Genomic DNA, 230,686 nt, shown 5'->3' on the forward strand with positions numbered 1-230,686 from the left:
TATTACCGGATTGCATAACCGTTCCTATTATGAGGATAAAGGAGCGGGAGCGGTTGTCACCGTGGGAAGAGTGCTGTTCAGCTCCAATGGAGCGTATGCCGGCTTGCTGCTTATAGATATGGACCCGTTTACACTGCTGAAGCTCGATCATGAATTTATCATAGCCCGGGACAAGTACGGCATCAGCGTAATCATCAGCAACCGGAAGCGGGAGATTGTCTATCATTCCGACGCCGCCAGCGGCCAGTTGTCCTGGGAGAAGGTACTCGAATCAGGAGATAGCTACATTGAGGATAACGGGAGCAAAGAACGTATAATCTTGCTTGGCAGTACCGAGCACGGGGAGTTATCCATCAAAACGGAAATTCCGCGGGCAAAGCTTCTGCACAAGATCAATCATATCAAAGGGATGACCGTCATCATTATCGTGTTGAGCTGTCTATTCATAACCTTGATCTCACTGGCTTTAAGCTACACGATCACCAAACCGATCAAGTCACTTCGCAGAAGCATGAAACAGGCGGAGTTAGGCCAGTATCTCCCGATAGAGAAGGAGCAATCTTATGACGAGATCGGGAGTCTGGTCCATAGCTACAACAAGATGATCCTGACCATCCGTGAGTTAATTCAAGATGTGTATATTGCGGAAATTAAGCAGCGTCAAGCCAAGTTCATGGCGCTTCAGAATCAGATCAACCCACACATGTTGTATAACACTCTGGAATCCATCCGTATGAAAGCGATTGTGAATGACGACGATGAGGCGGCAGAAATGATCCGGATTCTGGCGCGGATGTTCAGGCTTGCCCTGGGCAAAGAGGGGATGGCTCATTCGGTATATCATGAACTGGAGTACACCAACAATTATTTACAGCTGCAAAATATCCGTTTTGAAAATATGTTCAAGCTGAATGTCCGCATCCCCGAGGAGATGCTGCATTGCCGTGTAATCCCGCTTATCTTCCAGCCGATTGTCGAGAACAGCATCAATCATGGATTTACGGATTATGACCGGCCTATGGAAATCGGAATCGAGGGAATCTGGACGGATGAAGGCGACCTGCTGATCCGCATTTCGGACAACGGAGCCGGTATGCTGGCGGCCAAACAGGCTGAGCTTATGGCCCGCCTGGAAGCTGTGGAATTGAATAAATATAAGCTGGATCAAGCTGAAGTTCCGGCAGGTAAAGGGCTGGGACTAATAAATATAGCTGAGCGAATCAAGCTCCAGTATGGAGACCATTATTATCTGACCATTCTCCCGCCTTACGGAAACGGAACGACAATTGAAATCCTCCTCCCCAGAATAGAGCTATGACGAAAGGAAGGCTGAAATTGAAAATTATATTAGTAGACGATGAAAAAGGCATTGTGGAAGGTCTGAAGAAAATGATCGGCCGTTCTGTTCCTGAGTGCAGGGTAGTGGGTTCAGCCCATAATGGACTGGATGGCTTTGAACTTATTCAAAGGCTTAATCCGGACATCGTTGTTACGGACATACGAATGCCGAAAGCCGATGGTCTAGATATGATTACAATGCTCAAATCCGCAGACATTCACGCAAAATATATTCTGCTTAGCGGTTACGCGGATTTCGAGTACGCCAAGAAAGGCATACAGCTTGGAGTGGAGTTCTATCTTAATAAACCGGTAGATGAACAAGAGCTGAGCGAGTGCCTTAAGCAGGTCATGGAGTCCATCCGTGCAGACAGAACCAAACTGAAAGAAGTAAATGAATTGAAGAGGGAGGTTCATAAAGGTATCCAGGAAAAGGCTCTGAGGGATATTATTGATCTGGGCAGCGAGCAATCGGATCTTGTGGAAGAATTACTGCAGATCGCCGGAATTCCAGTAGAGTATAAACGGTTTGCGGCTGTAATTATTGAAGTCGGCAGCATTGATTACTTAAAGGAATTTGGTTTCCAGCCCATTTTCAAGCACATAGACCTGGCGCTGAGACAGTACAAGCAGGTGTACAAATTTCGTTATTCAGGAACCCAGATAGCTGTTGTAATCGCCCATACCAGCACCATTGAGAACGGAGGAATCATTCGTGCAGTACAGCATTTCCGGGAAGCCGTCAACCGGCAACTGCGCTTGTCTGTAACTGTTGGTATCGGCACCGCGAAGGACCGGACAACAGGAATCAGCCAGTCGTTTGAGGAGGCCAGAAGTGCAATCAGCTACAAATTACTCAAGGGAGCAGATGCCATCATTTCTTTTCCCGAGATCATGAATCTGGCCGGTACATGCGATCCAATGCATGGAGAAATTATTGATAGACTGGACGCTGCTCTTGACAACATGGACGAGGAGGAGTGTGCCGCCATCATCCGCGAGATTTTCCGGGGAATTGAGATGAATCCCAGATTAAGTCCGTCGGAACTCCAGATGCAGTGCCTATATATTCTTTTATCTAGCATCCGCAAGATGTCTATTCAGCAGTTACAGCAGAATGAGCTGTTAGGCCGCCAACTGTTGTCTTTGGAAGGAATTTCGAGTTTCCGGACGCTGGAGGCGCTAGAAGAATGGATGAATCAAGTGATACGGGGGATTATTGCGTTTAAGAAGAAGCACAACATTCCCCACAAGAAGGATATGATCTCGGAAATCAAGGATTACGTGTCGAAGCATTACAATGAACAAATCAGCCTGGCTGATCTGGCGGCGCGTTTTTTCATCAATCCCTATTATTTAAGCCAGATCTTTAAACAGAAGACAGGGGATACCTACCTGAATTTCCTGACGCAAATCCGTATCGGCAAAGCTAAAGAGCTGCTGGAAACCACCGATCTGAAAATGTATGAAGTCTGTCAAATGGTCGGCTACTCGGATCCCCAGCACTTTTCCCGGATGTTTGAAAAGATAGCAGGTTGCAAGCCCAAAGAATACCGGAAAAACTTGCCGGATATGTAATGTTTCTAGCCGAACCGTTCAACGGTGATGTCGGTTGAGATATTAAAAATGACCCGGTTATTCTTAAAAATGCCCAATTGAGAGCGGTTTCCCCCGGCAGTATAGTAACGATGAAAGCGAATTCAACAACAAGAATCAGGGGGGGACACATTGAAAGCTACTGCAATTCATCAAATGAAGGTGTATTGGCCGCTGTATGTGATGGCGATTCCGGGAATCGCTTTTCTTATCGCATTTAAATTCATTCCGCTGGCCGGCGCTGTAATCGCCTTCAAAGACTATTCCGTCTTCCAGGGGTTTATTGACAGCCCTTGGGTGGGGCTCAAGCATTTTAAGACGCTGCTGCATCATCCTGACTTCGTTCAGGTATTCGGCAACACGCTGATGCTGGGATTTTTCAAGCTTGTATTGATTTTTCCGGTGCCCGTTCTATTGGCGCTGATGATCAATGAAATCCGCAAATCGGCACTGAAGAAAGGGATTCAGACCGCTCTGTACATTCCGCACTTTCTGTCCTGGGTTATTGTCGGCGGGATTCTGTTCGACTTCTTCTCACTCAGCGGCCTGTTCAACATTATCCTCGGATGGTTTGGTGTTGATCCAGTGCTTGCGATGCAAGAAAGCTCATACTTCCGTCCAATTTATGTGCTCGCGTCCATTTGGAAGGATGCCGGTTGGGGAACCGTGGTCTACATGGCTGCCATCAGTGCCATTGATCCGCAGCTGTATGAATCAGCGATGATCGACGGGGCCTCCAGATTCAGACAAATCCGCCACATTACGTTTCCGATTCTTCTGCCGACCGTGCTGGTGCTGTTCCTGCTAGAAATCGGGAATTTCCTGGATCTCGGCTTCGACCAGGTCTATAACCTGCTTACTCCGATGACCTACAACGTGGGCGATATCCTGGATACGTATGTGTTCCGGACCGGCATTCAGCAGGGACAATACAGCTTTGCTACAGCGGTAGGGCTGTTCCAATCGGTGATCGGATTTATCATGGTGTACACCTTTAATAAGATTTCCAAGAAAGTTTCGGACGGGGGGCTCTGGTAGATATGCTTGTATCGAGAGGGGAAAAGGCTTTTGCTGCCGCAATTACGGTTGCTCTCATTATATTTTCGATCATAGCGCTGGTACCGCTCGTATCCGTAATAGCGACCTCATTCAGTTCGAAAAGCGCTGTGGACATGAACCTGGTCACGTTATGGCCGAAGCAATTCACCTTGGACTCCTGGAAATATATCCTTGACCGTCCGGACCTTTGGAAATCCTTCCTGCTGACGCTCTGCACGACGCTTATCGGTACGGTATTGGCGCTTCTGATGACCGCATTGTTCGCCTATCCGCTGTCGAAGCCTGAATTCCGCTGGGGTTCAGTAATTATGGTGTGCGTGGTCATCGCCATGATCTTTAAAGCGCCGATTGTGCCGTACTTCCTGACGGTACGCGGCATCGGTCTTTATGATAATCCGCTGGTGCTGATTATTCCGCATATTTTGAATCCGTTTAACTTGATTATTATGAGAACGTTCTTTAAGCAATTCCCTAAGGAATTGGAGGAAGCCGCTTTCCTGGAAGGCTGCGGATATTTCCGGATGCTGTTCCAATTCGTTCTTCCGCTGTCCAAGGCCGTGCTGGCGACCCTTGCCTTGTTCTACGGTGTGGTGCTGTGGAATCAGTTCCAGCAACCGCTGTTCTTCCTGCAGAATCCGGACTGGTTCCCGCTGCAGATCAAGATCCGGCAGTTCATTACCGATGACAATGCGATTATGGCAGGCGCCGTATCTACCGTTGATCTCAACTACAATGAGCGGACCTTGCGGGCGGCCACCGTTATTTTTGCCATCCTGCCGATTGTGGCGGTGTATCCGTTCCTGCAGAAATACTTTGTCAAAGGAGCCATGATCGGCTCTGTGAAAGGTTAAGTCATATAAAAAACAAATCAAAGGGGAAAAGCTCATGAAATTTAAAAAGCTCGGGTTACTTTTGTCCGCCGGTATTCTCTCTGTTACAGCTATAACCGGTTGCGGCGGAAACAATGAGTCATCGAATGCTGCGGCTCCGGCGGGTCAGAGCCAAAAAGCCAGTGGAGAAGAAGTTGTAGACATTGAGGTCTGGGGAACGAACATCGGTTATCAACCGATTACCAAGGGCAGCAAGCTGTATGAATTCTATAAGGAAAAGCTCGGTGTCGGCGTCATTCACCCTTATGTGGAATGGAACGGAGGCACCAATTACCTGAACCAGCTCAACATGAAAATTGCGGCCAACGAGATGCCGGACCTGTTCCTGCCCCAGCAGGGCCTTGAAGACAGCTTGGCTAAGAACGGTGCGATTGCAGATCTGACGGAACTGCTGCCTAAGTATGCTCCTAATCTTTGGAATGCCATTCCGCAGGATATGTGGGATATCGTCAAGGCGAACGATCCGACCGGCCAAGGGAAGATTTATTATATCCCGGGCATGGTGGATTACGGAAGGTATGCGGGCATGATCCGCCAGGACTGGCTTGACAAGTTACAGCTGTCCATGCCGGCCACGCAAGAAGAATATGTTAAAGTGCTGGAGGCATTCCGCGACCAGGATCCGAACGGCAATGGCCGGAAGGATGAACTGCCTACCGGCGGCCGCGAGCAGGCCCGCTGGATGGACCATTTATTCGCCATGTACGGAGTTGCCATGTTCGAAGGTTATCCCGACTGGGATCTGTATGATGGCCAGTTGACCTACTCCGCAGTCACTCCGAATATGAAAGCCGCTTTAGAGTTTGTGGCGAAGCTCTACAAGGAAGGGCTGATCGACAAAGAGTCGCTGCTGAACACAAAGGATAAATGGGACGGGAAAATTCAGTCTGATAAAGTAGGAAACTATTTTCATTGGGTCGAGAGCGGTTACCTTCCTCTTGAAAACTTGAATAAAAATACAGGTGTAAAGGCTAACTTCACCGTACTGCCTGTACCGAAGGTCGACGGTTATGAAGGATTTTATACCTGGAAGAGATTCACTCCTCCGGCTTGGGTGGTCAAGAACAACAAGGATGAGAAGAAGCTGATGGCAACGCTGAAGCTGCTTAACAACATGTACGACAAGAAAGTCTGGAATGATCTGTACCTGGGTGTGGAAGGCATGCATTATACAATGAAGGACGGTAAAGCCGTTAAATTGCCCGATGACAAAAGTACACAAGAAAATTTAATTCTTGATCCGTACTCCAAAATCTCGACCCTCGATTTCATGATGGACTTGAACAAGAACACAGCCTCGGAAGACAGAATGTGGGCGATCGACCAGGTGAACCGGAACATGAAGGAAGCCCAGAAATATGCCAAGATTATCGCCGGGGACGGGATGCCGGCCAGCGTATATGACGGCTTCCCTGATATTAACAACCGTACCCTGTATGTTGAATATGCCACAAAGATCATTCTGGGGCAGTATCCAATCAGCAAGTTTGATGAGTTCGTTGAACAATGGAACAAATCAGGCGGTGAAGAGGTTACCAAACGCGCCAGAGAGTGGTATGCGAAGGTGAAGAAGTAAAATGTAAATGGGAATGATCCGCTCGGGTTCGATGCTGAGTCGGGCGGATGTTTTAAAATATAAGGATTTATATGTTTTACACCATAAATCATCCTTATATTTCTCGCTGAAACGGATACCGTCCTTTTAAGGACGGCGAAGCCGTTTCTACTTGTTCAGGATAATATTCAGGAGGTACTTATGGGAAGCCGTATAGCGGAAGTATTGCAAGGCCGGGAAGCTAATTATATCCTCCCCTTTCTCTGGCAGCATGGTCAGGAGGAAGAAGTGATCCGGGAAGAAATCGCCCGTGTCCACGAATCGGGAATCGGGGCGCTCTGCGTTGAGGCGCGGCCGCATCCGGATTTTCTTGGACCGAAGTGGTGGCAGGATATGGACATTATTATGGATGAGGCGCGAAAGCGCGGCATGAAGGTATGGCTGCTTGACGACGACCATTTTCCGACAGGACATGCGGCAGGCCGGGTGAAGCAGGCTCCAGAGGAGCTGCACCGCAAATTCCTGGGTGAACGCTACATCGACACCATCGGTCCGGCGAGCGGAACCACTCTGCTGCTGGATACGCTGCTGATGACCGGACTCCGGCCAACCTTCTCCCTGCGTTCATATGCAAGCGGCAAGCATAAATTGGTGTCCGTAATCGCGGTCCGCCGGAATCCGTCTGATGGAACCCTGCTTAATGATTGCATTGATCTGTCTGGATATGTGCATGAAGGAGTGCTCTATTGGGATATCCCTGACGGGTATTGGCGGATCTTCATTATTTCAGAGAATAAGGATGGCGGCAGCAAGCAGCAGGAGGATTATCTGAACCCGCTTGTCCGGGAGTCCGTCCGGATTCTGCTGGATACCGTCTATGAGCCTGTGTACGAGCGCTATCAGGCGGATTTTGGACATACCTTTGCCGGTTTCTTCTCGGATGAGCCCGGATTCTATAATGATCCGGCTACCTTCGACTTCAATTCGAAGCCCGGTAAACCGGGAGTGCCGTTTCCCTGGAGCAGTGAAATGCCGGCTCTTCTGGAGCAGGCGCTCGGTGAGGATTATGAGAAGCAGCTGTATCTCCTCTGGCATGACGCAGGGGAGCCATCAAACATTGTCCGGTACACTTATATGAATATTGTCAGCAGGCTGTATGGGGATCATTTCTGCGGTCAAATCGGAGAGTGGTGCAGAGCCCGTGGAGTGGAGTACATCGGGCATGTCCTTGAGGACAACAACGTGCATGCAAGGCTTGGTTCAGGCGCCGGGCATTTCTTCCGCGCGCTCCGGGGACAAGACATGTCGGGCCTTGATGTGGTGCTGTGGCAAATCGTTCCCGGCTTCGATGAGGTGTCCTTCCGCCAGCCGACAGGGGAGACGGACAGTGAATTCTACCACTACGGCCTCGCCAAGCTTGGAGTGTCGCTCGGGCATCTCGATCCTCTCAAGCAGGGCAGAACGATGGCCGAAGTATATGGGGCGTATGGCTGGTCAGAAGGATTAAAGCTGATGAAATGGCTTACCGACCACATGCTCGTCCGGGGCGTTAACCATTTTGTTCCGCATGCCTTCTCCCAGAAGGCCTTCCCCGATCCGGATTGTCCACCGCACATGTATGCGGGCGGGAAGAACCCGCAGTATCGTTATTACAAGCATTTGAACCGGTACATCAATCGGATTAGCCACCTGATTTCCGGGGGGAGGCATGTTGCAACTGCAGCCGTTCTTTACCATGCCGAGGCTGAATGGTCCGGCCCGGCGATGCTTTTCCAAAAGCCAGTAAAGACCTTGATGCAGCATCAGATTGACTGCGACGTTCTTCCGGTAGATATTCTTCTGGAAGCGGGGACAGTGGCGGATGGCAAGCTACTCGTCAACGGAGAAGACTATCAGTGTCTAATTGTTCCCTATGCCGAAGCGCTTCCCGCCGAAATGCTTCAATGTCTGGTCCGGTTTGCCGAACAAGGATTGCCGGTTCGCTTTGTGGAGGGGCTGCCGGTGCGGTCGAGTGAGGGGATTGACGTCTCGGCGGCACTGTCGGAACTTTCCGCATCCCCGCAAGTAAAGCTCACAGGTCTGGATAACCTTGCGCATGATCTGATTGCGAATAGATTTTACGAGCTCCGTATTGACGGGTATGAACCCTATCTCCGAAATTACCACTATATTCATAATGACCTGGATGTCTATATGTTCTTTAATGAAAGCCCGCATCGGATCATTACAACAACCGTTGATCTGCCGGCTGAAGATGAACTTTATATGTATGACGCCTTCCTTAACAGGCTGTCCACCATGAATGCGGCGAGACAGGATGGAATAACAAGGGCCGGGCTGGTGCTGCATCCATACGAATCCATCGTGCTGCTGCATGGGCCGGGTTGTAAGGATTATGCGGCCGGGCCATCTCTGATTGCAACAGGATTAAGCCTTGAAATCCAAGGAGAATGGACAGTATCTACTGCCGATGCGGTACATTACCCTCAATTTAAGGAGTGGGGGAAGCTGGCCACTCTCAAAAACATGAGCGCACCGGAGGTTCTGCCGCGCTTCTCCGGAACTTTCCGATACGAAACTGAATTCGTATGGAACAAAGTCTCAGACAGTGTGCAGCTGGAATTGGGCGAGGTTTATGAGACGGCTGAAGTGTGGCTGAACGGAGAGCAAGCGGGGGTGAGACTTTGTCCTCCTTATCGGCTGGAGGTAGGCGGCGTAGTCCGGGAGGGGATTAACAAGCTTGTCATTGAAGTCACCAATACGCTGGTTAAGGACCAACACGACTTTTTGTCGGCCTTCTCCCAGCAGGAGCCGAGCGGCTTGATCGGTCCAGTTCACATCAGCAGCATGGGGGGAAGTGGCAATTGAATTTCATTTCAAACCCGGTTTTGCGCGGATTTAATCCTGATCCATCCATTATTCGTGTAGGGGACGACTACTATATAGCCACCTCTACCTTTGAGTGGTTTCCGGGAGTACAGATTCATCATTCCAAGGATCTGGTCCATTGGCGGCTGCTCACGCGTCCCCTGAACCGGGAATCTCAACTGAACATGCCGGGTAACGGGAACTCGGACGGCATTTGGGCACCATGCTTAAGCTATAATAACGGACTGTTTTATTTGATCTATACCGATGTCAAATCACATAAGGGGGCCTTTAAGGATACTCACAACTATTTGGTGACGGCCGCTGATATTGAAGGGCCCTGGTCCGATCCGGTGTATCTGAACAGCAGCGGATTCGATCCTTCCCTATTTCACGATGACGACGGCCGCAAGTGGCTGGTCAATATGCTGTGGGATTTCCGCAAAGGAAGAAACAAATTCGGCGGCATTGTCATTCAGGAATATTCACCGGGCGAGAACAAGCTGGTTGGACCGGTTGCCACTATTTTTAAGGGAACGAAGCTCGGCTTCACCGAAGGCCCGCATCTATACAAACGCAACGGGTACTACTATCTGATTACCGCGGAAGGCGGAACCCGCTACGACCACGCCGTTACGGTTGCGCGCTCTGCCTCGCTTTTCGGCCCTTACGAAGTAGACCCTCTGAATCCGATGCTGACCAGCAGCGGCAAGCCTGAATTGGTTCTGCAGAAATCGGGGCATGCCTCATTGGTGGAGACGCAGACGGGAGAATGGTATATCGCCCATTTGACCGGGCGGCCAGCGGCGGACAACTGCTGCACCCTGGGCAGGGAGACGGCGCTGCAAAAGTGCTGCTGGAACCAGGAGGGCTGGCTCCGCCTCGAGGGAGGGGGCAACCATCCTTCGGTTGAGGTTCAGGCGCCCTCTTTGCCGCTCTGCTCTTTTGAACCTGAACCGCAGCGGGATGATTTTGACGGACCTGAGCTGCGGAGCGAGTGGAATACGCTGCGCATTCCGCCGGATTCAAGCTGGCTGTCTCTTGACGAGAGACCGGGATTTCTGCGTCTAAGAGGCATGGAATCGCTGAGCTCCCTGCATCGGCAAAGCCTTGTCGCCCGCCGCCAGCAAGCTTTTGATATAGAGGCGGAGACGCTTATTGATTATGATCCCGAGAACTTTCAGCAGATGGCGGGCCTGATCCTGTATTACGACACGGAGGATTACGTGTATCTGCGGCTTACTCATCATGAGGAGCATGGGAGAGTGCTGGGAATTATTCACACGGTTCAGGGAGTATACGATGAGCCGCTCTCCGCAGATTTGCTTCTGCCGCAATCGGGGGCGATCAAGCTTAAGGCAGTAGTTCATCGGGAGGTACTGCAATTCTTCTATGCAACCGATGCTGCCGGATGGCGTCCCGTCGGCGACGCTATGAATATTCTGCATCTTTCTGACGAGGCTTCGGCCGCTCTGCGGTTCACCGGCACATTTGTAGGAGTGTGTGTCCAGGATTTGGGGGGCACCCGCAGGCATGCCGATTTTGATTATTTTATTTACAGGGAAATGGAGTGACTGAATTGTCAAAGTCTCTGGTGAAATACGTATGCAACCCTATGAATATAGAATATAAATATCAGTTCGTGGAATTAGAAAAGCTGAGTATTTATAGAGAAGCAGCGGACCCATCGCTGATTATGTTTAAAGGAAGGTACTACCTATTCCCATCAATGACGGCTGGATTTCTTACAAGTGATAATCTGACAGATTGGGATTTTCATCCCCTGAAAGACGTACCTGTTCCAACATAACGCTGATCAGGATGGGGAATTATTCTGCAATCAACGCTTGCTTTGGGGCTTCGCGCCGGATAAGCTGTACCACAGCTATATGGTTCTCGGTAAGAGTCAGGTTGATATTGGCGCATTGGTCAAAGGCCAGTCCCTTTATGTTAGAGTGGATGCTTTTAATGAGAAAGGCATCACCGAAGGTGACGTATACAGGGTAATAGAGTAATAGAATCAGAAGGTTAGCTGAATTACGGTTTTAATTAACGCTTTTAAAAAGTGAGTTATGATTATGATCTGAAACCCGCACCGCGTATAGCGCCAAATATGGCTTTGGGAAGCGGCTTTTAAAGTGCCGTAGCCGAAGTAGATATCCGGCAACCGAAGGTTATACGGATAGGCAGGGTGTCTTCCGCGAGGAAGAACCTGCAGGCCACCTCACGTTGGACATCCTTGCCCTTGGCTAACGGCAGGCGCTCACCAGCCCCCGTTCGGGGCGTACCATAAAAAGAGTTCACATAGACGACATGTGAACTCTTTCAATTTAATCTTCATTTTCTTTATTCTTTGTCACCAAACTTCTCCTGCATATATTTTGCACTAACCTGGAGACTCTTAATGGGATCGTTATCTACCCAATTTTTATGAGTTTCTAATACAACACCTTCTACTCCGTTTTTTATAGCAATTGCTGAGAGTGTATCCAGATCCATATTTCCATTGCCCAATTCAGTAGCATTTTCTTTCAGTATTGGTGTCATGTAGGGACCTGATTTGGTATGACCGCGGTCATTGATATGCCATAATTTCATTCGGCTGCCCAGTTTTTCCATCAAAGCCGGAACATTAGCACCACCATCGGCCATCCAGTAACTATCAAACTCGAAATTGACATATGCGGGATCTGTTTCTTCAATTATAATGTCGTAGGCTGTTTTTTCAGGGGTTACCTTTTGCAGTTCAACATTATGATTATGATACAAAAGACGTATTCCTTCTTCCGAAAGAGCTTTTCCAGCCTGATTCAGACGCCCAGCAAGTTCTTTAACGTCATCTAAATTACTGTAATCAAATCTGTACATACCAGTAATAACTACAGTATCTGTCCCGAATTTTTTCGCTTCATCGGCGATCGCTTTCGCATCCTTCTCAATGCTCCCCAGATTACTGTGTAAGCTTATGACCTTTAGTCCACTTTCCTCAATCAGCTTAGGCCAATCAAGCTTACCGCCATTGCCAATAGGCATTCCTGAGAACCTTGTCATTAGTTTTACCAGCATAGAAGACTTGTGAATCATAAAATCATTCAATTCGATGGATTCATATCCTGCGTTTTTGATATTAAGTAATGTCTGTAAAGCATGATCATAATTATTGCTCATCGTTCCTATCATAATCTGTTGAACTGCAGTCGTAATATGCCCAGAATCGTTCTTATCATTGCTGCTTACAACATTGTTTTGTTCTGCGCTTTGCTCTATTTTGTGTGATTTCATAATTTTATTAATTCGGATATTTTCTTTGAATTCATAACCAGCAATAAGTATTATCACGAGACTAATGCACCCAATGAGTACTGTTAATATTTTTTTTCTGCTTTTTTTCATTTTCACAGCTCCGTTTCGTTGACTTATTTCATTTGTACTTTACAATGATATCAACATCTGTCTATTTTACAACCGACAGATTCTTTGAAAATGTCGAATGCATTGGAGGCTTTATGTCAGAAAAAAATAATGTCAACCAGAGGGTAATGTTAACAAAACGCTTGATTGGTGAGGCTTTATTAACAATGTTAAAGACACGTAAAATTAATAAAATATCCATACTGGAATTATGCCAAGTTGCAGGAATAAATCGTACTACCTTCTATAATCACTATGGAAGTCAATATGATGTATTAAATGAAATTGCTGAGACGTATATACAAAACACTTCATTTACCGTTATAAATGATCTTGCAGCAGGCAAAAATATCGATGAATGTCTGACTCGGATTCTACAATATATAAAAGACAATCTTGAATTTGCAAAACTTGTGTTAAATTTAGATTATGACCTAATCTCCCACATCACAATCTCATTACCGCAGTTTGATCATATGGTCATCAAACACTTACCGAAAAACCTGGATTTGGAGGAAAAGAAGGCGATTGCTTCGTATGTTCAGTATGGAACAGTAAGACTTCTTAAAGAATGGATTCTCTCAGATTGCTTGAAGTCACCGGAAGAAGAAGTAAAATTGATTTTAAATATTGCTGGAAGAACAATTGGTAATTGATAACATGACTCGAAACAAAAGCCGCCAGGGGCTATCCCAAAGTCATTAAACACGACTTGGTAAGGGACAGTCTCTGGCGGCTTTTCTTAAAAATATAAGGATTTATATGTTTTACGCCATAAATCATCCTTATATTTCTCGCTGAAACGGATACCGTCCTTTAAGGACGGCGTAGCCGTTTCTACTTGAGTCACAATCTAATAATAAGACTCTTCAAGGACTGACCCGTGGCCGAAACGGTCAAATGTTCGTCAAGGTTGAATCCATCTGCCTGTTGGATATTAGGGAACCGTCTAACAAACGAGGCAAGAGCCATATTCGCTTCCAACCGAGCGAGCGGGGCGCCCAGGCAGAAATGCGGACCGGCTCCAAAGGTCATATGCTGCTGATTGCCGGGACGATGGATATCGAATACGTCTGCGCGGGTAAAGTGCGACTCGTCCCGGTTGGCGGCGCCAATCCAGGCAACAACGACTTGCCCCGCTTTCATCCCGGGCCCGAAGACGTCGGTATCCTGAGCTACCTTCCGATCAATCGTCGCCCCGAAGCGGAAACGCAGCACTTCCTCGATCAGCTTGGAGACCAAGCTCAAATCGGCTCTTAGCTCTTGATAAACGCCCGGTTGATCGAACAGCATGCAATAGAAAATGTTGGAGATCAGAGTCGTCGTCGTTTCGTTGCCCGCTCCGAGCAGCCCTATGGCCGATCTGACCACTTCTTCGTCCGTCAGCTTCTCGCCCTCCAGTTCGGCTTTGGTCAGGTCGGAGATGATGTCATCCGCCGGGTGCTTCCGTTTCTCCAGAACGATGGGATACAAATACTCGGCGAACTCCTTCATGGCCCGGCCCTTTTGCTGTTCGATGTCGGTGTATGCTTCCTTATTATAAGGGAGAAAGAGGATGTCGGACCATACTTTGATCTGCCCGCGAGCCTGGGAAGGGACCCCAAGCAGGTCCGCGATGACGGTAACCGGCAACGGAATCGCCAGCTTTTGCACGATATCGACGACCGAAGCGCCTTCCATATCTGCGATTAGTTCGTCGACGATCTCCTGGATCCGGGGCTCCCAATCTTTCAGGCTGCGGGGTGTAAAAGCTTGGGCGAGAAGTGCACGCCGTTTGCGGTGTTCCGGCGGATCGACGAGATTGACGTTGCTCCGGTTATCCAATTGGATGGGAGTCGGAATCAGGCTTCGTTCCTTTTTGTTGGAGAACAGCTCATGGTCGAACAGCACGCGCTTGACGTGATCGTATAAAAAGACATTCCAAACATCCTGCTCGGTATCGTAGTAGACGGGATTACTGTCCCTCATGTCCTTGTACCAGGCATACGGTTCCCATTGCGCTTGTTTTGTCTCAAGCTTCGAAATTTCGTTCAGCAAGATCACTTGGCGTTTTGCGTTCATCATGTTCCCTCCCATATGGAATAATAGGATATTATTGTAACATGAAAATACAAATATTAGAAATTTAGATAATTTTGTTCACAAAAAACGTACAGGAGGCACCCAGGGAATCGTTCGAAATCAGTAACAATTTATTGTATCCGGCGCCCTCAGAAAAAAGCCATTGACAAGAGCACTGAACGCATATAATATTGCCGTATAAAGGTCAGTTACGACCTTTATACTTTTCTCAAATTATTTAACAACATTAATTAATTATCTTGAATAAATTGAAAGGAGTGACAGGATGAAGTCATTTTTGCCGAATGACATTAAAGATGAGAATAGAAAGATCATTTTTGATATTGTGATGCAGAATCCGGAATTGGCGAAGGTTGAAATCGCGGAGAAGACGGCGATGAGCTTTGTAACCGTAAGCAAGATCGTCAATTTCTTTGAAGAAATCGGATTGCTGACCGCTACTGGAGAAAGCCGGGAAGGCTCCGGCGGCTTGGGAAGAAAAAGAACGGTATACCGGTTTAATGAGAACAGCTATGTAACCGTTGGAATTCAAATCATAGGCAACAGAATCACGGCTCTACTTATCAATCTATCCAGCAAAATTATAGATTCGTACTCCATCGAGACGGATATTCCATTTTATAACGAACAGTTTATCTCGATTTTTGAAGACATCATCGAGCGTATGAAGGATGCAGCAAAGAAAACAAACAGCATTGTCTTGGGCATCGGTATCGGAGTCGACGGGGCGATAAACACAAGGAAGAAAACGATCAGAATGAGGGTTCAGGACAATAAAGAGCAGGACTACAATTATGAACCGATCATCAAGAATCTGGTCAATGTGGTTGATTTGCCTATTTTCCTTGAGAACGATGTAAACGCTTCTACAGTTGCTGAATTCCGCAATCTGGAGAACTCCGGGAAAGCGCTGGCTGATCTGGTCCATATCGCAGTAGGGGACGGGATCGGCGGCGGCCTGATTATCAATAAGGAACTGCATAGAGGATTCAATGCTAGCGCGGGTGAGCTGGAGTATATGTGCTTTGACCCGGAGTACAGAAGATCACCGTCCTCTGTCGGCTGGCTGGAGAGCAGGCTGGGGATTCAGCATTTGCTCCGCAGCTATGATCTTAGCTCTGAAGATGACATTGAAGCGTGCGCAGATTATGTAGGCAAGCATCTTGCCCTGGCGATGGTTAATATCATCAGCATGCTCGACATCGACCAGATTATTATTAGCGGCAAGACGGTAGCGCTGTTCCCTGATCGGATTCTTGAGAGAACAAGATATTATGTCGGGCAGTATGTGGAGTGGACTCCAACTATAACTTACAGTGATTCGCATCATTCGACGGCTGTCGGAGCTGCCGTACTCTCGCTCCAGCATGAGATGATAAAAGTAATTTCCGGATAGGAAGTGAACCTGATGATTAAGATTTTTGCGACAGAAGAGGAAGTTGCAGACGCTATTGCCAGAGAGATGAAAGAGCATCTATCGGATGAGCATCCAGTGTTCTGCTTGGCGTCGGGCAGCACACCCCAGAAGAGCTATTTGAAATTTGCCGGAGACGCCGGGATTCATGCAAGGATTCAGCAGCTAAAAATTGTCAGCCTGGACGAATGGGCCGGAATTAGCAGAGAGTCTGAGGGAAGCTGCTATCAGATGCTGAATCAGGATTTATTCTCGCTTGTCCATTTGGACCCCCGGCAGATCGAATTCTTTGATGGGACGGCGCCGGATTTGGAGCAGGAATGTCTGAGAATCGACCGCTTTATCGGTCAGCATCCCATAACTTTTAGTTTGATGGGGGTTGGAATGAATGGACATATCGGCTTGAATGAGCCAGGCTGTCCGTCGCTGGATCATAGCAGTGTCGTAGATTTGTCGGAGACGACCAAGACCGTGGCCCAGAAATATTTCCGTCAGCCTGCGGCTTTGGACAGAGGAATCACCCTGGGTCTGAGTCAGATGGCGGGCAGCAAGCGGGTGATTGTAGCGGTGACCGGTGAACGCAAAGCCGGGATCGTCAAAGAAATATTTACAAATCCGGAAGCGAAGCTGCCTGCTCAGGAGCTGCTCGGTTATGAACATATTGACTTCTTCCTGGATTCGGAGGCAGCGAAATATATAAACAGCGATAAAAACTGAGGAGTACTAATTATGAGTAACAGTGTCATTGGAGTGGATATTGGAGGCACGAACATACGGGTCGGGTTAGTGAATGAACAGCTGGAATTGGTCCGAAAAGAGACGGCATTAACTAGCGAGTTCCAAAGTGCTGATGAAGTTTTCAGCTATGTCAAGCAGGTGATCGGGAAAGTGGATCAGCACAAGACGGCCGACAAGATAGGGATTGCCTTGCCTGTTCCTTGGAAGGAGCGGACCGAGATTATATGCGATGCGACCAACATTCCCTGTCTGGAAGGGGTTCATACCGAATTTATAAAGCGCTTTTTCCCCGGTTATGAGGTTCATTTCGAGAATGATGTAAATGTCGTGACCCTGCTTGAATCAGAGCATGGTGCTTCCCAGGCGTATGATCAATCGATCTATATTACGGTCAGTACGGGGATCGGCAGCGGAATTGTTCTGAACAACGAGGTGCTCCACGGTGCGCATGGCTATGCCGGAGAGATTGGCAGCATGGTTATATCTGATAACGGCAAGAGCCATTCGGCATTACATCCCGGTACGCTCGAAGCTCTGTGCAGCGGCAGAGCCTTGGAGAAAGAGAGCCGAAATCTGTATGGCAACGAGGCAACGGCGCATTTATTGTTCGAGAAATACAGGCAGCATGACGAGAAGGCGGCAGGTGTCGTGAATGCCTGGGTCGAGTACTTCTCTAACGCGATTGCCTCATTAATGCAGACGATTGATCCGGGTATATTTGTCATTGGAGGCGCAGTCATTCACAACAACCAATGGCTGATAGATAAAATTATTGAAAGCGCTAGAACCAAAGTGTTTGAGCATTTAAGCGACAAAGTCAAGGTAGTCTTGCCTAAATTCGGCCCAGATGCAGGAGTGATCGGGGCGGGGTACATGGCGATAAAAAACAATAAAGGAGCATGAACATCATGAAGAAAATGAAAGTTGCGTTAATTGGAGCCGGCAGCGTGTCCTTTGCTTTGGGGGCACTTCAGGATATGGTGCTGTCCGAGCGTTTGAAAACTCAGGTAGAGCTGGAAATCGCCCTGATGGACATTGAAGAAGAGAATGTGGCGAGAACCTATAAATATGCAACAGATATGTTTACCGCCTTCTCGCATCCGGCGGACATTTGGCAGACGACCAACCTGGAAGCAGCTCTGCAGGCGGCAGATTTCGTAATCGTGGCGATCGAGGTTAACCGCTACTTCTATTGGTCGCAGGATTTCCATATTCCCCGCAACTTCGGCAGCAAGCAAATTTACGGTGAGAACGGCGGTCCTGGCTCGATGTTCCATACACTGCGAAATCTGGGCCCGATGCTCGAAATCGCCCGCACGATGGAACGTGTCTGCCCGGACGCCTGGTTCATTAACTATACGAATCCTGAAGCGAAACTGGTTGAGGCGATCTCGAAGCTTACCTCGATCAAAGTCGTCGGTCTATGCCATGGACTGGATATGGGGATCGAGCAGCTGTCCCAATTCCTGGAGATGGATATTGCCGATATCGGAATGGAAGGCGGGGGCTTGAACCACTTCGGTTTCTTCACCAAGATCTGGAACAAGAAAACAGGTGAGGATCTGTATCCGTTATTTGATGAGAAGGAGAAGAAGGCCAACCGTCTGGCGCAATTCGAGCATGTCGCGCTATCCAGAACGATGTACCGCACTTATGGATATTACCCTTATCCAGGCACCAACCATGTGGGTGAATATATCACTTATGCAGACGATTTCTATGCTGGCCTATCCCTGCAATACCGCTATGATCCAATCCGCGAGAAGCTGTGGGAGAAGGATTCCAGAACCCCTGATTTCGTATACTGCGCAAGCGGCAACAATCTGGATCAAGGCTTGTTCTCGAAGGTTCAGACGCAGGAGCTTTGGGTGGAAGAGGCCTATATTTTCGATAAGGCGAAGGTTTGCCGCAGCAATGAATATGCAGTTCCGATCATTGAGGCGATTTTCTTCGATGATGAGATTGAACTGAACGCGGTCAATTTACCGAACTACGGTGCGATCAAGGGACTTCCTGACGATATGGTTGTTGAGACCCAGGCGATCGTTAACGGCAGAGGAATTACGCTGAAGCCGATGACGGTAGAACTGCCGACTGCGCTTATCGGAACGATTCATATTCAGGGCACGATCCATAAATTGTTGCTTGAGGCTTTTGTGGAGCAATCCAAGACGAAGCTGCTGCAGGCGATCCTGTTAGATCCTCAGTCTCCAACTTATTACCAGGCTTGTGCAATGATCGATGAGATGTGCAAATTGCAGCAAGATATTTTACCTAAGCTAGAATGGAAATAAGGGGTTTATATGGACAACAAGAAAATCATCGAACTGCTTCAGGAGATGACGCTGGCCGAGAAGATCGGACAGCTCTCGCAGACGACCGGGGAACATTACGTCGGCAAAATCGATAGTGAAATGGTTGAGACCGGTCCGGCATTTCCGGATCAAATGCTTGAGGGAGATACGCTATTTACGATAGGAAGTATCATCGGTGCGTCGAGCGCCAAGATCACGAACCTGATTCAAAGTGAGTATTTACAGAAGTCACGGCTAAAAATACCTTTATTGTTCATGCATGATGCGATACATGGATACAAGACGATTTTTCCGATACCGCTGGGACTCTCCTGTACTTGGGATGAGGGAATCGTGCAGCAGGCAGCGGCAGATACCGCTTCGGAATTGCGGGCTGCGGGCATACATGTTAATTTCTCTCCGATGGTCGACCTTGTGCGCGACTCCAGATGGGGAAGAGTAATGGAATCCTTCGGCGAGGACCATCTGCTGTCCGGCAATCTTGGCCGGGCGATGATCAGAGGCTATCAGAAAGGCGAGGACGGAGAGATTGCTGAGTCAGGAGTAGCAGCCTGCTTGAAGCATTTTGCCGCATATGGAGCAGCCATTGGCGGTAAGGACTACAACGCTGTTGATATGTCCTGGAGAGAATTCTACGCCTATTATGGCAAGCCCTACGAAATAGCGCTTCAAGAGAAGCCGAAATTTGTGATGAGCTCATTCAACACGTTCAACGGGGTTCCTGTAACTGCGAGCGAGCAGATGATGAAGGAAATCCTAAGAGGGGCCTATCAATTTGACGACATCGTAATCTCAGATTGGGGGGCTGTTGCCGAACTGCAGAACCACCGCGTTGCCGGCAATGGCAAGGATGCCGCTGAATTGGCTTTAAAAGCAGGCATTGACATCGAGATGGTCTCGACCTTATATCTTGAGCATTATGAACAGATTCTGCAAGAGAATCCGTCATTGATCCAGGATATAGATGCGGCTGTTCTGAAAATCCTGCAGCTTAAAAATGAACTGGGCTTATTTGAAAATCCTTATGCAGACGAAGCTCGTGAGCATGAAGTCATTCTGAATCCGCGCTTTCTGGAGCATGCTAAGGAAGCTGGCAAAAGAAGCTGCGTGCTGCTGAAAAATGAACAAATGCTGCCGATAAGCAAGGAATGCAAAAAGATCATTATTGTCGGCCCGTTTGCCGGCAGCAATCAATTGCTGGGCAATTGGCAGTGTAAAGGAAGCTTTGAAGACGTAGTTACTTTAGCGGAGGGGATGAAGCGGGTGGATGATTCACTCGATCTTGAGGTCTATGAATCCCTGAAGGATTGTCCACAAGCTGAGCTGGAGCAATGCGATTATATAGTCGTGGCGGTTGGAGAGCACTGGGAATTAAGCGGTGAAGGACATAGCAGTGTGAACATCGGACTGGAGGCCAGCCAGCAGCAGCTTATCCGTAAAGTCAAACAGACGAACAAGCCGTTTGCATGTGTCTGTTATTCAGGACGGCCACTCGCGCTACAGAACATTATCGATGAAATTCCCGCCCTCTTGTGGTGCTGGTATCCGGGTACACAGGCCGGCAGCGCGATTGCGGAGCTGATTATGGGCCAAGATACCCCATCGGGAAAACTGACGATGTCGTTCCCGCGTCATTCGGCGCAAGCGCCGATCTATTACAATGAGTACAGCACGGGCCGTCCGGCTAATGAAACAAGCTATAGCAGCAGGTATCAGGATTGTGAGGCCGGGCCTTTGTTCCCGTTCGGGCACGGGCTGACTTATGCCGGTGCGCAGTATTCTGATTTTCAAATTTCGCGTCATCATCTGACAGCCGATCAGGAGTTGACCATCTCTTTTCAGGTGAGCAATCCAAGCGGGTATAGCTATTCTGAAATCGCAATCCTATATATTGAAGATCTTATCTCCAAAGCAGTACGTCCTGTGCGCGAGATGAAGAAGTATCAAGTCGTGGACGTACCAGCGCATCAGACAGTTACCGTGCAGATGACTCTGGGCTTGGATGATCTTCAATATTTGGATACCAGCCTGCAGCAAACGGTAGAACCGGGAAAATTCAATATTTATATCAATGATCTTGACCATCCCGTGTTCACCATAGAATATCAATAAAATCTCGTGAATCAGAACTATTTGTCCGAAATGACCGCTAGGCCCGCTCAATTATTAAATTAAATTAATTAATTGTGTAAAATTAATTCATGCACAAATTCAGAATTTTTGAGGGGCCTAGCAGATTTTGGGATACGCTTACATGGTTCAGAAAGAACTGCCAATGCTGTACCTGAAGAGAGAGGAGGCATACGGATGATGTCCAAATTTAAACATAAATTTTTATCTCAGTGGGAGCTTCAAGCGATGGTCTGGCCGAGCATTATATTGATGATTATTTTCTCTTTTGTCCCGATGCTCGGATTGATCATTGCCTTTCAGGATTATTCTCCGTTATCCGGTTTTTCGGGGTCGGAATTTGTAGGTTTGGATAATTTCAAAGCCTTTTTGGGGGACAAAGATTTCTACAATGTGCTGACGAATACTCTGGGCATCAGCCTGATGAAGCTGTTGATCGGGTTTCCGCTGGAGATCGTCCTGGCTATATTAATCAATGAAATCAGATTAGGATTCTTCAAGAAGTTTTCGCAGACAATATCTTATTTACCGCACTTCCTGTCATGGGTTATTCTCGGCGGAATGATTACATCCTGGCTCGGCTCGTCGGGACTCATGAATAGCTTCCTGTTGTCGACGCATCTCATATCTGAACCGCTCTCCTTCCTGTCAAATCCGAATGCTTATTGGTGGATAGCGACGCTGTCGGATATTTGGAAAGAGGTTGGCTGGGGAACGATTCTCTATCTTGCTGCCATAACTGGAATTGATCCATCGTTATATGAGGCGGCGAAGGTCGACGGGGCGAAAATCTTGAAGAGAATTTGGTATATCACGATTCCCAGTATCAAAAATATTATCGTGCTGATGTTCTTACTGCGTGTAGGCTCTATCCTGGGAGCGAATCTGGATCAGACGCTCGTCCTGCAAAATTCTTCGAACATGCTGCGCAGTGAAGTCATTGATTCTTATGTTTATCATTTAGGTCTGACGCAAGGAGACTTCTCATTCGCGACAGCGGTCGGAATCTTCTCGTCCGTCGTATCGGTCACACTGCTGCTGGTAGCCAATTTCTTAACCAAGAAGCTTAGCGATAGTACAATTTTTTAGAAGGGAGGGAGCTATATGGGGCTGGATAGAGGCGAGAAAATATTTAACGTTTTTAACGTGCTGTTCATGCTGTTTTTTATTGCCATCATCGTATTTCCCTTGATCAATATCATCGCCCTTTCTTTCAATGACGGGTATGACGCGATGAAAGGGGGCATTTATCTATTCCCGAGAGAATTTACGCTGGTAAACTACGAGACCATATTGAAGGATGCGACCATTTACAGGGCGTTTGGAATTACGGTGGCCAAAACTGTAATCGGTGTCATCGGGCATTTGGCCATTACAGGGGCTGCAGCCTATGCTCTGAGCAAGCCTTATTTACTGGGAAGAAAGATATTTATCCGTATGGGCGTCATCACGATGTTCTTCTACGGCGGAATGATTCCGTCATTTCTGGTGGCCAAGTCGCTCGGCCTGGCAAACAGCTTCTGGGTGTACATTATCCCTGTGCTATTCAGCTTTTACGACATGATCATCTTAATGAACTTCTTCAGGAGCTTGCCGGAATCAATTGAAGAATCAGCCAAGATTGACGGGGCCAGTGTATTTCAGGTGTTCTTCAAAATTATTGTCCCGCTGTCTTTCCCGGTGCTGGCGACGATCGCCTTGTTTCACGGGGTGTACCAGTGGAATGATTTCTTCGTGGCTAAGCTGTATGTAACGGATAAGTCACTGTATCCGATTCAATATTATTTGTACCAACTGCTAACTAGCGCAGGTGCTGCAAGCTCTGCCAAAGCAGGGGTGTATGTTTCCAAGGCTTTTACGACACAATCTTTACAACAGGCTACGATGATCATTACGACCTTACCTATTATGCTGATTTACCCATTCCTTCAGAAATACTTTATTAGCGGCATGCTGGTCGGAGGAGTTAAAGAATAATGATAAAAGCGAGGGAGCATGTTATGAAGAAATCGATCACCCTTCTGACTTTGGTTGCATTAGCAGTATCGTTGACTGCCTGTGGCGGCAAGAAGACAGGCGAAAATTTGCCGGACTCGAAGATTGAAGTATCCAAAGATACGCCGAGCTGGAAGAACGACAAGGCAAAGGCTGATCTTGACTGGTATATTAATTTCGATTGGTTCGCTCAAGTCTGGGGCAATGACGTGTCTTCCAAGTATATTACGGAGGATACCGGAGTAAACATCACTTACTTGGGCGGCAGCGATGACAAGCTGAACACGATGATGGCCTCTGGAGATCTGCCGGACATCATTACTATGGATGGAACCAACCCTTTTGTTAAGGATGCTGAAAAATTCGCGATTCCACTGGATGTTCTGGCCGAGAAGTATGACCCTTATTTTCTGGAAAAAGCGGCCAAACCGGAAACGCTCAAGTTCTTCACACGGGACGACGGCCATATTTATGGATATCCTAACTTCTCAAACACGACATCGGATTATGAGAAAGGCGGTATTTATGCCAACGAGGCATTTCTGGTGCGGAAGGATATTTATGAACAGCTCGGCAAGCCTGATATGACCACGCCGGAAGGATTTATTTCGGCATTGGAAGCTGCGCAGAAGCTGGCTGTGAAGGATGAAACGGGAAAAACAGTCATTCCGCTGGGGGTACCTAATTTCGCAAAAGGAAACTTTGATCCGAACGGAATTTTCAATAAAACGCTGGCCGATTTTATCGGGGTCCCTGTGTTGACGAAAGACGGTAAATATTATGACCGCTATACAGATGCAGATTTTCAGAAATGGCTTAAAGTGATTGTCGATGCCCGGCAGAAAGGGCTGACAGACCGGGACATGATTACAATGACCCAGGACGACAAGAATGCGCGGCTAACGAATGGCAGCTACTTTGTGTATTTCGCTTCGGATCTGAATAGTGAGCCGGATCCGTTGTCCGTGTGGACGAAGGAGCACCCGGACAAAGAGTACATTGCCGTGAACGGGCCATCTTCTACGACAGGTAATAAAACCGCATTGCCGGGCACTTCCATTGAAGGCTGGACACAGACCTTTATTACCAAGAATGCCAAGGACCCGCAAAAGGCGATGGAACTTCTAACTTATCTGGTCAGCGAGTACGGCAACAACGTAATGGACTTTGGCCGCGAGGGCGAAACCTACACCATCAAGGACGGAAAGCCTGTCTTGAATCCGGATCTGCTCGAGTTCAAGCAGACCGATCCTGCCGGCTTCGAGAAGAAGGTTGGCTTGACAACTCATCTGTGGCTGCAGGATAGCGCTCTGCTCTCCCGGCAAATGGGAATTTCTCAGTTCCCGAAGGCTCTGCAGCAGCCTAAGAAGTGGACTCAGGATCATGTGGTGCCGCAATTCGAATTAGCGAGTCTGGATGTATATCTATCTAAAGAATCCTCCAGAAATAAAGAGAAGATCGATCAGAACTGGTCGCAGACGATCGCCAAGATCCTGGATGCCAAATCGGATAGCGAAATCGATCAGGCGATGAATGATTTTGTCCAATACCGCAAGGATAATGGCTACGATAAATTGGTGGAAGAAAGAAATAATCAAATCGCAGCTAATAAGAAGAAGCTGGAATAGCGTAAGAATACAAGATGAGGGCTCTCCTATCCGAGAGTCCTCTTTGCTATGGAGTGGCTGGTGAAAGATGGGATAATAATTCGCCACCATGGTTAAAATAACCGTACTTTAACAAAGCTGAACTGCTATAACCAGTACTGGCGACAGGAGGAGGTGGGATGCAGACACGTGGCACTCTTTTCGTTGCTGAATTAGACCGCAATGTAGAGGCACTAAAAGGAATACTAGGTGAAGCCGATGACATTTCGTTTCGCTCGTTTTTGATTGGCGGAACAATCAGGGCTGAACTCGTTAATATTCCCAGCATGTCGAATAGGCAGGAGATCGATCAAAGCGTCTTGAAGCCTCTCATGCAATCGGGGGATGGATTAAGCAACGATTTGCAATCCGTTAAAATGCGCCTTTTACCTGTCATTTCTGTTGATGAGGCTGCGACTGTTGAGGAATGCGCTGATCAATTGATTAAAGGAAATCCTTTGCTTTTTATTGACGGTTGTACCGGTGCGTTACTGTTGGGACTCGATCAATGGGAGAAGCGTAGTATAGAAGAGCCTCAGACTGAAACATCGCTGCGGGGGCCGCGCGAAGGCTTCACCGAATCGATCAAGACCAATCTCTCGCTATTGCGGCGGAGGATCCAGAGTGTGAAGCTGCAAGTAAAATCGCACAGAATTGGCAGCTATACAGGGACTGAAGTCTGCATTGCTTATATAGACGGCTTGGCTAAGACTTCCTTATTACATGAGGTACAAACCAGGCTCGAGCGCATTGATATTGACAGCGTACTAGAGACCGGGTACATAGAAGAGCTGACGGAAGACAATCCATACTCGCCGTTTCCGCAGCAGCAGTTTACGGAACGGGTTGATGTGGCGGCAGCGGGCTTGCTCGAAGGCCGTATCGTTCTGCTGGTCGACGGCACGCCGGATGTGCTCATTGTTCCTTCGACGCTGGCTACGCTTCTCCAGGCTGCTGACGATTATTATAACCGGACAGTATACGCCAGCTTTTTGCGTTTTTTGCGGTACTGGACGCTCCTCTTGTCCATGATACTTCCGGCAGTGTACGTCGCGATTTTGAATTTTCATCATGAAATGGTGCCAGGTAAGCTGTTGGCCAGCATTGCCTCAGCGCGTGAGGAAATCCCGTTTCCGACTTTCGTAGAAGTTATAATGATGCAGCTCGCGTTCGAGGTGCTGCGTGAAGCCGGGCTCCGTCTTCCGAGGCAAATCGGTTCCGCTGTTACAATCGTCGGTGCGCTGGTCGTAGGAGAAGCCGCTGTATCGGCCGGGCTCGTGTCGGCCCCGATTGTCATTATTATTGCTTTTACGGGCATTGCGGGATTCACGGCTCCTCATTATTCTCTGGAGTTCGCCATTCGTCTATTGAGACTGCCACTCATTATACTGGGGGGGACGCTAGGCTTGCTTGGTGTGACGTTTGGCATTATAGCTATTGCCATTCATTTGTGTATGCTTCGCTCTTACGGTGTCCCCTACTTGTCTCCTTTAGCGCCTTTTGTGGCAAGTGAAATGAAGGATTTCATGATTCGGGCTCCCCGATGGAAAATGAAAAGGCGTCCCGGTTTTACGAATTTGCGGAACCTCCAGCGGCTTTCCCGAGGGCAGAAGCCGGGCTCAGACAGAGGAGGCGGGAACTGACGGATTATGGAGAGAAGTAGGAGAGTATTGCTCGTAATGGCGGTAGCCGGTTTGCTGTTTGTGACGGGCTGCTGGGATCGTGAGGAAGTTAATGATCTGGCGATTGTGACTACAGCCGGTTTGGACCTAAATGAAGATGGGAAGATTGAATTATCACTGGAGATTGTCATTCCTAAGGAGAGAGGGAGTGAGACACAAAAGGGCAAGAATAACTCAAAAAGTAGCGGTTCATCTTTGATTTGGACCGCTTCAGGAGCAACTGCGGCGGATGCTGCTTCCGAGTTGCAGACTAAGCTGTCCCGCACTATCTATTGGGGGCAGCTTGAAATGTTGGTCGTTGGAGAGGCGTTGTCTCATAGCCAGCTTAGGGAACAGTTGGATTATCTCGTGCGCGACAGCAATGTTCGTCTGCGGGTTAAGCCATTCGTCAGCAAGGGAACAGCACGCGATTTTCTCGCTTCCACCTCTCCGCTCGAACGGACCAAAGCGGATTTTCTGGAAGGTGAATCCGAGCGTCTCTTCCGCAGACCAATAACGCTTAATAGCCTCGTACAGAAACTCGGAAATATTTCAAATGAGGCATTTATACCTTACGTTGATACCACGCATGACGGCGAGGAAAACGTCCCATATGTGAAAGGTTATGCTGCCTTCTCTGGTTACCATATGGCCGGATTGATTCAAGGAGAGTCTTACTCTGGGGCTAAATGGATATTGGAACAAATGAGAGGCGACGTTGAGACGGTGAAGCTGGAGCGGCCCTCCTCTTCGCTCATTTCGCTTGGAGTCCTTTCTTCCAGCACCCGGCTCGCTCCTAATCTTAAGGGAGAAATACCGCATATGGACATTTTGATCGAAGCCGAGATGAGCATTGTTCAAAATACGACCCGCTTTAAAACATCTGATTCGAAGTTTATTCACAATGTTGAAGAGGTGGCGGTCGACGACATCCGCCATAAGACGGAGGCAACAATTAAGCAAGCCCAAAGAATGGGAGCCGATATTTTTGGCTTCGGCGATGCGATTGACCGCCACAATCCCCGGAAATGGAAACATATACATGACCACTGGAAGCAAATTTATCCTTCGATGCAAACAGACGTGCAGGTTAAGGTGAAAATCAGACAAATTGGGATGAACAGTGTGCCTGTCGGCGAATCCTGAAAAGAGGTGTGAAGCCAAGTGACCTGGGTGAAGGTGGCGGGAGCAACGTTTGCAACCGCCTTGATGGTTTGGGCCGAATGGCGTTGTCTGGGAAACAACCAAAAGAGAGAGCGGGTATCGCTGATCGCCATTGCAGGTGTTGCATGGCTTATGGCTGTGCTCATCCTTCTATTTCCCAATATGCCAGGACCGATCGATATGTATAACAGTATATTTAAGCGGTTGACTTCGGGTTGAAGGGAGGAGAGTTGACTTATGATAGAGAAAGGGAAGATTTCCGCAGCGCAGCTAGGTCTTCTTTTTTATTCGGTAACTGCCTACGACGGAATCCTGTATATTCCGAAAATAACGGGAAAGGAAGCCGGGCACGATTTATGGATATCACCGATCTGGGCTCACCTGCCCGGATTGCTGTTTGTGCTTATGATTCTCCGACTCAACAGTATGTTTCCGAAGGAAACCATCATTCAGTACAGCGAGCGGCTGCTTGGACCTTGGCTCGGCAGAGCCGCGGGGCTTGCCGTCATATTTTATGGTATCAATCTGACTTCTGTTATATTGAGGGAGTTTGGCGACTTTATTTCGGCTGTCTTTTTACAAAAAACGCCACCCTTTGTTGCCGTTTGCGGAATTGTCTTACTTATATCCTACGCCGTCAGAGGAGGGGTGGAGGTTCTAGGAAGGCTGGCACAACTGTTCCTGCCGCTAACTTTCCTGGTGTTTGGACTTCTGCTCATCTTATCAATTCCTGAATGGGACGTAAACAATATCCTCCCCGTTATGGGCGAAGGGATCGTTCCTTCCCTTAAAGGGGCCATTATCCCGTTCAGTTGGTTCTCTGGTTATATGATGCTCGGTATATATTTTCCATTCGTGTCGAATCAGAGGAAAACGACAGCGTATGTATTATTAACCTGGTTTACTCTCATGGTTACATTGTCTGTCTCTGGGCTAGTATCCGTATTTCTCTTCGGCAAGCATGTCAGCGCATTGAATTATCCGTTTATTGAAGTTGTCCGGTATATAGGAATAGGTAAGTTTATCCAGCATGTGGACGCCTTGCTGCTAATCGTTTGGCTCCCCGGAACATTCATTCAGTTAACCACCTATCTGTACACAGCATCGTTGGGGGCTAGCCAGTGGCTCAGACTCAACAACTACCGCCAGCTTGTGCTTCCAATAGGCCTGCTTACGCTAGTGCTGAGTATATGGCAAACTTCCGGCGTTGAACAATTCGAAACATATTTGGGAACGACCCATGTTATTCTTGATTTCTGCAACATTGCTCTCGGTCTTCTACTGTCCCTAACGGCATGGATTCGGAGCCGCAAAGACGCTGTTCCCGAAAATAATAATGGCGAGTCTCCGTAATAACTGAATGTATTAAAATGTAACTCCACTAAATATGGTTATATTAAGGAGAAAAGCTGAAGTAACGCCATACAACAAGCAATTATGTCCATATTTTCCGGAGGTATATAAATGTCTAAACAATACCTTAACGTTCTCAAAGAATGTGTTATCGAGACAGGAAAAAACAGTTTGCGGCACATAGAAGGACACATTAGTGTAGGTTCGAAAGCATCGCATAAAGAATTAGTTACATTCGTAGACCGCCAAAATGAGCAAATGGTAGTACAACGAATAAAGGAAGATTTTCCTCATCACAAAATTATGGGAGAAGAAACTTATACAGGGGAAGTTTTTGAGCCGGATGACTTCATTTGGATTATTGACCCGATTGATGGGACAACTAACTATTTGCATCAAAAAGAAAGTTTTGCGATCTCAATCGCTTTATACCAGAATGGTCAAGGGATTTGCGGGGCCATATATAATCCTTCTACTGATGAACTTTTTTGGGCAGAGAAAGGTACAGGTGCATATCTGAACAATAAACGGCTTTTGCTTAATTCTACATCAGTGGCATTAACCAATTCATTAATTTCTACGTATATTCGATATGATCAGGAAGAACAGAAACTTGGATTTGAAAGGTTTGTATATCATATAGCTAATGAGTCCAGAGGAATCCGTATGATTGGGTGCGGCTCTCTGGAACTGGCTTACGTGGCTTGCGGACGATTCAATGCGTATTTTAGCTCACTTCAGAAACCGTGGGATTTTGCGGCAGGTAAATTGTTAATCGAAGAGGCAGGCGGTAAAATTACTTGTTTAAACGGGGATCCGATAAATATATATCAGTCAGGGAGTAGTATTCTTGCGGCCAGTAAGGAACTTCATCAGGAAATATTGAATATTTCTAAGACAATTTTGTACGCTTAACGTTTAGTATATATCCTATGTTAATAGCACCGCTGATACTTCAGCGGTGCTGTCTTTTCCTATCCCAAGCTTTTCTTATTTTGTTCGAGTAAGCTGGATACGTAATCGGCTTGTTCCATTTTCACACAGTACGCTTTATTCCCTTTTCTTTAACAAACTTCTCCAGAACCGAGAAATCCTCGGTAACCTTCTTAAACGGTAAAGTTTCCAGTACCTTATCCCGGTAATCCTTTTTGGCTGCGGCGCTGAGGCGGGAATCAAGTATGCTGAGCACACCAAGGTCAGTTTCGCTACGGATCAGACGTCCGGTTCCTTGCCGTAACCGAAGAAGCATGTCCGGGACAAAAACCTCCTTCAAAGGATTCTCCGCTAAAGCTGCCTTATATTCATAGATAGGATCGGCCGGAACAGGGAAGGGCAGACGGAAAATAATGACCTGCGACAGGTCGGAGCCTTCGATATTCACACCTTCCCAGAATACACCGGTACTAAGGAGTACGCCTTTACTGCCCCGGAATTCAGCGATTACCCCGTCCTGGGAAGCTCCCTCTTTTTGAACATGCAACGCCCATTTGAGCTCATCCGCACCCGAAATCAGCTTCTTATGAATGTACTTCATATCCTCCTTGGCTGAAAAAAGGACCAGTGTTCTTCCTTGTGTCAAATTACAGAGCTTAAGCATTTCTGTATAGGCTGCTTCAAGATATAATTCCCGCTTATCATGGCGGTAGTACGGAATGTTGCCCGAGATGTACATCATGGCATGGCTGCTGTAATCAAAGGGTGAGGATTGGCGGTCCATATAATCACCCGTGTAACCGAGGGATTGCGTCAAATAAGCGTATTGTTCCTCCAGCGTTTCTCCGCCTTGACACATGGTTGCTGACGTTAAGATAACAGGTGTCTTGCCGTTAAATAATGTGTATTTTAGAAACTGGCTTATCGCTTTTGGGCAGATGCTGATCGTCGCTTCACGCAGGGTATTGCTTGCCCATATGAGATAATTGTCCTCTACTCCTGCCAAGACATCAAAGAGGTCGATAAGTCCGTTCATTGCTTCAAAAACATCATCGATCTCCCGCTCGTGCCGGGAAGTTAATACTGAGAGGCTAAGACTAAGGTCTCTCAAATCACGCGACGCCCGGCTTAACGGAACACCTTTAATCTCCGACACTTTTATACGGTCGTTATCCTGCTTGGCTGCAAGGAGCAAATCAGCGTCTATCTGTCTAAAAATACGTTCAACGCAGCTTTTTAAAAATTTGGATTGTGAGAAGAGGCTCTTATCCCCGGACTGCTTAAAGAGAATCTGCAAAGCATCATCCAGAATACGGCAGGTTCTCCGGAAAGTAAACTCAAGCGTTCCTGCATCTCTGACCTTTGCCTCCAGATTATGAGCTTCATCAATCACGATCAGAGCCGGCTGCTCTGTAATTATGCCTCTGGTTCCTTCTTTTTTCTTAATCAAATCCCGGATGAGCAGGTCCTGGTTCACGATAATGAAATCAATGTCACAAGCCCTGGCATTAATTTTTGCTCTCATATCATAAAACAAACAGGCATTTTTATAATGGCAGCGTTCAAATATGCAATCATTCACGCAAACATTAGACCATTCGGCATCGCTAATCCCGCCCTTGATATCCGCTCTTTCATCAATCTCAAAATTCAAAATACGCTGCGCAAGGGTTGATAGGGGGGAGCCTGAATCATCAGGCCCGAACAAGCCCGCTGCCCTGTGGCGGCAGGCATATTGGCCCATGCCTTTTCCAACTACGGAGCGAACCGTCGTGAATCCGAGCCGGCTTCCGATCACTCTTAAGTCTTTATGTATCTGCTCTGAAAGCTGAATGGAGGAGGTTGCAATAATGACCGGCTGCCGCGATACCTGATTAATGAGCAGGCCGGGAATGAGGTATCCAAAGGACTTGCCGATTCCAACCCCGGCTTCAATCATAGCGTTTCGGCCATTGATATAAGCATCAGCGATATCCAGAGACATATCCTGCTGACCGATCCGCTCCCTTAGTCCAATCCTGGGAAATCTGTCATACATCCGGAAGATGGCATTAACCAAAGAGGGTTCGGTGTCCTTTTTTGGCTCCCGCTTCTGTAATTTATAGAGATCACTTAGCCAACTAATAACGATCGCCCCTCTTCAATATCACGTGCATGTTTCGTTCACCCCAAGCAACGATTTCTTCAATAAGGGGCACTAATTCCTTTCCTGACGGGGTAAGCGAGTATTCTACCCGCGGAGGCACCTCATTGTATTGTTCTCTATGAACAATTCCGTTGTCGATAAGATCTTTAAGACAATTGGTTAGCGTCGTTCCTGTGATGCCATGAAGCTTTCTTTTTAATTCATTATACCGGATGGATTCGTCTTCACTTAAAAAAGCAAGTATGGGTAAATTCCATTTACCTCCAATAACATGAAATGCGAAGGTTGCCGGACAGCGTTGCTCTAAGCTAAATTCATATTTCATCTTGGTTCCTCCAATAGTTCATTTTATATACTAGGTATTAAAAATAATAGTACTTGTGTAAAAGTGTGTAGATTTTATAATTATACTATTCAAAGAACTAAATTGCATACCACTTTGAAATAAAGATTAAAGGAGGGCTAAATCATGAGTGATCCCAATATGGTGTGTGATCTTGAGACCGGGGTATGCGGCCCCGGGGATGAAGATGCTGTGCAAGAAATTGACTTGAATCAAATAGAGAGAAAGGTGACTTTATACTACGTTACCGATCCGATTTGTTCCCATTGTTGGGCGTTAGAGCCTGTCCTGAACCGGTTTACCCGGGAATACGGCCAGTACTTTCATATGAAAACGATTATGGGAGGTTTGCTGGCCAGCTGGAAGGGATTCTCGGATAGTGGCAACGGAATTCAGAAGCCTTCAGATGTTGCTCAACATTGGAGAGAAGTGGGGGAACACTCCCGTATGCCAATAGATGGATCATTGTGGCATACTAATCCGATCCTTTCATCCTATCCTCCTTCCAGAGTATTTAAAGTGATTCAACGCAAACAAGAGGGCAAAGAAAGTGAGTTCTTGAGACACGCCCGTGAAGCAGTGTTTGCATTCAATCAAAATATTGGTGAAGAGGATGTACTGGTAAATATCGTTGACAAACTGGGCATGGATGGAAAAGCAATCGTTGAGGAATCCGCTCTTGAGTCAGCTCAGGATTGGTTGGAAGAAGATTTCCAAATGTCCTCCCGCCTTGGTGTGCGGGGATTCCCAACCATAATTATGGTCAATGAAGAAAATAAAGGTGTAAAAGTTGTCGGAGCCAGAACCTTGGAAACCTATAGAGAAGGACTTCAGCAAATCATTAAAGATGAGCTTAAGCCTAAAAGGATATCAAATTTGTCAAAGGTACTGGGAAAAGGGCAGGTTCTCTTTTCGAAAGAAATAGAGGTTATGTATGATGTTGAAAAAAGTGGTGTGAAAGCATTTATCGAATCTGAATTGCCCGGGCATTCATACCGCATTGGAAGTATAATGGACGAGATTTATATTGAGGGTCTCTAAATACGGACCTCGTTAAAATCTGTTGAGTGAACCCTTGAAAATCCATAGCTAAAAGATTCATTTGACTTCGTGTTACTCGAAGGTGATAGACTTACAGTTGCATGCAATGGATAAACGCGAGTGACTTGAATCATCATATTAGTAACAGGAGGGTTTCATATGAAGAACGTTATTTTAAACAATGGCCTGGAGATGCCGATACTCGGATTTGGCGTGTATCAGATTGCAGATGCCAATGAATGTGAGCAATGTGTTTATGACGCGATTATGGCAGGCTATCGTCTAATTGATACGGCTGCGGCTTACCGGAACGAAGAAGCGGTTGGGAAAGCAATCAAACGCAGCGGTGTGCCAAGAGAGGAGCTGTTTATTACTACAAAACTCTGGGTACAGGATGCCGGTTATGAGAGCACCAAGAAAGCTTTTGCCAAATCGCTCGCGAGATTACAGCTCGATTATTTGGATTTGTACTTAATTCATCAGCCTTTCGGTGATGTGCATGGCTCTTGGCGTGCTATGGAGGAACTGTATCGTGAAGGAAAAATCCGGGCAATCGGAGTCAGCAACTTCCAGATGGATCGTTTGGCAGATTTGATGGTTCATAATGAAGTCGTTCCAGCCGTTAACCAGGTTGAGACGCATCCTTTCTGCCAGCAGGTTGAAAGTGGCAGCTATATGAAAGAGAACCATGTTCAGATCGAGTCCTGGGGGCCTTTTGCTGAAGGGAGAAACAACATGTTCCAGAATGAGGTTCTGGTGTCGCTGGCTGAGAAGCATAAGAAATCCGTTGCTCAGGTGATTTTGCGCTGGATGATCCAAAGAGATGTTGTTGTCATTCCAAAGTCTGTCCATAAAGCAAGAATCATCGAAAACTTCGAGGTCTTTGACTTTGAATTGAGCAGTGAGGATATGGAGAAGATTGCCGCACTGGATACGAAGAAGAGCGTGTTCTTCTCACACAATGATCCTGCAATCGTGAGATCAATAGGCTCCGCTAGATTTGATATTTAATTGCGCTTGACTTGGAGTGAACTCCAGGGGGTAGTCTAAGCTTATCCCTTGAAGAGGAGTGTGCTTAACAATGGAATATGTGAAACTCGGAAATACCGGCGTGGATGTGTCGCGGCTGTGCATCGGTTGTATGAGCTTCGGCATTGCGGAGCGCTGGGTTCATCCGTGGGTGCTTGACGAGGAGCAGAGCCGGTCTATCATCAAAAAGGCCCTTGATTCAGGCATAAACTTTTTTGATACGGCAAATGTGTATGCGGATGGGACAAGCGAAGAGATCGTCGGTAGAGCGCTTAAAGATTACGCTAACCGGGATGAGGTGGTCATCGCGACAAAGGTATATTTCCGCATGCACGAGGGTCCGAACGGAGCGGGATTGTCCCGGAAGGCGATTATAAGCGAGGTCGACAAAAGCCTCAAACGGCTGGGAACGGATTATGTGGACCTTTACCAGATTCATCGCTGGGACTATAATACGCCGATTGAAGAAACGATGGAAGCCCTCCACGATGTGGTGAAAGCGGGAAAAGTAAGGTACATCGGAGCTTCGGCAATGTATGCCTGGCAGTTTCTCAAGGCAAATCACGTAGCTGAGAAGCATGGCTGGACACGGTTTAAAACAATGCAGAATCATTACAACCTCATCTACCGTGAGGAGGAACGGGAAATGATGCCGCTGTGCAAGGAAGAGAAAATCGGCGTCATTCCTTACAGCCCGCTTGCATCCGGAAGATTGACGAGGGACTGGAAGGAAACGACCCGCCGTTCTGAAACCGATCAGGTGCAGAAAAGCAAATATGATGCGATGGCAGAAGCTGACCGATTAATTGTGGAAAGAGTGGCTTCAATCGCAGAACAGCGCGGCGTTCCCCGCGCCCAAATCGCGCTTGCCTGGTTGCTGCAGAAGGAGCCGGTGACTTCTCCGATTATCGGGACTACAAAAATGTCCCATCTCGAAGATGGCCTTGCCGCCCTGTCGGTTAAGCTAACGCCCGAAGAAATCACGTACTTGGAAGAGCCATATGTCCCGCATCCGGTTGTGGGAGCACTATAGGAAGCTGAGTATGACTTTAAGAAAAAGCGAAGATTAAAGTGCAACAAGAACCGGCCACTGAACATTGGTGGCCGGTTCTTTGTGTACGCCGGATGTCAAAAATGTGCTTGTCATTTTCTACAAAATATTGAATGATTATGGGGATGTCTATGGAATCGTCTACTTACTATTAGGAGTGATAGAGAACATGTACGCGAAAATGAATTTGGAAGGCGTCTGGAAGCTGCAGCTGGATACCCTGAAACAGGGTTTATCCTTGCCGTTCCAAGATTCCATTACACTTCCAGGCACCACTTCATACGCCCGTAAGGGGACGAAGAATGAGTCTATTCTGGCGGGAGCTTTGACGGATGAATATCAATTTGAAGGATATGCCTGGTTTTCAAGAGAAGTGGAGATTCCCGGGCATTTGGCCGGCTCCACCTGTTTTCTATATCTGGAGAGAACCCGCGTGACGACAATCTGGCTGGATGGCCAGGAGGTCGGTACACAGAACAGTCTTAATACGCCGCACCTGTATGAGCTGAAAGGACTGGTTCACGGTATACATACCTTAACCATTCGCGTAGACAATACCGGTTACCCGACCAAAGGGGGACATCTGACCTCGCCCGATACACAGACCAATTGGAACGGAATCACAGGCCGCATAGAGCTTCAGTTCTTCAAGGAATCCTACTTAAAGGATATACAAGTGTACACGGACATCAGGAACCGGTCGGTTAGAATTACTTCCAGGCTGGAAGGCGAGGGAAAAGGAGTTGTTGCCGTCTCTGCAAGAAGCTGCGGCTCTCAGCCGGTGCATGAAGTGATGGAGCAGGAATTTGCACTCTCCGGGAAGGATATCTCCATTGACTATGCCATGGGGAAGGATGCATTACTCTGGAGTGATGAGAATCCTGACTTGTATAAGCTTACAGTTAATCTGAAGAACGAGAATGGAGAAGTTCTGGATAGTCATGAGATTTTGGTGGGCTTGCGGGATTTCCGTGCGGATGGGGACAAGTTCACCATCAACGGAACCAAAACCTTTCTCCGTGGAAAACACGACGGCTTGATCTTTCCGCTGACCGGCTATGCGCCAACCACGGTGGAAGAGTGGCTCAGAATCCTGGGCATCTCCAAGTCCTACGGCATCAATCATTACAGGTTCCATACCTGCTGTCCGCCGGAGGCCGCTTTTACCGCCGCAGACATGCTGGGCATCTACATGGAGCCGGAGCTGCCGTTCTGGGGAACGATTACCGAGGAGACCGACGAGCAGCATAATCAGGCGGAGCAGGATTACCTGATCAGCGAAGGTTATGCCATTCTTAGGGCATTCGGCAACCATCCCTCGTTTGTGATGATGTCGATGGGTAACGAGCTGTGGGGCAGCAAGTCCAGAATTGATGGTTTTTTGAAAGACTATAAGGCATTTGACAATCGCCATCTGTATACTCAGGGCTCCAATAATCATCAATGGGTGCCTTCTATTCAAGAGCATGATGATTTCTTCTGCGGTGTGCGTTTTTCCAGAGACCGGCTCTTCAGAGGTTCTTATGCGATGTGTGATGCACCGCTGGGCCACGTTCAGACTGATGTGCCAGGCACCATGACTGATTATGATGCGCAGATCATCCCTCCGGATTTCCATAGTGGGGAAGAGGCGGCTGAAGAGGGTGATGGAAGTGTGCAAATCCAGTTCGGGACCGAGGCCAAGACGGTTAAGGTAAGTGATGCGGCGACAGAATGGATTCCCCATATTCCAGTCATCTCCCATGAGATCGGACAATATGCGACCTATCCTAATTTTGATGAAATTGAAAAGTATAGAGGGCCGCTGAAGGCCGAGAATTTTAAAATATTCCGCGAGCGGCTGGAGCAAAAAGGGCTGGGCCACCTGGCCGCCAAATACTTCGAGTGTTCCGGACAGCTGGCGGTGGCCTGCTATAAGGAAGAGCTGGAAGCCGCTTTCCGGTCCAGGAAGCTCGCAGGGTTCCAGCTGCTTGATCTTCAGGATTTCAGCGGACAGGGAACAGCACTGGTTGGCATTCTTGACGCTTTCATGGATTCCAAGGGACTCATCACACCCGAAGAATGGCGTACCTTCTGCAGCAATGCTGTGCTCATGGCCAGATTCGAGAAGTATAACTATGTGTCAGAGGAGATCTTCAATGCGCATATTGAGCTAATCTGCTACCTGAGCAAGCCGCTTGGCCAGGTCGATCTGTATTGGGAGCTCAGTGATGGACAGAAGACGCTGGCGGATGGGACAGCAAGTGTGTCTGTTCCTGAAGGAGAGAATTACATTGATATCTGTGATCTGGCGATAGATATGCCTGCCGTGGACACCATGACGCAGGTTGCCTTGTCCCTGAGGATCGGAAATACGGATATCCGCAAAACGTATGATCTCTGGATTTATCCTAATCATGTACCTGTTGACACCACTGGTGTCCATTGGTTCGGGGAGCTGTCCGGCGAAGCCCTTGCTCTATTGGAACAAGGAGAGAACGTTGTTCTAATGCCTAAGCCGGAAAGCCTGAACAATGCTATAGAAGGATTCTACAGTACGGATTTCTGGTGTTATCCAATGTTTCGTTCGATCTCTGAGAGCATGAACCGGCCGGTGCCTGTCGGCACTATGGGACTTCTGATCCGCAATGAGCACCCGGTATTCAAGCACTTTCCGTGCCAAGAATATTCTACCTATCCCTGGTGGAGTATTGTGTCCCATTCACGGTCGCTCATCATGGACGGAACCGGCAGCGAATGGAGTCCGATTGTCCAGACCATCGACAATTTCGAACGAAACCATAAGCTTGGCTTCCTGTTCGAATGCAAGGTAGGCCCGGGAAATCTGCTGGTATGTCCGCTGGATACCGAGCAGGCAGCGGCAACACCGGAAGGCAGACAGTTCCTGTTCAGCTTGCTGAGCTATGTGAAGTCCGCGGACTTCCAGCCTGCTTACGAAATCGGAGTGTCTGAGCTTCTAGCCCTGGTGAAATAATAGATGCCAGTGATTGCGCTAAAAATGAATAGCAGATGAACAAAAGAGATCAACGATGTTACTATCGTTGATCTCTTTTGCAGGTGCGCCCGCATAAGTGTTATCTATAGCTTCGAATGACCTTGAGCTTGGTGGAGGCATATAGGGCGAACAGGAGCAGCAGCAATCCAATGGAGCCCATAACCGGGCCGGGACTGAAATGATCTGAGAGGTAAGAGACAACGGTCAGGCCAATCGACGGAGCAACACTCATAATCGAACCCAGTACGCCGAAGACTCTGCCCTGGAGCTCTTCCGAAACCTCCAGCCTGAGAACGGTGTTGATCAGCAGAGTGCAGAATGAGAAGATGAATCCGATCAGCAGAATGATGGGAATGGCTGCGGCTGCAGAAGGGATGAAGGATAACAGGATGTACATCGGGCCCAGACAGAGCAGGCTGCCCATAATCAATAAGCCACGCCGTCTGATTCTGGAGCCGAGCAGCATGATCATGCCTGAGCCAATCATATAGCCGAGGGGAATGCAAGCTTCCATGAGTCCGAACTGGAACGGGCTGGACTTCCATATCTTGACGGCCATGACCTGGGTCAGCATCAGTGAAGGCATGAAGAATAACGTAAGCGTCGGAAGCATAATGATAACGGCCTTGGCAAAAGGGAACTTCCAGATATACCGCATGCCTTCTCCAAGATCCTGAATGAATTTCTTCTTCTCTTGAGGTGCTTGATCGACGCGGGCTGGCATCGGCAGGGAACGGACGGCGAGAACCAGCAGGAAGGAGACAACAAACGTGAAGGCGTCGAATAAAATGGCGTCCGCCGCACCGAAGGTCGCTACAAAAATCCCTCCCGCCGAAAAGCCGACTGTACGGCAAATATTTTCCGACAGGTTAAGCATTCCAACGGCTTGCTGGACATGCTCTTTGCCGACAACGGTGACAATGGAGGACTGGTAGGCAGGTGACTGGAAGAGGGCCGACACGGTAGTCATCGCTGTAAGTACGGCTACGATAATGAAGGAAGAGGAAGAAACGGAGATAACCAGGGCAAGCGTCACAACCAGCGCGGAGCTGATCAGGTCCGTAACCAGCATGATTGTTCTCCGGTTGATCCGGTCCGCGAACGTTCCTCCAATTGACCCGATAAGCGAGCTAAGCAACAGGTTAATGATCGTCAGCACAGCCATTAATTTGGCGCTGCCGGTAGTCTGGAGCACCCAAAGGCTCAGGGCGATGCTGTGAAAGGTATTGCCGAACAGAGAAATAGAAAAGGAACAGAGCAGCAGCAGAAATTTTTTGTTGGCCCAAAGCCCCGGGTAGGAGGGGGCAGCAGAAGCCGCCTGTCTGGCCAAAACCGGATCGGACATAGCGATTCTCCTTTCAACTTAAGCGTTTAAGTTAATCCTCAAAAAAATTTAGTCAACATAATAGCAGTTATTGTCTTGCTCAGAGTAGTCGGAATGATGCAATAAATTCTGCATGAGATCAAATGCCACTTCCGATTTATCCCCATGAAAAAGAACCTTCTCCACGCCCTCACCCAGCATTTCCGGAGAATTACAGGTACAGATTACAGTCAGGTGCTCGAAGCGGGCGGTCTTCTCGATGTGGCTGCCAATGAATTCATTGATCACAATCGCCTGCTTGAAGCGACGGTGATCTGTTGCCGGAAGCAAATCGTGAAGCTCGCGGATCTCGAAGACCGCATCGTCAGCCAAAGGAACACTGCTGCGGATATAACGGGTCAGCAGCGAATTGTTGAAGCTCTCCATAATCAAACAGACCTGCGACAGATCGTCCGGCAGGGCCTTCTCAAGCGCCGAGCGGTAATTGAACACCACCTGCTTGAACAGCTTATCCTCAATCATGCTGTCGATCAGAATCAGGGGAATCCCCTCAACAAAGTGTCTGGAAATCGAGTAAAAGGACGCATCCCGCACATCAATGAGAAACACGGCTTCCAGCTTGCGTTCGACGATAATATCCAGCGTAGGGTTATCTGCATTCAGAGAATAGAGCAGCGTATGATAGCCGGCTGCTGTAAGCCGCTGCTCCAGGGCATGAATGAAGGCGAGCTGGGCATGAAGCTTCCAGTAGGGCATGTGCTCGGACTTGTGGACCAATACGCCTACCAGACCGGTTTTTTGGTTTGCTAGAGAACGAGCTGCGAGATTCGGAATATAGCGGAGCTCCTCGGCCAGCTCTATGATCTGGCGCCGCGTTTTCTCAGGAATGGTCTGATTATCCACACGGTTCAGCACATAGCTCACGGTCGCAACGGATACATTGGCCCGCATGGCGATGTCCTTCATAGTCGTCTTTTTCAACAATCCAGTCTCCTATCCGTCAATTTTCTAAAGATTAACATTTGAGCGGGGCAGGAGTCAATCATAGATGTAATGTGGAATAAAAATACTTTTATTACTTTGTATTGATCTAATAGGTAAAATATTGTAGTATCAGCTTAATCGGTTAAGTGTGCCGGTTGTTGTCTATCTATACTCTATCATGGGAGGCGGTTATGCATGGACAATGTGGTGTTGTATCCCTTCAATAAGATCACGCAAGGGATGATCAGGTTCAGGGATTTGACGGATTTCAGGATAAGGGCGGTTGTCGATTTTGTCCTGCATAAGGGTGCAGATGCGGCAGAGCTGGTTGAAGGCAGGGCGGCGGGTATTCCGGTCACGGACAATATTGAAGAGGTGCTTGACGCTGCCGATGCCTTGATTCTGAACGATCCGGGAACTTCATTTGGCAATAACGAAGGCGTATACGGCGAGCATAATCTCACTCAGCTGTGGAGAATGCTGGTTATCGCGGCCCATGAGCGGAAGCTGCGGATCATCAGTGTGCACGAGATTATCGACGGTCCTACCCTGAAATGGCTGTTCGAGCATGGAATTACCATTGAGGTTCAGCCGCAAATCCCCGCAAGTCTGGAGCACCGGCTTCAAGCAGAATATGTATTTCCTTCCCCTGGAGACGAAGTAGCCACTTATCTATCATATTTTGATGTAGATGCACAGATAGCCGCATACAACCACAATATTTGCAAGGTAGCGATATTCGCAACAAGAGGCTGCCTGGGTAAGTTCACCGCCCAAATGTCATTATTCAGAGAGCTTAAGCAGGCAGGCGAGAAGGTCCGGGCCATTATAACCGAGCCTACAGCTCCACTGTTCAACCAGCCGGGCGGAGATATTATGAAATTTATCGCCCACAGGCCGCTGAATCAATACGCGTACTACATTCATGCAGCCGTCCGTGAAGCGGAGAGCGAAGGCTGCGATTATGTACTGCTGTCAGGACAAGGCTCCCTGCTGCCGAATGAGAACTTCGTGATTGCAGCGACCAAAGTCTCTTATCTGCGTGCCTTCCAGCCGGATCTGGCAATCCTGATTGCAGGTTATGATGATGATGAGCAGATCAGAGACAGCCTCGACATTCTTCGCATATACGGCAATGCCAGCCGGCCGTTCGCCATTCTGATTCCAGATAAATACGAAGTTGATTTTGGAGAATATGTCTTGAAGAGCCCTGAAGAAATAGAACGCCGCAAGGAAGAGATCCGCAGCCGCTTTGAAGCTGAGCATGTCGAATCTGTGCTGGACATTGGCAGACTGGCCGCCAAGCTGTCCCAGTATAAAAAGACTGTCAAATTATGAACCGGGCGGAGGCGGCGAATATGAAGAGAGTCGTGCTGTATCCATTCAATAAAATAACGCAGGGTCTGCTTCGCTTTCGTGACCTGCTGGATGTGGAGATTGTCTCGGTGATCGACTTCGTGCAGGAGAACGGGCAAGATGCCGGAGAACAGGTGGACGGGAAGCGCTCGGGGATACTTATGTTTAGGTCAATGGAAGCCGGGCTGAAGGGTGCGGATACCCTGATCTTGAATGATCCGGGCACCACTTTTGGCGGGAACAAGGGTGTATTCGCCGAGCATGATCTGGCCGGATTATGGCGGCAGCTGGTTTTGTATGCATCTCACCGGGGCCTAAGGGTGGTTAGTGTGCATGAAATTTATGACCGGGATACGTTAGCTTGGATGACGGAGCAGCAAATCAAGATTGATGTGGTTCATAGTCCAAGGGAGCATCTTATTCAAGAGATGGACGAGCGCTACGGTACGTGCGACACGGAAATCGAGAGCTATCTGGGACAATTCCAGAAGGAGGCGCTGATGTTCTCCCGCCCCAGAACGATTAAGAGAGTTGGGATTTTTGCCACCCGGGGATGCATCGGCAAGTTTACCGTGCAAATGAATCTCTACCGGCAATTTGGAGTGCAGGGCATTCCGGCGACAGCCTTCATCACGGAACCAACCGGCTTTCTCTTCCGGCAGCCCGAAGGTGATATTTTCAAGTTTCTGGGGCATCGTCCGCTTCAGCAGTATCCGTATTATATAGACACTGTGATTCATCAGGCAGAGCGCAGCGGCAGCGAGTGGATCATCATGGCGGGGCAAAGCTCCATCCTTCCGACGATGAATATTGCCTTCAACTCGCTGAGATACGCGATGCTGCGGACATTTGACCCGGATTTTATACTGCTGATTGTCGGTTATGACGACGACGAGCAGATTCATGATGCGATTGAAATTCTGAGAATCTACTCCAGGCGGCCGCTTGCCCTCCTGCTGCCGGACAAGCTGGAGACCTCTTACGGGCACTATGAGACATATCCCCATGAACAGCGTACTGCCCGCAAGCTTGAGCTGGAACAGAAATTCCAAATTCATGTACTCTTTATCGAACAGGCGGAAGAAACGCTGGACCTTCTGTTGCAGGCAGCGAGTGCCGTCCCGGCCGGTTCTGGTGCGTAAATATGCTGAATCCGGGCGAATGCATTTATCAGATTGTTACCGACCGGTTCTGCGAAGGCAATCCTGGCATCCGTCCACCGGCTGAGCTATTCAGTGCGGATTCAAGCAATCTGCGGAAATATCTCGGCGGCGATTGGGAAGGAATTATCGCCAGGATTGAAGACGGATATCTCACGGGAATGGGCATCACTGCGATTCTGATCTCACAGCCGGCAGAGAACATCCATGTATGCATGGACGATGAAGCAGGCACGGCTTCCTATCATGGCTATTGGCCCAGGGATTTCCTCAGGCCCAACCCTTATTTCGGTTCAATGGACACCTTCAGAGCCCTGGTGAACACTGCACATGAGCATGGACTGAAGGTCATCATTGATTTTACGCCCAATCATACATCCCCGGCACTGGAGCTGCAGCCTGCTTATATGGAGAATGGCGCATTGTACCGCGCCGGAGAGCTTGTAGCAGCGTACTCGGGAGATATGGAGCGGGTGTTCCTTCATAACGGCGGCACATCTTTCCTGAATGCCGAGGATTCGCTGTACCGCAACTTGTATGACCTTGCCGGACTGGATCAGATGAATCCGCAGGCAGATAAGCTTTTACGCGAAGGAATTGCCTACTGGCTGGATCAAGGGGTTGACGGTGTCCGGATTGACGCCGCCAAACATATTCCCCCAGGCTGGCTAACATCGCTGAATGGATTCATTCATGCCAGAAAACCGGCTTATCTCTTCGGGGAATGGTTCCTTGAGGCACATGGCAGATCGCAGGATAATGCTGCTTTTGCCAATGGCAGCGGGATGAGCCTGCTGCATTTCATGTTCACTCACTCCGTACGGGAGAGCTTTTACGGCGAACGGGGATTCGAAGCTTTCGCCGGCATGCTGAATGAAGCTTCCGGGAGCTATAAACATTTGTTCGACCAGCTTATTTTTCTGGACAATCATGATATGAGCCGGTTCACTCAGGACGCGGACCCTTCGCTTACGGATTTGGCGCTTGTGCTGCTGCTGACTTCCGCGGGCCTGCCCGTGGTGTACTATGGAACCGAACAGTACATGAGCGGAGGGGATGACCCGCATAACCGTGCCATGATGAGATCCTTCAGCAGAGAGACACCTGCCTATCGGATTCTGGCCGAGCTTAACAATCTAAGAGCACGTAATCTTGCGATTGGCTATGGCAGTACCAGGCTGCTGTATGTGAACAACAGGGTGCTGGTATTCGAGCGCGGCTACAGGGGAGCTGCTGTCCTGGTCCTGATCAGTCTGGAAGAGAGCGAACATGTTCTGCCGCCACTGGCGACTTCCCTTCCGAAAGGTGTATATTCCAGCCTACTGAGAGAAGTCTTCCCGGATCGTGAAGTGGCTGCAGGGGCCGAAGGGGACATACAGAATGTAGTGTTAGCTCCGCGGTCTGCTTATGTCTATGCGTATGAGTCTGATTCGGAGGAGCCGGTAGCCTTGCACTTCTACCCCAAAGCGGTGCCGCCGGGGAGCGAGCTTATTATTCAGGGAAGACATTTTGGGGACACAGGCAGTCTGACGGTTGGCGGGTATGCTGCAGATGTTCTCTCCTGGCAAACCGGCAGAATCGTATGCAAAGTTCCGGCAATACCGGCAGGCAAACACCGGATACAAGGGCTGTGTCGCGGGGAGACGGAGTTCCTGCTGGCGGAAGAGGTGACCGTATGGACTGGCAAGCTGGTTACAGTAAGGCTGGTGGTCAAGAACATACACACGGATTATGATTCACAGGTCTTTGTGACAGGGAATGTGTATGAGCTTGGAGAATGGGAGGCGGACAGAGCCGCAGGGCCATTTTATAACCATATTGTCTACCGGTATCCCACCTGGTACTGTGACATCAGCCTGCCGGCGGATTGCCGGATTGAATTCAAATTTCTGCTAAGGAGTGATTCCGGAATCGTACGCTGGGAGCAGGGAATGGCTCATAGCTTCCAATCACCTCCGGAAGGCGTATCTGAAATGATTGTGGAGTGGCAGGAGTGAGGGCCGAGAGTAATTCATCCAGTTGTCCAAAGGAGATGCTGCGCATGGATGAGAGATTGCAGTTCGATGGAGCGCAGCTGGTCTTCCAGACTGCGCTGGACGAAGACACAAGGAGCATGATCGCCTGGCATTTTAAAAGTGGATGGCATGAGCTGCAGCAGGCTGTCCGCCTTACCGCCCTCTCCGACGACAATAAATTTGCCCAATTCCTGTTCCCGGTGGACCGGCCGCTTGGACAAGCGCTGGACATGCAGATTCCCAGGCCGGGAAACCGCTACTATTACGCGGATTTGGGGATTATCAAAAAAGTGCAAACGTTTGTACCGATTTCGAGGTCGAATATTTTATATGTTTTTGACGATGGCAGTACGAAGTCTTTGGACTGGCTCTCCTTCCAAAGAGACCATTCCTCGCCTCCGCTGCTGGAGCAGAATACGTGGTGGGAATATTTCACGGGTTATTCACTTATGGCACACTGAGAGATTCGGAGGGGACAACCTATGCAATCAAGCGTATCTGTCTTAATCCTGTCCTGGGAGTATCCGCCTTTGGTGATTGGAGGGATTGCCCCGCATGTCTATGAATTGTCCAGGCATTTGCAGGCCGGGCAGGCGGCAGTCCATGTAGTCACCAATACTGCGCCCGGGCGGCCCGTTCTGGAGGTGGAGAACGGCGTACACGTGCACCGTGTGAATTCCTATGAGAACCTGACTGACTTCGAGGATTGGGTGCTTCAATTCAATCTGGCAATTGTGGATTACGTTACAGCCCGGCTAAGCGGGAACATACGGTTCGATCTGATTCACGCGCATGATTGGCTGGTTGGTTATGCGGCTCTTCTTCTGCGCCAGCGCTATAAGCTACCGCTAGTTACGACGATCCATGCTACAGAGCATGGGAGAAATCAGGGGTTGTTCACCCCACAGCAGCATAACATCCATTCCATTGAACATGAACTGGTCTCTTCGTCGGACAAGGTTATTGTATGCAGTCTGCACATGCAGACAGAGGTCTGCGCCGTGCATGCCCTGGACAAGCAGAGGACAGAGGTGATTCCTAACGGCATTGATCTTCGTTCCCTGGAGCTTATGCCTGCCCATTCCTTCAGAAGAGAGCAATATGCGCAGGAGGGCGGGAAGATTGTCTTGTTCATTGGCAGGCTGGTCAAGGAAAAAGGGGTACAGGTGCTGCTCGAAAGCATGCATGAGGTGCTCCGGGAGTTTCCGCATTGCACATGCATTATTGCAGGCCGGGGCCCTATGCTCGCTGAACTGGAAGCCAGTGCGGCCGGGCTTGGTACAAGTGTACGGTTCACAGGCTTCGTGGGCAGTCTGGAGAAAAGCTATCTGCTGGACATCGCCGATGTCTGTGTATTTCCCAGCTTGTATGAGCCCTTCGGTATTGTAGCGCTTGAAGCGATGGGAAGCGGTACACCGGTAGTTGTGTCCGACATAGGAGGACTTGCCGAGATTGTGGAGCACGGGCGGACCGGACTCACTGCCATTCCCGGAGATCCGCATATGCTTGCGGACCGGATTCTGTATCTGCTCCGTAATTCTGAAGAAGGGGAGCATCTTGCGGAGGCAGCCCGGCGGGAAGTCCGGCTGCGGTATGACTGGCAGCCTATTGCTGACAGAACCAGAGAAGTCTATTCCGCGCTGAGCGGCGTGAGATTATGAGGAAGGCAAGGTGCTGAGATGACATCTTTTATTACCCTCAAAGAAGAGATTCTTGATCTATCGCTCTGTGCTTCCTGCGGATTATGCGCCGCAGTATGCCCTCAAGGGCTGCTCTCGATGAACGGGGATTCCGTTCCGCTTCCCGTATTTCAGGGCCAGGAGAGCCAGGCGGCCGACACCTGCGGAAGCTGCAACCTCTGTTCAGAGGTGTGCCCGGGGTATGATACAGGCGTGATGGAGTCCGAGCGCCGCATTTTCGGCCGCAACCGGTCCGAGGTTGAACGCTGGACCGGTATCTACCTGTCCACCCATCAATTATCGGCAACAGACCCGGCGATCCTTGGCCGGGTGGCGGCCGGCGGGGCAGGGACGATTCTGGCGATCACGGCGCTGGAGGAGAAGGTGGCCGACGCAGTAATTGTTGTGGGGAGGGAGCAGGAACGCCCCTGGGTGCCGAAGGCGTACCTTGCCGATTCAGTGGACCGGATTATCGAGTGCGCGCAGACCAGCTACTGCATTACGCCCAATCTGGATCTGTTGAAGGATGGCAGATACGATAAGATCGGCATTATCGGTGTGCCTTGCCAGATTCAAGGAATCAACAGGCTGCTGAATCTTCCGGAGCATTTGCCTTCCTCTATACTGGCAGACAAGGTAGCGTTCACGATTGAGCTTGGTTGTGCCTCCAATACCTCCCTTGGCGGTACCGAGCATCTGATTACAGAAATCCTTGGCATCGACCTGGCTGATGTTGTCTTTATGCGTTACCGGGAAGGGCAATATCCGGGGCAATTTGTAGTCAGAACCCGGCAGGGTGAGGAGCATTTTCTTCCCTTTTACAGGCTGGTGGAGGAATTCAAGAAGTTCAAGACGTTCCGCTGCCTCGCTTGCCCGGATTGGTGGTCAGGCATTGCCGATATCTCCATTTCGGATGGAGACCCCAACATTTTTGATTCCAGCAAGGCCGGAGTATCCGCCAAAGCTTCATCCACGGTAATGGTGCGTACGAAGACAGGCGCTGATCTGCTTGCGCTTGCGCTGCGCCGGAATGCGATTGAACTGGTCGATTATACGTTTGAGAACAACCTTGGACTGGAGCGTAAAAGACAGCGTTACCGCAGCTACGCGGCAAAGGGCGACCGGCGGATTCCACTGGCTCCCGGAAGAGATATGGACTACTCGCAAATACTCTCGGATGACGAGGTGATCAGAAATGGAATTGGTACAGAGCAGAGTCGAACTACCGGCAAAGTGTGACTTGCGGATCAGAGCAAAGCGGGAGATGGGCTCTCTGGTGTTCGATTCGGTTCCCGGAGACAAATCCATCTCCCAGCGGGCTATTGTCCTGAACGCTATTGCCGAAGGCAGAGGCACCGTGCGGGGTGTGCTGCGCTCCCGTGACACTCAGAGCTGCACCGCTATTTTGCGCCAATTAGGTGTAACGTTTGCATGGAATGGTGCTGACCTGTCTGTGCATGGAAGAGGGCTGCGGGGCTTGCAGGAACCGGAGGGCAGGCTCGAGATCGGGAATACGGCCACATCCGCCCGGCTGATATTGTCTATTCTGGCAGGACAGACTTTTGCAGCGGAACTCAGCGGGAATGCATTGCTCTCGGCAAGACCGATGGATTGGGTGGTGAAGCCGCTGACGGACATGGGGGCTGTCATTGAATATCTGGGTACAAAAGGCTGTCTGCCTTTGCGGATTCAGGGGACAGCGCCACTGTCTCCCATAGATGTAGAAGCCACTGTATTCAGCGCGCAGGAAAAGTCAGCTCTGCTGTTCGCGGGATTGTACGCGGATGGAGTCACACGTTATCGGCAAAGCTGCCAGAGCAGGGATCATACCGAACGCCTAATGCAGTATTTCGGGATAGACATTCAATCCGAGGGCGATGTTACTTCCCTGAGGGGAGGCAGACCCTTTTCCGCCAAGGATGTGATTGTTCCGGGCGACTTGTCCTCAGCGGCTTTTCTGCTGACTGCATATGCTATTCGGGGAATGGAGCGCAAGGGCAGCCTCACGATTAAGCGGGTAGGCGTCAATCCGACCCGGATCGGGTTCATCCACCTGCTCAGAGAGATGGGACTTTGCTTGACGCTGCACAAGGAGGAGGAGCTGATGTCCGGGGAGCCGGTTGCCGATATCCATTGTGCACCCGGGACCCGGTTGTCCTCAGTCCTGGCTGAAGGCAATGAGCGAATACAGAGCCTGATCGACGAGGTTCCTTTGCTGGCTGCGGTAGCGGCGTTTGCGGAAGGGAACACTGTGATTAGGAATTGCCGGGAATTAAAAGACAAGGATACGAACCGGATTCAGACTACTGCGGGGGTGCTGGGCGCTTTTGGTGTGGAAACCTCCTGCAGTGAAGACGAAATGGTCATTCATGGCGGCCAGCGTCCATCACCTGCCATTGTAGAGAGCTGCGGTGATCACCGGATCGCCATGACCGCCGCTGTGCTGGCCAGCAGCATGGATGAGCCTTCGATTATCCGCAATTGCGGCTGTATTGACGTATCCTATCCGGGTTTTGTAGAGGACCTCTCTCAGTTTGCACATATTGATATTTTGCGCCCGGAATGACCCCGTAACGTAAGACAATCAAAACACCTTCAAGAGAATGGAATCCTATCGTTAGATAGGAAGAAAATCTTGAAGGTGTTTTTGCACTAATTTGACTTAAATAAAGAAAAGTAGCAAATCGTTGCTTTCCATTTTATAATATAGTTCGGCTATTAAATGTACCAATATTATGAAGGAGGAGTAAAATAATGAGAAAATATTTAAAGACGTGTTTACTCACCATATTAGTATTTGCAACTGTGTCAGGAACAGCGGCGGCAAGTAGTCCCGGTATCATTTCTATCTTTGTTAATAACGAATTTGTAGTTCCGGAAGCTTCCCCGTACATTGACCACGGAACGACTATAGTTCCCTTAAGTGTATTGAAAAAAATCCCGGGTATTAGCGTTACATGGAACAACTCAAATAAAACGGTCACCATTGTTCATGATAATAAAACTATTACACTTATTGCAGGTCAGAATTCAGCAACTATAGGTTCAAATAAGGTAAACCTGCCTGTGGCTTCTCTAATTAAAAATGGAAGTGTAATGGTACCTTTGCGCTTTATTGCTGAAGCAACAGATGCCTATATTGCCTGGAATCCTTATGAACGTAATGTTTATGTAGTGAAACCAACTCAAGAAATGATAGAAAAAACGAAATCAGCCAATTTGGCAGAAGCCCGTCAAGCGACCTTAAAACTTCCAACTGTACGTCTACTTAAAACAATAACCCAAAGCATTGAAAGCCACACTCTGTATTACTATTTTCCTGAAGGAAAGGCTAACCAAGTATTCATGAGTATGGGGAATGGAATAGAATACCTTGAAGCAGTAAATGGGCGATTGGAGCAAAAGTGGGTGGCACGGTTTGATGAAAAGGGAACAATAAAAGGGCCATTTTTTCTCCCAAGCATTGCAGAAGAGGTGGGTAAGCAGCCGACGATTACTTCTAACCGGATTACCTTCTTCAAGCAGTATTTACCTATTGGAGAGGCTGATTATGGATTTATTGATAAAGAGGGGAAAAGCACAACCTTAGGACATCATGATATGCCTGGTTTATATGATTTTTTTGAAATACCAGAAGAAAACAAATGAATAATTAGCACATATATAAGTTGAACTTTTGATTTTCTTATTAGGGTATTGGTCGTAACTACGGGGAATGTTTGGACTTCCGGCCGCTGTTGTTCACAGATTTCCTGATTTGAGACCGCTGCTAGCGGTTGAAATCTGTGAACAGCCCATGCTTACGATGCCAGCTTTCCTACGGAAAGCTCTCAGGCGGACGCTAGCGCTCCTCCAGTTCCAAACTTCCCCTCCGCACTCCTACCTTTTATATGATTTTTTTAAGTTCAAGTCTTCACTTCACCTTCTTGCCATTTCCATGCAAAATCTTCAGTTCCCCGTTCTCTACTCCCAGCGTGTAGGTGAGCTGATATTTCTGGTTGACGGTTCCGCTGTCACGTCGTTCCTCGGCTATAATGAAAGCATTCACCGTGGCGCTGTCTTCGTTTTCTTCGACTGCCTCGATTCCATAGACCGCTACATTATTGGTCTTCAGGTAACCATTGCGGAAATTTTCATAGCTTGTTGTGCTCTGCCAATCGCTGCCGAGCAGAGAGTAAGCTGTTACATAATCACTATTATTCAGGCTCTCATAGAAATAGAGTACCAATTCCTCGGCACTAGAGTAATCTTCATCATTATCTTCATCTGTGCCTGCATCAGAACCTGTATTTGAATTGGTATTTGTGCCTGCATTTGAATTTGTTGCTGTTTCATTGCTTGAGCGGGCCGCTTCCGTCAGCGGATTCTTGGACCATTCCTCCACCTGATTAAGCACACTGGAGATTGGAATACTGAAGCCAATACCCGGACCTTCACCAGCGGTGGCGGAGTTAATGCCAAGCACTTCTCCGGTGATGGCATCCACCAGCGGTCCACCGCTGTTCCCGTGGGTGATGGGGGCGGAAATTTGAATCATATTGCTGTATACATAAGGATCTATATCAAAATCGCGGTCAATACCGCTGACAATCCCGGTGGTTACGGTATTTTCTAAGCCTAACGGACTGCCCAGGGCCAGAATTTCATCCCCAATCTCCGCCTTATGTGTGCGGGCAATGGTCAAGGGGACCATGCCTTTCATTTTGGGCACACGGACTACAGCAATATCCGTATCCACCCCGACTCCAATCACCGTACCCTGGTATTCTTCATGACTCAATGTGCGGATGGTGACCTCGGTTGACCCTTCGACCACATGCGCATTTGTCAAAAGATCCCCTTGGCTGTTGTACAAGAATCCCGAGCCCAGCGAATCCCCGCTCTCAATGGTGACGACCCGTTTTTGGCTGGCTTCAATGATTTCTTTGCGTGTCTTAGGCTGTTTGTCTTGAACGGACGTTGTAGTTGACTTCGCGGTATTCGCTGGAGCTGCAGCCAGCAGCGGTCCACGATCCAACTGTTGTTCGGCAGACTTATGTATGTACATCGCTCCTGCTGTTCCTGCCCCCAGAATAAATAAACATGAGAGCATACTTACCCATACTTTTGCAGACATAAATTACGGCCTCCTATTCCAAATACCATGTTGCATTGACCACAGACACCTGTGCCTGCTCATAGACTCCGTAATAGGTAGTCGTAAAATCGCCGGACTCACCGGGTGCGATACGATATGGATTCACGCTCACATATGTCTGACCCAACGCAGCGCCGGATTCATCATAAATCCCCAGAGTTAAATCAATGGAGTAGATCGTTCGTGTTGCCTTATTGCTGATTGTTCCGCTGATTTGCAGGTCGCCATATTCATCGAGAGTGACATTGATCCCCTTCACCTCAACCGCTGCTGTACGGTTCTTCAGATCCTCTGCGGCAGCCTGCTGCGCAGCAAGCTCGATGCGTTCTTGCTCAGCCCGCTCAAAAGCCTGCTTCTCGCTCTGAATTCGTTTGCGGTAGGTGCTTAACTTTTCATTCTCCGGTGCGTAGGATAGACCTTTGTCTACAGCCTGTAGTGCACCGGCAAAATCCTTCTTCTTCAGCAGCTTCTCGGCTGTACTGTAGCTGAGCCCTGCCAGCTTGCTGATAATCTGCTTCTTCACAGCCTCGGCTTCGTTACCTTTCAGCTTGGCAACTGAATTCAGCTTGGCAGCTAGTTTATCCACAGTATTCAGCTTATCCAGCTCGCTCTTCACCTTCATCACTGCCAGCAAGGTCTGATCGGCTGCCAGCTCCTTGCGCAGCGAAGTAAATACCGGTTCCTTCCGTGCAGCGAGCGCCTTCGCAAGGGTATTGATTGTAGCCTCGCTTGCCTGAAGCTTCTGCTTCTTCAGCCCCTCTGCTGCTGATTTAAGCTTATCCTGCCATTCGGCGGCCTCGGCCGTGACTGCTCTGTCCTGAGTGAGCGCCTCATAATTTGGCCGCTTGGCAACCGCAGAATTAAGCAACGCGAGCGCCTCCGCATATCGGCCTTCCAACGCTTCAGTCTGGGCTTTCTCTTGCAGCGCCTCTACGTCGCGGTTCATCTGCAATTCATACTTGTACAAAAGAGCAAGGCCGGCAAAGACTACGCCAAGCAGCAGCAGCGGAATGATCCAGGCAAACACAAGGCCCGCTCCCTTGGACTGAGGTGCTGGCGCGGATGTTCTTGCCGGTCCCCCCGGCGACATTCTCGGTTCAAGTCCCGCTGCCGTTTCAGCACGGGTCTGCGCACCAGGCGCCGGCTGTGTTTCGTTTGTTAATAATTTTGTGCCACAACGGGTACATACTTTTGCCCCTGTTGTATTTTTGGTTCCACATGCATGACAGTACACGTTGCTGTCCCCCATCAAAAATGTATCTTTCCTTCCATATATCGACATTATAATCTATTAAAATCGAAATTGACACAGAACATTTAGGATACAGCAATCAGGGAGCAGGAATAGGAAAGATCAGCCTTTTGTCTATTATGAGTGATGTGATATAGAAAGGGTGGCAGGAAATCTGTGAACAACAGCGGCCGGAAGTCCAAACATTCCCCGCAGTTACGACCAGACCCAACATGAAAATCTAAAGTTCAACTTATAGCTGCTACTGCTCTGTTTTAATGAACAATTCCAATACACTGAAGGCCGGAGCCTCTATACCGCCTAATTCTTCAGTAGGAGAAGCATCCAGGGTCGCTGCTACCTTCGTAAAGGTCTCAATTTGCTCCATCATCAGGTCCAGATCCATCATACCCATGAACCCGTCTTCTGCTTCCGCGCATAAATAATCGGGTGTCGGAATCAGCGAGATCGTTGGAATTTTCGCGTTATACAGAGGTTGTCCTTCGCCAAAATAAAGTGAGCCTTTAGGTCTGAGCGTGGTGGTTCGGACCTTTGAGCGTTCTTTTACACAGTCCAGATAGATCCGGTCCATTTCCGTGTTCGCAGTATACACAAATTCATGCTCGATATTGCCGGTGTAGCTGTAGTGCTCATGCAGGCGGTCATCCCGCCATTCCTTGCAGCCAAGATGCTCCAGCGTGATTCCTGCCACCGCCCGCTTGTGGCCTCCTTCACCATTCCACAGCTCAAGATGATCTTTCAGCCAACGGGTTGTCGCCTGTCCATGAACACCGAATTGAGGAATTTGAAAATGGCCGGTCACGAATACAAAAACAATACTGCGGTTGCGGCGTTCAAGCGGAAGCCGGGAAAAGTACTTAGCCATCGCCAGCAGGCCCACTCCGCCGTTTTCCTCACAGGCATTAGGTCCGTCCGTATGAGTATTCACAAGGATAACCTCCTCCTTATGCATCCCGGGGAGTACGGCATAGATCGTATCGCTGCTGTCCTGGGGAGTAACCTCGGCATGCAGCACCAATCTTGCTTTAACTTGGTTCAGAGCCGCTTGCTTCAGTTGCTTTCCGGTGTCTTTGCCAACCCAAAGTGCAGGACATTGCTGATGGGCAGTGGTGAAAGGCAAATATTGTCCCTTCGCATTGTGTTCCGAGAACTTGTTCCATATGCAAATTACACCGAGTACCCCGGCTTTGTGCGCTTCCTCCAGCTTGGGCCCCCTCAGTATCGCTCCCAGCAAAGGGTTCATGATGAATGAGGGCGACTTGGCGGCTGCAGCCGGATAAGATGATCTTGTCGAGAATAAAAGCCTGGAGGGAAGCTTCGGATTCGCAACCTCAACCACAGCAATTTTGCCGGCAGCCTTCTGAAAGGCATTCGCCGAGCCTTTGCCGCAATAGACCAGCTCTCCGGTCACACCATCTGCCGGGGTTTCACCCGAATAGGGGTAATAGAAGGTAACAGGCACATCTTCGAAGCTGCCAGCCTCGTTCATGATGGATAGGCCCCAGCTCTTTGCTTCCCATCTTGTAAAAAGGTGCCGATCTCTGCTAACCGTAAGCCCCAGCTTCTCCAGCTCCGCCTGAAACCAGTCCACAGACTGCTTATGCGCGGCATTGCCCGTATATCTGGGCCCGAAGCCGTTAAGCTCTTCGAGCCATCTTTTTACTTCCTGCATATTGGGATACAACGAAGCATCCATTAACGTCTTCATGTAATCGACTCCTTTGCGGCTGCTGGTCATTTCGACAAGATCACTTCCAGAATTCTTCTTAGCTCATGGATATCCGCAGAGGGGACTTCCGCCAGAAAATTTTCGGTCATCTTATCCCTATATTGCAGTGCAACATTCAAGGTGTCCCGGCCAAGGTCCGTGATTTCCAGAATGACTGTCCGCCGGTCCTTCTCATTGAATACCCGGTTTGCGTAACCCTCCTTCACAAGCTTGCTGGTTAGACCCGTGATGCCGCCAGTGGTAATCTGCAGCTCTTCAGAAAGCGCCGACGGCTGCTGAGGGCCCCGGTCCTGCAATATTTTAAGAATTTGGTGATGATTGAAGGAAAGCTCGGTCGGATTCTGCCTGCTGATCTCGTTGTTCCATTTTTTATACACGTCAAAAAATAACTTCTGCGCCTCCAATAAATCCTTGATTCTGTCTGTGATGATGGCCACCTCATTTTATGGGGAGAGTAGTCTATATAAGTTGAAATTGAAAAAAGAATAAAAGGGCGGGAGTAGCGGAGGGGAAGTTTGGAACTGGAGGAGCGGTAGCGTCCGCCTTTATGTTTGGATTTCTACCGCGATCAGCGGTTCCAATCAGAGAAATCCAAACATAACAGCGGCCGGAAGTCCAAACATTCCCCGCAGTTACGGCTAGGCCCAAATATGAAAAAAACAAAGTTCAACTTATATAGAATATAACTTAGAACTAAATAACTTAGTGCTAAGTTATTTTACGATTCATCCTCAGCAATGTCAATTTAATGTGTGAAATTGCTTGGTGCTAGGCTTGTATGTAATCCGTTACATAAGGCATATCTTCTGGTATTATGATCTTAAGAATAGGACTAAGGAAGGGAATATATGAAAACAATCACTATTTATGACATAGCGAAGGAAGCCAATGTATCCGTGGCAACGGTTTCGCGGGTACTGAATGATACAGCTCCGGTCAAGGCGAGCACCCGTGAGACCATAAATAAGATTATAGAGAAATATCAATTCCAGCCGAATGCGCTCGCACGGAGCTTGCTTAAGAAGGAGACCGGGACCATTGCCATGATCCTTCCGGACATCACTAACCCTTTCTTCCCGGAGGTGTTCTGGGGGGCGGAGAACGTGGCTAGAGTAAAAGGCTATTCCTTCTTCCTGTGCAACACGGCAGGGAATTACAACCGGGAGTCTGAGTTCCTCAGTATTCTCCGGGAGAAAAGAGTCGATGGAATTATCTTTTTGGGGGGGAGAATCAATCTGGCCAATTGTCCCCCGGAGCTGGCGCAGGAGGTTATCGAGCTGTCAAAGCATGTGCCCATTGTCCTCGTGAACGGCAATTTGCCCAAGAGCGGCCTGCACCGGATCTATACGGATGAAGCCGCAGGCGCTGCGCTTGCCACACAGCATTTGATTGATTTAGGCCACAAGGACATTGGTTTCATTGGCGGGATGGACGATACCGCAACAACGCAAGTGAAGATCAAGGCCGTCAAAAAGAAGCTGAAGGAACATGGGCTGGAGCTGCGCAAGGAGTGGCTGAAATCCGGAGAGTTCTCTGTACCGGGAGGCCGGGAGCTGATGAATCAGATGCTGGATCAGGAGCATAGACCGACGGCTGTATTATGTGTAAATGACTTTACGGCGATTGGAGCAATTAAGGCGGCTGCCCAGCATGGTCTGCATATCCCCGGCGATATTTCTATTGTTGGCTTCGATGACACTCCGTTGTCTACTGCGGTAATTCCGGAGCTGACAACCGTTTCGCAGAATACGAACGAGCTTGGGGAGCTTGCCGTAGAGACGCTGCATCAGATCATCAACGGGAAGAATCCGAAGAAACAGATTGTTTTGCAGCCTAAGCTGGTAGTGAGAAGCAGTACCGGGGGCTTGAAGTAATGTTGAAAGAAAAATTAGGGGGGAACATTATGAAAAATAACTTTAAAGTTTTAAGCGGAGACGTTAATACCGCTATTAGTATAATGAAAGAAGTAACAGCATGGGGACGTTCAGTTGGCTTAAGTGTTTGGAAAGACGAATATCTTACAAGAGAAAAGTTATTGGTGGGTATAAAAGAAGATGACTTTTACATAGGCAAAGTTTTAGACGAGAATGCTTGTTGTATGATCTTACAATGGAATGATGCCCTGTTTTGGCCGAAAGCAAAAGAGAACGAAGCAGGATATATACATAAGTTATGTGTTAGAAGGGAGTATTCTGGAAAAGGATTATCGCGGAAAATGATTGAATTCGCCAAAGAAGAGTGTAGAAAAAGAAACATTGGCTTTTTAAGATTAGATACAGGGTGGAGCAAGAAAAAGTTACGCGATTTATATGAAAGTTTAGGTTTTGAATTAGTTGGCAATATCAATTTAGATGACAGAGGTGAATTTGCTCTATATGAGATGAAAATACAGTGGTAAGAAAAGACCAAGTAAAGGTGCATGTTATGGTCTAGTACTTTATTTTCTTCGGACAAATTAAAAAGTTTCGCAGCAGTGGTTGACAGTTCCCAAGATGTGGTCATATAATAAATCCACAGCTAATGAAACCCTTTTCATTCATGTGGTTTTAAAATAAATTAACAGGCCCGTGCAGAGCGGGTATTCTTTTTACCACAAATGAAACCCATTACATGAAATCCGTTTCATAAACTGTCTATGCCAACTTGCTTCGAAAATAAAAGGGAGGTTTACAATGAAACGCAAACTGGGATTTTTAATGGTAATGATGCTTGTCGTTGTTAGTGTTCTGTCTGGATGTGGAGGCGGCAATAACAATTCGGACAAGGCATCCAGTTCAAATGGCGGCGGCAGCAATGCAGTTTCAGACAAACCGGTTGATCTGACGTTAACGATGTGGGGCTCTGAGAGTGACAAGAAGGTTATGGAGCAACGTCTTGAAATCGTGAAGAAAACGAACCCGAATATCAACGTCAATGTGCTGCTTGTAGCCGGTGACTATGATCAGAAGGTTCAGACGATGATCGCTGGCGGAACGCCGCCCGATATTATGATGATTGCTGAAAACTATCAGGTATACGCGAGCAAGGAGCAAATTATCCCTCTTGATGATTTTATTACTGCAAGCAAACTGGATATGAAAGAAAGATACAGCGATGATATTGCAAGTCTTATGAGCTACCAGGGCAAGCAATACGGCTTGCTGGACCGTGCAGGAGCGATGGTGCTTTTCTACAACAAAGACCTGTTCGACAAAGCGGGTGTGGCTTACCCTACCAAGGATTGGACGCAGAAGGAGCTGCTTGAGGCAGCGAAAAAGCTGACCGTTAAGGAAGGCGGCAAGACGGTTCAATGGGGATACTATCCAGGCTCCTGGTGGCCGCAGTGGATGCAGCTAGTCTACCAGAATGGCGGTTCGCTGTTTGATGCGAATAACAAGCCTACCTTCGATACACCACAGGTTCGTGACGCCCTGCAATTGCTGAATGATATGAGCTACAAGTACGGTACTTCCCCAACAACTACTGAAATTGCAGATATGGGGAACGTTGGCGCAGATCCGCTGTTCGCTCAAGGTAAAATCGCAATGGAAACCACAGGCTTCTGGAACATCGGCTCCTTGTCCAAGGTTGAAGGCATTAACTGGGATATTTCACCGATCTGGGGTGAGACCAATGCATTCTTCAATGGTCTGACAATTACCAAACAGTCCAAGCATCAGGAAGAGTCATTTAAAATCATTAGCGGACTGACTGCACTGGAAGCGCAAATGCCGATTATTGAGAGCGGTCAGGATGCTCCGGCTACCAAGCCTGCTTTGACCAGCGATGCGTTTGTTAACGCGGAGTATGGCGGCAAGAAAATCAACATGGCGGCATTCAGTGAATCCAAGCTGTACGCCGAGCCGCTGAATCCTAAATGGAACGAAATGATGAAGGTTATTGATGACAAGCTGGCTCCTTTCTTCTTCAATGAAGCAACGCTTGACGATACCGTTAAGCAAATCCAACAAGGACTCGATAAACTGTACAAATAATAGATACAGAACATCCAACAGGCAAGAGATCAAGGGATTAGCTGTCTTGAGCTGATCCCTGTTTCTACTTGGGAGTAAATGCGGAGGTGGTTTTATGAAGAACAAGGACGGACGCTGGTTTTATATTTTTATCTCCCCTTGGTTAATTGGCTTCTTGGGCTTAACGCTGGGACCGATTATATTCTCTATTTATATGAGCTTTACAGATTGGGATTTATTCCAGTCCCCCAATTTTATTGGCTTTGAGAACTATATCAATTTATTAACCGATGACCCCATTTTCTGGAAATCTGTCGGGAATACATTTTTTTATGCACTAATAGCAATTCCTTTGGGTATGACCATCTCACTCTGGATTGCCTACTATTTGAACAAAAAGCTGAAGGGCATCACCTTCTTCCGGGTGTTATATTATTTGCCTTCGGTGGTTCCGGTTGTGGCCGCTTCGCTGCTGTTCATCCGATTGTTCGCTCCGACAGAGGGTTTAATTAATGAAATGCTGAGTTTTGTTGGCATTCAGGGGCCGCGGTGGCTGCTTGATCCCAACTGGGTCAAACCTGCTCTGGTTCTCATGTCCCTCTGGGGAGTCGGCGGCGGGGTTGTGCTGCTGCTTGCCGGTATGAAAGGGATTCCCCCTGAGCTGTATGAAGCTTCGTCGATTGATGGAGCGAGCAGCGGACAAAGCTTTTTTTCCATTACCTTTCCAATGCTTACCCCGGTCATTTTCTTCAATCTGATCACGGGAATTATCGGGGCGCTGCAAACCTTCGCCCAGGTCTTCATCGTAACCGCAGGCGGGCCGGATAACGCAAGTCAGATGGTCGTTCCGTACCTGTTCCAGAATGCTTTCCGGTTCTATAAAATGGGATACGCTTCGGCCATTGCCTGGATCTTGTTCATCATCATCCTGGTGCTGACACTGATTGTGTTCCGTTCATCCGCTTTATGGGTGCATTACGAGGAGGGGAAAGAAAATGGCTAGAATATCCTTGATGGAAAAAAGCGTTTCCTATGTGATTTTATGCGCGGTAGGTATTTTGCTGTTCGCTCCGTTTATCTACATGCTGTCGATTGCCTTTGCCAGTGATGCTACCACGGTAAAAGTAGCCTTTACATTCATCCCCCGAGAATTCACCATTGCCAATTTCACGAAAGTGTTCTCAGATTATCACCTGGGAACCTACTTGAAGAACAGCTTGATTATTACCGTGTGGACAGTGATTGGCTCGGTCGCTTCCGCGTCCTTCGTTTCTTACGGGTTCGCCCGTTTGAAGGCAAAAGGCAGCGGGATTTTGTTCGTAGTTCTGTTGAGCACTATGATGATTCCTGGTGAAGTGACGATGGTTCCCCAGTTTGTTATTTTCAAGGAGCTGGGCTGGGTGAATACGTTCCTGCCGCTGATCGTGCCGAGCTTTTTCGCAGGGGCTTATAATGTGTTCTTAATCCGCCAATTCGTTATGTCGATCCCGAGATCGCTTGATGAGGCGGCGATGATTGATGGAATGGGGCATATGGGAATTTACTCGAAAATCATTCTGCCAATGACCTACCCGATTCTGGCGGCGATTGGTATTTTTTCTTTCTCCTACAACTGGGGGAATTTCATGGGGCCGTTAATCTACATTAATGATCCTGACAAAACTCCACTGGCGCTTGGTGTGCAGCTGATAAGTACAGCATCGGGTGGGCAAATTCCTCCGTGGAATATGGTCATGGTCGCTTCGCTGTTCCTGACGATTCCAATGATTCTTGTTTATATGCTTGGGCAAAGATTTGTATATGAAGCAAATATTAGCGGCGGCAGCAGCGGGATTAAATAACGGATCGCTCCGAGGAGAACCCAAATATGAGAAAAGTGAACCGGCGAGTTATTCTACTAAGCACCCTGGTCTTAACATTAGCTGTATTGGGAGGAATTATGGTAAATCAATCACAAGACAAGAAAGCATCAAGGCTATTGAAGCTGGATGAGTCTGCTATCCATGTAGACCCGAAGGATGGCTATGACGGCTTTGAAGGCTGGGGCACTTCCCTTGCCTGGTGGGGACATGTACTGGGGCAATGGAAGGATGGGCAGAAGCTGGATGAAGTGATGGACCTTGTCTTTGACCGTGAAAAGGGTCTTGGGCTGAACATCGTCCGCTATAACATCGGCGGGGGTGAAGATCCGAACATTGCGCACAATACGCTGCGGCCTGGCGGTGATGTTCCCGGCTTTCAGCCTGAAGAGGGAAAATGGGACTGGGAAGCTGACGCGGGCCAGCGCAAGGTTCTGCTTGAAGCTATAGAGCGTGGAGTTACGGTTGCCGAAGCCTTCTCCAATTCCCCGCCTTACTGGATGACCGTCAGCGGCTCCGTCACAGGAGCGGTTGACGGGGGAAACAACCTGAAGGATGAATATTACGGAGCCTTTGCTGATTATTTGACCGAGGTTGTCAAACAATACAAAGAGCGGTGGGGCGTGACGTTCCGTACGCTGAACCCGCTGAATGAACCGGCTTCTGACTGGTGGAAGAAGGGGAATATTCAAGAGGGCAGCCATTTCAGCGTGGATAAGCAGATGGAAATCATTCAAAAGGTCTCCGAATCTCTAAAGTCCAAAGGGCTGAACGATACGGTGATCAGCGGACCTGACGAGAATAGTGTGGATGAAACGATGGAAATGCTTTCGTTCTATGATGAGGCCACGCTGGGCCGCTTGTCCCAGATCAATACCCATACGTACAACGGAAGCAAGCTGGAAGAGCTGCGGAATTTCGCGCAGGAGAAAGGCAAACGCCTATGGATGTCTGAATACGGAACGGGCGGCAGTGAGCCGCATAACCACCAGGATATGAGCAGTGTAATGGAGCTTGGTGAACGGATTATTTTTGATCTGCGTGTGCTTAGACCGTCCGCGTGGGTTTACTGGCAGGCTGTTGAGGATGAGGGGGCGAAGAACAACTGGGGGTTCATCCACTCTGATTTCACCTCGGGCGAGAGCTATGAAGTGACGAAGCAGTATTATGCGATGGCCAACTTCAGCCGTTTCATTCTCCCGGATTCCCGTATCCTGCTGACGGATGATGGACGGACAATAGCGGCGTACAACGAAGATAAACATCAGCTTACGATTGTAGTCAGAAATGAACAGTCAGAGAAAGAGGTAACCTATGATTTGACTCCTTTTGAGTATGAAGGCACTGCGGCTCAAGTCTACCAGACCTCTGCGGACAAAAATTTAGAGCCATCGGAAGTGCCGTTGTACACTAACGGAGTACGGCTGACTGTGCCGCAGCAATCCATTACGACCATTGTAATCTCCGATATCCGGATTAAAGAGTAGAGAGAAAGGTGTGGGGAGAATGACTGTAAATTACGACAAGAGAAGCTATACCATTAACGGGCAGCAGGTCTTCCTGAACAGCGCGGCCATCCACTATTTCCGTATGCCAAGAGAGGAATGGCGCGAAGTGCTTGTTAAGGCTAAGCTGGCAGGGATGAACTGCATTGATACCTATTTTGCCTGGAATGTGCACGAGCCTCAGGAAGGGGAATGGAGCTTCGAAGATGACCGGGATTGCGGGGCTTTTCTTGATTTGTGTGCGGAGCTGGGGTTATGGGTTATTGCCCGCCCGGGCCCGTTCATTTGTGCAGAGTGGGACTTTGGAGGGTTCCCGTGGTGGCTGAACAATAAAAAAGAGGTTGCGTTCAGAACCTGCAGCAAGCCGTATCTGGATTATGTGGACCGGTATTTCGACAAGATCATTCCTATTATCCGGGAGCGTCAGATTACACAGGGAGGCAGCGTGATCCTTGTGCAGATCGAGAATGAATATGGATACCTTGAAGATGATGAGACCGCAGCCGACTATATGAAATATTTAAGAGACGGATTGCTGCAGCGGGGGATAGAAGTGCCGCTGATTACCTGTGTAGGCGTTGTGGAGGGCGCTATCGAAGGGGCGAATTTCTGGTCGAATGCTGACCAGCATTACGAGGAGCTTGAGCGCAAGCAGCCGGAGATGCCGAAGATTGTAACCGAGTTCTGGACAGGCTGGTTTGAGCATTGGGGAGCACAGGCTGCAACGCAGAAGACAGCCGATCTCTATGAGAAAAGAACACTGGAGGTGCTGCGTGCAGGATATAGCGGCATAAGCCACTATATGTTCTACGGGGGAACGAATTTTGGCGGTTATGGCGGAAGAACAGTCGGCGCTAGCGATATTTTCATGGTCACTTCCTATGATTACGATGCGCCCTTGAACGAGTACGGCAGAGTGACAGAGAAATATGCTGTAGCCAAGAAGCTGTCCTACTATATCCAGGCAATCAGCGGATTCCTGCTGAATGCGGAGGAGGACCAGAGTGTCCCGGTCCGGTTAACCGAAGGATTCACAGCGCGTTCCAGGGGACGCGGGAGGGAGCGCATCTGGTTTGTGGAGAGCGGAAAGCAGGAGAGAGAGAATGCGTTTCTTACCTTGTCCCGTGGAAATACCATCCCGGTTACCGTTAAGCCTGGAGCCATCACACCTGTTCTCGAACAATTGGAAATTTCCCAAGGGGTATTCCTGACATGCAACTCCTATTTGCTCAGCAATGAGGAAATAGCGGGAGTTCACACTTTGATCATTGCTGCCGACAACGGGACCCGCTCATGGATCGAAATTGAAGCCGGACAGTCCATTGAACTAACGGGGCAACAGCCGCAGCTTATGAAGCTGAGCGGTGACCTCAAGAAACTAACGCTGGACAGCTTTCATTTCTCGGAGCCGCAGGTGTTGTCCATCTCTACCGGCGGGAAGCCGTTCCAGCTTATCCTGGTGAACGGAGATATGGCCGATTCTGCTTGGCGCATAGCAGGTCCGTCTGGTATCCGCTGGGCTCTGGGCTACCCGGATATGGACATCACCGGAGAAGGGGAAATCAAGGCGGTGGTAAGCCGGAGAGAGCATGAGGTTCTTCATTTGGGCAACTGGGAGGATGCCTCTGCTCTACTGGACGGATCACCCTATGTGCATCTTGAGAAGCCTGAATTAAGCCTAATCGCTACATCGTCCGTGACCTTATCGCCTTCGGATGAGCGTGTGTACTCCGAGGTCCCGCTGGATTTCTCCAGTATGGAAGTGCCGTATGGCTATCTTCTGTATACCTGTGATTTCGAGCAGGGTCCGGATGAAGTAAGAACGTTAGTTATTCCAAAAGTTCAGGATACTTTTAGAGTGTATGTCAATGGTGAAGAGTCGCAGTTGGTTCGCCAGGTTGGAGCATCATCCATCGAGCTTAAGCTGAAGCCTAATGAGACCAACCGGCTGCAATTGCTTGTGCAGAATATGGGCCGTTTGAATTTCTCCCCGTTTCTCGGTGAATTCAAAGGTATTCAGGGTCCCGTATTTCTGGATGGCAATTCAGTTGACTTGCGTGATCAGTGGCAGCATGAAGGGCAGTCTCTGCATCTCGGACAGGTCTGCAGCGTAGAGGCAGGCACTGTAATGCAGCGGACCTTTACCATTCAGGGGCAGGACCGGGCTGTTCTGGTAGGCGCGATGAGCGGAGAGCTTAAGATTAATGGCGAGTCCATAGATATCACAGGGTATAAGGATTGGTTCATGTTCCATACGATGGACATCTCCGCCTATATCCGTGAGGGGCTTAACACCATCGAAATGAAATATATCAAATCACCGATAGACCGGCTGGAGCTGATCAGCTACCATTCGCAGAATGAGCTGAACGGCTGGTCCATTCAAGATGCGAGTGTGCTTGAGCAAAGTGCAGTTCAGGATAAGCAGACTGGCAAAGGGCCGGTATGCCACTCTTTTCATTTCCACAAACCTGAATGCCCGGAAGGTGTCCATGCCAAGCTGAAGCTCCGGCTGTCCGGAATGAGCAAAGGTTATGTGAAGCTGAACGGAATTGATGTTGGCCGATATTGGGGTATTGGCCCTCAGGAGGATTACAAGCTTCCGATGGCTTGGCTGGAAGAGCTGAATGTGCTGGAAATATTTGATGAAGAGGGAAGAGCGCCATCCGGTGTGAAGCTGATCTTCGATGAACACTCCAGTATGAGGTGGATATCGCTGGGATAAGCCTTGACAGAATATTGTAAGTATAATTATAATAAGTTAACTTACAATAGAAAGCGGGGCTTGTTCATGGAACTCAGTTTCGAATTACAGGTACAGTCGACACGGGAGAAAATCTGGCATTATTATGCTGATGTTCAAAACTGGTTTGTCTGGGAGGATGATCTGCTTAACATCTCCCTCCAGGGTGATTTTGTTACTGGAAGTACTGGTGTTATGGAGCTTGAAGGGCAACCGGCAATTCATTTTGAATTGACTTCGGTGCGGGAGAACGAATCCTTCTGGGATAAGACAGTGATTCCAGGTGTGGGCAGCCTCCTTTTCGGCCACGATATCTTGGAGAAGAACGGTGAACTATATATCAAACACACAGTTTCGCTACAGGATGCTGCAGTCACTCCTGAACATATTCAGTTTGTAAGTCAGGTATTCAGTGATGTTCCGGGGTCCGTATACGCTTTGAAATGTGTAGTTGAACAATGACGGATTTTCCATCCAAGTTTACTGATTCGTCTCAATCAACAGGCTTTCTCTTCATCCAGGCCTATAACAACTGGCATACCGAATTGAAGAGGCAGCTTAAGACCATTGATCTTACGCATCCGCAGTTCGTTGTCCTGACGACACTGGGTTACCTGCAGAAGAGCCTTGAGGAAGTGCAGCAGGTAATGATTGCGAATGCGGCGGATATGGATGTTATGACGGTCTCACAGGTGTTGACGCTTCTGGAGAGGAAGGAGCTTGTCTACAGAGAGGCATCCAAGACAGATACCCGTGCCAAAGCCATTGCTCTGACCGGCAAGGGAAAGGAGCTTCTCAAGCTGGCGCTTCCTATGGTGGAGCAGGTAGATGAGCTATACTTTGGGCAACTGCAGGATACGAAGACCGCCTTCAACGAAGCTCTGCGGCTGCTTGCCGGTTATCGCTTTGACGGCGAGAGCGGGCGATGACCATGCCAAGATATTGGATTGGTGTCGCTTCAGAAGAGCATGTGCAGCTTGGTGTCCAAGGAGGCTTTTGCCAGCTCTGTCACGGGAAGGCTCACCCGCTCCGCCGCATGCAGGAGAAGGATTGGATCATCTATTACAGCCCCAAGATTTCCCTCCATGCTGCAGAGAAATGCCAGGCGTTTACCGCTATCGGCCGAATAAAGGATTCGGATGTATATGAGTTCCAGATGGGAGAACAATTTCGTCCCTATCGCAGGAACGTTGATTTCTTCCCGTACTCCCGGCCAGTGTCACTGCAAACGGTATCAGCGCATCCGCTATGGAGCCAATATCGTTCACAGCTTCGGTATGGGCATCTGGAGATCGACAAGGAGCTATTCCTGTTTATCGCCGGAGAAATGGGGCTTCCGCTCAAGTACAGCAATGCCGGGAAGATTTCTTAAAATGGAGAGAGTTATGACTATAACAAAATGGCACAAAAGGACGGCAAATGGCTGTCCCTTTGTGCCATTTTGTTGGTTGATATTCATCTTTTACACATTAAATTCACTATTTAATAGCCCATAAACGTATTCATCATAGTGTTGTCCATTCGTAAAGAGCATATTCCTAATCTTACCTTCTTGCTTAAAGCCAAGATACTCTTGTAATCTAATGGAACTTTCATTGAAAGCATATATATGTGCTGTTACCTTCACATAACGTAATTCATTAAAATAATATCGGAGTAAGATTGTTACAGCGTCCGATGCGTATCCATTTCGCCAGTATTTACGGAAAACAGCTACGCCATATTTAAAAGTTCCGTTGCGGGAATCACAATTATGTGAATTAATACTTCCTACTAACTCTCCATCAAGAGTTTCAATAGCAAGCATAATATTCTCCCCATCTGCACCCTTCGAGGCTTGCTGTTCAGCCCACGACTTAGTTCCAGCTTCCGATCTTGGAAAGTTAATTGCATCTGATGATCTGGCTCCCTCTGAATCCTGATCATTCTCATGAAATTTCATCCAATCATCAGGTACAATTGCTCGTAATCTGACTTTGTTACCTTCCCAAATGTTCATTGTTTTCCACCTCTTTCCATAACAAAAAGAATACCATAGCATCATTTAAAGAGACAGATTTATTACTGACGTAGACCTACTTTAAGCTGCGGTGCAGAATAAAAGCTTCGTCTTATTGGGATATTAAACAACATATCCCAAATAGCTTAAATAAAGGGTTGGCGGGAGGAGGACGGGGATGATATTGAAATGCTTGGCCGAGAATGTGAAGCAGATCCAGGATACCTTCACCGATTGCACTGATCTCACTCTCATCCCCTGGAGCTACGGTCCGGAGCTTACGTACACGGCATACTCGGTCTATTTTGAAACGCTGGTTCCGCATGATCATTTGAATTACATGAAATCAGCGCTGCAGGATCTGGTTACCTATGAAGTTGGCCCGGGGGAGGCTGTTACTCCTGAGGCGATGATACGCTTTTTCGGCAAGCATGGAGTAACCGCCTATTCTGCCAAGATGCTGAAAGATATCAATCAAGTGTATGACCAGATATTAAGCGGTGCGGTGGTTATTTTATTTGATCATTGGGAGGAAGCGATCAGCTATGCAACGAATGGGCTTCCTTACCGGCAAATTAGCGAACCCATCACAGAACCGGTCGTCCAAGGCCCGCATAACAGCACCATTGAAGAATTGAACATCAACATCGGCCTGATTCGCGGTTTGCTCAAGTCAGCCAAGCTGAAATTTGAATACTTCACGGCGGGAGAAGTGAGCCAGAGGCGGATTGCCTACGGTTATCTGGACGGAGCCGTCAATCCTGAATCACTGTCAGAGTTCAAACGGCGAATTGCGGACATCGACACTGAAGAGATACTGGAAACCTCCTATTTGGAGGAATGGATCAGGGATTCGGCCTATTCGCCTTTTCCCCAAGTGCGCTACACGGAACGGCCGGATACTGCGGTGGCTGCCCTGCTGGACGGAAAGATTATCGTAATGGTGAACGGAACTCCGACAATACTGATTTGTCCGGGACTATTTTTTGAATTTCTTGTGTCCAGTGAGGACTACTATCAACAAACAGCCTTTACTACATTGATTCGTATACTCAGATTTGCTGCATTCGTTATCGCACTTCTGCTCCCGAGCATGTACATCGCCTTGTCCACCTTCCATTCCGAGATGATCCCGACCGTTCTGCTGCTGGCTATTCTCGATACGAGGGAAGGCATTCCTTTCCCTGCTTTTGTGGAGGCTCTGATCATGGAGATTTTTTTCGAGTTCCTCAGGGAAGCCGGAATCAGACTGCCCCGTCCGGTAGGCTCTGCCGTAAGCATTGTCGGTGCGCTTGTTATCGGCCAGGCTGCGATTCAAGCCAAGATTGCTTCCCCGGTGATGGTCATTGTCGTGGCCCTTACCGGTATCGCATCGTTTGTGCTGCCTCAATACAGCATGGCTATCACCATCCGTATTTTGCGCTTCCCCCTGATGGTGCTCGCAAGCACATTAGGCGGACTTGGCATTATGTTCGGACTGCTCATGACACTGCTGCATCTGGTCTGCCTGCGCTCATTGGGCCAGCCATACTTGGCGAGCCTGGCGCCGCTTAATATCACTCAATTACGGGATGTGCTCGTCGTTGCCCCGCGAAAAATGCTGCTTCATCACCCGCGAAACCGCCACTTGCATAAGAGGAAAGGAGAGAATTAACCATGAGACCGCGGCGTATCGCTATTATTTTCTCCATTGCTGCGGTCTTTCTGCTTGCGGGCTGCTGGGACAAGGCGGAGCTGGTGGAATACGGGTATGCACAAGCAGTGGCGGTTGACCTTGCCGAGAATGGGGAATTGAACCTGACTACCCTTTTTTACAATCCATCGGGATCAGGGGAGTCAACAGCAGCCGCGAAGCAGCCGCCCAAAGGGATTACTATCCGAACCAAGGGCAAGAGCTTGAATGAAGCGATAGAAGATATCCCCATACATTTCGGAAGAGAAGCTAAAATGGATCATATGCGTGTGCTTATTTTTGGGGAAGAGCTGTCCCGGAAGCAAGGGGTAGAAGACCTGCTAGATTTTTTCATGCGGGATAACGAGATTAGAAAAACCATACTTGTGCTGATCGCAGAGGGAAAAGCCAGCGATTATTTAAAAATCAAGCCATTCATTGAGAATACCATTGGCCAGCAGCTGAGAAGAATGGAAGAATCGACCGCCAGGTTTTCCTCCAAAACGTCGAAGGTTCCTCTGCTCGATCTGGCGATTCAATTAAAAAGCGAAACGAAAATCACGGCGGTTCCTTATGTATTTAAAGAGAAGGACTCAGATGAAATCTCTACTGCCGGAGTTGCTCTGCTTAAGGAAGGGAAGCTGGTGGACGTTATCATGAGTCCGGCTGACACCCAGGCATTATTAATGCTGCTTGGAAAATACAGCAAAGGCGTTATTGAAATAGCGGATAAGGAAAGCCTTCAGGTTCTCTCCGCAAAAACAAAGGTAACAACCCTTACCTCGGGCGATGATGTTGTTGCCCGCTTACATATCAAAATCATAGGAGCAATCAGCGAGCTCCACCGTTCTTCCGTCACAACCAGGGCGGAGCAAGCTAAATTTACAGGGAAAATCGAAGACAAGCTTCAGGCTGACCTGCGGAGGACCATCACCCTTCTTCAGAAGGAGCAATTGGATGCGCTTGGCATCGGGAATCGGATTTATCAGAAAAATCCGGCATTATGGAAACGCTGGAAGAGAGCCTGGGACGGGCGGTTCGCCAGGGCTGAATTTAAGATCGCAGTTGAGGTTGATGTTGTGAATACAGGAATGCAGGCGGGTAAGCCGCTATAGACAAGGGGGATAGACATGGCTGCGAAATTTATTTTCTTCATAAGCTGTAATGCCGCAATGCTGGCTATTGATCTTCCCAAGTGGAAAAGGATAAGCCGCAGATCACGTATCCTGTACCTGTCGCTTATGCTGCCTATCGTTTATCTTGGCTTAATATACGCATTAGATCTTTCCTGGCCCAATCTGGATGAGCTCATTGATTTCTTTCTGCTCGCTCCGTCCAGACGTCTCGCAGCCTGGTTCAGACCTCCGGGCTGAACCTACTTCATAACCGTGGAGGAACCCATGAAAAACCAAGAAAGCATCAGTGCGCTCCAGGCAGCTATTCTGTTTCTTTCGGGAATGACCGGATCGTCCATTATTCTGATTCCTTCCCCGCTGATTAATGCTGCTAAAAACGGAGCATGGATTTCCTTCTCCATAGCTTGGACAATGGGGTTATTTCTGCTGATCTGCATCCTGTATTTGCATAAGCAATATCCGGGTATGACCTTCGTTGAATACAGCAATCAAGCGCTCGGGAAATGGCTGACCTACTTGTTGATGATCCCGTTTGCTTGTGCGCTGTTCTGGCAGAACACCGCCATCGTGATCGAAATTAGCGGGTTCTTCAACAGTACAATAATGACCAACACGCCTGTAACTGTAATTAATACCTTGTTTTTTGTATCGGCTGCCGTAACCGCCCGGGCCGGAATTGAAGTGATGGCCCGGATGTTTTTCATTTTATTGATTATGATGTATGGGTTTGTTGTTCTGGTTGTGGTCTTGGCTTCCGCCAACTACCACCCTGAATTCCTGCTGCCGGTTATGGCTGACGGCTTCAAACCGATTCTGCACGGAGCCTATATCATATACGGTTTTCCGTTTACAGAAGTCGTATTGTATGCTTCAATTTTTCCGTTTATCCGTAAGGACGAAGAGCGGGGTCTCGGTAAATATATGATCATTGCCCTGATTATCAACGGAGTTATATTAATGATCTCTGTCCTTTGCACCATTCTGGCTCTAGGGCCTTTAGCGGGCGAGATGAGTTATTCCCTGTATCAGTTGGCCAGGCTGATCTATGTTCAGGAGATTATTGAAAGGGTCGAGCCTATCATCGGCTTCTCATTAATTGCCGGCTCGTACATGAAGACCTCGATTATGATATTTATTTTGACGAATGTATTGTCGCATGTATTTAAAGTAAAGGATTACCGGGTCGTGATCTTTCCCGTGGCACTTCTCTGCTTGCTGCTCTCTATTACCATGTATCATGACCAGGCTTCCTTCAATGAGGATGGATACGTGGTGTGGACCCTACTCGATAATCTGGCGTATGTGCTTCCCATGTTACTGATTGCAGTCGTTACCCTGTTCAAAAACCGCAGCAGCAGCGCTTGATGAACGTAGTGTTTTCCATGATAAGGAGTGCGAGATTTGACAAGAGAAATTGTACTCTGTATTCTGGTACTACAAAAACCATTTCAGTACCACATTGTGAGGAGGCGTTTATCAATGGACAATATCTCAATCATTCCTGGCAAAATCGACTCGGCAGCCGGAGGCAGACTTAACAGCATGGCGCTGGATTATATGGTGTATCCCATTGTCGGATCTAAGGACTCCAATTTAATTGAGCACACCATGCAGAAATTATGGAGGCTGGGGCTCAACCGTTTCAGCCACCGGTATGCTTTTGAAGCGCAGATCAACCACAGAACCCTCGGGCTGATCACCTGCTACCCTGTTTCCATTATGAATAAGCTGGCCTGGCCCACCATCCGGGAATTAATCAAGCTCCGCAAATGGAAATTGGTCAAGCATTCGCTTGCAAACTGGCGGGAGACCTGGGCGATGGTATCCATGAAAGAGGGAAGAGAGGATGAATATCATATCGGAACCTTGGCTACATTGCCGGAGAGCCGGGGAACGGGCATAGGGTCCAGATTAATTCATTTTGCAGAGGAAAGAGCCAGGCTCAGCAACTATGACAAGCTCTCGTTAACCGTGAGGCAAGAAAACAGCCGGGCGATTAATCTGTACGAGAAGATGGGTTTCAAAATTGCGGATTCCATAGATAAAAACCCGTATCATCTTTATCGCATGGTAAAACCTCTTCCACGCCAATTGACTTGAGGTGCTAGAATATGGACAGCAACGTATATTTGAAGATTTTGAAATTATTCGGGTCTAAGGGCTCGCGGTTTACGACGGAGGATCTGGCAAGAGAGCTGGGGACGAGCAAACGTACCGTGTATGCTTATTTTTCGAGCAAGGATGAGATGATCGAGAAGGCAATAGATTTTGTGTTTACAGAAATCATTAAGTCGGATAAGGATATTCTGGAAAATCAAGAGCTTTCGACGCATGAGAAACTAAAGCAGTATTTTCAGAACATTCCCGATGCTTATTCCATTGGCACCATTATCCGTCATACTGATGATCTTCAGCGGTATTACCCTAATCTGTACGAGAAGGTGAATCAATACCTGAACACCATTTGGGACGACGTTATTCGATTGGTTGAGGAAGGGGCACAGAAGCAAGAACTGAAGGAAGTAAATACGGTAATCCTCAAGCTGATGCTGAATGAAACCCTGAGAAAGCTGCTGGACTATGAATTCATTGCCAGGAATCAGGTCAGCTTTGAATCCGGGATAAAGGCGATGAGCGATATTATATTGTATGGTTTGATTAAAGATGTAAAGAGGGAAGATTAACAGCGCTGTCCCTCTTATCCATAGTCAAGCTCTCTGGTTCTTCTTTAGGCTGTTAAAACGCTTTGGCTGCCAAAATGGCTTGCCGGATTGCTTGCTCCTTTATGCTCTGTACTTGGTCCGGCTGCTCACTGATACCTTCAACAAAAATAGCCTGTACATCGTCAATGCCCAGCAAATTCATGATAGCTTTTATATAACTGTGGCTGAACTCAACATCTTCAAACTTCCCGTGGGAGAGAACCGTGCCGGAGGCCTGAATGTGCATCACTTTTTTGCCTTGCTGAGTTCCCGTCAAACCGGACAAACCCCGCAGCCCACTATCGGCCCGCTTAACGGTTTTTCCTACAACGACAACCGTGTCAATGTACGTTTTCAGAACCGACGGGAAAGAATAATTCCATACTGGATTGACAATGACGATTTTATCCGCTGCCATGAATTGATCCAAGAGCTCGCGCATCATTACCGCCTTGACCTTCGACTCCTCACTCAGCTCATCGAAGGAAGGGCCGCTTGGCGGTTGGCCCCAGCGTCTTAGAATATCGGCGTCGATTTGTGGTAGATCCATGCGGTACAGGTCCAAATGAATGACTTCATCGCCCGGGTTGGCCTCCTGATAGGTTTCGATAAAATGCTTGCCGACCGATAAGCTGTAAGTATCGTCTTTGAAAGGATGAGCGGTTACGTACAATACAGTTGCCATGATAAATCCACTCCTTTGTTATGATTGAATAATTGAGGATACAATGCTTGAATGCCGCCAGCGAAGTCACTCTGCCCTTTGCGACCCGGATCGTCGTAATGCTGACTCCTTCTTAATGAAACCATTATAGTTACAGGTAAAGATGAATGTCAAGAAGGGTCTTGACCCCCCTTTTTCTCAAAGATACAAAAAAGAAACCGTTCCTTGGTAAAATGGAAGTGCGACCCACCATTTACGAAAGGAACGGTTTCTTTGTACATTACTTTGTCGACGGCACCAAAATCGAAGCGAATACCCATTGGTGTCTCACACCTAAGTTTCTAGCGAATATGCAAGAATCTGATCTTTCGTTAGACTCTTGCCCTTGTTCCAAATGTCACGCATTTCCTGTTCGTTTAACACGTGCTGAAGATCAAGAAGCAATGCGTTATGCTCCACAGGAAAATTTGGAACATCAGTACCTCCGAAGCTTTCGCGGCATTTCTCCGCAGCACTCAGAAGAATGACCGCTTCCGGATAAGCTTTCTTTGTCCATAACGCTATAGCCAACCCTTCTACTCCACGAGAAAGAATCCATGATCCTTTGTAGATTTGGCTAATCGCAATGCTTTTTTTGAAGCATTCAATGGATTGATCGACTTGCCCAAGTTTTAAGGCTGCATAACCGAGGCTTTCGTACGGACCGGATACTTCCCATTTATCCTGAACCTTTTCGAAGAAGTACACACTCTCTTGTAGAAGTATAGATGCGTCATGATACTCCTTTTGTTCCAGCTTCAGCTTTCCGTAAGCATGTAACGAAGACGCCAAATTCCACATGTCCTTCGTTTTTCTGGCAATATCAACGCTCTCCTTAATCAGAGGCTCGGCTTCTCCTAAATGCAGCTTTTTTATACAAATAAATGCCATCAGGCGAAGAGAGGAGGCTAATAACGCAGAATGATTCAGATCACGGGCGAGATCAACGCAGCGTGTTGTTGAAATCATAGCCTCCTCAACGTTTCCTTGAACGAATTGAATGACGCCCCGCCCATGCAATGCTTTGGCAAAATCTCCACCAGGCATTTCTTCATGAACAGTGCTATCCAAAAAACGGTCAAGCCAAAACAAACCCTCCTTTAACCTGCCTTCATGAAGCCAGAACCAGTAAAGGCACGAAACCATATGAAGTCCGATCGGGTAGGCATGTGCGTTTTGGTAAGACCATTGCATGGATGAGAGCAGATTACCATATTCTCTTCTCACTTCATCAAGACAGGCATCACGCTCGCGAGTCCTGAACTTGGCCTCCGCACGATTCAAAATTTGGCTGTAATATTGAATATGCCGTTCAAGAAGGGCATGTCTGTTACTGTTATCCGTTTCTTCCCGCAGCTTCCCGCCAGCATATTCCCTGATAGTTTCCAGCATGAAATAACGGATATAGCGGTAGTCATTACTAATTTCGATGGATACGAGAGACTTGTTGACCAGTCCGGATAACAGATCAAGCATATTTTCCCGGGCAAGTCCATCATCACGGATGGGCAATGCGGATTCGCAGCTACAGATCTGTTCCACTGCCTCCAGCGTAAACCCTCCCGAAAATACGCTGAGCCTCCTCAGGAGTAGCTGCTCCTTGCCGGTTAGCAGATCGTAGCTCCAATCAATCGTGGATTTCAGCGTTTTGTGCCGCGGCACAGCATTTCGTTTTCCGGCAGTCAACAATGTCAGCAGACTCGATAGACGTTCTTCCATCTGCTCCAAGGTCAGCATGCTCATTCTGGAAGCCGCCAGCTCAATGGCTAACGGAATTCCTTCTAATTTTCTGCAAATGGCACCGACAAGCTTCAAGTTTAGCAATGTGGGCTGAAGCCTGGGAGCCGCCATACGCGCACGTTCCAAAAACAGCTGGACGGCTTCAAAATCCTTGATTTCTTGTTCAGGGAGCTCCTCCAGTGAATACTCTTCAGGAAAGGTTAACGGGGGGAGCCGATAGGCGTATTCCCCAGCGATGTTCAAGGCTTCCCGGCTCGTGACCAGGATGCTTAGCACCGGCGCAGCCATCAGGAGTGATTCGGCTAAATCCGCGCATGCATCAATGATGTGTTCGCAGTTGTCGAAAATAAACATCATTCTCTTGTCGGACACAACATCCAATATAGTTTGGAGATCCGTCCGATTCACTTGATTGTGCAGTCCCATAGTAGATAAAAGAAACTGGCTCAAAAAATGAGGGTCCTTTACGGCTCCGAATTCAAACATCCAAATACCGTCCGGATATGTTTCTGCAAGCGTTGAAGCGACTCGAACAGCAAGAGACGTTTTTCCTATCCCCCCGGGACCTACGATTGAAACAAGGGAATGGAGCTTCAGCCGTTCTTTCAGGTCAGCCATGGATTGGCTTCTTCCTACAAAGAGAGCAGGAGACTTCGGTAACTGGCTTTTCGTTGCAAGTGAAACGCTTTGCGTGGAAACCCGGCCTTCCTGCGCGGAACCTTCAAACGAAGCCACAGATTCAAACCAGGCGGCATCAAAATCCGGAAACTCCCGTTTTGTTGCCGAACGCGCTTCTGAAAAACGTTGTACTGCACGCCAAAGCTCCTCAGCCTCTTTTCGCTGAGCCCCTTCCAAGAAAAGTCCTTCCTCCAAAAAGACTTGAATCAGGCGTTTAAGGCTGCCAACGCTGGGAAGACGATCTCCGTTCTCCCACTGTTGAACGGTTCGTGGATCGACGCCAACTTGTCTTGCCAAGTCAACCTGCCGCATTCGTTTGGAAGAACTATGTCTAGCGGGCCTGGAACGAATTTTTTTAATCCAATCCTGGGGCCAATCTTTCGAAGATTGTTCATCTTCCATCTGATCACCTGGCTTCAATAGTTTGAGCATCTCTGATACGAACAAACACGAACTCATGTACATTCGTGTTCAGGATTTTAACAGATACAATGAAGCATATCAACAAAAAGAGGAGGTAATCAACATGCCATTAACGCGTATCGTCACATTGGAAGGACGTTCGAGTGAAGCTAAAGCCCGTATTAAAGAGGTCGTCTCCCAAACGATCGTGGACAAACTGCACGTGCCCGAAAATGACCGTTTTCTGATTATCGAGGAACACAAACGGGAGAACTTCAGCTTTGATCCAAACTGTCTGGACATTGAAAGAAGCGATGGGTTTCTCATTGTTCAAATCATTCTGAATGCCGGCAGATCATCCGAGGTAAAAAAAGAGTTCTATGCGGTATTAGCTGAACAACTGCATCAGCAGTGCGGCATTAGAACGGAAGATGTTTTCATCAATCTAATCGAAGTCACGAAAGACAACTGGTCTTATGGCAACGGCCTCGCCCCCTTTATTGTTTAATTCTTTTATAAGAAAGAGAGGAATTATAATTATGTCTACTGTTCTTTATATCACTGCACATCCCGGTAATCCAGGAGCATCTTACAGCCTTTCCGTTGGTGAACAATTTGTACAAGCCTATCAAGAGAGCCACCCGGCAGATAAGGTTGTGCACGTAGACCTGTATCAGCGAAACATTCCGCATATTGATGCAGATGTATTGGAGGCATGGGGCAAGCTTCAAACGGGAGCATCTTATGATCAATTGACTGCTGCGCAGCAGGAAAAAGTAACCCAACTGAATCATTTGCTCGAAGAGTTTATCGCTGCGGACAAGTATGTGTTCGTTACACCTATGTGGAACTTCTCTTATCCTCCGGTATTGAAGGCGTACATTGATTCCTTTTGCGTCAGAGCCAAAACGTTCAAATACACGGAGAACGGCCCTGTTGGACTGCTGCATAACAAAAAAGCATTCCACATTCAAGCCAGCGGCGGCATCTATTCAGAAGGTCCTGTGGCGGAACGCGAGAATGGAAGCCGTCATTTGAAGACCGTTTTGAATTTTGTCGGCGTAACGGACTTCGAAAGCCTGTTTGTGGAAGGCCTGTCCACGGCGGGAGACCGCGCTCCCCAGATCAAGGCTGAAGCAATCGAAAAAGCGCACAACGCTGCGAAGAATTTCTAAGTAGTATGTTTCGATAGCGATTTGAGCATGCTTCATTACATTCATGCAAATAAAACTCTCATAGGGTTATGAGGGTTTTATTTGCATCTGCCATTGAGGATTTGATGAGCGTTTCGACCAAAGGAGGAAGAAAAATGAAAGTATCTTATCATGGACATTCGGTTGTGAAAATTGAAACCAATGGAACAACCATTTTTATTGATCCATTTATTACAGGTAACTCTAACACCGATTTGAATGCAGCCAATGTGCAGGCGGATGTAATCCTACTGACCCATGGCCACGGTGATCATGTTGGAGATACTGTGGAAATTGCGAAACGAAATAACGCACTGGTCATTGCATCGGCCGAGCTGGCGGATGTTCTCAGCTGGAACGGTGTACGAACCCATGCCATGAGCATTGGGGGAGCCTATCCATTCGAATTTGGAAAAGTGAAATTAACCCAGGCTTTTCATAGCTCTAGCCACGTTGATCCGGAGACTCAAACAATCATCTATACGGGAATGCCTACAGGGATTCTGTTCACGGCAGAGGGCAAAACGATTTACCACGCAGGGGACACAGGTTTGTTCTACGATATGAAAGTGATTGGAGAACGCAACAACATTGATTTGGCATTTCTCCCGATTGGAGATAACCATACTATGGGACCAGAGGATGCTGCACTGGCAACTGAATGGCTTCAAGCGAAACAAGTTGTGCCGATCCATTTCAATACTTTCCCTAATATCAAACAAGACCCTCACTACTTCACTTCACTTCTACAGGAAGGGGTAGGGAAAGTACTGGAACCGGGAGAAGGGCTGGAGCTGATTCCCTGAATCCATTCATAGAGATCAACTTTGTGTTAGCCCCCGAATAGACAGGTCAAATACTTGTCCCGGGGGCTAGAAATTTATTCAGTAAGTACGTATAATTAGTTAATAAAATTAACTAACTATAACGAAGAGGATGATCATGAAACCACAATCTGCAGGTACGCCCAGAGCCATGCGCAGTTTGAATGAATCGCTGATTCTGGACAAGATTATCGCTGGCGGGCCGCAATCACGGGCGGATCTTAGCCGTCAGATCGGGTTAAGCAAACCGACTGTTTCATCGGCCATTGCTCATTTAATAGAGCGGGGACTGGTTAGGGAGACTGGGAGGGGGGATAACACCCAGGGACGAAAAGCAACCTTGCTTGAATTCAATAACAAATGCTTTTATGTCATCGGCATTGACCTGGGAGCTACCCGCATCAGGATGGCGCTGGCAGACATGGGGGGGCAGATTTGCCACTATAAGCAGCTTGCTGTGCCGAAAGCCAACATGGCGGATATGGAGTTTGAAGCTTTGCTTGTGCAAGGGATTGCAGCTCTGCTTGAGGAAGCCGGGGTTACCTGGGAGAACATCAAGGCCGGAGCGGTTGGAATTCCGGGGATCGTTGATCCTGCAAGCGGCGAGGTATTTCAACTGGTAACACCGCTTAAGGGGCTGGAAAATACGCTGCAACGCACAAGCCTCGCGAGCCTGTTCCCGGTACCGGTCATGACCGAAAATGATGTGAATCTGGCCGCACTGGCTGAGCATTCCAGCTCCGGTGAGGCCGGGAGTCCCTCGCTCTTATATTTCTCGATAGGAGAGGGGACCGGAGGCGGCATTATTATAGGCGGCCAAATCTTTCGCGGCCTGGGCGGCGGGGCTGGTGAGCTTGCCAATATGAAGCTCGGCGGCGAGCGGCTGGAGGATGTTCTGTCCGCCAGCGGACTGCTGCGGCTCGCCTCTAGCATGGCCGGGGAGCAAGGCGCGGATCAGCGTCACTTGCCGGCTGCATCCTCATTGTCTCCCGAGAAATTATTCGAAGCGGTTCGGAGCGGAGATTCCTGGGCACAGTCTGTCATCGAAGCTTATTGCGAAAGGCTGGCGGAAGCGTTGACCAATATCTGCGCTGTGATTGCTCCTGACACTATAATCCTCGGCGGCGGACTCGGCGGAAACGGAGATGTGCTGCTCCACCGGCTGGAATCCAGAATAAGCGGCCTGAACCGCAAGCCGCGGCTGCTTGTTTCGCGTCACCGGGAGAAGGATGTGGTTCTTGGAGCCATACAAATTGCGACCCAGGCGGCGTTTCGCCACATTCGCGAAGCATAAGCATAGGCTGCATTTTTAATATTGGTGAGAAAACGGGAGGTTAGCATTTATGAACATTTATAGCGCAGGCATTGATGTTGGCGGAACCAAGACGCTGATTTGCCTTGCTGACGAAGGCGGTACGATTCTGGCGCAGCATAAGCTTGAGACGCAGCTTACACGTGATCCGCAAGTGTTTTTCCGGTGGTTGTTTGGCGAATTGGAACAAATCTGCGGGATTAACGGAGGCTCGTTGTCTTCGTTACGCGGCATAGGGATTGGGTTCCCTGGCGTAATGAACGAATCCACAGGGATTCTTTCCAGCGCCCCTGCATTGAATTGGCCTTTAGTGGATATTCGCCCTGTCATCGCAGCCCATTATTCCGGGATTGTGGTGCTTGATAATGATGTGAACATGGCCGCGCTGGGAGAGCATTTTGCCGGTGCCGGAGCCGGGGCAGAGAACTTTATGATGGTTACCGTTGGAACGGGGATCGGGGGCGCCTTGATTTTAAACGGAAGGCTGTACAGAGGGGCTAACTTTGCTGCCGGTGAGATCGGTTATCTGATTCTTGAGCCGGGCACAGACCGTTCATCTGCTCTTTCGGAGAACAGTGAGTTCGGACCTTTTGAAATGGAGGTCTCTGGAACGGGGATCGGCCAGAAGGCTGCGGATTATCTGCTTGAGGACAGCCGCCTCTCCGTGATGCGGCAAATGGCGAACGGCGGGCAGGTTCGGGCGGAGCATGTTTTTGCCGCGGCGGCCGAGGGAGATGAAGCAGCAGTGCAGATTCTGAATCAATCCTACGAGCACATGGCTGTTGTGATCAAGAATATTTCGATTACCCTTGATCTTGAACGGATTATTCTTGGCGGTGGAGTTGTCGAGAAGAATCCGGGGTATGTGGATGAGATATCAAGCCGGGTGAGCCGTTATGCTCCTCATACACCGCTGGTGATCAGACAGGCTGAGCTAGGCAATCAGGCCGGAGCAATTGGGGCCATGGCGGCAGTAAGAAACAGGCTCACTGCAAGTAAATAAACCTATTGAAAGCGGGGTTTTCTAAAATGGAATTCACATCCAAAGAACAGTATTCCTTCTCGACCTGCTGGAATATCAAACGCCATGAATCCGGCGAGTCGATGATTAACGAAATCAAGGCACTCGGATTTGGCAGAGTTGAGCTTAACTACAACGTGACCCATGACATGCTGAAGACGATAGAGCCGCTTATCGAGCGCGGGGAGATTGGAATCTCCAGTGTGCACAATACGTTTCCGCATGTATCTGATCCTGACTATGGAACGGATTCCGTTCTGCTTGGATTTGAAGATGCTGAACGGCGGAACAGGGCGATAGAGCTGCTGCTGGGATCGGCAGAATATGCTCACCGTTATGGGGCGGAGGCCGTTGTGGTGCATCCGGGGGAGGTTCCTTTTGACGGGGATATTGATAGCCAGCTTAAGGATATTTACAACACAGAAGGGCGGGAATCCCCGGCTTATCAGAAGCTTTGGTCTGAAATGATCCAGCGCCGCGAAGCCCTGAGTGACGGTTATCTTCAGCGCATCCGCAATAGTCTGGAGGAGGTCTGCGAGCAGTCCGCACGACGGGGCTATAACGTCAAATTCGGGATTGAGACCCGCTCGCGCTGCAATCAGATGCCAACGCTGGCGGAGGCAAAGAAGATCATATCCGGGCTGAACGGAGCGCCGGTCGGGTTATGGTACGATATCGGCCACGGCATGATGATGGGGCGGATGGGACTCTACGACAATGTGAACGAAGCGAATGCGATGATCAAGGATATTGTAGGCGTTCATATTCATGAAACCATCGGTCTGTCGGATCATTGGTGTCCTTATGTGCACAGCGGGGATGCCGAAGGCTTCGATTCCTTCCTGGATATTATCGCGCAGGCTCCGGTTAAGGTGTATGAGCTTAAAGCCGTCTGCACTCCAGAGGATATTGAGCAGAGCCACCGGACCATTATTTCTAAAATTACCCAGCGCGCTGTAAAAGCTTAGGCGCAGGAAGACGGAGGGAATTCAGCAGATGTTAGGCAGAATAAGCGCTATAAATGATGAGTGGACTAATGAATCGCTTCATCGTCAAATCACTGACCGGAGCAACCGCTATTTCGGGGGTGTGCGTGACCCGCTGAACGGTGTTGCCTGGCCGAGCCATACCGGTACGGCCCAGTTTATTGCCGTATGGGCCGCTTCACTGGTTAATCCTGCGTCACAGTATTATCACGATATAGCCCTGCTGGAAAAGCTTCAGGAAGCGATGGATTTCATGCTGCGTTTCCAGCATGAGGACGGCACGATTTCACCGGGCTGGACGAACTATCATTCCCCGCCGGATACGGCGTTCGTGGTGGTTGGCTTAGCCAACGTGCTTACATTGCTGGAGCAGCAGACATGGGAGCCTTTAGCCACCGTCACTCAGCAGATCCGGTTGTTTCTGCAGCGGACGGTTCCGGCGATGCTGACCGGCGGTGTTCATACTCCCAACCACCGCTGGGTGCTTGCAGCCGCTCTTGGCTCCTTGTACCGTATTTTTGCATTGGACGGCTTGAAGCAGCGGGCGGATGAGTGGCTTCAGGAGGGAATGGACATTACGCCGGATGGGGAGTGGACCGAACGGAGCAACGGAATCTACAACACAGTCAGTGACATTATGCTCTATTACGCGGCGCAGGATTTAGATCGCCCCGAATTGCTTGAACCGATACGCCGGAATCTGAGAATGATGAAATATCTGGTTCACCCGGATGGGGAAGTGGTGACGGACTATTCAGGACGTCAGGATTTTGGGAGTGTCTTCTCGCTGGCCGATTATTATCTTTGCTATAAGCTGATGGCTGAGCATGACCGTGACCCCGAGTTCGCGGCACTGGCCGAACTTGCAGGCAGTGCCGTCACCCATCCCGGGTCACTGCCCAATAATATTATGCTCGGATTCCTGCTGTATCCGCAAATGCAGGCGGCCACCGTACAGCCGGAGGCGCTGCCTGTGCATTACCGTAAGGTGATCAATGGAGCCTTCAACCGGCAGGAGCTGCTGGGCAAAATCGGAAAAGACGGCTACGGCGGACCTGTCCGCCACAGCAAGCAGCATACCGAATTTGGCGCTCCGGTTGCCCGCATTCGGAGCGGGGCTACAAGTGCAACGGTAATGACCGAAGCTTCCTCGCATTTCTCGCTGCGGCACGGCAAGGCCCGGCTGCTCGGAGTTCAGCTCGCTTCAAGCTTCGAGCCTGGCCTGATTACCATGCAGTCGCTGGAAGAAACGGAAATAGGCTTTCTGCTGAGCTCCACCGCGGAAAAAGGCTATTATGGACCCGTTCCGGGAGACAAGCTGCCGTCACTGTCCGGCTTACCGGCCAGTCCCTGGTATTTGCTGCCGCACGGTGAAAGACCGCTCACTCACTCCCAGCCAAGCAAAGTCACGGTTCGTGTGACCGATCACAGCGAGGGATGGGATTTGCATTTTACGCAGCAATCGCCATCCGATGTGCTGACCCAGATTGTGCTGCTGTTCGGCAAGGAAGGCAGCCTGGAGGGAACCGGCATCGCGCCTGTGCCGGAGTTGCGGGACACTTCGTTCTGGACATCCGGCACGATCCGTTATACCGCTGGCGAAGACTGGATGGAGCTGGATCAGGGGACACATGAGCATGAATTGGCCGAAGTCCGGGGGATGACCTACCCGGATGGCTGCCTGAAGGTCATCGTGACCCTGATTACGCCGCTGGACTATACGATGCGAATCCGTCTCTCCTAAGGGGGAGCGGCGGATGGACTTGGACATGCAAACCGAAGGAATTTGGTTTGCATGTTTTTTTTGACATACTAGAATTTATAAAATTTCGGGGTGGAGGGAGTCTTCTACCTTATTTTTGTATTTGGTAAAGTTAAGAAATGGAGACGAACATTCTAAAACGAATCTTTTTCGATGAACATGGACATTGGGATAGCTTTGTTGCGAAGCATGAGGGAAAGCTACGTTCCAATGTTCTAAAGGAAGTAGAGAAGTTCCGCGGCTGCGGAGACCTAAGTAAAGGTTTTAAGCTGCTCGTGTGCGAAGGATGCCACGATCTGCGGCTTGTTCCGTATCGCTGCAAAGGAAGACTCTGTACGACCTGTTCATGTGGAGAGACGGAAGAATGGGCACGTATCCTTGAACAAGACGTATTTCAAGTGAACCACCGCCACGTCATTGTTACTATCGATGAGGGGTTATGGGAAATATTCCTACGCCATCGGGAAAAGTTGCTTAAAGATTTCATGGATGAAGCTGCCCGTGTGGTGAAAGCGTATTTCGAGAAAAAGCATAAGGTCACTCCTGGCATCATTGCAGGATTGCATACATTTGGGGCACGTATGAACTTTAACCCTCATGTTCATATGTTGGTCACGATGGGCGGAATGAAGGGGAACGGAGAATGGAAGACATATGAGTACAAGGGAGAAGTCTGCCTTGAGGAAGGTAAATTGAAGGTGAAGTATGCAAAATGCCAGGTTACAAAAAGCGTACTTGAAAGGATGATTAAGGATGTCACCAGTATCAAAGAAACGAAAAGCAGGGAAGAAAAAGAAGCAGCAGCTAAGCAAAAGCAAGTACATGCTATCCAAAGAGGTGATCAAGTATATTTGTTTGAACTGCGAAGCAACGGAAGACATACCGCTTAGCGTGGTTCAAAACTTTGACATGATGGACGATGGGGATCCGGAAGTGCCGCCGCAATTTAGCTGCAAAGCCTGTGATGGAGAGATGTATCCGGAATACTACAAAGGAGTACACGGATACGAATACCGGATTGAAGACCGGTTAGGAAAAAAAGAAGTAGCACAAAGCACCACAGAGTAGAACAAGAAGGGAATGGGTGAGGGGTGGAGAAGCGATAGCGCCCGCCTTTGAAGTACGTGTTCCAACAGCTGTAACCCTTCATTCAAGGAACACGGACTTCAACAGCGGTCGGAATCCCACACCCATCCCTCCCCGAACACAAACGTAAATCATACTGTAGAAAGAAAATAAAGTCTTAGACTAACGATGCATCATTAACCGAGGGACGGGCAGATTTGTTAAAAACCAGCGAGACTGAGCAATTGCCAGAGGTCGCTCTTTTGGCGAACCGAAGAGTGTGGCTGATCAGGAAACTATCTACGCTTGGAAAGTAGTGTTAGCTGCTCAGTAAAGTAAAATTCCGCAAAAAATATCAAAACAGAGCGTTCCATCTGACGTAAAGTGAGTATATCGATATGGAGGCATTACAGTGAATTATAAGGATTTGGTAATCAAGGCCATTACCTATATTGAGGATCATCTGACCGATGAAAGATTAAGCACCAAGGTTATGGAGGCTGCGGGCTATTCGCCGTACCATTTTCACCGGATCTTCCTATCGGTTACGACAAACTCCGTCTCGGAGTACATACGCAAGCGGAGATTGACACAAGCAGCATACGATTTATTTTATACCAACCAAAGGATCATAGATATTGCCATCCTGTACCGGTTCGAGTCTCAGGAATCCTTCGCCCGAGCCTTTGGGAAAATGTTCTCCATCTCGCCTGGACAATTTCGAAAGCAAAGGGACATGAAGGACACGCTGTTCCGGGCAATGGAGAAGCTTCCTTTGGATGAAGTGGGGCTACAGCATTTGAATAACAGCGTCTCCCTCGTGCCAGCTATTGTCTGCCTGAATAAGCTGCATCTGGTCGGCATGTCGATACCGGGTGTCAATTCGGACGAAGTCGGAAAGCTATGGCGGAGCTTTAGGCAGCGTTTGTTTGAAATTGAGCGAAAGCCGGATACGGAAGACATATTTTATGCGGTCATTGAACTTACAGGTAGGCAATGGGAAGTCACGTATATCGCTTGTGTCGAGGTGGCTAGCGAGGAGAGTGTAGTTCCCTTGGGAATGGTCGCTAAGCTGCTCCCAGTTGTAACTTATGCGGTTTTTACTCATAAGGGGACATTATCGAGACTCAACGATACAATCCAGTACATTTATGAAACCTGGTTACCCCAGTCAGGCAGCATTCGTACGAATTACCCGGAGTTTGTGCGTTACGACCATCGATATCTAGGACCGATGAACGAGGATTCGGTATTAGACATATATATTCCCGTTGGCTCGCCATATTAGGAGCATGTAGCTCAAGGAGAGGAAGAAATCAAGATGAACAAAATAGAAGACATTGTTGAAGGATATGCAGGTTGCTGTGAGGTACAAATTACCGACAACGCATTGAAGGTGACCGTTCCCATGATCGTGATGTATCCGACAGATGCACGGGAACAGACTGATAGGTTAGGGCCGTACTCGTTGGAGGTGGCCAGAGACGCAGCGCCGCTGGAGGGAAAATTTAGACTAGTCCTCATTTCACACGGTACAGGCGGTTCACCGCTTGTGTACCGGTCGCTCGCTCGGCATTTGGCGCGCAGCGGCTTTATCGTTGGCCTTCTCGAACATCCATTTAATAACCGCAATGATAATAGTTTGGAAGGTACTGTCCAAAACCTCACCTATCGCCCCCGGCACCTTCGCATGGCAGCCGACTGGTTTTTTGAAGATGAGAGGTTTAAGGGGCTTCTACAGCCGGGAGGCCATTCGGTCATCGGGCATTCCATGGGGGGCTACACCGCGCTTGCAGCAGCTGGCGGTATCCCGACTTCCTTCCCTAATGAGAGCCCGGATGGGAAGCCGCAGCAGATCGATGTCCCTCATGATTCACGCATCCGGTCCCTGATTTTACTAGCCCCGGCGTCCGTTTGGTTCCGTAATGAGGGAGCATTAAACAACGTTCGGATCCCCATTCTCATGTTGGATGCCGAGCGAGACCCTTACGCACTTCCTTTTCACGCGCAGATCATCATGAATAGTGTTGCTGAACCGCAAATGATTCGCTATCGGACGGTGGAGAATGCCGGACATTATTCCTTCCTGACTCCTTTCCCAGCTGAGATGATTTCACCAGCCTTCCCCCCCTCGCAAGACCCGCCCGGCTTTGATCGCGTGCAATTTCACGAAACGCTGAAGGCTGAAGTAGTAGAGTTTCTGTTGACTTAACATTAGGAACAATCACTTTCCGTCGAAATCAAATGTTAACTGAGAGTTCGATTAACTAATCGTTACGCTAACTGGGGAATGTTAGTTCAATATCAGGCTGAAACAGCAGCGGCAGACTAAGACTTTATTTTCAAGTCTTAGTCTGCCGCTGCTTACTTTATTGGAACAGTCTAAAACTTATTTTGCGAAGGCTGCCAAATTAATAATTGAAAAACCACATTAGATCAACAACTCCAGTCTAGAACTTTATTTTCAACGAACACATACACCAAGGACGCCGCAAGGCGTTTTTCTTAGGCCGGCCGGGGCCGGAGATGGAGGGAACAACGGCAGAAATGCCGTTGTTGGGTGGCCCGGGGCCGGGGATGGAGGAAACAACGGCAGAAATGCCGTTGTTAGGTGGTCCGGGGCCGGGGATGGGGAAAACAACGGCAGAAATGCCGTTGTTAGGCGATCCGGGGCCGGAGATGGAGGGAACAACGGCAGAAATGCCGTTGTTGGGTGGCCCGGGGCCGGAGATGGAGGGAACAACGGCAGAAATGCCGTTGTTGGGCGGTCCGGGGCCGGGGATGGAGGAAACAACGGCAGAAATGCCGTTGTTGGGTGGCCCCGGGCCGGGGATGGAGGGAACAACGGCAGAAATGCCGTTGTTAAGTGGCCCGGGGCCGGGGATGGAGGGAACAACGGCAGAAATGCCGTTGTTAAGTGGCCCCGGGCCGGGGATGGAGGGAACAACGGCAGAAATGCCGTTGTTAGGCGATCCGGGGCCGGAGATGGAGGGAACAACGGCAGAAATGCCGTTGTTGGGTGGCCCGGGGCCGGGGATGGAGGGAACAACGGCAGAAATGCCGTTGTTAGGCGGTCCGGGGCCGGATGATGGAGGAAACAACGGCAGAAATGCCGTTGTTAGGCGGTCCGGGGCCGATGATTGTGGAGGATGTGGCCGGGATTCCCATAAGCAGTGGGGACCCAGGCTTTTTTTTGTTGGGACGCATGCTTGGTTGTCAAACAAAACGGCCGCAAGTTTGACTATTGCCGGTGGGACATTTATCATATAATTATGATAGTATATTCTATCAAATGATTGCTGTATCAATCATAAATTACCATGATATGATTCAATAGAGGAGCCGCTGATGAAAAAAGAAATGACGGCAGTCAAACAAACAAGACTTAATTCCATACTGGATGCGGCGACGAATTTACTGATCGGCAAACCGAGTGCGTCCATGAATGAAATTGCCGAAGCGGCAGGGATCGGGATCGCGACACTGCACAGGTATGTGGAAAGCAGGGAGCAACTGATGGTTCACCTGGGATTTCGGGCCATTGAGGTGGTAAGCGAGACGATGCGAGGTGTTCCATTAAATGAAGAAAACTGTGAAGCCTACATTCCGGAGCTGATAGAAGCACTTATTCCGCTGGGGGATAAAATATATTTTCTCGCCCATGATGCATCGGTTAACTATAACCCGGAAATTGAGGCCGCGGATCAGAAGCTGAGAGAACCGGTCATGCATGTGATCGACTTATTGCAGAGGAAGGGTTTTTTGCGCTCCGATATGGATAGAGAATGGATTATGAATGTCCTGTACTCGTTGCTATTTTTAACCTGGCAGCAGGTGAAAAGCGGGCACATTGCGATGAAATCTGCGGCGGCGCTGGTGGTAGACACTTTTTACAATGGCGTTCAAACGAAGTCAGTTCAAGAGGCCAAGCGATAAACAGGAGGGGATTGTTATGCTGATTCAAAATATGCTGGGGAGCATCACCATTTCCAAAGAGGTAGTAACTAAAATCATCGGCACGGCAGCAGCCGGCACCAGCGGGATTGCTTCCATGTCAACGGGCATGGTCGAAGAAATTACGAGAAAGCTAAGCGGAACAGCCCTCCAAAGCGGCATTGAGCTTAGCTCTACAGAATCGGGACTCGATATTAACCTAAGAATTGTCGTGCATTATGGTGTAAGAATGAATGAGGTATGCAAGGAATTGCAGATGAATGTCCGGGAAGCCGTTGAGAAGCTCGCCGGACTGTCCGCCCGAAGTGTAAATGTTAGAGTAGAGAAATGCATCGTATGAATATTCTGGTCACCTTAAATTCCGGCTATCTCAAGCCGCTAAAGGTTATGCTGAAATCCATGTTTGTGAATAATCCTGGTGAGGATTTTGCCATTTACCTGATGCATTCCAGCATTGGACCGGAGGAGCTTGAGGCCACTAGCCGCTTTGTGGAGCAGGAAGGGCACCGGCTGTTTATCATTACAGTGCAGGATGAGCTTTTTGATAAGGCTCCGGTGGTCAAGCATTACTCCAAAGAGATGTACTATCGCATCTTGGCCTTCAGATTCCTGCCAGCGGAGATACGTACCATTCTCTACCTCGATCCGGATATGATTATCATCAACAAAATTAGGAAGCTGTACGATACGGACTTATCCGCCCACATGCTCGCCGCCGCCAGCCATGAGCGCATATCACTCAAAGAAATTAACCGCATCCGCCTGCTGCCGTATGACATTACGGATTACTATAATACAGGCGTGTTATTGATGAATCTCGAAAATATGCGGCAGAACATCAATGAAGCAGCATTGTTTGAATTTGTGGAGGAGTATAAAACCCGCCTGATCCTTCCTGACCAGGACATTATCAATGCGCTTTATTCTGCAAGCATTTTGAAGATCAATGAGGTTGTCTATAATTATGACCCCCGCTTCTATCTCTATTATAAAATCTTAAGCGGAGGGCAACACGACATGCACTATGTAATACATAACAGCTCGATTATTCATTTTTGCGGAAAACGAAAGCCCTGGAACAAGAATTATACCGGCCAATTTCATTCCTTGTATAAGCACTATGAGAAAATAGCGTTATCCTAGCTGGCGGCCCCCATCTCCATTTATGGGGCTTTTTTTGTCATGCTGCATTTTCCCGCTTGACCTTAGGTCTGACCTAAGGTGTATCTTTAGAGCAAGCGCAGCGAAGGAGTGGGGAGAATGAAAGGTGAGATCACAATCAGTGAGCTAGCCAAGCTAATGAATGTGTCCGTGCATCAGATCCGTTATTTCGAAGAAAAAGGAGTGCTGATGCCTTCCTATACGGGCGACAATCAGTATCGAATGTACGGCATTGAGCAGATTTATCAGCTGGCGCATATTCTGTTATTGCGTAAGCTGGGCCTGTCCGTGCAGTCGATCAAAGAGTGTATGACGAGCTTTGGGCCGGAGCAGGTCCGGCAGGTGCTTCAGACCTCTTTGACCGAAACGAATGCGGAAATCATCCGGCTGCAGGAGCTTCAGCAGTTTATCAGCAAAGTTCTTCATGAGCACCAGGACTTCAGCCAAGAGAACACAGCCTACCAGGTGAAGTGGCGGGAACCGGTGAACCTGATGTTCTGGTTCGAGATGAGCACACAATCTGCGCTGCATGCCAGAGAGCTGGCCGGGCAAACCGGACAGATTGCCAATCTGTTCGAAACGGATATTCATTTTGTATACGATGGTGCGGGCAACGCCTCACTGTATACGGAGGTCAAGGAGCAGGGCAGCCGGGTCTTACCTGCGGGGGAGTACCTCTCCTCCCAATTCGTAATTGAACATGAAGCTGAGCTTGACCAGCGGATTGAGCAGTTCTATGACTATGCAGCAGCGCAACCCTATACTGTGACAGGGCCGCTTGTTCTCATTGAGAAATCGTATCTCTCCTTGTTCAGTCAGGATAAGCTTCATTACGAGCTGCTGATGCAGCTTGAAGCCGGCGCAACTGCCGAAAGGGGGAGTGCACCGTGACGAACGCCCCTATCACCATTGAACCGATGGAGGCCAAGTACAACCGGGAGGTCAGTTACCTGCTTGTGGACGGGTTCAGCAGCAAGTTTGGCCGCTTGTCCGGGCTTGCCCATAACGAGCTGGCCTTATTTTTCGAAAGGCTGCTGGATTTCTTCCCGGAAGAAACCGCCAGTCAAAGAATGGTGGCGCTTCAGGAAGGAACGGTCATTGGAACCCTGTCGATCAAGTGGAAGCCGGGATTAGGCTCGGGTGATGCTGCGGCCCGTTCCTCCGCTAAACTTCCGCTAATACAGGAAATTAATCGGTTTGGGAAATGGAAGGTATTCAAGCTGACAGCCGCTTTGTACTTTCTGGACCACAAGCCGCAGGCCGGAGAATGTTATATTGCGGATCTCTCTGTTCATCCTAAGCATCGCGGGAAAGGGGTAGGCAAGCTGCTGCTGCACTGGGCACAGCAATATGCTCTTGGTCAGCCCTTGCTCAATTTTCTGAGCCTGCACGTGTCCGGCAGCAATCAGGGCGCCAAACGCCTGTATGAACAGCAGGACTTCCGCACGCAGGAGAAGGAGCACAGCCTGCTGAGCTATGTTCTTTTTCATGAATGGAAGTGGGAGTATATGATTTTGAAATTTTAGCTATAAGTTGAACATGAAAAATCATAAAGAGGGCAGAAGTGACGGAAGTCCAAACATTCCCCGCAGTCACGACCAGCCCTCAATATGTAAATATTAAGTTCAACTTATATAGCATGAACTTTATTCTTGGAGGAAGCAGCTATGAAAAGGAAAATTGGCATAACGGTCATCGGTATTGTTCTGATATGCATAGGGGCGGTGCTCTATATACTGCAGCAAAACACCTTTGATATGGTGGAGGAATCCGTTGAGATTCCCTCCCCTCAGGGCAAATTGACGGGGACGCTGGTCCTGCCTAAGAAGGAGTATGACAAGCTGGGATTGGTGCTGTTCATTCATGGCGACGGTCCAATCAATGCGTCCCATGATGACGGATATAAGCCGCTATGGGAGAAGCTTGCTTCCCAGGGCTATGCTTCCCTGTCGCTGAACAAGCGGGGCATTGATGGCTCTGAAGGGAACTGGCTTGATCAGAGCATTGACGACCGTGTAGAAGAAGCCCGCCAGGCGCTGGCCTGGGCGAGAATGCAGCCGATGATTGACGATACGCGCATTGGTGTGTGGGGAGCAAGCCAAGCGGGATGGGTCATCCCGAAGCTTGCGGGGAAAGAACCGCTTGCCTTCAGCATTCTGGTGTCCCCTGCCATCAACTGGCTGACCCAGGGGGAATACAACACCCGCGAGCAAATGGCAAAGGACGGACACTCTGAGGCGGAAATTTTCGGGCAGATAGCGTATGAACGGCAATTGAAGGAGCTTTTGAAAGAGGGAGCATCCTATGAAGAATATGTAGCAGCAGCGCATAAGGACGATGTGATGTCCAAGGAACGCTGGACCTTTGTCAGCAAGAACTTCAGGGCCGATGCAACCTCCGATCTGCATAACTTCAATACTCCTGTGCTCCTGCTTCTGGGAGACAAGGATATCAATGTGGATTGGAAGGAGACGGAGCAGGTGTACCGGAAAGAGGTAAGCCCTTCTTCCTTGCTTTCGGTCAAGGTTTTCCCGGATACAGAGCATTCCATGCTGACGACCCAGACCGCAGATTCAGAATTCCGCGCCTTGCTCATCAGCCTGTTCGCACCGAGAAAAATTACAGTGAACGGCTACATGGAGCAAATTGCACAATTTCTGAAGGAGCTGCCTTGAGGTTCCTGAGGCTTGCTGAGGCTACAAATTATTGAGGAAAGGACATGAACCATGCCAAGACGGAGCTTAATAACGATATTAGCCATTGTGCTCAGTGTTGCCGCCGCCGCTTGCTCCAATACCAATACAGAGAAGAGCGCAGGGGCGGAGGCCAAGCAGGGCAGAATGGTCGAGCTGGCCACTGTGAGCAAGGAGGTGCTGGACACGGATTATGAATTGTCCGGCACCTTGCAGCCTGTGAAGGAGGCGGCGGTGACCTTTGAGCAGGCGGGACGGCTGATTCGGACGAATGCCGAGATTGGGGATTTGATCAAGAAGGGAGAACCGCTGGCGAAGCTTGATACGTCCGAAGTTCAGCTCAAGGTGGAGCAGGCCGAGCAAGGCATACTTCAGGCCAAGGCCGGACTAAGCCAAGCCGAGCAAGGCGCTTTGCAGACCAAAGCGGCCCTCAGCAGTGCCGAGGCAGCCATCCAGGCCTCCGCAGCGCGGGTAGCAAGTGCCGAAGCGAATCAGCAGCAGGTGAAGAAAGGCATACGCAAGCAGGACCGGCAGATGGCCGAGAACGGACTGGTCTTGGCCCGGGCTGCTTATGAGAAAGCCAAGATGGATATGGAGCGTTCACAGAAGCTGTATGAGCAGGGAATTGTATCGCAAAGCGATAACGAGAACGCACAGTTGAAGCTGAAGGATGCCGAGAGATCGGAAAAGGATGCCGAAGCCTCCCTGTCCCGGATTAAGGAAGGAGCTACGCCGGAAGAGATAAAGGCGGCAGCGGCGGCACTTGCGGAAGCAGCATCGGGAAATAAGGCAAGCAAGGCCGAGAAGGAACAGGCTGTAGCTGCATATAACGGGGCTTTGGCCGCCAAAGAACAGGCTTATGCTGCATATAACAACGCAATTTCGTTAAAAAGAGAAGCCGAACTGGCCCTATCCAAAGCCTCGCTGGCCGCAGCCTTCACTGGAGTGGTGCTGACGAAGGAGGCGGGTATGGGCGACACCGTTAGCGCCGGCCAGACCATTTACAAGCTGGGCGATGTCAGCCGGCTGAAGGTGCTTTTGCCTGTGCCCGACAGTGAACTAAGCCAATGGAAGAAAGGGCTTAAGGTTGAGGTCAGCCTGTACAGCGAAGTGCGCAAGGGGACGGTAAGCAAAATTTACCCCCAGACCAATGCCGGCACCGGGACGGTTAGTGTGGAAGTGATTATCCCGAACGAAAGGCAGGACTGGACAACAGGACAGATTGTCAAAGCCGGGCTGAAGCAATCCGGGAGCAAGGTGATTATGGTTCCCGTGAAGGCAGTTATCAGCAACGGCGGCAAGCCATATGTATTCAGGGCTGTGAATGGAAAAGCTGTGAAAACGTTAGTTGAAGTAGGAGACCGGCTAATGAATAACAAGCTGGAAATAAGCAGCGGCTTGAAAGTAGGAGAGCAAATCATCGTCAAAGGGGCGGACACGTTGTATGACGGAGATAAGATTGAAGCCGCCGTTGGTGCTGCCAAATGATCGAATATCTCGTTAAGAAAAAGAAAATTACCCTGTTGTTTTTCATCATGCTTATCGGTGCCGGACTGCTCAGCTTCGCCGGATTGCCGAAGCAGGAGTACCCGAACATTGTTATTAAATATGCATTGATTACTACGGTTTACCCCGGAGCCTCTCCGCAGAAGGTGGAGCAGAGCGTAACCCGTGTCATTGAGCAGAAGATCAAGCAGGTTAAGGGCATCAAGCGGATTTTGTCCACCTCATCCAGCGGGTATTCGAGCATCACTGTAGAGGGGGAGGACAATGCGGATGCCAAGACACTGTTCGACGGGGTGCGCAAAAACGTGCAGGATGCCCAGGCCGAGCTGCCTTCCGGCGTCCAGACTCCGGTAGTCGATGACGACCTGGCCAGCTCCTATATCGGGTCCTATGCGGTCTCGGCCGCTTCCCGGGAAGAACTGGATAACCTCAGTGGGCTGATGAAGACCTGGAAGGACCAGCTCCGGTCCGTATCCGGTGTGGCTAATGTGACGATTCAAGGGGTTCCCGACCAGCAGGTTCAGATCAGCATGGATAGCGCCAAGCTGCAGGAATATAACCTGGGCTGGGAGCAGGTACAGGCGGCGATTGAAGGCGAGAAGTCCCGGGTTCCCACCGGCGAAATCACGCTGAGTGACCGCAGCTACCAGCTAATGGTCCGTGAGACAGAGAGTCTGGACAATCTGCGAAATGTGCTGATCACCCGGACAGAAGCCGGTTCGCCTGTGTATCTGAAGGATATCAGCACGGTCAAGCTTGGCCATGCCGACCGGAAGTCTTATGCCTATTACAGGGATAAACCAGTGATTACGATCAGTGTTGGCGCGAAGACGGGCAGCGATGTGCCGAGCATGCACAAGCTCGTGAACGACAAGCTGGAGGAACTGAAGGCAACACTTCCGGCGGGGGCCGAGCTGGAGCACTTGTTTGCTCAGAAGGACAGGATTCAGGAAATCTTCAGTGACCTGAAACGGGAAATGATCATTGCGGTCATTGCCGTGATTATCGTGTGTATGCTTGGCCTCAATCTGCTTACCTCGGCTTTTGTCGCCTTGGCGATTCCGATCTCGTTGGCGGTTGGCTTGATCCTGTTGCCGTATCTGGGGATCAGCATGAACGAAATTTCTGTTATCGGCCTCATTATTGTCCTGGGAATTCTGGTCGATGATGCCGTTGTAGTCAACGATAATATCGAGCGGCGGCTCAGCGACTTGGGAGAAAAGCCGCAGGTTGCAGCCATCAAGGGCACCAAGGAGGTAGCAGTTTCCATACTTACGGCGACACTGGCTACCATTTCCGCCTTTGCTCCGCTGCTGTTCCTGCCGGGGCCTCTGGGGGCATTTATCAAGCCGATTCCGGTGGTCATTTCATTGACCATGCTGGCTTCCATGCTGATGTCGCTGACAATCATTCCGATCTTTCGCGAGTGGTATGAGCAGAAGAGGGGGAGCCGAGGGAAGGCTGGCACCGCAAAATCGGGTTTTCTCGGCAACCAGATTGCCGCCATGAACCGCTTTTATTCCGGGAAAATCATGAAAGGAGTACTGAAGCGGCCTCTGATTGTGGCCTTATCCGGCCTATTCCTTGGAACAGCGGCTTATCTGCTGGCACTCTTCGTGCCTGTCGAGCTGTTCCCTGCCGGCGAACGTCCCGAGGTAGTTGTGACCTTAACGATGCCGCCCGGAACCTCACTGCAGGAGACGGACCGCGTTACCAGGAATATCGCTGGCTGGATGAAGCAGCAGCCGGAGCTGCAGACACTATCCTACAGCGCCGGCAGCAGCGCCCCCCAATTGCACAGCGATCAGCCGGGCATTTCATCGCCTTCCCAGGGCCAACTGGCCGTAGTTGGGAAAAAAGGCGTGTTCGACCTTGATAAAACGGTGAAGGCATGGGACAAACATTTGAAGAGCAATTATCCCGAGGCCTCTTTTCAATTCTATGTTAGCAAGGTGGGTGTCGATGTGGGCAAGGCGGTATCCATCAGCGTTAAGGGCGATGAGCTGGGGCAGCTCCAGACACTGAGCCAGCAGGTTAAGGAGATTATTGCCTCCACCCGTGGGGTTTCAAATGTGGCGGACAATTTGGGCATCGACCAGTATACGCTGGAATTTGCGGTAAACAAGCAGGCGATGGACCAGCACATGGTGTCGTATACCAATCTGACCCGTGCTATCCTGCTGTCCAGCAGCGGTATTACCTCCACCCAGTTCGATACCGGTAAAAATTTGATCGACGTCAAGCTGTATTTGCAAAAGGACAGCAGCGATCCGAACGTCATGTTCCAAAAGCTGAATGTCACCAATGCTGCAGGCAGGCAAATTCCGTTGACCCAGCTTGCGACCCTTAAGCCTTCTTTTGCCATTCAGCAAATCCAGCATATAAATCTCAAACGTACGATTACGATAGAGGCGGATGTGAAGGGGCGGACGGCGACGGAGGCCGGAGCGGAAATCAGCGGGAAGCTGAAGGGCATTACCTTCCCGTCTGGCTATAGCTGGAGTGCGGGAGGAGAAACCTCGGAGCAGAACAAGGTATTCAATAATCTCGCTACACTGTTTGTTGTTGTGTTATTCCTGATTCTGCTCCTGATGACCATCCAATTCTATTCCATCTCCATTCCGCTGATCATCATGACTACCGTCTACCTGGCTGCGGCCGGAGGAATTATCGGAATCTACATCGCCGGAATGCCGATTGGCTTCATGAGCCTCATGGGGATCATCTCCCTTGCCGGAATCGTTGTGCGCAACGGCATTGTGCTGATTGAGTTCATTGAGGATGCCCGGCGCGAGGGCGTGGAGCTGAAAGAGGCGGTGGTACTGGCTGCATCGGCGCGGTTCCGTGCGATTCTGCTGACCTCGCTAACCGCCATCATGGGGATGATTCCCATTGCGCTCGGCGGGAACATTTTGTTCCGCCCTATGGCATACACCATTATTTTCGGCCTTGTGTTCTCGACACTGCTGACCCTGCTTGTAGTTCCTTCGCTGTATATGGTCGTTGCCCGGTTGAAAATTAGGCGGCAGGAGCGGAAATTGAACCGGGAGACCAAGCGGGAGCAGACGCTTTCTATATAAAGGAGGTAAGAGTATGAATAAAAATTTGCTGTCAGCATCACTGGCTTTATTGCTCTTCATCTCGGTGCTACCGCCGGCGCTCGCTGCAGATAATGAGGCACAGGCTGTTACGGCGGACGGGAAAGAGGCGACTGTGGATAAGCGGCTTCCGTCCACTTTTGTCAGTAATCCAAGGGAGCTGATCGGGCTGGACCGTCTCAATTTGCAGACCGTACTGTCACGCGCGGTTGGCAGTTCGTTTAACCTGTCCCTTTTGCAGCTGAAGAATGCGGCTCTGATCACCCAGCAGAAGGATTACAATGCACAAATGCAAGGTCTGGAGTTCACCAAAAAGGGAACCTATACCCTTCCGGCCACGCCCGAGAGCATCCTTGGGAATGAAAAATACGGGATTCCTGCGGATGCCGAGCCTGGGCAACTGTTCTGGATAGGGCCGGTGCTGGAGACGAATACCGTGTTTAACAGCTTGATGTCCGCACAAGTGGAGAGCATGAATGAAATGGTGGCTTCCCAGCGGCTTCAACTGCAGGACGCGGTGAAAAAGCTCGAACAGGAGAAGCTGGATTCACCACTTAATCTGGAAGAGACCATACAGGGAATCAAGCTGCAGGTCACCGGTCAATATATTCAGCTTCTGTCGCTGAAGCAGCAAGATGAGCTGCAGAAGGAAGGCTATCAGGTACTGGGCAAGGAATTGATCACCCAGGAAATCCTTGTCAAGCAGGGGATGGCGACGGCGGAGAGCTACCGGGACCTTGAGGTGGAGTTCAACAATCAGGGCACAGAGCTGGAAAAAATGCTGGCGAATTACAGGCTGGGACTGCTTCAATTGTCGTTCGATCTCGGCATCAGCTACAATTCCGATATGATTCTGGAGGAAATTCCGCTTCCCGAGGTCAAGCCGGTGGTTCGCAAGAGCACCGAGGACATTCTGGTTCATTCCTACGAGCTGAAACGGCTCTGGAATTCGCTGAATCAAGCCAAGCAGGATCAGAGAACCACATCTGCCCCGAATACGTTCGCCAGGGAGAGCCTGGGCCAAGCCGTACAGATTACCGAGGAACAGATCCGGCAGGCCAAGCTGCAATTGAGCCAAAATATCACTGCCACCTATGCCGAGGCAGAGGATGTTTATCAGCAGCTTGTAGCCGCGCAAAGGGAAGCGAATAAAGCAGCTTCCGATTTGGCCAGCACGAGCAGGAAGGCTGAAGCCGGAAGTGCGGCGCAGCACGATTTAAACAGCGCCCGGTTCAAGGCCCGCCAGGCTGAAGTGAAGGCAGGGCTGCTGCGGCTGCAGTATTTTGGCAGCCTGTGCAAGATTGATGCGATGGAGAAGGGGCTTATCCTTTCTGCCGAATAACGTATGAGACAAATGCAGAGCCCTTCAAAAGAGTTCCCCATATTGTAAGCTGTGGGAGCAGTCTTGAAGGTGTTTTTGCTGGAAGCCACCGGCAAGCTGGTGGTTATGACTTGGGAATAGCAGCTCGATACTCATTAGGGGTGGCTCCATAAGCTTTCTTGATAAGTTGGCTTCGTCGCCAGAGCAACGGTGGGAGCAATAAAAGAATAAGGGCTATAGAGATGACTTGAATGCTGATAAGGAATGGTCGGCCAATGAGAAAATGAGCTGAGCGAGCTCAATGCTTGAAATAGTAAATTCCTCTCGTATCCATTCTTGTATAATTGCTAAACTTCCATTAACTAAATAAGCATAAGTAAACCGTTTCATATTTTCAGGTACGTTAAGCTGAAGGTGGCTATCAATATTCATCAGTATTTCATTAAGCAAACGTTTCGGAAACAACACGTTATCATTTGACTTTATCAACATTACGCTAAACAGATCATCATTTTTCTTAATGTAATCCAAGAACGCCATTATATAAGTAATGCCACTGTTACTAGCTTCGATTTTTTTCAAGTATTCATTGGTATTGTCTATAATCTCCTGTTCTACGCTTTCAAGCAGCTCGTATGCATTCGCATAATGCAAATAGAAAGTAGAGCGATTGATGTCTGCAGTAGTGCATAATTCCTTTACACTTATCTGGCTAATATTTTTTATTTTGAGCAAACTAATTAAGCTCTGCTTCAGGAGCAGCTTGGTTAGTCGTTCTCGTTGATTCATTGCTATTCGCCTCCAATAATATTAAATTTTCATAATAATCGACAGATGTTATGGGACTGTCTATATTGCGCCAAATCACCAATCAACTGATGGTTGTAAAATAGACACTGTGTCTGTATTCTGAAGCTAGGCGAAGCAATTGTCAATATATATATGTGCAGGTGATGAATATGGTAAAGAAGAAGCGCGTCATGATTACAGGTGCCGCGGGCAATATGGGTGGCGAAACATTGAAGTTGATGAGGGACGATTTAGCGAAATGTGAGCTATTGCTCTTTGATTTAGACAATACGAACAGCCGTCAAAAGCTGAAAGAATATGAGGGATTAGACGGTGTTAAGGTAGTCTACGGTGACTTGCTTGACCGTGATTTAGTCTATGAATGTGTGAAGGACGCCGATATCGTACTTCATATAGCAGCCTTTGTATCCCCTGCTGCTGACGAGTTTCCTGAAAGAGCAATGAAGATTAATTATGGATCAGCGAAAAATATCGTCGATTCAATTAAGCAAAGTGGCCGTGAAAAGGAAACGCGCTTTGTGTATATTGGCACAATTGCCGAAACGGGTGACCGTATGCCGCCGATTCATTGGGGGCGTGTGGGTGACCCCCTCAAGCCAAGTGTGTATGATTACTATGCTGTGTCGAAAATTGCCGCTGAGCGTATGGTAATTGAATCAGGACTGAGCTATTGGGTGAGCCTCCGCCAAACAGGGATCATGGGTCCTCAAATGAGCAAGATACAAGATCCTATTATGTTCCATAACTGTCTGGAGAATGTGCTTGAATACGTGTCAGATCGTGATTCGGGACGTTTAATGAGGAACCTGTGCATCTTGGATATTGACGGAACATTAAATGAAGAATTTTGGCAGCATATTTACAACATTGGCGGGGGAGAAAGATGCCGTGTCAGTACCCTTGAAATGTATCAGGTGCTGTACGGCAAGCTCGGTATTACGAATCTCGACCATGTGATTGATCCTAAATGGTATGCAACGCGGAATTTTCACGGACAATACTATTTGGACTCTGACAAGCTAGAGGATTATTTACATTTCCGGCGGGATTCTATGAATTATTTCTATCAAAGCTATCTTGATAATCTGGGCGCGCTTGTACCTGTAGCGAAGGTCATCACGAAGCTGCCCGGAGGTCAAAAATTTATGGGTGCAATGATTAAGCGGACGATGAAAAAGCAAGCTGTGAAGGAGCGTGGAACGTTACGTTTTATCGAAGATAATGACATTGATAAAATAGACGCTTACTGGGGCAGTAAGAAAAACTGGGAGGCCATTCCCGCAAAGTTGTCTGACATGAAGAAATTTACCAATTGGAGTAAGGCTATCAAGCTCGACCACGGCTACGATGAAGAAAAGCCAGCGTCACAGTTAAATCTTGAGGATATCAAGGGTGCTGCGAAATTCCGCGGTGGGGAATGTCTTTCAACGGACATGACAACGGGCGATTGGACGAGCAAGCTTGATTTCAAATGTGCGTTTGGCCATACCTTTAGTGCTAGTCCGAAGCTTGTGCTGGAAGGCGGACATTTTTGCCCGCACTGTGAACGCGAAAGCTGGAACTATAAAGAACGCGCGAAGCGTGAGCCGTTTTTTGCACAGGTATGGAACCCGCTTCATGGGAAGGACGACGGCAAAATGTATAAGAAAATCGTATCAGAATTAGATATATAAGCATCTATTTTAAGGAAACAATTAATTTAATGATTATAAATTACGAAGCTTGTCCTTAGGGGACAGGCTTTTCGTTGATATAAGTGTGTGATGAAAATGAGGTGATGCAATGCTGCCGAAGGATATGAGCTTTATAATGGAATCCTTCTACAATATTACGGGACTGCCCGTACGCTATTATGAGAATGAGGTACTTATCCGGATTCTGCCAAGTGTTCAACCGCAATTGGACCCGCTGGGTAAAGTCTTGTCCTCCCTGCAAGAGGATGAGAATGCTGTCAGTTATCATGTAACTGAAGATTTTCTGTTTTATGGCAAGGTTAATAACGTTGATGCCAAGGGTAAATTTGTATTTGGTCCAGGCTACTTTACACCGTTATCCCGGAATCATATATCCAGGATCATGATTAATTCCACGATTTCTCATCAATACATCACAGAATTCACTGAATTCATAACCAAAATTCCTTCGATTTCCTTCGAAGGTTTTTTAAACGCGATATGTTTTTTTAATTTTACGCTTACGCGGAAAAGAGTAACTGTCGAGATGCTGCTGATGACGGGCAACCGGTTCAACAGCTTCGCTGCTGACATCAAAACTAGTCTGTCAAAAGGTTTATATGACGCTGAGGAGCCAACCTTTCATGATACCTATCATCTGGAGCAGCAAATTATCGCTTATGTGCGGGGCGGAGACACTGAACGGCTTGCCGAATTATTTGAAAACTCTGTTCGAGGCAAGGGTGGACCGGTTGCAAAGGATGCGCTGCGCCAGGAAAAAATTATTTTTATCACCAGTGTCACGCTGGTTACCCGTGCGGCTATAGAGGGGGGACTGGATATCGAAACGGCATACCATCTCAGCGATACGTACATTCAGCAATCGGAAAGCATGTCTCAACTGGATTCTCTTTCCTTGCTTCGACAGCAGATGGTTTTGGATTTTGCCGACAGAGTTGCAAAGAACAAAGTTCCTCCGCAGGCTTCCTTCATCACCATTGAATGCATTCAATTTATTAAGAAAAATATCAACTCTCTCCTTCTGGTTCATAACATTGCCCGTGATCTCGGTGTAACTGTTTCCTATATATCCAGGAAATTCAAGGCAGATATGGGGGTTAGCTTGAGTGCATATATTATTAAACTAAAGATGGAAGAAGCCAAAAATTTGTTGGCGTTCTCCGATAAGACGCTGAGTGAAATCAGTAATTACCTTTGTTTCTCATCACAGAGCTATTTTCAGAATCTGTTCAAAAAATATGAAGGGAAGACCCCCTTAAGATACAGGAATTCTTTCAGAAATCATACATAGAGAAATCATTAGCATCAAGTTCATGGATTGCAATTATGTACATGAGATTACAATACGATTTGATTGAAATGACGTAGACTGATTAAGAAATTACTGCAAGGAGGAAACAATGAACAAAACAAGTGAACTTCTAAGCATGCTGACGATTGAGGAGAAGGCTGCGCTGCTTGAAGGTATTGATTCATGGAATACCAATGCCGTTCCGCGTCTGAGCATCCCTAAGCTCTTTCTGACCGACGGCCCTCATGGGCTGCGCAAGGTAAGAACGGTCAATGGCGGGTTTGGTGTTTCCGATAATGCACACTCTACAGCATTTCCCACTTCAGCTACGGTTGCATCGTCATGGAATCCCGAGCATGCGCATCGCATGGGGGAAGCTATTGCCGAGGAATGCATCACCGAAGAGGTGGACGTGCTGCTTGCACCGGGCGTCAATATTAAACGCAGCCCGCTCTGTGGACGCAACTTCGAATATTATTCGGAAGACCCGCTCGTTTCCGGCAAGTTCGGTGCGGCTTTCGTGCAAGGTGTCCAGAGCAAGGGGGTTGGCTGCAGTGTCAAACATTTTGCCGCCAATTCCAATGAGAATTACCGCTTTGTAGGGAACAGTGTCGTCGATGAACGCGCACTCCGTGAGATTTATCTCCGTGCCTTTGAAAGCGTTATAAAAGAGGCCAAGCCCTACACTGTAATGTGTTCGTACAATCAATTAAACGGTACATTTGCCTCCCAGAACAAACGTCTGCTGACAACAATTTTGCGTGATGAATGGGGCTTTGACGGGGTGGTGATGACGGACTGGGGGGCAACCTGCGACCGTGTCGAGGGGGTGCTGGCGGGATGTGATCTCGATATGCCGGGCGGCGTGTGGCACAACCGGAAATCAGTCATTGAAGCGGCTAAGAACGGAAAACTGCCGATGAACAAGCTTGATCAATCGGTTGCGAGAATGCTAAAGCTGGTAGATCAATGCACGTCCAAAAAGTCTAGCAGCAGCTATGATCCTGAGAAGCACGCACAGCTATCTTGCGAGATTGCCAAGGATGGCGCCGTGCTTCTCAAAAACGATGGGATCCTGCCGCTGACCGGAAATGAAAAATTGCTTGTTGTAGGAGAAATGTTCGAAAAAATGCGTTATCAGGGGGCTGGATCGTCGCTGATCAACCCTCCTAAAGTGATTACGCCCAAGAATGCATTTGACCATCGGGGCATTTCATACAGATATGAAAAAGGGTTTCGCTGCTTCTACACGGAACGTGATGCCGCCTTGGAGCAGGCTGCGCTGGATGCCGCGAAGCAGGCGGATACGATCCTGTTCTTCGGAGGTCTTTCCGATTTCGAGGAAAGCGAAGGCTTCGACCGCGAGCATATGAAAATGGGCGACAACCAGACCGGGCTATTACGGGCGCTCATCCAAACCGGAAAGAAGGTTGTGCTTGTCCTGTTCGCGGGTGCTCCGGTGGAGCTGCCGTTCTGGGACGGAATATCGGCACTGCTGAATATGTATTTACCCGGAATGTATGGAGGCGAAGCAGCGGCGGCCTTGTTGTACGGAGAAGTGACTCCATCCGGCAAGCTGGCGGAGAGCTGGCCGATGCATGTAGAGGATACAAGCTGTTATGCCGATTACAACCGCGGTGATGTTTCGAAATACTATGAGAGCATTTATGTCGGATACCGATTCTATGAAAAATCCGGAACGAAGCTGCGTTTTCCTTTCGGTTACGGATTGTCATACACCTCGTTTCAATACAGCAGCCTGTCCGTCAGTGAGCAGGACGGACAAATTATCGTTACAGCCGATCTGACAAATACCGGCATTTGCGCTGGCGCTGAGGTCGTTCAGCTATATGTGCGGAATAACCAGAGCCAGGTATTCAAAGCGGAGAAGGAACTCCGCGCCTTTACTAAAGTGTTTCTGGCTGCAGGCGAGACCCGGACCATCAGTATGACGTTCAACCGGGAGGATTTGTCTTACTGGAATGTCAAGCAGCAACGCTGGGTGCTGGAGAACGGAACTTATGGCATTGCCGTGGCAGCTTCAGCTGCCGATATCCGCTTAACGGCACAGCTACACGTAACAAACGCGGAGGAGGTTGACAGCCCCTATTCTGTTGAAGTTGCGACGGTCTATGCCAACCCGCCACAGAGCATCACGTCAGCCTTTGAGAAATTGGCCGGCTATACGCTTACAGAAGCGAAAGCGAATACTTCCTTGACGCTTGAATCCCAGCTTCGTGACTTCAAGCGATCAGTAATGGGACGCATACTGTATAAGGGAGTAATGCATGTGATCCAGAAGGAGTATAAGAAGGCGCTAGCTATGCCGGATTCGCTGGAACGCGACACCCGGCTGAAAAATTCCCATTTTGTTGTGAAAATGATGCCATATAACTCCATTCGTTCCATGTGTATGTCATCAGGCGGACAGTTCACGTATCAGACGGGCATAGGCTTTGTCGAATTGGCAAACGGCCGTTTCCTTCGTGGAATAAAGGCTTTTATAAAAAAGGACAAACCACTTCCGTTTCCAGGTGATAAATAAGGAGAGTTTGCGCATGAACCGTTTGAAAGCGATTTTTCAGTCCGATGGACTGAACTCCCGGGTAACCACCCGGGATACCAATGCGAAAGAGCGCTGGCTGGGTTATCTGATCGGCCCTGCTGGCGCCTTGCTTCTGAATGCAGTACTGGCCAGCTATTTGAATGTTTATTATACGGACGTGCTCGGTTTGACTTCATTAGGCGGCGGAGTGTTTCTTGTTATATTCCCGATTGTATCCAAAATCCTCGATGCAATAGCAAATTTCGTTATGGGTTACATTATTGACCGGACCAGAACCAGACAAGGGAAAGCGAGGCCGTTTCTGCTATTGTCCGCTCCCCTCATGTGCATTGCCGGCATTCTTTTATTTCTGGTTCCGCAAGCAGACGCGAAGATACAAGTCATATGGATTCTGTTGTCCTACAATCTGTACTATTCCATTGCTTTCACGACCTATAACGTCGGTCATAATTTGATGGTTCCGCTCTCCACCCGTGACAGCATCCAGCGTGGCAAGCTTTCCGTGTTCAGCCAGATTTCAACGATTATGATGAGTGGAATTATCGTCGCACTGATCTTCCCGATGGCCATTTTGCCGATCATCGGAGTGGACAAGAGCCGCTGGATCGTGGTGATGTGTATTATTTCCATCGCCGTCCTGCCGCTGACCCTCCTTGAATACTTCTTTACCAAGGAACGCGTAACGGCTGAGAGCGCAGGCGAGAACATGGAAGGAAATGAAACGAAGCTGCCGTTCCGCACCCAGCTCAAGGCCATTGTAACTGACCGTTATATGTTGATTATTCTGAGCTACTTCTTGATTTATACCTTTGGAGTCTGCTTGAAAAACCTGAGTCTGGTCTATTACTGCAACTACGTGCTGGGTACGTATAACGACGGCGTTACACAGACGTTAATCTCCGTGGTGGGGGGTGTTCCGCTGGGAATTGGCATTTTTGCCGTATGGCCGCTAGCCAAAAAATTCGGCAAACGGAATGTCACCCTGCTCGGATTTGTGTTGGTGGGCATAGGCAGCGCCATCTGCTGGATGTTTCCGACCAGCATGCCAATAGTGCTGACGGGACAATTCATCAAAAATCTGGGCTTCCTGCCGAGCGCCTATATATTCATGGCTCTATTCGCCGATACACTGGACCATATGGAATGGAAGGTCCGGTTCCGTTGTGACGGCATTGCGATGTCTATCTATACCACAATCGCGGTCACGATGGGAGGATTATGCACTGGGATTTTCAATGGCATGCTGTCATTTGCGGGCTATGTTGCTCCGTTCTATGACCCGTCGGGAGAATTGGTCAGTGTGCAGCCGGAAGCAGTCCAACACACGATTACCTTTGCCTTTGTCGGTTTTGAAACTCTTACTAGCATCATTTTGATCGCTTTGCTTTTCTTTTTAAATGTGGAGAAGGGTCTGGGAGCTAAACAGAAGGAAATGCAAGAACGCCGGGAGGAACATACCTATGCTTAAAATAGCCAGTTTGAAGATAGAGGGCCTTACTGAAGGCTGTATTACGGACAGAAGACCTAATATCTCCTTTGCACTTGATTCAGACACAAGAAGAGAGAAATTGCTAAAAGCAGTGATTACGGTTGGGGACTGGAAGCGTGAAACAACGGATCAGGTCAATAATCTATATGGCGGCGAGCTGAAACCGTTTACGACATACCGTGTTCATGTTATCGCAACGGGTGCAAGCGGACAGACCGCTGAAGCGGAGGCGGCTTTTGAAACCGGGCGGTTGGATACCCGTTGGAAAGCCAAATGGATCACCGACGGAAGCTATGATTTTCCCAAAAAGCTGTCGCCTGCTCCAATGACATTCCGCCGCACGTTCCAGATCAATAAGCCGGTACGCCGTGCATGGATTAACGCAACCGCGCTTGGCGTCTATGAGCTGATGCTCAACGAAAGCAAAGCCGGTAAGGATTACTTTGCTCCGGGCTTCACCTCCTACGATTATCAGATTCAATATCAGACTTACGACGTAACCGGCTCTCTTGATGCAGATAATACACTGGTTGCCGTTGTTGCAGGAGGATGGGCTGCCGGCTCGTTTAACTACAACCGGAAAAGCAAGATCAGCGCGGACCGGCAGGCTTTTCTCTGTGAGCTGCATCTTGAATATGAGGATGGAACGCACGATATCGTCTGCACGGACGAATCCTGGCAAGTCTCGGAGGAAGGCAACTACCGCATGGCCGAATGGTATGACGGAGAAACATACGACGCTACAGTCAGTTTGGAACAAATTGCTTGGAAGCGGTCTACATTGACCGCTCCGCGCAAGAATCCCATCTTGCTGGCGCAGTATGGTGATCCGGTCCGGGTCCAGGAGGTGATGAAGCCGATTGCCCAGAGCGTGTCGCCGAGCGGTGAAATCATCTACGATTTCGGGCAGAATTTTGCCGGCGTCATTTCTGCCAAACTACGCGGGAAGCATCGTCAGGAGGTCGTCTTCCGTCATGCCGAGGTGCTTGTGGATGGCGAGCTGTTCGTTAAATCTCTGCGTACCGCGAAAGCTGCAGCCACTTATATTTGTACGGACGGTGATCAGACCTACTCTCCACGCTTAACGTACATGGGATTCCGCTACGTTGGTGTGAGGGGAATCAGCCCCGGGGAGTTAGAGTTGTCGGCGCTGGTGCTGCATTCGGATTTTGAGGAAATCAGTGAGTTTGAATGCTCGAATGAGCTGATCAATCAATTGCACAGCAACATTCGCTGGGGGGGCAAATCCAACTTCATTGACATTCCTACCGACTGCCCGCAGCGGGACGAGCGTCAGGGCTGGACCGGCGATATTGCCGTCTTTGCCCGGACCGCCTGCTACAATTTTGATCTGAGCCGTTTCTTCGACAAATGGCTGATGGATATGCGGGCAGAGCAGGCTCCCGGAGGCGGTCTTCCTATGGTGATTCCGCGCGCCGGCGACTTTTGGCCGAAGATGGCCACATCCGCTTGGGGAGACAGTTGCGTTCTGGTCCCTTGGGCAGAATATCTCGCCCGCGGCGATAAGCGCCTGCTGGAGCTGCAATATCCGACCATCAAGAAATTCCTGAAAGCGGCCAAATGGTGGTCGGAGTTTCTCGCATTTACACCCAGCAGCCGCCATGTATGGCGCTTCCCGTTCCACTTTGGAGACTGGTGCGCACCTGACGAAACGGCCAGGCAGTGGCTCCAGAAAGGAAAATGGGTTGGTACCGCTTATTTTGCAAATTCCTGCGGGTTAGCCGCCCAAATTGCCGATCTGCTCGGCCACGAACAGGATGCGGTCAACTACCGTGAACTGCAATCCAGGATTACCCAGGCCTATCGCAAGGTCTTCACCGACGGCAAAGGTAATCTGAAGAAGGAATTCCAGACCGCCTATGTCCTTCCGCTTCATTTCAATATGACGGAAGGCAAGGAAACGGCGGTCATGGCCGATAATCTCGTCCGTCTTGTCCGGGATGCGGGCAACAAGCTGACCACAGGCTTCACCGGGACACCTTATTTGCTGTTTGCGTTATCAGACCATGGGTATGCGGATAAGGCTTACGATCTGCTTCTTCAGGAGGGCTGCCCTTCCTGGCTGTACGAAGTCAAAGCCGGGGGAACGACCATATGGGAACGCTGGGATGCGCTCCGCCCGGACGGCACGGTGAATATAGGTGACCTCAGCGGCAACAAATCTGATGAACAATCCGGTGGGGGAATGGTCTCCTTCAATCATTATGCCAATGGCGCAGTTGGTGATTGGTTATACAGACGTATGGTCGGCCTGGAGCCGACCAGCGGAGGGTATCGGACATTCCAGGTTGAACCCGTCATAGGCGGAGGGATTACTTCAGCCAAGGGGAGCATCAAAACCCCCTATGGCCGGGCTTCTTCGGAATGGAGCATAGAAGAAAATAGATTTACCATTCACGTACAAGTGCCTGTATCAACCGAATGCACACTTGTCATGCCGAGTGGGAAGAAGCACATCCTAGAGAGTGGAAGCTTTGAGTTCACTTGTGAAATCTAAAATATCAGGAGCTGCAGTTGCCATCAGGGATCTGCAGCTATCTTTTTATGCGTTTAACCTTGCGTTTTTGTTGACGGACTGGCTTGTGACTTCCCTTTAGTACAAGCGACGATGCCCTTTAGTACGATTCTATAGTAACTGAACTGTAGTACAATCGTGATTAGTCATTTGACAATATAAAGTAACGCTAAGGGGAGATGAGATGAAGATTCTAAAGATATTTAAAACAAACAGAGAACTTCAAGAGCAAGTCATAGATGAAATGATGGTTGCTCGATTTCCTATCCTGCTATGGGTTTCGTTAGTATATGCAGCTTCAATGATACTGCAAAATTTAAATACACTGTATTTGCTCGACAGCCTGATTTTCACTGCCGTATATAGTTTTCATATCATATTGCATTGGAATTTGTACAAAATCACTATATCAAAATCTTGGCTCTATTTTATAATTCAAGGTCTGCTGATTTTTACATGTGCCTTATTAATGCCTGACAGTTCTCCGGCTGTTCTAATCGGTTTGTTTCCAGTATTAATTGGTCAAAGCATAGGCCTCTACTATCAAAAACGAAAAATAACCTTAGTGATCCTTTACTGCGTTTCGATGTTCTTCTATACCATACTTTATTTGGACAATCAATATGAACTTGCTCTTCTAGTTCCCTTGTTTCTTTTAATGCTGATTATTGTGGTTGCATACGCTTCGTTGTTTTTCCAACAGGTTCATGCCCGGATTCGCACACAAACCTTTCTGAAGGATTTGGAAAAGGCTCATAAAAAGGTAGAGGAGCTGACACTTGCAAATGAACGTCAACGTCTGGCGCGGGATCTGCATGATACACTGGCACAAGGGGTAGCGGGAATTATCATGCAGCTTGAAGCAGTCAATGCTCATATTTCTCAAGGAAATATCATAAGATCACAGGAGTTCCTGCAAGTGTCCATGGGCCAGGCCCGAAAAATATTAGCTGAGGCCCGCCTCGCGATAGATAATCTCCGTTCGAAGTCTGCTTCTAAAATAGATTTTGAGGAGGCAGTAACCGATGAAACACGGAGATTCTTTCAAGCGACAGGGATTAATGTCTTTCATCAAGTTAAAATTGTCTCCCACCTGACGGGAACCCTAAGGGAGCATAGTCTGCAAATAATCAGTGAATGCTTGATGAATGTAGCGAAGCATGCTCAAGCAGATAAGGTATGGGTGAATGTTCTTGAACAGAAGAGCAGCATCCAGATCGAAATTAAGGATAACGGGGTAGGGTTCGATACAAGCCTAATCGGAAAAAAAACCGGCCATTACGGCATACTGGGAATGTATGAGCGTGTGCGTTTAATCGGGGGAACAATAACAATCAGGAGTCTGTCTAACGGTACAAGTATTCAAATAGAAGCTCCGATTCATAAAGGAGACAGGATATGAACCCATATAAAATACTGATTGTTGATGACCATCTAGTGGTCAGGGAAGGATTGAAAATGATCTTGGAGACCGATAACCGTTTTAGTATTATCGGCGAAGCGGAGAATGGACAGGTTGCGCTTAGCTTGATCCAGGAGCTTTCTCCCGATGTGATTCTCCTCGATCTAAATATGCCGGTAATGAGCGGGCTGGAGACGCTGAAGGCTCTAAAGGCTAAGCAATGCGGAATTCCCATAATTATTTTAACGACCTACAACGAGGATGAATTAATGGTGAATGCTCTGGCTCTGGGGGCAAAGGGGTATTTGCTGAAAGATACAAGCCGGGACGAGCTATTCCGGACGATTGAGTCTGCAATACGGGGGAGCACTCTTCTGCAATCTGATATTTTGGCTAAAGTCTTAGCAGCCAAGGAACGTATTGAGATGCCAGAAACGAAAGAAGAAGCTTACGTTATCCTCACTGATAAAGAAGTGTTTATTTTGCAATTAGTCGCAAGGGGGTTCAAGAGCAAAGAAATCGCCTTCGATATGGGAATTACGGAAAGGACTGTTAAAGCGCATCTAACCAATATCTATGCCAAACTTGGAGTAGAGTCGCGGTCACAGGCGGTTGTTACTGCCTTGGAGCGGGGCATTCTTCATATCTAAAGGTTTTTTAGAGACATACGGCAGACTACAATCTTCCGTATGTTTTTTTTTGTCCGAATACTGCCCTTTTTTTTCCCAAAAGTACATGTCCCATTCTTCCCCTTGGTACGATTCATATTTCTTTCTTTTCATTTAAACTAAGTGCATAAGAGAGAAAAATAGGATGTCGGGAGGAAATGAAATGGCTAAATATTTGTACCGGCTAGGTCACTGGTCGGCTAGGAATGCAAAGAAAGTAATGCTTGGAGGGCTTGGGGTTCTGCTGGCGGTTGCGTTTCTGGCGTTAACCTTGGGACCGGCGTTTAATGACAACACGTCCATTCCGGGCCTGAAATCCCAAGTAGCGATTGATTTATTGAATAAGGAATTTGCCGGTCCGCAGGAAGATGGGGGACAAACCCGTCTGGTCATCAAAGCTCCGGAAGGACAAAGGTTATCCTCAGAAGCTTCTCAAGTTATCATTAAGAAAACCTTGAAAGAAATTTCGCAGGATAACCAAGTGAAATCTGTTGCGGGTCCTTATGATAACCATTCGCTGAATGCTGACAAGACCATAGCGTATATGGACATAACTTATAAAACACCGGCTGGTGAAGTGACAGATGCTTCCAGAGAACATATCGATTCCGTCGCTGATGGCATGCGCTTCTCAGGCTGGCAGGCTGAACTGACAGGCTCGGCTTATGTTCAGATGAAGATCATGGGACCATCAGAGGTCATCGGTGTGGTCATCGCTTTCCTGGTGCTGTCCATTACATTCAGTTCCTTCCTGCTTGGTGTCCTGCCGATTATCACAGCAGTGGCAGGACTCGGGATTGGATTATTGGGAGTAATGATAGGTACCAATATGATGGATATTCCCTCAACCTCAATGTCGCTCGCAGCCATGCTTGGACTGGCGGTCGGAATAGACTATGCACTCTTTATTGTCTCCAGATACCGCCAGCAATTGGCGGATGGCTATGACAGCTCCGAATCTATCGCCATCGCGAACGCAACAGCAGGGAGCTCTGTTGTCTTTGCAGCCATCACAGTCATTATCGGACTTGCCGGACTTGCCGTAGTGAAGATACCATTCCTGACGGCAATGGGTCTGGCAGGCGCATTCTGTGTATTCATAGCAATGCTTACCTCGATCATCCTGGTTCCCGCTGTGCTCGCAGCAATGGGAGGGCGGATCAGCGCTCAAAGCGTAAATAAATGGCTTAAGCCGCGTAAACGCGGGAACCGTAAAGGCAACCGTCTGGGACACATGGTAACCCGGAAGCCTTGGACAGTGGTCATTCTGGGCGTGATCCTGCTGGGCGCAATTGCCCTGCCTTTTTCTCATATGGAACTTGGTACTTCCGATGACGGGCAAAAGTCAACGGAAAAAACGGAGCGCCGTGCTTATGACCTGCTCTCCGAAGGATATGGTGCAGGCTTTCACAATCCGCTCATAGTTCTGGCTCGTGCAGATGGTGAAGGAGATTTCATGGCTAACGTATCCGGTGCAATAAAAGAACTGCAGAGTCTGCCGAATATAGGGACTGTATCACCGGCCATTCCGGGGCCGTCCGGAAAGGTTGCATTGATCAATATCATTCCTGCAACGGGGCCGCATGACCTTGAAACCACTAAGCTGGTGGATGCAATCAGGGATCAGGCACCGGAGATTCTGGAAAACAACCATGTGGAGTTGATGGTTACCGGCAGTACTGCATTCAATCTTGAAATTTCCCAGAATCTAAACGATGCATTGCCAAAATTCTGTCTGGTGATCATCGGGTTGGCATTTTTCCTGCTGATGCTGGTGTTCCGTTCCCTGCTGGTGCCGGTCAAAGCTGTGCTTGGCTTTATTCTATCACTCGGAGCAACGTTTGGATTTGTGGTCTTTGTAATTCAGGACGGACATTTGGGTAGCCTCTTCGGCTTCTATGGATCAGGTCCAATATTGAACTTCCTGCCTATTATTGTTGTAGGTATTCTGTTCGGCCTTGCAATGGACTATGAGGTCTTCCTGGTCAGCCGGATGCGTGAAGAATTCAAACACACAGGAGATGCAAAACGCGCTGTCCTCGCCGGAATGGGACACAGCGGCGGGGTGGTGACAGCAGCCGGATTGATTATGATCTCCGTATTTACCGGCTTTATGCTGGCAGAAGATCCGATCATTAAGTCGATGGGCTTCGCGCTTGCGTTCGGCATCCTCTTTGATGCATTTGTAGTAAGGCTGCTTATTGTACCTGCCGTTATGACGCTAATGGGTAAATCGGCGTGGTATTTGCCGAAGTGGCTGGACCGGATTCTGCCCAACCTGGATATTGAAGGAGAGTCCGTGATGAAAGAATTGGAACAAAAATCTGCAGGTACAGGGAAACCGCAAGGTAACGATGTTAATCCGGCACTTAAGGGGATTGCAGAGTCTTAAAGGGGAAACATTAATTTGAACAGCCAGCCTTCGGGCTGGCTGTTTTTATGAATGAGCCGAATAGAACTGCTTTTGGTTGATGGTTAGATTGGATTTTTCGAGTATAAAAATACTATATTTCTTTCGTTTATACTATTTGCGAAATATTCAATTCTTTATGATTAATATCAGCTAACATCCAGTGGCTGCTTTTTATCCCGGTAGCGTTTAGGTGTTATCCCGGTATGCTTTTTAAATATTTTTATGAAATAAGACTCGTCATAGTAATTTAATCTTGTCGCAATGGTTGCAATAGGCTCGCTGGTCAAATCAAGCAGTTTTTTGGCTTCATTGATTTTTTCCCGCTGGATGAATTGCTGAATGGTAAAGCCCGTTTCACTTTTAAAGAGCTGAGACAAATAATTTTTATGTAGTCCCGTTAACGTAACTAAAGCCGAGAGATGGATGTGATCGAACAAATGGCTAAATATATACTCCTGGCAAACGGATACGGTTTTGGAGTATTGATTTCTTTTACTGTTGGACACACGTTCCACAAGATCCATTAGAGCATCACTGATTGCCAGCTCAACAGAACGTGTATCAGACAACTCTTCTACATACTGAATATGAAGTATGCCGATGGCGTAGGCTGCTTCCGGATAAAGCCCGCCTTCAATGGCCGCACGGGTTCCAAGGGCTATCGCGCAAATGGCCAGGTTTTTAATATTGCGCAGCCGATTATGCATGCACATAACTCCCGCACCATTAAAGTTGGAGGTTAGCGTCATATTTATAAATGCGCTCTTGTCCCCTTCACGAACGGAATTGAGCATGGTCCTCTCAATGTCGAAGAGACCTTGAAATTCAGCAAATTCTCTCCGTTCAGATATTGCAACCTCTGTAGATTCTTTAGAACGCAAGGATTCATCGGAAATCAGATTTTTTTCTGCAACTTCGTTTAAGTCTAATAAGATTCCATTCATTAGCGAATAGGCCAGAACAGCTAGGTGATAGAGCCGCTTGGTAAGTACAACAGGCAATTGCTGCAAATAGGAGCTGCTCTCCAGCGGGCGGAAAGAGGCGTATTGCAAAGACTTTATCTCATCTTTAGTGAGCGTGTGGGTAATCGAAGGTCCAATCAAGATAATGGCCTCACGTTTATCATTCTGTATAACCGGAATGGAAATATACGATTCCCCGAATTCGGTGGAGCTTATTACCGGTACGTTTGAGCGTTTAGTAGAGTCAAGCAGATATAAGATCTGATCCTGGTCCGGCAACAATGATTCATCAAGATTGTTCCCTGCGAATATGAATTCGTTCTCAGTCCGCAATGAATAAAATACGGGCAACTGAATGCTCTCATACAGCAATTTGCATTTATTACGAATTTCAATTTCCAGATCCAATTGCTGGGTCGTCAAGCGTCGTTCCTCCTGTTCTTTGTGACATATCCAGATAACCTAATAAAAAGATCTGCAGTTAGCGTAAGGGGGAATCGTGATGAATATCCGCAAAAAAATTTTCGTAGCTTTTGGGCTAGTAGTTGTTCTTTTTCTTATAACAATCGGTTTTCTCAACCTGACAATCAGTAATCAAAGCAAAAAGATTATAGCAATAAAGGACAATGAACTTCAATCCTCGTTGATAGCTACCGAGCTGCAGCAGACGTTATCCAATTATCAACTGATGAGCTTGCTTGGAGCTCTAGGGTACAGCCCTCAGGAAAATGTTAACCAGCAGACAGCGCAGCTTTCTAAACTTTTCATCGAAAAAATGCAGCAGTATAGACAGTTAAATCCCGGGTCCGCAAAGGAAACTGCAAATGTATTGCCGCTATTTAAGCAATTTACAGCAGGGAATCAAAAAGCCGGTGAAGAGATCACCCTATTAATATCAGGGCTGAAGGATGCCAATACAAAACGGATTCAGACGGGATTGAACGGGGCTGTTGAATCCAACTGGCTCGCTTTTAAGCAGGCAATGATCTTTCAAGCATTCATCGTTGGCATCGTTATTGTTCTTTGCGTGTTCTTCTCAAGATCTATCACACGTCCGATTCGGCGTCTGATTCAAGCGGCAAGCGTTATCGCAGAAGGTAAGCTGACAGATGCAATCCACATTCATTCAAGGGATGAGTTCGGCACACTGTCTGAAATTTTTGAAACCATGAGGCTAAATCTGGCCCGTTTCGTAGGCGCTTCTCAAAATACAACACTTCTGGTCTTAAGTTCTACGGATAAATTAACCCATACCATGGAGCATTCCGAGCGTTCAATAGATCAAATGAAACATTCCATTCAAGGGATTGAGAGTGGAGCACAGAATCAGCTGCAAAGCACTCAAGAATGCGTTCAGGCTATTGAAGAAATGGCAAAAGGAGTTGCACAAATCACAGCTTCTACCTCCATTGTTGCTGAAAATTCTGTTTTCTCGGAAAAGGAAGCATTAGGCGGGAAGATGTTGATTGATAAGGTCCATGAGCATGCGCTGGAATTGAGGCACACGGTTACAAGCTGTTCCGAATCCTTGAGAGTACTGGAGAAACGGTCCATCTCTATTAGTGAAGTCGTTGACATTATCAAAGCAGTAGCCGCTCAGACCAATCTGCTTGCTCTAAATGCAAGCGTAGAAGCTGCACGTGCTGGTGAATTCGGGAGAGGATTCGCAGTTGTTGCTGCAGAAATCCGGAAGCTGGCTGAGCAGGTAGCCCATTCATCAGATCATATTTGGGAAATTGCTGCCAGCATACAGGAAGAGATGCTGGAAACCGTGAAGCAAATGGAGCACAGTCAACAGCAAGTAATGGAGACAGAGGATTCGATTAAGGAGACCCGTGCTGCTTTTGAAACTATAATGCGTAGAACAATAAGCATTTCCGGAGAAATGCAGGGAATTTCAGCCGCAGCTCAAGAGATGCATGCGGGTACTGAGCAGGTCAAAGCCTCCATAGATAAGCTCGCCGCAATTGCGCATCAGACATACCTGGAAAGTCAGCATGCTGTTGAACAATCCCAATATCAGCATCAAATGGTCAGGGAGAATAACGTATCTACCCGCCAGTTGAATAAAGCTGCTGCAGAATTGCAGGCTACAGTATCCGCATATAAGGTTTAAGTATTCGCCGCGGATTATAAATTAGCAAGAAGTTCAACCAGCAGCTAATAAACCTAAAACATATCAGGAGGGTGACAAGCATGAACAAAGTTTTTGTATTAGGCGGTACCGGATTTCTTGGCTACTATACAACGAAGGAGCTGTTACAACGCGGATATTCAGTCTCTACCATTTCTTTACCGCCTAGTCCGGCAGAAGATTTGCTTCCGCAGGAAGTTGATTGCAGGCTTGGCGATATTACGGCAATGAGTGACGAGGAGGTATTGGCTTTACTGGACGGCTGTTATGCGTTTGTATATGCGGCAGGTGTGGACGAGCGTGTCGTGCCCGATGCTCCGGCTCTGAAATTTTTCTATGAAGCCAATGTCCTCCCCACTCAGCGGCTGGCACGGTTGGCCAAGCAGGCGGGAGTTAAGAAATTTGTGCTGTTCGGTTCTTACTTTGCCCATTTCACTGAAGCTTGGCATGATCTGAATTTGAAGAAAGAGAATGCTTATCCACGAACAAGACTTCTTCAGGAAGAGGTAGCCTTCATGGAAGGTGAAGGGCAAATGGACGTCATGTCTCTCCGGCTGCCTTACATTTTCGGACTTATGCCGGGCAGAACACCATTGTGGAGCGTTTTCGTGGAGCAGGTACGCGGTCAGAGCTTTGTACCGGTGCTAAGCGGCGGAACAGCTATGGTTACTGCACAGCAGGTTGCTGAAGCGGCGGTTGGAGCCATTGAAAACGGAACCCATCGAAGCAGCTATGCCATTTGCGGAATGAATATGAAATTCAAGGATTTCTATCAGATCATTGCCGATGTGCTGGGACAGAAGGAGACTCAGATTGCTGTGCTGCCCCTGGAGCAAATGAAGCCGGCTATGGAGGAAGCGGATGCCCATTCGACCGCAGCCGGTAAAGAACACGGCATTCATCTGGGCTATACGGCAATGATTCAGGACCGGGACGCTTATTTGAATCCGGAAGATACGATGAATGTTCTGAAATTCAAGGAAGCTGATATTCTGGCGGCTATCCGGGAGACGATTGCTGCCTGCGTCTAAGCGGATGACAATGAATACCTAAGCTTAATGACAACGAATCGGGGGGATGTCTGTGAACAGCAAGACAAAACATCGGTTGTCGGATGATCAGATTGTGAAGCTCATCAGAAAGCAATTTGGGGATGATACACCAATTGGGAGGATCAGAGAACTGAAGGGAGGCATGTTCAACGCTGCTTATTATATAGAACAGCCGGGGGGAGAACAGGATTTGGTGCTGAAGGTATCCGTTCACCCTCAGGCACCTCTCCTGACCTATGAAAAAAATCTGATGCGAACGGAAGTCGAGGTGTACCGTCGGCTCGCTTCAGCAACTTCGATCCCGACACCGCGCATCCTGTGCTATGACTTTAGCCGGAGCCTGATTCCAAGTGATTATTTTTTTATGAGCGCCCTAAGGGGACAGACGATGCACAGTCTCAGAAAAAAGCTGAAGGCGGAGCAGTTGATTAAGATCAAGCATGAGCTGGGTGGTTACTTTGCTCAGATTCACCAAATCAAAGGAGACTATTTCGGATATTTCTCAGAGGACTCCCGGTTGCAATTTGCAACGTGGAGAGAAGCATTCAGGCATATGGTGCACATGATCCTTGAGGATGGCAAACGGCTGAGGGTGAAATTGCCGTACAGCCGCATAGAGGCGGTTCTGAATCACAAGGAGCAATTATTGGAAGCCGTAAATGTCCCGGGCTTGGTGGATTTCGATCTTTGGCCCGGAAATATTTTCTTAACACAGCAAGGGGACGATTATGAAATCGAGGCTATTGTGGATTTCGAGCGTTCCTTTTGGGGAGATCCTTATGCCGATTTTCCGCCGGCCTTTATGTTGTTCAAGGATGTACGGCAGGAAAAGGAATTCTGGAGTGCTTACACCGGCCAAATGAAAGACGCCAAGACGATTACCGGTGACGATCAGGCAAGGATGCTGCTGTACAAAATGTACATCTTTTTGATTATGGCGGTAGAGACCTACAGGTACGGTAAGCTATATGGCAAACTTCAATTTTCCTATTCGAAGAATGTTGTTATGAAGTGTCTCAAAGAACTTGAAACCTAATGGAGGGCTTATGTAAATAACAAACATTAGGCTTACGAATGAAGACGTTTCTCTGAAAGCGTACCTGCTGGATGCCTCCAATGAGATGCCCAATACCCGCGTCAGACCGGCGATTCTGATATTGCCTGGTGGTGCATACAGAGCTTGCTCGGAGGGAGAAGCGGAGCCGGTAGCTATGGCTTTTTTGGCAGAGGGGTACTGAGATTAGATCAGGAACTGCGGAAGATTCCTCTTTTACATGAATAGTATTGTATATGCAGCAAAAATACGGCGTACATTCTGTTACTCTCGAATATACGCCGTCTTTTTTTAAGAAAATATTAATATCTGGATAGACTAAAGCATTGGGATAATACCATATTTAAGGTTTGGTGGTCATACTTTTGTCTCCGTAAATTGCCCTCCAGAATCTTGTGAGCCCATGCTAAGCATTTATTATAGTGATCGGGTTCATATATACGTATTCTAAAATGGCAAAAATCCAAGTGAGTCTGGTACTCCTCAGCTGAGGCTTCAACGTCGATCGTACGTAATTGATCTCTGCGGATGCATTCAGATTGTATCTCTTGTGTATGTTGTTGAGTACTGGATATCTGATTGGAATGCTGTCTGTACATGAGCAGCACCTCAGGAAGATTAACTACCTGCGTAACTGCCGCTAATCGATTCCATATTTCATAATCCTCGGCATGATAATAATACAGATATCTGATACCATGGTTCTCTAGTACGGATTTTCGGATCATAGCGGTTGGATGCACGATCGTACAGTGGAATAACTGCCAGCATCTAATTTCCTCATGATTTAAAGGTTTCGTGGAAACACCATCTTTTCCCAAGAAACGAACCTGAGAACCGCAAACCCCGCAATGCTGATGAATGTCCATGAATGTCACTTGACGTTCTAAGCGATGGGGCAAAGCGATATCATCACCATCCATCCGGGCAATATACTCACCCGTACATAAATCGATGCCTTGATTCAAGGTCTCAATTAATCCCAGGTTTATCGAATGCTCAATCACTTTAATTCTGCTGTCACCGAATTTTCTAATAATATCTAAGGTTCCATCCGTTGATCCGTCATCAATAATAAGTAATTCGAAATCCTTATAGGTTTGCGTTAATATACTGCAGATTGCTTCTTCAATATACGGGGCCACATTATAAACCGGCATGAGAACTGATATTTTGGCCAATATCTACACCGCCCATCCTTTTATTCTAAAATATTGTATGTGAGACTCGTGCTGTACGAACTGCATACTTGTCTATTTAGCTGAATATAGTCCGGAGTGTCCCAACTTTTCTTCCCATTCCGATATCCATCAGGGGTCAGGCGCGCAAAGGGGGCTTGACAATGGTGTGTTATAGTTATTATAGGAAGTAAAACTGAGCTGCAGCTTTGCGGCACTTTTATATCATCATATTGATAGTATTATTGCGAAAGCGATGATGCGGACAATAAGAGTGGGGGTCAGCAAATGTTAGAATCTGGAGCCAAGGTGTTTTATCCGTTACAGGGAGCGGGCTGTGTAAGCTCCGTCGAGACGCAGCAGTTCATGAGTTGTCCAAGAGAGTACTATACAATCCACTTGCAGTTGAACAGCCTGATTGCGTATGTTCCGACAGACAATGCCGAGAAAATGGGGCTTCGCCGGCTTGCATCGCCAGATCAACTGGAGGAAGCGAGAAAGCTTTTTTTCTCCAAATCCTCTAAAATGCCAAGCAATAACACGGACCGGAAAATCCTGCTGAAAAAGAAGCTGAATGCGGGGAGAATCTCCGATTTGTACCAGATTATAAGAGATGTAACCTGCTGTAAAGCGCATGGGATAAGAGTAAACTCCGACGACAAGTACATTATGGAACAGACGATTTTATCCTGAAATAACGATGTCCGAACAAAGGACATTGTTATGGAAGCCTCGAATTTGGCGAAGCCAAATTGAGGGCCTTCTATGAAATTTCATCGTCTGAAGTGCCGCGAAAGAGCGGCATGGCTGTCTGCTGGAAAGCGAGCTGATGCTGATCAAGAAGGTTACTGCGGAAGAAGCCGGACTGCTGGTGCGGGAAGACATCCGGCAGAGGGAAGCGATTCTCGCGGAATAGGTGCATAGTAGAATTTGATAGTTCTACTCAAAATAATTCTTAATAGAATAACAATATATGGTAAAAAGACTTGACATGCATATGATAAAATTAATTTATGAAGAGTGAAACGCTGCTTGGCCCGGGCTGATATCAGGAGGAGTTATGAATGCAGAAATATATAAGTGTCAGCGGAGCAAGGGAAAATAATCTTAAAGATATCAGCCTTAGCATCCCCCGCAACCAATTTGTAGTTTTCACAGGCGTGAGCGGGTCGGGGAAATCGAGACTGGCTTTTGATACGTTATATGCGGAAGGGCAAATGCGGTATGTGGAATCCCTTTCTTCCTACGCCAGACAATTTCTGGGGCTTATGGGTAAGCCGGATGTGGATGCGATTGACGGTCTTTCCCCTGCGATAGCTATTGAACAGAAAACAACCTCCAACAATCCGCGCTCAACCGTAGGGACGGTAACGGAGATTTACGATTATTTGCGTCTGCTGTGGTCCAAGATTGGAACGCCTCATTGCCCGTCCTGCGGGCGGATGATCAAACGCCAATCGGTTGATCAGATTATGGAGCAGATCGGCAGATTTCCAAGCGGAACGAAATACGAAATCCTGGCTCCTGTGGTCCGGGGCAAGAAGGGCGAGCATCAGAAAGTTATTGAACAGGCCAAGCTGAGCGGATATGTCCGTGTCCGGGTGAATGGTGAGGTTCATGATTTAATGAGTGAAATCCGCCTGGACAAGAATAAGCAGCATAATATCGAAATCGTCATTGACCGTCTAGTTGTAAAAGATATGGATTATCAAAGACTGGCAGACTCGCTTGAGACCGCATTTGCCTTATCGGGAGACCTGGTGATTATCCGGCAGTCGGCCAGCGGTGAAGAGACGATGTTCTCCCAAAATTACGCCTGCCCTTACTGTACAGTCTCATTGCCGGAGCTATCTCCGCGTTTGTTCTCCTTTAACAACCACGAAGGTGCATGTCCGGCCTGTTCCGGCCTCGGTTCGCATCTGAAGGTAGACCCGGGCAAGGTCATTCCTGACCCCAGCCGCTCGATCAATTCGGGCGCGATTGCGGCAAATGGCTGGAACAATGTCAAGACGAATTCTTTTTGCAAAATGTACTATGAAGCGCTGGGAAAAAAGTATGGTTTCGACTTCGATACCCCGCTGGAGCAGCTCCCGCCGGAAGCGCTGAATGCACTGCTGTATGGGACAGGCGGCGAGAAGCTTGAAGTATACCATCCCAGTGAAGCTCTGAGAAAATACGTTAAAGAATCCTTTGAAGGCATTGTCAATAATCTGGAGCGGCGCTACCGGGAGACACAATCGGAGGAGATGCGTGTTGAGCTGGAGGAGTACATGTCAGTCCTGCCTTGTCCGGCTTGTCACGGCGACCGGCTGTCGCCTGTAGTACTTGCTGTCAAAATCGGCGGGTTGAACATATCGGAATTCTGCAAGCTATCTGTAGATGCCGCTGCGCAGTTTATTGGAGGCTTGAGCTTGTCCCGGGAACATTCGGATATCGCTGATTCGATTCTGCAGGAAATTGATTCAAGATTCCAGTTCCTGAGGAACGTAGGGCTTAATTATTTGACACTCGCAAGAGCTTCGGGAACATTATCCGGCGGTGAGAGCCAGCGCATTCGTCTGGCGACACAGCTCGGCTCCGGGCTTATGGGCGTGCTGTATATTCTGGATGAGCCTTCGATTGGCCTGCATCAGCGTGACAATGACCGCCTGCTTGCGGCTTTGGGGAAAATGCGTGATCTCGGCAATACCTTGATCGTAGTGGAGCACGATGAAGATACCATACGTCAAGCGGACTGGATCGTGGACATTGGCCCTTACGCGGGAACGAACGGAGGCGAGGTCATTGCACAGGGCGCTGTGCAAGACATCATGACAGAGCCCCGGTCAATTACCGGCCAGTATCTCTCACATAAAATGCATATCCCGGTGCCGGAAACACGGCGCGCCGGAACCGGTAACAAGCTGACTATCGTAGGCGCTGCCGCCAACAATCTGAAGGGATTAGATGTGTCCATTCCGCTAGGAACCTTCACTTGTGTAACAGGAGTATCAGGGTCCGGGAAATCCAGTCTGATCAACGAAATATTGTATAAGAAGCTGGCCGCTGCCCTGAACAGAGCGCATACGGTTGCCGGAGCCCATTCGAGAATAGAGGGGCTTGAGCATCTCGATAAAATCATTAATATCGACCAAAATCCGATTGGACGCACACCGCGCTCCAATCCAGCCACCTACACCGGTGTCTTTGACAATATCCGCACGCTGTTCTCGCTGACGAACGAAGCCAAGATTCGGGCGTATGGCCCTGGCCGGTTTTCCTTCAATATTAAAGGCGGGCGCTGTGAAGCCTGTGCGGGCGAAGGGCTGGTCAGGGTGGAAATGCATTTTCTCCCCGATGTGCATGTGCCATGCAGTGTGTGCAAAGGGCGGAGATACAGCCGTGAGACGCTTGAAGTCCACTATAAAGGCAAAAGCATTGCTGATGTGCTGGATATGACGGCTCAGGAGGCCGCTTCATTTTTCGGGAACATCCCCAGAATCCGCAAAAAGATCGAGGCGCTCTGCAGTGTCGGGCTGGGATACATCAAGCTCGGCCAAGCCGCAACCACCTTGTCCGGCGGTGAAGCGCAGCGGGTAAAGCTGGCAACAGAGCTGCTTAAGCCGGCTACCGGGTCCACGATTTATGTCATGGATGAGCCGACCACCGGACTGCATTTTGCCGATGTGCATCAATTAATTCATGTTCTGCATTCGCTGACCGATGCCGGCAATACCGTGGTGGTCATCGAACATAATCTGGAGCTGATCAAGAATGCGGACTACATTATTGATCTTGGCCCGGAAGGGGGAGCAGAAGGCGGCGAGGTTGTCTGCACAGGTACTCCTGAAGAGGTGGCGCGGCATGAATGGAGCTACACGGGCCGGTATTTGCGAAAAGAGCTGGAAAAGGAGTATTAAGAATGAATCTGATGAAAAAGCAGGTTTCTCATGTCCGTTTTGGTTCTGGAACCGTGTCAAGTAATGACGGCGGGCGGATCACGGTTGTATTTTCTGGAGAGGCTGGGGAGAAAAGCTTCCTGTACCCGGAGGCCTTTGAGCATCATCTGAGCATTTCCGACCCGGCGATCCATGATGAGATCATGAAGGATTTGCAATTGAAATCCGAGCAGGCTGCGGCCGAGAAGCTTCGTCAGGAGCAGCAATATATAGAAGAAATGAGCAGGCTGGCGGAGGAGAAGCTTGCCTCCAAGAAAACCTCCCGCCGCAAAAAACCTTCCCCCAAAAAGTAAATATCCCAAACTTTATAAGCTGAACTTGAAAAATCATAAAAGGGTAGAAGTAATGGAGGGGAAGTTTGGAACTGGAGGAGCGGTAGCGTCCGGAAGTCCAAACATTCCCCGCAGTTACGGCTAAGCTCCAAAATAATAACATAAAGTTCAGCTTATATAGAGCCAGCGATCTTTTCCTAAGTTACAATTGGAGGAGATCGCTAAGTTTATGATAGGAGGCAAAAAAAATGTATCAATACAAGGATCGGGAATTTACAGAAATCCGTTTTGACGGGCAGGATTTGCGTTATGGGGAGCTTGTCCGCTGCACGTTTACAAAGTGTACATTTATGAATACTTCTATGGAAGAAATTGATACCAGCCATTGCCGGTTTATTGAATGTGATTTTAAAGGCGCTGCCTTAAATGCGTCCATCCACACGGAATCGGCCTTCGAGAATTGCAAGTTCACCGGCGCCAATCTCTTTGTCACCAAATTTATCTCCTGCAAAATGACCGGATCGGATTTCGCGGGCGCTCAAATGGACGGCATTACGCTGTGCGGGGGCGATTGGTCCTATACGAATCTGAGGCACACTAAGCTGGGCAAGCAGGATTTGCGGGGGATTCGTTTTTTTGAAGCGGATCTTTCGGAAAGTGATTTAACAAAGGCGGACTTAAGGGACTGCGACCTGACAAGAGTAATGCTGGGCAAAGCGAAATTGCTGGGAGCCGATCTCCGGGAGGCCAAGCTGGAAGGCATTGATCTAAAGGCACTGAATGTCAAAGGTGTGCGAATGGACAGGGAGCAAGCGGTTCTTTTCCTACGTTCCTATGGTGCTAAGGTAGATTAAATACATAACAAACAAGCGCTCACGTTAATCCTGCTCAAAAAACGATAGGTGTCTCAAGCCATTTCCGGCTTTGGGACACCTTCTTTTTTTATGGACACATAATGAACAAACCGATTAGTTATAATAGTTAAATAGAGCTGATATGCAAGGAGATCCTATGAAAAATAGAAGCATTACGTTCAAGCTGTTTATGATCACGGTTTTGTTTTTTGCATTTTTTTATATGATGATCATTCTATCTCAACTGCTGCTGTTTAATAACTTTTACGAGAATCATAAATTGAACAAGGTGGAGCAACGTCTGAAGAAGTTCGCGACTGATTATTCCCGCAAGGATTGGAGCTCAAGCCAGCTCACGCGTGAAATGCTCAAATTCATGACCAGCAACAGAAGCCAGCTGGCGATTATGGATATAGATGGAAAACTGATGGTTGATGATCCTTACCATATGGTTGTAACGCAGGATGACGGCCAGAAAATTCTTGTATCGTTATCTCTCTTTATGACCCTGTATGGAGACGAGTTCAGAGCTGCAAACATTCAGAAGGGGGACAGGATAACTCTTTTGGGAGATGTTGAGCAACGGGGGAAAGAGAATACCGGCGTGCTGTACCCCGAGAAGATTCTCCTGTCGAAATCGAAAGCGATTGGCCAATACGAGGGAGAAGTCTCGTCTCAGATCTCAGGGACTGTAACCGATATTGAAATGCCTTACTTCAAAATCTGGAATCTGCGGCAAGGTCTGCTTATGCAGGCGTTGTCTGAGACGTTCCCGTTATCCGGCGAATTAAAAAAGCGGCTGAGTAATATGGAAATGCAGCAGTTTCCGTGGTTTGAATCCTGGAGCGGAACGAACAATGAAATCATTTTGCAGCCTTTTCTGAAGAATAATGGAGACTTGGAAATACTGTTCTCGGTTACCTCTATTCAGGAGATTGGCGATGCCAATGATGCGCTTCGTGAGTTCTTTATCTATCTGGGAATCGGGGGATTCATCCTTATTCTCATTCTTTCATTATTCTTCTCAAAAATCGTGACCAAACCGCTGATCGCCTTGAATCAAATGGCCAAGCGGATGCTTAACTTCGACTTTACGGCCGTCTCTCCGATTCGTCAGAATGATGAGTTAGGCAGCCTGTCGGGCAGTATGCTGGAGATGTCCCAGAAGCTGGACAAGGCGCTCAGTGATCTGAAAGATGCCAACGTCAAACTACAGGAGGATATTGAGCAAAAACAGAGACTTGAGGTGCTCCAGCAGAGCTTCTTCGCCAACGCTTCGCATGAACTAAAGACGCCGCTGAGCATTGTCAAAAGCTTCGCAGAAGGCTTGCAGGATGGTGTGAATGTTAATAAACGCGAGCACTATACTTCGGTTATTATCGAAGAAGCGGGCAAGATGGAAATGTTAATTAAGGACATGCTTGATTTGGCGAGGCTGGAGTCAGGGACGATAGAGCTGAGAAAAAAGATGTTTTTGCTCAGTGAACGGGTTGAGAAGGTTGCTGACAAGCTGGTGTATCTACTCAAGGAAAAGGAACTGGAAATTATCGTTGTGCCTGTGAATGAACAGCATGTGCTGGCTGATCCGGAATGGATTGAGCAAGTCATTGTTAACCTGATCATGAATGCCATTCGCCATGCGGAAGAAGGAAGTGTCATTACAATTGAAATTCACAGCGACACCAGTACCAGACTCTACGTAGATAATATAGGTGAGGGAATACCGGAAGATCAGCTCAAGCTGATTTGGGACCGTTTTTATCGGGGAGAGCCTTCACGCAGCCGCAAAACCGGCGGCACAGGGCTGGGCCTGTCGATCGCTCAGCAGATTCTCGAGATGCACGGCTTCGACTATGCGGTGGAAAATTTGCCGAACGGGGTCCGGTTCATTATCCATTTCAGCAATTGACCCCAGTCTTAAGATTGAAAGAAGGGAACGCAGTGCCTAAGAAAGTTCTTATTGTTGAAGATGAGACCCGAATCCGGGAAATTATATCAGACTATTTCATTCAGGATGGGTGGGAGGTCATTGAGGCCGAGAACGGAATGGATGCGCTGGATGATTTCGAAACGTTATATCCGGATTTATTGATTCTCGACGTGATGATGCCCAAGATGAACGGGTTCGAGGTATGCCGGAAGGTACGCAGCCGTTCAGGTGTGCCGATCATTATTCTCACAGCTAAATCAGCGGATCATGACAAGGTGTACGGCTTTGAGCTTGGGGCGGATGACTATGTGACCAAGCCGTTCAGTCCCAAGGTGCTTATTGCCAGAGCCAACTCGCTTATGAAACGTGTGATTGAAAATTATAAGCCGCAAGGGCATATGCTCAAATTCGGATCTGCGGTTCTGAACACGTTAGCCCACAAGCTGGAGGTGGATGGCAGAGAGGTGGAGCTGACACCGAAAGAATATGAGCTGTTATTGCTGCTCATCAGTAATGAGAATGTAGTGATTTCGCGTGAGACGATCATTAACCGGGTGTGGGGCATGGATTTTGACGGAGATCACCGGGTTGTGGATTCACATATTAAGAAGCTGAGAGCGAAGCTTGGGTATGAATCGAGCTTTATCCGCACGGTTATCGGGGCAGGATATAAGTTCCACCAAGAGGTTAGGGATTAGCAAGGGTTCAGGAAGGAGAAGACACACATGATTTTGAAGTATATTCCAACTATTTGCACTGTATTCAATTTAGGAGCTGGAGCGGCTTCGCTGATTTTTACGATTGAAGGATATTATAAGATAGCTTTCATTCTAATTTTAATCGCGGCTTTTTTTGATGTACTGGACGGACTGTTAGCCAGATTAATGAACTGTACGAGTGATTTCGGCAAACAGCTCGATTCTCTGGCAGATCTGATTTCATTTGGGGCTGCACCTGTTTTCCTGATCCTGCTGCACCATTTGGGGGACTTGCACGGGGTAGAAGCCGTTGCGGCCATTGTATTTATAATATGCGGCGCTCTGCGGTTAGCACGGTTTAATATATCAGCATCCAGTACGGAATTTACGGGTATGCCGATCACAGCGGCGGGAGTCATTCTATCTTTCTTTTCCCTGTCTAAACTGCGTATGGAACCGGCTGCAATCATTGCGTTAATTGGCGCCCTTTCTTTTTTAATGGTTAGCCGTATCCGATTCCCATCGCTGAAGAAGATATCTATCAGGAAGTGACAATCATGGAAATGGCTATGCAGTATATATCGCAATACGGGTATGCGGCAATCCTAGTCTTACTCGCTCTCGGAATTATAGGCCTTCCCATACCGGATGAGACATTAATGGTGTTCGTTGGGTATTTATCTTCTATGCATGTGTTGAACTACTTGCTTGTGATCCTGTTCAGCTTCATTGGATCAGTAACAGGAATGACAATTAGCTATACTATCGGGAGAAAATTAGGCTACAGTATTATTCACAAATGCGGAAAATGGGTGGGACTGACGCCTAAACGATATCGAAAGGTCAAGAAATGGTTCGCAAAATATGGAGCCTGGACCGTTTTTTTCTCTTATTTTATTCCCGGAGTCAGACATGCAGCCGGATACATATCAGGAATAACTGTGATGCCGTTTAAAAGGTATTTTTCGCTATGCTGTATCGGAGCGGTCGTCTGGACCGTATTGTTTGTATCCATTGGCTTTTTTGTCGGGAATAAGTTTTCCTTCTAAGGGATAATGTCCACGATCTTCCATATGATGTTGAATATAAATGCTATACATATATTCGATACTTGCACGGAAGAGGTGGTGCGCGATGAAAAAGCTGGTAAAGTCTGGCGTCAAACGAAGTCTTCCCTCCAGCATCAGGCGTAAACGCAGCTTAAAGCCCGCAGTGAAGGCTCAGGTTATCCAATTTGCGGTTATAGGCGACAGTCATGTGGGATACGGGAACAGCTCCAGTATTTTCAAGAATCTCTTGCCGAAGGCTGTGAGCAGCGGGAATAAGAGGTTTGTTATTTTTGGCGGAGATAATGCGCAAGCGGGAGCCGATCATGGGAATCATGCGGATGAGTATTACAAGGATTTCAAAGATACGGTTACGGGCACACTTGGAGCTATTCCATACAAAGCTTCAATTGGAAATTGGGAGGCAAGCACCCGGCCATTGTTCACCAAATATTTGGGGGCTGCTGCCGGACAAATGAACTTCCCGGGAACGCAGACCAAGGTGAAGTATGTATGGCTTGATTGTGCTCTGGGCGTATTCAGTCCAGCCAGCATTAAATTGCTCAAAAATTTGGATGACAAGCACTATTACATTATTGATTTTCATTGGCCTCTGAAGGTGGCAGGTATCACTGTAGATCCCAGCCATGTGTTAAGCGGGGCGGAAACGAGCAAATTTTTTGGTGCGATCCCACTGAAAGCAAGAGACAGGGTCCTGGCAATTTTCACCCATCACGGACATTTATTTTACCGGAAGCTCAATAATATTTATCCAGGCTACACCAAGACCAAATTTTTCGTCTGCGGCTGCTCGGGAGAATATAAATGTAAATCAAACGGCAACAGGGGATACTATGATGCCACATTGACCATCAACGGGAGTAACTACAGTGTTAATGCCTTCCGGGTAAGCGTGACATAGTAAACTAAAATCCATTTAGAGACCAATATTGTGTGAGGTAATATAACATTAAATACAAATAAAAGGCGTTTCTGGAGTATTCCGGGAGCGTCTTTTTTGATGTGGTACGATGTCTTTACGCGGAACCGGAGGGAATGGGGTAGGGCTAATTATAGGGATAAACCGGTCAATCCGGGATCAAAATAAGCTTGAGATCAGGCAGGACGGGCGTTCGTGCGATATGTGGAAAGCAGTTTATTGTGGCGATAATTGTTTATCTCCCTTTCTGAAAATGATTTTCGTCTTTCTGAAAATGGTTTATTGTGCAGTTTCATATTTACGTGTAATACTAGGTGACATCGAAGGCGTCGTAAACATCAGGTGAAGCATTCGATGGTATGTTAAGTAACATTATAAGGGGAAAGGTGATGAGAGAATGACAAAAGGTTGGTCAAAAAAATGGGCAAGCCCCGCAATGGCAGTCGTATTAATCTCCTCAATGCTGTTATCCGCATGTTCTTCCAAGGAGGATGCTTCCAGCGGGAATGCAGCGTCAGATTCCTCAAAGCCTACTACATTAAAGGTGGAGCTGTTCGACCGGGGGAATTCACCTGCCGGCTATACCATCACCGACAGTTATTTAACAAGACTTGTGCAAGAGCGCTTCGGCAAGCCGAACAATATTGATGTACAGTTCGTGCCGGTGCCGCGCTCCGAAGAAATTCAGAAGCTGAACGTACTGATGGCCAGCCAAAGTGAAGTACCAGACATTGTGTTCACTTATGATTCGGGTACTTTTAACCGGTATGCAGAGCAGGGCGGTCTGACGGATCTTACAGATTTGCTGGATAAAGACGCGCCTAATCTTAAGAAATTTCTGGGCGAAGATACTTTAGCCTACGGACAATATAAAGGAAAGCAATTCGCACTTCCAGGCAGAAGACTTGTGCTTGGCAAATACGCCGGCTACATCCGTCAGGATTGGCTGGACAAGCTGGGCCTGCCGGTGCCGCAGACAACAGATGAGCTGTACACTACGCTGAAGGCATTTAAGGAAAAAGACCCGGGCAATACCGGCGGCAAGGTTATTCCGTTCGGCGTGAGCCTGGCATCGGCCCAATATGAGCCGCTGCTCTGGTCCTTCATCCAGCCGCTCACCGATGAGCAGCGGTATACACTCACCCAGCAGCTTGGCTCCAATGATTATCCAACCCTGCTTCCGGGCTTCAAGGATGGTCTGAAATTCATGAACAAGCTGTACAATGAAGGCCTTATCAGCAAGGACTTCGGCCTGGATAAAGACAAGAAGCAGCTATGGCAGAATCTGCAGAACGGTCTGCTCGGCTTCTACACAGAGGATGCCGGAGAGCTGTACTTCAGCGCAAACGGCGGCTATGAGAACCTGCAGGCCAATGTTCCCGGCGCTGTAATTACACCGGTCGATGCCTTCACGAACTCGGAAGGCAAGCATGCCAAGCCGGCGTATGCGCCAAACGCGATGTATGTCATGATTCCGAAATCCAGCAAAAACGCCGAAGCGGCGCTGAAATATCTGGACTGGATGGCTTCCGGCACGAACCTGTTCGATATGCAGTTCGGGGTAGAGAACGAGAACTATACGCTCGTAAACGGAGTACCTGTTGTGAAGCCTGATGCGACTCAGGAGGCTATGGACCGGATCTACAACTTCGGCGACCTGGCAATCATCGTTAATGGTAAATATGCCGGAGACGATGCCAAGAATGAAGCGGCGTACATTGCACAGACACCGGAGAAATACCAGGCAGACATGCGCAAATCGGTGGAAATCTCCAATACGGACAACATTCAGCCGGTGCGGTTCGATCATCCGATTGAAGCGGAAGCGAAATACGGCACGGCGCTGGCCGACAAGTTCCAGGAAATCATCGTCAAGCTGACTATGATCAAGCCGGATCAGTTCGACAGCACTTATGATTCGATGATGAAAGACTACATGGCCAGCGGCGGCCAGGCGATTCTCGACGAACGTACCGAAGCATATAAGGCAATGGGCTCCAAATAAAAAAAAGCTGAATGACGGCGGGATTACGGTGGATAGGGAACCGAAGCCGGCTCCCTGCCATCCGCTGCCGCAGGGCGGACGAGGAGAGTGAAGGCAGTGAAGAATTCCGTTTACTTACGCAGACACTGGCAGTTGTATGCACTACTTATGCTGCCGGTCATTTACTTCATCATTTTTAAATACGGACCTATGTACGGGGTGCAGATTGCCTTTAAGGATTTTAACTTTTTCCAAGGGATTGGCGGCAGTGAGTGGGTCGGGCTGGATGTCTTCCGGGAAGTGTTCCAGAACAACAACTTCTTCGTAGCACTGCGCAACACGCTGATGCTGAATTTGCTGGACCTGATCGTTTCTTTTCCCACACCGCTGATTCTGGCAATTATGCTATACGAGCTGAGAATTACCTGGTTCAAAAAATTCGCTCAAACGATCCTGTATATCCCCCATTTTATTTCATGGGTCATTATCGGCGGCATTGTGCTGCAGGTATTCGGAACCCAATCGGGATTCATTAACAACCTGCTGACCGGCATGGGACTGGAGGCCATTCCTTTTCTCTCCGACAAAAATTATTGGCTTATCACCTATCTTCTGATCGGCGTATGGCAGAGTGCAGGCTGGGGAACGATTCTGTACCTGGCGGCGCTGACCGGAATCAATAAAGAGCTGTTCGAGGCAGCAGAGGTGGACGGGGCGGGCCGGTTCAAGAAGATTCTGCATATCTCCTTGCCGGGCATCAAAACTACCATCGCCACACTGCTTATTATCAACCTGGGCAATATGATCTCCATCGGCTTCGACCGCCCGTTTATTATCGGCAACGTCGCGGTGCGGGAATATTCCGAAGTGCTGAGCACCTTTGTATACCGCATCGGCATTGAGTCCGGGCAAATTTCACTGGCAACGGCTGTAGGGCTGTTCCAAGCGCTGGTAGGACTGGTCTTCCTGCTCGGTTCAAACTATGCATCCAAGAAACTGGCGGATGAGAGCATACTCTAGTCAAAGCGCCGGAACAAACAGAGAATGAGGGGGAAACTAAATGAGTGAGCGCGCAACCAACCGGGTATTCGATATAGTTAATATCCTGTTAATTACTTTCGTTGTTATCCTGTGCCTAATGCCTTTTATTCATATTATTGCGATATCCTTAAGCTCCAGCCGTCCGATTATGGCGGGCCTGGTCAGCTTTTTCCCCAGAGAAATCAGCTTTGAAGCGTACACTCAGGTGTTCTCCGATATGTCTATGATCCGTTCTCTTGGTTTCACGATCTTTCTGACTATTCTGGCTACAGTGCTGTCTATGGCCATGACGATAGCCGTTGCGTACTCGCTCTCCAAAAAGGATCTGCGGGGACGAAAATGGTTCATGCTGATTATTGTCATTACAATGTTCTTCAGCGGCGGGATTATTCCCGATTACATCCTGGTCCGCAATCTCCATCTGCTGGATTCGATCTGGGCACTCGTACTACCGGGACTGATCAGCCCCTTCTATATGATTATCCTGATCTCTTTCCTGAACGGCATTCCCAAAGGCCTGGAGGAAGCGGCGGAAATTGACGGCACCACCCATCTTGGCACCTTGTTCCGTATTATTCTTCCGTTGTCGCTTCCTGCGCTGGCTACGCTCAGCCTGTTCTATGCCGTGGGCCGCTGGAATGGATTCCAGGACGCACTGATGTATATCAACAATACAGATTTATATCCGCTGCAGCTCAAGCTGTACCAGATGATCCAGAACAATCAGGTCAGCGATTTGATGCAGCAGGAGGGTCTTGGCATGAACAAGCTGATGCCGGAGAGCCTGAAGGCGGCGAGTGTTATTTTCACGACGATCCCGATTCTGGTTGTATATCCGTTCTTGCAGCGTTACTTCATCAGCGGTATGATGGTGGGCGCGGTTAAGGGCTAAAACCACAAGAGGGGGAAGCACAGAATGACCCAAACAATGATGAACCGGCTTACAGAAAAGCAGCGTTACTTGATTGTTCAAGCCTTGGAGATGATGGACCCGCTCTATGATGAAGACATGGAGCTGCTCAGAGATGAAGAAGAGATAGGACACCACAATACCCGCAGCAGCGCACACTATGCGCTGGCCCTGCTAATCCGAAATAGCCCTGGCGATGTACTGCGGGCCTGCAGGCTGCTGGACAAAGTGATGGACCTGCAGTATCACTGCCCGGACGAGATTTATCACGGTACTTTCCGCACCTCGCCGCAGGCGGTCTACCCTCCAGCGGGCAATTATGACTGGAAGAAGTTCGCGCCGGGGTTTGCCTTTTTCCTGGGCGAGACGGTGGAGAAGGTTGGCAAGAAGTTAACCGGGCAGCTAGCCGGTCAAGCGGATTTATCGGCGGCCGGTCTGGATGACAAGGCCATCAGACAATCCCTGCGCAGCGCAGTAGACGCGGTGCTGCCCCCGGTATGGAAAAGCTATGATCCGAACTGGCGTGAGTTTATCGCCTGTACCTTCGCTGTGATTCTGGATGAATTCGAAGACTGGCTGCCGCAAGCGCTGGTCCGCCGGATGAATGAATCTATGCTTGCGGCCGTCGGGGCTTCGATAGACCGGTGGTTATCCGATGCCATCCCGATGAACTCGAATATTCTGCTCATGCATATCTTTATTGTCCATTATTATGGACACCGGTTTGGGGATAGCGGCTGGACTGAGCACGCGGACAGGGAGGCAGCGGATGCGCTTGCCGCATACGAGGAATTCGGGTCCTTAGCGGAGTTCAATACGACTACTTATTACGGTGTGGATCTGACTGTGCTGGGGATGTGGAGAATGTACGGCAAGTCTGCTGCCATCCGCCAAACTGGAGGCAAGCTGGAGCATGGACTGTGGGAGAATATCGCCCAGTTCTACAATCCGAATCTGGAAAATCTCTCAGGGCCGTTCTCCCGTGCCTACGAGATGGAGATGACCGGTCACAGCTCTATCGGCGTCTTTCTCTACCTCGCGATGGGAGAGGGATATGAACATATGACTGCCGTCAACTGCGAAACCAGCCATGATCCGCTGATTGCGCTGGTGGGGGTGGACCTCCCGCAAGAGCTGCTTCAGCAGTTCAAGGAGCATAGCGGAGACCGCAGAACGCAGCAGCAGTTCCGCGAGCTGTGTGAGCGGGACAATCCTGAAGCGAACAGCAATCTGTGTACCGCGGCTGCCTGGATCGAGCGGGAGCGGATGCTGGGCGCCATGTCGGGCAGCCGGAACACGAACGGCCAGATGCATCCGGCGACGATCCACTGGAAGAATGCCGCAGGCGAGAAATGCTACCTGCGGTTGCTCCGCCGGGAGAAGGGCAAGGGCTGGAACAGCCATTTGCGGGGAATTATTTTCGAGGCTGCGGTGGAGAAGGACCTGCTTGCGGTGGAGGTAGAGCTGGATACGGATACGGAAATTGAAGTGTATTTTGAAGTCAGCGGCCCTGGGTTATCCTTCGCTGAAGTGACTCCTGAATGCTGGAAGCTGCCGAATCTGGGCTGTAAGGTTTCTGCTGTGGCCCCGGAGCCGGCTGTGATCTGGAACGAAAGTGACAAGCTGCTGGAAATTGTCTATGCGTACCATCCGAAGGACGGAAACGTGAAGATGAATTTCACCCTGCAGCTCGACCCGCTGACTCCATAGCAGGAGCAGGCAACGGATGGCCTGAGCTTGCTTGAAAAGGCCGCCTGAGATAGACCTCACGCCCGTTTGCGGCGGGGTCTATCTTTTTCTAAGTGACTATCTTGTGATGAAGGAAGAATGCAACATGGAAAATGCGGCGATAATACCCATGCAAGCTAAAATGGAGCTACTCAAGCTCCGCTTGTTATATTTGATCACAGGCTTGGCGGGTGGACTGTTCAATCCTTATTTGACTACCTTGTTTGTCCATCAGGGTCTTGGGGCAGATGTTGTGGGAGTGCTGATGTCGGTTGGCACACTGTTGTCCATTCTGGTGCAGCCGGTTTGGGGCCTCTTGGTTGACCGGTACCGCCAGACGAAGCTGGTGCTTATTCTGAGCATCTCCATACCTGCTATCCTTTCTTATTTGTACAGCTTGAAATTATTCATAGTGATTGTGATGGTGTATATCATCTCCATTGTCTTTCAGGCTACGCAAAGCCCAATTGCCGATTCCTATGCGGTCTCCGCAGCGCGGAAGGGCCGCACCTCCTATGGAACCATCCGCAGTCTGGGCAGCCTGGGGACAGCGCTTGGGGGTTATGCCGGGGGCTTCTATCTGTCGAGCTTCGGGATTACCGAGCTGTGGATACCTTTTCTGGCGCTTAGTCTTGCAGGAGCTGCAACAGTACTCAGCTTGTCCCGCAGCACGGAGCGAAATGCTGCAGCGATCTCTTTGTCACAGGGCTTTAAGGAGCTGCTCGGCAACCGCATGTTCGTGATGTTTCTGGTTGCCTGTTTTTTCGTGAATCAGACGCTTACGGCCTATAACTCCTTTTTTGTGCTCGCCTTTCAGGATGCCGGGGGCAGCTATTCTCTGGTTGGCACCGCTTTGCTGCTGGCTTCTCTGACCAATATCCCTTCCATGCTGCTTGCGGCCAAAATTCTCCGCAGAATCGGCCATGAACGGACGCTGCTGCTGGCCGCATTTTTCTATGCGCTGCGGTGGGGCATTCAATGGCTGTTTCCGGTTCCGGCAGTTATGGTTGGAGTGCAGGTGCTGCACGGCTTGTCCTTCGGCCTGTTCTATGTGGCTGCGGTAGAATATGTCGCTAACGCTTCCGGCAAAAAAATGCAGGCGACCGGTCAAAGCATATTTAATATGGTATTCTCCGGCCTTGGAGGCATCGTGGGCAATCTGCTGAACGGTTATTTGTATCATGCGGGCGGTGCTCAGGTGATGTATCTTGCCTGTACTCTCAGTGCACTAATCGGAGCCGGCATGTTATATTGGATAAACAGAATTGCGAAGCTGTCTCCGAGGTTGTGAGTAAATAAGCTGAACTAAAGATAACAGGACGGAAGTGACGGAGGGGAGGTTTGGAACTGGAGGAGCGTTAGCGTCCGCCTTTGTCTACGGATTTCCACCGCGAAGAGCTGTACAAATCAAGAAATCTGCAGACAACAGCGGCCGGAAGTCCAAACATTCACTGCAGTTACGACCAGACCCATTACGAAGGTCTATAGTTCAGCTTATTTAACAAAGCATAGAGGCAGGTCTCGGGTTCAAGTCAAGAGGGCGGGGGGAGTTCATATGAAGCGAAATTGGTCCAGCAGAATGATGTTCTCCTACTTTCCTATTTTTCTGCTGACCGTATCAATTCTCATCTTTCTCTCCTTTCTCATTGTAGGCGAGCTGTCGCGCAGTGAGACCAATAAGGCCAACCGCATCTCTACCGGCTTTGTGGTGGATTCCGTGCAGAATGCCCTGAGTGAAGTGGAACTGGCGGTGCTGCAGGAGATGGAGACCAATCATGATTACAGTGATTATCTAAGCGGGCTGAGCGACCGGGGCGACCGTACCAGGCTGTACAGCACCGTGAAGGATATGAGAGGGATGCTGTACCGCAATCAGTTGATTGACTCCATCTACATTTACCGGAAGCTCGATGGAAAGGTGCTGACGCTGAACGGACTTATGGACAGCGATATTTTTGCCGACCGGGATTATCTCAAGCAGGCGCTGACCGGGACGGATACTGGACAATGGAGTGAGGTCCGCAGGCTCCAAATGTTCAGCTCGGACCCAACTTCACGTGTGATCAGCATGTATAAGCGGCTGCCGCTGCCGTTCGGCTCCGAGGGTATGATTGTGGTTAATCTTAGCATGTACCGGATCGAGCGGATGATTGCTGACATGACGAGCGGTCAGGTTTCTTTCGTGCAGGTGGTCAATGATCAGGGAGAGCTGGTCTATGCGGCTCACGGGGAGAAGGAAATTCCGCAGGGAAGTGTGCTTACCCGCATCCACATGGACAATATAGGCTGGACCTTCGAGAGCGGCATCCGTGCGGGTGAGCTGTTCGCCTGGATGTCCGTAGTTTCTTATACCTGGATTATTATCGGGATTCTGACCGTTATTCTGGGCACACTGTACATCCTATACATCACCCGCAAAAATTACCGGCCGATCAAAGCGATGATGAACCGGATTCAGGCGCTGCAATTCCGCGAGGAGAGCCTGGATGGCACCTCAAGAAATGAGCTTGTGCTGATCGATCGGGCGCTCGAAACCCTGATTAATCAAACCATGGATTATCAAAAGCAATATGATGAAAATCTGCTGGTGCAGCGCCGTCAGTTGTTCCTGGACCTGCTGGAGGGGGAAAGAATCACCTCTCTTGCGGACAGGCTGGAGCGCTTCACTCCGTTCACCGGGGATTCGGTGCAATTTGCCTATATTGCAGCTGAAATCAACCACTACGATGATTTCCGCAGGAAATATCCGGCCAAGGATCAGAATCTGCTCAAGCTGACGCTTATGAATCTGTTCCAGGAGCTGGCGGGTGAAGAAGGTCTCCAGGGCTGGGCGGAATGGGTGAGCGGCAACCGGATCGGGCTCATTGTCAGCTCCGGAGAGAGCCTCAGCGCGGACAAGCAAGCTCTTCGCATATTGGCGGAGCGTTGCTTGAGATGGGTTAGTGACAATCTGGGACTGTCGCTGGCTATTGGCGTAGGACCGGTGGTTGACGGGCTGGAGGCCATTCCTGAATCCTGCTCGGCGGCTGACATGGCCCTGCAGCATAAGCTGTCGCTCGGCAGAGACATGGTTGTGCTGAGTGACAGCCTGCCGGACAGGGCCGCGCTGCAGTCGTACAAATATCTGCAAATGCTCGGTGAAATTGTGCGGGAATTCCGCATTGCGGACGAGAACTGGCGGCAGAGGCTGGATGAGCTGTTTCTCTGGTTCAGTGAGGACCAGGTGAAGGACGAGGAGATTCACATGCTGCTCCACACCCTGATCCAGATGCTGGACCGTGAGCTGGGGCAGTTGTCGGACAGTCTGAAAAGAATCTTCAGCGAGCCGAGCCTGCGGGGCTATTACAGCGAGATCGAAGCGGAAACGACTTTGGCGCAGGTGCAGGCCGTCATGCTGAAATGGCTCGCAGAAATTTACCGGATTTATGTATCCGTCAATGAGTCCAAAAGCTACAGGGCGATGATCAGTGAGATGAAGATATATATAGAAGAAAATTTTGCTAACCCTGACTTGTCGCTCAAGCATCTAAGCGACCGGTTTCAGATTTCGGGCAAATATGCCAGCCATCTCTTCAAAGAGGAATTTGATATGAAGTTCGTGGATTTTCTGACCCAACTGCGAATGCAGCGGGCAGAATATTTGCTCGCGACAACCAGCGATAATCTGCAGGATATCGCCCAGCAGCTTGGTTATGCCAACTCCATCACCTTCGGGCGGGTGTTCAAGCGGGTGGTCGGGGTCACGCCGGGCGATTACCGCAAGCTGAAGCTGAATCCGGGAGAGCAGGAAGAGGGCGGATAGAGCACCAGGGGACACCCGGAAAATGGAATAAGGCGGTTCACCGCTGTTCCATATATGTAATGAACTGTTTGGCCGCTGCCGGAAGGCAGCGGTCTTTTCGCCATTTCAGGCCAATTTCCCATTCCCAGCCTTCCTCTGCAATCGGAATCCAGGCGAGTCCCTGGTATAAGGAGCTATTCACTCATTCAATAATTCAGCCGATGATATACTTGGAATATACTGGTTGTTCAAGGCTGGTTATTGAGAAGGCTCTGAAAGTAGGGAAGTAGTATGAAACGATCAGATAAGGTTATTTCAGGCGGTATTCTTATTATTCTTTGCATAATTTGCTTTGGAGTGGGCCGTGACGTATTCGAAGATTTTGATAGTGGGTTTTTCGGCCATTCCAGTGTGCCTGTAAGTGTTTCGATTATGTTTATTGTTTTGTTAATTGGCATTGGAATAACACTGGGGTTTTTGATAGAAAGGTCGGCCAGAATCAGTACATTAATCATGGTGTGGCCAGGGGTCCAGCTTATTTGCATGGCCGGATTTCTTATCCTAAGCAGAGTATGGGACCCTTTTATTATCGTGGCATTCGCCCCTCTTTTATGGTTGCCGATAAATTTGATTGGTGAGGGGATATCCATTGGGTTCCTGATTACCAGATTGTTTATTAGGAAAGATGCAGACATGAATTTCCTCTTAGTGGTGATTATCAATTTACTCATTATCAGTCTTGTTGTTTTTGAAATATCCAGTGAGAGAAGGGCAGAGCTCTTTATGTAAGTAAGTCAAAAACAAGCCTCCATCCGGCCTTGCCGATAATGGATGCTTGTTTTTTTGCCCATGATTTCATTGCAGATTCCTGCTGTTATGTGATGCTGGCAGAGTGGCCTGCCTGTTCTGCGGGTGAACGGCGGGGGATTACCAGCAAACCCAGAGCGGCAACAATCAGCAGCAGGCAGCCCCAGTAGGCGTTGCGGTATCCGAACCATTGCGCTGCCGCCCCTCCCAGCAGGTTGCCTGCCAGTCTTCCGATGGTGGTAGAGTTCGTGAACAGCGTTGAAGCATATCCGGGCAAATCCGGGAGCAGATCCTGAATATAGCTGATGCCGATAGCGGAAATGACGGCTACAAAAAAGGCCAGCAGCACCTGCCCGGCGATAATCTGCCATAGAGCTGTTGAGGTAAGCACTACTATGTAATAGACGACACCCAGCACGCTTCCCCAGATCATGAGCAGGCGGGCGGAATATTTGGCGGATAACAGGCCCAAGACAAGCATCAACGGGATTTCAAGCAGCGCACATATACTGGATAGTGAGGCGACATTCTGCGTGTTGCCTCCGAGTGTATTGGTGATGAACAGCGAAATATTTAAATTGTTCATCCATTGCCCCGAATATAACAGTGTCACCACGAGAGAAGGGATAAGCACTCTGGGGTTCTGATGCAGCTTGACCGGCTGGCGCGGGCTGCTGGCTGTTGGCCGCTGGACGGCGGCAGGGCTTTTTACAAATCCAAGCATCAAAAGCGCATTTAGAAGAAAGACCAGCGTGGTGCTCATAAAGATGCCCTGAAACCCGAAATGAGCAATGAGAATCGAGCCGACTAACGGACCGGCGATAAATCCTAAGGAAAACATCGAGCGGAGAAATGAATTGGCAAAAGCATGATCGGCGGACCGGCTGGCATTGACGGCCTCGCGCGCACTGGCAAAAAGCTGAGGCATAGCCGGAGCACCGATGGCTGTGAATACGGTCATATAAAGCAGCAGCCAATAAAAATCATGAATAAACAGGTAACCGGCAAAAGCCAGTGCATTAAAAAACATAGAGGCAACCATTAACTTTTTGCGGTTCAGGCCGCTGTCGGAGCGTTTGGCAATTATCATGCTGAGCCACACGCCGCTTACGATAGTCACGGCGGTGAAAACACCGAATGTTCCGGCGGAGACACCCAGCTCTGTGGTGAAATACACTGCTAAAAAGGGTGCGCTAATGGAGATCGCCATGCCCTGCAGCAGCATGCAGGCCATAAAGACGGGATAGCTTGGAATCAGCAAAAGATTGCGGGTTCGATTTAACATAAACGTGTGAGACTCCTTCAGGTACAGCTTGCGGCTATATCTTTTATTTGATTATAGTATAGTTAATTATCGGTGTTTACAGAATGTTTTATCTGCTTGAATACCTCTACTATTTGGCTGGACGGTGATAAGCTTGGACTTGAGGCTGCATGCCTGTGCATATTCTTTTCATACTCTTCCGTTTAAAACTTCCTTTAAGCCGCCTCCCTTTTTTCTGCTTCGCCTGCAGGTGGTTGGCAGTTGCCGGGCACTGGTGAACGGAAAAATGAAGCTCATAGAACCCGGTGATTTGCTGATTTACCGCCCCGGGGAGCCTTATCATTTAGAGGTAGGGACAATGGACGGGAGACTTGAGAGCGGCGATTATTTTATGCTCTGCGAAGGCTCATGGATTGAAGACTGGTGGAAGGCAAAGCCACGGCCGATTCAGCAAAAAATTCATCTGGATGCCGGCATGCTGTCTTTATGGCAGCAGCTCAATATCGAGCATCACCGGCGTGTGCAGGACAATTCTGAGCTGATCCGTCATCTGCTCTGCGCTTTATGTTTGTCGCTCGACCGCCTGCCGGTGGATTCCGGCTCCCGTGAGGATGATCAGGGTCATTCTAACGAAATAGTGATGCTGATGCGGCGATATATCAATGAGCATGCGCTACGCCCGCTGCGGGTAAAGGATGTTGCCGAGGCTGCAGGACTTAGCGTGTCCCGGGCGGTGCATCTTTTTAAAGAGCTGACGGGTTATACTATTATTCACTATGTGCAGGAGATCCGGTTGTCGAACGCCCTGGAGCAGATTCGCTATACCGACCTTGGATTGGAAAACATCGCCGGGAGCTGCGGGTTCGGCACGTATTCCTATTTTCACAAGGTGTTCAAGGCGAGGTACGGGTTATCCCCCAGCGAGGTCCGCAGCCGTCCGCTTGAGCCTGGTCTGGAGGGGACTTTTGCCACTGCCAGCGGCGCAGTTGATTTCGCCAACCTATCGCCGGATGCGCGGAGGTTTTTGACTAGTTGAGGGGGAACGGTGAAGAGTTTAAGGTTAATGAAGCAGGCGGAATCGGGATTCTGAAATTACAGGAAATTATTGACTTTCACTCTCCATAAACAATATACTAACTTAAAAGTAGGACGAAGCACGTCCCGTACTCATGCTACATGGGTGCGGGATTTTTTTGTGCCCAAAGGAAGGGGAGTGTGTGTTATGGGATTTCAAGAAGAGTACAGCGGATGGCTTGAGTATCATACGAAGCGAAGAAAGGGCGAACGCAGGGATAGGCTGGAACGGGGGCATGGTCACGGAGAGCGAATGTTTTTGGAGCAGGTATGGTGGCCGATGATGGGGTCCCTGCAGGATTTGCACCCTGAATATGAGGTGGTGGACTTTCGGGGCCGGCCGTATTTTGTTGACTTTGTCTGGAAGCCGGGACAGGTGAAATTTGCATTTGAAGTGAAGGGCTACGGGCCCCATGTGCAAAATATGGATCGCCGACGTTACCGACAGGAGCTTAACCGGGAAACTTTCCTGCAAATTGCCGGATTTCGGGTAGTAGCAATTCCTTATGATGACCTTGAAGACAGCCCGCAGCTTACGATTTCGCTGATGAGGTCACTATTGGCCCCGTTTCTAAGCGGGAAGCACACAGTAGAGTCATTTACTCGTCTGGAACGCGAGATCATCCGGCTTGCGGTCTCCAGGGATGGAGTAATCCGTCCGGTGGAACTGGTCAAGGAGCTTGGAGTCAACCTGCGGACGGTTCGAAATGCACTGCAGGCGCTGTGTGCAAAAGGGAGACTTAGACCTGTACCTACGAATAGCGGCAAGAGGGTCTGCCGTTATGAGGTTATTCATTCATTCTCGGACGACCAGCTATGGTGAGCGAAGTGTGTGCGCGGGATGCCCGGGAACAACGGCAGAAATGCCGTTGTTGAAGCCGCGGCGAGCGGAATGCCCCCGAACAACGGCAAAAATGCCGTTGTTGAAGCCGCCGCGAGCGAGATGCCCTGGAACAACGGCAGAAATGCCGTTGTTGGAGCCGCCGCGAGCGGGATGCCCTAGAACAACGGCAGAAATGCCGTTGTTGTCCCGCCCCCTCGGAGCTCTCGTCCTCAGACGCAGCTCATCACCGCAAATCTCTAATTTTGAACTGATTTTTCTGTCAATTGTGCTGGTGTCGCTCCCGGAGGGAATCTTTTATGATGGAAAAGATAATCTGAAACCGTTGTCATAGAGATCAAAAGGAGTGTCTACTTGAATGGAAACAGCAATATATCCTTTTCAACAAATTGAGCTGCAGCTGAATGAACGCGTTCAGGACCTGCTGTCCAGATTAACGCTGGATGAGAAGGTAAGCCTGATGCCACAATATCAAGCAGCCATCGAGCGTCTTGGAATCGGCGGCTACAAGCACGGTACGGAGGGGGCACATGGCATTTCCTGGCTGGGCAAAGCGACCTCTTTTCCACAGCCTGGCGGTCTCGCTTGCACCTGGAACACGGAGCTGCTGCACAAGATTGGTGCGGCGATCGGTGACGAGGCCAGAGCTTTTTACCGGAAAAATCCGACAGTTAACGGCCTCACCCTTTGGGCGCCTACAGTAGATATGGAGCGTGATCCGCGCTGGGGAAGAACGGAAGAGGCTTACGGCGAAGACCCTGCATTAACTGGCCGCCTCAGCACCGCGCTTGTCAAAGGGATTCAAGGGGATCATCCCAAGTACTTGAAAGCGGTAGCAACGCTGAAGCATTTTCTTGGCAACAACAATGAGATTAACCGTGGAGTGGATTCATCCAGCATTGATCCGCGCAATATGCGCGAGTATTACCTTGAGGCGTTCAAGCCTGCCTTCAAGGAAGGCGGCGCACAGTCGATGATGACCGCCTACAACTCGGTGAACGGTGTACCGGTGATTTTGCATCCGGCGGTCATGGAGATTGTGAAGGGCGAATGGGAAATGGATGGCTTTATTGTAAGCGATGCCGGGGATTTGTTCGGGATTGTGAAGGACCATAAGTATTATGAATCGTTCGCCCAGTCTATGGCTGAATCCATCCAGAACGGTATCGACAGTGTGACTGAAGAGACGGAAGAGACGATTAAGGTTATTCATCAGGCGCTGAATGAAGGTCATCTTACTGAAGCGGATATCGACCGTGCGTTGTTCAATACCTTCCGGGTCCGTTTCCGTCTGGGCGAGTTCGATCCTGAGGAAGGCAACCCGTATGCAGCTATCGACGATTCCGTAATTCTGAGCAAGGAGCACAGCGAGCTATCGCTGGAAGCGGCGAAGCAGTCTATTGTGCTGCTGAAGAATGACAATGCCACCCTTCCGCTCAGCAAAACAAAGCTGTCCAAAGTGGCGCTCATCGGACCGCTGGCGGATGAAGCCTTCAGAGACTGGTATTCCGGCACTTTGGCATATGGCGTTACGCCTTTGCAGGGGGTACGCAAGAAGCTTGCCGGGAAGCAGGTTGCTTTTGAGAGCGGCGATGACCGGATTATCCTGACGTCGGCGGCAAATGGCAAAGCCGTGGGAATGACCGGTGAGGATGGCAGGCTGGCTGTGCTGTATGATGCACTTGAGCGCGGGGAAATGTTCCGCCACACGGCTTGGGGCTGGACAGCCCATACGCTGGAGGCGACCAGCCGGGGACAGTATGTTACGCTGAGCGATGCCGATACCCTGACAGCCTCTGCAGATGAAATCTATGGCTGGTACGTGAAGGAATCGCTGAATCTGGTGCCGGAAGCTGACGGTGCTGTAAGTCTGCGGACCTGGAATGACAAGCTGATCTCTATTGATGCAGAGGACGGGACACTCCGGGTTGGTGCAGAGGATACCAGCGCTGAAGAACGTTCCTTCCGCAAAAATACAGTCGTGAGCGGCATAGAAGCTGCGGCTGCTACCGCTAAGGCTGCTGAAGTCGCAGTTGTATTCGTAGGCAACCATCCGCTGCTGAACGGCAAGGAAGAAATCGACAGACCGGATATTGTGCTGCCGGAAGAGCAGGAGCGTCTGGTCAAAGCGGTACACGCAGCCAATCCGAATACGGTAGTAGTGATTGTAGGCAGCTATCCGATTTCTTCCACCTGGATTGACAAGAATATTCCGGCGGTGCTGTATACCTCCCACAGCGGACAGGAGCTGGGCAACGCGGTAGCGGATGTGCTGTTCGGCGACTATAGCCCTTCAGGCAAGCTGAATATGACCTGGTACCGTTCCGTGGAGCAGCTTCCCGACCTGATGGATTACGATATTATTAAAGGCAAACGGACTTACATGTATTTTGACGGCGAGCCGCTGTATCCGTTCGGTCATGGACTGAGCTACACGAAGGTTGCCTACAGCAATCTGTCACTGGCAGACAAGGAACTGGAGCAGGACGGAAAGATTCAACTGTCGGTCCAGATTGAAAATACCAGTGTTACCGCCGGAGACGAGGTCGTTCAGTTCTATGTGCATGCCTTGTCCTCGCGGGTTAAGCGTCCGCTGAAGCAACTGAAGGGTTTTGAAAAGCTTCATCTCGCCGCAGGTCAAAAGCAGACCGTAACCTTTACGCTGCCTGTAGCCGAGCTGGCCTTCTGGGATGTGACACGGGAACAATACTGTGTGGAGACCGGTGAATACGAGCTGATGATTGGCCGCTCCTCAAGCGACATTCAGTTGACCGGCAAGGTGTACATTCATGGAGAGACGATTCCTGCGCGTAACCTCTATCAAGAAGTCAAAGCAGAGAACTATGACGATTATGAAAAAGTGTATCTGGATGAATGCAAGGCGGGCGGTGCATCCGTTCATCCGGTAGCGGACGGGGCCTGGATCGCCTTCAAGGATGTGCAGTTTGACAAGGGTGCGACATTGTTCCAGGGGCTTGTGTCCTCCGCGAAAGGCGGCAGCATCGAGATCAGAACCGGAGGTCCATCAGGAAAATTGGCGGGTACGCTAGAGATTCCGTCAGGCGGCGGGCTGCAGGAGTGGAAGAGTCTGACCGTTCTTGTGGGCATCGAAGCCGGAAATACGGACGTCTATCTGAGCTTTACCGGCGAGGTTCTGCTTAGCCGCTTCAAATTCAGCGTGTAGAATAACTTTTCGCAAAATAAAAATGCCCCTTACCCTCAGATTATTCAGAGGATACGGGGCATTTTGACTTATTGAGGGGGCTTTGTTGTGAAACTGATGATGCAGCTTGCGGATTTAATCTCCGCCTCCGCCACCCCCGCCATCATGACCACCACCGCCAAAGCCGCCGCTGTCATGACCGCCGTGGCTGTGACCGCCGCCATCCCAGCCGCCGTGACTGCCATGACCGCTACCCCAACTGCTGCCGCCACTGCTATGGCCGTGATGCCCGCTTCCATCATGATGATTGCCGGAGTGAGGCTTGTGGTTGTCATCCGGAGTGAAATCCATCCCGGCACCCGTATAGAAAAAACTGTCTGCGGAATCATTCCTGTACCTTCCGCTTCTGCGCTTTTTGTTGCTGTTATCTTTTACAACGGCTTGAACGACGATGTAGACAATCACTCCAATAAAAATGATGCCAATGCCCAATAGTATCACTCCTAAAAGTTTTGTTAGCCAAATACACCTTCGATTTACTTCGACAAAACTTGCTTCGGAAGCATAGACTTAGTTTTGTTAGCCTAATCTTCTTCGATTTACTCCGTACAAAGCTAAATTCCGTTCTATAGAATTGTACCATATTATTGAAGCCTTGGGGCATTCTGAACCGCTGCTCCTTAGATGGTTATGCCCCGGTCTTGCCGAAACTGCTTGGGCGTCATGCCGGTGAATTTTTTGAACACTTTGGTAAAATAGCTCTGGTCGTTGAAATGGAGCCGGGTGGCGATATCCGACAGAGTGATGCCCGGCAGCTCCATCAGGCGCTTGGCCTCCTCAATCCGTTCCCGCTGGATGTAATCGCTGACGGCAATGCCGGTCTCCTTCTTGAACTGCTGGGAGAGGTAGCTGGCGTTAAGTCCGGCGACCCCGGCGAGCGTACCCAGCGTAAGCTCTTCATATAAATGGTTAAAAATATAATTCTGGCACAGTGCGGACGTGCGGGAGAGCTTCGACCTGCGGTTGTCCTTCACATGATCGGCAAAATCGCAAAGTGCGGCAAGCTGGGCGCGTTCCACAGCCGGAATATCCGTCAGCTCTTCGATGTGCTGAATATGAAAGTCGCTCAGTGTGAAGGCGATTTCCCAGAGCAGCCCTCCTTCAATCGCGGCGCGGGTCGCAAGTGTAATTGAGGAGATGGCGAGATTTTTTTTGCTGCGGAGCTGGCTTTTCTTGGAGAGACGTCCAAATTGCTCTTCGGAAAAGGTGGCGTGGGTCCGCAGCAGCTCGGCTTTACTCCCATTGCGGATGTGCCGGAACAGCTCGCGCTCCAGCATCGGGTCATGGTGCAGCCAGATGTTTTCGCGCCGGTAGGACAGGTTAAGATCACTACCTTCTTCGGGAAGCTGCATGGGAGGGGCGGACTGTGATTGCAGCAGCAGCTCGCTGAGGGACAAGGCTTGGCCTGTAACTAGCGTATGCAGCAGCATAGCGGCATGATACAACCGCATCCGGTCCAGTACGGGCAGCCCTTGATAATAGCGAAGCCAGCCTTCCTGCCGTCCCGGCGGAATGTTATGGTCGTGCAGCAGGCTTGCCGCATTCTCGCTGGTGAAGGGAGCGAACAGTGAAGGCCCGACGATGATGGCCCCGGCCTGCTTCAGCTCTCCGGCAAGCGGGAGCACGATGAAATTTTCCAGGTAAGCCGTGGTGTGGATGAGTGGAAGGGCTGCTCCCGTTTCATTGTTGCTGATAGGAATGGTTTGAATATGCTCCGTTATTTCGGCAAGCAGTCCTTTGCCGCCTTCAACCGGAGGCCGGTCCTCGAACGGCTGCGGCAGCAATCCCTTGACTGCGTCCTCTGCATCCAGCCAAACCGCCGGAACCCGGCAGGACTCGGACATTACTCTGCAGATATAAGGTATCCTTTCATCTTCTGCTATGTTATCAAGCATAGGTTCTGCAGCTCCGATCCAATGAAAATACCAAACATACAATGATAATGCCATAAAACGCTGGGGAAGTATATTAGAATGGAGAAAAGTAAGCACTTTCAAGGAGGCCCATAATGAAGACTGACATTCACAACCTGATCTCGCAAATGACGCTTGAAGAGAAAGCCGGACTCTGCTCCGGACTGGATTTCTGGCATACCAAAGGTATTGAACGGTTGGGTATTCCCTCATTGATGGTCACGGACGGTCCACATGGCCTGCGCAAGCAGGCAGAGAGTGCAGACCATCTTGGACTCCATAACAGTGTGCCGGCTACCTGTTTTCCATCTGCGGCAGGCCTGGCTTCAACCTGGAACCGGGAGCTGATCGGACGGGTAGGTGAAGCGCTGGGCCGGGAATGCCAGGCGGAGGATGTATCCATCCTGCTCGGGCCAGGTGCAAACATCAAGCGCTCACCGCTGAACGGGCGCAATTTTGAATATTTTTCGGAAGATCCGTATTTGTCCTCCGAAATGGCTGCGAATCATATCAAGGGTGTGCAGAGCCAGGGTGTGGGGACGTCGCTGAAGCATTTTGCCGCCAATAACCAGGAGCACCGCCGCATGTCTACGGATGCTGTCATTGATGAGCGCACGCTGCGGGAAATTTATCTGGCAAGCTTTGAAGGGGCGGTGAAGCAGAGTCAGCCGTGGAGTGTCATGTGCTCTTACAACCGCGTTAATGGCGAATACGCTTCGGAAAGCGAAACGCTGCTGACCCGGATTCTCCGTGATGAATGGGGCTTCGAAGGTTTCGTGGTATCTGACTGGGGTGCGGTCAATGAGCGGGTGAAGGCGCTGCAGGCCGGACTGGAGCTGGAAATGCCGTCCAGCGGCGGCATCGGCGACGCCAAAATCGTAGCCGCCGTGAACAGCGGCGAGCTGTCCATGGAAACGCTGGATTTGGCTGTGGAGCGGGTGTTGTCCTATGTTTTCAAAAGTGTGGAGAACCGCCGGGAGCAGGCGGCAGTTGATCCCGGGCAGCATCACCGTCTGGCACGAGAAGTGGCCCGTGAGAGCATGGTGCTGCTTAAGAACGAAGACCATATACTGCCGCTTGCCAAAAAAGGCACGCTGGCTGTCATCGGTGAGTTCGCCAAGAAGCCGCGTTATCAGGGCGGGGGCAGCTCGCACGTAAATCCAACCAGGCTGGATGATGCTTTTGCCGAACTGCAGTCGGTGGCGGGAGATGCTGCAAGCTTCCTGTACGCGCAGGGCTATGAGCTTGACAGCGATGGGATCAATGAGGTGCTGCTGCAGGAAGCGCGGGAAACAGCGGCCAAAGCAGATGCTGCCGTACTGTTCCTTGGCTTGCCGGACCGCTATGAGTCGGAGGGCTATGACCGCAGCCATTTGTCGCTGCCGGACAGCCATGTCGCGCTGATCGGCGCGGTTGCTGAGGTTCAGGAGAATGTTATCGTCGTGCTGAGCAACGGCTCTCCCGTGATCATGCCTTGGATTGGCAAGACAAAAGCGATTCTTGAGGGCTATCTGGGCGGTCAGGCCTTCGGCGGAGCAGTTGCCGATCTGCTCTTCGGCGAGGTGAGTCCAAGCGGCAAGCTGGCCGAGACATTCCCGGTGAAGCTGAGCGATAATCCGTCATTCCTGAACTTCCCGGGCGAAGGCGACAAGGTGGAGTACAAGGAAGGTTTGTTCGTCGGCTACCGCTATTATGATAAAAAAGAAATCGAGCCGCTGTTCCCGTTCGGCTTCGGTCTGAGCTACACCGAATTCGAGTACAGCGGGCTGAAGCTGGATAAAACCAGCATCAACGATACGGAAACCGTGCAGGTTAGTGTAACCGTGAAGAATACCGGCACCCGGACCGGCCAGGAAATCGTGCAGCTCTATGTCAGCGATGTGCAGAGCAGTGTCATTCGTCCGCTGCAGGAGCTGAAAGGCTTCCAGAAGCTGGAGCTGCAGCCGGGGGAAGCGCGGGAGGTTTCTTTTACACTGGATAAACGCGCCTTTGCCTACTACAACGTGGAGCTTGGCGATTGGCATGTGGAGAGCGGCGGCTTCCATATTTCTGTCGGTTCCTCTTCACGCGATATCCGGCTGAGCGCTTCGCTTGAAGTGAGCTCCAGCACCGAAATTGCAGTGCGCTTCCACCGCAACACAACAGTCGGCGACCTGCTGGACAATCCGCTTACGGCAGAGACGGCGAAGAAATTCAGCAGTATTTTTGGGCTGGAAAGTGCGATGGAGGATAACCCGGACATGTTCATCGCGATGATGAAATACATGCCGCTGCGCGCGATGATCGGCTTTGGACAGGGCAAATATACTGAAGCCGATTTGGCTCAGGATTTGCGGGAGCTGAACGCGCTGGTGGCGAAGTAGATTTTCTTGGAAATAGGCAGTATTTTCGGATTAGTTAATGCAAAAGCAGCAATTCCCATTTGCGGATTGCTGCTTTTGTATTTTTTTCGCCGATATATAAGGTTAAAAAAGTCCAATCCCGGATTGCCGGATTGTCCAATTCACCTGATCTCAATCTCAAGTTATAATGAAAGCGCAACCATTCGGTGTCTATTTCCATTTCAATTGATTGAGCAATAAAATTATAAAAAATACAGCAATGGAGGTTTCACAATATGTCTACACTAAAGCTTAAATGGTTCTCCAGCACGGAGCAGGCGCCCTGGACTGAACGTGACGTGCCGGAGGCGCAAGCTCCCGGAACAGAGAACACTGCGGTGGCGAACCTGACGTTTACAGGCGACACCTATCAAACGCTGGAAGGCTTCGGCGGGTGCTTCAATGAGCTCGGCTTTGCCGCACTGGGTCATCTCCCGGATGATGAACGGGCCAAAGTGATGCATAATTTGTTCCATCCCGAGGGAGAGCAGCGCTTCAGCATTTGCCGCCTGCCAATCGGGGCCAGCGATTATGCGCTGGACTGGTACAGCCTGAACGAAACGGATGGCGACTACGCCATGGAGCATTTCTCTATTGAACGCGACCGGAAGCTGCTGATTCCTTATATCAAGGAAGCTCTGGCGCTGAACCCGGAGCTTAAATTATTCGCTTCTCCCTGGAGTCCGCCGACTTGGATGAAGTTTCCAAAGGCTTATAATTACGGCACGCTCCGCTGGGAGCCGGAGATACTTGCCGCTTACGCGCTGTACTTCGTGAAGTTTATAGAGGCGTACCGGGCAGAGGGGATTACCATTCACCAGGTGCATGTACAGAATGAAGTGGTTGCCGATCAGAAATTCCCGTCCTGTGTCTGGACCGGTGAGCAGCTGAAGATTTTTATCCGCGATTATCTTGGGCCGGCCTTTGAAGAGCATGGACTGGAGACGGAAATCTGGCTGGGTACGATCAACGCCCCGGAGCCGTGGGATGAATGGCTGAAAAAGAAATCGAGTGATCACGATGCTTTTGCCGGGGTGGTGCTGGGTGATCCCGAGGCCTACAAGTACGTCAAGGGCGTTGGCTACCAATGGGCCGGCAAGCATGCGATCCAGCGGACGGTGCAGAGCTACCCCGAGCTGCGGTACATGCAGACGGAAAATGAATGCGGCGACGGCGAGAACACCTGGTTTTACGCGAAGTATATTTTTGGCCTGTATCAGCATTATTTCACGAACGGTGTAAACGCCTATATTTACTGGAATATGGCACTTGAGCCGAAAGGGCGCAGCACCTGGGGCTGGGAGCAGAACTCCATGCTGACCATCGACCCCGCTTCGAGACAAGCCATCAACAATCCGGAGTACTACGTGATGAAGCATTTCTCCAGCTTCGCCGTTCCGGGTTCGGTAAGGGCAGGGCTTAAGGGGCCGTGGAGCGGCCATGCCATCGCGTTCCGCACGCCGGAGAACGAAATGGTACTCGTCATTGCCAACCCTTACAAAGAAGCGCGGATGCTGCATTTAGACAGCGGATCAGATCAGTATTCTCTTCAGCTTGAAGCGGAATCCTTCCACACCCTTGTGCTTGGTGAATAGGTATTATTCTCTTGGAACTAACGTCCGGCTTGCGGGACGTTAGTTTTTTGCTGCAAATATGCTGCACGCTGCAGGCTATCCTTCTATACTTAGAGAACGGAAGCGGTTTCTTTTAGAGGAAGGCGAGGCCGGTTCTGTTACTATTAATCTGCTCTGCCTTGGGTAAACTACGGCAAGAGAAACAAGGAGGCTGGGGCGCGTTATGCTTGCCAAATGGATGATGAAGCTGTCCGGTCCTTTCCGGCGCAGTATCCGCAATAAGCTCATTTTGACGATGATTCTTCTAGCCACCCTTCCCATTGTGGCAATAACGGGGCTTGCTGCCGAGAATAGCCGCCGCTCGATGGAGACCGAAGTCATTAACACGAATCTTTCCAATATGAAATGGACAGGCATTTATTTGGGCGACCAGTTCGCCCAGCTTAACAATCTGATCTACACAGTGATGATCAGTCCGCACTTAAGCGATTATCTGGCTAGCGCCGAAGAGCCGAATCTGTCCAGCCAGTTCACTGCACAGCGGAATATTATAGATACCTTGACAAATCTGTTCTACTCGGCCGGGAATCATGTGGTCGGGGTGGAGATGTATTTGAAGGAATACAACAAACTGTTCACTGTCAATGCCTCAAGGAATGATATCCAATCACCGGCAGTTGTTCCGGCTCCCTATAAGCAGCTGTTCGACCAGGACAAGGATTTCATGATCACCACGGACAGCAGTGACGGGACCAAGTTCCAGCTCATCCGCAGCATTAACCGTTTTGAGAATCAGGAGAAGCTGGGCGGCATTTCGCTGGCGATCCGCTGGGGGATGCTTGATCAGACTCTGAACCTCCTGGGAAGGGGGAACGACCATACGGTATTTATTGCCGGGGCTGATGGCAAGGTACTGTACCAGCCCTGGGGCAGCGCGCCGGCTTCCAGAACCTTGTCCCGTATCGCTGACACCGGCGAGAGTCAGGGATATTTTCGCAGCGACCATGAATATGTGTTCTACAATACCATTGATCCCGTGGGCCTCAAGCTGGTCACCGTCATCCCGGACAGCTTCATTAATCAGAGTGCAATGGCGACCATGAACTTCGGCTTGATTGTAGGCGCTGTCTCCATAGGTGTGGCGGTCCTGCTTGCTGTCGTTCTCGCCTGGCGGCTGGCTACGCCAATCGTCAGTCTTGCCCGCTCCATTCAGGGCTTCGGCATGATGAAGGATCGGGGTGTGCGCCATAGCAACCGTGTGGATGAGATCGGCCTCTTGGAGACGAAGCTGGATCAAATGTCGCACCGCATCCGCGAGCATATCCGCACGGAATATATGATCAGCCTGGAGAAGAAGAGCAGCGAGCTGAAGGCGCTGCAGGCGCAGATTAACCCGCATTTTCTGCAAAATACACTGCAGATGATTGGCAGCATGCTATTCAAGAACAGTCCGGCAGAGAGCTACGACGTGCTGCGCTCGTTAAGCGATATGTTCCGCTATATTATCCGCGAGCCGGAGGATCTTGCGCCGCTGCGGGCGGAGCTGAACCATTTGAACAACTACATGCAGATCCAGCAGCAGCGCTTCGCTGCCCGGCTGGACTACAGGCCCCAGGTGGATGAAGGAACGCTGAACAGCTTAATTCCGAAGCTTAGCCTGCAGCCTATTGTGGAGAATGCTTTTTTTCATGGCCTGGAGCGCCAGGAGGGCCCTTGGGAATTGGAGGTCAAAGTGAGCCGCGCCGGTGAGGACACGGTCATTATTATCCGTGACAACGGCGTGGGCATTGAGCCAGACAAGCTTGCCGAGCTGCAGCGCAGGCTTACCAGCCGCAGCGGAAATCTGTGGACGTATGGCGAGCGGATCGGGCTGAGCAATGTCGCTTCGCGGATTCATCTGCATTTTGGCGGCAGGTACGGCATCTCCGTTGAGAGCAAGGAAGGCCAGGGAACTACGGTAACCGTGACCATACCACTTTAAATAACAAACAAAAAAATTGAGTTTGTGATTTTTTTGAATTCGGGCAGAAGTGGCGGAGTGGAAGTTTGGAACTGTAGGAGCGGTAGCGTCCGCCTTTATGGTTGGATTTCTACCGCGAATAGCGGTTCAAAATCAGGAAATCCAACCATAACAGCGGCCGAAAGTCCAAACATTCCACGCAGTCACGACCGAGCCCGAATTTGAGAATTCCCCAACTCAATTTAGACCCCCGAAAGGATGAACGCCATGATAAAAGTGCTGCTGGTGGATGACGAGAGCTGGAACCGGGATATTGTGCGGACGTTCGGCTCCTGGGAGGAGCATGGGATGGAGATTGCCGGCGAAGCCGAGGACGGACGGGAGGCGCTGCGCCTGACAGACGAGCTGTCCCCGCAGATCGTCATTACCGACATGCGCATGCCCGGCGCGGATGGCGTCATGCTGATGAATAATCTTCATGAGATCTACCCTGAGATCAAGGTCATCGTGGTCAGCGGCTATGATGATTTCAAATATGCCCAGAATGCCATCCGTTACGGTGCTGTGGATTATTTGCTGAAGCCGATTGACCCAAAGGAGCTGAACGCTGTGCTGGATAAATGCCGGAGGGAGCTGCAGGAGGCTGAGCGGGGGCAGAGTGCATATGCGCTGGATATTGATGTGTCGCTGTGCCTCTCTTCCTACAAGCAGCTAATGCGGGTGCATTTCAACGAATTGAACGCCGAGGGGGTAAATTCTGTTCTGGAAGGGATACGCAGAGAACTGGAGCTTAGGGGAGCTAAAGGACCTGGAGCACTCCGGCAGGCGGCAAGCGAGATGCTGCTGCTGTTGAAGGAGCTGATGCGGGGGAACCGGCTGGAGGATGAGCTGCTGAAGGCGGAAATATCTCATGAAGCACTTACTTCAGCGGCGAATGTCGAGGCGTATCTGAAGGCGCTCTATGGAGGCAGTCTTGAGCTGCTGATCGGGCAGCGCAAGTTCAAGAATAAGCTGAACCTTGATGAGGTGAGGCAGTATATCGACGGACATTTTGCCGAGGCGGTGACGCTGGAGGGACTGGCCCGGGCTTTTTTTGTCAGCAAGGAATATTTGAGCAAGGTGTTCAAGCTGGAATACGGCTGCAACGTTACGGACTACATTCTCGGGCTGCGCATGGATAAGGCGAAGGAGTGGCTGGCTAATGAAAATATTCCAATCAAGACGGTTGCCGAGCTTGCCGGGTACGAGGATGTGGGCTATTTCTACAGAGTGTTCAAAAAGCATTACGGCGTCGCCCCGGGTGAAATGCGCAAGCAAAACTCCAGTTTAAAAATGTCCAACTCCGAAGGGTAATTCCGTCCAATTAAACGCTTTCATTATCAGGGTACAATGAAAGCGTAAACAAAACATAGACATTGGGAGGTCTTACAGCATGAAAAAGATGAACAAAGGTCTACTCTGCACATTCCTTGCCGCTACTCTGCTTGCAGGCTGCAGCAGCAACAGCGGTGGCGGTAATGAAGCCGCTTCAACCGGAGAAAATACAGGCAGCGGCAGCGCTGCCGCCAAAAGTGTAACGCTCAAAATGTTCATCGCTCAGCCCCGTTTCAAGGAGCAATACGATAACTATATCGCCGAATTTGTAAAGAAGGAAAAAACGGACAAGAACATCGACGTCTCCGTGCAGCTCGAAATGCCTACGGCGGACAACGCCTCGCAAATTTTGAAGACACGGCTGGCTTCCAATGATGCGCCTGATATTTTCGCCATTCATGCCGTTAACGAAATCCCATCCTACTATAAAGCCGGATATTTGGAGGATCTGAGCAGCCAGCCGTTTGTCGGCAAGCTCCTTGATAGCGTGAAGCCTTCAGTGACCACTACAGACGGTAAGGTTGTGGCGCTGCCGCTGGAAACTCTCTCCTGGGGATATCTGTACAACAAGAAAATTTTCAGCGAGCAGGGACTGACCCCGCCAACAACTCTGACAGAGATGAAGACGGTCATCGAGAAGCTGAAAGCCAAAAAGATCACCCCATTCGTACTCTCCTATAAAGAATCCTGGATTCCGCAGCTGGTGCTGCCGCTCGCCGTGGGCGGGATGATGAAGACAAAAGACCCTGAGTTCGTGAACAAAATGAACAAGGATGAAGGTTCCTTTACGGAAATGAAATCAGCGATCTTCGACGTGTTCGATCTGATCAATGCGAACGGCACGGAAAAAGCGACCGAGGTCGGCGGCGATGACGGCGCGGCAGCCTTTGCAGCAGGCAAAGGAGCTATGTGGCTGATGGGCCCTTGGTATGCTGAAACGATCCTGAAATCGAATCCTGATCTGGACTTCGGCGTAGCTCCGCTGCCAATCAACGATGATGCCAATGCGACCCTGATCAATCTCAGCGCTTCGACATCGCTTGCCGTATCGCCTACCAGTAAGAACAAAGAAGTAGCGCTTGATTTCCTGAACTATGTGCTCGACGATCAGGCATCCAATGCCTTTTTCCAATCGCTCAAATTCAACCCGGTATCCACGGTCCACACCTATGAAAGCTATCCTTGGATCACTGAGGCTACCACCTATGTAAAAGCGGGCAAATCCGTGCAGGACCCGGCTATTCCGCAATCGGTCAAGGATGAAGTGGGCAAGGGGCTGCAGGCGTATTATGCCGGACAAATGTCGCAGGATGATGTTCTGAAGGCACTCGACAAAGCTTGGAAGTCCTATAACAAAGTAAACAAATAAGCTGCGGCAGACTGCCAGGGATGGAAGAACAGAGGGTAACCCCAGCTTCATCCATCCCTGTTTGCTGCTGCCCACATCATAGAGGAGAGGAGCGGTTACTGTGCCGATTAAGAGATACAAAAATGTTCTTTCACTGCTTGCTTTCGTCGCGCCCGCATTTATTATCTACTTATTGTTTCTGATGATTCCCACGATTGGCGGTATGTATTACAGCTTTACGGACTGGAATGGACTGAATCCCAACTATTCCTTCATTGGCCTCGGCAACTTCATTGAAGCGCTGCGTGATGACCCTGATTTCGTGAATTCGCTGTTGTTTACGCTGAAATATGTGCTGTTCATGATCGTTCTACAAAATGTATTCGCGCTTGTGCTTGCTGTGTTCATTGAGACGAAGACCCGGACCAAAGGCTTCTTCCGTACTATTTTCTTCATGCCCAATATGATCAGTACCATTATCAGCGCCTTCATGTGGACCTTCGTGTTCTCTCAAGTGCTGCCGCAAATTGCCGAAAAAACAGCCCTGTCTTTCCTGGATCAGCTGTGGATCGGAGATCCTAAGGTATCCTTCTATTCGATCATAATCGTATCGCTGTGGAATGGTGTCGGCTATATGATGATTATATATCTGGCCGCCCTGCAGGGTGTGCCGCAAAGTCTTAAGGAAGCCGCTGTCATTGACGGCGCAAGCCCGTTCCAGACCTTCCGCAAGGTGACATTGCCGATGATTACGCATGCGGTGACCATTTGCTTCTTCCTTACGCTTAACGGAGCGTTCAAGGTGTTCGAGGCGGTGTACGGCTTGACCGGCGGCGGTCCGGGACGTAGTACGCAGGTAATCACGATGAATATTTATGAAGAGGCGTTCTCCAACAACTTCCGTTACGGCTACGCCAGCGCCAAATCGGTCATTCTGTTCGTGATTATCCTTCTCTTCACCTTCATCCAGATTGGTGTCATGAAACGAAAAGAGGTGGAAGCATGAGACTAAGAAAAGGGGCCTCGTTATTTATTACCCTGTTTCTCTCTATTGGCGCGGTAATTTCCTTCTTCCCGATCTATCTGGCGATCATTAATTCGGTGAAAACCCAAGGGGAAATGTTCGCATCCTTTATGGCGCTGCCGACCAAGCTGCATTTCGAGAACTACAGCCAGGCTTTTGATAAAATCAACCTGCTTCACAGCACGGTGAACTCGGTAATTGTATCCGTGATCGGCATCGGCGGTATTATCTTCTGCGCGGCCCTGGCCGGCTACAAGCTGTCCCGGACCTCCGGCAAGCTGAGTGCTGCGATCTTCTCGCTCTTCATCGCTTCGATGCTGGTGCCGTTCCATTCGATCATGATTCCGCTGACCCGGATGGCCAAAGCGCTGCATGTCAGCGGCAGCACCTACGGCTTGGCCCTGATTTATATCGGCCTTGGTGTGAATATGGCGATTTTCCTGTATCATGGATTTGTGAAATCCATTCCCCGCGAGCTGGAGGAGGCTGCGCGAATTGACGGCTGCGGCGAGTTCCAGACTTTCTTCCGGATTATTTTCCCGCTGCTTGTGCCGATTACGGTCACGATTGCGATTCTCGATTTCCTGTGGATCTGGAATGACTTCCTGCTGCCGCTGCTGATGCTTACGGACTCCAACAACTATACCCTGATCCTGTCAACGAACACGCTCTTCGGGGAATACAACAAGGAATGGTCGCTGATTCTGGCGGCACTGGTGCTGACCGCGCTTCCCGTGATCATCATCTACGGCTTCTTCCAGAAATTTATTATGCAGGGGATTGCTGAGGGCGCAATTAAAGGTTGAGATGTATAAGGTAAACCTAAAGATTGTGAATAGGGTTGAGTCGTACTGCGGGGACTGTTTGGACTTTCGGCCGCTGTTATGTTTGGATTTCCTGATAGTAACCGCGATTTGCGGTAGAAATCCAAACATAAAGGCGGACGCTTCCGCTCCTACAGTTCCAAACGTCCCCTCCGTACTACTACCCTATTTTTTTTTAAGTTCACCTTAGGTGGGTGAGTGAGCAGGGGCTTCAATCAGAATAACGGCAGAAATGCCGTTGTTGAAGCAAGATCGGGTGATCTGACCAGAAATAACGGCAAAAATGCCGTTGTTGGAGCTAGATTGGGTGATCTGACCAGAAATAACGGCAAAAATGCCGTTGTTGGAGCTAGATTGGGTGATCTGACTAGAAATAACGGCGGAAACTCCGTTGTTAACCCAAGATTGGGTGATCTGACCAGAAATAACGGCAGAAATGCCGTTGTTGAAGCAAGATCGGGTGATCTGACCAGAAATAACGGCAGAAATGCCGTTGTTGAAGCGAGGAACGGTAAGTGAGGAAATTCCACCTCAGGTACCTGGCAATAGGGTGAATGTTTCCAAAACCAGTTATTTCTGAAACTTTAAGCGCAGGGGTTCAAAAAAATCTGCAAGTGATTGGCCCTGGGTGAGTGAGTAGAACAATGACAAGAGAAACCACAAGGGAGGAAAAAGCATTCATGACTACACTTCGCTACGGCGTAGCTTATTACGACGAATATATGCCTTACGAGAGGCTGGACGAGGATATCGCCATGATGAAGGCGGCGGGCATCAATACGGTCCGCATTGCCGAATCGACCTGGAGTACGCATGAGCCGCAGAACGGCGTATTCGACTTCACCTCTGTAGACCGGGTGCTGGATGCGATGCATGCTGCGGGGATTGCGGTAATCGTCGGAACACCGACCTATGCCGTTCCCACCTGGCTGGTCAAGGAGCACCCGGATGTCCTGGCCGTAACGCCAAAAGGGCCGGGGAAATACGGCGCTCGCCAGATCATGGATATTACGAACCCCACCTACCTGTTCCATGCGGAGCGGATTATCCGCAAGCTGATCAGCCGGGTCTGCAAGCATCCGGCGGTGATCGGCTATCAGACGGACAACGAGACCAAGCATTACGATACGGCCGGAGAGAATGTGCAGCTTCTGTTCGTCAAATATATGCGGGAGACCTTCGGAACGCTGGAGGAGATTAACCGCCGCTTCGGGCTGGATTACTGGAGCAACCGGATCAACAGTTGGGAAGACTTCCCTTCGGTAGTGGGCACCATTAACGGCAGTCTGGGGGCGGAGTTCGCCCGCTTCCAGCGCAAGCTGGTGACGGATTTTCTTGCCTGGCAGGTCGCACTGGTGAACGAGTACAAGCAGCCGGGACAGTTCGTCACGCAGAACTTTGATTTTGAGTGGCGCGGGCATTCGTTTGGGGTGCAGCCGTCTGTGGATCACTTTGCCGCAGCCCAAGCTTTTGATATCGCCGGCGTGGACATTTACCATCCCTCACAGCATGAGCTGACCGGTACGGAAATCGCCTTCGGCGGCGATATGACCCGCTCGCTGAAGCGGAGCAATTATCTGGTGCTGGAGACGCAGGCGCAGGCTTTTCCCAACTGGACGCCTTATCCGGGCCAATTGCGGCTGCAGGCCTTCAGCCATCTTGCTTCCGGTGCGAACATGGTCGCCTACTGGCATTGGCACTCCATCCACAATTCGATAGAGACGTATTGGAAAGGGCTGCTGAGCCATGATTTCCAGCCGAATCCGGTGTATAACGAAGCGATCACCATTGGCCGGGATTTTGCACGCTTAAGCGGGCAGCTCTATGGTCTGCGCAAGCCGAACAAGGTGGCGGTGATGGTCAGCAATGAAGCCCTGACAGCATTGGAGTGGTTCAAGCTGCCGGACGGCCGGAGCTATAATGATGTCGTGCGCTGGTTGTATGATGGATTGTACCGGATGAACGTTGAATGCGACTTTATTCAGCCGGGTTATCCGGGTCTGTCGGAGTACAGTCTGATCATCGTTCCGGCGCTGTATGCGGTTACCGATGAAGCCCTGGAGTGGCTGAACGAATACGTGAGACGAGGCGGACATGTGGTGTACTCGTTCAAAAGCGGATTCGCGGACGAAGTCATCAAGGTACGCACGACCGTTCAGCCGGGCATCATCAGCGAGGCCTGCGGCATCGGCTACAGCATGTTCGTGACGCCGCATGAGGTGCGGCTGAAGAGTGAGAGCGCGGCGATCAGCGCGGAAGACAATAATGTGGAGTCGTGGATGGAACTGCTCACGCCGACAACGGCGGAGGTGCTGCTCCGTTACGATCACCCGCATTGGGGCGAGTACGCCGCAGTTACACGGAACCGGTACGGCCAGGGAACTGCGACCTATATCGGCTGCATGACGAGTAGCGAAATGGCGGAGAGCATTCTGAAGGCGGCTGTGCAGGAGGCCGGATTATGGGGAGCAGACCAGGAGCTGGCTTTTCCGCTGATCGTCAAGACAGGCGTGAATCAGAAGAACCAGACGGTGCGTTACTACTTCAACTACTCTGACGCGCCGCAATCCCTTGTGTATCCGCATGGCCCTGCGGTAGAGCTGTTGACGGGACGGGCAGTCGCGCCAAAGGACGAGCTTGAACTATCGCCTTGGGGCTTTGTGATTCTGGAAGAGCATGGCAGCACAGGGTGCTGATGAATAAGCTTCAGATGTGCCCGAACCACAAAAGGGTTGCCTTTCAATACAGAATTTGCTAACATACGATGTAACATAATAATTGTTATTAGTTTTCTAGGGTTCCGCAGCACTAACAGGCTGGCAGGTCCGAGGGGAAACGCACGGAGTCAATATTCCGTGTCTACACGGAGGGATAAAAGCCCGGGAGGTATCGTCGTTAGACGATGGCCTTCCGGGCTTATTTGTTTACACAAGAGGAGGAGATTTCCAGATGAAGAACAATAGTACATGGGTGACAATCGCAGGGGCCGCCTGCCTGGAGGTTGTGTGGGTAACCGGATTGAAGCATGCGTCCGCTCCCTGGGAGTGGATCATCACGGGGCTGGCGCTTGTAATCAGCTTCTACACCATAGTCGTTGCCAGCTCCAAGCTGCCTGTAGGTACAGTATATTCGGTATTTGTTGGACTAGGCACTGCTGGTACTGTCCTTGTGGATATGCTGTGGTTCGGTGAACCGTTCAAGCTGATTAAGCTGGCGCTAATATTCGTGCTCTTGGCCGGGGTCATCGGCCTCAAGCTAATTACCGGAGATTCCCGGATGAAGGAGGTGTCATAACATGGCTTGGCTAATGCTGATTGCCGCAGGCTGCTTCGAGATGCTCGGGGTGGCTATGCTCGGCAAGCTCCATAAGGAGCGCGGCTGGAAGACCTTCTGCCTGTTCCTGCTGGGCTTCGGGGGCAGTCTGCTGCTGCTGTCACAGGCTATGAAAAGTCTGCCGATGGGGACAGCTTATGCGGTATGGACAGGAATCGGCGCTTCCGGAGGAGCGGTGCTCGGCATGGTGCTGTATGGAGAAGGGCGCGGCATACGGCGGATTATCTGCATCGTCATGATTCTCGGATCGGCTGTAGGCCTCAAGATATTAGGGTGAGCTTCGATGAGAGTTGATCAATAGTTGATAAATGTGCTATATCCTTTATGGGATATGGAGGTGCTTGCGAAGTGAGCAATCGGATATTAATCGTTGACGACGAACAAGATATTATCAGCTTATTGAAGGACCATTTTGAATAGGATGGCTATGAAGTGCTTTCCGCCGGGAGCGGCGAGGAAGCCATTCAACAAGCAGAGCAGCAGCCGGACGTTATTCTGCTTGATATTAATATGCCGGGGATGGATGGCTTTCAGGTTTGTGACCGGATACGCAATTTTGTGTCCTGCCCGATTATTTTCTTAACGGCGCGGATTGAGGATGCAGATAAGGTGCTTGGCTTCGGGCTTGGCGCAGACGATTATGTGATCAAACCATTTTCTCTCGATGAGCTTAGCGCAAGGGTTGCCGCCCACATTCGGCGCGACCAAAGAGGGCTGACCAGAATAAAAGCCAAATTCGAAGATGACTTAGCCATTAATTATGCTGCAAAGGAAATCAGCTATAAGAATGTTCCTATTTTACTGGCAAAAAAAGAAATCGAGATTGTGGAATTACTATCACTAAACCGTGGACAAATCTTCGATAAAGAACGAATTTACGAAAAGCTATGGGGGTACGACAGTCCGGGGGATGCGTCCGTGGTAGCCGAGCATATCCGTAAAATCAGAGCAAAAATGGCGGCGGCGGGTGCTAAATCGCATATTGAGACCGTCTGGGGGGTCGGATACAAGTGGGTAAAGTGAAAAAATGGCTGAACGACCTCTCTATCCGCAAAAGTTTTGCGCTGTATATGCTGTTTTTTATGCTGCTGGCCACTGTGCTTGGCGGGCTTGCTTTGAAAACCGTTGATATCGCCACAGAGAAAATTCAATCCTCCTACTTTACAGGACAAAGCGAACGCTACTACTTAACGACGGAGGAGGGTAAACGGCTTGGGGATGGTGCCGAAATCATTGAGAAGCCTGTAGAACCCAATTACTCCGCACAAGATAAGCATAAGCTATTTGCCTTAGATGTGCTTCAAGAAGTGGTTAGTCCTCTCGCCTATCTGCTATGCATCGGAGCAGCTGCCATGCTGTTCTATCGCAATAAATTGCGCGCTCCGTTGTCAGTACTCCATACAGCCTCAGAAAAAATCACCGCCAACGATCTGGACTTTTCAGTGGAATATAACAGTAAGGATGAAATGGGGAGGCTCTGTGCCTCCTTTGAGAAAATGCGGGGTGTGCTCGAAAAGAACAATCGGGAGCTGTGGCGGTCAGTGGAGGAGAGAAAAAGGCTTAACGCCGCTTTTACCCACGATTTGCGAACCCCGTTGACGGTATTGCGCGGATATGCCGAGTTTCTGTCAAGCCACCTGGAAGAAGATCAATTGCCAAAGGAAAAAGTAATATCCACTATTCACACGATGGGCAATCAGATCGGACGTCTGGAGTCATACGTACAAAATGTAAATGGCATACAAAAATTAGAGGAAATCGAACCCCATCCGCAAAAAATTGCTCTCTCCGGGGTGCTGCAAGCTTTTAGGGAAACTGCGGATATCGTGCGGGGGGATAAGCTGGTGTGCTTTACACCTTTGAAGCAGGCGGCAGAAATGATTGCAGTAGACCTGGATTTAGTATTGCAGGTCTTTGAGAACCTGATGTCCAATGCGGCCCGCTACGCTGACAAGCGGATTGATATTGCCGTTATTGCGGATGACAAGGCGCTTACAATTACGGTTGCCGATGATGGGCGCGGATTTAGTAGGGAAGCCATCCACAAGGCCGCCGATCCCTTTTACCGTGCTGACGATAGAAAGGATGCACAACATTTTGGGCTGGGTCTGTATATTTGTAAAATCATTTGTGAAAAACATCAAGGCCAGCTGCTCTTATCAAACGGCCCCGCTGGAGGGGCAAGCATTGGCGCAACCTTTCATGCCAGCACTTGATAAAAAGTTGAACAATAATGAGTACCATATCCTTAAGGGGAAGATGGTGCTTTTTTATTTTCCCCTCCAGGATAAGGGAGGATGTAAAGTGACAATTCAGGTCTCACATTTAACACAGCAATTCGGCAAGGATACGGTCGCGCTAAGGGATGTATCTTTATCAATCGGCAAAGGAATTTTCGGCCTGCTAGGCCGCAACGGTTCGGGCAAAACAACCTTAATGCGCATATTAACGACACTGCTTGAACCGACAAAGGGCAGCGTTCATGTTCTGGGTATGGAGAGCAATCGCTTAAACGCTATGGAAATTAAAAGGAATATTGGTTATCTGCCGCAGGAATTTGGCTTCTATAAGGAATTTACCGTATGGGAAATCATGCAGTACATCTGCATTATGCGCGGAATTACGAAAGATCAGCAGAAGCGGCCCATCACAGAGGTGCTTGAAAAAGTAAATATGCTGGAGGATAAAAAGAAAAAATACCGGCAGCTGTCTGGCGGGATGAAACGCAGGGTGGGCCTCGCGCAGGCCATGCTTGGGAATCCCCCTATCCTGATTGTAGACGAGCCTACGGCTGGCGTTGATCCAGAGGAAAGAATCCGAATCCGCAAGCTGTTAAGCGAGTACAGCAGGAGCAGCACCGTTTTATTCAACACACATCATTGAGGATATTGAGTATACCTGCAATAAGCTCGCTATTTTGGAGCAAGGCAGCTTGCTGTTTGGCGGCACATTAGCTGAATTATTGGCGATGACACCCGGAAATGAAGCCACACTCGAAGCTGCCTATGTATTTATGACGGCAAAAGGGAGCGTAGCGGGGTGAAGGGACTCAGATTGACGGCCTTTGAGGTCAAACACCAACTGCGAAGCATTACATTCATTGCCCTGCTGTGTCTATTTACAATCTTTGTTGCTGATCAAATGAAGGAGGTTTTTCATTACCCTGTACATAATGCTAAGGACATTGAAGTGCTGCAAAAAAGCGGTGCACATGAATATTTGTTCGTTCCGGCTTCGGAGGCTGAATTAAAGTCTGCAACCATACAATACCTTCAGGACAATATAGACACCGGCAGCATTCCTGCGGAGAGAGTGAACGATGCCAGACATGTGATCGGGTTATTGCAGAACAAAACCTTTGATGAGGTGTATACAGCCATGCATGAGGACGAATGGATTAGCGGTTGGCTTCGTGCCGGCAAAAATCAGTTCAGCCAGAAAATAGGCAGCATTGCGGAGGTCAACCAGAACCTGCAAAGGGCTGTAGGAACAACGGGATACGGGCCGCAGCTATACGAAAAATATGTTACCTATATGCAAATATGTGCGGCAATGCTGATGTTTCCTCTCTTCTTGCTTTTGTTCACCAGGGATTCAAGGCATAATATGTCCGAAATGATATATTCACAGCCCATATCCTCTGCAAAATATATCGTATCCCGGTATTTAGGGACGCTGCTTCCTCTGCTGCTCTACTTTTATGGGTTCGGAATGGTTCTGAACCTGATTAGCACAGCCCGGTTTGCCTATGCCGGATGGGATATGGGGTACACGTTCTTTTTCAAGGATTTCGTTGTTTATCTATTGCCGACGGTGGTCTTTCTGAGCGCATTTATTATGCTCCTTATGCTGCTGTTTAAGAAAGCCATCGCTGTGTTCCCGGTCTATATTGCCTACGTTCTTTATAATGCAACACCGGGGGTGTTTGAGGGCGGGAGCAGCTTCGGTGTGTTGTTCAGAGCGATTATCCGGCTTGATGGGCAGGCGGTAAGCTCACAGGAGGTTATGCTGAATCGGGGGATCTATCTCTTGTTGTCAGCGGTGATGATTGTTGCAGCCTGCAAGCTGTATGAGCGCATGAGCAACAGCTTAAGCAAGGCGGTAGTCCTATGAGATATAATCTGAAGCTCCTGTTTTCTCCAATCAACTGGCTTGGCTGCCTGCTGTTTGTTGCTATGCTTCCCGTTCTCATGTACGCGCCGACCTATTTCGATTTTACCAATATCAGCACCCTGTATATGCCCTTTGTGGGGGTCGTTCTGTTCACGGATATCGTGATGATAGATAAGAGCAGCAGCTTTGCGGAAATTGCTTATCTGTCGAACCGGAAGCCTGTTCACACATTTTTGCAGAGATATTGCATTATGGCTGTTCTGCTGCTGGTATTCGTATTGCTTGCGAGCGGAATGTTCAGGCTGTCTCAGCTAGTCCATAATGATTTTGCTCCAGAGCCGATTTCTTTACTGGAATATGTACTGTTCGCCTGCGGCAGCAGCCTGATGCTCGGAACGCTGTCCATGAGTATTGCTAATGTATTGAGTAATCCCTATGCCGGTTATGGCGCTGCCTTGCTCTATTGGCTGTATTGGAATATAAATTTTGAAAAGCAAGCCCTGCTTAACCTGTTCCCTTTTATCGCCAATCCGGCATCCTACGAAAAAATCCTGGCAGCAGAATACCTGCAGGTTGCTGTGCTCTTGATTCTTAACAGTCTGCTTGCCAAGAAAAGCCCGTTTTTCTTAACGAACAAGGTCCAAAGACTTGGGAATAAGCGATCACAATTAAATTAAAAAAATGGACACTTGTACGATGTTTCGGAGGGAGCAACATGGTAAGTATATATGGTAGGTATATTAAGTTACCCAATCCAGTAGAAGGAGACTTTCGCCAATGAATACCAATATATTCGATGCTACCCGCTTGCCGGATGGAACCTCTGTGCCGAGACTCGGGCAGGGCACCTGGAATATGGGTGACAGCGCTGCCAGCCGGACCGAAGAAATTGCCGCGCTAAGATTGGGTGTGGAATTAGGATTGCAACTGATTGATACCGCCGAAATGTATGGAGAAGGGCGCTCCGAGGAGCTGGTTGGTGAAGCCATCCGGGGAATCCGCGACGACGTGTTTCTGGTCTCCAAGGTATATCCGCATAATGCGGGAAAAGAACGGCTCGCCCGCAGCTGTGAAGCAAGCCTGAAGCGGCTGGGCACGGATCACCTGGATCTCTACCTGCTGCACTGGCGGGGGAACGTTCCCCTTGAAGAGACAGTAGAAGGCATGGAGCAACTGGTAGCCTCCGGTAAAATCGCCCGCTGGGGCGTATCCAACCTGGATACGGAGGATATGCGGGAGCTGATGCGCATCCCTGGCGGTGACCGCTGCGCCACGAATCAGGTTCTCTATCACCTGGGCTCAAGAGGCATTGAGCATGAGCTGCTCCCGTGGCAGCGCAGCCACAACATTCCCGTTATGGCCTATTCTCCGCTGGCACAGGCAGGCACGCTCCGGAAAGGGCTTGCCGAGAATGAAACGGTACTGGAGATTGCCCGGAACCACGGAGTCACTCCGCTGCAGGTCATGCTGGCCTGGAGTATCCGTGAAGGCAATATGATTGCCATTCCCAAAGCCTCCACCCGACGGCATGTCGCCGAGAACGCGGCCGCCGCGAAGATCCGGCTTAGCAACGAGGAATGCTGGAAGCTTGATGACGCTTTTCCGCAGCCGGCCTGGAAGGTGCCGCTGGATATGGCTTGAGGTTGGTTTGGTTAGAAGGGGCTGTCCCGTCGTGGGGGCGGCCCTTTATTTTGGTCCGGCGTGCCACGGCTGGGAAGTGAGTAAACAACGGCATTTCTGCCGTTGTTGGGCGTGCCACGGCCAGGAAGTGAGTAAACAACGGCATTTCTGCCGTTGTTGGGCGTGCCACGGCTGGGAAGTGAATAAACAACGGCATTTCTGCCGTTGTTGGGCGTGCCACAGCCAGAAAGGGAGTAAACAACGGCATTTCTGCCGTTATTGGCCATGTTTACAATGTTATTTTGTGTTTGGTATTAAAACTAAATATAGGATAACAAAATAAAATAAGTGTTCAAGCTCCTGCTTGCAATTTATAATATAGTAAGTGTTACATAACATATTTGAAGCTTGCAGGAGCAGCGGAAGCACTCCAAATCATGCTAACAAGAATAACAGGAGGTTTTATTGTTTTATGACCAAGATTCAATTTCCGCAGGATTTCACCTGGGGGGCCGCCACAGCCGCCTATCAAATCGAAGGTGCTTACCAGGAGGACGGACGCGGGCTTTCGATCTGGGATACCTTTTCCCGCATTCCGGGCAAGGTTGTAAACGCCGACAATGGCGATACCGCTTGCGACAGCTATCACCGCTATCCTGAAGACATTGCGCTGATGAAAGAGCTTGGCATCAAGGCATACCGGTTCTCCATCGCCTGGCCGCGTATTTTTCCGCAGGGAACGGGCGAGGTGAATCCGCAGGGTCTGGCGTATTATGAGGATTTTATCAACATGCTGCTGGAGAACGGCATTGAGCCTGTCTGCACGCTCTACCATTGGGATTTGCCGCAGGCACTGGAGGATCAGGGAGGCTGGAGCAACCGCAGCACCATAGATGCTTTTGAAGGATATTGCGAGACAGTGTTCAGAGCCTTTCATGGAAAAATCAAACAGTGGTACACGATAAACGAGCCTTGGTGCGCGTCATTTCTCTCCTACTACTACGGCGAGCACGCCCCGGGCAAAACAGATCTGCAGACTGCTCTCGACGTAGCTCATCACCTGATGGTGGCCCACGGCAGAGCGGTAAGAAAATTCAGAGAGCTGGGGTTTGAGGGCATAATCGGCTATGCGCCAAATGTTACCTGGATGGAACCGTACAGCACCCGCCAGGAGGATATCGAAGCCTGCAGACGGCAGACCGGCTGGTTCCTGGAATGGTTCATGGACCCGGTATTCAAAGGCAAGTACCCGTCCTTCCTGGTGGAATGGTTCGAGGCTGCCGGAGCGAAGCTGCATATAGAGGAAGGCGACATGGAGCTGATCAGCGAGCCGATTGATATTCTGGGCATCAACTATTATAACGGGACTGTGGCCCGCCATGACAGTGAGGGCGGATTGATGCAGCTCAGCACAGTGGATGTGGGGTACGAGCACACGGACATTGGCTGGCCGATCTACCCGCAGGGCTTTTACACCGTTCTCAGCCGCATTCATGAATTGTATGGAGATATCCCGATTTATATTACGGAGAATGGCGCTTGCTATAATGACGGGCCGGTGGATGGTGTGGTAGCGGACCAGAAGCGGATTGATTTTATCCATAAGCATCTGATCCAACTGGAGCGCTGCATCGCTTCGGGCATTCCGGTCAAAGGTTATTATTCCTGGTCGCTGATGGATAATTTCGAATGGGCTTTTGGCTACACCATGCGTTTCGGCCTGATTCATGTGGATTATACTACGCTGGCAAGAACGAAGAAGGATAGCTTCTATTGGTACCAGGATACGATTAAGAACAACGGCGTTTACATTTAAAAAGAAGCAGGGACTTCACCTCGGTTTGAGGCTGAGGTCCCTTTGTGTATAACGGGCCAGTCCAGGCTACCTTTTGCCCAGGTGAACCCAGACCGCGTCCGGGGAGGTTGGACTGGGACTGCCGCCCATTGGTTCCACGGTCAGGGCAATGTTGTCCGCTTCCCCGAGGTGGCCGCCCTTTACGTACAGATGGCCCTTCGCGTCCTCAATCTGCACCAGCCCCAGCGTATTCCTGCTGCCGCCCTTCACTGCCCAGGCCTGAATCGAGCGATTGTCGCCCAGCGCAACATTCTCGATTAGCACAAACAGCTCCTGGGAGCTGCCGTTGTACCACACATTGCCGGAGAACTGATCCGTTTGGCTCCGGTCCAGCGGATAGGCCACTGTCTCCGGCCTGTTGAGCACTGTCATCGCCTGAGGCTCATAGCTGCTTATATAGCGGTTCTGTTCGGAGCTTCCGTGCTGCTCCGTTCCGTACAGGCCGAGCAGCAGCAGCACGGCCGCGCCGCAGAGGACAGCGGCTGCTGCGCCGCGCCGGTAAGCGGGGCGCAGCTCCGCAAGTCTGCGCCGCCATCCCGTCCGGCGGACGCGGCGTCTTAATTTCCGCCGCACAGCGTCCGGCGGAAAGAGGGAGGGAGCCGGCGCATCCTGAACGGCTGCTGCTCCGCTATAGTCTGCGCCGGTGTCCCCGCTTCCTTCGGCTGCTTCGAAATGTACCGCTGGCTCCTCCGCTGCGGCAGGAAATGGTGCCGACAGCAGCGGCACCCAGATATCATATATTTCACGGCATGCGGAGCACTCTGCCAGATGCTGGCGCATGTCCTCCCGTTTGCTGCCGTGAATGGCATTTCCGATCCAATCAATCCATTCCTCTTCGCTGAAATGGCGGGAGGGTACACGGGAGCTGCTGCCGCCGAAGTGAAATTCAGGATTTTCGTTTCTGTAACGGTTCATTGCGTGTGTCTCCTTCCGGCTGCTCCATCCAGCCCTGCTTGATGAACTGCTTGCGCATATTGGCGACGCCGTATTTGATCCATGATTTGACTGTGCCGAGCGGGACGCTCCAGGAGTCCGCCAGCTCCTGATGCGTATGGGCGGCATAATAGGAGCCGAGAATGGCTTTCTTCTGGTTATCGGGAAGCCGCTGCATCGCACTTCCCAGCGCCTCGCTTTGCAGTCGGCGCACAACCGGGTCCTCCTGCGGCGGACCGCTCTCGTCCCGGCGCAGGGCATCGGGATCGGCCAGAGGTTCTATTCTCGCCTTGCGACGCAGCCTGTCGATGCAGCGGCTGCGGGTCATTACCGCCAGCCAGGCCTTGATCGTGCCGCGTGAAGGATCATAGGCTCTGCCCTTGCGCAGCACCTCCAAAAAGATATCCTGGCAAATATCCTCCGCCTCCATTAAGTCCTGTGTCTGCCGATAGGCGATCTGCATGACGAAAGGCGCATAGCAGCCATAAAATTCATCAAACGCGGCTGTAGAGCCCTCGCACATTTGCACCAGCGCTTCGGCCATCGCCTCGTTATGAGGGTCCATCGCTGTTCTTCCTCCCTTACAACTTCCTCGGTCCGCTTCCTATGTTCACTGTCTTCTTTGTACCACTAAAATTATTCTTTTTAAACCCCCGGAAAAATTTATTTCTCAAGGTAAATCCAACGTCTGATTTCGTTCGTATCCTTTACGGATCAATACCGAAGGAGGAATGATTTATGCTGAAAAGATGCGGTAAACCGCTGGCGGCACTGCTGATCCTGCTGCTGTCCGGCCTGGTCTGGAGTTCGAATGCAGGTCTGCCGAAGGCAGCGGCGGCGGGAGCGGTGGAGCTGTACACCCCTTATGTTGAATTGTCCGCGGCGCCGGGAGAGTCTGTGTCTTATCCGGTGGATGTGATCAATCATGGATCGTCAACGGCTAAGGTGGGACTTTCCTTTGATGCAGGCGGGAACTTCTGGAAGTATGAGTTGACGGCCGGAGGACGCCAGGTGCAGCAGCTCGCCGTTAAAGGCGGGGATACGCAAAGTGTCACACTGCAGCTTCAGGTTCCTTTGGAAATCAATAAGGGAAGCTATACTTTTGCTGTAACAGCACCCGGGCAGGATTCCTTGCAGCTCAAGGTTAACGTATCCGAGCAGGGGACCTTTAAGACAGAGCTGGCTGTAGATCAGGCCAATATGGAGGGCCATTCAGATACTACCTTTACGTATAGCGCGGTTCTGCGAAATCATACAGCCCAAAAGCAGTCCTACGCGCTTGCCGCACAGGCCGCCGACGGCTGGGATGTACGGATCAAGGCGGACGGCAACAGCGTCACCTCTGTGGAGCTTAATGCGGGAGCGGAGAAAAATATCAGCATCGAAGCCAAACCGCCGGAACAGGTAAAAGCGGGAACCTATAAAATTCCGGTTACGGCCACAAGCGGCTCAACCAGCACAAAAGCTGAACTTGAAGCAGTAGTCACCGGAACCTACGGAATTCAGCTCAGCACCTCCGACAATCTGCTGAGTACGGATATCAAGGCGGGCGGGGAACGGCGGATTAATCTGGTGGTTACGAATACAGGCAGCGCGCCGCTTGAGGATGTATCACTGACCTCACAGGGCACGCCGACAGGCTGGGAGGTGTCCTTCGATCCCTCTTCCATCCGCAAGATTGAACCTGGGGCGACGGCAACAACCCAGGCAGTCATCAAATCCAGCGGAAATTCACTGCCGGGGGACTATGTGGTAAGCCTCAGTGCAGGGTCTGCGGCCAAATCAGCAACAGCCGATCTGCGGGTTACGGTGAAAAGCTCCGTCTTCTGGGGCTGGATCGGCGTGCTGATCATTGCCGCCGTCATTGGCGGCATCTACTACCTGTTCCGCAAATTCGGAAGACGGTGAAGCTTATTATGGATACGAACATCGAACCGGTAATTGAACTCAGCGGTCTGACAAAGCAGTACGGTACATTCACGGCTGTGGACAGCTTAAGTCTGGCGATCCGCAAGGGAGAGGTTTTCGGGCTGCTCGGGCCGAACGGGGCAGGCAAAACCACCACCATCCTGATGATGCTGGGGCTGACAGAGCCGACTTCGGGCAGCGCGCGTATTTGCGGCTACGATCCGGCGCGGTCGGCGCTGCAGGTCAAACGCCGGGTGGGCTATATGCCGGATGATATCGGATTCTATGAGGACCGCACGGGACTGGACAATCTGGTCTATACGGCCCGGCTCAACGGGATTGCTGCAGATGAGGCGGCGCGGAATGCAAAGAGGCTGCTGGAAAAGGTAGGGCTGGCCGGAAGCGCCCGTGCCAAGGTGGGCACCTATTCCCGGGGAATGCGCCAGCGGCTGGGCCTTGCCGATGTGCTGATTAAGAACCCCGAGGTCATCATTCTGGATGAGCCAACCTTGGGCATTGACCCGGAAGGAGTCCGGGAGCTGCTGGTTCTAATATCCGATCTGAGCCGTAACGAGGGGATTACCGTCCTGCTATCCTCCCATCAGCTGCAGCAGGTGCAGCAAATCTGCGACCGGGTGGGGCTGTTCGTTCAAGGCAGACTGATTGCCTGCGGAGATATCGCCACCCTGTCCAGGGAGCTGAATCAGGAGCTGCGGTTCGAGGTGGAGCTGGCTGTGCAGCCCTGGAGCGATGAGCTGGCGGGCCGTCTTCAAGACATTGAAGGCGTGCTGCGGCTGAAAACGGAGAATTGGAACAAGGAGAACGCGCCGGCAGGCAGCGTGCTTGCCACCTTGACCTGCGACCGGAACCTCACCTCTGCCATTGCCTTTGAGGCGGTACAGAGCGGTGCGGAGCTGCATTATATTTCCCGCAAAGAATTCGGGCTGGATGAAATCTACCACCGCTACTTCGAGAAGAAGGAGGAAGGAGCATGACCGTAAAAGCGCAAAACGCCGCCGCTCCGCTGCGGACGGGCTGGACCAGACTGCGCGCATTTCTTCAGGGCGGCGGCGAAGCGCCATCCGCTGCCCGGAGCAAGCAGGGCAGCAGCAGCGGCTCCGCATTTTGGGTTATGGTGCAAAAGGAGCTTGGGGATCATATCCGCAGCTGGCGGTTCTCGATCCTGATCGGCATTATCGTGCTGGCCTGTATCGGCTCCATTTACTCCTCCATCAGCTCCATCAAGAGCGGAGGACAGCAGGAGCAGGGCACCACGGCCTTTTTATTCCTGAAAATGTTCACCTTGTCCAGCAGCACACTGTCCATTCCGACCTTCACTACATTTTTATCCTGGCTGGGTCCGCTGATCGGTATTTCGCTGGGCTTCGATGCGGTGAATTCAGAGCGGAACAAAGGCACTCTTGGACGGCTGCTGTCACAGCCCATTTACCGGGATGACTTTCTCAAAGCCAAATTCACCGCTTCGCTTCTGCTGATTGCCGTCGTGGTCTTTTCTTTGGGGCTGCTCGTTACGGGGCTTGGCCTCCTGACCATCGGCTATCCGCCGACTCCCGAGGAATTCTGGCGTATTTTGTTCTTCCTGATCATCGCCATTGTCTATATCGGCTTCTGGCTCAACCTTTCGATTCTGTTCTCCATCCGGTTCCGCCAGGCGGCCACCTCCGCTTTGTCGGGAATCGCCGTCTGGCTGTTCCTGACTCTGTTCTACAGCATGATCATTAATCTGATCGACAGCGCCACTGCAGTCTCCGAGATGGCTACAGTCAGCGAGCAGCTCCACCATGCCCATTTCATTCTGGCCCTTAACCGGCTGTCGCCGACCGAGCTGTTCTCGGAGACGATTACCACTCTGCTGTCGCCGGGTGTCCGCGCCCTCGGTCCGCTGACGATGGATCAGCTAGTGGGGGCGATCTCAAGTCCGCTCTCGCTCGGGCAGAGTGTGCTGCTCGTCTGGCCGGAGCTTACCGGCCTGCTTGCCGCGACGGTTCTCTGCTTCGGCCTGTCCTATTATCTGTTCATGCGCCAGGAGATCCGTTCGCGGAACTGATGGCTTGCCCGGAGCTTCAAATACAATAAAAAACGGGTGGACCGGGAATTATATTCCTGATCCGCCCGTTTTTAGATTTTCATATTGGGTCTAGTCGTAACTGCCCTCTCGCCCTGAACCACAAAGACTCCGTCCTAAGCTACAGCTTTAAGACTGATGCTGTACTAGCTATTCTCCAGTATCGTCTGCAGGGTGGTGCGGTCCAGCCCTTCCACCAGCTTGATCAGCAGCTCCTTGGCAGCGGCATAATCATCGCTGTGGATGATGGAGGTGGCTGTATGGATGTAGCGCGAGCAGATGCCGATCACTGCGGACGGCACGCCGATTCCGCTGACATGCACTGCAGCGGCATCCGTCCCGCCCTGGGAGACAAAATACTGATATTTGATCTTGTGGGTCTCCGCCGTATCCTGCACATACTCGATCAGTCCCCGGTGAGTGATCATCGTCGGGTCGAAGATGCGGAGCAGAGCACCCTGGCCGAGATGGCCAAAGGCCTGGCGGTCACCGGTCATGTCGGCGGCGGCGCTGGCATCAAGGCCGAAGAAAATATCCGGCTGCAGCAGATTTGCCGATGTCTTCGCGCCGCGTGTTCCTACTTCTTCCTGCACGGTAGCACCGGCGAAGACGGTGTTCGGCAATTTTTTGCCGTGCAGCGCCTTGACCAGCTCAATCGCGAGTCCAACGCCGTAGCGGTTGTCCCAGGCTTTGGCCATAATCTTCTTCGGATTGGCCAGCAGGGTGAACGGGCAGATCGGCACAATCTGCTGCCCCGGAGCTACTCCGAAGCTCTGCGCCTCTTCACGGCTGTCCGCACCGATGTCAATGTACATTTTGCGGATGTCGCTTGGCTGCTTCCGCTCATCGTCGCTCATCAGATGGATGGGGGTGCTGCCGACAACGCCGGTGAGCGTTCCCTTTGGCGTGATGATCTGCAGCCGTTGCGAGGCAACCGCCGCTCCAAGCCAGCCGCCCAGCGGCTGAAAGCGGATCATGCCGGTGTCGGTAATGCCGGTAACCATGAACCCTACTTCATCAAAATGTCCGGCTACCATGATCTTGGGGCCATTCTCCTTACCACGCAGCACGCCGAACAGGCTGCCAAGGCGGTCTTGTACGAATTCATCGGTGTATGGGGCCAAGGCATCCTTGAAGTAAGCACGTAATTCGCGCTCGAAGCCAGGGGCTGCGGGAAATTCAGTCAATGTTTTGAACAGGTCAAGTGTTTCTGGATTCATTTACATATCTCTCCTTTACTAACAACTAGTATGAACATTGTAGCCCTACTTGTCCATGATTCCGGGGCAAAATGAACACTGGGCACTACCTCTGCGAATACTATGCAATAGTGGCCCTGCAGGCAGGGGCCCTGGAAAGGAAGCGAAGGCGAATGAGGGGAGCAGGAAGCATGCCCAAGACGGGAATACACGGCTTCTCCAGAAGTGTGCATGTCCGCAGAATGCAGAGATACCGCCGCCGGTACAGCCGGGAGCAGGAAGCTGTGCTTATTATCGTTCTGTTCATGCTGCTGATCTTTGTACTGCTGTATTTTTCCTGAGCTGGGGGAGACATAACGCGGCGGCATACGGCAAACAATAAGGATAACTTTTAACAAAGTAACTCCGAAAGGGAAACAATCTGTGCTGAAGCATAGGCTTGAGGCCCTTTCCCATCCTGCTCAGGAGGTGTTCTTGTTTGCCGTCAAAAACTAAAAAGTCGGGTGTCAAGCTGCGGCTTGACACCTTGACCCCGAAGGATTATGAAGATTTGTCCAAGCCTTACGTCCCTTCCCGTCCTGTATTCAAGAACTGTGTCCGGGCTTTTCTGTCGGGCGGTCTGATCTGTGTGATCGGACAAGGCATTCAGGAGGCCTTTATGGCGATATTTAATATGACCTCCAAACAAGCTGCAAGCCCGACGGTTGCGGTGATGATCCTGATTTCCGTGATCCTGACCAGCTTTGGCGTATACGACAAAATCGCCCAATGGTGCGGTGCAGGCACAGCGGTTCCCGTTACGGGCTTTGCCAACAGCATGTGCTCCGCAGCGCTCGAACACCGCGCGGAAGGGCTGGTGCTCGGGGTCGGTGGGAATATGTTCAAGCTGGCCGGCTCAGTTATTGTATTCGGGGTGGTTGCCGCTTTTGTTATTGGCGTTGTGTGTGCCATCATGGGCTGGGGAGGTGCGCATTAAATTATGAAGCAGCTTGGCAGCCAGACCTGGGAGTATACCACCCGTCCTGTTATTCTCGGATCATCTGCGGTTGTAGGACCGGAGGAGGGGGAAGGTCCCCTGACATCTGATTTTGATTTTATTTACGATACATTGAAAATGGATGAGAAGACGTGGGAGAAGGCTGAGCGCGCTCTTTTCGAAAAGGCCGCGAAGCTGGCGATGATCAATGCGGCGGTGGAGGAGGAGAATCTGGAGTTTTTCGTCGGCGGTGATTTGATGAACCAGATTATCAGCAGCTCCTTCGCCGCCAGACAATTGGGTGTGCCTTATCTCGGGGTATTCGGGGCCTGCTCCACTTCGATGGAAAGCCTCGCCATCGCTTCGATGATCGTGGATTCCGGCGGCAGCAAATATGTGCTTGCCGGAACGTCCAGCCATAACTGTACGGTAGAGAAGCAGTTTCGTTATCCAACCGAATATGGCTCCCAGAAGCCTCCAACCGCCCAATATACCGTGACTGGCTCGGGATGCGCCGTCGTTGGCCGTAATGACGGCTCCTCAAAGGGACCGCATGTTATCATGGCGACAATGGGCCGAATTATGGACTTGGGGCTCAAGGACCCTTTTAACATGGGTGCTGCAATGGCTCCGGCGGCTGCGGATACCATAACCGCACATTTCCGCGATACGGGCTTATCCCCCGGATATTACGATTTAATAGTAACCGGAGACCTTGCTTCTGTGGGCCTGCCGATTGCCAAGGAATTGTTAGCCAAGGAAGGCATTCCGATGGAGCAGACGACATTCCATGACTGCGGCCTGCTGATCTATGATCTTAATAAACAGAAATACGTAATTGCCGGAGGGAGCGGCTGCGGCTGTTCTGCGACGGTAACTTACGGGCATATCCTCAAACGTATGAAGAAGGGCGAGCTGAATCGGGTGCTGGTTGTCGCCACCGGAGCTTTGCTGTCACCTTTGTCTTACCAGCAGGGTGAGACCATTCCATGCGTGGCTCACGCTGTGGCCCTGGAGATGGGAGGTGATGGGGCATGATTTATTTATGGGCCTTTCTGGTCGGGGGCGCCATATGTGTCATCGGCCAGCTGATGTTTGATGTGCTGGCGCTGACACCCGCCCATACCATGAGTACGCTTGTAGTGCTGGGGGCAATTGCCGACGCTTTCGGGCTGTATGATCCGCTGGTGAAATTTGCCGGCGCCGGCGCCAGCATCCCGATTACGAGCTTCGGGAATTCCCTGGTCCACGGAGCGCTGACTGAACTGCAGCGTGACGGCTGGGTTGGAGTAGTTACTGGTATTTTTGACGTGACCAGTGCGGGGATTTCGTCCGCGATTGTGTTCTCGTTCCTGGCAGCGCTCGTGGTGCGTCCCAAGGGCTAGAAGCAGCGGTTCAATAATATATTGTTACTCGGGAAGGCCGCCAGCAGGCGGCTTTTACGCTTTTTCCAGAGGACAGCACGCCCGTTTCTACTGCATAAATAGGCTCATGGGAGAAATAAACAGAATTATTGTTAAAAACCTGTCGAATAATGACGATATAGAAGTGAGAAAATAGGTTTCATATACTATGACAGGGGAAGTGCGATAGTGCAAAATCAAAGACTGACAGAGATTATTTGGATGAGAAACAAGATTATTATCAGCGTCTTCTGGGTTGTGACCGCGATTGGCGTGGTACTGGCATTTCAAGAACCGGATTTGTGGACGACTAGTGCGGTTTCGGTCCCTCTTAGTGTTGTCTTAACTGTGCTTAACCTGAAGAAAAAGGGAATCCGCGTCATTCCGTGGGTGTTCACCGGCATTCTTACATTATTATCGGTCTATTTGAACTTGGAGAGTATTAGTCTTCCGGTAGCGCTCCTGCTCTGCTCGATGCTGCTTTTTTACCCGAGCTATGAGTATTTTGCGATTGCGGCTGGTGCGAATGCTATCAATATATTCATTCAGCTTCAAATGGGGCATTCGGGGACCGGTGCTGCTTCAACCTTATTGGACTATGTAGATATCCTGGTCGTATTTGTTATGATCAGCGCCGTATTGCTGGGTGTATCCTTCCTGAACCGTAAATTGTTTCTGCAGAGTGAGCAGCAGCGCGATAAGGTAGAGGCTTCCGGCGAGCAGGTTGAGTATCTTTTGGGCCGTGTAAAAACAGCAGTGGACGGCCTGTATGCTTTTACGGGCAATTTCAAAGAAGAAGTAGAGATGGTAGAGGCTATCACAAGCGAAGTAGTCATCGGCTTCCAAGAGGTATCCAAAGGCATTGAATACCAGGCAAGCAGCATTTCGGACATTACGGAGTCTATCTCGGTATCGGATCAGCACATCCGGGACGTGGCGGGCTATTCGCAGGAGATGAAGCAGTTGTCTGCGGAAACGGCAGGGGCTAGTGAAGAGGGAAGCGGAAATATCTCCATGCTGACGGTGCAATTTGCCGAGCTGCAGGAAGTGATGGACAGCACCTCGCAGCAGATGCAGGAGTTCTCTAAGCGTAGTCTCGATATGCATGAGATGCTGGAGGGAATCACACAAATCTCGCGGCAGACCAATCTGCTGGCATTGAATGCCTCTATTGAAGCGGCCCGCGCTGGAGAGCATGGCAGAGGGTTTGCCGTCGTAGCGGGAGAGGTCCGCAAGCTTGCCGAGAGCTCCGGGCAGACGGCTGACTCGATCAGCGAAGTGCTGGCCAGCTTACAGCAAGAGACAGAAAAGATTATTGCACAGTTTGAACACAGCCGTGACATTCTACAGATCGGCACCGAATCCGTACAAAACACTGAGAAAACGTTCAAGTCCATCCAGTCCAATGCCCACAAGGTGCTGGCGCAGGCCGGGGATGTGGAGCAAAGCTCATCGGGCATGAAGCATTTCTCCGAGAAGATCGTTACCGAAATTACAGAATTCTCGAGTGTCACCGAGCAATCCAGCGCCGCAACGGAAGAAATTCTGGCCGGTGTAGAGGAGCAGCGCAATATGACCCATCATATGGTGGAGAGCTTCAAGCAGCTTGAAAGCTTGATTGTGAGTCTGAACGAGCTTGTATCTAAGGAAACAAAATAAGCGCACCTATATAAGTTGAACTTAAAAAAACATAAAAGGGCCGAAGTGACGGAGGGGAAGTTTGGAACTGGAGGAGCGAACGCGTCCGCCTTTGTCTGCGGATTTCAACCGCGAACAGCGGTACAAATCAAGAAATCTGCAGACAACAGCGGCCGGAAGTCCAAACATTCCCCGCAGTTACGACCAGACCCCAATATGAATATCTTAAGTTCAACTTAAATAGGGAAAACCCCAGATACGCCGGATGCTGCTTGTATTAAGGCTGTGCTAATGTGCGGATGGTCTTAATCACCAGTTCCGGCTCATCATGAATAATATAATGGCCGCTTTTCTCCGCGACAATCAGCTCGCTGTTACTTGAAATCTTAAGCATCTCCCTTTGTCCGGCCTGCCAAATAGCCTCTATCTTCCTGCCGCTTTCAGAGGAGATACCGGAAGCAGGATAGTCTGGAGCCATTCCGCGGGCAATAATTTTTACCGGAAGGTCGCCTAAATTTTGACCGCGGATGGCATCCTCCGTTGATGAGGCCAGCTTACCTTCTTCTTCTTTAGCTGTAAAAAAGCTTGGTTTCGCAATGACATTGATAAATTCCTCACGGTCCTCCTTGGCCACAAGTCCTTCCAGAAGCTGATTGCGGAACAGCCTTAATGCGCCTGAGCTCTTCAGCAGGCTCAGCAGAGCTGCTGGCGGATTACCGCTGAATTTTTCCTGCTTCAGAATTTCCTTCGTGTCCCGTTCATCATTTTCCGGTCTCGCGTCAACCAGAACAAGTCCGCTCACCTCATCGGGGTAAGTTTGTGCGAACAACCGGACGTACATTCCGCCCAGGGAATGGCCTACTAACAGATAAGGGCCTTTAATTCCTTCATGCTCAAGTGCATCATGCAGCTCTTTCACGATATTGCTTCCCGTTCTTTCCCGGGTGGCTGCCTCGCTCCAGGCATAACCTGCCCGGTCATAGCTGACTACCGTGGCGAATTTGGCCAGCTCCTGCGGGATATCACGCCAGGACAGGCTTGTTTCCCCGCTGCCCGCTTCAAGAATAATGGTGGGTGAACCATAACCGGCCTGATTGATATGGAGCCTGTAACCGCCCACATCCACCAGCTTACCGGGAGGCGGATAATCACGGGCGGCCTGCTTGGAGGCAACCCATTCATAGAAGAAGCCTGAAGTGAGAATGAGGGCAATTGCGAACAGCAGGGTGAACAATGTCCTTTTAATCCTTCTTTTTAAGGGGGAAGCTTGTTTTCTTGGTACTTCTGGGTTAGGTGCATTCATTGTTGTCTAATCTCCTTCTTTTTTAGTACATTGTATTATAAAAATCATTATAGCACGATGTATTAAAAAATAAAATCAGGTATAATAGAAACATGCCAAAAATCGTAGATCATGATAAACAGAGACATATCGTCGCCGAAGCCGCACTGCGGATCATTCAGGAATCCGGTCTTGAACAGGCCACTGTCCGTAATATCGCCAAGGAGACCGGGCTGTCTGTCGGCTCCATGCGCCATTATTTCAGCTCACAGGTGGAGCTGTTTGCCTTCTGTATGAATCTGTACGTGGAGCGTATAGAGCAGCGGGTTCAGGAAATGGCCTTTGAGGGGCCTTTGCTGCAGGATTTGAAGAACGCTTTATTGCAGTTTTTGCCGGTTAATGAGGACAGAATCAAAGAAATGGAGGTCTGGTTTTCCTTTAACGCCAAAGCGTTAATCCATCCGGAGCTGCAGCAGCTATCAAGTGAAATGCAAAAGAAGCTGTACAAGGCCTCACGGGATGTTGTTCAGACGCTGATCGACAGCGGCCTGACCAGACCGGGAATGAAGGCGGAGCTGGAAGCGGAGAAGCTGTATGCCCTGGTAGACGGGCTTGCTTACCATCAGCTTATGCAGCCGGGCCGGCTCTCTCCGGAGCAGCTTGAAGAGATCGTTGAGCAGCATTTAGGCACATTGTGCCACAAGTCCGAATGAATCGGGGGAAAAGCCATTTATGGCTTTTTTTGCTTTTTAACAGTTTCAGAGGAAGTAGACTTCCATAATAATGTACTTTGGGGTCCCTGATCATGTAAAATATAATTATTCTGCTTATTCTGACATAGGAGGTTCACCCTATATGCCCGTACGTCAAGAATCCATGCAAATTATGAGCGCTGTCCGCAATAATCTTGAATCCTGCATTCTAGGTAAAACATTTGAAATAGAGCTGCTCCTTACCGCTCTCCTTGCCGGCGGCCATGTCCTGATCGAGGATGTGCCGGGGACGGGCAAAACCCAACTGATACGGGCGCTGTCAAGATCCATGTCCGGGGAATACCGCCGGATTCAGTGTAATCCCGATATTCTTCCAAGCGATATTACCGGTGTATCCGTCTATCATCCGCGCGATGAAATGTTTCATTTCCGCCCGGGTCCGGTCATGACGAATATTCTGCTTGCCGATGAGATTAACCGGGCCACAACCAAAACGCAGTCTGCGCTGCTGGAGGTCATGGAGGAACGGAATGTAACGGTGGATGGTGAGACATATCCGCTTCCGCATCCGTTTATGCTCTGCGCGACGCAGAATCCGATTGATTTCGAGGGCACCTATACGCTGCCCGAAGCCCAGCTTGACCGCTTCATGCTGCGGATCAGCCTTGGCTACCCGGATAGCGAAACCGAGAAGAATCTGCTGCTGAGCCATCAGGAGGGCCAGCCGGTGGACAGGCTGTCTCCGGTAACGGGCATGGACCAGATTGCTTCCATTCAGGAGGAAATCCGCTCCGTCTATATCAGCGATCCCGTCCTGAACTATTTGCTGGATGTCGTTCGCCAGACCCGGGAGCATCCGCTGGTGCTGCTCGGGGCAAGTCCGCGTGCGTCCTTGTCGTTCATGATGGCCTGTAAAGCGTATGCGTTCCTGCAGGAGCGTGATTATGTGCTGCCCGATGATGTAAAGATTCTGACACCCTATGCCCTGGGGCACCGCATTCTGCTGCGGCCGGAGTCGCGTCTGGACAACGTCAGTGTGGATTCGCTGCTGCAGAAGCTTCTGCAGAGTATTCACGTGCCAGTCACGATGAGGCAATAGCATGAAAAGCTATCTCTCTGAGGCAGCGGCTCTCATTCAGCCGAGGAAGTTCGCCGGTATACTCGCAATTTGGGGCATCACACTGCTGTATGTGCTTTTTCAGGGCGGCAAAACCTCCTTCATGCTGTTTATTATGGTCACTGTATTGCTGCTTTATTTAATTATTGGGGGCCTGGGCGGGGTACGCCGGGCCAAAGGCACGCGCAGCCTTTACTCCGAGCAGGACAAGCCTGATTTAATATATGCGGGCGGATATCTGCGGGTGAAGCTGAACATCACGATTCCGGGCTTTCTGCCTTTGCCGTACGTGGTGGTCAGGGAAATTCTGAAACGCCATAACGGCGAATCGTGGGTATTTGAGGAGAGTCTGGTTCCCAGCCTGAAGGGGAAGGGGGAGCTGCTGTTCCAGACTCCGGCCCTGGAGCGTGGACGTTATACCTTCGAGGGGACGGATATTCTTGCCGAGGATATCTTCGGCCTTGTGGAGCATAAGGGAACCTTTCTGGCCGAGGGACAGTTCCGCGTGCTGCCGCGCGCGGTGCTTGTGCCGCGCTGGCAGCTCTATGAGCGGAGAGCGCGGCTGGCCGGACCCCAGGCGTCTCTGGTCCCGTCGCGGCGGGAGACGACCCAGATCAACGGGGTCCGCGATTACGTCTACGGCGACCGGATGTCCCGCATCCATTGGAACGCAACGGCCAAGACTGGCGACTGGAAGTCGAAGGAGTTCGAGCATGAGTCCGTTCCCAAAACGATGCTGGTCCTGGACGGGAGCGCTACGGCCTATGTGAGCTCAAGCCAATTCGAACTGGCGGTTTCGATTGCCTCCTCGCTGCTGGGCTTCGGCATCCGTGAGCGGATCGGCATCGGCCTGTGCTGTCTGGACAAGAACACCAAGGTGTTCAGCCCTGCCGAGAGCGGAGCGGAACGCCAGAAGATGAACCAATATTTGATCGACATCAACGCCGAAGGCCGGGGACCGCTTATATCGAGACTGGAGAAGGCGCACCGTATGTTCCCGAAAGGCTCGTATTTTGTATTGATCAGCCCGCAGACCGGCCAGCCCGTGCTGGAGGTGCTGCGCTGGGCGGAGAGCCGGGGAATGACTCCCTCCCAGATTCATGTACAGGGTTCAGCAGCGAAGAACCGCACTCAGGAGTGGCTGGATGTGCTGAAATCACGCGGCGTTACAGGCTGCAGCGTGAATTCGCTCCATGAGCTCCCTGCGGTGCTCGGAGGTGACAATCGGAAATGACACGCTGGTGGAATGGCATTAAATCATCCTGGCATCGCTCTTTCGGCCTGCTGTGGCTAATGGTGATAGCCCTGCAGTGGGTCTCGTACACAGAGCCCTTCTGGCTTGAGGAGACCACTGCAGCAGTTCTGCTTACTCTGGCTGTGGCGGCGGTCATTGAAATCCTTTTACCCGTAAAAATGATCTACCGTCTGCTCCTCGAAGCTGCGGCAGCGGTCTATCTGACCTACCGCATGGTGCTTCATTATGGGGGCTACGTCCCTAATCCTTGGCTGCAGACGCTGGGCGACCGGCTGCAGGATATCCTCTCAAATATGACACCATATATCTGGTTTGCCCTTGGGGCACTCGTTCTGCTGCTGTTGTCATCCTGGTGGGTATCCTCGAAACCGCGGATTCTAATGTTTATTGGAATGAATATTGCCGCGTTTGCGGCGCTGGACTCTTTTACTACTTCTATTCTATGGCAGGAAGTAGCCTGGACGGTATTTGCCGGCATGGGCTGGCTGGTGACCCAGCATCTGCGCAGCTTCCAGCTGCATTATCCCCGGGGCTGGACCTATCTGCTGAAGTATCCGTTCAAGGTGACAATTAATGTCACTATTATTTTTTCCCTTGTGATTATTACCGGCGTGAATATGCCCGAAGTGCGTCCGACGCTGACTGATCCATACACCGCATGGCAGGAATGGAAGGGGGGCGGCGGCGGCACCGGCACCGGCACCTCAGGCTCAACCGACAACGGGACTAGCACAACTTCCTCAGGGAGATCAACCTCCGGTTACAGTACGGATGACAATAATCTGGGCGGGGGCTTCAACTTTGATTATTCCCCTATTATGACCGTTAATTCGGATTTGCGTACTTATATGCGCGGGGAGACCCGCAGTGTATATTCAGGCTCAGGCTGGATTGATGATGATACCATCAAACGGGCGCCGTTTGTGGGGGCCGGGGTGGGTCAGCCGCTGGAGCGGGAGGCAGCCTCCAAAGTGGAGACCAGAGAGCTGAAGATCAGCGTGAAGCTGCTGGGGAACAATTCGTATCCGGTCCTATTCGGCGGATATTCTATTTCAACCGTGAACTCAATCAATGGTGAAGCTGCAGGCAGCGGCCTCTTCTGGAGAAGTGAAGGCAGTGAGCTGTTATGGGAACCGTCCGAAGGCAAGAGCACAGGTTATCCCCGGGAATATGTGCTGACCTCGCAGGTCCCGGTTGTTCCTGTGCAGGAGCTGAACAAGATGACCTATGAACAGTTGTACGGCCGGGAAGAGATCGACCAGCAGTATCTCCAGCTGCCGGGGAAATTCCCGGAGCGGATTAGAGCGCTGGCGCAGGAGGTAACGGCCCAGGGAAAGACGCCTTATGAGAAAATATCGCTCTTGCAGCAGTATTTGCAGCAGACCTTCCCATATACGAATCAGCCGGATCTCTCGCGCCGCAAAAGCAAGGATTTTGTGGATAGCTTCCTGTTCGAGGTTATGGAAGGATATTGTGATTATTACTCCACTGCATTGGTTACGATGGCCCGTTCACTGGATATCCCGGCCCGCTGGGTCAAGGGTTATGCGCCAGGCGAGCAAGCGGAGCTGCCGGACAATATTGCCATGCAGCAGGGATCAGCTCTGGTTAACAATAACTATACGATTACGAATGCGGATGCCCATTCGTGGGCTGAGGTTTATTTCGGAGAGTACGGCTGGATTCCGGTCGAGGCTACACCGGGCTTCAATACTCCTCTTCTAACGCAGAGCCAGGAGACAACGCCGGAGGAAGCTGCTGTTCCGGAGGAAGAACCCAAGCCGGAACAAGCTGATGTGAATAATGGAACGCAGGAAGAGGGATTTCATATGGGAGTATGGATAGTGGCGGCAGCTTCGGCTGTGCTGCTGTCATGGCTCGGCTTCCTGCTCTGGCACTACCGCATGAGCCTTCGTTTCATTCTTGCGCGGCTGCGCTACGGCCAGCCTTTGTCTCCGGTGCAAAAAGTTGAGGCGGAAACGGCGAGATGGGTAAGGTATGCCCGCAGGAAGGGCATGCTGAAGGAAGAGCATGAAACGCTGCGCGAATCCGTGGACCGCTGGAGGCAGGAACGGCCAGCCTCTGCCGGCAATCTCTCGGCGCTGCTCGGAATGTTCGAACGGGCAAAATACAGCCCGGAGGTTGTTGAAGACAAAGACTGGCGCAGCGTGTATACTGAAGCTTTGCGGCTTCGCAAAAGCATAAAGTCCGGCAAATAAAGCTATGCTGCGGAAAATACAGGCAGCCGGTTCATTTGCGAAGCGCAAAGAGTATGATATAGTTTGTCGTATGAAATCGAGGTGAACGTATTGTTTGAAAGGTTAATGCCCAAACTCCGGGTGAACACGGTATTTGATATTGCGCTCGAGGAGCTCTACGCCCGTGGATACCGGGGCATCATCACGGATCTGGATAATACGCTGGTCGGCGCCAAAGCGCCTCTGGCTACCCCGGAGCTGATATTGTGGTTCAACAAGGTGAAGGAGCTTGGCTTCAAGCTGATCATCGTGTCGAACAACAACATGGATCGGGTGTCACGCTTTGCCGTACCGCTTAATATTGAATATGTGCATCAGGCCCGCAAGCCTAGGAGCACTCCGTTTCTAAAGGCGATGAAGCAGATGGAGCTTACTCCCGAGCAGACGATTGTGGTCGGCGATCAGATGCTTACCGATATATTCGGCGGCAACAGGCTGGGACTATATACGGTGCTTGTGCTGCCCATCTCCGTTAAGGATGAAGGCATCGGTACAAGAATCAACCGCCGGGTAGAGCGGATTGCTCTGACACGGCTTCGCAAGCAAGGATTGTGGCATGAGGAGGATAAATCTAAATGAATCAAATGAAAGAAGATCAGCGCCCTGTGAAATGCAGCGGCTGCGGCATCAAGCTGCAGACCACGGACAAGGAGCTTCCGGGCTATATCCCGGAGGTTGCCTTTGAACGGGAACCGGTCATTTGCCAGCGCTGTTTCCGCATCAAGAATTACAATGAAGCCTCTTCGGTATCCGTGGATCAGGATGAGTTTCTTCGTCTGCTGAGCGGGGTAGGGGAGAAAAATGCGCTTGTGATTCATATTGTCGATCTTTTTGACTTTGAAGGCAGCCTGATCTCCGGTCTGCAGCGGTTCGTCGGCAATAACCCGGTTATTCTCGCAGTGAATAAAGTCGATTTGCTGCCGAAGGTGACGAACTGGAACAAGCTGCGCAACTGGATGCAGCAGCGCTGTAAGGAGCACGGCCTGCGGACGGCGGAAATTGTGCTCTGCAGCGCAAAACGCAATCAGGGCTTTGACCGCCTGCTGGAAGCGGTAAGCGAGCTGCGCGGACAGCGTGATGTCTATGTCGTAGGCGCTACCAACGTAGGCAAGTCAACCCTGATCAACCGCCTGATCTCCGACTACAGCGATCTGGAGGAGGAGCTTACGACTTCGCGTTATCCGGGGACTACCCTGGATATGGTGAAGATTCCGCTGGATGACGGCCACTATATTATTGATACACCGGGGATTGTGTATCCTTGGCGTTACAGCGAGCTGGTGGAGCGCAAGGATCTGGGGGCGGTAATGCCGGAAAATCCGCTGAAACCGGCAGCATACCAGCTGAACGAAGGGCAGTCGCTGTTCTTCGGCGGACTGGGACGGTTTGATTTTGTGCAGGGGGCGCGGCAGTCCTTCACCTGCTACATCAGCGGGACGCTGAAGATCCACCGCACGAAGCTGGAACGGGCGGATTCTCTGTATCAGGAGCACCGGGGCGAGCTGCTGTCTCCTCCGGGAACCGCTGATATGGATAAGCTGCCGCAGTGGCAGCGGCATGAATTCCGCATTGCACGGAACAGCCAGACCGATCTGTTCATCTCGGGTCTGGGCTGGATCAAGGTGAACGGAAACGAAGGAGCGGTAGTGGCGGTCCATGCTCCGCGCGGCGTCAAGGTGCTGACCCGTCCGTCGCTGATCTGATTCTTAAGGAGGGCGGCGAAGCTGTGACAAGCGCAAATGGCAATGACATGAAGAAGGATATTCTGCTCGGGGTAATGGGCGATCCCATCGCCCAATCCAAATCTCCCCTTATGCACGGAGCGGCGCTGAAAGCGCTGGGCATCGCGGGAGCCTATGTCCCGTTGCATATTGCGCCGGACCAGCTCAGTGAAGCGGTGGGTGCGATACGCACACTGGGGTTCCGCGGAGTGAACGTTACAATCCCGCATAAGGTTGCGGTGATGGAGTATCTGGACAAGCTGGATGAAAGCGCGGTTGCCGTCGGCGCAGTCAATACGATTGTCAACGACAACGGTATTCTTACAGGATTCAATACGGATGGTATCGGATATGTCCGTTCCCTCAAAGCAGAAGCCGCGCCTGACTTGTCCGGCGCCCGCATTCTCGTCATCGGCGCCGGAGGGGCGGCAAGAGGTATTGTTACTGCATTGCTGCAGGAGAAGCCTTCCGCAGTGCTTATCGCCAACCGGACTGCGGACAAGGCGAAGGAACTGGCAGAGGCATGCCATGGCAAGGGCAAGGCCAGTGGTATTAGCATGAACGAGATTGGTGAACATATCGGAGGGATGGATATTGTAATCAATACAACCTCCGTAGGCATGTATCCCCATATAGATGAAACGCCGATTGATCCCGGATTGCTGCCTGCCGGAATAATCGTGAGCGATTTGATATATAATCCATTGCGCACCCGGCTGCTGTCGGAGAGCCTTAAGTGCGGCTGCCGGATTCATGGCGGGCTGGGTATGTTCGTCTACCAGGGCGCTTATGCGCTTGAGTACTGGACCGGACGGACAGCACCGGTGGACATTATGCGGCAGACCATCCTGGATTGCCTGGGCGGCAGCGCTGAATAAATACAAAGAAATTATATTATGTTAATTAAGGAGTTTGTTCATTTATGTTAACTGGAAAACAAAAACGCTATCTCCGCTCTTTGGCGCATCATCTGGATGCCGTGTTTCAAGTCGGCAAGGGCGGTGTCAACGATCATCTGATCCGCCATATCGAAGAAGCTATCGAGAAGCGTGAGCTGATGAAGATCAGCGTACTGAACAATAACGCAGATGATCCGAAGGAAATCGGGGCTGCACTTGCGGAGCAATCAGGGTCCGAGCTGGTGCAGGTCATCGGCAAGACGATCATTTTGTACAAGGAATCACGTGACAACAAAACCATCGAGCTGCCCCGCTAAGGCGGCGCCCGCAAGCTTGCGGGAGACGGTAGCTTACCCTGATAATAAGAGGAGGTAGACCTCTTGAGAGTCGGAATTATGGGAGGGACCTTTGATCCTCTTCATATCGGCCATATGATGGCAGCGGAGACCGCCAGGGAGTCCTATGCGCTGGAAGAGGTGTGGTTCATGCCATCGCATATTCCACCCCATAAGCATGAAGCCGGTGCAACGGGTGCGGAGCGGCTGGCGATGGTGCAGGATGCGATCAGGGATCACGAGGCTTTTGGCATTCTGGATCTGGAAATCGCCAGGGGCGGTGTATCCTACACGTTCGAGACGATCGCTATTCTGCAGGAGAAATTTCCACAGCATGAGTTCTTCTTCATCATCGGTGCGGATATGGTGCAGTATTTGCCGAAATGGCATGGGATTGAGGAGCTGGTGCGGCGTCTGACCTTCATCGGTGTGGGACGTCCGGGCACTCCGCTGGACCTTGCGGCCCTTCCGGGCTTTATTGCAGAGAAGGTTCTGCTGGCGGATATGCCGCTGGTGGATATCTCTTCAACGATGCTCAGAGCACGGGCCGCCGAAGGTAAATCCATCCGTTATATGGTTCCTGAGGCTGTATATGATTATGTTCAAAGGAGTGGATTGTATGGCATTCACCCGCGAAGCGCTGATTGAAGCGGTCTCCGCACAAATGCCCGAGAAACGCTGGAAGCATACGCTGGGCGTGATGGAGACGTCAGTGAAGCTGGCGGAGCGTTACGGCGGAGATCCGGTCCGTGCGGAAACGGCGGCAATCCTGCATGATGTGGCCAAGTATTGGCCGGTGGAGCGAATGAAGGAGATCATCGAGCAGAATGGGTTGTCGGCTGAACTCTTGAAGTATGACAAGCAGCTATGGCATGCCGAGGTAGGTGCTTTTGTTGCCGAGAAGGAATATGGAATAACCGATCCTGAGGTGCTGGGGGCGATCAAGTTCCATACCTCAGGACGTGAGAACATGAGTCTGCTGGAGAAAATAGTCTGCCTGGCCGATTATATTGAGCCGGGACGGGATTTTCCCGGAGTGGATGACATACGCAAGCTGGCTAAGTTTAGTCTTGAGGAAGGTCTGGTCGCCGGATTTGACTCCACGATCAGCCTGCTGCTGCAGAAGCGCAGGATTGTGTTTCCGTTAACGGTGCTGGCACGCAATGACCTAGTAAGAATATTGGAGGATAAAATATGAGTGTAGAATCAGGTAAACTCCTGCAATTGGCCCTCAAAGCCGTAGAAGATAAAAAAGCAATGAACGTGGTTGCGCTTGACCTGCGCAGCGTTTCGCCCATCAGTGACTACTTCGTCATCTGTCACGGGAATTCCGATACCCAGGTGCAAGCGATTGTCACCGAGGTTCGTAAGGTTGTTCATGAAGCCGGCGGCGTAGTCCGCGGCATTGAAGGGATGGACGCCGCCCGCTGGGTGCTGATGGATCTTGGAGACGTTATCGTGCATGTCTTCCACCGCGACGAACGCGATTATTACAATATTGAGCGCCTGTGGTCCGACGCCAAGGTTGTGGAGACGGTATGAGTCTGATTGCCGGAACTACGGTCACGCTGGAGGTCTTACGGGAGGTATCTCCTTATGGCTATTTCCTGGGCGCAGGGGACCAGGATGTCATGCTGCATTATACAGAACTTGTTGGCAGCAAGCCTAAGATCGGCGCCAAGGTTGAAGTGTTCATCTTCTTTGATACAGAGGACCGCCTTGCGGCCACGATGAAGAAGCCTCTCCTTACTTTGGGGGAAATGGCTTTGCTGGAAGTGGCGGATATTCATCCGCGTCTCGGCTGTTTCCTGGAAATGGGGCTTGGACGCCAACTGCTGCTGCCGATCCGCGAGCTGCCGGAGCTTATAGAACTGCGCCCGCAGGTTGGGGACAAGGTATTTGTCATTATGGAGCATGACAAGCAGGGACGCCTTCGCGCCAAGCTGGCCGGAGAGCAGGAGCTTGCTCCGCTCGCGCTGCCTGCGCCCTCCTCCTGGATGGGCCAGATAGTTAAGGCCAGAGTGTACAAGCCGCTGCAAATGGGGACCTTTGTGCTTGTGGACGGCGGTGTGCTGGGCTTTGGGATCATTGGAATGGTCCATTCCTCCGAACGCACCCGTCTGCTGCGTCTGGGTGAGGAATTCGAGGCCCGGGTGTCGCATATCCGCGAAGACGGCCGGGTGAATCTGTCCATGTCCCAGCGCAAGGAAATCGGCCGGGATGTCGATTCAGCTACGCTGCTGGACTTTTTGAAGGAACGTCCGGGCGGAGCGATGCCTTATTCGGATGCCACGCCTCCGGAGATCATCAAGCAGCGCTTCGGCATCAGCAAGTCGGCGTTCAAGCGTGCGCTGGGCAAGCTGATGAAGGAAGGTCTCGTTACCCAGAAGGAGAACTGGACGTACCTTGCCCGCAAGGAAGAGGATGGAGCGGCTCCAGAGCAGGGCAAGGAATAACGAAAAGTCTGCAAATTAAATGCATGTATAGAAAGCGGTGTACGTTAGTGTCTTCCTATGGGAAATTTGCTTATGTGTACGATGAGCTTATGGCGGATATGCCGTATCCGGATTGGCTGGCCTTTGCGGAGACGGCATGGAGCAAATACGGCAAGCCGCTCACCGTTGCCGAGCTGGGCTGCGGAACCGGGAGCATTACGATCCCGCTTGCCGCAGCAGGGTACCACATGACCGGGATTGATTTATCTTCGGATATGCTGTCCGTGGCTCAGATGAAGATGGAGCAGCATCCGCAGGGGCGCCGGTTCCTGCGCGAGGGCAGTGTGCGCTGGGTCCGCCAGAACATGACGGAATGGGAGCTGCCGGAGCCGGTGGATGCGGTGATTTCCTTTTGCGATTGTCTGAATTATGTGCTGGAGGAGCAGGAGGTCCGTTCTGTATTTGCCCGCAGCTTTGCCGGACTTAAGACTGGAGGCACCTTCCTGTTCGACGTGCATCATCCGAACACACTTATTCGCTATGAAGAGGAGCAGCCGTTTGTCCAGGATGATCCTTCGGTATCGTACATCTGGACCTGTGAACTGGATGTTCCGCGCCGTGAAATCGAGCATCATCTGTCCATTTTCGCCCGTGAGGACGGGGGAAGCGGATTATACCGCCGCTTTGAGGAGACGCATATTCAGCGGGCTTATGATCCCGGCTGGATGACCGAAGAGCTGCTGAGGGCGGGCTTCAGCGATGTGAAGGTGTATGCCGATTTTGAATGGGTGGAGGCCGATGACAGTGCTGAGCGGCTGTTTTATGTAGCTGTGAAATAAACCAATAGCTTATGAAGGTCCTTACCCGAGGCAGGGGAGGGCCTTTTTGCTGTTCCATAAATAGGGAACCGGCCAGTACATGCTGTACAGGGCCGGCATCTTCCAACCTTTTTTAGCGGTGCTCGAACAAATCAATCGCTCCCAGCACGATGTGGGCGAGACCAAATCCAAGCAGACCTGTAGCGGCCATCTTATATCTGCTGCCAAGAAAAGCTGCGCTGGAAGCAGTGACTACAGTTCCAAGAACGGCGGGAATCAAACCTTCACGCATTCGAAACACTCCCTCTTAGCTGGTATGAAAGACACCGTTAGTGTGGGTTAATGTGCAGCGGATTATTAGGAGAGCGCTTGTCCATTTATTGCAAGCTCCGTTCAGCTGCTAAAGAGCATCTATGCAAAACGCAAGGCGAATACCCTAGAAAAGGTAGAGGTGGCGATTAATTGTAAAATCAACGCACTCCATTATGCTAACGAGCAGGTTAACGTGGAAACATATTTCTAATACCTAAATTCCATGTTATGGTAATGTAGTGTTGGATTTTTATCGTTAAGAATGGATGAATGTAAATAGTACATATGGAGGTAATTAAGTTTGAAAATTCACTACTATCTCAGTTGGTTTAATGATTTTTTTCCAGAGAAGCTGGTCAAATGGTTGCATGAGGATATAACAGACCGAAAATCGCTTGTTATGATTAGCGCTGACCCGTCTGGTTATACAGATGAGCAAATTAACTTTGATGATATTTCTGAATGGACATGGTTAAATCAGGCTAACATTATTTTTGATGAATATCATTTCATTGATTATCGCATGCAGAAGGAAGATGCCCAGCGATTAATTCAAAACGCTTCTGTCATTTTTTTATGCGGTGGAGATCCTGCTTTGCAGAACGATTTTTTGGCGGAATATGAATTATCGGATGTTATTAAGAACAGCAATGCCGTTATAATGGGTGCCAGCGCCGGTGCGATAAACATGGCTGCAAAATGGTTAAGCTTGATAAACACTGGCTATGAAGTTGAAACAAGTACTATTTATGATGGTATTGGCTTTGATCATTTTGCCTATGAATCTCATTCTAAACGCGACTACGCCATGTTTGTTCAAGGCTACCTGTTCCCCTTGTCTGAAGAGATTGATGTTTATGCGGCAGAACAGGAGAGCGCTATACGTGTAAAAGACGGCAAAATAGAAATAATGGGTCCTGTATATTTAATTTCCCACTCAAAGATTCAGAAATTGGTTGAGACGCTCTAATTAGGCTTACAGCGAATCATCTCAGGTTTCCTCTCTATGATTGGAACTTAATATCCGCAGGACTTATTGTTGGGCAGAAATGATAAATTTTTTAGACCGCCTTCAATGGCGGTCTTTCTATGCTCGGCGGATGTTAGCTGCTCATTTTATTGAACTAACAGAGAACGATAGTTCAATAAAGACACGATGGCAGCCGGCCAGACGATCGGCAGCCTTTTCTACACGAACGGGCAGATTAGTTTAACTATAACTAAACTTTCTATTTCCATATTTCTTACAACGTGTAAATATGAATTATGAAAGATTATTATCAATGAACTATTCAAGAGAGGGACGGTTAAATGTTAGATAATAGATCCATAAAAGAGTGTCCTTTTCGTCAAATTGAGTTTGTTGAATATGTCAAAGCCATAATTTAAATATAAGGGGTAAGTGTATGCAGATTAGAGCTTTTCAAGAGTCCGATAAAGATTTCATTGTAAGTCTTGCTTTACGATTTATGGACTTTGAGCTGATGAGCTGGCGTGATCCAGGCAAAATGGAAGAATCACAGCTAAGTCTAGCCCAAGAATCAGTAGACAGTCTTTCTCCTGGTACAGAGATTTTTGTGGCGGAAGATGAAACAGGAGAGCTACTAGGTTTCTTGGAAGTACAGCCGCATAAAGATAAATTGAATGATATAGAACAAGGCTATATTGCGGCGATTGCGGTTTCTCTACAAGGAGAAGGAAAAGGGGTCGGCAAGGGACTCATGACCAAAGCAGAAGAGTGGTCAAGGCAAAAAGGCTATCGACAGCTTATACTGAATGTCTTTAACAATAACCTTCGTGCCGTAAATTTCTATAAGCATCTAAATTATGAGATTGAAGCTGTGAAGATGGTAAAAGAGCTTTAGAGACCCTTACTTATAAGCTAAAGGGGAACGTTAGTTGAACGTACCAAGGAATCAGGTCCCCGCCGCAGTCGCCAACTTTTTTGTTACGATAGTTTAATAAGGGCTCCACATATTATGTTGACTAATATGTGGAGTTCTTTATGTTATTTGATTTTCTTGAAAATAGATACTTTATTTTCTTTGGACTATAATGCACAAAAACATAAAAAGATTTAGTTATTTTAAAAAATCTAATTGACTATCTGTTGATACTGTAGTTAAAATAAAACCGAGAAAAGCCGAAATTTGATTTTATGTTTATATTTATTTAAAACATAAGTTCTCTGCATTTTTTTAGGACGCGTTGAAAGCGTTTTATATTATGCAGTGAAGAATGGAGGATTGGGAGAAGCCAGCTAAACTCATATATCATTGAGTACTCATCCAGTCAGTAATATTTAAACTTTTGTATTGGAGGAATTTACACTTTGAAAAAGAACATTGGCAAATTCACTGCTTCGCTTCTTGCGTTGGCCCTGGTTGTGCCTTCGACGACTATTTCCGCAGCTGCGCCTGCAAGCGATTTCAAAGAGCTTGGGCAGGCTGCGCAGAAGCAGGTAACTGACTATACGGGCCACTGGGCACAGAAAGAATTTCAGGCATGGACGGATAAAGGTCTGATCTCCGGTTATGGCAATGGCGTCTATAAGCCTGACCAGGACATCACCCGCCTGGAGTGGGTATCACTTGTAAATCGGGTTTTTCATTTGCAGGCTGAAGCTGAAGTCCATTTCACTGATGTTTCAGCATCCATTGCAAGCGATATCAAAAAAGCGGTGGCTGCCGGCTATGTGTCAGGCTACAGCGATGGCACGTTTCGCCCGGATCAGACTGTAAGCCGCCAGGAAGCGGCTGTGATGCTGTTCAGGCTGTTCAAATTAACCGCTCCGGCAGGCGGCACTTCACCAAAGGATGCTGCGGATTTACCGTCATGGAGTCAGGAAGCGGTGCTGTCCTTGTTCGGCGAGGGTTACTTGGGCGGCTATGCAGACGGCAGCTTCAGGGGAGGGAAGTCCGTTACGAGAGCTGAAGCCCTGCGCATGATCGGCAGTCTTTCCGGAGAAATTGCCAATCAAAGCGGTACTCTTACTGGCGTTACAGCCCGCAATATGATCATCAGCACTTCCGGTGTCGTATTGAAGGATTCCAAAATCTCCGGGAACCTGTATTTGACTGAAGGCATTGGAGAAGGCGACGTGAAGCTGGACAATGTGTCCGTGTCCGGCAAGGTATTTGTGAACGGCGGAGGCGAGAAGAACAGCGTAACGCTGAACAACGCCGCCATCCCGGAACTGGTTGTGAATAAGCAGAACGGGAAGCTTCGGGTCCTGACCCAAGGAACGAGTACGGTGAATAACGTTCGGGTTCATTCCGGCGTTAAGCTGGAGGAAGAGGCTTCAGCTACTGGCGGAGGCTTTGGCCCGGTTGTAGTTGAGGGCACATTGCCGGCGAAATCAGCTATTCAATTTAGCGGCAGCTTTCCATCGGTAGATGTGAGGGCGCTGGGCGAGCCTTCGCTGTATTTGAACAAAGGCAGCATCGCTGAAATGACAATGAATCAGAAAGCGGAGCTGCATGTGGAAGCTGGCACGGAAATTAAAAATCTCATTGCCAATGGGAACTTTGTTATTAATGTTCAGGGTGCCGGAAAAGTGTCCTATAACGATAAATACAGCGCCAATATCAAACTTGTGACTCCGGGCGCTACGGCAGCCCCGACAGCTACAGCTAATGCAGGCTCCGGCGGCACTTCGGCGACACCAACAGCAACGCCTGCAGTAACACCTGCAGCGACACCAACCGCAACACCGGTAGCAACGCCAGTACCAACGCCAGTGTCAACCGCACCGGCTTTTACCAACGTATCTGTACACGATCCTTCGATAGTCAAGGATGGCAGCAACTATTATGTGTTCGGTTCACATATTGATGCGGCCAAATCCAGTGACCTGATGAACTGGACACGGTTCACTAACGGATACACTACTCCGAACAATGTTCTGTACGGGGATCTTTCCAAGAATCTTGCAGAATCCTTTGCCTGGGCAGGAGAGAATGATTCTGACAGCACGAATGGCTTTTCCGTGTGGGCACCGGATGTTTTTTGGAATAAGGATTATAAGAATGCAGACGGTACAAAGGGCGCTTATATGCTGTTCTATTGCACCTCTTCCACCTATATCCGTTCGGCAATCGGTTTCGCCGTTTCCCAGAAGATCGAGGGGCCTTACACCTATGGCAATACGGTCATCTACTCCGGATTTACGCTGACGGAAGCTTATGATGCCAAGAGCAAGATTAACAAACAGTGGGAAAATACGAACATTCCTGCGCTGATCAAAGACGGAACGCTTGAAGGGATGAATCCGAACTGGTTCGATGCGGCGGGTTCATATAAGAACAAAGTATACACGAATGCAATTGATCCGAATTTGTTCTATGACAAGGAAGGCAAGCTGTGGATGACTTACGGCTCGTGGTCGGGCGGTATTTTTATTCTGGAGATTGATCCTGCTACAGGAAAACCTAAATATCCGGGAAAAGACGGAACAACAGCCGACGGCAGGCTGATCGACCGTTATTTCGGAACTCACATTTCCGGCGGCAATACGAAATCAGGTGAGGGTCCATATGTAACCTACGATAAAAATACCGATTATTACTATCTGTACGTAACTTACGGCGGTCTTGCTTCTGACGGCGGCTACAGCATGCGGCTGTTCCGTTCCAAGTATCCGGATGGTCCTTATAAAGATACAGCAGGACAAGCTGCGGCACAGCCGAACCAAACCAATAACGCGGCATACGGCAACAAGCTGCTTGGCAACTTCATGTTCACGAATGTGAACGGCGATCCGAATTTCCAAACCTATGGTTATGTGTCATCAGGACATAACTCCGTATATTACGATGCGGAAAAAGGCAAGCTCTTCAACTTCTTTCACACCCGTTTCCCGCTGCGCGGCGAATCGCATGAGCTGCGGGTGCATCAAATGTTCATGAACGAGGACGGATGGCCGGTAGTAGCGCCGCACCGTTACTCTGGTGAAACGATCGGCAAGGTTCAGCAGAAGGAGCTGGCCGGAGCTTATCAATTCATTAACCACGGCAAGGATGTTACAGCAAAAATCAAGCCTACAGTGGATATTGAGCTGAAGGAAGACGGAACCATCAGCGGATCAGTAACCGGAACCTGGGAGCTGAAGGGTGATTATTATGCTCACCTGCTTCTTGATGAGACCGTGAACGGCAGCAAGGTGCAGAATCTGTACAAGGGTGTATTCGTGAAGATGTGGGATTCGACCCGTCAGGCGAATGTCATGACCTTCACTGCAATGTCGGAGCAAGGAGTTGCAGTATGGGGCAGCCAGCTCGAAAGACTGAGCGATGAGCAATTGGTAGCCAATGTCGCGAAGGGCTTAACTTTAGGAGATACAAGCAAGGTGTACAGAAGCCTTACCCTGCCGGTAGAAGGCGTTCACGGGGCAACAATTTCATGGTCATCCTCTAACAATGCTGTAGTCGGAAATGATGGGAAGGTTACCCGGCCGGAGCATGGAAGCGGGAATGTTACTGTCGAATTGACAGCTACGGTCAAGCTGGGCACAGCAACGGCAACCAAGACCTTTACGGTTGTTGTTGTAGAACAGAGCGGCAGCTTGCTGGAGGACGGCTTAGTAGCCGCATATGACTTCGAGGACAATCTCGATGAAGCCGGAGAGCGTGTTGCAAAAGGCGAGGTTACGGGGAATCGGGCTAATAATACGGGCGGAACCATTAATTATGAGGTTGGAAAAGATGGCAAAGCGGCCAGATTCGACGGCAGCTCCGGTGTCCGCCTTCCGGACGGACTGATTCATGGCAGCGAGTATACCGTGAGCATGTGGCTTCGTCCTGACACATTGACACCGTTTACGACTGCGTTCTTTGGCGCAAAATCGGATTCGAACTGGATTAGCCTGTTGCCGTACGGGAATGGCGGAGCTACAACGCGCTTGTGGTTCGGCAGCGAGGCTTGGCTCGACGCGGATCTGGGCGTGCAGATCGGGACAGGCGAGTGGTCGCATGTGGCCTTCACGTATGATGCCGGAACCGTCAAAATGTATCTTAACGGTGTGCTCAAATCTACCGGAACCGGATTTACGGATGTATTTAGCGGGGAAGACGGGGTATTTGCCCTTGGTGTCAACTACTGGGATGTTCCGTATAAAGGGATGATCGACAAGCTGCGTGTATATGAAAAAGCATTATCCGCAGAAGCCGTAGGCTGGCTGGTGAATGGCGAGCCGGATACCAATGTCAAAGTGAACTCTATAACATTCGCTGCGGCGGAAAAAGAAATAGCGGTGAGAAATACTTTTACACCTGTGGCAACCATCCTCCCGGCCAACGCTGCCAATAAGACGCTCGTTTGGAGTTCAAGTGATTCCGCGGTAGCGGCAGTTGATCCGGTGACAGGTGTTGTAACAGCGCTGAAGCTTGGCGAAGCTGTGATTACAGCAACCTCGACGGACGGCAATAACGTGTCGGGCAGTTATGCTGTAAAAGTAACAGACGGAAAAGTGGCGCAATATAGCTTTGAAGGCAATTTGAATGATTCCTTGCAATTGTCCGGTGCAGGTACTGTCGCCGGAGCAAAGGTGGATAGTCCGACGGTCGGAAGCATCACTTACGGCAACGGCATTGCCGGTCAGGCGGCGATCTTTGATGGAAAATCCGGCATCGTGCTGCCCAAGGGATTGATTAACAGCAATTCTTATTCTGTATCACTGTGGCTGAAGCCCGAGCAGCTTACGGATTATACGACAGCCTTCTTCGGAGCGGCATCCGGCAATCGCTGGATCAGCTTTGTTCCGCAGAGGGGTGCTGATAAAACGCTGCTGTGGTCCGGCGAGAAGTGGTATGATGCGCTTACCGGCATGCAGCTTCCGGCCAATGAATGGACTCATGTGGCGTTCACAGTCAATGATGGCACAGTGAAGGTCTACATCAACGGGGTAGAGAAGTTCTCGGGCAACAATTTCCCGAATGTGTTCACGGATGATAACGGCGTATTTGCACTGGGCATCAATTATTGGGATGTGCCATTCAAGGGCATGATCGACGAAGTGAAGATATATAACAACAGTCTCACCGTAGACGAAGTATTGGCTGATTATAACGTGAACTAACAGAAATGTATCAAAACGCAAAAAAGCGGAGTCGTTAAGACTCCGCTTTTTTGATGTTAGTTGGTCCGGTATGGGCGCAGCTCCTGCTTGTGAGAGTTACTCGCCAGTGGAGGAGGTGATGCTTTTCTCGCTGTCTCCAACCTCATGTACATCGTATAGCACCCGCGCCAACAGATCCTGGCTGTAGTTGCCGAAATGCTTGCCGTAAATGGTCAGTCCGCGTTTGTTGACCGGCTTGTCGGTAACGGCGATGCGGAAGGTCAGCTCGCTTTTATAATCCAGCTTGATATCATCCAGCGTAATATCCGAGATGCGGCAGCCGTCGATGAAGCTTCCTTCATTGTTGATTCGAATAAGCTTCAGCATCCCGTATTGATTGAGATGGGGCGGCCACCAGTCAGGATTGAAGGTACCGCGGGTATCTCCGAAATCACCGGGGCTAGTCCAGAAGCCAATTTCGATACCGTTTACATAGAAATACAGATCTGAAGGGTAGTTGTCGCTGAAGCCAGGGGCCTCTGAACCAATCTCCATAGAGAACTGAATTTCGCGGAAGGTTTGGTTGGCCTTCAGATAGTTCGGAATCCGGTATTCCAGAAATCCTTCGGCCATCCAGATAATCTCCGAATCAATCCGCTGAGGATCGGCGAAGTACCGCGGTTCGTCGAAGTCGCCGATAATGCTGTCCTTCGTGGCCAGTCCGCAGGTAGGCACAGCCTGGTAATTGCTATAATGCCCTACCTGAATCTCAACCTCATACAGATTGTTAACATCCTTGCTGCGAAGATCCACCATAAGCTTATCCTTGTTCAGATAGCAGACCTTCTGGATGCCGTGTTTGCCTACGGAAGTATTGATCTCAATCAATCCGCTTTCTTCCAGCTTCTTAATGTGCATGGTGATGGCGCCATTGCTGAGATTCAGCCTTTTGGCAATTTCATTCAGGTTGAGCTCCTGATTGCCGGCGAGCAGCTCCAAAATCTGAATTCGGATCTCCGAGCTGAGTGCCTTGAAGATATCAATGCCACTCATTAGATCTTTAATATAAATCATAGTTTCAGTACCTTCCTCCGCAAACGTCATTAGAAAAAAAACTATTTTATAAAATTATAAACTAATTGATCTAAAAAGGGAAGCCTCCTTCCTTTATTTGTTATATATAATTAAAATTAAGATATATTCTAGAGTAATCTTAATTTTGTTTTTACATTTATTTGAATGAAAAAGAGGAGAAACACCTGAAAACAAGCGAATTATTTCAGAAAAAGCGCCTTTCTTCATTTTACTTTGAATATATATGAATTAGTTTATATTTTTGTGTTTACATTCAGGTTTATATATGCTATTTTATATCTGTAAGCGAATACATTCAAACATTTTTTAATTATTTAACTAATATGCGAAATGGAGGGTAATCGCTTATATGATTCACTAAATTATTTCATTAGGAGGAAAAAGTGTGAATAAAAAGTGGGGTTTATCATTATTATCGCTTGTTCTTTTATCAACATTATTGGCAGGCTGCGGGAACGATGACAAAAAGACGATTACGTTCTGGACGCCGCTTACCGGTGATGACGGTGCTTACATGGATCAACTCGTGAAGGACTACAATGCGACAAACCCAGAGATTAAAGTAAAGCATGTAGTCACCGCGGATATGTATACAAAGATTTCTACGGTTCTGAACTCCGGTAAAGGCGTGCCGGATTTGTCGATTATCCATGCTGACCGGATTCCCGGATATGTTAAGCAAGGTCAACTCGAGCCAATGACAGCGGTAACAGCGGCACAGCCTGAAATCAAGCAGGAGAACTACCTGCCGCAAGCCTGGTCAACTGGAACCATTGACGGAACCCAATATTCCGTACCTCTCGATATTCACAGTAACGTAATGTACTACAACAAAGATTTGCTCAAGAAGTACAATGCGGAATCTTTCCTCGATGATAATGTGGTTACCATTGATGAAATGCTGTCCTTGCAAGGCAAGATGCAGGAAGGCGATTATGTTGTAAATGATGCCTTGCTCGGCTGGGTAATTCTTGCGCAGATCCAAGATCTCGGCGGTGATATTCAGGAGAACGGTAAACCTGCCGTTAACACTCCGGTAATGAAGCAAGCCTTTGAAAATGTGAAGAAAATCAACGACGCCGGCCTGATGACACCATTTGGCGAAGACGGATACTTGATGTTCCAATCCGGCAAGGTGCTGTTCTCCACAGACGGTACATGGAGTTCAACGGCGCATGCCAAGGTAGAGGGCCTCAACTTCGGTGTAACCAACGTGTATTCGCCAACAGCGGATAAGTTCACCAACAGATCCTCTTCCCACATGTTCGCCATGCTGAAGAATAAAGACAGATCCGAGGAAAAGGTAGCAGGCATCGGCAAATTCCTGGAATACATCCGCGAGAATTCGATTGAGTGGGCCAAAGCGGGACAAATCGTAGCAAGTAAGAAGGTTAACGAAAGTCCGGAATTCAAGAACTACATGCAATCCTTCTTCACATCTAATGAAAAAGAAATTAACTCTCTCTACATCTATACTTATGAATACTATCCATACATTGCAGAAGCAGTAGATACGTATTGCGGGGATATTGTCCGCGGCAACGTTGACATTGATGAAACCTTGAAAACGATGCAAAAATTCGTAGAAGATAAAATCGCCGAAGGAACGGGCGGAGCCGCCAAGTAAAACTGAAACGGAAATGATTGTATGGAGCAATGTGCCGGATTACGGCACATTGCTTTATGCCAAAGGAGAAAAGAATGCCTATGAAAAAGAAATTAAATTTGGCGCCTGTTTTCTTTGTAGGACCACATATCATATTATTTGCTGTATTTATTTTGCTGCCGACGTTCTATGGGATTTATGCGTCTTTTACAAAGTGGAATTTAATGAATGAACCGGTCTGGGTCGGGCTCGACAACTATAAGACCATCCTCTTCGACAGTGGTTCTACCTTTCATACACAATTTAACAACGGCCTGAAGAACACCTTTATATTTGTTCTGCTGAGTGTTCCGCTGTTAATTATACTTCCGCTGCTGATAGCCGTTGCGCTTGAGCATAAGAAGGTAAAAGGAAAAAGCCTGATCCAGTCCATTCTCTACATCCCGGGCCTGATCTCGATATCTGCGGGTGCATTGATTTGGCTGCTGCTCTTCAACAAGCAGCTTGGGATGGCCGGCAACGTGTTCGGTTCCGATGTTTCCTGGCCGGCCCACCAGCCTTATGCCTGGATACTCATTATTATCATTACGATCTGGGGCGGCGTCGGAGGCAACATGATTATTTACCGTGCCTCGATCAGCGGGGTGGCCCAGGATTTGTATGAATCAGCAGAAATAGATGGCGCAGGACCGGTCCGCAGATTTGCGAGCATCACATTGCCTTCCATTCGTTTCCCGCTTATTTATACCTTTGTCATGACTACTGCGGGCGCCTTCAATGTATTCGGCCAGCCGCTGATGATGACAGATGGGGGACCGCGTCAGAGCACGCATGTACTGATGATGTATATTCGCCAATTGGCTTTCGGAAACGGAGAATCCATTGCGGGAATGGCGTCGGCCATGGCGGTATTGCTGGGATTGGTAATCTTGGTCATCTCTGCTCTGCAATATTATGTAATGAACCGTAATGCGGCTTAAGTATTGATGAGGCATGGCCCAGCAATTGAAATTGAAAAGGCAGGTGTACCCGTATGGCAAACCAGGTGGCAGAGCAATACAGTAAAAGTCCGCTTGTAAACGGACAAAGCAGCGGGAAGAGCAAGGGGTCTGGCATAAGTGTTTCAAAATATATAGCGTATCTGTTCTTGATCGTGCTGTGTGTAATTTGGATTATCCCGGTTATCTTCGGAATCACGACTTCTTTCCGTTCCCAGACCGAGGTGGTTTCTTCGGGGTTCAGGCTGTTTCCGAAGGAATGGATTTTTGATAACTATGTCGCTATTTTGGAGAACACCTCTACGGCTCCTATCCTGCGGTGGTTGATGAACTCCTTGTTTATTGCAACGATGCATACGTTTTTGGTGGTTGTGGTCATCTCAATAACCGGCTACGGCTATTCGCGGATGAAATTTAGAGGAAGAGACACGCTCTTTTTCACCCTGCTGGGGATTTCATTTTTTCCTGGGGTAGTGAATCTGATTCCTTCTTACAAAATTATTGATGCATTAGGCTGGGTCAACACCTCCTGGGCAATGATTATTCCGGGTCTGGCCGGCATGGGCAATATCTTTCTGGTTAGACAGTTTATGAGCGGAATTCCGAAGGAGCTCGATGAATCGGCACATGTGGACGGTGCGAGTCATTACAGAATTTACATGTCGATCATTATGCCATTGATTAAGCCGGTATTGATCGTATGCGCCTTGTTCTCGTTCACGGGATCATGGAATGACTTCCTGTGGCCGGTTATTGTATTCACTGATGTTGACAAAATGCCGGTTACGGCAGGACTTCTTTTGCTGCAGGATATCTATGGAAACTACCGTATGATCGGGCAATTGATGGGATCAGCGATCCTGGCGATTATTCCTACCTTGCTGTTGTTCCTGTTCGCGCAGAAATACTTTGTTCAATCCATTAATCTGAATTCAGGGATAAAAGGCTAAATATAAAGCTTCTCAAGGAGAGAGAAACTATGACTGCAAAGCTTACCATCCATTCTGATCAACCTAAAAGCAAAATCAATAAAAATATCTACGGACATTTCGCCGAGCATCTCGGCAGATGTATCTACGAAGGCATTTGGGTCGGCAAGGATTCGCCTATTCCGAATACGGACGGCATCCGCAATGATGTCATCTCTGCTCTGCGCAAGCTCGATATTCCTGTGCTGCGCTGGCCTGGCGGCTGCTTCGCCGACGAATATCACTGGAAGGACGGCATCGGCCTTCCCGAGTCCCACAAACGCATGATCAACACCCACTGGGGCGGAGTGGTGGAGAACAACCACTTTGGCACTCATGAATTTTTCCGGCTCTGCGAGCTGCTGGATTGTGAGCCGTACATCTGCGGCAATGTTGGCAGCGGCACAGTTCAGGAAATGTCAGAATGGGTGGAGTATATGACCTTTGACGGTGAATCTCCAATGGCGAACTGGCGTGCCGAGAACGGGCGCGGGCAGCCGTGGAGGCTTACATATTTTGGCGTGGGGAACGAGAACTGGGGCTGCGGAGGCAATATGCGTCCGGAATATTATGCAGACCTGTATCGCCGTTACCAGACCTATGCGCGCAATTATGGAGATAACAAGCTCTATAAAATTGCCGGAGGCGCCAATGTGGACGACTACACCTGGACGGAAGTGCTGATGCGCGAAGCCGGACAGTTCATGGACGGTCTCAGCTTGCATTCCTACACCATCCCGGGAAGCTGGGAAGAGAAGCGTTACGCTCTTGGCTTCGATCACGGTGAATGGTTCGAGACCATGAAGAAATCCCTCCATATGGATGAGCTCATTACCCGTCATTCCGCGATTATGGACAAATACGATCCGGAGCAGCGGGTGGGATTGATTATAGATGAATGGGGAACCTGGTTCCTGTCTGAGCCGGGCACGAATCCCGGATTCCTGTACCAGCAGAACACCCTTAGGGATGCGCTCGTAGCAGGAATACACCTGAATATTTTCCAGAATCACAGCAGCCGTGTACGGATGACAAATATTGCTCAAATGGTGAACGTGCTGCAGGCGCTGATCCTGACCGAAGGCGACAAAATGCTGCTAACGCCTACTTACCATGTCTTCGAGATGTACAAGGTGCATCAGGAGAATGAGCTGCTGGAGGTAGCTTTTGAGAGTCCGCTGTACAGCATGGGAGAGGATTCCATTCCACAGATAAGCGTATCAGCCTCCCGCGATGAAGCCGGCAAGCTGTACATTTCCCTCTGCAACCTGAGCCATGCGGACAGCGCCAGCCTCACTATTGAGCTTGCCGGTATTTCGGCTGGAACCGTAACCGGGCAAATTCTGACCCATACGGATTTGAATGCCCATAACACCTTCGAGTCGCCGGAGACCGTTGCTCCAACCGCGTACAATGGAGCAGCTCTGAAGGACGGAGTACTGGCCTGCCAGCTTCCACCGGCATCCGTTGTTGTCCTGACTATAGAATAATAGAACTAGATTAAAGTGAACTTAATTATCTAATAAATTGGGGAAAGTGACGGAGGGGAAGTTTGGAACTGTAGGAGCGATAGCGTCCGCCTGAGAGCTTTCCGTAGGAAAGCTGGCATCGTAAGCGTTGGCTATATTTGGATTTCTACCGCACCCGGCGGTTTCAATCAGGAGATCCAAATATAACAGCGGCCGGAAGTCCAAACATTCCCCGCAGTTACGGCTAAAGCCGATTTGTTAAATCTAAAGTTTAGCTTATATAGATTAAAGGAGAAACCATTATGAGCAGGAATAGAGAATACAGCAATCCGCTTGTGGAGCAGCGTGCCGACCCTTGGGTATACAAGCATACGGATGGCTATTATTACTTTACGGCATCGGTGCCGGAGTATGACCGGATCGAGGTGCGCAGAGCCGCGTCCATAGAAGGGCTTAAAGAGGCTGAACCCGTTGTAGCTTGGCGCAAATACGAAACCGGGCCGCTGAGCGCCAATATCTGGGCTCCCGAGATCCATTACATCTCCAGCAAATGGTATATCTATTTCGCAGCCGCACGCACGACGGAGACCAAGGAAGGACTGTTCGATCACCGCATGTATGCGCTGGAGAACGAGTCGCCGAATCCGCTGGAAGGCAATTGGGTAGAGAAGGGGCAGGTCAAGACGGCCTGGGAAACTTTTGCCCTGGATGCTACCACGTTTCAGCATAAGGGAGTGCTCTATTATGTATGGGCCCAGAAGGACCCGGATATTCCGGGGAACTCCAACCTGTACATTTCGGAGATGGAGAACCCATGGACGCTGACTGGACGGCAGACGATGATCGCTACGCCTAAGTATGATTGGGAGATCATCGGCTTCAGCGTGAATGAAGGTGCGGCTGTACTCCACCGCAGCGGCAAAATCTTCATCAGCTACTCAGCCAGCGCTACCGATCACAACTACTGCATGGGGCTGTTGACTGCGGACGAAGACAGCGATCTGCTGGATGCTGACTCCTGGAGCAAGCACCCTGAGCCTGTATTCAAGACCAGCGAGGAGAACGGACAATACGGTCCGGGGCATAACAGCTTCACGGTCAACGAAAATGGTGAGGATGTGATGATCTACCACTGCCGCAACTACAAGGAGATCACAGGCGATCCGCTCTACGATCCGAACCGCCACACCCGCGCCCAGATCCTGCACTGGAATGAGGACGGCACACCGAATTTCGGAGTGCCGGTGAAGGACAGCGGGAAGTAAGGACAGGGCAATCGCTTACGAAATGAACCGCGAGATTGGATGAAGTGGAAAAAGGAAACCTAATTTGCGAATTTCACCGATTTTATGGTGATTAGATGGAAAAAGTAGACTTAATTCTCTCCATTTCCATTCATTCAGTGATTTTTCAAGGAAATAAGTGGAGTTTTTCCCGCTAACCATTCGAGGGGAGGCCACTCAGCGGAATGAAGTGGAGAAATTCCACCTCAGTTAATTTTTCCTGAAATATTGAAGGCAAGGGTTAAAAAACCGTAAGCGATTGTCCTGGAAATAAGGCGCTAGGATTTGACTTGTATTCAATTGGCAAATGAATAGCCATTATAATTGTTAAGAAGAGTGTTCCATCCATCCTGGGAAGGATGGGGAACACTCTTTTTTTAGGTTCAACATGCTAACGTACTCCTTTCTCCCACACTGATTGAAGAAGTGAGCAGCCGCTTTAACTGTATTCCCTGCAGCTATCAGGCGCTGAAATGACTGTTTTGAAGATATAGTTGTAATGTGTGCAGTTATAATCCGCAAATTAGCTGAGTTTAGCTATATCCGGCATAGGTAAGTGTACAGAGTGCAATTAAAAGCAAAATTGTCGCCAAAAGCGAGTTTTTAACTGTATGAAGTGCAGGTAACAGCTCATGACAAGCGGAAGAAGCAGAGCGGAGCAGTCTGGAAGCAAGAGAGAGCTAGTGCGCTTCAACCCTTTCGGAACAAGACCATGCGCTAAAAAACTGCACCCGCCCAAGGGACGAATGCAGTCTTTTACAAAACCTATTAAGGAGTGTACTGCTGAACGATGGATGTTACCTGGCCGTCTTGAATTGTGATGTGGTAGGGCGATTGGCTCAGGTCGAAAATGTCGGTCTTGGCGAATTCCTGGATGAACTTTTGGAGGGTGATGCTTTCGTTCCAGTTAATGTCCAGATCGCCGATGTTTCCGGTATGATCGTAAATTTGCATTGTCACCTTAGCATTGTCGGCAATTGGATAAGAGGTGAGGGTGTCGCTGTCGTTCACAATATAGTAGCCGTCAGGTGCTCCGCCAATCTCTGCCGCTCCTTCAGGATCACGTTCGGCAAAAATCCGGTCGGCGGCGGCTCCTTCGTACCATTCGATTTCGTCGGCTGTAAGGATGGTGTGACCGTCCTTGGACTGAAGTGCGTGTATATAAACCGTCAGGTTCTGGGTTTTATCGCCGCTTTTTGCATCTACAAGTGTACCCGTAGTGCTTGCCGAAGTCACCAGGGAGAGGAACAGCAGGACCAGCACAGGAAACAGATAAAACATTTTTTTCTTTAACATAATAATTTCCCCCTTAAGATTGAATATGACCCGGTAAAAGCCTATATTCCTAATTACCCTTTTGAGCGCTTCTCAAATCGGGTTTGTACCTTTATTAACGATGATTTGGCGGATAAGGTTGCAAAAATTTTTGGATTCGAAAGTGGAAAAGTTAGGCATGAAAAAGAACCGCTCCGGGGCATATTAAACTATCCAGATTACGGCTTAGGGGTGAATGGGAAACATGGCGGCGATATGGCGGATTTATAAAAAGGATTGGGTCAACCTGTTCAAAGCTCCGGTAGCCATGCTGCTGGTTGCCGCGCTTGCGGTACTGCCCTCCGTCTACGATTGGGTGAATGTTGCGGCGGTGTGGGACCCGTACAGCAATACGTCAGGAATTAAAATCGCTGTCGCCAGCCTGGATCAGGGAGCCGCTGTGGACGGAAAAAGCTTCAACATCGGAAATGAGGTGCTGGCGAGCTTGCGCGGCAACAAATCGCTGGGCTGGACGTTCACAGATGCCGAATCAGCGGTGCAAGGGGTGCGGCGCGGAGATTATTATGCCAGCATCATCATTCCCGCAGAGTTCTCACAGCGGATGGCGGGGGTCCTCGCAGGCAGGCTGGTGAAGCCGGAAATGGATTATACCGTAAACGAAAAAATCAATGCAATTGCGCCGAAAATCACCGCCAAAGGCGCTTCCGCCATTACAGCACAGATCAGCGAGCGGTTCACAGAAACCCTAAGCAGTACGGTGCTTACGGCCCTTAGGGCCATCGACCGTAAATTCCAGACCGAGCTGCCGGTTATCCGCAAGGTGGAGCAGGGTCTATTTAAGCTTGAGGCCAGTCTGCCGGAGATTGAAAAGGCAGGGAAGCTGGTGCTGATGCTGCAGCAGGACTGGCCGCAGATTGCTGGCTCAGCCGGACGGATTGCCGCGCTAACGGACAAGCTGCCGGAAGTGGAGCAGGCTGGGAGGGCAGCGGAGGTGCTGGATGAGCATTGGGGGCAGATCAGCAATGCTGCGGGCAGGCTGAAGGAGCTGCAGGGCAGACTGCCGGAGCTTACCCGCGCGGAGCTGCTGCTGTCCGGACTGGATGCGGATTTCCGCAAGGTGGAACAGGTGCTGGACCGGGCCTCGGACAGACTGGATGAGGCCGGAGCGGTTGTAGCTTCGGCTGCGGAGGGGCTGCCAGCGCTGCAGAGCACGCTGCAGCAGCTTACGTCCGTGGCGGGGAATGCCGCCACGGATGTGCAGCAGGCGCCGCAGCAGCAGGCGCCGCAGCGGCTGGCGGCGCTGGATACGGTGCTGGATGAAGCGGGGACCGCCATCCATAACGGGCAGACCGGGCTTGCCAAGCTGCGTGACAATCTGCCCGCGGCTGCGGGCGAGGTCCATGCGGCGGCAGCCGGAATGAGCGGCAGGCTGGCGGCGTTAAGCGATTTCGCGACGAAGGTGCTGCCGCGCATTCAGAGCGCGCTGCCCGCCGCCGGCGAAGAGATTCACGCGGCGGCCGAATTCGCCCGGAAGGATCTGCCGGGGGCGGAGGAGAAGCTCCGCCGCGCGTCGCAGTTGATCACCTCCGGGCTTCCCCTCGCGGACAAGGGGGTGAACCGGGCGGCGGAACTGGTCAGGGACGATCTTCCCGCCCTGGAGAATGCCGTCCGCCGCGCCGCTAGTACGGTCCGCGAGATCAAGAAGGAGGTCAACCTGGAGGAAATCGCCCAGTTGCTGGGAGGAGATATTAAGGGGATCAGCGATTTTCTCGCAAGCCCTGTAGTGATGAAGGAAAAGGCGCTGTATCCGATCCCCAATTACGGCTCAGCCATGACGCCGTTTTACGCGGTGCTTTCCTTGTGGGTTGGCGGCACACTGCTCATTTCCCTGCTGCGGACCGGAGTCGATACCGGAGGAGTAGCATACCGCCGCTACCAGCTTTATTTTGGCCGCCTGCTGACTTTTCTTACCATAGGCATACTTCAGGCTCTGGTAGCGGTGCTGGGCAATATCTACCTGCTGAAATGCTATGTCGCCGACAAGCTGTGGTTTGTGCTGTTTGCCATCCTGATCAGCATCATATTTGTGACGATTGTGTTCACCCTGGTCTCTGTCTTTGGCAGCTTAGGTAAAGGCATAGCTATCGTATTCATGGTGCTTCAGTTCTCCAGCTCCGGCGGGACCTTTCCGGTCAGCACCACCGGGCGCTTCTTCCAAATCCTGAACCCGTTTATGCCGTTCACCTATGCGATCAGCCTTATGAGGGAAGCGGTTGGCGGCATACTGCCGGCAGTTGCCATCCGTGACGCGGTTGCTTTGGTTCTCTTCGGTATTGCCGCCCTGGTGCTGGCGCTTACCCTGCAGAAGCCGCTTGAGCGGTTCATCCGGCGCGCGGCAGAGCAGGCGGAGGAGTCGAAGCTGATCACCTGATCTCCGCATTTGGCCCCGGAACGGCTGCTTTCTCTCCTGTCAACCACTTTTGAACGCGCCAACGGATATTGACCTGCGTTATATTAGCGCCTAAGATATAGGAATATCTGGGTGATAGTTCAAATATATGGTTTCCTAGGGCGGTGTTTGTGTGGAAGCAACATCTACAATTCAAGATGAGCTGGATAAGTACTTGAAAAGAGAAGGTATCACAATTAATCAGTTTGCCGGGATATCCGGGGTCAATTCGGGTACACTCAGCAGTATTATAAATGGAAATCGTCCCATTGCGATGAAGCAGCTTGACCGGATTACAGCGGGTATGGGCCTTGCCGAAGGGGATTTTTATGAACTGTACATAGATGAATGTGTAATTCACTCCACCCCCGATTGGCGGCGGCTGGGACCGTTCCTGCAGCGCTGTGCGGAGCTGGACAAGCTGGAATGCATCCGCCGGGTGGTTCAGAATATTATGGATAATATTTCGTATGCCCAGGTACTGTTCGACACGGCAGAGGAATTCTTCGCCCAAGGCAAGCGGCAAGCAGCGGCTCTGTTGTACGAGGGCGTGGCGGAGAGTGAGAAATACCAGCATTCGGAGCGGCTGGCAGTGTGCCAGTATCGCTTGTTTACGATTGCGCTGGGAAAGGATCAGGATGCCAACCTGCGGACGGCCATGTACTTTGAGTATTTTGTAGAGCGGCTGGATGAGGTGGACCAATTAAATGCGCTTAAGGATCTGGCGAATATCTATGCTTCGCTTGGGCGCTGGACTAAAGTCGATGCAATAGCGGAAGAGCTGGGGCGCAAGGCAGCCATTCAATATCAGAACAAATATCATAAAATCAGCCGGCGTGCGGCACACAAAGAACCGGCGAGACCCCTGTGTTTTTACATCCTGTATTCACATTTGCTCCGCTCAGCCGTCTGTGATGAACGCGGCGATTACAAGCAGGCACTGCATTATGTCTCGCTTTATGCAGAGGCTGGCTGGGTGAAGGAGGACACAGAGGAAGCCCGGCAGATTAAGGACCAGTTCAAGGAATGGGCTGAAGCGAATACATATCTGTATCGCCTGATGTCCGGGGAAACGGAGGTGCTTGCGGATTATGTAGGGTTCATTGCCTCCAGGGAGAATGAGATTGTTCCGGGGCTAATCAAAATTATGCAGGCAGCCAACCGGTTTCATTTTTCGGTGGATGAAATTATCGAGCGTTTCCAGCCGTTTCTGGGCTTTAAGGAGCAGCGGACCCGGATGGGAAAGCTGAATATCCAGGTGAGCACAGATAAATATAAGACCCTGCTGTTCGAACTGGCGGTGTATCATTTAAATACGCAGAGATACAAGGATGGTATCGCTTTCTTATTCCAAAGTCTGGAGTGCTCTGTTAAAATAAACAGTGATAGAAGCATTATTCAATGCGTAGGATTATTTGAGCAATACAGACATCTCAGCTCCGTCGAGGATCAAGAGCAATATAAACTTCTTATTGGCGAGGTGCGGACGATTAATGAAGAGAAAATTAGCGCTGCTGCTGGCAGCAGGTAGCCTTCTGCTGGCGTTGGAGGCTCCGGCTATTGTACTGGATTCAGCCTCTACCCAGTCGGTTATTGAGCCTCTCACACATGGAGTAGGGGCGGAGTAATCCTTTCTGTGCCGTATGTGATAATGAGTTATTTTGCCGCCTGCTTGCGGGAATAACGGGCAGCACAAATACACCCTCATCTTCACGGGAGAGGGTGTATTTGTGCTGAAAGTTGCACTTGGCAGCCGTATTATCTCGCCGGGGCAAAATCGGCCACCTGCCGGAGGATGCCCTCGATCCGCTCCAGCGTGTCCGGCTGTAGCACGTGCTCTACGGCCCGGGCGTTCTCTTCCACCTGCTCCGGCTTGCTGGCTCCGATCAGCGCCGAGCTTACGCCCGGCTGCCGCAGCACCCAGGCCAGCGCGAGCTGCGACAGCTTCAGGCCCAGCTCTGAGGCCACTTCGTCCAGCTCAGCCACAACGCTGAGCACGTCATCCCGCAGGTAGCTGCGGATGACGCCGTTCACCGAGTCGTCCGCACCGCGTGTGCCGGCTGGAGGCTGCTGGCCCGGCTTGTACTTGCCGGTCAGGATGCCTTGCGCAAGCGGCGAGAAGACGACTTGTCCAAGTCCTTCCCGCGTGGACACCTCAAGCACCTCCTCTTCGATATAACGCTCGAACATGTTGTAGATCGGCTGGTTTCCAGCCAGCGGACGCAGATTCAGCCGGCGGCTGATCCCGGCGGCATGGGAAATTTGCGCCGCAGACCACTCGCTGACAGCGGAGTAGAGGATTTTGCCCTGGGAGGTCAGGTCATCCAGCGCGCGCAGCGTCTCTTCTACCGGAGTCTCCGCATCGAAGCGGTGGCAGAAATAGACGTCGATATAATCGGTGCCGAGTCGCCGCAGGCTGGCTTCGCATTGCTCCATGATATGCTTGCGGGACAAACCGCGGTCATTTACGCCTTCCCCCATAGGGAAATAGACCTTGGTGCTGAGAACATAATCCGACCGCTGATAGGAGCGGAGCGCGGCGCCAATCGCTTTTTCACCTTCACCACGGTTATAGGCGTTTGCTGTGTCGAAGAAATTGATACCGCATTCAAAAGCTTTGGTCACACAGGCATCCGCCGCCTTCTGTTCCGCCGCCGTACCGTAGGTGAGCCAACTGCCGAGGCCGATCTCACTGACCTTCAGTCCGGTATTGCCCAGTCTTCTGTATTTCATATTTGTCATTTCCTCCCTGAAAAGTTTCTGTTATGATGAGAAACAGTCGTGTTAATAGTATCATATCGCCCTAACAATACGTAAGCGTATTCAGTAGATTCCTTCCAATCTGCCGGGTCTATTCAATTGTATATAAGTTGAACTTTAGATTTTCATATTTTGGGCCTGGTCGTAACTGCGGGGAATGTTTGGACTTCCGGCCGCTGTTGTCTGCAGATTTCTTGATTTATACCGCTCATCGCGGTTGAAATCCGCAGACAAAGGCGGACGCTTTCGCTCCTCCAGTTCCAAACTTCCCCTCCGCACTCCTGCCTTTTTTATGATTTTTTAAGTTCAACTTATATAATCAAAGGAGAGAAATTGTTAATGTCTATTCCAGCAACCAAGGGCGGCAAGGTTTTTCTGTTTCAAGGTGATTCTATCACGGACGGCAACCGCGGGCGCGATGAGGACCCCAATCATATTCTTGGGCACGGCTATGCTTATATCATCGGGGGCAAGCTGGGCAATGAGCTGGCTGAGCAACGGCCCGTATTCTATAACCGCGGCATCAGCGGAAACCGGATTTCCGATTTGTATGCCCGTTGGAACGAGGATGCCATCTATCTTCAGCCGGATGTACTCAGCATCCTGATCGGAGTCAATGATATCTGGAAAATGACGAATGGCGAGCCGGGCGGCGTAACCGACCGTTATGAACGGGCCTACCGGCATGTGCTGGAAGAGACCCGTGAGGTGCTGCCGCAGACGAAGCTGGTTCTGTGCGAGCCGTTTATTCTCAATACGGGAGCTCCGGCGGTAGCCTGGGAGGAATGGTCGAAGCATATTACCCATTATCAGCAGGTGGTTCGTGAGCTGGCCGAAGAGTTTGACGCGGTGCATGTGCCTCTGCAGTCCGTCTTCGATGCCGCAGCACTAAGAACGGATGCTGCGTATTGGCTGTGGGACGGCGTTCATCCGACGACGGCCGGCCATGACTTGCTCGCACGGCAATGGCTGAGCGTAGTCGGGAAAAGCGGCATCCTGAACGTGTGAACCGCAGGAGCGGACTTGTCCGATCATTGCCTGCAAAATAGCTCAATCTTCAGCACAAACAAGCCACTCTGGTCTCCCGGAGTGGCTTGTTTTGCGCCCGGATATGTATATTTGTGCGCAGGCTTCAGCTTGTGAGCTGATTGAGGATCAGGGCCCCCGCGCCGGTGGCTACCGCGTTATCGCTTAAGGCTCCCTTGGTGAAGCGGACACTGTACTGCTCCCGGTAATAGGTTTTCTCAAGAGCGACGCGTGTGGCTTCCTGATAGAAATAATCGGCTGCTGAGAATAAGGGACCGCCCAGAATAACCTCCTCCGGGTGGAGAATATTGATCAGATTGGCGAGGCCGATTCCGCAATAGACCGCTGCTTGCCCGATAATCCCGGTGACCATAGGGTCCCCGGCCTGCAAGGCTTCGACCAGATGGGAAAAATCAATGCTCTCCGGATTAGGCGCCAGCTCGCGGAGCAAAGTGGCTTTGCCGAGCTTCCACTCCTCACGGGCTTGCATTTCCAGTGTGCGGATGGAAACATAGGATTCCCATGCTCCATCATTCCCGCCTGGATGGCGTGAAGGAATGCCGGCATTCTCGATGATCATTTGCCCGGCTGCGCCTTCAGTATCAATCACGCTGTACAGAATCCGTCCTTCGTTCATAATGGCTGAGCGCAGGCCGATTCCGGCATGCAGGTAGAGCAGTTGATGCAGCCGCAGGTTGCCGCCTGCCCAATATTCACCGAGCAGTGCGGTGTTGGCTCCGTTATCCAGACAGACCGGAACATCCAGAAGCTGCTCAAGCTGTTCCTTGATATGCACCTGCGACCAGCCCGGTGCGGCAAAGCCTGCCGGATGTTGGATGATTCCTTCCTTGCGGTCCAGGGGGCCAACCGCCCCAATGCCGAGTCCGATGACCCGGCTGATGTCAATGGCGGCCTGCTCCAGCATACGCAGCGCCTGGGCATGAACGGCTTCCACCAAACGTTCAGGTGTGGTGTGCTCATCCATTGTCCATGTATACTCATCCAGCAGGGATAAATGAAGATCCATAAGCGCAAGCTTGGAATGCGTACGGGAGATTTCCAGCCCGAACACATAGCCGTAGACAGGATTGATTTCATACAGGGTTGGTCTCCGGCCTCCGGTCGATTCACCGAAGCCGACCTCCGACAGCAGACCCTGGGCAAGCAGCTCATCAAGGATGCGGGTCAAGGTGCTGACGGTAAGTCCGCTCTCCTCCAGCAGCGTTTGCTTGGATACCGTACCCTGTTTTCTGATAGACAAATACATATCTTTGGTTCTGGGGCTTGGGATAATTTCATGAATAGGCTGCACAGGGGTCTCTCCTTATAACATACATATAACGATGAGGCACAGCCGGCAATTCCGACTAAACCTGTTAATACAATGCCATAAAAGAGAGAGGCCCGCAACCTATATAAGATGAACTTTAAAAAAGGGTATTCAGATTTAGGCAAGTTATGGATTTAAGTTTCCTGGTGAAACAGAGGGCGAGTAAAATACGTCACGATGCATATGCTGAATTTTGTCCCAATTGCCGGGATTGGTCGTGTCTGGAGAGCGGTGCTCCAGAATGGCCTGATATAGGGCGGTTTTTTGTTCCAAGTGGGCAACGTGCAGTTTGGCTTCTTCGAGCTTAACGAGTGCCGCTTCTTTATGCTCCATCATGAGTGTGCTGCGTTGCGGAATGGTCGAATCCCCTTCGAGACAGAGATCGACGTACATTTTAATGACATCAATCGGCATCCCGGATTGCTTGAGGCATTTGACGCCATGTAGCCAGTTGATCGATTCTTCGTCGAACATCCGAATGTTGTTTTGATTGCGCTGTACGCTTGGCACCAGGCCTTTATCTGTGTAAAAGCGCACGGCGTGCTCGGTGAGTCCCGTTATCTGGGCGGCTTCTTTGACCGTATGCATGTAATCCTCCTTGGAAAATAAAGTGTTGAAAATGACTTGACTTCGTGTAACACGAAGGCGATAGGCTTATTATAATGCAAATCGGCCGTAAGCGAAATCCTCGCTGTGGTGCCCGATTCCCGGGATTCGCGGCCGTTTGCCGTTTTAGATTTGAACAATGGGAGGAATTACAATGCAAACTGTAACATTGAACAACGGTGTGAAAATGCCGATCATGGGCTTCGGTGTCTACCAAATTCCCGATGCTGAAGAATGTGAGAACGCGGTATATGAAGCGCTGATGGCCGGTTACCGCCTGATCGACACCGCCGCTGGTTACCTGAACGAGGAAGCGGTCGGACGCGCGATCAAGCGCAGCGGCATTCCACGAGAGGAACTGTTCATCACGACCAAGCTCTGGGTTCAGGATGCCGGCTACGAGAGTGCCAAGCTGGCCTTTGCCAAATCCTTGAAGAAGCTACAGCTCAACTATCTCGATCTATACCTTATTCACCAGCCGTTCGGCGATCACTACGGCGCTTGGCGTGCGATGGAAGACCTGTACCGCGAAGGCAAGATCAAGGCGATCGGTGTCAGCAACTTCCTGCCCGACCGTCTGATGGATCTCATCGTGCATAACGAAATCGTGCCCGCCGTCAACCAGGTCGAAACGCATCCGTTCTACCAGCAGATCGAGAGCGCCGCTTTTATGAAAGAGCAGGGAGTGCAGCACCAGTCGTGGGCGCCGTTCGCTGAAGGACTGGGCAACATGTTCGGCAACGAAGTGTTGACTTCGATCGCGGAAAAACACAACAAGTCCGTCGCCCAGGTCGTATTGCGCTGGCTTGTTCAGCGTGAAGTCGTTGCTATTCCAAAATCGGTGCGCAAAGAGCGGATCGTCGAAAACTTCGACATTTTCGACTTTGAGTTGAGCGCGGACGATATCGAGCAAATTTCCGCCCTAGATACGCGGGAAAGTCTTTTCTTATCGTACCACGATCCGAAATTCGCCAAGATGCTGGGCACCTTAAGAGTCGATCTGTAACCTTTGATCGAACAGTAAGTTCACCACGCGTTTATCCTCATATCTATTAAGAAAGGACAGGGCGGTGTGCCTGTCCTTTCTTTGTGTCTATTCGTAAGCAATACAATTTGTTAGTGCTTCGCCAGAAACTGCTAACGATGTGCTACTAAACTAAAGGGGGAGTGCGGAGGAGAAGTTTGGAACTGGAGGAGCGGTAGCGTCCGCCTGAGAGCTTTCCGTAGGAAAGCTGGCCGTATGATTAGGCTGTGTTCACAGATTTCAACCGCTAGGAGCGGTCTCCAATCAGGAAATCTGTGAACAACAGCGGCCGGAAGTCCAAACATTCCCCGTAGCTACGACCAGCCCCAAATGGAATCACTTAACCGCTCCCTAGAGCGGCAAGTCACGCCGCCGAAACATCTGAATGCCGGCAGCAAAGGCCGCAAGACCGATCAGCAGCAGCCAGAGGGAGATTTGCATAAATTCCGCCGTTCCCTGGACGATATTGGCCGGGCGGTAGAAGCTGAATAGGGTGAAATACTGCAGGACGTCCAGCTTTTCACTGATTTTGCCGAGAAGATCAATGGTGAAGAAGCCGAAGGTAACCGCCCCGGAGATACCGAGCGCTCTCTTCTCGTCATTGCACATGCAGGAGACCAGAAAACAAAGTCCGCCGATAGCGAAGAAGAGCAAAAAGGCGACGGTGTTAAGTTCGGTGAACCGGCTCATGTCAAATTCATATTTGGTGCCCAGAAACCAGTATTTTCCGGCGAATCCTGACAGCAGAGTTACCGCCATGATTATAAATAAGGCTGTCACAAGCACCATAGCCTGCGTGAACGCTACCTTTCGCCGCGTGGTCGGGGTAGCCAGCAGATAGGCCATAGAGCCGCGGTCCACCAGTCTCGCTATGAGCTGCGTGGACATTTGTACGCAGACGATGGACAGAATCAACACTAGAATGATGCCGTAATATTCCCCGGAAATAAAAGCCTCCGCACTCGCAAAGCCGCTGCTCAGCCCGAACGCCCTGCCGACTCCTTCCGGCATTGCCTTGACAAGCTCATCTATTGCTTTTGTGCTGCCTCCCAGACCGGGATAGAGCCAGATCATGAACAGCATGTAAAAGGCGGAGCCGCAAGCGTAATTCATAATACCCTTCATATTTACGCGCATCATTTCCTTATAGAGTGGGAAATTCATTGTACCTTCGCCTCACGATCGTAATAGTTCATGAAGATGTCTTCCAGATTCTGTGTAGAGATATCAATGCTGCGGACAGCATAGCGGCCCAGTTCATGCGTGAATGCATTATAATTGCCCTGCACTGCGATCTGCACCCGGTTCCCTTCATGGAAGGCTACCTCCAGACCGGAAGCGGCGAACTGAGCGGCAGCTTCAGGAGTCTCAAAAACAACCTCAAACAGCTTCCGCTGCATCGATTGCAGCTCATGGATATTTTTCACAGTGACGATGCGTCCATCCTTGATAATTGCAGCCCGGTCGCAGGTGCGCTCGATTTCCTGAAAGCTGTGCGAGGACATCAGGAAGGTCGTTCCGGCGGCTTTTTCCTCCAGCACCAGCTCAATAAAAACCCGCTGCATCAGCGGATCAAGGCCGGAGGTCGGCTCATCCAGAATAATTACCTCGGGGCTGTGCATGAAGGCTGCGACAATTCCGACCTTTTGCTTCATACCCTTCGACATTTTGCGGATTGGCGTGGAGGCATCGAATTGGAGGCGCTGGATCAGCCGCTCCCGCTTGCTGGAATCCTTCACTCCCTGCATCGAGGCCATGAAATCCAAAAAGCCCTTGCCGGTCATACCGTCAATAAAGTTGATCTCGCCAGGCAAATATCCGGTAAGCTTCTGCACCGTTCCCTGACCCTTCCAGACGTCCAGACCGCCAATCGTGACTGAACCGCGATCCGGCTGCATGAACCCCATAATATGACGGATGGTTGTTGATTTTCCCGCGCCGTTTGGACCCAGGAACCCGAACACCTCGCCTTTATTTACAGTGAATGATACATTGTCTATGCCTCTCCCGTTTCCAAACCGTTTGGTTAACCCCTCAACCTTAAGCATACCGCCACCCCCGACGAAAATAATGAAATATTATTGGTTGATTATTTCATATGTTATAATATTCCCGTGACCACACGAAGTCAATACAATTATGAAATAATATACTTTGAATATTTCAAAATAAAAAATTACATTATCAGGTTAGGGTGAAAGTTATGAACGGCTTCGAGAAAAGAACGGCACTCATCAAAGATAAAATTATGAAGACGACAATGGAGCTGCTGAAGACGTGGGAAGTCAAGCGGCTGCGGATTGCGGATATCGCCAAGGCGGCGAACGTGTCCCAGGTGACGATTTACAATTATTTTGGCAGCAAGGAGGCGCTGATCAGCGAGTCCTTTAAGGATTTTATTGAGGATTCCATTCGTGAGTTCGAGGAAGAGATGCGGCAGCAGAAATCGCTCAAGGAGCGGATTGCCTACTTTATTTTCAAGGATAAGGAAACCTACTCCAGTCTGTCACCGGCGCTAGTCAAAGAGATCATGATCGACAATCAGGCCATGTATCAGTATATTCAGCAGCAGTATGATGACCGGCTCGTGCCGCTGATGGTCCAAATGGTGGAGGAAGGCAAAAAGAGAGGGGAAATTGCGCCGAAGGTTTCCGTGGAAGCGGTGCTGCTGATGATCCAGATGTATATCAAAAGCTCGGGAGAAATACTGGACAGTGTAGCGAAGCATGAGGACAAGGATGGTTTTCTGGAGGAGCTGTTCCATATTTTTTTCTATGGGCTGTGCGGCCGGGAGCCTGCGGAATGAGGAGGAATGAAGCGTGGCCCCGGCTGGGGCGTACAAGCTCTATGGCTTGGGATAGCCTGACAGGAAGCCGGGTGCCTATTGGTCAATCGAAGAGTATGGAGTATTAGAGCAGCGTTTTGAAGGTATGACGGATCACATCTCCGCGGCTGATAATGCCTACAAGCACACGGTTTCGTTCCACCGGGACTTTTTTGATCTGCTTTTTGCCGAGTATGGTGGCGATTTTCTCGATATCCTCGTCCCAGGAGACGGTGATAACCTTCTTCTTGGCGATAGCCATCACATTCAAATTCAGCAGCCTGCGGGTCCGTTCCTCAAACTCGTCATTATCCCCGATGAACACATTGATCTGAAAAAAAGAATCGACGATAATATCCTCGTGTCTGCCGATATAACGCATGATATCACCATCGCTCAAATACGCGACAATTTCATTTCTATCATTGACTACCGGCATGCCGCTGATCCGGTACTGAATGCATTTTTCGATAAAGGTCTGCACCGTATCGTCTTCCTTTACTTTGCAGACCTGTCTGATCATAAACTCGTGAGCCTTCATAAGATGTCCCTCCGCAATTTTTCATTCCGGCAAATAACTTGTATAATGAAAGTATATACTTGTATTATACAAGTGGAAATGGTATTGTCAATGATCATACTATGCATTTTTGTGAAGAAAGGACAACACTGCTATGGAGAATTCAGTAGATGTCATAGAACTGGAGCTGGCCATTCTGGTCCGCCGTCTGATTTCAATGACCACCTATAAAAAAATCGCCAATCTGGACCGCTCCGCCTATCTGCTGATGCATCAAATCGCTTCCCACGGCTCGGCCGGGGTGAAGGCTTTGTCAGATGAATTCCATCTGGATATTTCAACGGTCAGCAGACAGGCGGCAGCACTGGAACAGAAAGGCTATGTAAGGCGCATTCCTGACCCCGTTGATGGACGTGCCTATAATCTGCAATTGACGGATGTGGGCGAGGAAGTGCTGCAGGAGAACAGACAGGCGCGGCAGGACCTCATAGACAAAATGCTCAGCAGGTGGAGCGACGGGGAACGTGTGATTTTTGGCGAGCTTTTGCGAAAATTCAATGCGGCCATTCTCGAAGAAACTCCAGAGTAAGATAAGCCCGCTCCAGAGATCATAAAAATCAAAGCATACTACAACTAAATGTTGATTAAATTTTATTTGCGGACACTTGGAACCCTGAGCGGGATGGATAACCCCTCGGGGTTTTTGCTGTTGTGAAAAAATATCCGGCTAAGGGAAAGTGGCTGTTCTATCGGGATTTATCCCCTGCAAACCGGGAGAGCTGTACGCCGGACACCGCAATTGTACCTATTCAAAAAGGGCGGCAACCCCCTATGATCATCTCGTATGGAAAGCGCTACCATTCAGAGAGGAGCTGGGATATTTGAAGTCTTTGGCTAAAAAGATCGGGGTCAGTCTGCTGCTGTTTATGATGGTGGCGGTGCAAGCCGGAGTGACGGGAACAACAAGGAATGTGGCGGAGGCCGCGGACAAATCGCTGGCACAGAAGCCGTATATGGGCTGGAGCAGCTACAGCATGCAGGTGTATGAGCCCTCCGGCAACTGGATATCGGCGGAGAACATCAAGAAGCAGTCCGATGCCATGCATGAAAAGCTGCAAGCGCACGGGTATGACTATATTAATATTGATGCGGGCTGGAACGGCAGTATGGATGAATACGGCCGGCCTCTGCCGAATACCGAGCGTTATCCGGACGGCTTGCAGGAGGTTATTGACTATGTGCATAACAACGGGCAGAAGATCGGAATTTATCTGATTCCGGGCCTGCCGATTGAAGCGTATAACAAGGACCTTAAAATCTATGGAACAAACGGGGAATGCTCTATACGCGATATTGCGGTGCAGCCGCTGAAAATCATGGATTACTGGAACTCCTACACCTACAAAATTGACTTCAGCAACCCCTGTGCCCAGAAGTACATCGACTCGATTGCCGATCTGCTTGGGGAATGGGGCATCGACTTCGTGAAGTTTGACAGCGTGACTCCGGGGTCGGGCATCAACAATCTCAGCCGTGATGCACGCGGAGACGTCGAAGCCTGGTCCAAGGCTCTGGACAGACATGATATCTGGTTCGAGCTTTCATGGGCGCTGGACCATAACTATGCAGATTTTTGGAAAAAGTATGCCAACGGCTGGCGGATTCAGTGGGATGTGGAGTCCTATGACAGCAATGTCGGACTGACCCAGTGGGCCAATATTGCCAGGCTGTTCCCGGACGCGGCGATCTGGTGGAGAGATGCCGGACCCGGAGGCTGGAATGATTTCGATTCCCTGAATGTCGGGAACGGCGCCATGGACGGATTGACGAAGGATGAGCGGCAGACGGCTATGACCTTCTGGGCGGTCTCGGCGGCACAGCTCTACATCGGAAATGATATGACGCGGCTGGATGATTATGGACTGGAGCTGCTGACCAATGATGAGGTAATCGCCGTGAACCAGGCGGGGCATCCCGCCCATCCGGTGTCGATGGATACCCAGCAGCAGGTCTGGTATGCCAATAACGGGGATGGCACCTACAATGTCGCCTTGTTCAACCTCGGCAACCGCAGCGCCGCCACTCAGGTCAAATGGAGCGACATCGGTCTTGAGGGGCCGGCCTCCGTCCGCGATCTCTGGAGCCACAGTGAGCTGGGCACCTTCGATACGGGCTTCAGCGGCGGAGTGCTGGAGCCTCATGCCTCCAGAATGCTCAAGGTGACGGCCAAGAGCGGAACCTCCATCGTCAACGATGACGATACAAATGTCCGCTACACCGGGTCCTGGCAGCGCAATGGCGGCAAAGAGCAGACTCCTGGATCACAGGACATTGCAGTGAAGATCACGGATACGCTGGCGGCTCCAGGCGAAGGGCAGCCAGGCGGGGGCTCTCCCGGTGATCCATCGGGCGGAACCCCGGTTACCGCTTCAGTCTATATCAACGACAGCGACAGCGGCATCGTATACAATGGCTCCTGGTCCTCACAATCCGGCAGATCAGCCGGGGATTACAGGGCGGATGTGCATTATACCGAGACGGACGGCGATTCCTTCGAGTACAGCTTCAAGGGAACGGGCATTGACCTGCTGACCGAAAAGGATTCCTCACAAGGAGATATACTTGTTTATCTGGACGATGCTGTGAGCCCGGAAACGGTGAGCACGTACACGGCTGGAGCCAAGGAAGCTCAGCAGGTGGTTTACAGTGCCGCAGGACTTGCTGATGGAGAGCATAAGCTGAAGGTCGTCAAAGCCTCAGGCCAGTACATGCTGCTGGATGCGCTGAAGATCAGGGTCAATCAACTGATTAACCCTGTTACAGGAACCTTTGACAAGGCCCCTGACAAGCAGGCCGATGTAGCCGTCACGCTGCCGGCGGGCAGTGATTCCCTTCTGGAAATCAAGAACGGCGGGACCGTCCTGGCGGAAGGAAGCGATTATTCCGCAAACGGAGGCATTGTGAAGATCAGGAAGGAATATCTCTTCAATCTGCCTTCAGGTGTAGCGGAGCTTGAGTTTATCTTCGACGGAGGTGCAAGCGAAGTACTGAAGTTAGCCATTACAGGCTCCGCTTCGGTCCGCTACTCCTTGATCAATAATGACGATCCGGGCATCGTGTACAACGGCTCCTGGTCACGCAGCACCGGCAGAGGAATGGGCGACTACAAGGATGATGTGCAGTACACCGAGAAGAATGGCGATTCCTTCGAATACACCTTCAGAGGCACAGGCATCCAGCTGTATACCGAAACGGATTCCTCACAAGGCGACATGGACATTTATGTGGACGGTGTGTTCCGGCAGACAGTCAGCGCCTATCATGACGGACGCCAGGCCCAGCAGAATCTGTTCAGCATTACAGGTCTGCCCGAAGGCTTCCATACCCTGAAGGCTGTCAAGAAATCGGGGGCCTTTATGCTGCTGGATATGCTTAAGGTGGAAATTCCTGATCTTGTGAGCCCGGTGGAAGCCACCTTCGACAAAGCGGCCCCGGCAGATCTCGAAGTGAAGCTGTTGCGCCAGCCGGAGCTGTTCAGCGGCATCAGCCAGGGCAGCTATAAACTGGTGGCGGGCAAGGATTACACACTTGTTGGAGACACTGTAACGCTTAAGGCTGAGTATTTCGCTGCCCGGCCAGCAGGCAGTCTTCAACTGACATTCGCCTTTGCTGGAGATTATCAGAACGATGTTCATTTTACAGAGGCGGACGGTGATTATTTCGAGTATACGTTCAGCGGCACAGGGATCACTATGACTGGACCGAAAGGGCCTGATATGGGCGACATCGAAATCTATCTGGATGGTGAGCTTATTCAGACGGCAAGTGCCTATAACGGCAACCGGCAGATTCTGCAGAAGCTCTTCAGCCTTGCAGATCTGAAAGACGGCAACCACGTGCTGAAGGCTGTTAAGAAATCAGGCGCGCTGATGTTCGCCGACCAGCTGAAATTCACCGTCAGCCCACGGGGCGGTTCGGTCGAACCGACAGCTCCGGGCGGGCAACCAACCCCAACACCGACGCCAACATCGACGCCAACACCGACACCTGCCGCTACGGCAACTCCGGCCCCAGCTAACCCGGGACCGGCGGCGACAGCGGCCCCATCTGCAGTTCCATCCGCGTCTCCAACTGCCAGTGCTTCACCGGTAGCAGGCCAAGATGCGGTGAAACAGCATGCGGCGTATATAAGCGGTTATCCGGACGGCTCCTTCAAGCCGGACCAGAAGATTACACGCGCCGAGATGGCGGCGCTGCTCTTCAAGGCCGCTGCCCGGGAGAAGCAGGGAGCAGCACCGGCATTCAGCGATGTCCGCTCCGGTTACTGGGCAGCGGAAGCCATATCCGGCGCAGCGGAAATGGGACTGATGACCGGCTACCCGGACGGTACATTTAAGCCGAACCAGCAGGTTACGCGTGCGGAGATGGCCAGTCTTGCTGCGCTGCTGAGCAAGAATAATGCTGCTTCGGGCAGCGGATTTGCAGATGTTGCCGCTGGTCACTGGGCAGTGTCTGCGATCCGGCAGGCACAAGGGGCAGGCATTCTGAATGGCTACGCAGATGGGACCTTCCGTCCGGGCAGTGCGCTGACCCGCGCCGAGGCGGTAACGGCCATGAACAGAGCACTCGGCAGAGGGCCGCTCTTCGGTGTGGAAGCCTCTCCGTGGAGCGATGTGCCGGCCACACACTGGGCTTTCAAGGATATCCTTGAAGCTTCCACCGCTCATGCTTACAAGGATAAGGCCGGAGGTGGCGAAGAGCTGAGCGATTAGGCAGGCGATTTCCCGCAGCGTTGATCTTATCAGAGACAGGCGCAGATGAACTCAGAGGAGCCGGCAACGGCTCCTTTTTTAGAAATATATCCGGAAAGCGGGACCGCATCATTTCCCAGGCAATGAATACAGTCGAATAATGTCATGAATCCTTTCTGTTGATGCGGATACAGAAGACCCTTTGAAGCACAACATGATGCCCGATAGAGCGTGAAGCAGATTCTGTGTCCGCCTGGACAGAAAAACTAGCTTTTTTTACGAAATAACGCGCTCCTGTCCATATGGAACTCTCCCGCTGTGCTCCAGGCCGGAGCCATCTTTCCGGAGAGTGCGGCAGACAAATACTTGACTGTGAGGCAAATTATTTTAAGCTTATTCTATGAGAGCGCTACCAACCGAGAGGGGAATCCAACCATGCTCAAATACTCCAAGGTTTTCCGCAGATTTCTAATCTCCTACGTGGTTATTCTGATTATTCCAAGCATTGGGGGCTATATGTCCTACCGCACATCCATCTCCGTTACAAAGTCCATTTCCATTGAGAACAGTGTGATCCAGCTGCAAAAAAGCAAGGAGATTCTGGAGCGGCGCATGGCTGAAGTCGAGGGGCTGACCAGACAACTGGCGGTGAATCCCGAACTGAACGTCCTGCTGAATGAAAGGGGTGAGGGGACCAATGTCTACGGGATCTGGAGTACGATGCGCAATGTTCTGACCTTCGGCCAGACGAATGACTTCCTGCAGGATTATTATATTTACCTGGCCAATTACGATCTGGTGTTGACCCCCGGCTCCTCCTACCGTCCTGAGCATTACTATGAGATATTCCATTACAGCGATCTGCCGTTTGCGGCTTGGAAAACACAGGTTCTGGAGAAAACCCACCGGAGCGAAATCAAACCGCTGAGCGCTTTTGTCAGCAAAGGGGCACAAACCTCGGTCATCACCTATATGCAATCGCTGCCGCTTGACAGCTTCAACGATTCTTCTCCTGCCATAGTGGTTGTGATGATCGACGAGAAAATAATCGCCAGCCTGTTGTCGGGTCTGACTGAGCGTTACGGGGGCTGGGTTCATATCAGCGATGCGGAGGGGAGAACCATTGTGCTGCAAGGCAAGGATGAGGCTTATATGAATAAGCTGAACGCGGATTCCTCCTTTGATAACAGCAAGGTCAGCCAGTTTTACCGGGATGATCTGGTGATTTCGACCCGTTCGGACTCGAACGGCTGGGTGTACCAGGCGGGAATCCCCCGCAGCATCCTGCTGGAGAATGCCAACAAAATCAAATATATGTCCTGGCTGATCACCGGGGGCGCGCTGTTACTCGGACTGCTTGCAGGCCTTGTGCTTGCCTACCGGAACAGTGCTCCGATCAACCGGATGCTCAGTGTGATGAAGGAGCAGTTCGGCAAGGAGGAGCGGGCAGAGCAGAGCGAGTTCGATTTCCTGAGCGGCAATATTGCCAACATGATTACCAAGAACAAGCTGCTCGAAAGCGAGCTTAACCGCCAGCTTCCCCTGGTCAGGGATGCTTTTATCAAACGTCTGATCGCCGGAGAATTTGAGTCAAGGGAGGAAATTGTCTCCGCAGCGGCCCAGGCGGACATCGGGCTGGACCAGGGAACCGGCTATGCCGGAATGATCCAGATCAACGGCTACTCCGGCATGGACAGCGTGGAGATCCTCAATGAGCTGAACGCCGCCCGGCTGCTGGTGAAGCAGGCGCTTGCAGAGCTTGCCGGACCGCTGCCCATAACCGATATGGGCTCGGACAAAATTGTCGCCCTGTTCTTCTCCGGCCCGGAGGAATCTGCAGCGGACCAGGAGGCGGAGATCACACGCATCATGGAAGCCCTGGCGCAATTTGTTCTAAAGGAATACCGGATTTCGGTCCAGTCCGGCTTCGGCGGCTATTTCACTTCGGTAACAGAGGTCAGCGGGTCATTTGAGCAGGCGAAGCAGGCGCTGGAATATGCCGTGTATATGAATAAAAAAGGCATCATGTGGAATCACGAGGCGCAAATCGAGAACACGACCTACTACTATCCGCTCGATACGGAGCAGCGGCTGATCAGTACTCTGCGCGCCGGGGAGCTGGCTGAGGCCAAGCGGATTATCGACGCGACTTTTGCGCAGAACCTCGGCGAGCGGGAGCTGTCCATCGAGATGAAGCATCAATTGATCGGGGAGATGAAGGGCACCTTCCTCAAGCTGCTGGATCAAAAAACGTTCATGGAATCCCCGCTGTTTGAAAGCGCCAAGCGGAGCATCATCGACATCAGCTCCTCAGAGCCGCTGGACAGCATCCAGGCCGAATTCCATGCCATCATGGAGGGGCTGTGCGGATACATATCCAACAAGAAGAAGGATGCGCATACCCGGATCATTAAGCAGATCTACCAGTATACCGAGGAAATGTATTCGGACTCCGAGCTTACTCTGTACCGGGTCGCCGAGCATGTGGAACGGCCGGAGAAATACATCTCCCAGCTGTTCAAGGAGGTGACCGGTGTGAATTATTCCGATCATCTGGTGAAGGTGCGGATGGATCAGGCGGCGGTTCTGCTGAAGGACAGCAGGTATACGGTGGATGAGATCGCGGCAAGAGTAGGCTACAACAGCTCACATTCCTTCCGCAGAGCCTTCAAGCGGTTAACCGGCATTTCTCCCAGCACTTACAGACAATCACATGCCGAATAGAAAAGTGCTCCACAGCGGCTGCATTGTCCACCCGGACGGTGCAGCCGTTTCTGCCGACAGCGGACACAAGAAATGTATCCGCTTGCAAAAACGCGGAATTAAGTTCGTACCAGGAAGCGTTGCCCCCTGCAAACCGGGCAATCTGTACGCAAAATACGGAAGTGTACCTGTTCAAAGCCGGACATTTTGCCCTATGATCGACTCGTGTAGAAAGCGCTATCACACATACTTGCAAACACTAAGCGTAGGCTTCTGAAGCGAGTTTTGCGCGAAGTAAATCAATGAAGTAATGCTGGCAAAACTTTTAGGGGGAGATTCATCTGGAAAAGAAGCTGGCTTTGAGCACCCAAACAGTGCCAAGAAGCAAAGGCCGGGGCTGGCTGCATACCGCCGGAAGAAACATGCTGAAGCACTGGCAGCTGCATCTGCTCGTCATTCCGCCTTTGCTGTTCTTTTTAATCTTTAAATATTATCCAATGGCGAATGCTGTACTCGCTTTTAAGGACTATAACGTAATCAAGGGAATATGGGGCAGCCCCTGGGTTGGCTTCAAGCACTTTGAGCTGTTTTTCGAGAATCCGCTGTTCTGGACATTAGTCAAGAATACCATCCTGCTGAGCGGCTATCTGCTGCTGGCCGGATTTCCGATTCCGATCCTGCTCGCGCTGATGATCAATGAAATCCGCGGCGGCAGGTTCAAGCGGTTCGTCCAGCTTGTATCGTTTGCACCGTATTTTATCTCAACCGTGGTCATGGTTTCGATCATTATGCTGTTCCTTGCACCGCGCCTCGGATTCGCCAACATCGCCCTGAATTTTTTTGGCCTGAATTCGGTGAATTTCCTGGGCGAGCCCGGCATGTTCCGCTCGATTTATGTCTGGTCTGACATCTGGCAGACTGCGGGCTACAGCGCCGTGATCTATCTGGCTGCACTGGCCGGCATCGACCCTACGCTGTACGAGGCTGCCAAGGTGGACGGCGCTTCGCGGTTTCAGAAGATCCGCCATGTGGACCTTCCCGGGATTGTGCCGACAATTGTGATTATTCTGATTCTGAATGTGGGCAACGTGATGGCGATCGGCTTTGAAAAGGTCTATCTGCTGCAGAACCCGCTGAATATCGCCAATTCCGAGATTATTGCCACCTATGTCTACCGGATCGGTTTGCTGAACGCCAATTACAGCTTTGCCACCGCGGTCGGCTTGTTTAACTCACTGATTAATCTGGTTCTGCTGGTTACCGTGAACGGGCTGGCCAAACGAATTACCAATAACAGCATCTGGTAAGAAAGGAGTTCCTGTATGGCAGCTTCGGCAGCAGTTCCCCATAAAATTAAAGAGTCCTTCGGTGACCGGATATTTCTGACCGCCGTGTACACCGTGCTTATCCTTGTAGTCATCGCTGTACTCTATCCGCTTATCTTCATCATCAGCAGCTCAATCAGCAGTCCGGCAGCCGTAACCTCCGGCCGTGTCTGGCTCTGGCCGGTCGATATCTCCTTTAAGGGCTTCAAGGTCCTGTTCAGCACGCATGAGATTATCACCGGGTATGCGAATTCCATCTTTTATACGGCCGCAGGCACGCTGATCAGTGTCACTTTGACGATTATGATTGCCTACCCGCTGTCGCGCAGAGCTTTTTTCGGCCGCAATGTGTTAATGATGATTATTACCTTCACGATGATCTTCAGCGGCGGGCTGATTCCTACCTACATGGTGGTCAAAGAGCTGAACCTGATTGATACGCGCTGGGCGCTGCTCATTCCCAATGCGATCTGGGTATGGCAGGTGATCATCGCCAGATCGTTCTTTCAATCTTCGATTCCTGAAGAGCTACTGGAGGCCAGCGAGATTGACGGCTGCAGTGATATGCGCTTCATCCGCAGCGTAGTGCTGCCGCTCTCCAAGCCGATTATCGCGGTGCTGGTGCTGATGTATGCAGTCGGCCAGTGGAATTCCTATTTCGATGCCCTGATCTATCTGAAATCAGCGGACCTGTTCCCGCTGCAGCTGGTGCTGCGCAGTATCATTATTCAGAACAACAGTGCCGGGGCTATGGATGCGATGGCGATGGTTGAACGGCAGCAGTTGGCTGAATTGCTGAAATATGCGCTGATTGTCGTGGCTACCTTGCCTGTGCTGGTCATTTATCCTTTTGTGCAGAGGTATTTCGTACAGGGCATGCTGGTCGGCTCAGTCAAGGGGTAAGACAGCACTATGAACCGGCAAGGGGGTGATGCCCTTCTTAAGAGGACGGCGAAGCCGTTTCTGCTTGGCAGTAAGACATATCCACCCTGTCCAACTACAAAGAGGGAGTTGATCGGCTTTGAAGAAAAGTTTGTTAGCTTTGTTAATGCTGGT

General features: G+C 50.0%; 192 protein-coding genes and 1 riboswitch (2 of these 193 cut by a window edge). Of the genes, 160 read left to right on the forward strand and 32 right to left on the reverse strand.

What is annotated here, in order from left to right:
- The 7 genes from AC0LWN_RS09035 to AC0LWN_RS09065 all read left to right on the forward strand — a co-directional run.
- Positions 1-1,318, forward strand: partial view of a cache domain-containing sensor histidine kinase gene (locus AC0LWN_RS09035; protein ID WP_474664416.1) — the 3' portion only. The gene continues 458 nt to the left of window position 1, outside the view; the window shows 1,318 of its 1,776 coding nt (coding positions 459-1,776); the start codon falls outside the window, past its left edge; it ends in the stop codon at positions 1,316-1,318.
- 17 nt (positions 1,319-1,335) lie between these two features.
- On the forward strand, positions 1,336-2,916 hold the full coding sequence (locus tag AC0LWN_RS09040) for a response regulator (protein ID WP_474664418.1): 1,581 nt from the start codon (positions 1,336-1,338) through the stop codon (positions 2,914-2,916).
- A 150-nt stretch (positions 2,917-3,066) separates the two neighbouring features.
- Positions 3,067-3,972, forward strand: a complete 906-nt coding sequence (locus AC0LWN_RS09045; RefSeq protein WP_474664420.1) for an ABC transporter permease — start codon at positions 3,067-3,069, stop codon at positions 3,970-3,972.
- Between the two features lie 2 nt (positions 3,973-3,974).
- Positions 3,975-4,844 carry a carbohydrate ABC transporter permease gene (locus tag AC0LWN_RS09050; RefSeq protein ID WP_474664422.1) on the forward strand — a complete coding sequence of 290 codons (870 nt, stop codon included), beginning with the start codon at positions 3,975-3,977 and terminating at the stop codon, positions 4,842-4,844.
- 34 nt (positions 4,845-4,878) lie between these two features.
- The gene (locus AC0LWN_RS09055) at positions 4,879-6,459 is read left to right on the forward strand and encodes a type 2 periplasmic-binding domain-containing protein (protein WP_474664424.1); all 1,581 of its coding nucleotides are present in this window, start codon (positions 4,879-4,881) and stop codon (positions 6,457-6,459) included.
- A 180-nt stretch (positions 6,460-6,639) separates the two neighbouring features.
- Positions 6,640-9,306: a glycosylhydrolase-like jelly roll fold domain-containing protein gene (locus tag AC0LWN_RS09060; protein ID WP_474664426.1), complete on the forward strand. Its 2,667-nt coding sequence runs from the start codon at positions 6,640-6,642 to the stop codon at positions 9,304-9,306.
- On the forward strand, positions 9,303-10,880 hold the full coding sequence (locus AC0LWN_RS09065) for a glycoside hydrolase family 43 protein (RefSeq protein WP_474664428.1): 1,578 nt from the start codon (positions 9,303-9,305) through the stop codon (positions 10,878-10,880). Before AC0LWN_RS09060 ends, AC0LWN_RS09065 begins: the two co-directional genes overlap by 4 nt.
- Before the next feature lie 772 nt (positions 10,881-11,652).
- On the opposite strand, the gene AC0LWN_RS09070 is transcribed toward AC0LWN_RS09065, so the two are convergent.
- A complete protein-coding gene (locus AC0LWN_RS09070) occupies positions 11,653-12,699 on the reverse strand; it encodes a sugar phosphate isomerase/epimerase family protein (protein ID WP_474664430.1) in 1,047 nt (348 codons plus the stop codon).
- Positions 12,700-12,812: 113 nt separating this feature from the next.
- Here AC0LWN_RS09070 and AC0LWN_RS09075 point away from each other — a divergent pair, with 113 nt between their 5' ends.
- Positions 12,813-13,373, forward strand: coding sequence for a TetR/AcrR family transcriptional regulator (locus AC0LWN_RS09075; RefSeq protein WP_474664432.1), 561 nt, complete (start codon positions 12,813-12,815; stop codon positions 13,371-13,373).
- Positions 13,374-13,563: 190 nt separating this feature from the next.
- On the opposite strand, the gene AC0LWN_RS09080 is transcribed toward AC0LWN_RS09075, so the two are convergent.
- Positions 13,564-14,778, reverse strand: a complete 1,215-nt coding sequence (locus AC0LWN_RS09080; RefSeq protein WP_474665002.1) for a cytochrome P450 — start codon at positions 14,776-14,778, stop codon at positions 13,564-13,566.
- A gap of 286 nt (positions 14,779-15,064) precedes the next feature.
- On the opposite strand from AC0LWN_RS09080, the gene AC0LWN_RS09085 reads away from it, so the two are divergent.
- From AC0LWN_RS09085 to AC0LWN_RS09145, 13 genes are all read left to right on the forward strand, one after another.
- Entirely contained in the window at positions 15,065-16,195 is a 1,131-nt protein-coding gene (locus AC0LWN_RS09085) for an ROK family protein (RefSeq protein WP_474664434.1), read from the forward strand.
- Between the two features lie 12 nt (positions 16,196-16,207).
- A complete protein-coding gene (locus AC0LWN_RS09090; RefSeq protein WP_474664436.1) occupies positions 16,208-16,930 on the forward strand; it encodes a 6-phosphogluconolactonase in 723 nt (240 codons plus the stop codon).
- 12 nt (positions 16,931-16,942) lie between these two features.
- Positions 16,943-17,854, forward strand: coding sequence for an ROK family protein (locus AC0LWN_RS09095; protein ID WP_474664438.1), 912 nt, complete (start codon positions 16,943-16,945; stop codon positions 17,852-17,854).
- Positions 17,855-17,859: 5 nt separating this feature from the next.
- A complete protein-coding gene (locus tag AC0LWN_RS09100) occupies positions 17,860-19,245 on the forward strand; it encodes a family 4 glycosyl hydrolase (RefSeq protein ID WP_474664440.1) in 1,386 nt (461 codons plus the stop codon).
- Positions 19,246-19,254: 9 nt separating this feature from the next.
- A complete protein-coding gene (locus AC0LWN_RS09105; RefSeq protein WP_474664442.1) occupies positions 19,255-21,378 on the forward strand; it encodes a glycoside hydrolase family 3 N-terminal domain-containing protein in 2,124 nt (707 codons plus the stop codon).
- 195 nt (positions 21,379-21,573) lie between these two features.
- Positions 21,574-22,485: an ABC transporter permease gene (locus tag AC0LWN_RS09110; protein ID WP_474664444.1), complete on the forward strand. Its 912-nt coding sequence runs from the start codon at positions 21,574-21,576 to the stop codon at positions 22,483-22,485.
- Between the two features lie 15 nt (positions 22,486-22,500).
- Entirely contained in the window at positions 22,501-23,373 is an 873-nt protein-coding gene (locus AC0LWN_RS09115; RefSeq protein ID WP_474664446.1) for a carbohydrate ABC transporter permease, read from the forward strand.
- Positions 23,373-25,019 (forward strand): type 2 periplasmic-binding domain-containing protein, encoded by a 1,647-nt coding sequence (locus tag AC0LWN_RS09120; RefSeq protein ID WP_474664448.1) that lies wholly within the window; start codon positions 23,373-23,375, stop codon positions 25,017-25,019. The genes AC0LWN_RS09115 and AC0LWN_RS09120 overlap by 1 nt, the downstream gene beginning before the upstream one ends.
- 158 nt (positions 25,020-25,177) lie before the next feature.
- The gene (locus AC0LWN_RS09125; RefSeq protein WP_474664450.1) at positions 25,178-26,680 is read left to right on the forward strand and encodes a spore germination protein; all 1,503 of its coding nucleotides are present in this window, start codon (positions 25,178-25,180) and stop codon (positions 26,678-26,680) included.
- Positions 26,681-26,716: 36 nt separating this feature from the next.
- A complete protein-coding gene (locus AC0LWN_RS09130) occupies positions 26,717-27,844 on the forward strand; it encodes a Ger(x)C family spore germination protein (protein WP_474664452.1) in 1,128 nt (375 codons plus the stop codon).
- Between the two features lie 18 nt (positions 27,845-27,862).
- Positions 27,863-28,081 carry a hypothetical protein gene (locus AC0LWN_RS09135; protein ID WP_458966809.1) on the forward strand — a complete coding sequence of 73 codons (219 nt, stop codon included), beginning with the start codon at positions 27,863-27,865 and terminating at the stop codon, positions 28,079-28,081.
- A gap of 18 nt (positions 28,082-28,099) precedes the next feature.
- Complete coding sequence (locus AC0LWN_RS09140; protein WP_474664455.1) at positions 28,100-29,215, forward strand: GerAB/ArcD/ProY family transporter; 1,116 nt, start codon at positions 28,100-28,102, stop codon at positions 29,213-29,215.
- A 111-nt stretch (positions 29,216-29,326) separates the two neighbouring features.
- Entirely contained in the window at positions 29,327-30,130 is an 804-nt protein-coding gene (locus tag AC0LWN_RS09145) for an inositol monophosphatase family protein (RefSeq protein WP_474664457.1), read from the forward strand.
- Positions 30,131-30,251: 121 nt separating this feature from the next.
- On the opposite strand, the gene AC0LWN_RS09150 is transcribed toward AC0LWN_RS09145, so the two are convergent.
- Both AC0LWN_RS09150 and AC0LWN_RS09155 read right to left on the reverse strand, forming a co-directional pair.
- Complete coding sequence (locus AC0LWN_RS09150) at positions 30,252-32,207, reverse strand: ATP-dependent DNA helicase (RefSeq protein ID WP_474664459.1); 1,956 nt, start codon at positions 32,205-32,207, stop codon at positions 30,252-30,254.
- Positions 32,208-32,268: 61 nt separating this feature from the next.
- Complete coding sequence (locus AC0LWN_RS09155; protein WP_474664461.1) at positions 32,269-32,619, reverse strand: winged helix-turn-helix transcriptional regulator; 351 nt, start codon at positions 32,617-32,619, stop codon at positions 32,269-32,271.
- Positions 32,620-32,763: 144 nt separating this feature from the next.
- Between AC0LWN_RS09155 and AC0LWN_RS09160 the strand changes: the two genes are divergently transcribed.
- From AC0LWN_RS09160 to AC0LWN_RS09175, 4 genes are all read left to right on the forward strand, one after another.
- Positions 32,764-33,678, forward strand: a complete 915-nt coding sequence (locus AC0LWN_RS09160; RefSeq protein ID WP_474664463.1) for a DsbA family oxidoreductase — start codon at positions 32,764-32,766, stop codon at positions 33,676-33,678.
- Positions 33,679-33,837: 159 nt separating this feature from the next.
- Entirely contained in the window at positions 33,838-34,689 is an 852-nt protein-coding gene (locus AC0LWN_RS09165; protein ID WP_474664465.1) for an aldo/keto reductase, read from the forward strand.
- Positions 34,690-34,759: 70 nt separating this feature from the next.
- Positions 34,760-35,740 (forward strand): aldo/keto reductase, encoded by a 981-nt coding sequence (locus AC0LWN_RS09170; RefSeq protein ID WP_474664467.1) that lies wholly within the window; start codon positions 34,760-34,762, stop codon positions 35,738-35,740.
- 79 nt (positions 35,741-35,819) lie between these two features.
- Positions 35,820-38,732, forward strand: a complete 2,913-nt coding sequence (locus AC0LWN_RS09175; RefSeq protein ID WP_474664469.1) for a DUF8487 domain-containing protein — start codon at positions 35,820-35,822, stop codon at positions 38,730-38,732.
- Between the two features lie 100 nt (positions 38,733-38,832).
- Here the strand turns inward: AC0LWN_RS09175 and AC0LWN_RS09180 are convergent, their stop codons facing one another.
- The gene (locus AC0LWN_RS09180) at positions 38,833-40,098 is read right to left on the reverse strand and encodes an MFS transporter (RefSeq protein ID WP_474664471.1); all 1,266 of its coding nucleotides are present in this window, start codon (positions 40,096-40,098) and stop codon (positions 38,833-38,835) included.
- A 48-nt stretch (positions 40,099-40,146) separates the two neighbouring features.
- Entirely contained in the window at positions 40,147-41,058 is a 912-nt protein-coding gene (locus AC0LWN_RS09185; RefSeq protein WP_474664473.1) for a LacI family DNA-binding transcriptional regulator, read from the reverse strand.
- A gap of 198 nt (positions 41,059-41,256) precedes the next feature.
- Between AC0LWN_RS09185 and AC0LWN_RS09190 the strand changes: the two genes are divergently transcribed.
- From AC0LWN_RS09190 to AC0LWN_RS09225, 8 genes are all read left to right on the forward strand, one after another.
- Positions 41,257-42,399 carry a DUF1611 domain-containing protein gene (locus AC0LWN_RS09190; protein WP_474664475.1) on the forward strand — a complete coding sequence of 381 codons (1,143 nt, stop codon included), beginning with the start codon at positions 41,257-41,259 and terminating at the stop codon, positions 42,397-42,399.
- Positions 42,400-42,419: 20 nt separating this feature from the next.
- The gene (locus tag AC0LWN_RS09195; protein WP_474664477.1) at positions 42,420-43,559 is read left to right on the forward strand and encodes a DUF1611 domain-containing protein; all 1,140 of its coding nucleotides are present in this window, start codon (positions 42,420-42,422) and stop codon (positions 43,557-43,559) included.
- Between the two features lie 2 nt (positions 43,560-43,561).
- The gene (locus AC0LWN_RS09200; RefSeq protein WP_474664479.1) at positions 43,562-45,574 is read left to right on the forward strand and encodes an alpha-amylase family glycosyl hydrolase; all 2,013 of its coding nucleotides are present in this window, start codon (positions 43,562-43,564) and stop codon (positions 45,572-45,574) included.
- Positions 45,575-45,618: 44 nt separating this feature from the next.
- Positions 45,619-46,053 carry a hypothetical protein gene (locus AC0LWN_RS09205; RefSeq protein WP_474664481.1) on the forward strand — a complete coding sequence of 145 codons (435 nt, stop codon included), beginning with the start codon at positions 45,619-45,621 and terminating at the stop codon, positions 46,051-46,053.
- A 21-nt stretch (positions 46,054-46,074) separates the two neighbouring features.
- Entirely contained in the window at positions 46,075-47,253 is a 1,179-nt protein-coding gene (locus AC0LWN_RS09210) for a glycosyltransferase family 4 protein (RefSeq protein WP_474664483.1), read from the forward strand.
- 18 nt (positions 47,254-47,271) lie between these two features.
- Positions 47,272-48,510, forward strand: a complete 1,239-nt coding sequence (locus AC0LWN_RS09215; protein WP_474664485.1) for a Coenzyme F420 hydrogenase/dehydrogenase, beta subunit C-terminal domain — start codon at positions 47,272-47,274, stop codon at positions 48,508-48,510.
- Positions 48,467-49,837, forward strand: a complete 1,371-nt coding sequence (gene aroA, locus AC0LWN_RS09220) for a 3-phosphoshikimate 1-carboxyvinyltransferase (protein WP_474664487.1) — start codon at positions 48,467-48,469, stop codon at positions 49,835-49,837. Before AC0LWN_RS09215 ends, aroA begins: the two co-directional genes overlap by 44 nt.
- A 188-nt stretch (positions 49,838-50,025) precedes the next feature.
- The gene (locus AC0LWN_RS09225) at positions 50,026-50,919 is read left to right on the forward strand and encodes a copper amine oxidase N-terminal domain-containing protein (RefSeq protein ID WP_474664489.1); all 894 of its coding nucleotides are present in this window, start codon (positions 50,026-50,028) and stop codon (positions 50,917-50,919) included.
- Positions 50,920-51,184: 265 nt separating this feature from the next.
- Here AC0LWN_RS09225 and AC0LWN_RS09230 read toward each other — a convergent pair whose 3' ends face one another.
- The 4 genes from AC0LWN_RS09230 to AC0LWN_RS09245 form a co-directional block, all read right to left on the reverse strand.
- Positions 51,185-52,387: a S1C family serine protease gene (locus AC0LWN_RS09230; protein WP_474664491.1), complete on the reverse strand. Its 1,203-nt coding sequence runs from the start codon at positions 52,385-52,387 to the stop codon at positions 51,185-51,187.
- Positions 52,388-52,400: 13 nt separating this feature from the next.
- A complete protein-coding gene (locus AC0LWN_RS09235; RefSeq protein ID WP_474664493.1) occupies positions 52,401-53,642 on the reverse strand; it encodes an FxLYD domain-containing protein in 1,242 nt (413 codons plus the stop codon).
- Between the two features lie 259 nt (positions 53,643-53,901).
- Positions 53,902-55,368, reverse strand: coding sequence for a zinc-binding metallopeptidase family protein (locus tag AC0LWN_RS09240; RefSeq protein WP_474664495.1), 1,467 nt, complete (start codon positions 55,366-55,368; stop codon positions 53,902-53,904).
- A gap of 26 nt (positions 55,369-55,394) precedes the next feature.
- Positions 55,395-55,766, reverse strand: a complete 372-nt coding sequence (locus AC0LWN_RS09245; RefSeq protein WP_474664497.1) for a MarR family winged helix-turn-helix transcriptional regulator — start codon at positions 55,764-55,766, stop codon at positions 55,395-55,397.
- A gap of 471 nt (positions 55,767-56,237) precedes the next feature.
- Between AC0LWN_RS09245 and AC0LWN_RS09250 the strand changes: the two genes are divergently transcribed.
- The 10 genes from AC0LWN_RS09250 to AC0LWN_RS09295 all read left to right on the forward strand — a co-directional run bounded on the left by AC0LWN_RS09250 (position 56,238) and on the right by AC0LWN_RS09295 (position 66,821).
- Positions 56,238-57,263, forward strand: coding sequence for a LacI family DNA-binding transcriptional regulator (locus tag AC0LWN_RS09250; protein ID WP_474664499.1), 1,026 nt, complete (start codon positions 56,238-56,240; stop codon positions 57,261-57,263).
- Complete coding sequence (locus AC0LWN_RS09255; RefSeq protein ID WP_474664501.1) at positions 57,263-57,787, forward strand: GNAT family N-acetyltransferase; 525 nt, start codon at positions 57,263-57,265, stop codon at positions 57,785-57,787. The genes AC0LWN_RS09250 and AC0LWN_RS09255 overlap by 1 nt, the downstream gene beginning before the upstream one ends.
- A 274-nt stretch (positions 57,788-58,061) precedes the next feature.
- Entirely contained in the window at positions 58,062-59,363 is a 1,302-nt protein-coding gene (locus AC0LWN_RS09260; RefSeq protein WP_474664503.1) for an ABC transporter substrate-binding protein, read from the forward strand.
- A 94-nt stretch (positions 59,364-59,457) separates the two neighbouring features.
- Complete coding sequence (locus AC0LWN_RS09265) at positions 59,458-60,345, forward strand: carbohydrate ABC transporter permease (RefSeq protein ID WP_458966839.1); 888 nt, start codon at positions 59,458-59,460, stop codon at positions 60,343-60,345.
- Positions 60,338-61,183, forward strand: a complete 846-nt coding sequence (locus tag AC0LWN_RS09270; protein WP_458966840.1) for a carbohydrate ABC transporter permease — start codon at positions 60,338-60,340, stop codon at positions 61,181-61,183. Before AC0LWN_RS09265 ends, AC0LWN_RS09270 begins: the two co-directional genes overlap by 8 nt.
- Positions 61,184-61,281: 98 nt before the next feature.
- On the forward strand, positions 61,282-62,688 hold the full coding sequence (locus tag AC0LWN_RS09275; RefSeq protein WP_474664506.1) for a glycoside hydrolase family 30 protein: 1,407 nt from the start codon (positions 61,282-61,284) through the stop codon (positions 62,686-62,688).
- 19 nt (positions 62,689-62,707) lie between these two features.
- Positions 62,708-65,431, forward strand: a complete 2,724-nt coding sequence (locus AC0LWN_RS09280) for a beta-galactosidase (RefSeq protein ID WP_474664508.1) — start codon at positions 62,708-62,710, stop codon at positions 65,429-65,431.
- A 66-nt stretch (positions 65,432-65,497) separates the two neighbouring features.
- The gene (locus tag AC0LWN_RS09285; RefSeq protein ID WP_474664510.1) at positions 65,498-65,911 is read left to right on the forward strand and encodes an SRPBCC family protein; all 414 of its coding nucleotides are present in this window, start codon (positions 65,498-65,500) and stop codon (positions 65,909-65,911) included.
- A complete protein-coding gene (locus AC0LWN_RS09290; protein ID WP_474664512.1) occupies positions 65,908-66,378 on the forward strand; it encodes a MarR family winged helix-turn-helix transcriptional regulator in 471 nt (156 codons plus the stop codon). The genes AC0LWN_RS09285 and AC0LWN_RS09290 overlap by 4 nt, the downstream gene beginning before the upstream one ends.
- Positions 66,379-66,380: 2 nt before the next feature.
- Complete coding sequence (locus tag AC0LWN_RS09295) at positions 66,381-66,821, forward strand: EVE domain-containing protein (RefSeq protein WP_474664514.1); 441 nt, start codon at positions 66,381-66,383, stop codon at positions 66,819-66,821.
- Positions 66,822-66,911: 90 nt separating this feature from the next.
- On the opposite strand, the gene AC0LWN_RS09300 is transcribed toward AC0LWN_RS09295, so the two are convergent.
- Positions 66,912-67,448, reverse strand: a complete 537-nt coding sequence (locus tag AC0LWN_RS09300) for a GNAT family N-acetyltransferase (RefSeq protein ID WP_474664516.1) — start codon at positions 67,446-67,448, stop codon at positions 66,912-66,914.
- A gap of 178 nt (positions 67,449-67,626) precedes the next feature.
- On the opposite strand from AC0LWN_RS09300, the gene AC0LWN_RS09305 reads away from it, so the two are divergent.
- From AC0LWN_RS09305 to AC0LWN_RS09330, 6 genes are all read left to right on the forward strand, one after another.
- Complete coding sequence (locus AC0LWN_RS09305; RefSeq protein ID WP_474664518.1) at positions 67,627-69,102, forward strand: spore germination protein; 1,476 nt, start codon at positions 67,627-67,629, stop codon at positions 69,100-69,102.
- A gap of 2 nt (positions 69,103-69,104) precedes the next feature.
- A complete protein-coding gene (locus tag AC0LWN_RS09310; RefSeq protein WP_474664520.1) occupies positions 69,105-70,235 on the forward strand; it encodes a Ger(x)C family spore germination protein in 1,131 nt (376 codons plus the stop codon).
- A 15-nt stretch (positions 70,236-70,250) separates the two neighbouring features.
- On the forward strand, positions 70,251-70,493 hold the full coding sequence (locus tag AC0LWN_RS09315; protein ID WP_474664522.1) for a hypothetical protein: 243 nt from the start codon (positions 70,251-70,253) through the stop codon (positions 70,491-70,493).
- A gap of 27 nt (positions 70,494-70,520) precedes the next feature.
- Positions 70,521-71,621, forward strand: coding sequence for a GerAB/ArcD/ProY family transporter (locus AC0LWN_RS09320; protein WP_474664524.1), 1,101 nt, complete (start codon positions 70,521-70,523; stop codon positions 71,619-71,621).
- 114 nt (positions 71,622-71,735) lie between these two features.
- The gene (locus AC0LWN_RS09325; RefSeq protein WP_474664526.1) at positions 71,736-72,356 is read left to right on the forward strand and encodes a GNAT family N-acetyltransferase; all 621 of its coding nucleotides are present in this window, start codon (positions 71,736-71,738) and stop codon (positions 72,354-72,356) included.
- An 11-nt stretch (positions 72,357-72,367) separates the two neighbouring features.
- Positions 72,368-72,940: a TetR/AcrR family transcriptional regulator gene (locus AC0LWN_RS09330; RefSeq protein ID WP_474664528.1), complete on the forward strand. Its 573-nt coding sequence runs from the start codon at positions 72,368-72,370 to the stop codon at positions 72,938-72,940.
- 52 nt (positions 72,941-72,992) lie between these two features.
- Here the strand turns inward: AC0LWN_RS09330 and AC0LWN_RS09335 are convergent, their stop codons facing one another.
- Together AC0LWN_RS09335 and AC0LWN_RS09340 are read right to left on the reverse strand one after the other, a co-directional pair.
- A complete protein-coding gene (locus AC0LWN_RS09335) occupies positions 72,993-73,643 on the reverse strand; it encodes an FMN-dependent NADH-azoreductase (RefSeq protein ID WP_474664530.1) in 651 nt (216 codons plus the stop codon).
- A gap of 312 nt (positions 73,644-73,955) precedes the next feature.
- Positions 73,956-76,481, reverse strand: a complete 2,526-nt coding sequence (locus AC0LWN_RS09340) for a helix-turn-helix domain-containing protein (protein ID WP_474664532.1) — start codon at positions 76,479-76,481, stop codon at positions 73,956-73,958.
- A gap of 124 nt (positions 76,482-76,605) precedes the next feature.
- Here AC0LWN_RS09340 and AC0LWN_RS09345 point away from each other — a divergent pair, with 124 nt between their 5' ends.
- The 20 genes from AC0LWN_RS09345 (at position 76,606) to AC0LWN_RS09440 (ending at position 98,398) form a co-directional block, all read left to right on the forward strand.
- A complete protein-coding gene (locus tag AC0LWN_RS09345) occupies positions 76,606-76,989 on the forward strand; it encodes a tautomerase family protein (RefSeq protein ID WP_474664534.1) in 384 nt (127 codons plus the stop codon).
- Positions 76,990-77,020: 31 nt separating this feature from the next.
- Positions 77,021-77,656, forward strand: coding sequence for an FMN-dependent NADH-azoreductase (locus tag AC0LWN_RS09350; protein WP_474664536.1), 636 nt, complete (start codon positions 77,021-77,023; stop codon positions 77,654-77,656).
- A 134-nt stretch (positions 77,657-77,790) separates the two neighbouring features.
- A complete protein-coding gene (locus AC0LWN_RS09355) occupies positions 77,791-78,480 on the forward strand; it encodes a metal-dependent hydrolase (RefSeq protein ID WP_474664538.1) in 690 nt (229 codons plus the stop codon).
- 136 nt (positions 78,481-78,616) lie between these two features.
- On the forward strand, positions 78,617-79,792 hold the full coding sequence (locus AC0LWN_RS09360; RefSeq protein ID WP_474664540.1) for an ROK family transcriptional regulator: 1,176 nt from the start codon (positions 78,617-78,619) through the stop codon (positions 79,790-79,792).
- A 49-nt stretch (positions 79,793-79,841) separates the two neighbouring features.
- Positions 79,842-80,813 (forward strand): ROK family protein, encoded by a 972-nt coding sequence (locus AC0LWN_RS09365; protein WP_474664542.1) that lies wholly within the window; start codon positions 79,842-79,844, stop codon positions 80,811-80,813.
- Between the two features lie 26 nt (positions 80,814-80,839).
- Complete coding sequence (locus tag AC0LWN_RS09370) at positions 80,840-81,799, forward strand: sugar phosphate isomerase/epimerase family protein (protein ID WP_474664544.1); 960 nt, start codon at positions 80,840-80,842, stop codon at positions 81,797-81,799.
- Positions 81,800-81,827: 28 nt separating this feature from the next.
- Positions 81,828-83,561 carry a prenyltransferase/squalene oxidase repeat-containing protein gene (locus tag AC0LWN_RS09375; RefSeq protein WP_474664546.1) on the forward strand — a complete coding sequence of 578 codons (1,734 nt, stop codon included), beginning with the start codon at positions 81,828-81,830 and terminating at the stop codon, positions 83,559-83,561.
- Between the two features lie 137 nt (positions 83,562-83,698).
- A complete protein-coding gene (locus AC0LWN_RS09380) occupies positions 83,699-84,469 on the forward strand; it encodes an IS91 family transposase (RefSeq protein WP_474664548.1) in 771 nt (256 codons plus the stop codon).
- 587 nt (positions 84,470-85,056) lie between these two features.
- The gene (locus AC0LWN_RS09385; protein ID WP_474664550.1) at positions 85,057-85,932 is read left to right on the forward strand and encodes an effector binding domain-containing protein; all 876 of its coding nucleotides are present in this window, start codon (positions 85,057-85,059) and stop codon (positions 85,930-85,932) included.
- Positions 85,933-85,965: 33 nt separating this feature from the next.
- Complete coding sequence (locus AC0LWN_RS09390) at positions 85,966-86,856, forward strand: alpha/beta hydrolase family protein (RefSeq protein ID WP_474664552.1); 891 nt, start codon at positions 85,966-85,968, stop codon at positions 86,854-86,856.
- 314 nt (positions 86,857-87,170) lie between these two features.
- The gene (locus tag AC0LWN_RS09395; protein ID WP_474664554.1) at positions 87,171-87,914 is read left to right on the forward strand and encodes a hypothetical protein; all 744 of its coding nucleotides are present in this window, start codon (positions 87,171-87,173) and stop codon (positions 87,912-87,914) included.
- A gap of 78 nt (positions 87,915-87,992) precedes the next feature.
- Positions 87,993-88,580, forward strand: a complete 588-nt coding sequence (locus AC0LWN_RS09400) for a TetR/AcrR family transcriptional regulator (protein WP_474664556.1) — start codon at positions 87,993-87,995, stop codon at positions 88,578-88,580.
- Positions 88,581-88,596: 16 nt separating this feature from the next.
- On the forward strand, positions 88,597-88,938 hold the full coding sequence (locus tag AC0LWN_RS09405) for an Asp23/Gls24 family envelope stress response protein (protein WP_474664558.1): 342 nt from the start codon (positions 88,597-88,599) through the stop codon (positions 88,936-88,938).
- Entirely contained in the window at positions 88,926-89,741 is an 816-nt protein-coding gene (locus AC0LWN_RS09410; RefSeq protein WP_474664560.1) for a glycosyltransferase family 8 protein, read from the forward strand. The genes AC0LWN_RS09405 and AC0LWN_RS09410 overlap by 13 nt, the downstream gene beginning before the upstream one ends.
- A 117-nt stretch (positions 89,742-89,858) precedes the next feature.
- Positions 89,859-90,650 (forward strand): helix-turn-helix domain-containing protein, encoded by a 792-nt coding sequence (locus tag AC0LWN_RS09415; protein ID WP_474664562.1) that lies wholly within the window; start codon positions 89,859-89,861, stop codon positions 90,648-90,650.
- Positions 90,647-91,285, forward strand: a complete 639-nt coding sequence (locus AC0LWN_RS09420; protein WP_474664564.1) for a GNAT family N-acetyltransferase — start codon at positions 90,647-90,649, stop codon at positions 91,283-91,285. Before AC0LWN_RS09415 ends, AC0LWN_RS09420 begins: the two co-directional genes overlap by 4 nt.
- 141 nt (positions 91,286-91,426) lie before the next feature.
- The gene (locus AC0LWN_RS09425; RefSeq protein WP_474664566.1) at positions 91,427-92,434 is read left to right on the forward strand and encodes an alpha/beta hydrolase family protein; all 1,008 of its coding nucleotides are present in this window, start codon (positions 91,427-91,429) and stop codon (positions 92,432-92,434) included.
- 51 nt (positions 92,435-92,485) lie between these two features.
- Complete coding sequence (locus AC0LWN_RS09430; RefSeq protein ID WP_474664568.1) at positions 92,486-93,940, forward strand: efflux RND transporter periplasmic adaptor subunit; 1,455 nt, start codon at positions 92,486-92,488, stop codon at positions 93,938-93,940.
- Positions 93,937-97,038: an efflux RND transporter permease subunit gene (locus AC0LWN_RS09435; RefSeq protein WP_474664570.1), complete on the forward strand. Its 3,102-nt coding sequence runs from the start codon at positions 93,937-93,939 to the stop codon at positions 97,036-97,038. The genes AC0LWN_RS09430 and AC0LWN_RS09435 overlap by 4 nt, the downstream gene beginning before the upstream one ends.
- Before the next feature lie 13 nt (positions 97,039-97,051).
- Positions 97,052-98,398 carry a TolC family protein gene (locus AC0LWN_RS09440; RefSeq protein ID WP_474664572.1) on the forward strand — a complete coding sequence of 449 codons (1,347 nt, stop codon included), beginning with the start codon at positions 97,052-97,054 and terminating at the stop codon, positions 98,396-98,398.
- A gap of 213 nt (positions 98,399-98,611) precedes the next feature.
- On the opposite strand, the gene AC0LWN_RS09445 is transcribed toward AC0LWN_RS09440, so the two are convergent.
- Positions 98,612-99,166, reverse strand: a complete 555-nt coding sequence (locus AC0LWN_RS09445; protein ID WP_474664574.1) for a TetR/AcrR family transcriptional regulator — start codon at positions 99,164-99,166, stop codon at positions 98,612-98,614.
- Between the two features lie 170 nt (positions 99,167-99,336).
- Here AC0LWN_RS09445 and AC0LWN_RS09450 point away from each other — a divergent pair, with 170 nt between their 5' ends.
- The 8 genes from AC0LWN_RS09450 (at position 99,337) to AC0LWN_RS09485 (ending at position 113,225) form a co-directional block, all read left to right on the forward strand.
- A complete protein-coding gene (locus AC0LWN_RS09450; RefSeq protein ID WP_474664576.1) occupies positions 99,337-100,860 on the forward strand; it encodes an NAD-dependent epimerase/dehydratase family protein in 1,524 nt (507 codons plus the stop codon).
- A 109-nt stretch (positions 100,861-100,969) separates the two neighbouring features.
- Positions 100,970-102,172, forward strand: coding sequence for a helix-turn-helix domain-containing protein (locus AC0LWN_RS09455; protein ID WP_474664578.1), 1,203 nt, complete (start codon positions 100,970-100,972; stop codon positions 102,170-102,172).
- 109 nt (positions 102,173-102,281) lie between these two features.
- Positions 102,282-104,717, forward strand: coding sequence for a glycoside hydrolase family 3 C-terminal domain-containing protein (locus AC0LWN_RS09460; RefSeq protein ID WP_474664580.1), 2,436 nt, complete (start codon positions 102,282-102,284; stop codon positions 104,715-104,717).
- Positions 104,718-104,730: 13 nt separating this feature from the next.
- Entirely contained in the window at positions 104,731-106,206 is a 1,476-nt protein-coding gene (locus tag AC0LWN_RS09465; protein ID WP_474664582.1) for an MFS transporter, read from the forward strand.
- Positions 106,199-108,745 (forward strand): alpha-L-rhamnosidase, encoded by a 2,547-nt coding sequence (locus AC0LWN_RS09470; RefSeq protein ID WP_474664584.1) that lies wholly within the window; start codon positions 106,199-106,201, stop codon positions 108,743-108,745. Before AC0LWN_RS09465 ends, AC0LWN_RS09470 begins: the two co-directional genes overlap by 8 nt.
- 202 nt (positions 108,746-108,947) lie before the next feature.
- On the forward strand, positions 108,948-110,165 hold the full coding sequence (locus AC0LWN_RS09475) for a sensor histidine kinase (protein WP_474664586.1): 1,218 nt from the start codon (positions 108,948-108,950) through the stop codon (positions 110,163-110,165).
- A complete protein-coding gene (locus tag AC0LWN_RS09480; protein ID WP_474664588.1) occupies positions 110,162-110,815 on the forward strand; it encodes a response regulator in 654 nt (217 codons plus the stop codon). The genes AC0LWN_RS09475 and AC0LWN_RS09480 overlap by 4 nt, the downstream gene beginning before the upstream one ends.
- A 181-nt stretch (positions 110,816-110,996) precedes the next feature.
- Positions 110,997-113,225 carry an MMPL family transporter gene (locus AC0LWN_RS09485; protein WP_474664590.1) on the forward strand — a complete coding sequence of 743 codons (2,229 nt, stop codon included), beginning with the start codon at positions 110,997-110,999 and terminating at the stop codon, positions 113,223-113,225.
- A gap of 167 nt (positions 113,226-113,392) precedes the next feature.
- Here AC0LWN_RS09485 and AC0LWN_RS09490 read toward each other — a convergent pair whose 3' ends face one another.
- A complete protein-coding gene (locus AC0LWN_RS09490; RefSeq protein WP_474664592.1) occupies positions 113,393-114,631 on the reverse strand; it encodes a helix-turn-helix domain-containing protein in 1,239 nt (412 codons plus the stop codon).
- 79 nt (positions 114,632-114,710) lie between these two features.
- Between AC0LWN_RS09490 and AC0LWN_RS09495 the strand changes: the two genes are divergently transcribed.
- The 3 genes from AC0LWN_RS09495 to AC0LWN_RS09505 all read left to right on the forward strand — a co-directional run bounded on the left by AC0LWN_RS09495 (position 114,711) and on the right by AC0LWN_RS09505 (position 118,430).
- A complete protein-coding gene (locus AC0LWN_RS09495) occupies positions 114,711-116,324 on the forward strand; it encodes a methyl-accepting chemotaxis protein (RefSeq protein WP_474664594.1) in 1,614 nt (537 codons plus the stop codon).
- Positions 116,325-116,404: 80 nt separating this feature from the next.
- Positions 116,405-117,373 (forward strand): NAD-dependent epimerase/dehydratase family protein, encoded by a 969-nt coding sequence (locus tag AC0LWN_RS09500; protein WP_474664596.1) that lies wholly within the window; start codon positions 116,405-116,407, stop codon positions 117,371-117,373.
- Between the two features lie 52 nt (positions 117,374-117,425).
- Positions 117,426-118,430, forward strand: coding sequence for a phosphotransferase family protein (locus tag AC0LWN_RS09505; RefSeq protein WP_474664598.1), 1,005 nt, complete (start codon positions 117,426-117,428; stop codon positions 118,428-118,430).
- A 320-nt stretch (positions 118,431-118,750) separates the two neighbouring features.
- Here the strand turns inward: AC0LWN_RS09505 and AC0LWN_RS09510 are convergent, their stop codons facing one another.
- Positions 118,751-119,629, reverse strand: coding sequence for a glycosyltransferase family 2 protein (locus tag AC0LWN_RS09510; RefSeq protein WP_474664600.1), 879 nt, complete (start codon positions 119,627-119,629; stop codon positions 118,751-118,753).
- A gap of 285 nt (positions 119,630-119,914) precedes the next feature.
- Here AC0LWN_RS09510 and AC0LWN_RS09515 point away from each other — a divergent pair, with 285 nt between their 5' ends.
- The 15 genes from AC0LWN_RS09515 (at position 119,915) to AC0LWN_RS09585 (ending at position 138,769) form a co-directional block, all read left to right on the forward strand.
- Complete coding sequence (locus AC0LWN_RS09515; protein WP_474664602.1) at positions 119,915-120,319, forward strand: CarD family transcriptional regulator; 405 nt, start codon at positions 119,915-119,917, stop codon at positions 120,317-120,319.
- A gap of 371 nt (positions 120,320-120,690) precedes the next feature.
- Positions 120,691-123,525 (forward strand): excinuclease ABC subunit UvrA, encoded by a 2,835-nt coding sequence (uvrA, locus tag AC0LWN_RS09520; protein ID WP_474664604.1) that lies wholly within the window; start codon positions 120,691-120,693, stop codon positions 123,523-123,525.
- A 2-nt stretch (positions 123,526-123,527) separates the two neighbouring features.
- On the forward strand, positions 123,528-123,857 hold the full coding sequence (locus AC0LWN_RS09525; RefSeq protein ID WP_474664606.1) for a hypothetical protein: 330 nt from the start codon (positions 123,528-123,530) through the stop codon (positions 123,855-123,857).
- A 227-nt stretch (positions 123,858-124,084) separates the two neighbouring features.
- Positions 124,085-124,690 (forward strand): pentapeptide repeat-containing protein, encoded by a 606-nt coding sequence (locus AC0LWN_RS09530; RefSeq protein WP_474664608.1) that lies wholly within the window; start codon positions 124,085-124,087, stop codon positions 124,688-124,690.
- Between the two features lie 157 nt (positions 124,691-124,847).
- Positions 124,848-126,599: a sensor histidine kinase gene (locus AC0LWN_RS09535; protein ID WP_474664610.1), complete on the forward strand. Its 1,752-nt coding sequence runs from the start codon at positions 124,848-124,850 to the stop codon at positions 126,597-126,599.
- A gap of 32 nt (positions 126,600-126,631) precedes the next feature.
- Complete coding sequence (locus AC0LWN_RS09540) at positions 126,632-127,318, forward strand: response regulator transcription factor (protein ID WP_474664612.1); 687 nt, start codon at positions 126,632-126,634, stop codon at positions 127,316-127,318.
- A 27-nt stretch (positions 127,319-127,345) separates the two neighbouring features.
- Positions 127,346-127,870: a CDP-diacylglycerol--serine O-phosphatidyltransferase gene (pssA, locus tag AC0LWN_RS09545; protein ID WP_458964645.1), complete on the forward strand. Its 525-nt coding sequence runs from the start codon at positions 127,346-127,348 to the stop codon at positions 127,868-127,870.
- Positions 127,871-127,875: 5 nt separating this feature from the next.
- Positions 127,876-128,367, forward strand: a complete 492-nt coding sequence (locus tag AC0LWN_RS09550) for a DedA family protein (RefSeq protein ID WP_458964646.1) — start codon at positions 127,876-127,878, stop codon at positions 128,365-128,367.
- Between the two features lie 85 nt (positions 128,368-128,452).
- Positions 128,453-129,286: a metallophosphoesterase gene (locus AC0LWN_RS09555; RefSeq protein WP_474664614.1), complete on the forward strand. Its 834-nt coding sequence runs from the start codon at positions 128,453-128,455 to the stop codon at positions 129,284-129,286.
- Positions 129,287-129,701: 415 nt separating this feature from the next.
- Positions 129,702-131,309 (forward strand): extracellular solute-binding protein, encoded by a 1,608-nt coding sequence (locus AC0LWN_RS09560; protein ID WP_474664616.1) that lies wholly within the window; start codon positions 129,702-129,704, stop codon positions 131,307-131,309.
- A gap of 96 nt (positions 131,310-131,405) precedes the next feature.
- Complete coding sequence (locus AC0LWN_RS09565; protein ID WP_474664618.1) at positions 131,406-132,308, forward strand: ABC transporter permease; 903 nt, start codon at positions 131,406-131,408, stop codon at positions 132,306-132,308.
- Between the two features lie 40 nt (positions 132,309-132,348).
- Entirely contained in the window at positions 132,349-133,221 is an 873-nt protein-coding gene (locus AC0LWN_RS09570) for a carbohydrate ABC transporter permease (protein ID WP_474664620.1), read from the forward strand.
- A 24-nt stretch (positions 133,222-133,245) separates the two neighbouring features.
- The gene (locus tag AC0LWN_RS09575; RefSeq protein ID WP_474664622.1) at positions 133,246-134,949 is read left to right on the forward strand and encodes a DUF8769 domain-containing protein; all 1,704 of its coding nucleotides are present in this window, start codon (positions 133,246-133,248) and stop codon (positions 134,947-134,949) included.
- Between the two features lie 124 nt (positions 134,950-135,073).
- Entirely contained in the window at positions 135,074-136,258 is a 1,185-nt protein-coding gene (locus AC0LWN_RS09580; protein ID WP_458964652.1) for an MFS transporter, read from the forward strand.
- Positions 136,259-136,522: 264 nt separating this feature from the next.
- Positions 136,523-138,769 carry a helix-turn-helix domain-containing protein gene (locus AC0LWN_RS09585; RefSeq protein WP_474664624.1) on the forward strand — a complete coding sequence of 749 codons (2,247 nt, stop codon included), beginning with the start codon at positions 136,523-136,525 and terminating at the stop codon, positions 138,767-138,769.
- Positions 138,770-138,806: 37 nt separating this feature from the next.
- On the opposite strand, the gene AC0LWN_RS09590 is transcribed toward AC0LWN_RS09585, so the two are convergent.
- A complete protein-coding gene (locus AC0LWN_RS09590) occupies positions 138,807-138,950 on the reverse strand; it encodes a hypothetical protein (RefSeq protein ID WP_474664626.1) in 144 nt (47 codons plus the stop codon).
- Positions 138,951-139,039: 89 nt separating this feature from the next.
- Between AC0LWN_RS09590 and AC0LWN_RS09595 the strand changes: the two genes are divergently transcribed.
- Positions 139,040-139,537: a hypothetical protein gene (locus AC0LWN_RS09595; RefSeq protein ID WP_474664628.1), complete on the forward strand. Its 498-nt coding sequence runs from the start codon at positions 139,040-139,042 to the stop codon at positions 139,535-139,537.
- An 85-nt stretch (positions 139,538-139,622) separates the two neighbouring features.
- Here AC0LWN_RS09595 and AC0LWN_RS09600 read toward each other — a convergent pair whose 3' ends face one another.
- Positions 139,623-140,840, reverse strand: coding sequence for a sugar efflux transporter (locus AC0LWN_RS09600; protein ID WP_474664630.1), 1,218 nt, complete (start codon positions 140,838-140,840; stop codon positions 139,623-139,625).
- A 124-nt stretch (positions 140,841-140,964) separates the two neighbouring features.
- On the opposite strand from AC0LWN_RS09600, the gene AC0LWN_RS09605 reads away from it, so the two are divergent.
- The 5 genes from AC0LWN_RS09605 to AC0LWN_RS09625 all read left to right on the forward strand — a co-directional run bounded on the left by AC0LWN_RS09605 (position 140,965) and on the right by AC0LWN_RS09625 (position 146,392).
- On the forward strand, positions 140,965-141,855 hold the full coding sequence (locus AC0LWN_RS09605; RefSeq protein ID WP_474664632.1) for a helix-turn-helix domain-containing protein: 891 nt from the start codon (positions 140,965-140,967) through the stop codon (positions 141,853-141,855).
- A gap of 186 nt (positions 141,856-142,041) precedes the next feature.
- The gene (locus AC0LWN_RS09610) at positions 142,042-142,716 is read left to right on the forward strand and encodes a hypothetical protein (RefSeq protein ID WP_474664634.1); all 675 of its coding nucleotides are present in this window, start codon (positions 142,042-142,044) and stop codon (positions 142,714-142,716) included.
- A 9-nt stretch (positions 142,717-142,725) separates the two neighbouring features.
- Positions 142,726-142,896, forward strand: coding sequence for a hypothetical protein (locus AC0LWN_RS09615; protein WP_474664636.1), 171 nt, complete (start codon positions 142,726-142,728; stop codon positions 142,894-142,896).
- 196 nt (positions 142,897-143,092) lie between these two features.
- Positions 143,093-145,918, forward strand: a complete 2,826-nt coding sequence (locus AC0LWN_RS09620) for a glycoside hydrolase family 3 protein (RefSeq protein ID WP_474664638.1) — start codon at positions 143,093-143,095, stop codon at positions 145,916-145,918.
- Between the two features lie 87 nt (positions 145,919-146,005).
- Positions 146,006-146,392, forward strand: coding sequence for a hypothetical protein (locus tag AC0LWN_RS09625; protein ID WP_474664640.1), 387 nt, complete (start codon positions 146,006-146,008; stop codon positions 146,390-146,392).
- Between the two features lie 185 nt (positions 146,393-146,577).
- Here AC0LWN_RS09625 and AC0LWN_RS09630 read toward each other — a convergent pair whose 3' ends face one another.
- Positions 146,578-147,852, reverse strand: a complete 1,275-nt coding sequence (locus AC0LWN_RS09630) for a helix-turn-helix domain-containing protein (protein WP_474664642.1) — start codon at positions 147,850-147,852, stop codon at positions 146,578-146,580.
- 113 nt (positions 147,853-147,965) lie between these two features.
- On the opposite strand from AC0LWN_RS09630, the gene AC0LWN_RS09635 reads away from it, so the two are divergent.
- The 18 genes from AC0LWN_RS09635 to AC0LWN_RS09720 all read left to right on the forward strand — a co-directional run bounded on the left by AC0LWN_RS09635 (position 147,966) and on the right by AC0LWN_RS09720 (position 169,237).
- Positions 147,966-150,233, forward strand: a complete 2,268-nt coding sequence (locus AC0LWN_RS09635; protein ID WP_474664644.1) for a glycoside hydrolase family 3 C-terminal domain-containing protein — start codon at positions 147,966-147,968, stop codon at positions 150,231-150,233.
- A gap of 254 nt (positions 150,234-150,487) precedes the next feature.
- Positions 150,488-151,846, forward strand: a complete 1,359-nt coding sequence (locus AC0LWN_RS09640; protein ID WP_474664646.1) for a glycoside hydrolase family 30 protein — start codon at positions 150,488-150,490, stop codon at positions 151,844-151,846.
- 202 nt (positions 151,847-152,048) lie between these two features.
- Positions 152,049-153,806: a sensor histidine kinase gene (locus AC0LWN_RS09645; protein ID WP_474664648.1), complete on the forward strand. Its 1,758-nt coding sequence runs from the start codon at positions 152,049-152,051 to the stop codon at positions 153,804-153,806.
- Between the two features lie 246 nt (positions 153,807-154,052).
- Positions 154,053-155,138, forward strand: a complete 1,086-nt coding sequence (locus AC0LWN_RS09650) for a response regulator transcription factor (RefSeq protein WP_474664650.1) — start codon at positions 154,053-154,055, stop codon at positions 155,136-155,138.
- A gap of 79 nt (positions 155,139-155,217) precedes the next feature.
- A complete protein-coding gene (locus AC0LWN_RS09655) occupies positions 155,218-156,528 on the forward strand; it encodes an ABC transporter substrate-binding protein (RefSeq protein ID WP_458964669.1) in 1,311 nt (436 codons plus the stop codon).
- A 100-nt stretch (positions 156,529-156,628) separates the two neighbouring features.
- Positions 156,629-157,513, forward strand: coding sequence for a carbohydrate ABC transporter permease (locus AC0LWN_RS09660; RefSeq protein WP_474664652.1), 885 nt, complete (start codon positions 156,629-156,631; stop codon positions 157,511-157,513).
- Positions 157,510-158,337 carry a carbohydrate ABC transporter permease gene (locus tag AC0LWN_RS09665; RefSeq protein ID WP_474664654.1) on the forward strand — a complete coding sequence of 276 codons (828 nt, stop codon included), beginning with the start codon at positions 157,510-157,512 and terminating at the stop codon, positions 158,335-158,337. Before AC0LWN_RS09660 ends, AC0LWN_RS09665 begins: the two co-directional genes overlap by 4 nt.
- Before the next feature lie 216 nt (positions 158,338-158,553).
- Positions 158,554-158,874: a hypothetical protein gene (locus AC0LWN_RS09670; RefSeq protein ID WP_474664656.1), complete on the forward strand. Its 321-nt coding sequence runs from the start codon at positions 158,554-158,556 to the stop codon at positions 158,872-158,874.
- A gap of 161 nt (positions 158,875-159,035) precedes the next feature.
- Positions 159,036-161,051 carry a beta-galactosidase gene (locus AC0LWN_RS09675; protein ID WP_474664658.1) on the forward strand — a complete coding sequence of 672 codons (2,016 nt, stop codon included), beginning with the start codon at positions 159,036-159,038 and terminating at the stop codon, positions 161,049-161,051.
- Positions 161,052-161,136: 85 nt separating this feature from the next.
- Positions 161,137-161,243, forward strand: a riboswitch (guanidine-I (ykkC/yxkD leader).
- 61 nt (positions 161,244-161,304) lie between these two features.
- Entirely contained in the window at positions 161,305-161,649 is a 345-nt protein-coding gene (locus AC0LWN_RS09680; RefSeq protein ID WP_458964673.1) for a DMT family transporter, read from the forward strand.
- Position 161,650: 1 nt separating this feature from the next.
- Positions 161,651-161,965 carry a DMT family transporter gene (locus AC0LWN_RS09685; RefSeq protein ID WP_474664660.1) on the forward strand — a complete coding sequence of 105 codons (315 nt, stop codon included), beginning with the start codon at positions 161,651-161,653 and terminating at the stop codon, positions 161,963-161,965.
- 155 nt (positions 161,966-162,120) lie between these two features.
- A complete protein-coding gene (locus AC0LWN_RS09690; RefSeq protein ID WP_474664662.1) occupies positions 162,121-162,711 on the forward strand; it encodes a response regulator transcription factor in 591 nt (196 codons plus the stop codon).
- Positions 162,699-163,904 carry a HAMP domain-containing sensor histidine kinase gene (locus AC0LWN_RS09695; protein WP_474664664.1) on the forward strand — a complete coding sequence of 402 codons (1,206 nt, stop codon included), beginning with the start codon at positions 162,699-162,701 and terminating at the stop codon, positions 163,902-163,904. Before AC0LWN_RS09690 ends, AC0LWN_RS09695 begins: the two co-directional genes overlap by 13 nt.
- Before the next feature lie 88 nt (positions 163,905-163,992).
- Positions 163,993-164,571 (forward strand): ATP-binding cassette domain-containing protein, encoded by a 579-nt coding sequence (locus AC0LWN_RS09700; RefSeq protein WP_474664666.1) that lies wholly within the window; start codon positions 163,993-163,995, stop codon positions 164,569-164,571.
- 156 nt (positions 164,572-164,727) lie between these two features.
- Positions 164,728-165,801, forward strand: coding sequence for a hypothetical protein (locus tag AC0LWN_RS09705; protein WP_474664668.1), 1,074 nt, complete (start codon positions 164,728-164,730; stop codon positions 165,799-165,801).
- Positions 165,798-166,478, forward strand: a complete 681-nt coding sequence (locus AC0LWN_RS09710) for a hypothetical protein (RefSeq protein WP_474664670.1) — start codon at positions 165,798-165,800, stop codon at positions 166,476-166,478. The genes AC0LWN_RS09705 and AC0LWN_RS09710 overlap by 4 nt, the downstream gene beginning before the upstream one ends.
- 100 nt (positions 166,479-166,578) lie before the next feature.
- Positions 166,579-167,442, forward strand: a complete 864-nt coding sequence (locus AC0LWN_RS09715; RefSeq protein ID WP_474664672.1) for an aldo/keto reductase — start codon at positions 166,579-166,581, stop codon at positions 167,440-167,442.
- 451 nt (positions 167,443-167,893) lie between these two features.
- On the forward strand, positions 167,894-169,237 hold the full coding sequence (locus AC0LWN_RS09720; protein WP_474664674.1) for a GH1 family beta-glucosidase: 1,344 nt from the start codon (positions 167,894-167,896) through the stop codon (positions 169,235-169,237).
- A gap of 66 nt (positions 169,238-169,303) precedes the next feature.
- Here AC0LWN_RS09720 and AC0LWN_RS09725 read toward each other — a convergent pair whose 3' ends face one another.
- Positions 169,304-170,191 (reverse strand): anti-sigma factor, encoded by an 888-nt coding sequence (locus AC0LWN_RS09725; protein WP_474664676.1) that lies wholly within the window; start codon positions 170,189-170,191, stop codon positions 169,304-169,306.
- A complete protein-coding gene (locus AC0LWN_RS09730) occupies positions 170,163-170,774 on the reverse strand; it encodes an RNA polymerase sigma factor (protein ID WP_458964683.1) in 612 nt (203 codons plus the stop codon). The genes AC0LWN_RS09725 and AC0LWN_RS09730 overlap by 29 nt, the downstream gene beginning before the upstream one ends.
- Positions 170,775-170,947: 173 nt before the next feature.
- On the opposite strand from AC0LWN_RS09730, the gene AC0LWN_RS09735 reads away from it, so the two are divergent.
- Genes AC0LWN_RS09735 through AC0LWN_RS09745 form a run of 3 tightly spaced genes read left to right on the forward strand, consistent with a single transcriptional unit; the run spans position 170,948 to position 174,185 of the window.
- The gene (locus AC0LWN_RS09735; RefSeq protein WP_474664678.1) at positions 170,948-172,117 is read left to right on the forward strand and encodes a COG1470 family protein; all 1,170 of its coding nucleotides are present in this window, start codon (positions 170,948-170,950) and stop codon (positions 172,115-172,117) included.
- An 8-nt stretch (positions 172,118-172,125) separates the two neighbouring features.
- Complete coding sequence (locus AC0LWN_RS09740) at positions 172,126-173,112, forward strand: ABC transporter ATP-binding protein (protein ID WP_474664680.1); 987 nt, start codon at positions 172,126-172,128, stop codon at positions 173,110-173,112.
- On the forward strand, positions 173,109-174,185 hold the full coding sequence (locus AC0LWN_RS09745) for an ABC transporter permease (protein WP_474664682.1): 1,077 nt from the start codon (positions 173,109-173,111) through the stop codon (positions 174,183-174,185). The genes AC0LWN_RS09740 and AC0LWN_RS09745 overlap by 4 nt, the downstream gene beginning before the upstream one ends.
- Before the next feature lie 164 nt (positions 174,186-174,349).
- Here the strand turns inward: AC0LWN_RS09745 and AC0LWN_RS09750 are convergent, their stop codons facing one another.
- Positions 174,350-175,423: a M42 family metallopeptidase gene (locus tag AC0LWN_RS09750; protein WP_474664684.1), complete on the reverse strand. Its 1,074-nt coding sequence runs from the start codon at positions 175,421-175,423 to the stop codon at positions 174,350-174,352.
- A 170-nt stretch (positions 175,424-175,593) separates the two neighbouring features.
- Between AC0LWN_RS09750 and AC0LWN_RS09755 the strand changes: the two genes are divergently transcribed.
- From AC0LWN_RS09755 to AC0LWN_RS09775, 5 genes are all read left to right on the forward strand, one after another.
- Positions 175,594-175,743 carry a hypothetical protein gene (locus tag AC0LWN_RS09755; RefSeq protein WP_458964688.1) on the forward strand — a complete coding sequence of 50 codons (150 nt, stop codon included), beginning with the start codon at positions 175,594-175,596 and terminating at the stop codon, positions 175,741-175,743.
- A gap of 185 nt (positions 175,744-175,928) precedes the next feature.
- Positions 175,929-176,378 carry a stage V sporulation protein AC gene (gene spoVAC, locus AC0LWN_RS09760; RefSeq protein WP_474665004.1) on the forward strand — a complete coding sequence of 150 codons (450 nt, stop codon included), beginning with the start codon at positions 175,929-175,931 and terminating at the stop codon, positions 176,376-176,378.
- 3 nt (positions 176,379-176,381) lie between these two features.
- Positions 176,382-177,416 carry a stage V sporulation protein AD gene (spoVAD, locus tag AC0LWN_RS09765; RefSeq protein ID WP_474664686.1) on the forward strand — a complete coding sequence of 345 codons (1,035 nt, stop codon included), beginning with the start codon at positions 176,382-176,384 and terminating at the stop codon, positions 177,414-177,416.
- Positions 177,413-177,763 carry a stage V sporulation protein AE gene (spoVAE, locus tag AC0LWN_RS09770; protein WP_458964690.1) on the forward strand — a complete coding sequence of 117 codons (351 nt, stop codon included), beginning with the start codon at positions 177,413-177,415 and terminating at the stop codon, positions 177,761-177,763. The genes spoVAD and spoVAE overlap by 4 nt, the downstream gene beginning before the upstream one ends.
- A gap of 207 nt (positions 177,764-177,970) precedes the next feature.
- On the forward strand, positions 177,971-179,440 hold the full coding sequence (locus tag AC0LWN_RS09775) for a methyl-accepting chemotaxis protein (protein ID WP_474664688.1): 1,470 nt from the start codon (positions 177,971-177,973) through the stop codon (positions 179,438-179,440).
- Positions 179,441-179,696: 256 nt separating this feature from the next.
- Here AC0LWN_RS09775 and AC0LWN_RS09780 read toward each other — a convergent pair whose 3' ends face one another.
- Positions 179,697-180,722 (reverse strand): alpha/beta fold hydrolase, encoded by a 1,026-nt coding sequence (locus AC0LWN_RS09780; protein ID WP_474664690.1) that lies wholly within the window; start codon positions 180,720-180,722, stop codon positions 179,697-179,699.
- Between the two features lie 92 nt (positions 180,723-180,814).
- On the opposite strand from AC0LWN_RS09780, the gene AC0LWN_RS09785 reads away from it, so the two are divergent.
- The 13 genes from AC0LWN_RS09785 (at position 180,815) to AC0LWN_RS09845 (ending at position 192,273) form a co-directional block, all read left to right on the forward strand.
- Positions 180,815-181,414, forward strand: coding sequence for a TetR/AcrR family transcriptional regulator (locus AC0LWN_RS09785; RefSeq protein WP_474664692.1), 600 nt, complete (start codon positions 180,815-180,817; stop codon positions 181,412-181,414).
- A gap of 142 nt (positions 181,415-181,556) precedes the next feature.
- Positions 181,557-182,513, forward strand: coding sequence for an AAA family ATPase (locus tag AC0LWN_RS09790; RefSeq protein ID WP_474664695.1), 957 nt, complete (start codon positions 181,557-181,559; stop codon positions 182,511-182,513).
- Position 182,514: 1 nt separating this feature from the next.
- Positions 182,515-183,765 carry a DUF58 domain-containing protein gene (locus AC0LWN_RS09795; RefSeq protein ID WP_474664698.1) on the forward strand — a complete coding sequence of 417 codons (1,251 nt, stop codon included), beginning with the start codon at positions 182,515-182,517 and terminating at the stop codon, positions 183,763-183,765.
- Positions 183,762-186,005, forward strand: coding sequence for a DUF4129 domain-containing transglutaminase family protein (locus AC0LWN_RS09800; protein ID WP_474664700.1), 2,244 nt, complete (start codon positions 183,762-183,764; stop codon positions 186,003-186,005). The genes AC0LWN_RS09795 and AC0LWN_RS09800 overlap by 4 nt, the downstream gene beginning before the upstream one ends.
- Positions 186,006-186,095: 90 nt before the next feature.
- Positions 186,096-186,623, forward strand: coding sequence for a YqeG family HAD IIIA-type phosphatase (locus tag AC0LWN_RS09805; RefSeq protein WP_474664702.1), 528 nt, complete (start codon positions 186,096-186,098; stop codon positions 186,621-186,623).
- On the forward strand, positions 186,620-187,747 hold the full coding sequence (yqeH, locus tag AC0LWN_RS09810; RefSeq protein ID WP_458964698.1) for a ribosome biogenesis GTPase YqeH: 1,128 nt from the start codon (positions 186,620-186,622) through the stop codon (positions 187,745-187,747). The genes AC0LWN_RS09805 and yqeH overlap by 4 nt, the downstream gene beginning before the upstream one ends.
- Positions 187,748-187,770: 23 nt before the next feature.
- On the forward strand, positions 187,771-188,643 hold the full coding sequence (aroE, locus tag AC0LWN_RS09815; RefSeq protein ID WP_474664705.1) for a shikimate dehydrogenase: 873 nt from the start codon (positions 187,771-187,773) through the stop codon (positions 188,641-188,643).
- Positions 188,644-188,687: 44 nt separating this feature from the next.
- Positions 188,688-188,981 (forward strand): ribosome assembly RNA-binding protein YhbY, encoded by a 294-nt coding sequence (yhbY, locus tag AC0LWN_RS09820; protein WP_019912522.1) that lies wholly within the window; start codon positions 188,688-188,690, stop codon positions 188,979-188,981.
- A gap of 63 nt (positions 188,982-189,044) precedes the next feature.
- Positions 189,045-189,647, forward strand: a complete 603-nt coding sequence (locus tag AC0LWN_RS09825; RefSeq protein WP_458964700.1) for a nicotinate-nucleotide adenylyltransferase — start codon at positions 189,045-189,047, stop codon at positions 189,645-189,647.
- A complete protein-coding gene (yqeK, locus tag AC0LWN_RS09830; protein ID WP_474664707.1) occupies positions 189,619-190,197 on the forward strand; it encodes a bis(5'-nucleosyl)-tetraphosphatase (symmetrical) YqeK in 579 nt (192 codons plus the stop codon). Before AC0LWN_RS09825 ends, yqeK begins: the two co-directional genes overlap by 29 nt.
- Complete coding sequence (gene rsfS / locus AC0LWN_RS09835; RefSeq protein WP_474664710.1) at positions 190,194-190,541, forward strand: ribosome silencing factor; 348 nt, start codon at positions 190,194-190,196, stop codon at positions 190,539-190,541. The genes yqeK and rsfS overlap by 4 nt, the downstream gene beginning before the upstream one ends.
- Entirely contained in the window at positions 190,538-191,455 is a 918-nt protein-coding gene (locus AC0LWN_RS09840) for a CvfB family protein (protein WP_474664712.1), read from the forward strand. Before rsfS ends, AC0LWN_RS09840 begins: the two co-directional genes overlap by 4 nt.
- 47 nt (positions 191,456-191,502) lie before the next feature.
- Positions 191,503-192,273 (forward strand): class I SAM-dependent DNA methyltransferase, encoded by a 771-nt coding sequence (locus tag AC0LWN_RS09845; RefSeq protein ID WP_474664714.1) that lies wholly within the window; start codon positions 191,503-191,505, stop codon positions 192,271-192,273.
- A gap of 112 nt (positions 192,274-192,385) precedes the next feature.
- Here the strand turns inward: AC0LWN_RS09845 and AC0LWN_RS09850 are convergent, their stop codons facing one another.
- Positions 192,386-192,544 carry an asparagine synthase gene (locus tag AC0LWN_RS09850; protein ID WP_458964704.1) on the reverse strand — a complete coding sequence of 53 codons (159 nt, stop codon included), beginning with the start codon at positions 192,542-192,544 and terminating at the stop codon, positions 192,386-192,388.
- A 321-nt stretch (positions 192,545-192,865) separates the two neighbouring features.
- Here AC0LWN_RS09850 and AC0LWN_RS09855 point away from each other — a divergent pair, with 321 nt between their 5' ends.
- From AC0LWN_RS09855 to AC0LWN_RS09865, 3 genes are all read left to right on the forward strand, one after another.
- Entirely contained in the window at positions 192,866-193,534 is a 669-nt protein-coding gene (locus AC0LWN_RS09855) for a Type 1 glutamine amidotransferase-like domain-containing protein (RefSeq protein WP_474664716.1), read from the forward strand.
- Between the two features lie 436 nt (positions 193,535-193,970).
- Positions 193,971-194,429: a GNAT family N-acetyltransferase gene (locus tag AC0LWN_RS09860; protein WP_474664718.1), complete on the forward strand. Its 459-nt coding sequence runs from the start codon at positions 193,971-193,973 to the stop codon at positions 194,427-194,429.
- A gap of 467 nt (positions 194,430-194,896) precedes the next feature.
- Positions 194,897-199,639 carry a LamG-like jellyroll fold domain-containing protein gene (locus tag AC0LWN_RS09865; protein WP_474664720.1) on the forward strand — a complete coding sequence of 1,581 codons (4,743 nt, stop codon included), beginning with the start codon at positions 194,897-194,899 and terminating at the stop codon, positions 199,637-199,639.
- Positions 199,640-199,735: 96 nt separating this feature from the next.
- Here the strand turns inward: AC0LWN_RS09865 and AC0LWN_RS09870 are convergent, their stop codons facing one another.
- Positions 199,736-200,692 (reverse strand): ArsR/SmtB family transcription factor, encoded by a 957-nt coding sequence (locus tag AC0LWN_RS09870; RefSeq protein WP_474664722.1) that lies wholly within the window; start codon positions 200,690-200,692, stop codon positions 199,736-199,738.
- Positions 200,693-201,098: 406 nt separating this feature from the next.
- Between AC0LWN_RS09870 and AC0LWN_RS09875 the strand changes: the two genes are divergently transcribed.
- The 5 genes from AC0LWN_RS09875 to AC0LWN_RS09895 all read left to right on the forward strand — a co-directional run bounded on the left by AC0LWN_RS09875 (position 201,099) and on the right by AC0LWN_RS09895 (position 207,019).
- Entirely contained in the window at positions 201,099-202,340 is a 1,242-nt protein-coding gene (locus AC0LWN_RS09875; RefSeq protein WP_474664724.1) for an extracellular solute-binding protein, read from the forward strand.
- Between the two features lie 80 nt (positions 202,341-202,420).
- The gene (locus AC0LWN_RS09880; RefSeq protein WP_474664726.1) at positions 202,421-203,299 is read left to right on the forward strand and encodes a carbohydrate ABC transporter permease; all 879 of its coding nucleotides are present in this window, start codon (positions 202,421-202,423) and stop codon (positions 203,297-203,299) included.
- Between the two features lie 53 nt (positions 203,300-203,352).
- On the forward strand, positions 203,353-204,267 hold the full coding sequence (locus AC0LWN_RS09885; RefSeq protein ID WP_474664728.1) for a carbohydrate ABC transporter permease: 915 nt from the start codon (positions 203,353-203,355) through the stop codon (positions 204,265-204,267).
- A gap of 29 nt (positions 204,268-204,296) precedes the next feature.
- Positions 204,297-205,775, forward strand: coding sequence for an alpha-N-arabinofuranosidase (locus AC0LWN_RS09890; RefSeq protein ID WP_474664730.1), 1,479 nt, complete (start codon positions 204,297-204,299; stop codon positions 205,773-205,775).
- A 281-nt stretch (positions 205,776-206,056) separates the two neighbouring features.
- Positions 206,057-207,019 (forward strand): glycoside hydrolase family 43 protein, encoded by a 963-nt coding sequence (locus AC0LWN_RS09895; protein ID WP_474664733.1) that lies wholly within the window; start codon positions 206,057-206,059, stop codon positions 207,017-207,019.
- Positions 207,020-207,805: 786 nt separating this feature from the next.
- Here the strand turns inward: AC0LWN_RS09895 and AC0LWN_RS09900 are convergent.
- Positions 207,806-208,333 (reverse strand): hypothetical protein, encoded by a 528-nt coding sequence (locus tag AC0LWN_RS09900; protein WP_474664735.1) that lies wholly within the window; start codon positions 208,331-208,333, stop codon positions 207,806-207,808.
- Positions 208,334-208,556: 223 nt separating this feature from the next.
- Between AC0LWN_RS09900 and AC0LWN_RS09905 the strand changes: the two genes are divergently transcribed.
- The 3 genes from AC0LWN_RS09905 to AC0LWN_RS09915 all read left to right on the forward strand — a co-directional run bounded on the left by AC0LWN_RS09905 (position 208,557) and on the right by AC0LWN_RS09915 (position 212,389).
- Positions 208,557-210,743, forward strand: a complete 2,187-nt coding sequence (locus AC0LWN_RS09905; RefSeq protein ID WP_474664737.1) for a YhgE/Pip family protein — start codon at positions 208,557-208,559, stop codon at positions 210,741-210,743.
- Positions 210,744-210,894: 151 nt separating this feature from the next.
- A complete protein-coding gene (locus AC0LWN_RS09910; RefSeq protein WP_474664739.1) occupies positions 210,895-212,292 on the forward strand; it encodes a helix-turn-helix domain-containing protein in 1,398 nt (465 codons plus the stop codon).
- Positions 212,255-212,389 (forward strand): hypothetical protein, encoded by a 135-nt coding sequence (locus AC0LWN_RS09915; protein ID WP_474664741.1) that lies wholly within the window; start codon positions 212,255-212,257, stop codon positions 212,387-212,389. The genes AC0LWN_RS09910 and AC0LWN_RS09915 overlap by 38 nt, the downstream gene beginning before the upstream one ends.
- Positions 212,390-212,519: 130 nt before the next feature.
- Here the strand turns inward: AC0LWN_RS09915 and AC0LWN_RS09920 are convergent, their stop codons facing one another.
- Entirely contained in the window at positions 212,520-213,494 is a 975-nt protein-coding gene (locus AC0LWN_RS09920; protein ID WP_474664743.1) for an aldo/keto reductase family protein, read from the reverse strand.
- Between the two features lie 366 nt (positions 213,495-213,860).
- Between AC0LWN_RS09920 and AC0LWN_RS09925 the strand changes: the two genes are divergently transcribed.
- Positions 213,861-214,529: an SGNH/GDSL hydrolase family protein gene (locus AC0LWN_RS09925; RefSeq protein WP_474664745.1), complete on the forward strand. Its 669-nt coding sequence runs from the start codon at positions 213,861-213,863 to the stop codon at positions 214,527-214,529.
- Between the two features lie 124 nt (positions 214,530-214,653).
- On the opposite strand, the gene AC0LWN_RS09930 is transcribed toward AC0LWN_RS09925, so the two are convergent.
- Both AC0LWN_RS09930 and AC0LWN_RS09935 read right to left on the reverse strand, forming a co-directional pair.
- Positions 214,654-215,859, reverse strand: coding sequence for an ROK family protein (locus AC0LWN_RS09930; protein ID WP_474664747.1), 1,206 nt, complete (start codon positions 215,857-215,859; stop codon positions 214,654-214,656).
- A 144-nt stretch (positions 215,860-216,003) separates the two neighbouring features.
- On the reverse strand, positions 216,004-216,465 hold the full coding sequence (locus AC0LWN_RS09935; protein ID WP_474664749.1) for a MerR family transcriptional regulator: 462 nt from the start codon (positions 216,463-216,465) through the stop codon (positions 216,004-216,006).
- A 172-nt stretch (positions 216,466-216,637) separates the two neighbouring features.
- On the opposite strand from AC0LWN_RS09935, the gene AC0LWN_RS09940 reads away from it, so the two are divergent.
- Positions 216,638-217,489, forward strand: coding sequence for an aldo/keto reductase (locus AC0LWN_RS09940; protein ID WP_474664751.1), 852 nt, complete (start codon positions 216,638-216,640; stop codon positions 217,487-217,489).
- Positions 217,490-217,858: 369 nt separating this feature from the next.
- Here AC0LWN_RS09940 and AC0LWN_RS09945 read toward each other — a convergent pair whose 3' ends face one another.
- Together AC0LWN_RS09945 and AC0LWN_RS09950 are read right to left on the reverse strand one after the other, a co-directional pair.
- Entirely contained in the window at positions 217,859-218,671 is an 813-nt protein-coding gene (locus AC0LWN_RS09945) for an ABC transporter permease subunit (protein ID WP_474664753.1), read from the reverse strand.
- Positions 218,668-219,555 (reverse strand): ABC transporter ATP-binding protein, encoded by an 888-nt coding sequence (locus AC0LWN_RS09950; RefSeq protein ID WP_474664755.1) that lies wholly within the window; start codon positions 219,553-219,555, stop codon positions 218,668-218,670. Before AC0LWN_RS09950 ends, AC0LWN_RS09945 begins: the two co-directional genes overlap by 4 nt.
- A 155-nt stretch (positions 219,556-219,710) precedes the next feature.
- Here AC0LWN_RS09950 and AC0LWN_RS09955 point away from each other — a divergent pair, with 155 nt between their 5' ends.
- Entirely contained in the window at positions 219,711-220,313 is a 603-nt protein-coding gene (locus AC0LWN_RS09955; protein ID WP_474664757.1) for a TetR/AcrR family transcriptional regulator, read from the forward strand.
- A gap of 103 nt (positions 220,314-220,416) precedes the next feature.
- Here AC0LWN_RS09955 and AC0LWN_RS09960 read toward each other — a convergent pair whose 3' ends face one another.
- Positions 220,417-220,872: a CBS domain-containing protein gene (locus AC0LWN_RS09960; RefSeq protein ID WP_458964728.1), complete on the reverse strand. Its 456-nt coding sequence runs from the start codon at positions 220,870-220,872 to the stop codon at positions 220,417-220,419.
- 133 nt (positions 220,873-221,005) lie between these two features.
- On the opposite strand from AC0LWN_RS09960, the gene AC0LWN_RS09965 reads away from it, so the two are divergent.
- The 6 genes from AC0LWN_RS09965 to AC0LWN_RS09990 form a co-directional block, all read left to right on the forward strand.
- Entirely contained in the window at positions 221,006-221,440 is a 435-nt protein-coding gene (locus tag AC0LWN_RS09965) for a MarR family winged helix-turn-helix transcriptional regulator (RefSeq protein WP_474664760.1), read from the forward strand.
- Between the two features lie 292 nt (positions 221,441-221,732).
- Positions 221,733-225,623 carry an S-layer homology domain-containing protein gene (locus tag AC0LWN_RS09970; RefSeq protein ID WP_474664762.1) on the forward strand — a complete coding sequence of 1,297 codons (3,891 nt, stop codon included), beginning with the start codon at positions 221,733-221,735 and terminating at the stop codon, positions 225,621-225,623.
- 414 nt (positions 225,624-226,037) lie between these two features.
- Complete coding sequence (locus tag AC0LWN_RS09975) at positions 226,038-228,326, forward strand: helix-turn-helix domain-containing protein (protein ID WP_474664764.1); 2,289 nt, start codon at positions 226,038-226,040, stop codon at positions 228,324-228,326.
- A 401-nt stretch (positions 228,327-228,727) separates the two neighbouring features.
- Positions 228,728-229,612, forward strand: a complete 885-nt coding sequence (locus AC0LWN_RS09980; RefSeq protein WP_474665006.1) for an ABC transporter permease — start codon at positions 228,728-228,730, stop codon at positions 229,610-229,612.
- Between the two features lie 15 nt (positions 229,613-229,627).
- Complete coding sequence (locus tag AC0LWN_RS09985) at positions 229,628-230,533, forward strand: carbohydrate ABC transporter permease (RefSeq protein ID WP_474664766.1); 906 nt, start codon at positions 229,628-229,630, stop codon at positions 230,531-230,533.
- A 118-nt stretch (positions 230,534-230,651) separates the two neighbouring features.
- Positions 230,652-230,686: the 5' portion of an extracellular solute-binding protein gene (locus tag AC0LWN_RS09990; RefSeq protein ID WP_474664768.1), read on the forward strand. 1,633 nt of this gene lie beyond the right edge of the window; the window shows 35 of its 1,668 coding nt (coding positions 1-35); it begins with the start codon at positions 230,652-230,654; its stop codon lies off the right edge, out of view.

The sequence above is a fragment of the Paenibacillus sp. sgz302115 genome, from assembly GCF_056120445.1.

Excerpts from the sequence above, each read along its gene's own strand:
- AC0LWN_RS09280 (WP_474664508.1), top strand. The coding sequence starts at position 62,708 with ATGACTGTAAATTACGACAAGAGAAGCTATACCATTAACGGGCAGCAG.
- AC0LWN_RS09210 (WP_474664483.1), top strand. The coding sequence starts at position 46,075 with ATGCAATCAAGCGTATCTGTCTTAATCCTGTCCTGGGAGTATCCGCCT.
- AC0LWN_RS09435 (WP_474664570.1), top strand. The coding sequence starts at position 93,937 with ATGATCGAATATCTCGTTAAGAAAAAGAAAATTACCCTGTTGTTTTTC.
- AC0LWN_RS09335 (WP_474664530.1), bottom strand. The coding sequence starts at position 73,643 with ATGGCAACTGTATTGTACGTAACCGCTCATCCTTTCAAAGACGATACT.
- AC0LWN_RS09800 (WP_474664700.1), top strand. The coding sequence starts at position 183,762 with ATGACACGCTGGTGGAATGGCATTAAATCATCCTGGCATCGCTCTTTC.
- AC0LWN_RS09445 (WP_474664574.1), bottom strand. The coding sequence starts at position 99,166 with ATGAATCAACGAGAACGACTAACCAAGCTGCTCCTGAAGCAGAGCTTA.
- AC0LWN_RS09560 (WP_474664616.1), top strand. The coding sequence starts at position 129,702 with ATGACAAAAGGTTGGTCAAAAAAATGGGCAAGCCCCGCAATGGCAGTC.
- AC0LWN_RS09935 (WP_474664749.1), bottom strand. The coding sequence starts at position 216,465 with ATGCATACGGTCAAAGAAGCCGCCCAGATAACGGGACTCACCGAGCAC.
- AC0LWN_RS09455 (WP_474664578.1), top strand. The coding sequence starts at position 100,970 with ATGCTGCCGAAGGATATGAGCTTTATAATGGAATCCTTCTACAATATT.
- AC0LWN_RS09945 (WP_474664753.1), bottom strand. The coding sequence starts at position 218,671 with ATGAATTTCCCACTCTATAAGGAAATGATGCGCGTAAATATGAAGGGT.
- spoVAD (WP_474664686.1), top strand. The coding sequence starts at position 176,382 with ATGAAGCAGCTTGGCAGCCAGACCTGGGAGTATACCACCCGTCCTGTT.
- AC0LWN_RS09750 (WP_474664684.1), bottom strand. The coding sequence starts at position 175,423 with ATGAATCCAGAAACACTTGACCTGTTCAAAACATTGACTGAATTTCCC.
- AC0LWN_RS09305 (WP_474664518.1), top strand. The coding sequence starts at position 67,627 with ATGATATTGAAATGCTTGGCCGAGAATGTGAAGCAGATCCAGGATACC.
- AC0LWN_RS09430 (WP_474664568.1), top strand. The coding sequence starts at position 92,486 with ATGCCAAGACGGAGCTTAATAACGATATTAGCCATTGTGCTCAGTGTT.
- AC0LWN_RS09920 (WP_474664743.1), bottom strand. The coding sequence starts at position 213,494 with ATGAAATACAGAAGACTGGGCAATACCGGACTGAAGGTCAGTGAGATC.
- AC0LWN_RS09350 (WP_474664536.1), top strand. The coding sequence starts at position 77,021 with ATGTCTACTGTTCTTTATATCACTGCACATCCCGGTAATCCAGGAGCA.
- spoVAE (WP_458964690.1), top strand. The coding sequence starts at position 177,413 with ATGATTTATTTATGGGCCTTTCTGGTCGGGGGCGCCATATGTGTCATC.
- yqeH (WP_458964698.1), top strand. The coding sequence starts at position 186,620 with ATGAATCAAATGAAAGAAGATCAGCGCCCTGTGAAATGCAGCGGCTGC.
- AC0LWN_RS09190 (WP_474664475.1), top strand. The coding sequence starts at position 41,257 with ATGGACAATGTGGTGTTGTATCCCTTCAATAAGATCACGCAAGGGATG.
- AC0LWN_RS09795 (WP_474664698.1), top strand. The coding sequence starts at position 182,515 with ATGAAAAGCTATCTCTCTGAGGCAGCGGCTCTCATTCAGCCGAGGAAG.
- AC0LWN_RS09215 (WP_474664485.1), top strand. The coding sequence starts at position 47,272 with ATGACATCTTTTATTACCCTCAAAGAAGAGATTCTTGATCTATCGCTC.
- AC0LWN_RS09965 (WP_474664760.1), top strand. The coding sequence starts at position 221,006 with ATGGAGAATTCAGTAGATGTCATAGAACTGGAGCTGGCCATTCTGGTC.
- AC0LWN_RS09580 (WP_458964652.1), top strand. The coding sequence starts at position 135,074 with ATGGAAAATGCGGCGATAATACCCATGCAAGCTAAAATGGAGCTACTC.
- AC0LWN_RS09635 (WP_474664644.1), top strand. The coding sequence starts at position 147,966 with ATGAAGACTGACATTCACAACCTGATCTCGCAAATGACGCTTGAAGAG.
- AC0LWN_RS09240 (WP_474664495.1), bottom strand. The coding sequence starts at position 55,368 with ATGAAGACGTTAATGGATGCTTCGTTGTATCCCAATATGCAGGAAGTA.
- AC0LWN_RS09265 (WP_458966839.1), top strand. The coding sequence starts at position 59,458 with ATGAAGAACAAGGACGGACGCTGGTTTTATATTTTTATCTCCCCTTGG.
- AC0LWN_RS09905 (WP_474664737.1), top strand. The coding sequence starts at position 208,557 with ATGGCGGCGATATGGCGGATTTATAAAAAGGATTGGGTCAACCTGTTC.
- AC0LWN_RS09355 (WP_474664538.1), top strand. The coding sequence starts at position 77,791 with ATGAAAGTATCTTATCATGGACATTCGGTTGTGAAAATTGAAACCAAT.
- AC0LWN_RS09270 (WP_458966840.1), top strand. The coding sequence starts at position 60,338 with ATGGCTAGAATATCCTTGATGGAAAAAAGCGTTTCCTATGTGATTTTA.
- AC0LWN_RS09860 (WP_474664718.1), top strand. The coding sequence starts at position 193,971 with ATGCAGATTAGAGCTTTTCAAGAGTCCGATAAAGATTTCATTGTAAGT.
- AC0LWN_RS09610 (WP_474664634.1), top strand. The coding sequence starts at position 142,042 with ATGGGATTTCAAGAAGAGTACAGCGGATGGCTTGAGTATCATACGAAG.
- AC0LWN_RS09225 (WP_474664489.1), top strand. The coding sequence starts at position 50,026 with ATGAGAAAATATTTAAAGACGTGTTTACTCACCATATTAGTATTTGCA.
- AC0LWN_RS09085 (WP_474664434.1), top strand. The coding sequence starts at position 15,065 with ATGAAGTCATTTTTGCCGAATGACATTAAAGATGAGAATAGAAAGATC.
- AC0LWN_RS09900 (WP_474664735.1), bottom strand. The coding sequence starts at position 208,333 with ATGTTAAAGAAAAAAATGTTTTATCTGTTTCCTGTGCTGGTCCTGCTG.
- AC0LWN_RS09685 (WP_474664660.1), top strand. The coding sequence starts at position 161,651 with ATGGCTTGGCTAATGCTGATTGCCGCAGGCTGCTTCGAGATGCTCGGG.
- AC0LWN_RS09575 (WP_474664622.1), top strand. The coding sequence starts at position 133,246 with ATGACCCAAACAATGATGAACCGGCTTACAGAAAAGCAGCGTTACTTG.
- AC0LWN_RS09725 (WP_474664676.1), bottom strand. The coding sequence starts at position 170,191 with ATGAACCGTTACAGAAACGAAAATCCTGAATTTCACTTCGGCGGCAGC.
- AC0LWN_RS09870 (WP_474664722.1), bottom strand. The coding sequence starts at position 200,692 with ATGATTTATATTAAAGATCTAATGAGTGGCATTGATATCTTCAAGGCA.
- AC0LWN_RS09495 (WP_474664594.1), top strand. The coding sequence starts at position 114,711 with ATGAATATCCGCAAAAAAATTTTCGTAGCTTTTGGGCTAGTAGTTGTT.
- AC0LWN_RS09895 (WP_474664733.1), top strand. The coding sequence starts at position 206,057 with ATGAGCAGGAATAGAGAATACAGCAATCCGCTTGTGGAGCAGCGTGCC.
- AC0LWN_RS09530 (WP_474664608.1), top strand. The coding sequence starts at position 124,085 with ATGTATCAATACAAGGATCGGGAATTTACAGAAATCCGTTTTGACGGG.
- AC0LWN_RS09955 (WP_474664757.1), top strand. The coding sequence starts at position 219,711 with ATGAACGGCTTCGAGAAAAGAACGGCACTCATCAAAGATAAAATTATG.
- AC0LWN_RS09745 (WP_474664682.1), top strand. The coding sequence starts at position 173,109 with ATGACCGTAAAAGCGCAAAACGCCGCCGCTCCGCTGCGGACGGGCTGG.
- AC0LWN_RS09090 (WP_474664436.1), top strand. The coding sequence starts at position 16,208 with ATGATTAAGATTTTTGCGACAGAAGAGGAAGTTGCAGACGCTATTGCC.
- AC0LWN_RS09115 (WP_474664446.1), top strand. The coding sequence starts at position 22,501 with ATGGGGCTGGATAGAGGCGAGAAAATATTTAACGTTTTTAACGTGCTG.
- AC0LWN_RS09405 (WP_474664558.1), top strand. The coding sequence starts at position 88,597 with ATGCTGATTCAAAATATGCTGGGGAGCATCACCATTTCCAAAGAGGTA.
- AC0LWN_RS09375 (WP_474664546.1), top strand. The coding sequence starts at position 81,828 with ATGTTAGGCAGAATAAGCGCTATAAATGATGAGTGGACTAATGAATCG.
- AC0LWN_RS09310 (WP_474664520.1), top strand. The coding sequence starts at position 69,105 with ATGAGACCGCGGCGTATCGCTATTATTTTCTCCATTGCTGCGGTCTTT.
- AC0LWN_RS09645 (WP_474664648.1), top strand. The coding sequence starts at position 152,049 with ATGCTTGCCAAATGGATGATGAAGCTGTCCGGTCCTTTCCGGCGCAGT.
- AC0LWN_RS09595 (WP_474664628.1), top strand. The coding sequence starts at position 139,040 with ATGAAACGATCAGATAAGGTTATTTCAGGCGGTATTCTTATTATTCTT.
- AC0LWN_RS09140 (WP_474664455.1), top strand. The coding sequence starts at position 28,100 with ATGATAGAGAAAGGGAAGATTTCCGCAGCGCAGCTAGGTCTTCTTTTT.
- AC0LWN_RS09415 (WP_474664562.1), top strand. The coding sequence starts at position 89,859 with ATGAAAGGTGAGATCACAATCAGTGAGCTAGCCAAGCTAATGAATGTG.
- AC0LWN_RS09275 (WP_474664506.1), top strand. The coding sequence starts at position 61,282 with ATGGTAAATCAATCACAAGACAAGAAAGCATCAAGGCTATTGAAGCTG.
- AC0LWN_RS09285 (WP_474664510.1), top strand. The coding sequence starts at position 65,498 with ATGGAACTCAGTTTCGAATTACAGGTACAGTCGACACGGGAGAAAATC.
- AC0LWN_RS09940 (WP_474664751.1), top strand. The coding sequence starts at position 216,638 with ATGCAAACTGTAACATTGAACAACGGTGTGAAAATGCCGATCATGGGC.
- AC0LWN_RS09785 (WP_474664692.1), top strand. The coding sequence starts at position 180,815 with ATGCCAAAAATCGTAGATCATGATAAACAGAGACATATCGTCGCCGAA.
- AC0LWN_RS09535 (WP_474664610.1), top strand. The coding sequence starts at position 124,848 with ATGAAAAATAGAAGCATTACGTTCAAGCTGTTTATGATCACGGTTTTG.
- AC0LWN_RS09130 (WP_474664452.1), top strand. The coding sequence starts at position 26,717 with ATGGCGGTAGCCGGTTTGCTGTTTGTGACGGGCTGCTGGGATCGTGAG.
- AC0LWN_RS09075 (WP_474664432.1), top strand. The coding sequence starts at position 12,813 with ATGTCAGAAAAAAATAATGTCAACCAGAGGGTAATGTTAACAAAACGC.
- AC0LWN_RS09925 (WP_474664745.1), top strand. The coding sequence starts at position 213,861 with ATGTCTATTCCAGCAACCAAGGGCGGCAAGGTTTTTCTGTTTCAAGGT.
- AC0LWN_RS09120 (WP_474664448.1), top strand. The coding sequence starts at position 23,373 with ATGATAAAAGCGAGGGAGCATGTTATGAAGAAATCGATCACCCTTCTG.
- AC0LWN_RS09680 (WP_458964673.1), top strand. The coding sequence starts at position 161,305 with ATGAAGAACAATAGTACATGGGTGACAATCGCAGGGGCCGCCTGCCTG.
- AC0LWN_RS09740 (WP_474664680.1), top strand. The coding sequence starts at position 172,126 with ATGGATACGAACATCGAACCGGTAATTGAACTCAGCGGTCTGACAAAG.
- AC0LWN_RS09325 (WP_474664526.1), top strand. The coding sequence starts at position 71,736 with ATGGACAATATCTCAATCATTCCTGGCAAAATCGACTCGGCAGCCGGA.
- AC0LWN_RS09340 (WP_474664532.1), bottom strand. The coding sequence starts at position 76,481 with ATGGAAGATGAACAATCTTCGAAAGATTGGCCCCAGGATTGGATTAAA.
- AC0LWN_RS09675 (WP_474664658.1), top strand. The coding sequence starts at position 159,036 with ATGACTACACTTCGCTACGGCGTAGCTTATTACGACGAATATATGCCT.
- AC0LWN_RS09230 (WP_474664491.1), bottom strand. The coding sequence starts at position 52,387 with ATGTCTGCAAAAGTATGGGTAAGTATGCTCTCATGTTTATTTATTCTG.
- AC0LWN_RS09630 (WP_474664642.1), bottom strand. The coding sequence starts at position 147,852 with ATGCTTGATAACATAGCAGAAGATGAAAGGATACCTTATATCTGCAGA.
- AC0LWN_RS09555 (WP_474664614.1), top strand. The coding sequence starts at position 128,453 with ATGAAAAAGCTGGTAAAGTCTGGCGTCAAACGAAGTCTTCCCTCCAGC.
- AC0LWN_RS09485 (WP_474664590.1), top strand. The coding sequence starts at position 110,997 with ATGGCTAAATATTTGTACCGGCTAGGTCACTGGTCGGCTAGGAATGCA.
- AC0LWN_RS09755 (WP_458964688.1), top strand. The coding sequence starts at position 175,594 with ATGCCCAAGACGGGAATACACGGCTTCTCCAGAAGTGTGCATGTCCGC.
- AC0LWN_RS09180 (WP_474664471.1), bottom strand. The coding sequence starts at position 40,098 with ATGTCCGATCCGGTTTTGGCCAGACAGGCGGCTTCTGCTGCCCCCTCC.
- AC0LWN_RS09470 (WP_474664584.1), top strand. The coding sequence starts at position 106,199 with ATGCTTAAAATAGCCAGTTTGAAGATAGAGGGCCTTACTGAAGGCTGT.
- rsfS (WP_474664710.1), top strand. The coding sequence starts at position 190,194 with ATGAGTGTAGAATCAGGTAAACTCCTGCAATTGGCCCTCAAAGCCGTA.
- yqeK (WP_474664707.1), top strand. The coding sequence starts at position 189,619 with ATGGCATTCACCCGCGAAGCGCTGATTGAAGCGGTCTCCGCACAAATG.
- AC0LWN_RS09060 (WP_474664426.1), top strand. The coding sequence starts at position 6,640 with ATGGGAAGCCGTATAGCGGAAGTATTGCAAGGCCGGGAAGCTAATTAT.
- AC0LWN_RS09880 (WP_474664726.1), top strand. The coding sequence starts at position 202,421 with ATGAAAAAGAAATTAAATTTGGCGCCTGTTTTCTTTGTAGGACCACAT.
- AC0LWN_RS09050 (WP_474664422.1), top strand. The coding sequence starts at position 3,975 with ATGCTTGTATCGAGAGGGGAAAAGGCTTTTGCTGCCGCAATTACGGTT.
- AC0LWN_RS09125 (WP_474664450.1), top strand. The coding sequence starts at position 25,178 with ATGCAGACACGTGGCACTCTTTTCGTTGCTGAATTAGACCGCAATGTA.
- AC0LWN_RS09515 (WP_474664602.1), top strand. The coding sequence starts at position 119,915 with ATGTTAGAATCTGGAGCCAAGGTGTTTTATCCGTTACAGGGAGCGGGC.
- AC0LWN_RS09395 (WP_474664554.1), top strand. The coding sequence starts at position 87,171 with ATGGAGGGAACAACGGCAGAAATGCCGTTGTTGGGTGGCCCGGGGCCG.
- AC0LWN_RS09055 (WP_474664424.1), top strand. The coding sequence starts at position 4,879 with ATGAAATTTAAAAAGCTCGGGTTACTTTTGTCCGCCGGTATTCTCTCT.
- pssA (WP_458964645.1), top strand. The coding sequence starts at position 127,346 with ATGATTTTGAAGTATATTCCAACTATTTGCACTGTATTCAATTTAGGA.
- AC0LWN_RS09410 (WP_474664560.1), top strand. The coding sequence starts at position 88,926 with ATGCATCGTATGAATATTCTGGTCACCTTAAATTCCGGCTATCTCAAG.
- AC0LWN_RS09620 (WP_474664638.1), top strand. The coding sequence starts at position 143,093 with ATGGAAACAGCAATATATCCTTTTCAACAAATTGAGCTGCAGCTGAAT.
- AC0LWN_RS09255 (WP_474664501.1), top strand. The coding sequence starts at position 57,263 with ATGTTGAAAGAAAAATTAGGGGGGAACATTATGAAAAATAACTTTAAA.
- AC0LWN_RS09320 (WP_474664524.1), top strand. The coding sequence starts at position 70,521 with ATGAAAAACCAAGAAAGCATCAGTGCGCTCCAGGCAGCTATTCTGTTT.
- AC0LWN_RS09250 (WP_474664499.1), top strand. The coding sequence starts at position 56,238 with ATGAAAACAATCACTATTTATGACATAGCGAAGGAAGCCAATGTATCC.
- AC0LWN_RS09260 (WP_474664503.1), top strand. The coding sequence starts at position 58,062 with ATGAAACGCAAACTGGGATTTTTAATGGTAATGATGCTTGTCGTTGTT.
- AC0LWN_RS09440 (WP_474664572.1), top strand. The coding sequence starts at position 97,052 with ATGAATAAAAATTTGCTGTCAGCATCACTGGCTTTATTGCTCTTCATC.
- AC0LWN_RS09080 (WP_474665002.1), bottom strand. The coding sequence starts at position 14,778 with ATGAACGCAAAACGCCAAGTGATCTTGCTGAACGAAATTTCGAAGCTT.
- AC0LWN_RS09585 (WP_474664624.1), top strand. The coding sequence starts at position 136,523 with ATGAAGCGAAATTGGTCCAGCAGAATGATGTTCTCCTACTTTCCTATT.
- AC0LWN_RS09165 (WP_474664465.1), top strand. The coding sequence starts at position 33,838 with ATGAAGAACGTTATTTTAAACAATGGCCTGGAGATGCCGATACTCGGA.
- AC0LWN_RS09915 (WP_474664741.1), top strand. The coding sequence starts at position 212,255 with ATGAAGAGAAAATTAGCGCTGCTGCTGGCAGCAGGTAGCCTTCTGCTG.
- AC0LWN_RS09650 (WP_474664650.1), top strand. The coding sequence starts at position 154,053 with ATGATAAAAGTGCTGCTGGTGGATGACGAGAGCTGGAACCGGGATATT.
- AC0LWN_RS09145 (WP_474664457.1), top strand. The coding sequence starts at position 29,327 with ATGTCTAAACAATACCTTAACGTTCTCAAAGAATGTGTTATCGAGACA.
- AC0LWN_RS09290 (WP_474664512.1), top strand. The coding sequence starts at position 65,908 with ATGACGGATTTTCCATCCAAGTTTACTGATTCGTCTCAATCAACAGGC.
- AC0LWN_RS09345 (WP_474664534.1), top strand. The coding sequence starts at position 76,606 with ATGCCATTAACGCGTATCGTCACATTGGAAGGACGTTCGAGTGAAGCT.
- AC0LWN_RS09195 (WP_474664477.1), top strand. The coding sequence starts at position 42,420 with ATGAAGAGAGTCGTGCTGTATCCATTCAATAAAATAACGCAGGGTCTG.
- AC0LWN_RS09850 (WP_458964704.1), bottom strand. The coding sequence starts at position 192,544 with ATGCGTGAAGGTTTGATTCCCGCCGTTCTTGGAACTGTAGTCACTGCT.
- AC0LWN_RS09370 (WP_474664544.1), top strand. The coding sequence starts at position 80,840 with ATGGAATTCACATCCAAAGAACAGTATTCCTTCTCGACCTGCTGGAAT.
- aroA (WP_474664487.1), top strand. The coding sequence starts at position 48,467 with ATGGAATTGGTACAGAGCAGAGTCGAACTACCGGCAAAGTGTGACTTG.
- AC0LWN_RS09720 (WP_474664674.1), top strand. The coding sequence starts at position 167,894 with ATGACCAAGATTCAATTTCCGCAGGATTTCACCTGGGGGGCCGCCACA.
- AC0LWN_RS09380 (WP_474664548.1), top strand. The coding sequence starts at position 83,699 with ATGGAGACGAACATTCTAAAACGAATCTTTTTCGATGAACATGGACAT.
- AC0LWN_RS09500 (WP_474664596.1), top strand. The coding sequence starts at position 116,405 with ATGAACAAAGTTTTTGTATTAGGCGGTACCGGATTTCTTGGCTACTAT.
- AC0LWN_RS09460 (WP_474664580.1), top strand. The coding sequence starts at position 102,282 with ATGAACAAAACAAGTGAACTTCTAAGCATGCTGACGATTGAGGAGAAG.
- AC0LWN_RS09570 (WP_474664620.1), top strand. The coding sequence starts at position 132,349 with ATGAGTGAGCGCGCAACCAACCGGGTATTCGATATAGTTAATATCCTG.
- AC0LWN_RS09640 (WP_474664646.1), top strand. The coding sequence starts at position 150,488 with ATGTCTACACTAAAGCTTAAATGGTTCTCCAGCACGGAGCAGGCGCCC.
- AC0LWN_RS09155 (WP_474664461.1), bottom strand. The coding sequence starts at position 32,619 with ATGAAATATGAATTTAGCTTAGAGCAACGCTGTCCGGCAACCTTCGCA.
- AC0LWN_RS09715 (WP_474664672.1), top strand. The coding sequence starts at position 166,579 with ATGAATACCAATATATTCGATGCTACCCGCTTGCCGGATGGAACCTCT.
- AC0LWN_RS09550 (WP_458964646.1), top strand. The coding sequence starts at position 127,876 with ATGGAAATGGCTATGCAGTATATATCGCAATACGGGTATGCGGCAATC.
- AC0LWN_RS09170 (WP_474664467.1), top strand. The coding sequence starts at position 34,760 with ATGGAATATGTGAAACTCGGAAATACCGGCGTGGATGTGTCGCGGCTG.
- AC0LWN_RS09890 (WP_474664730.1), top strand. The coding sequence starts at position 204,297 with ATGACTGCAAAGCTTACCATCCATTCTGATCAACCTAAAAGCAAAATC.
- AC0LWN_RS09160 (WP_474664463.1), top strand. The coding sequence starts at position 32,764 with ATGAGTGATCCCAATATGGTGTGTGATCTTGAGACCGGGGTATGCGGC.
- AC0LWN_RS09950 (WP_474664755.1), bottom strand. The coding sequence starts at position 219,555 with ATGCTTAAGGTTGAGGGGTTAACCAAACGGTTTGGAAACGGGAGAGGC.
- AC0LWN_RS09475 (WP_474664586.1), top strand. The coding sequence starts at position 108,948 with ATGAAGATTCTAAAGATATTTAAAACAAACAGAGAACTTCAAGAGCAA.
- AC0LWN_RS09105 (WP_474664442.1), top strand. The coding sequence starts at position 19,255 with ATGGACAACAAGAAAATCATCGAACTGCTTCAGGAGATGACGCTGGCC.
- AC0LWN_RS09300 (WP_474664516.1), bottom strand. The coding sequence starts at position 67,448 with ATGAACATTTGGGAAGGTAACAAAGTCAGATTACGAGCAATTGTACCT.
- AC0LWN_RS09710 (WP_474664670.1), top strand. The coding sequence starts at position 165,798 with ATGAGATATAATCTGAAGCTCCTGTTTTCTCCAATCAACTGGCTTGGC.
- AC0LWN_RS09360 (WP_474664540.1), top strand. The coding sequence starts at position 78,617 with ATGAAACCACAATCTGCAGGTACGCCCAGAGCCATGCGCAGTTTGAAT.
- AC0LWN_RS09975 (WP_474664764.1), top strand. The coding sequence starts at position 226,038 with ATGCTCAAATACTCCAAGGTTTTCCGCAGATTTCTAATCTCCTACGTG.
- yhbY (WP_019912522.1), top strand. The coding sequence starts at position 188,688 with ATGTTAACTGGAAAACAAAAACGCTATCTCCGCTCTTTGGCGCATCAT.
- AC0LWN_RS09980 (WP_474665006.1), top strand. The coding sequence starts at position 228,728 with ATGCTGAAGCACTGGCAGCTGCATCTGCTCGTCATTCCGCCTTTGCTG.
- AC0LWN_RS09465 (WP_474664582.1), top strand. The coding sequence starts at position 104,731 with ATGAACCGTTTGAAAGCGATTTTTCAGTCCGATGGACTGAACTCCCGG.
- AC0LWN_RS09295 (WP_474664514.1), top strand. The coding sequence starts at position 66,381 with ATGCCAAGATATTGGATTGGTGTCGCTTCAGAAGAGCATGTGCAGCTT.
- AC0LWN_RS09200 (WP_474664479.1), top strand. The coding sequence starts at position 43,562 with ATGCTGAATCCGGGCGAATGCATTTATCAGATTGTTACCGACCGGTTC.
- AC0LWN_RS09330 (WP_474664528.1), top strand. The coding sequence starts at position 72,368 with ATGGACAGCAACGTATATTTGAAGATTTTGAAATTATTCGGGTCTAAG.
- AC0LWN_RS09985 (WP_474664766.1), top strand. The coding sequence starts at position 229,628 with ATGGCAGCTTCGGCAGCAGTTCCCCATAAAATTAAAGAGTCCTTCGGT.
- AC0LWN_RS09600 (WP_474664630.1), bottom strand. The coding sequence starts at position 140,840 with ATGTTAAATCGAACCCGCAATCTTTTGCTGATTCCAAGCTATCCCGTC.
- AC0LWN_RS09480 (WP_474664588.1), top strand. The coding sequence starts at position 110,162 with ATGAACCCATATAAAATACTGATTGTTGATGACCATCTAGTGGTCAGG.
- AC0LWN_RS09780 (WP_474664690.1), bottom strand. The coding sequence starts at position 180,722 with ATGAATGCACCTAACCCAGAAGTACCAAGAAAACAAGCTTCCCCCTTA.
- AC0LWN_RS09070 (WP_474664430.1), bottom strand. The coding sequence starts at position 12,699 with ATGAAAAAAAGCAGAAAAAAAATATTAACAGTACTCATTGGGTGCATT.
- AC0LWN_RS09450 (WP_474664576.1), top strand. The coding sequence starts at position 99,337 with ATGGTAAAGAAGAAGCGCGTCATGATTACAGGTGCCGCGGGCAATATG.
- AC0LWN_RS09735 (WP_474664678.1), top strand. The coding sequence starts at position 170,948 with ATGCTGAAAAGATGCGGTAAACCGCTGGCGGCACTGCTGATCCTGCTG.
- AC0LWN_RS09960 (WP_458964728.1), bottom strand. The coding sequence starts at position 220,872 with ATGAAGGCTCACGAGTTTATGATCAGACAGGTCTGCAAAGTAAAGGAA.
- AC0LWN_RS09365 (WP_474664542.1), top strand. The coding sequence starts at position 79,842 with ATGAACATTTATAGCGCAGGCATTGATGTTGGCGGAACCAAGACGCTG.
- AC0LWN_RS09790 (WP_474664695.1), top strand. The coding sequence starts at position 181,557 with ATGCCCGTACGTCAAGAATCCATGCAAATTATGAGCGCTGTCCGCAAT.
- AC0LWN_RS09315 (WP_474664522.1), top strand. The coding sequence starts at position 70,251 with ATGGCTGCGAAATTTATTTTCTTCATAAGCTGTAATGCCGCAATGCTG.
- uvrA (WP_474664604.1), top strand. The coding sequence starts at position 120,691 with ATGCAGAAATATATAAGTGTCAGCGGAGCAAGGGAAAATAATCTTAAA.
- AC0LWN_RS09390 (WP_474664552.1), top strand. The coding sequence starts at position 85,966 with ATGAACAAAATAGAAGACATTGTTGAAGGATATGCAGGTTGCTGTGAG.
- AC0LWN_RS09425 (WP_474664566.1), top strand. The coding sequence starts at position 91,427 with ATGAAAAGGAAAATTGGCATAACGGTCATCGGTATTGTTCTGATATGC.
- AC0LWN_RS09730 (WP_458964683.1), bottom strand. The coding sequence starts at position 170,774 with ATGGACCCTCATAACGAGGCGATGGCCGAAGCGCTGGTGCAAATGTGC.
- AC0LWN_RS09205 (WP_474664481.1), top strand. The coding sequence starts at position 45,619 with ATGGATGAGAGATTGCAGTTCGATGGAGCGCAGCTGGTCTTCCAGACT.
- AC0LWN_RS09400 (WP_474664556.1), top strand. The coding sequence starts at position 87,993 with ATGAAAAAAGAAATGACGGCAGTCAAACAAACAAGACTTAATTCCATA.
- AC0LWN_RS09885 (WP_474664728.1), top strand. The coding sequence starts at position 203,353 with ATGGCAAACCAGGTGGCAGAGCAATACAGTAAAAGTCCGCTTGTAAAC.
- AC0LWN_RS09100 (WP_474664440.1), top strand. The coding sequence starts at position 17,860 with ATGAAGAAAATGAAAGTTGCGTTAATTGGAGCCGGCAGCGTGTCCTTT.
- AC0LWN_RS09095 (WP_474664438.1), top strand. The coding sequence starts at position 16,943 with ATGAGTAACAGTGTCATTGGAGTGGATATTGGAGGCACGAACATACGG.
- AC0LWN_RS09110 (WP_474664444.1), top strand. The coding sequence starts at position 21,574 with ATGATGTCCAAATTTAAACATAAATTTTTATCTCAGTGGGAGCTTCAA.
- AC0LWN_RS09665 (WP_474664654.1), top strand. The coding sequence starts at position 157,510 with ATGAGACTAAGAAAAGGGGCCTCGTTATTTATTACCCTGTTTCTCTCT.
- AC0LWN_RS09840 (WP_474664712.1), top strand. The coding sequence starts at position 190,538 with ATGAGTCTGATTGCCGGAACTACGGTCACGCTGGAGGTCTTACGGGAG.
- AC0LWN_RS09525 (WP_474664606.1), top strand. The coding sequence starts at position 123,528 with ATGAATCTGATGAAAAAGCAGGTTTCTCATGTCCGTTTTGGTTCTGGA.
- AC0LWN_RS09655 (WP_458964669.1), top strand. The coding sequence starts at position 155,218 with ATGAAAAAGATGAACAAAGGTCTACTCTGCACATTCCTTGCCGCTACT.